This window comes from Streptomyces rectiverticillatus, assembly GCF_013394065.1.
GTDB classification, from domain to species: domain Bacteria; phylum Actinomycetota; class Actinomycetes; order Streptomycetales; family Streptomycetaceae; genus Streptomyces; species Streptomyces rectiverticillatus.
The window spans coordinates 7,302,040-7,530,444 of the sequence record NZ_CP040752.1 but is presented as its reverse complement, the minus strand read 5'-3'; the positions used below and the strand labels follow the sequence as shown (position 1 = coordinate 7,530,444).

The window sequence follows — 228,405 nt, the reverse complement described above, 5'->3', positions numbered from 1 at the left end:
CGATCCCGTCGGCCGGTGCGTCACCGCGCTGGAGGAGGCCGCCGGGCGCTTTCCTCCTGCCGCCGAGCTCGCCGCGCTCATCCGGGAGACGGCCGCCACCGCAGCCGCACTGATCGATACCGCCGCGCCGAACCGCGGATGGCAGACGGTGCTGCCCGTCTCCGTGGAAGCGATGCCGTACCTGCTCGACCACTGCTTCATCCACCAGCGGCCCGGCTGGCCCGATCTGGACGACAGAAGACCCGTCGTCCCGGGCACCACCATCGTCCACCACCTCATGCACGCGGCGGAGCGGGCCGTCCCGGGCATGCGGGCGGTCGCCGTGCACCACGTGCGCTTCGATCAGTGGGTGGCCGCCGCCGAGCCCGTCGACGTCCGCATCACGGGAACCCCGTCGCCGGACGGCGCCGGCAGGTTCGACGTCTCCTTCGGCCGGAGCGCACGGGCGAGCGTCGAGCTCGCACCGCAGTACCCGCAGGCCGGCCGGAGCGCGCAGCGCCCGGATCCGGCAGCCGAACGCGCGCCCGAGCACACGGCGGCCCGGATCTACGACGAGCGCTGGATGTTCCACGGCCCGTCGTTCCGGGGCCTCGCCGACATCACGGCCATCGGCGAACAGCACGTGCGCGGCGTCATATCCACCCCTGCCGCGCCGGGCGCGCTGCTGGACAACGTCGGCCAGCTCATCGGCTACTGGATCATGGCGAGCCGGTCCGAGCGGGTCGCGGTACTTCCCGTGGGCATCCGGCAGATCCGTTTCTCCGGCCCCGGCCCCGCACCCGGCACCCCGGTGGAATGCCTGGTCAGGATCGTCTCGCTGACGGACACTCTGCTCGAAGCCGATGCGCAGCTCGTCACGGGCGGCCGGGTGTGGGCCGAGCTCACGGGCTGGCAGGACCGGCGCTTCGACAACCTGCCCGAGACCCGCAGGGTGGAACGCTTCCCCGAGCGTCACACCCTCTCCCGGCCGCAACCCGGCGGGTGGAGCCTGCTCCACGAGTGGTGGCGCGACAGCGCCTCCCGCGACCTGGTCATGCGCAACCATCTGGGCCGCGCCGAACGGCACGCCTACGAGCGGCAGCCCCCGCGCGGCCGAGGGCAGTGGTTGCTGGGCCGGATCGCGGTCAAGGACGCGGTACGGCAGCTGCTGTGGGAGCAGGGCGAAGGCCCGGTCTTCCCCGCCGAGATCCAGGTGGGCAACGACGAACGGGGCAGACCGTACGTCGCCGGAGTGCACGGCCGGACCCTGCCCGCACTGGACGTGTCGCTCGCCCACTGCGCCGAGACCGGTGTGGCCCTGGTGCGGCACCGCGGCCCCTGCGGGACTGGCGGACCGGGCGGTGTGGGCGGTGTGGGCGGCGTGGGCATCGACGTCGAGGAGATCAGCGAACGGCCCGTACATCTCCACGAGTTCGCCCTGGGACCGGCCGAGCGCCGGCTGCTCGCCTCCGCATGCGCGGAGACGGGCGAACCGGAGGCCCTGTGGTTCACCCGGTTCTGGGCGGCGAAGGAAGCGGCGGCCAAGGCGGAAGGCAGCGGCCTGCGGGGCCGTCCCCGCGACTTCACGGTGCTCGGCGCCCGCCCGGACGGACTCGTGGTGGCGGCCGGGAGACGAGCCTGGTCCGTACGGTGCCGGCGCATAGGCAACCCTCCGGGCCTTACCACCAGGGACTACGTCGTCGCGTGGACGACCGACGAAGCGACCAACGAAGCGACCGACGAAGCGATCCAGGAAGGGCACTCGGCATGAGCGACGAACGGACGAGGCCGGCGGGTCCCGCAGACGGGACCGTGGTGCTCGCGGAGGTCATCGAAATGGTCGGCGCCGTTCTCGGGGAGCCCGTGGACGACTTCCACGACGGGGAGATCACCAGGGAGACCGCGCTCCACGAGGACCTCGACATGGTCAGCATCGACTTCGCCGACCTCGGCGGCCGGCTGGCCGCGGCGTACGGGGAGCGAGTGAACATGGCCGAGTACTTCGCAGAACTCGACCTCAGCCAGATCATGTACCTCACGGTCGGCGACCTCGTCGACTACGTCGTCTCGTGCCTCCACAAGGACACGGCCGGGGCAGAGGACGCCGCCGGCGTGGCGGGGCGTCGGGTATGAGGAGTGACAGGCCATGAGCGGCTTCCTGTTCGTCGTACCCCCGTTCGCAGGACACGTCAATCCGACCCTCGGTGTCGCGGCGGAGCTGGTCCGGCGCGGCCACCGGGTCGCCTGGGCGGGTCCGGCGTACGCCGTGGAGCCGCTGGTGGGGGCGCGGGCGACCGTGTTCCCCTGCGCGGCCCTGGGAGCCCCGGGAGCCCCGGGAGCCCCGGGGCCGGTCGGAGCCGTTCCGGGGCCGCCGGATTCGGGGCCACCGGATCCAGGGCGGCCGGTTCCAGGAGGGCAGGCTCCAGGGGCGTCGTTCCCGCCGCCCTCGGAGCAGCGGGGGGCCGCGGCGCTGAGATCCCTGTGGGAGGACTGTCTGGGGCCGCTCGCCGAGGCCATGGCACCCGGAGTCCGGGCAGCCGTACGGGAGTTCCGGCCGGATGTGCTCGTCGCCGACCAGCAGGCCCTCGCCGGGGGTCTGGTGGCCGGGCAGCTGGGAATCCCCTGGGCCACCTCGGCGACCACGTCGGCGGAGTTCACAGCGCTCGCCGGCACGCCACAGCTGCGGGCATGGGCCGACGAGCAGGTCCAGGGCCTGCGGAAGCGCACGGGCGTGCCGGACAGCGGGTCCGATCCGCGCCGTTCGGACCGGCTCGTCCTGATGTTCACCACCGAGGCCCTGGCGGGACCGGCCGCGCAATTCGGCCCGCAGGTACGGCTGGTCGGGCCCTCCCTCGCCCCGCGGCCCTCCCCCGGCGGCTTCCCCTGGCACCGCCTGGACGACACGCGCCCCACCGTGCTGATCACACTCGGCACGGTGAGCGGCGCCGCCGGAGCACGCTTCCTCCCGGCCTGCGCCGCGGCGGTACGCGCCCGGTCCGACGCGATCCAAGCGGTGATCGCCGACCCGTCCGGCACCGTGCGCGACACCGGTGACGGGATCCTCGTCCTGCCGCACGTGCCCCAGCTCGCTCTGCTGGCGCGGTGCTCGGCCGTGCTCTGCCACGGCGGGCACAACACCGTCTGCGAGGCCCTGTGGCACGGACTGCCTCTCGTCGTCGCACCCATCCGGTACGACCAGCCCGTGATCGCCTCCCAGGTGGTCCGGGCGGGGGCCGGGCTGCGCGTCCGGTTCCGGCACGCGACGGCCGACCGGATCGGCTCGGCCCTCGACGCCGTCCTCGGCGAGCCTCGTTACCGGGCCGCGGCCCGGCGCGTGGGGGAATCCTTCCGCGCGGCGGGAGGCGCGGCTGCCGCGGCCGCGCACCTGACACACCTGGCCGCCCGCACAGCGGCGGTACGGGCCCAAGCCTTGTGACCAGCGCCTCGACCGCCCCCGCCCCCGTCCTCCCCAGGGAGTTCACCCATGCGCCCATCCTCGCCGCCCCCCACTCCTGAGCAGCGGGCCTCCTACCGCGACGCCCTCGACGAGGGCATGGACCGGTTCCGGCACGCCCCCCGGACCACCTGCCCCTGGTGCGACGCCGGACGCCTCCGCCGACGCCTCCGCACCACGGACCTGCTGCAACGCAAGCCGGGCACCTTCACCCTCGACCAGTGCCTGGACTGTGGCCACATCTTCCAGAACCCGCAGCTCAACGAGGACGGTCTGGACTTCTACTACCGGGACTTCTACGACGGCTTCTGGGAGGAACGAGCCAGGGAGACCGCGGGGAGCCTGCGGCGGGCGTACGAGGAGCGCGCCGCGTTCGTGGCCGACCATGTCCAGCCGAAGACGTGGCTGGACATCGGTACCGGACACGGCTATTTCTGCGCCGCCGCGGCGGACCGCTTTCCCGGCACGGTCTTCGACGGCCTCGACCGGGCCGAAGGCGTCGAACTGGCCGTCCGGCGGGGATGGATCGAGCGCGCCCACCGCGGCCTGTTCCCGGAACTGGCCGCCGAACTGGCCGGCGCGTACGACGTGGTCAGCATGCAGCACTACCTGGAGCACACGATCCATCCGCTGCGAGAGCTGCAGGCCGCGGCCCAGGTCGTGCCTCCCGGTGGTCACCTCTTCATCGAAGTGCCCGACCCCGAATGCCGGTTCGGCCGCATCCTGGGCCGCTGGTGGATGCCCTGGTTCCAGCCGCAGCACCTGCATCTGATGCCCATGGCGAACCTCCGGCGCCGTCTGGAGGATCTCGGATTCACGGTGGTCGCCCAGGAGCGCTGCTATTTCAACGGCCCCGTCAACCTCCTGTACTCCGCCTTCCTCCGCCTGCACAACGCCGCCCCCGCCCCTGACGCCCCCTGGTTCCCCGCCGCACCGACAAGGCTGCGGAAGACGGTCCGCACGGCGATGCACCTCGGCGCGATCCCCCTGCTCCTGGCAGCCAAGGCCGCCGACCGCCTCACCGGGCTCCTGCCGCCCGGCGCGCGCGTGACCGACGCGTACCGGCTCCTGGCACGCCGGGAACCCGCGGGCCCGGAGTGAGGAACAACTGCTACCGCCCGGCTCGGGCGGGGACCGTCGGTGTTGCAGCCCGGTCGGCGGCCTGACATCAGTCCTGCGGACGGCCCGCTCCCGGGCCGTCCGCACCCGGGGGCCGTTCCAGTGACGGCCCGCACCGGCGGGTTTGCGTCCCCGGACCGGGAGCAAGGGATCGTACCGGCGACGGCTCCGCGCCAATTGCACCCCGGCAGGCGGCGCACGGGAGAAAGGCCGTCACACACCCGCCGCGCTCGCCACCGTTAGGAGCATTGTGGTCACCGACAGAACCGCTGATGTGATCGTCGTGGGAAACGGCGCGATCGGCCTGTCCGTCGCGATCGAGGCCGCGCGCCGCGCCCCCGGCCTGCGCATCACGGTGGTGGGGCCTCCCGCGCGCAACGACGCGGCCTCCAGCGTGGCGGGGGCGATGCTCGGCTGCTTCGGCGAGGTCACCACCGCTGTCGGCCATCACCCGGCGACGACCGCCGAGTTCGACGTCATGCGCGAAGCACTGGATCTCTGGCCGGCCTGGCTCGACGAGCTCACCGAGCTCGCCGGTCCCGCCGCCGACGCGCTGCGGGCCTCGCTCACCACGGGCACGTTCGTCGTCCTGGGCGCCGACGCCGGACCGGTGGCCACCGAGAACTTCAAGGCGATGCACGCCGCTGCGATGGCGCACGGCGAGCCCCACGAGCTGCTGGAGGATCCGTCCCGCATCGAGGGCCTGCGACCGGCGCCCGAGGCACGGGCGGTGCAGGCCCTCCACCTCCGCCGGGAAACCGCCGTCGACGCGCGCTCCCTGCTCACCGCTCTGGAGACCGCGGCGAAGAACCTGAACGTCCGTGTGGTTCCCGGTGTCGTCCGCCGCGTGGTGGCCGAGGGCGCCCGGGTACGTGGTGTCGACCTCACCGACGGGAGCCGGCACACCGCGGAGACGGTGGTCCTCGCCGCGGGCAGCGGCAGTACAGAGCTCGCCACCGGCCTGCTCCCTCCGGGCGCCGTTCCCCCTCTGCTTTTCAGCTCCGGCCTGGCACTGATGACCGACCGCGCCCCCGTCGGCGGCGAGCGGCCCGTCCTGCGCACGCCGCCGGCTCCTGTGGGCACCCCCGGAACCCACGTGGTGCCGTTCCCGGGCGCAGGAGGCGCGTACATCGGGGCGACCGATACGGTCACCTGCCGGCCGCACGCCGGACCCGTCCTGGGCACCGGCCAAGCGCTCATGGGCTTGGCGTGCGCGCAGCTCGACCAGTCCCTGACGTCCTCCGTCATGCGCTCCTGGCTGTACGGGATCCGCTCGATCGCCCTGGACCGTATGCCGCTCGTCGGGGGCTGCGGGCTGACGGGCCTGCTGTTCGCGACGGGGGCCTACCGCAGCGGCCTCCACGCCTCCCCCGTCATCGCCCGCCACCTGGCCGGCCTGCTGACCGACAGCGCCCCGGCACCGGATGAACGGTTCGCCTGGTTCGCACCCGAACGGGCCCCCCTCGCGACGACGACGGTCGAGGACTCCGTCGAGGAGGCCGTCCTGCACGCGGTCGATTCCACACGTACGCTGCGCCGGGCGCCACTGTCGCCGGACGAGGAGGCGGACCTCGCAGGCCGGGTGCGCCAGCGTGTCCTGTGGCTGTACGACCAGCTCGACGAGCCCTACGCCCTGTCGCCGGAAATGATCCACGCTTACGGGCAGGCCTCCCCGCAGGACGTGGAACGCCTCCGTGACCACTTGCGGGCCGCGCGGCTCCATCACGGGCTGCCCGCCACGACCGCCGACGCCGCTATCCGGAGCACACTGCCGTGAAAGCGTGACTGCAGCGGCAGGGTCCGGCCGGCATGGGCCGTCCTGCTGATGCCGGTCGCCGATCTCTGCGTCGTGTCCCTGCGCGAGCAGCCCAGCGGAACCTGCCGCCATCGCTCTTGCCCACACAGCCGGGAAACGGTGGGGACACGCCGGGTCCCTTCTCCATGCGGCGAACGGTCACGCGGATGGGTGCGGGTGCCGGGGGCGCCGCAGGAGCCGCAGCCGGGGTACGCGTGCCGGTGCGTAGGGCCGAAGGGCGGAGCCGGCCGGCGGCGAACGGGTGGTTGCGCGCCGCCGGGCGCCGCCACCGGGCAGGCAGGGGCTCACCAGAGGTAGGCCACTGACGTCAAGGATGGGTTGGGCATGAGCGAATACGAGCGTTCCCGTACGATGCCCGCGCTGCCGGAGCATGTCTTCGACCAAGCCGGGGAAGTGGGCCGGCTGGAGAGCTGGATGCCGGCGGAACTGCACGTACGGGCCGAGGAGCTGCCGGCCGTCACCGTGCACGAGGACACCACCGGCCAGGACGAGCCCGCACTGTTCCGCGCCCGGCCGGAGCAGCTGCGCCTGGAGTGGGGTACGCGCGAGAGCGGCAGCTACGCCGGATGGCTGCAGGTGGCCGGCATCGGCAGCGGGGCCAGTGAGGTGACGGTCCATCTGTCGTTCTTCGACGAGCGCCACGACCCAGGTGCCGAGCATGTGCTCTCGGCACTGGAGGAGAGTCTGGAGCGGCTGGAGGAACAGGTGCGGCTGCGCGTCGACGACGGCGGCTGAACGGGCGCCCGCCGTCCCGGCGGGGCCGGCTGCCCTGGAGCCGTCCCGGCTGCTTCCGATTGCTTCCGGTTGCCTCCGGTTACTCCCGGCGGGCGACGCGCACCCTCCGATCACCCACGTCGCCGTGGCGCTACCGGCCCGCGGGGACCGGTGTGCTGCATCCTGGCGGCCGGGCACCAGGCACCGGGCGCCGGACAACGTACGGGCGTTTGCGACGGGCGATCAGCAAAGGAATGAGCGACATGGCGGTGTGCGAGGTCTGCGAGAACGACTACGAGCTGGCTTTCGAGGTGCGCGCGGCGGGAGCCGTGCACGTCTTCGACAGCTTCGAGTGCGCCGCGCACAAGCTCGCGCCGATCTGCGACACCTGTGGGTGCCGCATCCTGGGCCACGGCTTGGAGACCGACGGGATGTTCTTCTGCTGCGCCCACTGCGCGCGGGCCAGAGGCTATTCCGGGCTGACCGACCACGCCTGACGCCCGGCGGATCTCAGCACCGGACGAGCGCGGACATGTCGGCGGCCGGTCATCCGTACGGCCGCGCGTGGTGCTGCCCGGTGGTGGGCGGGAGCAGCGCGTTGCCCCGCCGGGCCCCTGTCGTTGGGCAGGGCCGGGGGCGGCACCTCGGCTGTTTCCCGTCGGCGTCGAAGGGCTCCTGGTGTGCGCGTGAGAAAGCCCGTGCGGGCGGTCGCAGTGGCGGTGGCGGTAGGCGTGCTGTGGACCAGTGGGGTGGCGCCGGCGGGTGCGGCGGGCCGGTTGCCGGCGTGGTGCGACGGACCGGTGGTGGGGTGTGCGGCGGTCCGGGAGCGCGCGCTGGCCGAGGTCCGCGACGGGCTGGGCTGTGACCACCGGGCGCCGTTCGCGGCGCTGTACGTGCGGGTGCAGGAGGCGCTGGGAGGTACGTTGCGGGAGCGGCCGGGGCTGTTCGCCGAGCCGTCGTGGGCAGGCGGGGACCTCAACGCCGCGTTCGTGGACGCCTACCTGAAGTCGTACGAGGCCGACCGGGCCGGACGGCCGGTGCCCGAGGCGTGGCGGATCGCCTTCACGACGGCGCGCGCGGGCGACAGCAACGCCGGGCAGGACGCCCTACTGGGTGCGAACGCCCATATCCAGCGCGACATGCCCTACGTGCTGGCCGGGCTCGGGCTCGTCCGCGCCGACGGCACCTCGCGCAAGGGCGACTTCGACCGGGCCCAGACCGTCCTGGACCGCGCGTACGTGCCGGCGGTCGCAGATATCGCCCGTCTCTACGATCCCCTGCTCGCGTTGGCTGACGGCCGGTGGAATCCACTCGCGCAGTTCACCGTGCGCGAGCTGCTGGTGCTGTGGCGGCAGAACGCCTGGCACCACGCCCGTCGGCTGGCCGCCGCCCGCAGCGCGCAGGAGCGGCGGACGGCCTCGCGGGCCGTCGAGACGAACGCCACCACGTGGGGAAGGCTGCTGGCGGCGGTGAGGGTGCCGGGCTACGGGCAGGTCCGCGACGGGTACTGCCACCGGGAGCGGGGCGGCGCCTTGAGCCCGTCGACAGTGAAGGGGGCATGGCCACTGCCCACGCGGTCGGCCCCGGGCCGGCTGCGGGGAAGTGGCTGAGATCGCCGGGAGGTGGTTTCGTCCGGGGCGGTGCAGTTGCACGCGGCGTCCGGCCGTCGATCTCGTCCACGTGCCCGGCAGCGACCGCCTCCGGCCTTGCCGTTACCGCAGTCGGTGGCCGTTCGGCGGAAGCCCTGTGTGGGAGCTCCCCGCTGCTTCCGGGACTTCGCGCGCCCGCGCGGCTAGCCTGGATGACCATGAGCCCGCAGCCCACCCGCTCCGCCCCGAGCCGCTACACCATCGCCCTCAAACCCCGGGTCGCCGATGAGGAGAACCGCCCGCACCATGGCGCTTCTCTGCGGTCCGCGACCGTCGACGCCACGGGCGAGGTGGGGGTCTCGGGCTTCCCTCGCTACGAGGGCGAGGGTGTGCAGGCGGAGATCGACCCCGAGACACGGACCGTCGAGCGAGTGACGGTGGACGGTGACGCGCTGCCGTACGGTTGGATGGCCGAGGTCACGGGGCAGGGCCCCGGGACGTGAGGCAGGCTCCGGTCTTGTGAGCGTGCGCGCGGTCACACCGTGCTCGGGAACCCTACAACGTGATCCGGGGTGTCCACCCAGGCGTGCTGGCCGTCACCGTCGACGGTCAGGCCGAGGCGGCCGAGACCAGGCCGGCCCTGCTCCTGCCACCAGGCGTGAGCGGTCTCGACCTCGTCCCACAGCCGCCGGCCGCCGTCGTACTGGTACACCGTGGACGACAAGTCGTCCTCGCGGAACAGTACGCACGCCCAGGACCGGTCGTCACCGAGGCTGCACAACCACACCGGCCGCCGACCGTCCTGCGGCGCGTCGAAGACGACCGCGCAGTCCGGGACGAGGAGGCCGAGGGCGAACCGGGAGAGGTCCCAGTCACCCGCGAGCGTCTCGTCGAGAGTCAGCGCCGTCGTGCCCGCCTCGGCCTTCTCCCGGGACTCGGCGGTCACGTAGTGCGTGTACGCGGGGAGGTCCTGGCGCTGGGCGCGCAGGCTCATGAACTGCACCAGCGCCGTGAAGGGCCCGCTTGCACTACGCCCGTCGTCGGCGACCGTGAGCGCTGCCGTGGCCTCCGTGCGGGTGAAGCGCGTGCCCCACGGCACCACGATCCGGCCTCCCGGCCGGCACTGCTGCAGCCAGGCGGTGGGGATGGTGTGCACGCCGCAGGTGGCGATCACCCGGTCGTACGGCGCCCTCGGCGGGTGCCCTCGGAATCCGTCCCCGTGCACCACTGTGACCGCCTCCAGGCCCATCCGCTCCAGGGCCGTGCGGGCGGCGCCGACGAGGCCGCGGTCCACCTCCATCGTGGTCACCGCTCCGGCGCCGAGCCGGTGGGCGAGGAGGCCGGCGTTCCAGCCCGTGCCGGTGCCGACTTCCAAGACCTGCTGCCCGGGGTGCACATCGAGTTCGGTGAGCATCGCGGCGACGACGGACGGGGCGGAGGCCGACGACGACGCGACCCTCCCCTGTTCCAGCCCTTGATGCTCGCCGTCGTCCCACTGTGTCACCAGCGGATCGCCGGACTCGGCCGCCGCCCGCCACCGCTCCGGCTCCCGGGCCCGGTCCACGGCTTCGACGTGGCCGGTCGGCACATGGTGCCGCCAGATGACGTCGGGCAGGAATCCGGTCCGGGGCAGGGCCTCGAACACCGGCAGCCACTCGGCGGTCAGCGTGCCGTCCGCGGCGAGGCCCGCGACCAGCTCCCGCCAGTTACTCACTTCCCGTGCTTTCCGCCGCCCCCGGGGGAGCCGCCGTCCGTTGTGGGCGGCTCCTTCGGAGGCGTCCACGGCTGACCCGGCAACTTATCGCCCTTGTCGCCGTCGTCTTGCTTGTCGTGCCTGCCCATGCGCGCCTCCTCGCCCCTTCGTATGAGGCGAACCACAGTAGGGGCGGGCCCCTGTTCGGGAAAGACGGCACGGCGCCGCGGCACCCCACGCGGGTCTGGTCCGCCGGCGGGGTGGCGGTGGCCACCGGCTAAAAGTGGCTGGGCATGGGCATGCGCAGCAGTAGGCCGGCACAGTGACAGGGCCGACCGCACTGGGGGCAGGAGTGGTCGCCGGTCGTCGTAGCCGGCAGCCAGTAGTCGTGGAGGGTGCTGACCGGCTGCCAGCCGAGGGCCTTGAGCAGGCCGTCGCTGCGGCCCGGCTGACGGTGCAGCCAGGAAATCGCGTACGCCTCGGTGCACCGCTCGCTCAACCACTCGGTGCGGTGCACGGCCAGGGCGCTGCCGAGGCCGCGTCCTCGCATCGGCGCGGTCACGGCCGAGTAGTGCAGTCTGCCGATCCGGCGGCCTCCGGCTGAGGGCGGGGCGGCGGGGAGAGTGCCGGGTGGCATGGGGGCGATGAAGTCGTGGTAGTCGTCGTCGTTCAGGACACGGGCGGTCGCCACGCCCACGAGGACGGGAGGCGTTCCCACATATGCGGTCAGGAAGAGCAGGGTCCCGTCGCGGAGATCTTCAAGGACTTGTCCGACGCTGAACATGCCGGACCCCAAGATCGCATCGGTCAGCCTGCCGGCGTCCGCCGCGGCCCGCCGGTCGCCTGGCCCGAGTGCAGTGATGGTCCAAGTGGTCACACCGTCACTGTCTCCCGGATACCGGGGGATTTCGCCTAGGGATCACCGGTAGAACGGATACGGGTGTGCTCGGCGTCAAGGCATCAGGGGCTCGGGAGCCGACGGTCTCCCGCTTCCCGATCGGCTAAGTGCGAATGCAGAAGTTCTGCGCGTATCTCGTCGTGTGGCCGGACCTGTCATGCTGAGCCGGTTCGATCGGTTCTCACGCTTTGGAGGTCTTGATGCGTGCAGGCGTCGTGGTCGCCGCGCAGCCCGGTGTGGAGGAACTCGCCGTGCAGGCTGAGGAGTTGGGCTTTCACAGCTTCTGGCTCAACGACACCCCGATGGTCCACGGCGACCCCTTCGTCGCCTTGAGCCTGTGCGCGAAGGCCACGAGCCGCATCAAGCTCGGCATCGGCGTGACCTCACCGGCGCTGCGCTCGGCCCCGGCCGCCGCGAGCGGGCTCGCCAGCCTCAATGCCCTGGCGCCGGGCCGGATCATCTGCGGGGTCGGCACCGGCAACACCGCCCGGCGCACCCTGGGCATGCGGCCGACCACGGCGGCCACGCTGGAGGACTTCACCGCCGCACTGCAGGACCTGTGCGCCGGACGCGCCACCGAGTACCGCGAAGGTGACCGGGTCCGCGACATCCGGTTCCTGCACACCGGGGCGCACGTGAACACCGCAGACCCGATCGAGTTCGTCGTGGCCGCGCTGCTCGGACCGAAGGCCGCCGCCGTCGCCGGCCACCGCGGCACCGGCCTCATCTCCTTCGGCCTGCTGGACCCCACCGCCTGGCACACGCTGCACGACGCCCGCCGCCGCGCGGCCCAGGGCGCATCCCGCGAACCCGGCTCCCGCTCGGACTCCTACCTGATCGCCTCGGTCCACATACTCAAAGAGAACGAGGACCCCCACGGCGACGCGGCCCGGGACGCGACGGGCCACGTCGTCATGTCGCTGCTGGCCTTTGCCGCCGACACGGCCGCCGACCGCCACGCCTTCGTCGGGCAACTCGGCCCCGAAGAACGCGAGGCGGTACAGCGGTACCTCGACCGCCGCGGCACCACCGCCACGGCGCCGGACCGGCACACCAAGCTCTACCCCAACTACCTCGGCCGCATCGCACCGGAGGACCGGGACCTGGTCCTGCCCTCGCTGATGAACACCCTGGCCCTGGTCGGCACCCGCGACGAGCTCCTCACCCGCACCACCGCCCTGGAACAGGCCGGCGTCGACGAACTCGTCATCCAGCCGGTGATCGACCCGCCCACGGAGATGGCTCAGCTCGTGGAGCTCCTTGCCTGAGCAGTCCCTCCGGCCCACAAGGCCCACCGATGCCCGACGCGTGGAGATACGGTTCCCCACCGGTGAACGGAACGCCAGGCCCATCGTCGTGTGGCAGCTGTGCTCGCGGGGCGTTGACACGGTCCTCGCCGGGGGTTGGATCGAAGTGTCCGCAACGGTCCGTCCATCCGGCGACGTTGTGGCGGGTGGCCGGCCGGGCGGTGATGGTGCTGTTGTCGCTGCACGGACTGTCACCGGCGCAGATCGCCGGTTTGCTGGATGAAGTGCGACCCGGCCACGGTGCGTCGTTGGATCGCCCGGTTCAACACCGAGGTCCTGGCCGGACCGGCCGATCGGCCGCGGTGTGGCCGCCCTCGGCTGGGTGGCCGGCGGCTGACACAGCGGATTGCCGCGCTCCTTGAGCGGCCCGGGCCATGGACGATTCCGCGCCTGTGGCGCTACCTCGGCCGACCGCGTGTCACTCGGCGCACCGTGTACCGGCGGGTGCGGCAGGTGACCCTGTGGCGGCGGCCGAAGCCGATCGCCCGCGGCGATCCGCGCCGGGATGCGGTCGCGGCAGCGATCGTCCGACGGCTGCAGCGGCTGCAGCGCGGCGCGTGGTGTGGGCCGCCGACGAGATGCACCTGCATCTGCTGCCGCACCTGCACATCTCATGGACGCTGCCCGGCCACAGGCCGCACATACTGGGCCGCGCTGAAGACCTTCGTCGCGAACACCGCGGTCACCTGGCCCGGCTGCAGACGGCAGGTCCACGCGTTCTTCCGCAGCCGGGTCGCCGGGCGGTCGCCCCGGGCCGGGTCGTGAGGGTTTGGGTGCGCGGGCCGGGCAGGTGAGGTGCGGGCGGTGACGAGCCACGTCCAGCGGTCGCCGGGCTCGGGAGTCGCGCGGGCCGGCGGCAGGGCGCGTGGTCAGGGGGCCCAGGCCGGTCCGAGCGCATCCGGCCGAGGACTTCCACCGTCAGCCCGGCCAGGTGGCGGGCCATGCGCACGGCGTCCAGCAGCCGGCACCGGGCGCGTCATAAGCTGCGGCCCCGGAAACCCGGCAGGGCTCCGGGGCCACACTGAACCCGCCCGTATTACTTGCTGATGGCAAAGCGCATCAGGGCGTGCTCGTCGCCCTGCTTGACCTTCCCCGTCACATTGATCACCTCAAGCTTCCAGCTGCCACCGGCCCGCACCGCCTTGGCCACGGCGCAGCCGTTGTCGCTGCTGAGCAGGCTCGGCCAGATGTCGGCGACCTGCTGAGAGCTGCCCCCGCTCGCGTCGTACACCTTGAAGCTGATGTTGCGCGCCTTCTGGAAGGAGCTGCCCTTCTTGTACGCGGCGGCGACGAAAACGATCGACGTGATGTTCTCCGGGACCCGGGCGAACTCGACCGTCACCGTTTCGTCGTCGCCGTCCCCGCGCCCGGTCTGGTTGTCACCGCTGTGCACCACGGAGCCGTTGCCCATCGGATCGAGGGAGTCCAGGCCCGCCAGGCGTACCGGGTCCGCACCCTGCATCGCGATGGCTATCAGGTCGAGGTCGGTGCCGGTCTTGCGGCGGAGCATGCCCATCACACCGCCGCTGCTCCCGCCGGTGGGGTCCCAGGACACCCCGATGGACAGATGTGTCACTCCGTCCAGGTCCGCCGGGCCGTCTTCCTTCTTGAGCGTAATCATGCGTGGAACATCCTCTTGGTGTACGAGACTGCAACACGAAGAGTGTGCCTGGCGCCTCCGACGCCCCCGACACCCGGTCCACTAAATTCCCTTTCATCCCGCATTGCTCCACGTAGAGCGGCGTGGGCGGGCTCCGCTGATGCGCGGTCGGGTGGCGTGGTGGTGACTACGGGAAGCTCTCTCAACGTGCGGACCGGGGAGCAGAAGACCGGAAGGAACGCGCCGGCCATGCAGATCGCACCCGCCCAGACTGCCATGCCTACGCCTGCCGCCTGGCCGATGAGGCCACCGAGGGCGGAGCCGATGGCCAGGGCGCCGGTGAGCAGGAACCGGAAGGTGGCGTTCATGCGGCCGAGCAAAGGGTCCGGGGCCAAGTGCTGGCGCAGCGTGACACCGAGGACGTTGTCGATGCCCGTCTTGATCAGGGCCAGGAGCCACCCGGCACCGGCCACCCACAGCCACGGCCCGCCGCCGATGAGTGCGATGGCGAGCGCGGCAGGTGCGAACCAGAGCCCGGCAAGTGCCAGGGTGCGACCGTGGCCGAGCCGCGCGGCGAGGCGGCGGGCGAGGGTGGCGCCGAGCAGGATGCCCAGGCCGCCGGCCGCCCAGTACGTTCCGAGCGCCCCGGCGGGCAAGTGCAGTTCGCGGTTGAACAGCACCGGCAGTACGGCGTTGATCATCTGTGCGCCGAGGTTGCTGAGCGTCGCGGTGAGGGCCAGCGCGCGCAGCTCACGGCTGCCGAGGACGTGGCGCAGCCCTTCCCCAATCTCGGCTCGCAGCCTTCGCCGGACGGCCGGTGTCACGGCAGGAGTGCGCCGTCGGCCCATGCCCGTGAGGCCGGCGGCGGAGGCAAGATAGGCGGTGGCCCCGGCGAGGATCGCCAGGGGGCTGTGAAGAACTGGACCAGGAAACCGCCGGCGCCGCGGCCGGCGATGTTGGCGCCGGCCATCAGGCTCACGAAGGCGGTGTTCGCCGGCACCAGGCGCTCGCGGCCGACCAGTTCGGGCAGGACGCTCTGCGATCCGACATCGAAGAACACCGTTGCGCAGCCGTTCAGCAGTACCACCGCGTACAGCTGCGACAGCGACAGCACGCCCAGCCACCATGCGAGGGGGATCGAGGCGAACAGCACGGCGCGGGCGGCGTCGGCGGCCACCAGCACCCGGTGGCCCGGCAGGCGGTCCACCCAGGCACCCGCGGGCAGGCCGATGAGGAGGAAGGCAGCGGTGGACAGTGCGGCCAGCGCGCCGGCCTGGCCGGGTCCCGCTCCCAGGACGCTGACGGCGAGCAGCGGAATCGCTACGTAGCCGGCGTTGCTGCCGAGGTGGCTGAGGGCGCCTGCGGCGAAGAGTATGCGGAAGTCGCGCAGCCGCCACGGGGACGGAGGTACGTCGGTCATACGCGGTACCGTGCGCGCCCGTCGGCCTCTTCACCCATTGATTTACCCTGAGCTGAATGATCGAGATCGAACTCGGCCTGGAGGATGTGGCCCGCACCCGCTTCGCGATCTCCCCGCTGTGGGAGGTGGTGGCCGGCGTCCGGGTGCTCAAGGGCGCGGACGAACACGGTCTGCATCGCACGTGAGTCGAACAGGCGCGCCCGCAACTGGCAGCAGCGGGCCTCGACCTGAGCCCGCTGTCCGACCTCGTTCCGGTGCCGAGGCGCTCGCCCTGGGCCGGCCGCATCCCGGGGTTCATCTGCCCGCCGCCCACGACGCCGCTGCCGTCACTGGACGTGGAGCTGGCCGCGGTGAGTGCCACGCCGCCCGCGCTGCCGCTGCGGCTGCGGTCCGCGACATAGCGACGGACCATCGGGGACGGCACGTTGGCGCTGGGACGGATAGGTTGCGATGCGATGCGACGCAACGCTCGTGAAGACGCGACACACACGCGACACGTCGCTGTCGTCGGCCGGAGCAGGCGGGGCACGCGTCTCACCGGCCCAGTCGGGCGGCCTTGATGTCGCGTCGCGCGAAGACGTCCTCGCGGCGGTCTGCCATCTGCCGCAGAGCATCCTTGCGGTCCCGTTTGGACAGTCGGTCGAGATATGTGTGACCGACGAGGTGGTCGGTTTCATGCTGCAGGCATCGTGCGAAATAGCCCATTCCCTCGATGACGAGGGGGTTACCGTCCTTGTCGAGTCCGCGGACTACGGCACGATCGGTACGGGGGACCGTCATGGTGGCGCCGGGTACGGACAGGCAGCCCTCGGATTCGTCAACGAGCCGGCGGCTACCCGGGCCGGGCAGGTCCAGGGCGGGGTTGATTATGTGGCCGACGTGCCTGACCCCGAGTTCGTCCGGGCAGTCGTAGACGAACAGCTGCAGGTCGACGCCTACCTGATTGGCCGCCAGGCCCGCACCGTCGGCCACATGCATGGTCAGGAACATGTCGTCGATCAACGCCGACAGCTCGGGAGAGCCGAATTCGGTCACCTCCCGGCACGGACGACTCAGGACCTCCTCGCCCACCACCGTGATCCGGCGCACCGATCCCCGTTCCGCCTCCGGTGGCAGGGCGGGATACGAGTCGACCGGTCGGCCCTGCACACGGACTCGCCGGTCTACGGGACGGGACCGGTCATGACCAACAGACATCGCTGTCTCCCCTTCTGCGCATGCCGCATACGCCGCGGGCGGGCGTCACCGCGGCCTGATGTCTCCGAGCAAGATCCGCTTGCCAAGATCTTTGCAAAGTAGCAGACTTTGCAAAGTGACTGAAGACGACCTCAACTCCCCGCCCGGCCGGACCCGGCACACCGGCGACGCTCTGCGCGAGCACGAGGTCCGCACAGCCCTGCTGGACCTGCTCGCCGAAGTCGGCACCGTTACGGCGACCGAAGCCGCCGCCCGACTGGGCTACAGCTCCGGGCTCTGCTCATTTCATCTTCGGCAGCTCGCACGCCACGGACAGATCGAGGATGCCCCTCACCACGGGGGCCGCGCACGCCCCTGGCGCCTGAAGCGGCACAGCCCCGACCCCGGCGCATCTCCGGAGGAGCAGTTCGGCGACCTGGCCCGAGGGCTGGAGGACGAGAGCTGGCAGCGATGGCTCGCCCGGCGCGACCACGCGCCGACCGAATGGCGCCACGACGAAGCCTTCAGCGCCATCGCCTACCTGACGCCCGAAGAGATGGGCCGGGTCGCGAACGCCGTCCGGCGGGCGCTCGCCCCCTACCAAGACCGCGAACAACGCCCCCTGGCCCGGCCCGACGGCGCCCGACCGGTGGCCCTCATCACCCGGCTGTTCCCCCTGCTCCCCCACGCGGCGGACGAGACGGACCAGGCGGACGAGGCCTGAGAGGGCCAGGAGAACGGCGCTCTCGCCTCGCGCGCGTCGGGCGGCTTCCGGGCGTGGAGTCGGGTCTACTCGTCACCGTGCAGATCACTCAGAAGATCAAGCCCTTCCTCTGGTACGACGGGCAGGCCGAGGAGGCCGCCGCCCACTACGTCTCGGTCTTCGACGACTCGCGCATCGTCGAAGTACAGCACTACGGCGAAGCGGGGCCGGGCGCACCGGGTTCCGTCATGACCGTCGAGTTCACTCTCGCGGGCCAGCACTTCATCGCCCTCAACGGAGGGCCGGAGTTCACCTTCACCGAGGCCGTCTCCTTCAGCGTCGACTGCGCGGACCAGGAGGAGGTCGACCGGCTCTGGGGCCGGCTGAGCGAGGGCGGGGAGGAAGGTCCTTGTGGCTGGCTCAAAGACAGGTACGGCCTGTCCTGGCAGATCACCCCGCGCCGGCTCACCGAACTGCTGGGCGACCCGGATCGGGCTGCGGCGAACCGGGTCATGCAGGCCATGCTGGAGATGCACAAAATCGACATTCAGGAGCTGGAGAACGCCTACCGAGGCTGAAGAGACAGACAGGGGCGGTCACGGTGTGAGCGACGCGCGGCATTCCGTTCTCCGCGCACTACTGCATGATCGAACGTGGCAGGTGGGACGGCGAGCCGACGCAGGCGTAGATCTGCAGAGTGCAGCCGCGACCGACAGTCACCACCGTGGGTGTGCAGGTGGCGTACGGATGTCCGTCCACGTCCTCGACCGGGCGCCAGCTGCGGCTCGATCCGTCCCACTCGCTGCTGTCGACGGTCAGCAGTGCCTCCACGGGCCCGCCGCACTCCCCGCATTGGAGCTCGTCGGAGCGCGCCGGGTAGCGGTAGGTGAAGTGCGCGGGCCAGCCGCCCAGCTTCCAGCCGGGAGCGACGGACAGGGCTCCCTGGTAGTCCACCGACCGCTCCTCCGCCCAGACCTCCACGCGCTTCGCCTGCTCGTCCGTGAGGAGATGCACCGGCGGGAACTCCCGGACCTGTTCCGGATGCAGCACACAGGGCGTCGGCACGTGATCGCTCTGGTCGACGTAGGCGGGCTCGGGCGGCTCGGCCAGGATCTCCCGCACGTCCGAGGACCGCCGCCACCGCAGTTGCACGGCACCGGAGCACCCTTCGATCTCGTCGAACGGGGACCACAGCACCTGGAGCACGTCCGTCCCCTCGGGGCACGGGAGTCCGGGTACGTCCCGGGCGTAGAGCTGCACGAGCGGAATCAGCGGCAGCGGCCCCTCCGGCAGCAGTTCCACCGCGTACCCGGCTCTGATCCGGTCGATGACTTCCGTCTCCCGCTCGGTCGGCCCGCCCTCTCCGGGCGCCCTCGGCCGCGACCGCGCCTGCGCGCTGATCCTCCGCAGCGAGTGGATATCCGCCAGCGTGGTCAACGGCCCGTAAGCCCCGTGCACCGGCTCGTACATCGGCCATGGCTCGCTCGCCGGCCACAGCAGCGGACCGCCCACCGAACTGTCATGGACGGTGGGCGCACCCCGGCGCGGGTGCAGGCGGGTGGCCGTCCTGGCCAGGCCCGCCAGCTCCGGAAGCTCGGCCGCCACGTCCAGTGGGCGCGGCGGTGTCGTACGTGTCAAGGTTTCCCCTCTTCCCAAGGCCGACGCCGTATCCAAACACAGGCGGCGACACCCGAGATCAGTTGACAACCTCAACCATTGAGGTTTACCTTCACCATATTACTTAAGTGCATGAATCATCGACCTCTTTAAATTCTGCTGCACCCCTCTGGAGCCCCTCATGCCTTTGCCGGATGTCATGCCCGCCGCCGATCCCGCCACCACCGTGGCCCGGCTGCGGGCCGGGTTCGCCACCGGCCGTACGAAGCCCCTGGCCTGGCGCCTCGGCCAGCTGCAGGCCCTGCGCACGCTGCTCACGGAACAGGCCGACGTACTCCTGGCCGCCCTCCGGGCGGACCTGGGCAAGGGCCCGAAGGAGGCCTACCGCACCGAGATCGGCTTCGCTCTGAACGAGCTGGACCACACCGTCGCGCACTTGGCGGAGTGGCTGGCTCCCCGGCCGGCGCCCGTTCCCGAGGCATTTCAGCCGGCCGAAGCGCGAGTGGTCCGTGACCCGCTCGGTGTGGTGCTGGTCATCGCGCCCTGGAACTATCCGCTGCAGCTCGCGCTGACCCCGCTGGTGGGTGCGCTGGCCGCGGGCAATGTGGTCGTGGTCAAACCCAGCGAGCTGGCACCGGCGACGTCGGCAGCCCTGGCCCTGCTGCTGCCGCGCTACCTCGACCCGCAGGCCGTGGCGGTCGTGGAGGGCGCCGTCGCGGAGACCACCGCGCTCCTGGAAGAGCGTTTCGACCACATCTTCTACACCGGCAACGGCACGGTCGGGCGCATCGTGATGGCCGCGGCCGCCCGGAACCTGACTCCCGTGACCCTGGAGCTGGGCGGCAAGAGCCCCGTGCTGGTCGAGCCCGGCACCGACCTGGAAGCCACCGCCCGGCGGATCGTCCGCGGCAAGTTCCTCAACGCCGGTCAGACGTGCGTCGCGCCCGACTACGTACTGGCCATCGGCGACACCGCCACCGCGCTCGAAGAGCACCTGGCCGCAGCCGTCCGAGCGCAGTACGGCCAGGACCCGTCGGCCGACGAGGAGTACGGGCGGATCGTCAACGAGCGGCACTTCGACCGGCTGACCGGGCTTCTGGGCGAGGGCCGCATCGTCACCGGCGGGGAGCACGACCGGGCGAACCGCTACCTCGCCCCGACCGTTCTCGCGGACGTCTCCCCGAAGGCACCCGTGATGCAGGAAGAGATCTTCGGGCCCATCCTGCCGGTGATCGGCGTGCCCGACCTGGACGCCGCGATCGCCTTCGTCAACGAGCGTGACAAGCCGCTCGCCCTGTACGCCTTCACCGACTCGGCGCGGACCAAGCAGCGGCTGGCCGACGAAACCTCCTCCGGCGCCCTGGCCTTCGGCCTGCCCGTCTCCCACCTGGCCGTACCCGACCTGCCGTTCGGCGGTGTGGGCGAGAGCGGCATGGGCCGCTACCACGGCGAGTACTCCATCGACACCTTCAGCCACACCAAGGCCGTACTCGACAAGCCACTGGCCTGACCACCGGCTTGACCACTCCCCCGCTCCCCCGCTCCCCCACCGACTGCACCAACACCAGAAGGGCATCAGAAATGCACCCAGCCCACCACCACGGCACGGCTGTCGCGGCCGAGACCGCCGCATTCATCGCCACGGTGAAGGGAGCCGACCCGGCTACCCCGGTGCCGTCCTGCCCCGGCTGGACCCTGGCCGACCTGACGCGCCACACCGGCAGCGTGCACCGCTGGTTCACCGTCCTGCTGAGCCGGCGCATCCAGCAGCCGCCGACCAGTCGCGAGGTGGACCTGCGCCTGCCGGAGCAGCCCGACGGCTATCCGGACTGGCTGGCCACGGGTGCCGCGGAGGCGGCCCAGGTGTTCGCCACCACGGATCCGGACGCGCCGATGTGGGCCTGGGGACTCGACCAGCACGCCCGGTTCTGGGTCCGCCGCATGCTCTTCGAGACGCTGGTGCACCGGGCCGACGCCGAGCTCGCACTCGGGCTCTCGCCGCACATCGACCGCGTCCTGGCGGTGGACGGCATCGACGAGTTCCTCACCAACCTGCCGTTCGCCTCCTTCTTCGCGCCCGGGACCGCCGAACTGCGCGGCCCTGACCGGACCATTCGCTTCGGCTGCACGGACGGCGACGACGACTGGCTGATCCGTCTGCGCCCCGACGGCTTCGGGCCGGTGACCGGCGACGCCCGGTCCCGCACGGCGGACGCCACGGTCCGGGGAACGGCCGCGGACCTGCTCCTGCTCCTCTACGGCCGCCGGGACCGCGACAGCGACGCCTTCCAGCTGCTCGGCGACCAGGACCTGATCACCCACTGGTTCACTCACTCGGCCTTCTGACGACGGCCGGTCAGGCCAGGTTCTTCTCCAGCGCGGCGACGTACTTACGGATCGAGTGGTCGCGCATGCCGTCACTCGCGGGCGCGAAGGGGTCCGCCGTCAGGCCCTTCGCCCGGTCGACGAGGCCGCCGAAGAACGACATGGTTTCGTGGACCTTGCCTGCGGAGTCGATATACCGCAGGGCCTCGGCGTGGGTGTACGCGGGCTCGGGCGGCAGCTGCGGCACGATGTCGTTGTTGTTCACGAACCGGAACAGGCGCTGCTGGAAGCCCTTGTTGCACGCGGCCGCCAGCAGCCGGTCGCACGTACGGGGCTGACCGTAGGTGTAGACGCCGTCGGCCAGCAGTTTCGGCTCCTCCAGATACAGCCGTGCGCCGGCGAGCATGGCCAGCGCGCCGCCCAGGCTGTGGCCGGTGAACCACACGGTCTGACCGTTCGTCCGGTACTCGTGGAGGGTTTTCTTCACCTCCGGGAAGATGGACTCCAGGGCCTGACCGAAGCCGTAATGGACGTAGCCCGTCTTCGCCGGCCCCGGCCAGGGCGGGGTAGTCGCGTCGGAGAGCCAGTCGCGGATCTGCGCGGGTTCCGTGCCCCGGAAGGCCGTGATGATCATGTCGTCACTGGCCATCGTGAAGGCCTGGGTGTCCTCCAGCGGAAAGGGCGGCGTGAACCGCGTCCTGTGGTGCCGCACCCGGTCGAAGCCCCAGTTCCGCGCCTGTTTCTCGATGGTGGCCTCGTCCTTGTAGGAGAGGTCGGCCGCCTGGGCCAGCCAGTAGGCGTGCGCCAGGCTGTAGGTACGGGCCTTGTGGTCGATCGCTGTGGGCACGGGCACGGAGGCTCCCTTTCACGGGCCGGTGACATGAGGACGTCGCATCACAGTCGCATCACAACCGTTTCCGAAAGACATGCGCGTCAAAGAACTCCTGTACCAATTTCCCCTGAACGAGTGAACACCGAGGCGATTCAACGTCCCCGACGGATGCGCCCGCCCCGGACGGGGCGGGCCCCTACCGGTAGACCATTTCCCTGCGGGCGGGATCACCGGCCACGTTGGCCACGAACAGGCCCATGTCGAAGTCCTCCGCCTCGGCGAAGGCCGTGGGATCGTCCTCCGGATCGGTCAGGGTGTCCGGGGCGGGGTAGGTGAGGGTGGTCGTGCCGACCGTCAGCAGGCAGCGGTCGGCGGACCGTTCGTGCCGGATCTCCAGGCGGCCGTCGAGGGCGACGTCCCGCTCCCCCAGCCGCAGGCGGAGGCCGCCGGCCGTGCGGTAGAGCACGACCGGGACCCCGCCCAGCTCGCCGTAGTGCCCGGCGGGTGCCTGTCCCGGGGGTGGGGAGCCGGCCCGTGTGCACGGGCCGAGCTCTCCGCTCGCCGGGTCGAAGGCAGCCGCCTCGTCGAAGCGGTCGAAGGACCGCACCGTGATGCTCGTCGTGCTCATTCCTGCTTCTTCCCCAGTCCGAGGTCCTGCCCGCCGGTGCGGGTCGCGCTCTCGATGATCTGCTCCCAGGTCTTGCCCTTGGCGCGGAGCCAGTCGATCGTCGGGCCCAGCTTGTCACCGTACTTCTGCAGGTTCCGCTGGTAGATCTCGCTCCGCAGCGGTTCGGGGGTGAGGTCCTTGTACTTCACGCCCAGGTCGCGGCGGGCCTGGTGCAGGGTGCGCGCGATGGTCTCCGGCGTGGCGCCGGCCGCCCGCATCGACGCCGCCTGCTGGGAGAGGGCCTCGACCTCGTTGATGTACGCCTGGCGCAGCGGCGGTGGCCCGTCGCCGCCGCCCTTGCCGGGCTTGGACGAGAGGCCCTCGGAGCCGAGGACGCTGGTCTCCTCCTGGGCGACCTTGCGCTGCCAGCCGCGCAGTCCGCCGAGGCCGACGAGGGCGACCTGTGCGGCGAGTTCGTCGGCGGCCTTGCGGTAGACCTCGGAGAGCTCTTCGCAGCCCTGCTTCGAGAAGTGGTACGAGGCGCGGTAGAGGGTGTAGGCCGGGCGTACGGGGACGTATTTGTCGAAGAAGCCGCCCGCTCCGCCGTTCTTGCCGGTGAAGGCGTTGTAGAGGTCGCCGACGAACTCGAAGGGCATCTTCAGGCCCTGGACGAAGCCGTCGCCGAAGATCTCGACGCCCTCGCCGAAGGAGTCGACGCGGTCGTTGTTCGGGTCGTCGGCCTTGAGGCCGGTGGGGTCGGTGAAGCGGGTGGGGGTGTTGTTGGCGTAGGCGTACGTCGAGATGTACGGGTCGTGGATGGCTGCGGGGGCCGGGTCCTTGGCGGTGAAGCGGCCGATGGCCGGGTCGTAGTCGCGTGCCCTGAGGTAGAGGCCGGCCGCCGGGGTGGCGGGTTCGGCGTAGCCGCCGGCGAAGGTGAAGGGGTTGGCAGGCGGGTTCTTGGCGATGTCGGTCCGCTCCGTCTCGCCGAACGCCCCGTAGGTGTAACTGCTCTGGGCGGCTCCCGCCGCATCGGTGGTGTCGGTGACCGAGCCGAGCTGGTCGTGGTGGTGGAAGAGGGCGCCGCCGGGGCCGGTCTGTGCCTGGACCTGGGAGAGGGGATTGTACTGGTACTCGGCGCTCAGGGCGCCCTCGCCGTCGTACTCGGTGCCGGCGGTGGCGAGCGGGCCGTTGACGTCCCAGGTCGTGGTGCGCAGGCGCTTGCCGCCCTTGCCTGCCGTGACTCGGTTGCCGTCGGCGTCGTAGCCGAAGGTGTAGGTGTCGGAGCCGGAGGTCACCGAGGCGAGGCGGCCGGCCGCGTCGTAGCGGAAGGTGTCGTCCCCGGCGCCGGTGCGGTTGCCGTCGGCGTCGTAGGTGAATCCGCGGGTGGTGGATCCGGCGGCGGCCGAGGTGAGCTGGTCGGCGTCGTCGTAGGTGTACGAGGTGGTGGTGCCGTTGCGGCTCCGGGTCTTGCGGTTGCCGACGGGGTCGTAGGTGTAGGTGGTGGCTGTGTCGGCGGCGGGGCAGGTGTCGGCCTTGGTGGCGGAGGTGCAGTCGGTGAGGAGGCGGCCGGCGGAGTCGTAGCTGTAGTAGCGGTAGTCGTCGGGCTGTCCGGCGCGGGTGGTGGCGACCCGGGTGGGCCGGCCGGACGGGTCGAGAGTCAGCTGCCGGCCGGACAGGACGGTGCCGCCCTTGGCGCTGATGACGGAGGTGAGACGGCCGGCGTTGTCGTAGGCGCGCTTCTCGGTGTGGCCGTTGCCCGCGGGGAGCGTGGTGGTGCCGAGGTTCCCGGCGGGGTCGTAGTCGTAGGTGATGGTTCCGGCCGCACCGGTCTGGGAGGTCCGGCGGCCGTCGGCGTCGTAGCCGTAGCCGACCCTCGATCCGCTGCCCGGAGCCGTGGCGTCGGCCGCGTCGGTGAAACGTCCCTTGCCGTCGCCCTTCCAGGTGCGCAGCCGGGACCCTGCCGCAGCGACGATGCCGGGGCGGTCCGAGGATGCGGTGCGAGCGGGGAGCGGGATGCCGTACGGGGTCCAGTCGTCGGACTGGAGGACGTACGTCCCGAAGCCGCCGGTGCCGTTGCCCGGGTAGAAGCGCAGCTTGTGCGCGGCGGTGTCGACGGCGAGGAAGTCCTGCTTGCCGTCGCCGTTGAACTCGCCCGGCACCAGGTGCATGGCTCCCCAGCCCGCGCCGAGGTCCGTGCGGGTGCCGAAGCCCCCCTTACCGTCGCCGGGGTAGAGGTAGAGGTGGCCGTCGCCGGGGTTGACGGCGAGGATGTCGGGCTTGCCGTCGCCGGTGTACTCCAGGAGCGTGATGCGGTACGTGCCCCAGCCGCTGCCGAGGTCGGTGCGGGCGCCGAGGCCGCCCTTGCCGTCGCCCGGGTAGAAGTAGAGCCGGTTGGCTCCGGAGCTGACGGCGAGGAGGTCGGGCTTGCCGTCGCTGTTGAAGTCCCCGGCGGTCAGGGTCATCGGGCCCCAGCTCGCGCCGAGGTCGGCCGGCGCGGCGAAGCCGCCCTTGCCGTCGCCGGTGTAGCGCCACAGGTGGCCGGTGGCCTTGTCGACGGCCAGCAGGTCCGGCTTGCCGTCGCCGGTGAACTCGGCGGTCAGGATCTGCTGGAAGCCGGTGCCGGATCCGGTGAGCGCGCCGCCCGCGGCGAAGGTGCCGTCGGCGCGGCCGAGGAAGGTGCGCACGCCGCTCTTGGCGTCGGTGGCGACGACGTCGGTGGTGCCGTCGCCGTCGAGGTCGGCGCCGGCGGTGAGGGCCGAGCCGCTCCAGTCGAGGGGCTTGGGGGCCGTGTAGTCGACGGTCCGGGAGGTCAGGCGCCCGGCGTCGTCGTAGGTGTAGCCGTAGGCGCCCTTGCCCGCCCCCGGCGTGACGCCGGTCAGCCGGCCGACCGGGTCGTAGGAGTAGGCCCGGGTGCCGGTGGCGTCGGTGACGGACTTGCGGCGGCCGAGGGCGTCGTAGGCGAGGGTGGTGCCGGGGGTGTCGTCGGTGAAGGCGGTTGCGGTGGGCAGGCCGCGGGGGTCGACGGTGACGGTGGCGGTGGTGCCGCGGGCGTTGGTGATCCGGTTGGTGTTGCCGTCGGCGTCGTAACCGAAGGACTTCTTGCGGCCGAGCGGGTCGGTGACCGTGGTGCGACGGCCCGCGTCGTCGTAGGCGAAGCTGGTGGTGTGCCCCTTGGGGTCGGTGCGGGTGGCGAGGTCACCGGCCGTGTTGTACGTGTAGGCGGTCACGGCGCCGTCGGGTCCGGTGACCTTGGCGACGCGTCCGAGCTCGTCGTACGCGGTTCTGGTGGTCCTGCCGAGTGCGTCGGTGGCCGAGACGACGTGGTTCAGGGCGTCGTAGCCGGTGACGGCGGTGCCGCCGAGCGGGTCGCGGACCTTGGTCACGTTGCCGGCGGCGTCGTAGGTGTAGGTCGTGGTGAAGTCGGCCGGGTTCGCGCCCTGGGCGTTGCCGCGCGGGTCGGTCTGCGTGGCGGTGCGGCCGTCGTCGTCGTACGTCCAGGTGGTCTTGCGGCCCAGCGGGGTGGTCTCGCTGGTGCGGTGGCCGTCGGCGTCGTAGCCGTAGTCGGTCTTCTTGCCGAGCGGGTCGGTGACGGTGTCCGTCAGGCCGGTGCCGGTGTAGGTGTAGCGGGTGACCTTCCCGAGCGCGTCCGTGACGGTGGCGATGTTGTCGTTCGCGTCGTAGGTGGTTTTGGTCACCTGCTTGAGCGGGTTGGTGACCGAGACGGGCCGGCCGAGTGCGTCGTAGCCGGTGGTGGTGACGGCTCCGGTGGGGTCGGTGACGGTGGTGCGGTTGCCGGCGGCGTCGTAGCCGTAGCTGGTGGTGTAGGCGGCGGCGTTGGCGCCCTGGGCATTGCCGCGGGGCGAGACCTCGGCGATCAGACGGTTGGCCTTGTCGTAGGCGTAGGTCGTCTTGTTGCCGAGGGCGTCGGTGACGGCGGTGAGGTTGCCGTTGGCGTCGTAGGCGCGGGTGACGGCTTTGCCGGCCGGGTTGAGGGTCTTGGTGAGGCGGTTCTCGCCGTCGTATTCGTAGGCGGCGGTGCGGCCGGTCGGGTCCTTGACCGAGGTGAGCCGGCCTACGCCGTCGTAGCCGTAGACGGTGGTGTGCCCCAGCGGGTCCTTGGCGGTGCGCAGCAGTCCGCGGCCGTCGTAGGTGTAGGTCGTGGTGAAGTCGGCCGGGTTCGCGCCCTGGGCGTTGCCGCGGGGGTCGGTCTTCTCGGTGATCCGCCCGGCCGCGTCGTAGCGGAAGGTGGTCTTCTCGCCGAGGGGGGTCGTCACGGCGGTGCGGTTGCCGGCCGCGTCGTGGTCGTAGGTGACGGTCTTGCCGCGCGGGGTGCGCATGCTCGCGAGGGATCCGAGCGGGGAGTAGGTGTAGGTGACCGTCCCGCCGTCCGGGTCCGTGCTGGTCTCGAGCTGGTTGCCGGAGGTGTAGGTGTACTTCGACGTCTTGCCGCGGCCGTCGGTGTGGCCGGTGACGTTGCCGGCCCCGTCGTAGGTCCAGCTCTCGGTGTAGCCCGCGGAGGCCGGGGCCTTGCGGGTGAGCATCCGCCCGGAGCCGTCGTAGGTCATCTCGGTGGTGTTGCCGAGCTGGTCGGTGATGGACACCGGGCGCAGCTGCCGGTCGTAGCTGTAGGAGACGGTCTTGCCGTACGGGTCGGTGCTCTCCAGCAGCACGTTGCCGGAGTAGACGTCCGTCCAGACGCCGCCGTTGGGGTCGGTGACGTGGGACTCGCGCTTGTCGTCCCAGGTGAGGGTGGTGGTCTTGCCCGCGCTGTCGGTCTGGGACTTCACCCGGCCGGCGGCGTCGTAGGTGTTGGTGACCTTGCCGCCCTCGGCGTCGGTGAAGGTGGCCAGGCGCTTGGCGCCGTCGTAGGTGTAGGCGGTGGTCCTGCCGAGCTGGTCGGTGGCGGAGGTGAGCAGACCGCCGGTGTAGCCGTAGGTGACGGTGGTGTTGTCGGGCAGTGCCGCCTTGGTCAGCAGGCCGGCGCCGTCGACGGTGAACTCGACGGTGCGGCCGGCGGTGTCCTTCACGGTCGCGGGGCGGCCGGACGCATAGCCGATGGTGAGGCCGTGGCCGCTCGCGTCGGTGACGGAGGTGAGCTGACCGGAGGCGTTGTAGGTGCGCCGGGTGTGGTCGATCGAGGTGAGGACGTACGAGGAGCCCGACTTGGCGAGCTTCAGCACCGATCCGGCCGGGGTGGTGTACGCACCGTTCGACAGCTTGAAGACGACTTGGGCGCCGTCGTCCGTCTGGAGCGTGGCCCTGTCGGAGGCGAGGGTGAGTTTGCTGTCGAAGGGGGTGGACCAGCCGCGGCCGAGCAAGCCTGTGGCCGCCGAGTCGGAGCGGTAGTAGCGGTCGAGCGAGAAGGGCTTGCCGGCGCCGGCGAGGGAGGCATCGGTGATCTTCTCGTAGTACATGCCGGTGGCGGTGTTGATGGGGTCGGCACGGTGCTCCTGGGCGTAGCACGTGCACAGCCCTGCCTGGGCACCGGGGATGTCGGGGGTGTAGAAGGCCTCGACGAAGGGCGAGGTGGTGCCGCCGGGGCTGGAGGAGCCGTCGGTGGCGGTGAGGAAGATCCAGGCGTAGTACTTCTTGCCGTCCTTCAGGTGACCGTTGAGCAGGCTGGAGGTCCACCAGAAGCACTGGTCGGCGGGGTAGGAGTTCTTGGGCCACCAGCCGTAGCACCAGGCTCCGCTTTCGAGGTACCTGCCCTGGGGGTTGCCGTCGGCCTTCTTGATCTCCTGCTGGAGGACCGGCTTCTTCTCCTCGTCCATGACGTAGAGCCACATGCTGGAGAGCTTGGTGGCGTCGACGCCGGAGAACTTCACCTGCCCGCCGATGGACAGCATGCCGGGGTAGGCGGAGGCGGAGGCGGACACCCAGTCCGGGTTGGGCGCCGTGCCTGCGGGTGCCTTGAGGCCCGGGGCGCCCCTGGTGCCCTTGGCGGAGGCCGCCGGGCCCTTCTGCAGGGCCCCGGCAGGCGGGCTCTCGGGCTTCGCCGACCGGGCCGGCGGCCGGGGCCGGACGAACTCACGCATCGGGCCGGTGCCGCCGCGGGTGGCGTCGAGCTGCTTGCGCCGCTCGGGCAGGGTCATCGGCCGGGGAGGCTTGGGCAGGTCCTTCGCGGTACGGGTCAGGAGTGGGGACGGCGGTATGGGGGGCGGGGCGGTCCGGTCGGGTACGAGGGGTGGTGCGGTCCGGGCCCAGGCTGTTTCGGTGACTCCGGCTACGGCCATGAGGACGAACGCCAGTAGGCAGGAAAGCAGTTGGGCGACTCTTCGCCGTGTTGGCCGCGTAGGCCGCATCGGCCGTGTCGGCCCCATAGATCGCGTAGGCCGCGTAGATCGCAACACTCGTCACACACCCCCCATAGGAAACACACAGATACTCCCCATCTGATCGAATCCCCACAGGAGGTGCCGAATAAATGTCCGATACTCGCTGATGCGGGGCGGAGCGGGGTGCAGTAAAGCGCAGGTGGGTGCTGTCAACAGTGCGATCCGGTGGCCACGTGGCTGGATCTCGCCGCAACGCGGACGACGGTCAGCGCCTCCGGCCGCCGCGCAGCTCCAGTCGCTCCCCCGGGAACCGCTCGCGGAAGCCGCGGTCGTGCGAGACCGCGACGACCGCTCCCGGGTACGCCGTGAGCGCCGCCTCCAGGTCTTCGACCAGGTCGAGCGCGACGTGGTTCGTCGGCTCGTCGAGTACGAGGAGGTCCGCGGGCCGGGTTATCAGGCTCGCGATCTGCAGCCGCCGCTGCTGTCCTGCGGACAGCGAAGCGACCGGGACGTGCAGGTCCTCCTCGCGGAACAAGCCCAGCGCCAGCAGCCGTTCGGCGTATTCCTCCGGCAGTCCGGGCCGTCCGGTCGCGAAGGCGGCGAGCAGCGGGAGCCGCGTGGAGCGCGCGGGCAGCTCCTGTGCCAGGTAGCCGATCCGGGCAGGGCGGCGCACCGCGCCCGCATCCGGTTCCAGGTCGCCCGCCAGGACGCGCAGGAGCGTCGTCTTGCCCGCCCCGTTCTCGCCGGTGACGAGCAGCCGCTGCCCCGGCGCGATCGCCAGCAGCCCGTCCAGCCGCAGCCGCTCGCCGACCGCTATGCCGTCGAGCTCGGCGAGCGGGCGGTCGACAGGGTGCTCGCCGCCTGCCGCCGACAGCGCCGCCGTGAACCGCAGTGGTTCCGGCGGCGCCGCCACGGGGTTGCGCTGCAGGTGGGCCAGGCGCTCCCGGACGGCCCGCACCTGCCCGCCGAGCTTCGCCTCGTGCGAGCGGCGGTGCTTGCCGAATCCCTGCCGCGGGTCCTTGCCGGTGGTGGCCAGCCGCTTCCCGGCGGCCCCGAGCAGTTCCTCGGTACGGGCCACCTCCTGGAGCCAGCCGGCGTATTCCTGCTCCGCGCGGCGCCGGGCGGCGGCCTTTGCGGCGCGGTAGCCGGCCCAGCCGTCGCCGTACCGGTGCACCGTGCGCGCGTCCCGGTCGACCTCAAGGATCGTGGTCGCGATGCGCTCCAGGAAGCCGCGGTCGTGGGTGACGGCGACGACGGTGCCGCGGTAGGCACGCAGGTGCTCCTCAAGCCAGTGCACGGCCGCTGCGTCGAGGTGGTTCGTCGGCTCGTCGAGGAGCAGCAGCTCGGGGGCGGCGGCCAGCACGCAGGCGAGCGCGAGCCGCGACTGCTCGCCGCCGGAGAGCGAGCCGAGCACGCGGTCGCGGGTGATCCCGGCGACCCCGAGCCCGTGCATGGCGGCGTCGACACGGGCGTCCGCCTCGTATCCGCCGCGTTCCTCGTAGGCGATGAGCAGCTCGCCGTACGCGTCGAGTTCGCCCTCCGATGCCTCGCCGAGGCGCTCCTCCGCCGTACGCAGCCGGCGCTCCATGTCGCGCAGTTCGGCGAGGGCGAGGTCGACGGCGTCCTGCACGGTGCGGTCCGGGTCGAGGTCGAGGGTCTGGGCGAGGCGGCCGGTACCGCCGGGGAAGCTGACGGTGAGCTCTCCGGCGTCGGGCTCCTCGGCCGCGGCGAGCAGCCGCAGCAGGGTGGACTTTCCGGAGCCGTTCTCACCGATGACGGCGGCCTTCTCGCCCGGGCGGACGGTGAAGGAGACCTGGTCGAGGACGGTCCGGGTGCCGTAGGACTTGGTGACGTCCTTGACGGACAGCTGCGCCACGGCAGCGGGCACAGCGGTGTGGGCGCGTTCGCGCATCTGGCTTTCCCTGGGGATGCGAAGTGTCTACGGGCAGCAGAAACGGCGGCGTCGGCCGTGCCCGGACTCAGAGAAAGTAGAAGAAAGCCATGCACTCACTATAACAAGACGATGCGTCTCGCCGCCATCCCTTCCGCCCGTGAAGGCGCGCGAGTGCAGCGCGTGTCGGTCAGCGCCCCGGCCGACAGCGCGGCGTGTTCCGGGTGGCGGGGCTACCCGCGGGGGCTACCCGCGCAGGAAGCCGTCCCCGTGGGCGGCGATATGGGCCTCCAGAGCGCTCAGCGCGTCCTGGGTCGCGTCGGGCGAGCCCGAGCCGCGCCGCTCCGCGTAGTAGGCCGCGCCGAGCTTCTGGAGCAGATCGTTTCCGGCTCGCTGTTGTTGGATCTCGTCCACTTTCTGCTTTCCCTGGTTCAGGGCGCTCTGGGCCTGCTCCTTGGCCCGGTCGAGGAATCCAGCCATGTCAACCTCCACAGTTCGTTGTTCGGTCTCTACCCCCGACCGATCGGACAGGATTCGAACTTAGCCCAAGGTTTCCCAGTTCGGCGGACGTGAAGGCCGCGCACACCCGGGCAGTACCAAGAACGAGCGGTTTCCCTTCCTCCCCGTCTCCGCGCGCCACGCTGGGCCGAAAGGCTGACACCGCGCACGGACCTCAGCCGCCGCACACCCGCCGGAGGAGCCGCGCATGAGCGGGAAGCCCGCGCGGCAAGGCGCCGGCCGCAGGCTCCCCGCCCCATACGCACCCCCTGTGCCGAGCTCGGCCGATCCGGTCGGGCCACCTCACTGACGGGCCGGGGCCGGGGTGTGTGAGGGTGGGCTCTGCTGAGCTGGGCCGCGTAGGTATGGGGGTTGTTGTGAGCCAGGTGCTCTATAGCGAGCGGTCGTGGAATCCGCTGGCGCGGACCGTGGAGTTGACCGAGGACGGGCTGCGGAGGGGCGGCGCGACCACGCCGTTGAGTGAGCTGAACCTCGGCGCCATGGCCGAGGCGTTCCTGCGCTCGTGCTGGCTCGGGGGCGGTGGGGCGGAGCGCCCGCTGGAGCGGCTGGCGCAGGGGCCCGGGATCGTCCCTGTGACCCGCGTCACCGGCACCGCCACGCCGGTGAAGGTGCGGGAGGCCGCCGCGTTCGCCGGCAAGCTGGGAGAACTGGCCGTACGGCAGTGTGGTGGGCCCGAGCAGGTGGCGGCTCTGGCGGCCCGAGCCCGGGCCGAGGGCGTACCGCTGTGGATCGCGCGGCGGTACGCGCCGGGGCCCGCCGGGCCGGTCGCCGTCGCTGTGGACCGGCGTCTGGTGCGCGTGGACGTCTGGGGACTTGGTGCCCCCGCCGTACGGATCCGAGCGCCGCACGGCTTCTACCGCGATTCTCCCGCACCCTCCAACGGCCTGCGTCTGACTGTCGGCGACATTGCAGCGGAGCTCGTACTCAAGAGGAAGCTGCGCAAGTCCAAGAGTTCCGTGGAGGTTCGACTGCCCGGGCAGTACTGGGTGCTGCGCCGAGAGAACGCGGTGAGTTCGTGGCTGCTGCGCAACGACCGGCGCGTCGCCCTGCTGACGCGTCCCCCGCGCCGCCCGGTGCTCGAGCCGGGCACGGTACTGCTGCCGCTGGCTCCCGTGCAGTACGAGAGCCCCGACCCGCAGGATGCCGTCATGGCACAGGCCTTCGCCGTTGCCTTCGGGCTCGGGGACACGACGGGCTCGGCGCGGTTCCGGTCGGAGCGGCGGCGTCCGGTGGGGGGAGGCGGCGAGCCGATCGCCACCGACGCGGGATGGGACCGTCCCTGGTTCAGCAACCTCGGGAAGGGCAGCGACGACAACGAGCCCGGCGGCAGCGACGGCTGGGGCGCGGACGGCGGCGACAGCGGGGGCGGGGGCGATGGTGGAGACAGCGGCGGGGGTGGTGACGGTGGCGGGGGCGGTGGTGGCGGCGACTAGCTGACGGTTCGTCGTCCGCGCCCCGCAGCGGGCGCCCGGCGACCGGCGCTCCTATCATCAAGTGCGGCACCGATTGCTGAACGACCCTCCGGTCGGGTGGTGTTGAAGTGACCGCACAAGCGATGGCGATGTTGCAGGCGGCCGGGGCCGAAGGGATCGAGCACCCCGGCGGCACGCTGCTGGCACACCTTCAGCGGGTCAGCGCCCTTCTCTCTTCGTGGGGCGCTCGCCCGGCGCTGGTGTCGGCCGGGCTGTGTCACGCGTTCTACGGGACCGACGGCTTCCCCGTCGCGCTGCTGGACCTGGGGCACCGGGCGGAGCCGGCCGAGGCGATCGGCACCGAGGCCGAGGCACTCGTCTACTTCTACGCCTCCTGCGACCGGAAGTCCTCCTACCACGGACTGACCGATGACACGGGCCTGTTCACCGACCGGTTCACCGGCACCCGGACGCGTCCGAGCCCCGAAGCGCGTCGGGACTTCGCCGAACTCACCGCCGCGAACGAGCTGGACATCGCCGCGGTCAGCCCACAGATGCGCGCCCTCCACGGTGCGGACCTGCTCGCGTTGTTCACCCGATGGCGGCCTCTGCTGTCCGAGCGGGCCTGGGCACACTGCCGCAGCGTGCTGGGCCGAGCCGACCCCTGATCGGCCGCTGACCTTGCTGCAGCCCTCAGCGCCCTCCACCCTGCGCACCCCGAGGAGCCTCAGATGCCGGACCGGTCCGACGCACCGCACCGTCTCGACCCGACGGGAGACGGCCGGCACGCAGCCAACGAGCGTTTGCGTGCACGGGGGCCGCAGCTCCCGTGGTTCTGCCCGGCGAGGTCGCCGCGCCGGCTGCGCGGGCTGGTCACCCAGGTGTGCACGCCTCGCCGCATCGAGGGGTTACGGCCTCGCGTCGAGGAGCTGACGGCCCGGCTGCTGCACGCGCTCGGCGAGGCGGCGCAGGGCCGTAGGGCGGGCCCTCCGGGGTGGTCGACCTGCGTGAGCACTTCGCCCCCGGCTCACCGACCGCGAACTGGTCGGCACCCTGCTGCTGATGGTCATCGCCGCGCACGAGACCACGCTCAACCTCATCACCAACGCGGTACGGGCGCTGTGCACGCACCCGGAACAGCCGGCGCTGCCACGACGAGCGCGCGTACGGCCACTTCCGGTCCGGCTTCATCTGTAGCCGTAGCCATAGCCGTAGCCGCGGCGGAGGCGGTGCCCGGCTACGCGGCCTGAGGCGGAGGGCCTTACTCGGCGCGGTTGCCCGAGTGGCGGGCCGTCACCCACTCGAGGGGTGTCGCTGTGTCCCTACAGCTACGTACCGGTTCCCGGCTGCATGCTCGACCCCATGATCTCGTCCCACCGGCCTCCGCCGGGCCACGTCCTCGCCGGCATCGGCATCGGCGTCGGCCTGCTCATGGTGGCCGCATCGGCCGCCCCCGCTGCCGCCGTCCTCGCCTCCCCTGCCCCGCCGGCACCGGCGGCACCGGCGCGCTCGCCGATGATCGGGCAGGCCGTCGGCGTGGCCTGCAATGCCTTCGGGCCGACGCTGTTCGTCCGTGTTCCCTCGCAGCTGTCTTCCCTCCCTTCAGCGGCGGCTCCGGAGCTGACGGGCTTCCCCGAATGTCTTCACGGCATGAACCCGCCCGGAGGCTGAGCCACAGCCGGCCATGAACGCCGGGCGGCCGGGCGGCCGGGCCGAGCGCCTACGGGGACGGGAGTCCCGCAAGTGTGGGCCACAGTTGCGGGTCCTCGAAGTCCAGTGCCCACAGTGCGGTGTGGCCGACTCCGTACTTGCGCAGGACGGGCAGGTGGGCGGCGATCCCCCGCGCGTCCTGGTACCAGACCTCGCGCTGCCGGCCGGCCTCGGTGTAGGTGAAGTGCGGTGTCCTGGAGCCGGGGTCGAGGGTGTAGGGCGCGCCGACGCGCTGTCGCAGCGCTTCGGCCTCGCGGGACGTGCGGTGCGTGGCGCGGGCCGAGTCGCCCACGCGGTGGTCCCAGCCGTAGGCGGGGATGCCCATCTCGATTTTCCGCGCGGGTACGCGCGCGGTCGCATAGCGCAGGATGCCCTCGTACCACGCCGGGCTGGACAGCGGGCCGGGCGGGTCCAGGGCGTTGTGCAGGTTGTAGCCCATGATCCGTAGTCGGTCGAGGACGCGGCCGAGGTGCGCGTAGTCGTAGACCGGGCCTTCGTCGCGCGTCGCCGTACGGGGGAAGACGGCGGCCGTGCACTCCTTGTGCAGGGCGTGCAGGCGGCTGCACACCTCGCTGACCAGGGCGTTGAAGCCCGTACGCACCTGCTGGACGACGGCGGGGGCGGTGCCGGCCTGGTTCATCTTCTCGTAGTCGAGGTCGAGGCCGTCGTACGGGCGGCCGGTGACCAGGCGCACCAGGGTTTCGACGTGCGCAGCTCGGGTCTTCGGGTCGCCCGTCAGGCGTGCCATGCCTGCGGCGTCCAGGCTCTCGGTGACGGTCGGCACCACCTTGATCCCGGCCCGGTGCAGGCCGTCGATCACAGTTCGGTCGCCTGCGCCGGTGTGTTCCTCGATGCGGTCAGCGGCGGTGACCTCGTACCAGAAGGGGCTGACGGTGTGGAGCTGATCGGCGTGGGCGAGCGCGTCCTGGTAGGCGCCTGCTTCCCAGAACGGCAGCCAGGCGGAGACGGTGCGCTGCTCCGTGATCCGGGAGGGGGGCGGTCCGGCGGTCGCGGTGGCGGGAAGCAGCGCGCCCAGGAGGGCGACGACTCCGGTCAGGACGGCGGCGACGGCGTGTCTGCGGGCCATTCACCCAGCGTGGTACGTGGGTGTCCGGCGGGCGAGCCGCGCTGGCCCACTCGGGCTTCCGAGGGCCGCGAGACGGTGAGTCGCGAGACGGTGAGTTACGCCACTCCCCTGTCCGCAGCGGCGTCGACCGGCTCCGCCTCGCCTGTCCCGTGCTGCCGTGCTGCCGTGCTGCCGTGCTGCCGTACCGAGCTTCACGCATGCCCGCCCGGACGCCGAGATCTTCATGATCACCCCAAGCCGCGCCGGACCGTCGAGCGCAGTCAACCGGCCACCACCCGTAACCCCCGAAACCCACCCGCACCACTCCGATAGCATGATCCGACTCATGACGAGTACCGCATCGCCCGTCCTTCACCGGAAAACAGGCTATCCGGCACGAAGAGTGACATATTTAATTGACAACTAACAAATCGGCCAAATAATTGATATCTATAGCATCGCGGGTGTTTTCCCGAATAAACCGCAGAATTACGTTCGCCGCGTGGCGTCAACCACGGACGATCCTGTGGGCCACGATAGGCGTGGTGGCCCTCGGATTCTTCATCACGCTGGAGATCGCCGCGCGTCATTACGGTCTACCGGGGCCGATGACCAACCAGGTGAAAGAGGTGATATTCGCCCCCAAATCTGGTCCGCTGCTGTACGCCAGCATGGCGTTGATGATGGTGGTGCTCACCTGGCGGGAGCGATTCATCGCGGCCGGCGTCGCGATAGGCATCGACATCGCCTTCTTTCTGGTCCGGTGGGCCGTCGACGCCAAGATGATGTTCGGCAACGGCGCGTTGTGGGTGATTTTGGGCTATGCGGTCATCGCTGTCACGCGCCGCACCGGCCGGGAACGCGTCCTGCTGCTGAAGGCCGTCGGCCTGGGCCTGCTGCTGGTGGCCGGCCGCAAGACCGGCGACACCTGGCTGCTCATCACGTCGAAGACGCGCCCCGCGGTGCTCGACCAGTACGTGGCAGTCGCCGATCACGCGCTGGGCAACCCGTCATGGCTGGCAGGCCGGATCGTCAAGGCCACCGGCACGATCGGCGACCACGTTCTCGACTACGTCTACATTCAGCTTGCGGTGGCCGCGGTCCTCGTCGCGCTGTACCAGCTGCGCAACGTGGCGGCCGAGCGCCGCTTCCCCAGCCATCATCTGGTGCGCACCTTTCTGGTGATCGGCCTCCTCGGGCCGGGCATCTACATGATCTTCCCGGTGGTAGGACCGATCTTCGCCTACGGCGCCGACGGCGGGCACTGGGCGGTGGCAGACCTGTGGCCGAACACGCCGACGCCCATCATTACCCCGCACGACATGCCATTCGACGAGATCACCCCACGCAACTGCATGCCCAGTCTCCACACGGCGTGGGCTACCGCGATATTCATTCATTCGCGTAAGGGCCCGCGTATTCTGCGATTCGGGGGCGCGTTCTGGCTGATTGCCACGCTCGGCGCGACGCTGGGATTCGGCTACCACTACGGCACGGACATTATCGCCGGCGTGGTGTTCACGCTCACGATCGAAGCGGCGCTGCGCGCACAGGAACGGGGCTGGGACCGGGCAGGAATCCAGCTGGTCGCTTACGGCGCAACGGTCTTCGCTGCGTACTTGGTTTCCTATCGCTATCTGCCGATGGAAATGGCCGAGCACCCGTGGGTGTTCGGACCGCTTCTCATTCTGGCGATGATCTCAGTGATCTACGGCTACGTACGGACCACCAAACTGTGGGAACCGAAGACCGCACCGGCACGGCAGCCGGAACCGCAACCCGAACTGGTTTGACGGCCACCAGCAGCGCCCGGTCCTCCGAGGACAGCGACCCACGGACGACCGGGACGGCCCGGGTCCCTCGTCCGGGGCCGCGTACACGGCGAGCGGCGCCTAGTCGGTGTTCTCGCCTGCAGGAACCACGAGTCCGATACCTTCTGCCGCCACGGCGACGGCGAAGTCGAAGAACGCGGACTCGTCCCGGACACTGTCGTGGGTACGGCTGAAGACCTGGAACACCAGGAGCCCGATCAGGTTGCTCCACAGCACGATGCCGCGTTCGATGACGTCCGAGAACGGTGCGTCGGGCACGCCGCCGAAGAGTTCCACGGCTTCCGGCAGGAGCAGCGGCGGGCCTGCCACCGTGCGCCGGGGTGGGGTGAGTTCACCGGCCTCCAGCGCCGACCGCACGATCGCGGCCAGCACCGCAGGGGTGCGCGAAGCGGGCGGGACCGTGTCCTGCGGGGCGTGGTAATCGGGGACGGGCGAGCCATAAATCAGCGTGAACTCGGCGGGATTGTCGAACGACCACTTCCGCAGTGCGCGAGTGACCGCGAGCAGCCGCGCACCCGCCGACGCCTCGGCGTCCCCGGCCGCCTGGTCGGCCTGCTCCATCGCGGCGCCGGACTCGTTGTAGGCATCGATGACCAGCGCGGTCAGCAGGTCGTTGCGATGCGGGAAAACGGCTGTCACGTCGGTGACCTCAAGTCCACTGCTGTCCGCGACGGCCTCCAGGGACAGCCCTCCGGCGCCCACCTTCAGCAGCAGCTGACGCGCGGTGCTCTTGATGACCGCTGACAGCCCGGTGTTCTTCTCATCAGTGGTGCTTGATCGGGAAATTTCCATGGCCGAACCGTATCTGTCGGTTGCAACGGCTCCGGGTGCCGCGGCCCTCTACCCTGCACGCCGTGATCAACTCAACTGCGAGACTTGACGATGCTGACGACGCTGAAGTTGCGATAGCTGCCGCGCGTGCCGGCGCCGAGGCCGTGCGCGCCAGGTACGGGCAGCGTCTCACCCGCATGGACAAGGGTGCCGGGGACTTTGCCACTGACGCCGATGTGGCGGCTGAGGAAGCGATCCTCGGCGTCATTCGTGCTGCGCGGCCTGTGGATGCGGTGTTCGGCGAGGAGGGCGGGCAGCGAGGTGCGGCTGACGCGGTGCGCCAGTGGTTGGTGGACCCCTTGTGCGGCACGCTCAACTATGCCGTCGGCAGCGCGCTCGTCGCCGTCAACGTGGCATTGCGCAACGGTCCGGCCGCGGTGGCCGATCCGTTCAGTGGCGAGGTCTTCTTCACCGACGGTGCCACCGCTCGGGTGCGGCGCGACGAGGGCGACACGCAACTGGCGCCGACGGCGGCCACCCGGCTGGTGGACGTGAACTTGGATCCGCCCTTTCCGAGCGCGCCCGGATTCAGGGCTGTGGACTTGCTCGCTCACCCCGGCTTCGTCGAGCGGTTCCGGCCGCGCGTCGTGTCGACGACGCTGGCGCTGGCGTGGGTCGCGGCCGGCAAACGTGCCGCGTACGTCACCGATGGCGGCGACCTGGCCGGGAGCGTCCACTTCGCCGCCGGTATCGCTCTGTGCCGGGCCGCCGGCTGCGTCGTCACCGGAGTTGACGGCGCTCCGGTCGGGCGGGCAGGGCGAGGGCTCGTAGCGGCCGCGGACGCTGAGACTCACGGCCTGCTGATGTCGATGATCCTCGGTCGGGGCTAGGGCTGCGGCCGCGGCTACGGCCGCGTTCGCGTTCTCGCCCGGAGCGGACGGCATTTCTTTGCGACAATCGGATACCAACTATTCATTCTTTCCGGGGAGTTCCCATGAGACGTCATCGTCCTGCCGTCGCCGTCCTGGCGGCCGCTGCCGCGGTCGTCGTGGCCGCGTCGAACGCCTCCGCGGCACCGGGTGTGCCGGCGTTCCTCGACCCGGCGGACCTGCCTGCGCGGGCCGGAACGGACTGGCACGGCGGGGCGGTGACGAGCGGTGTGCCGGACCCGCTGCCGTTCTGCGTGGGTGAGGTGCTGCCGGGAGCGACCTCGCGGCACCGGGCGTTCTGGACGGACCTCGACACGAGCGCCGTGCAGGTGACCGTGGTCGAGCGCGACGCGTCGCGCGCCAAGACACTGGCCGGGCTGCTGAACAAGGCGGTCAAGGACTGCGCCGGAAAGGTCGAGCAGGAGGATCCGGGAACGCGCGCCACGTGGCGCGACTTCGGCACGGTTCAGGTAGCGGACGGCGCCCACGTGCAAGGGGTGCAGACGACGCGCGCCGAGACGGGCAGCGACGCCCACCTCTTCTCCGTGGGCCGGGACGGCCGGACGGTCACCGTGGTGCACTGGGGCCAGATGGGCACGTTCAAGGACGCCCCCGTCAGCGGCTTCAGAAACACCACCCGCACTGCGGTGAACAAGCTCTACTGAACACCAGCAATGTGCTCCTGACCCTCCACGAGCCCCAGACCAGCGCCCGGCCACGGGCCGGGCGCTCAGGGCGGCCGGCACCGGGCCTCACAAGGTCAGTGGTGGCGTCTGCGACAGCGTCGTCGTACTGTCCTGGAGACCCGCAGCGCGCGGACGGCTTCGACGTCCGCGACGAGGACGTGGCCCGCCTCTCCCCGTTCGTACGGCACCACGTCAACATGCTCGGCCGGTACTGCCGGTGAGAGCTCCGGGCCGCTGCCGGGCCGGGACCGGGGTGCGGGCGGCCGCCGCACCGGGTGGGTGCAGCGGCCGTGGGTGGGATCGGCTCGTGGTTTCAGTCAGTCAGCAGAGCGGCGGATCAGCCCGGAGTCACCGCACCCTCCGGCACTCCGAACCACTCCTCCAGCGCCTCCGCCAGCCCGGCCGTCGACGTCGGCGCCTGCGCCCCCGCGTCGGCCGCCCAGGCCGTGAAGCCGTCCGGACGGACGAGGAGCGCCGCCAGTTTCGGGCGGGACGGGCAGCCGGCCGTCAGGGTGTCGACACGGTCGGCGTACCCCGCGGCGAGGGCGCGGAGCTCCGGGTCGTCGGTGAGGTCGAGCAGGAGCGCCCGGCCGCTGCGGAGGTGGTCCGCGAGGCGGGTGCCGTCGGTGAGTTCGAGGTCCGGGGTGCTGCTGCCGGTCAGCGGGTGTTCGCCCGGCAGCTCGTACCGCACCCCGGCGCCGTTGAGCCGCGCGGTGAGGTACGTGGTGCCCGTGACCGTCTCCGCCAGGTCGCTGACGATCTCGCGCAGGGCCCGGGACTGCGGGTCCGGGCGCATGGCCGCGACCTGGGACCGGGTCCAGTCCAGGATCTGCGCGCCGACCGGGTGCCGTTCGGAGGTGTACGTGTCCAGCAGCCCTTCGGGCATCCGGCCGGCGATCACCGCGGCGAGCTTCCAGCCGAGGTTCATCGCGTCCCCGATGCCCAGGCTCAGCCCCTGGCTCCCGAACGCGGAGTGCACGTGCGCCGCGTCGCCCGCCAGCAGCACCCGGCCCTTGCGGTACTCGGTGACCTGGCGGGCGTGGTCGGTGAAGCGGGTCGCGGTCCGCACCCCGGTGATCGTGACGTCCACGCCGGATACGCGGCGCAGCCGCGCCTGGAGGTCCTCGGCGGTGACCGGCGCGCCCCGGTCGGCCGGCGGGCCGTCGAACTCCACGGTGACGACGCGCCCCGGCATCGGCCCGTAGGCGTACACCCCGGTGTCCGTGGCGGTCCAGCCGACTTTCAGGTCCTCGGCGCCGGTTATCTCCACGACCGCCTGGTGACAGGTGATCTCCGGGTCCGTACCGGGAAATTCGAACCCCGCGAGCTTGCGGACCGTGCTGCGCCCGCCGTCGCAGCCCACGAGCCAGCCGGCGCGTATCGCCCCGTCGCTCGTCCGCACGGTGACGGCCTCCTCGTCCGCGTCGAAGCCGGTCAGCTCCACTCCCCGGCGCACGTCGACGCCGAGCTCGTCCGCCCGCTCGCCGAGCAGCCGCTCGATGTCCTGCTGCGCCACGAGAGCGATCTCGGCGGCGGGTCCGGCGTCGCCGAAGCCCGGCTCCGTACGGTCGACCAGGTCGGCGCGCAGCATGATCCCGGCGAAGTGCCCGACGAACCCGAGCCCTTGGCTCGCAGCCCCGCCTCCGTCCCCGCCGTTGCGCTCGCGCATGAACGCGTGGAAGCGGTCCATTGATTGCTGCTGCACCTCGGCCAGCGCGGGCAGCATGCCCCGGCGGTAGAGCGCCTCGGCGCTGGGCGTGGTGATCGCCCCGCCCTTGATCGTCGGATCCACTTCGGTGAGGCGCTCCAGGACGGCCACTCGCGCGCCTCCGAGCCGGAGCTCGCAGGCCAGCATCAGACCGACCGGGCCGCCTCCGGCCACTACTACGTCATAGTTCATGGCGCCCACTATGACCGAGGCCCAAAGAGGCCATTTCACCGCCCTGACCAGCCACAACAGGCGCCACGATGTCAAGGGACCGGCGCCGCGAGGATGGACGGGAAGCAGGCCGTCCGCGCTCTTGCTCGGCTACCGCACCCGCCGGCCGCCGCTGTCCCGGCCGGATCTCCGGGGCGCGCGCCGGCTTCGAGACGTACAGCGCCTCCAGGCCGGTGTGGTCGGCGAGTCGGCGTTGACTGGGCCGCTCGCCGGCGCGCTGCATGCCGTGCAGCGACGCGACCAGTGAGTACTACGCGTGGGTGAGGCCCAGCGGAGCCACCGCGCGATCGACCGCGAGGCTCGTGAGCTCGGCGATCGCCTCTGGGGGCGGCTTGAAGTAGCGGCGGACGTTCTCCGGCTTCTTGTGCCGGGACTTCGCCATGAGCATCAGGAGCGACGAGCCCTGCTCGCCGAGGTGGGTCACAACCCGTACCGGGACCGCGGAGGGCAGTGTGCTCGTCCAGCGGTGCTCGGGCCTGCCCATACGACAGCCTGGCCAGCCCGGTGTCCGGGCAGACGTCGCGGGGGCTGGCTGACGACCTTGCCCGGCCCCGGACGGCGGTGGGTGACGAACTCCGGTCCGCGGGTGCGGCCCTTGAGCTTCCTCAGCCCCCGAGCCGCCACAGGCAGACCGTCAACATCGCACATGCGCTACGGACTCCGTGCGATGGGCACTTGAACCCCCGCGCTTGCCCCATCCAGCGCGGCTCCAACAGGCCCCCGCTGCATCCCATTGGAGCCGCAGTGAGACGTGGCGACGGGTCTACTTGTGCGGCAGGTGGTGCTGCTACCGCGCCTGGGTGGGTAACATCCCGCAGCAATACACCAGTCCAGGTGAGGGAGCGGTCATGACCGACGAGATGGACGGCGCCAACATCCAGGCTCAGTATGCAGCGCAGTTCGCAGCTGACCTGGAGAAGAACGAGAAGGAACAGGAAGTTCTCCGTGCTCGCCTCCAGACGCTGGAGACCGAGCACGCGTGGCTGTCGAGCATGCGGAGCACGGTAGCCGGGCAGCAGGAGGGCCCGGGAGAGGCGGCCGGGAAGCCGGACAGGGCGGCCGGAAGCACTGAGACTGCAGGAGCCGTACCACGGGCGCGTCGGGCCAAGAGGTCAGCTGCTTCCCCGGGCCGCCGGAAGAAGCCGGCGCAGGCCGGGAGCGTGGGCACGGAGCAGGCGGCACCGGGCGCGCGTGCCAGGAAGAGCGACGGGCCCACGCTGGGTGAACTGATTCTCGGCGTTCTCGCCCAGCACGGTCAGCCGCGTATGGTCAGCGAGATCGTCAAGGAGCTGGGACAGGCTCACCCGGAGCGTGTCGTGAGTGGCCCGGTGGTACGCAGCACAGTGGAAGCCCTCGTTGCCAAGGGGCGCCTGGAGCGCGAGCGGAAGCAGGGTTCTGTGTTCTACACCGCGCCCGCGGTCGAGGGAGATGCAGCGCCGGACACAGCAGGCCCGGCAAAGGAGCCTGAGGCCGAGGCAGCCACGGAGACGACTGCAGCCGAGGCCTGAGCGGACCGTTGCGCGTCATGTGCGTTCCGGCCGGCTGTGCGGGCGTACGCGCTTGCGCATGCGCAAGCGACGCGTCGGATGCTGATGAGGGCCTGTTGCAGTCAAGGCCGAGGGGGGCAGCTCCGGCGGGTCACATCCGGCAGGCCCGGCGAACGCCTTCACGGGCGACGGTGACGGTGCACATGGCTGCCGGCCCCGAAAACTGACTCACCATGACCGGTCCGCAGAACCTGAGCCGGAACCGAAGAACGGACAGCGCCCCGAAGACATGGTGACAGGCTGTAAGGAACGGTGGAACGCCCTATAGCGATACGGGCCGATCCTTTCCGACGCACGGCCCTTGCTCCGATGCTCCCGGCGACCACGCACGGTCACCAGCAGGGTGGTTTTTCACGCGGAACCGATCACGGTCGATTGCGCAAGCCCACCGAGACAAGACCCGTAGCCCATCAGCCATACCCGTCAGGCGTGGTTGTGCCACGTGCTGCACGCCGGGCAGAGTGGATCAGAGATGCGCCAGGTATGAGAGCTTCCTTCAAGTACATCACGCATCCTCCCTATTCTTCCCTGTCTGTTGTAGTTCGAAGGCTAGGCTTCTGTGACAGTACGCGTAGGTGGCACCTGGAAACCCCTTGAGCAGGCAGTACGAGGGGCAGCGGTCCGGACTCCGGTCCCCGTCCTGCGTGGCCACGTACCGGGTGTGGGTGTAGTGGTACGGAGCTGCCGGCCGTTGAGACTCAGGCCCTACAGGGTCGGCGGCTGATCTGTCGGCGCTCCATACAGCCGACAAACCGCACCGGGCCGGGAGCGCCTTCGAGAACCTCCCCCCTCCCCCTCCCTGCATTCACAGGCATTCAGCCTTGCCCATCCCCATCCCCATCACCCGAACAGGAGCTCACTTCATGCTGCCCGCAATGCCGCACGACGCACGCGAACGATTCCTCGCCGCCCCCCGTATCGGCGTCCTGGGCGTCACCGATCCCCGGGGCGGCGACCGTGCACCCCTGGTGGTGCCGGTCTGGTACGGCTACGAGCCGGGGGGTGAGATCGTCGTCGAGACGGGCCGGGAGACGGTCAAGGCCCGGCTGCTGCGCGCCGCGGGCCGGTTCAGCCTCTGCGTGCAGGACGAGCAGCGGCCGTACCGGTACGTCAGCGTCGAGGGCCCCGTCACCTCGATCGAGGACCCGGTCGACCCGGCCGTGCGCGAGGCTCTGGCCCGGCGTTATCTGGACCCCGACGAGGCGCGCGACTACCTGGCGGCGACCTCGGACCAGCTCAAGGACGACATCGTCTTCCGCATGCGCCCTCAGCGCTGGCGCACCGCTGACTTCGCCGCCTTCGCCGCCGACTTCGCCGGAGCCGACGCCGGAGCCGACGCCGGCTGACCACCGGTGGTCGACCACCAGCAGTCGACCACCGACAGCCGCCCCCGGCCGCTGAACGCCGCCGTCCCGTACGACACCGCATGACCCCGCACGCCCCCGTACACCCTCGCACGACCCCGCACGACCCCGCACACAGTCCGAACGAGAAGGACCCGAGAAACACGATGACCGACACCACCGTTTCGCCGTCCCTGTTCCCCCGCCCCGCATCCCTGGCGGACGGCGCGCCCCCACCCGGCTACCCCCGGGACCGCAGCCTGACCGAACTGTTCGCCGCTCAGGCGGCCGCCCGGCCCGACGCACCGGCGGCCCGGCACGGGAAGCGCACCCTGACCTACGGGCAACTCGACGCCCGCTCCGACGCCCTGGCGAAACGATTACTCGCACAGGGTGTCGGGCCGGACGACCTGGTCGGCGTGCGCGGCAGCCGCTCGCTGGAGGCGTTGGTGGCGTTCCTGGGCATCCTCAAGGCCGGCTGCGCATACGTACCGCTCGACGAGGACCTGCCGCCGGCCCGGCTGCGGGCGATGGCGGAAGACGCCGGACTGCGCGCCGCCGTGACCTTGCCGGGCAGCGCACGCCCGGTGCGCGGGCTGCGCGTGAACATCGGGCTCGACGACATCGGGCTCGACGACAAGGACGGCGCCGGCGCCCCGGGACCCTTCGCGGGCCCCGCCCGCACCCCGTCCGCGACCGACCGCGCCTACGTGGTCTTCACCTCCGGCACGACCGGCCGGCCCAAGCCGGTGGCGATACCGCACCGGGGCGTGGTGCGCCTCGTCCTGTCCGAGCCCGAACTGCCGCCGCCGGGGCCGGACGACCGGGTCCTGCACGCCTACGGGCTGTCCTCCGACGCCTCGACGATCGAGATCTGGGGCGCGCTGATCACCGGCGCGTGCCTGGTCATCGCCGACCGGGAGGAACTCCTCTCGCCTCCCGCCCTGGAGCAGCTGCTCCGCACGCAGGACGTGACGGTCGCCTACCTGACGACCAGCGTCTTCCATCTCGTGGCCCGCACCCGCCCCGAGGCGCTCTCGGGGCTGCGGTTCGTCTCGGCCGGTGGCGAGGCGATGGACCCGCGGCTGGCGAACGCTGTCCTCGCTTCCTGCCCCGGCACCACGGTGGTCAACTTCTACGGTCCGACCGAGAATTCGGTGGTCTCCACCGCCCACGTGCTGCGCCCGCTGCCCGAGGATGCCACGCACGTCCCCCTGGGCCGCCCCTTCGGCGCCTCCGTCTGCCATGTCCTGCGGGCGGACGGCTCGCTCGCGGCACCCGGCGAGGAAGGCGAGCTGTACGTCGGCGGGGACGGACTGGCCCTGGGCTACCTGGGCGACCCGCGGTTGACCGCCGAGCGCTTCGTATCGATACCTGCGGTGGAGCCGGACGGGCTGCTGTACCGGACCGGCGACCGGGTGATGTGGACGGCCGACGGTCTGCTGGAGTACCGGGGACGGCTGGACCGTCAGGTGAAGCTGCGCGGCATACGCATCGAACTGGACGAGGTGGAGGCGCGGCTGCGGGCCCACCCCGCGGTGGGCGAGGCCGTCGTCGAGAGCGAGGAGGGGGCGCTGACCGCGTACGTCACCGCTGCCGAGCTCGGCCGGCCTCTCCCTCTGCCGGATCTACGCGCGTATTGTGCGCAGTGGCTGCCGCCGCAGGCCGTCCCGGTGCTCGTGCCCGTGGGCCACTTCCCGGTGACCAGCGGCGGCAAGGTGGACCGCGCCCGGCTCAAGGCCGCTGCCCCGGCCCTCGAAGCCACCCCCGCCCCCGCCCCCGCCGACGGGACGCACACCGACGGCACGCTCGACGTCCTCGCCGACGTCTGGCAGCAGGTGCTGCGCGTGCGGCCCGCGCCCCGGGACGACTTCTTCCTCCTCGGTGGCGACTCCCTGCTCGCTTCCGAGACCGTCACCCGCACCCTCGCCGTCCTGGGCCTGGACGCCTCCCTGGGCTCCGGCCTGATCAGGGCGCTGCTGGCCGCGCCCGCACTGGAGAGCTTCGCGGCGGCCGTACGTGCGGCGGCGCGCGGCGGCTCCATGAAGACGGCCGGACCGGCCGTCGACTTCGAGAAAGAGACGGGGCTCGGCTTCGACCTCCCGCCCGCCGAAGGACCGGCCCCGCGCCCCGGGGACCCGCGGAACGTCCTGCTCACCGGCGCCTCGGGGTTCGTCGGCGCCTTCCTCCTGGACCGGCTGCTGCGCTCGACCGCGGCGCGTGTCCACTGCCCGGTGCGGGCGTCGAGCCGGACGCACGCCGAACGACGGGTGCGCACCGCGCTCGCCCGCTACGGCCTGCACCCGGACGAGGCCGCGTGGCAGCGCGTGGAGTGCTTCCCCGGCGATCTGACCGAACCGGGGCTGGGTCTGCCGGATGAGGACAGGGCCGAGCTGGCCCGCACACTGGACCTGGTGGTGCACAACGGCGCCCGGGTCAACTTCCTCTACCCCTACGAGGAGCTGCGCCCGGCGAATGTGGACGGCACCCGGGAGGTCGTCCGGATCGCGGCACCACGCCGGGTGCCGGTGCACTTCGTCTCGACCGTCGCCGTCGTCGCCGGGTTCGGACCGGCAGGGGCGCGCGAGGTGGACGAGGACCTGCCGCTGGCCCACGCGGACGGGCTCACCATGGGCTACGCCGAGAGCAAGTGGGTTGCCGAAGGGGTGCTGCAGCAGGCGGCGGAGCAGGGTCTGCCGGTGGCGGTGTACCGGCCGTACGAAGTGACGGGTGACCGGACGCACGGCGTGTGCAATACCGAGACGGCCATCTGCTCGCTGTTCAAGACGATCGCCGAGACCGGGCTGGCCCCCGACATCGAGCTGCCCATGGATTTCGTGCCGGTGGACTACCTCGCCGAGTCGATCGTCCACATCGCCGTCAACGGGCCGGCCGACGGGCGGGTCTACCATCTCACCAACCCCCGCCCGGCGATGCTGTCGGACGTCCTGGACCGGATGCGCGCGGCGGGCTTCCCCCTGCGGACGCTGCCGTATGCGCAGTGGGTCGGCAAGCTGGTGCGGCACGTCGCCGAGCACCCGACGAGCGCCACGGCCCCGTTCGTGTCCCTGTGCGTCGACCGCAGCCGTACGGCGGACATGTCCGTCAAGGAGATGTACCTCAAGGACACCTTCCCGGTGCTGGGACGGCGCAACGCCGAAGCCGCGCTGGCCGGCAGCGGGCTGGACTGCCCGCCGGTCGACTCCGCCCTCCTCGACCGCTATCTGGACTACTTCTTCACTTCGGGCTATATCGCCCGTCCCACCGGCGACTCCGGGGAGGCCATCGCATGAGTGACCTCGAAACCGCCATGAACGAACTCGAAACCCCTGCAAACGACCTCGAAACCCTCATCCCGGTCCCGGCCGTGCAGCCCGGCACCGCCGGACCGCCGTGCGCCTACGCCCGGCTCCGCACCGAACAGCCCGTGGTCAAGGCTGAGCTGCCCAACGGTGAGACGGGCTGGCTGATCAGCCGGTACGCGGACGTGCGGGCCGCCTTCGCCGATCCGCGTCTGGAGCGTCCGCTGCTGTCGGCCTGGCCGCCCCGCGAGGGGGACGACGCGCCGCCGCCGTGCCTGCCGACGTTCCTGGAGATGACCGGCGAGCACCACGAGCGGGTGCGCCGCACCGTCCTGCCGCTGTTCGGCCGCAGGCGGCTGGAGTTCATGGGCCCGCGGATCCGGGCCATGGCGGAGGAACTGCTCGACGCGATGGTGGCCGGGGCCCCGGACCGCACGGCGGACCTCGTCGCCGCGTACGTCGAGCCGCTGCCGCTGCGCGTGCTGTGCGAAACCGTCGGGCTGCCGCACGAGGACCGCGACATCTACCTCCCGCACACCCTCACCCTGCTCAGCGCCTCCGGGCTGTCGATGGAGGAGGTGCTGGCGGCGCTGTACGCGCTGCAGGACTACGCGTCGGAGCTCATCTCCCGCAAGGAACAGGAGGGCGAGGGCGAGGACTACGTCCATCTGCTGCTGGCGGAGAGCCGCCGTCCCGGCAGCGAGCTGGCCCGGGACGACGTCGTCAGCTTCGTCGTCACCATGCTCATGGCCGGCTACAAGACCAACATGCAGCACACCGGGAACGCCCTGTTCACCCTGCTCACCCACCCTGATCAGCTGCGGCGGCTGCAGGACGAGCCGGCAGGCATCGGTACGGCCGTGGAAGAGCTGCTGCGCTACGTCCCGCTGATGAACGCCATCAACATCCTCGTCGCCAAGGAGGACTTCACCCTGCACGGGCAGCACATCCGTGCCGGCGACGCGGTCGTCCCCGTACCGGCGTCGGCGAACCGCGACCCGGAGGCGTTCGCCGACCCCGACCGGCTCGACCTCACCCGGTCGCCCAACGCGCACGTGGCGTTCGGCCACGGCCCGCACACATGCACCGGCGGGCACCTGACCCGGCTGCAGCTCGCCACTGCGGTCCAGGTGCTGCTGGAGCGGCTGCCCGGCATCGAGCTGGCGGTGCCGGCGGAGTCGGTCCCCTGGGACGAGACGACCCCGCTGCGCGCACCGGCACGGCTGCCGGTGCGCTGGTGACCCTTCCTGTTCCGCTTCCGCCGGAATACCGCACCGCGCTCGACCCCAGAAGAGAGGCTCGTACGACGTGACCGCACCACAGGCGCCCATCACCGACGACGCTCCGCACGAGGAGCCGCTTCCGCACTATCCGTTCAGCACCAAGGGCGACCGTCTCGCCCCCGAGCTCGCCGAACTGCGCGGCCGCTGCCCCGTGGCCCGGGTCAGCACCAACTCCGGCGGGGAGGCGTGGCTGGTCACCGGCTACGAGCTGACCCAGCACGTGCTGCGGGACCGGGCCTTCGCGCGCTCCGTGCTGGCCGAGGCCGACAGCCCCGCGCAGGACGCCCCGATCCTGGCGCCCGAACTGCTGGACGCCATGAACCACCTGCAGAAGGCCGGGCTGCGCGACGAGGTGCTCCGGGCGCTCGGCCGCAACCAGCCGGAGCTGCCCGCCGACTGGGTCGCCGACATCACCCGTGAGGGCCTGGAGATGATGGTCCGGGACGGCTCACCCGGCGATCTGCAGCGGCACTTCGCGGAATGGGTCGCCGCCCAGTGCATGTGCCGGCTGCTCGGCCTGCCTTTCGCCGACCGCGAGTGGCTGGCCCGGCGGGCTGACATGGACCTGACGATGGTCACGTACACGCCGGAGGAGCTCGCCCGTAACTGGGAGGAGATCCGTGTCCACATGCAGGAGCACATGGCCGGCCGCCGCCCCGGCGAGCCGCGCGGCCTGGTCGATCGCCTCGCCGACCTCAACGCCGAACACAAGGGGCTGACGGACCGGCAGCTGTCCAACATCGTCGCGGTGCTGTTCGTCAGCGGCTACGAGGACTTCGCGAGCTTCCTGGGCGTGGCGGCAGTCAGCCTCCTGCAGAAGCCGGAGGTGATGAGCGCGGTACGGGCCCGCCCGGAGACCATGCCGCAGTGCGTGGAGGAGCTGCTGCGGTGCAGCGTCGTCCTGGGCAACGCCATCCCGCGCTACGTCACCCGGGACACCGAGCTCGGATCCGCCTCCGTCAACGAGGGCGATCTGGTCCTGCTGTCCCTGGACGCGGTCAACTTCGACCCGGCGGCGTTCTCCGACCCCGAGACCTTCGACCCGGACCGCTCCCCCAATCCCCACCTGCGGTTCGGCTACGGCCGCCACCACTGCCCCGGCGCGCACCTCGTCCGCCGCCAGTCCGACACGGCCTTCCGCGTCCTCCTCGATCACCTGCCCGGCATCCGCCTCGCGGTACCGGCGGCGGAGGTGCCCTGGCACCCCAACCGGATGGCGATCATGCCTGCCGGGATACCGGTCACCTGGTGAGGTCGCGGTAGAAGCCGGCACCGCCCCGAAAGGCCGGCGCGCCCGGCGTACGGGACCGCTGTGCCGCGTTACCGAACCCCCTGGCCGCGGCTGCGGCTGCGGCCATAGCGGGTCAGGCGGCGGTCCAGGGTGAGCGCCATGGCCCCGCGCGGGGCCATGGCGAGCATCGCCGCGGCGGCCAGGGCGCTGAACACCGAGAAGATCAATGGCGCTTGCGGGCCCTTGAACAGGGCCATCGACAGCCCGAACACGAGCAGCGTCGCCGCGCTCAGCCAGGCCGTCCAGCGCACCGCCACCCCGAACAGCAGGGCTAGGCCGAGGAGGAGTTCGGCGACCGTGGCCGCCACCGCTGCGGCCCGCAGTCCCCCTCCGGACAGGTACGGGGCGAGGGTGCCGGTATTGGTCACGAAGGCGTCGAAGGTGCCCCAGGCCACGTTGCCGGTGCCGAACTCTCCCCACAGGCCGCACCGGTCGGCGACCGCCGAGAGGAAGCCGGAGGCCAGTGCCAGCCGTGCCACCACGGTGACCGTACGCCAGGCTGCGATGCTCTCGCCCGCATGCTCCATCCGGCGGTGCACGGCCCGCGTCACCTGCGCCGGCCGCTGGTTCGTCGTTGAAACCGCTTCCTGTGTAGTCATGCTCGCACGGTAGGTCCGGTCCGGCCGACTGGTCCATCAACCTGGGCCAGTGCACGCTGCATAGACTGGACCAGTCATGGACCTTCACCTCGACCTCGACCAGGACGCCTCCTTACCGCTCAACACCGCGGTGGCGGACGCGATACGCCACGCGATCCGCACCGGGCGGCTGAGGGCACCCGACCCGCTGCCCTCGACTCGCGCCCTCGCCGCCCAGCTCGCCGTCGCACGCGGAACCGTCACCGAGGCCTACGCCCAGCTCGCCGCCGAAGGATGGATCATCACCCGGCAGGGGGCGACCACCCGCGTCGCCCGCGACGGCGACGGTCCTCCGGCCACGGTGGAGCCTCCGGCACCGTCACGGACCACCGCTCCCGCCTGCTGGGACCTTCGCCCCGGCGTACCCGACACCACGCTCTTCCCCGCCCGCACGTGGGCCACGGCCGTACGGGCCGCGACCCGGTCCGATCCCGAGGTCCTGGGCTACGGCGAGCCCCAAGGGCGCCCCGAATTGCGCCGGGTGCTCGCCGGCTACCTCAACCGCACCCGCGGCGTCACCGCCGGCCCCGACCGGATCCTGATCACCAGTGGCTTCGCCGACGCCCTCGCCCTGCTCGCCACCACCCTGCGCGAACTCGGGCTGCGGCACATCGCCATGGAGGACCCCTGCCTCGACGTCCACCGTCGGGTCGTCACCCACGCCGGACTGACCATCCACCCCGTGCCCGTGGACGCCCACGGCCTCGACATCACCGCACTGGCCGCCACCCCGGCCCGCGTGGTGCTGGCGACCCCCGCCCACCAGTTCCCCCTCGGCGCCACCCTCGGCCCCGCCCGGCGCAGGAAACTCGTCGCCTGGGCACGGCGCGTCGACGGCTACATCATCGAAGACGACTACGACGGCGAGTACCGCTTCGACCGCAAGCCGGTCAGCGCCCTGCAGGCTCTCGACCCGTCCCGGGTCATCTACGGGGGCACCACCTCCAAGACCCTGGCCCCCGCCATGCGGCTCGGCTGGCTCGCGCTCCCGCCACGCCTCAGCCGGCCCGTCACCGACCGCGTCGCCCACCAGCAAGCACCGCCGCTCGACCAGTTGGCGCTGTCCCACCTCATCCTCAGCGGACACTACGATCGCCACATCCGCCGTACCCGTACCGAATACCGCCGCCGGCGCGACCATCTCATCGCCGCCGGCCTCCCCCTCACCGGCATCGCCGCCGGCCTGCACGCCCTGCTTCCGGTCGCCGACGAGGAGCAGATGATCGCTCACGCTCGGACGCGATCGCTCGCGCTCATGGGCCTGGGGCCGTTCTGGCACGGACGACCACGCGGCCAAGGGCTGATCATCGGCTACAGCCGCCCGCCCGTCACCACCGCGTACGAAGCGCTCGACCACCTCGTCGCCCTCATGGCCCCGGCTGACGTCCGTCCCGGCTGAGGTCCGCCCCGGCCGTCGGCCCGGCTGTCAGCTTTCTGTTTGCAGCAAACTCTTGGCCGACTGCCGTACGTCCGTAGTAGTTTCGCCTTCGCAACGCATTGCGTATCGAAAGGGAATCCACGTGTCCCAGCAGACCTGGACCGCCGTCGACGACTACTTCAACGGCTTGCTGGTCGAGGAGGACGACGCCCTTCTCGCGGCCGTCGCGGACAGTGAAGCGGCGGGGCTGCCCCCGCACCAGGTCGCCCCCAACCAGGGCAAGCTGCTGAACCTGCTGGCGACGCTCCAGGGCGCCCGCACGGTCCTGGAGATCGGCACCCTCGGCGGCTACAGCACCATCTGGCTCGCCCGGGCCCTGCCGGCGGACGGACGCCTGGTCACCCTTGAGGCCGATGAGAAGTGCGCCGCCGTAGCCGCCGCCAACATCGCCCGCGCCGGACTGGACCGCACCGTCGAACTTCGCGTCGGCAAGGCCCTGGATTCGCTGGCCCAGCTGGCGGACGAGGGCCAGGAGCCGTTCGACCTGGTCTTCATCGACGCCGACAAGCCGTCCAACCCGGCCTACCTGGAGTGGGCGTTGAAGCTCACCCGGCCCGGTAGCGTCATCGTCGGCGACAACGTCGTCCGTGACGGCGCGGTCACCGACCCGGCCAGTGCCGACCCGCACATCCAGGGTGTCCGCCGCTTCACCGAGCTCATCGCGGAGCACCCCCGCCTCACCGCCACCGCCGTCCAGACCGTCGGCGCCAAGGGCCACGACGGCTTCGCCCTCGCCCTCGTCACCCGCTAGAGAGCCGGAGGGGCATGGCATGGCCCGCGTCGTCGAGATGTCGTACTACCCCGTCAAGGGATGTGCCGGCGTGGCAACCGGTGAGGCTTTCCTGACGCCCGCCGGTCTCGCGCACGACCGGAGCTTCATGGTCATCAGCGAAGAGGGCGTCTTCCGCTCCCAGCGCCGGGACCCCCGGCTGGCCCTGATCCGTCCTGCCGTCAGTGACGACGGCGCACGGCTCATCCTCCGCGCGCCGGACATCGAGGCACTGGACCTGCCCGTGGACACCTCGGGTGCCCGCCGGCCGGTCGACCTGTTCGGGACCGCCTACCAGGGCATCGACCAGGGCAGCGCAGCCGCCGCATGGCTCTCCGACGTGCTCCGTACCCCCAGCCGTCTGGTGCGTGTGCCGCCGGAGCACCATCGAGTGACCGACGGCAGAACACCGGGCACCTCCGGCTACGCCGACAGCTGCGCCCTGCACGTCATCTCCCGCTCCACCCTTGAGCTGCTCAACCGCAAGCTGGCCGAACGCGGCTCGGCGCCGCTGCCCATGAACCGCTTCCGCCCGAACATCGTGATCGAGGGCTGGGCCGAGCCCCATACCGAGGACCGGGCCCACGTCCTCAAGATCGGCACGACCGAACTGGGCTACGCCAAGCTCGCCATCCGCTGCGCCGTCACCCTGATCGAACAGGAGTCGGCGAAGAGGGCGGGCCCGGAACCACTGCGCACCCTCGCGGGCTACCGGCGGGCCTCCCAGGGCGGAGTCGCCTTCGGCACGAAGCTCTCCGTGCTCCGGCCCGGCAAGGTCGCCGTCGGCGACGACGTGACCGTCACCTCATGGGGCGAGTCCGAGCAGCACGCCTCCCACAGCCCGGTCGAACCGCCGCCGCGTCCCGCCGGGCCGGGAACCGGGAGCACCGTAGCCACGGAGTGAACGTCACTTTGTGTTATCCTCAGACGTTTGGCGGCCGTGACGGCCGGCTGTACCGATGCCTTCCGGCCGGTTCCCTTGTTCATCCGTTCATCGGCTGCTCATTCCTTGCCGGGCTCTCCTCGGTACGTTCCCGATGCGGAAGGCTCTTGATGAACCACCCGGACCACCTCGGCACCTCGCGCGGCGACCTCGCCCGGCCGGCGCCCCTCACCCCGACGGTGTCCGCGGTCGGTTCCTTCGCCGACCTGGAGCTCCCGGCCGCGGTACTGCGAACGCTCACCGAGCTCGGCGTACACGAGCCGTTCCCGATCCAGGCGGCCACACTGCCCAACGCTCTCGCGGGACGCGACGTCCTGGGGCGCGGGCGCACCGGATCGGGCAAGACGCTGGCCTTCGGCCTGCCGCTGCTCGTACGGACGGCCGGGCGGCGCGCGGAGCCGAAGCAGCCCCTCGCCCTGGTCCTGGTGCCCACCCGGGAGCTGGCCCAGCAGGTCAGCGAGGCGCTCGCGCCGTATGCCGACGCGCTCCGGCTGCGGATGGCCACGGTGGTCGGTGGCATGTCGATCGGCCGGCAGACCGCTGCGCTGCGCGACGGGGCCGAGGTCGTCGTCGCCACCCCCGGCCGCCTGCACGACCTCATCGAGCGCAAGGCCTGCCGCCTGGAGCGGGTACGGATCACCGTCCTCGACGAGGCCGACCAGATGTGCGACATGGGCTTCCTGCCGCAGGTCACCGAGGTGCTCGACCAGGTGCACCACGACGGCCAGCGGATGCTGTTCTCGGCCACCCTGGACCGCGACGTCGACGACCTGGTCAGCCGCTACCTCCACGACCCCGTCGTCCACTCGGTCGACCCCTCCGCGGGCGCGGTCACGACGATGGACCACCACGTGCTGGTCGTCCACGGCCCCGACCGGTACGCCGTCACCACGGAGATCGCCGCCCGCGACGGCCGCGTACTGCTGTTCCTGGACACCAAGCACGCGGTCGATCAGCTCACCCGGCACCTGCGGGCCAGCGGAGTGCACGCCGCGGGCCTGCACAGCGGCAAGTCCCAGCCGCAGCGCACGCGGACCCTTGCGCAGTTCAAGAACGGCCAGATCAACGTCCTGGTGGCCACCAACGTCGCGGCCCGGGGGCTGCACGTCGACGACCTCGACCTCGTGGTCAACGTCGACCCGCCCACCGACCCCAAGGACTACCTGCACCGCGCGGGCCGCACTGCCCGGGCCGGTGAGTCCGGCCGCGTCGTCACGCTGGTGCTGCCGGGCCGGCGCCGCGAGGTGAGCCAGTTGATGGCCGGGGCCGGCATCGAGGCGACGACCACCAAGGTGCGCTCGGGTGAGGCGGAGCTGAGCCGGATCACCGGGGCCAAGGCCCCCTCCGGCACCCCGCTCGACGGCGGACCGGCCGTACCCCGGGCCAAGAACGCCAACACCCCCTTCCGTGGCCTGGGCACCAGCAAGGACGCCTCCCGCGGCACCGGCGGCAAGTCCCGCAAGGCCACCGAGGCCCGCAAACTCGCCGAAGCCCGCAAGGCGGCCCGGGTCCGCCGCGGCAGCTGAGAACCGCTGGCCCGGCCCCTGACGACGGGCGGCAACCGGCAAGCCCGGGCATACGTGAAGCCGTTACGCGTCTGGCTCGACGCCGACCACGGCCGCCGGCTTCTGGATTTGAGCGACCTGTACGAACTGGTGTGGGCGACCACCTGGGGGGCGGAGGCGAATTCCTTCATCGCACCCGTTCTCGGCCTGCCGGAGCTGCCCGTGGTCGATTGGCCCACCATGCACGACGCCGGAGCCCCCGCCACCGGCCTGCCCGGGCCGGGAGGGCGGCCGCCACTGGTCTCGAAGGGCGCCGGGCGGATGTTCACCACCCGGCGGCGGGCGGTGCCCCGCGCGTCTGCGACCCTGGAAACAGGAAGGACGGCAGGCCCGAGCGGTGGAGGAGCGAGCAGTGACCGAGCGCAAGCCCCGTGGCGTGGACTTCGAGTCGTGGACCGACCGCCAGATACGGGAAGCCGAACAGCGCGGCGCCTTCAAGGACCTGCCAGGGTTCGGCAAGCCGCTGCCCGGCCTGGAGCGCCCGTACGACGAAGACTGGTGGATCAAGGAGAAGATGCGGCGCGAGAAGGTCTCCTTCCTCCCGCCGGCGCTCGCCCTGCGCAAGGAGGCCGAGGACGCCCTCGCCGCCGCCGTGGAAGCCGGAACGGAGCGCGAGGTGCGGCAGATCGTCGCCGAGATCAACGACAAGATCACCGCCACCCTCCGCATGCCCCCGCCCGGCCCACCGCTGAACCTCTCCCCCTACGACATCGAGGCCGTTCTCACTACGTGGCGGGAACACCGGCAGGACCCGTCCTAGGGCAGGCGAAATGCCACAGCGTGGCGGCACTGACGACGACGGCAAACCCCGTTGCTGTCCGCCGAGTGAGCTGTCTACGGTTCGCTCATGCTTCCGCCGGTGGATACAGATGAAGAGTGGGACGCCGTCGTCCCCGACGAATCGGTTATGCGGCCCGGAGCCGAGGACCTGTGCGCTCGCCTCGGCCTGGCCGGCGAGCCCCTCACCCGCTTTCCCGACGGATCCCAGCCGGTCTACGCAGTGGGCGACGAACACGTCCTCAAGCTGTTTCCCGGAGCCGCAGCCGAGGACGGAATCACGGAAGGCCGCGTCCTGTCGTATCTCCAGGGGCGGCTGCCGGTGGCCACACCGCAGGTGCGCGAGTCCGGCCCGTACGAGAACGGCTGGCGGTACGTGCTGATGTCCCGGCTGCCCGGCCGGAATCTGGCCCCGGCCTGGGACCTCGTCCCGCAGGCCGACCGTGAACGGCTCGTGACCGAGACCGGCGAGGCCCTCGCCGTACTCCACTCACTCGATCCCGGCCCCCTCGAGGACGTCCTGGGCCCCGGGGACTGGGGAGCCTTCCTGGACGGCCGGCGCGCCGGCGCCGTGGAACAGCAGCGCACACGCGGGCTGCCGGACCGCTGGCTGGAGCAGATACCGGACTTCCTGGCCTCGGTCTCCCTCCCCCGGGCCCCACAACGCTCACTCCTCCACACAGAGGTCATGCGACAACACCTCCTCGTCGATCCCGACGGGTGGCGCCTGACCGGACTCTTCGACTTCGAACCGGCCATGATCGGTGACCGGGCGTACGACTTCGTCGCCGTCGGCTTGTTCGTGACCCGTGGCGATCCGAAGCTGCTGGCCCGCCTCACCGAGTCGTACGGCCGCACCTTCGAGCCGACCGTGCTACTCGCCTACACACTGCTGCACGTGTACAGCAACCTCCCTTGGTACATGCGAGAACTGGGTGTACCCGCCGAGGGCACGCTTCCTTCACTTGCTCAAGCATGGTTCGCCACCACCTGAGCAGGCGTCACCCCACTGCCCGACGGAGGCCGAGGCGCGGTTCAAGGGTGAGGTACAGGCCCGCGATAGCTCGGCCGGGGGTGGCCGGCCAAGGGGTCATGAGGCTGGTGCCGTGCCCGCCGAGGCCCATGGCCCATGGCCGGGCGGCGGCCGTCCAAAGGCGTCTGCAGTCGGCCGAAGAGGACTCGGTGCTGCGCAGATCCTTGCGGGCGTACGCGAAGGAGTGCTGGTCCGTGACCAGTCCGACGCTGAGGGTCCCGTCGTGGAGGGGAATCGCCCAGAGCCAGCTGTGATCGGGCAGCGAGAACACACAGATCGCTCCCTCGGGCGCCTCTTCGACCCGCGCGGCCCGTCGCCAGTACCCCCAGGTGGCCACGTTGCGGAAGACATCGTGGAAACGCCTGCTGCGCAGCTGCCGGACGGCCAGCAGGCCGGCCCGGCCGGAGGCGTCCACAAGATGCCGGAAGCGGACCTCGCCCGTGCGGCCGTCGCGGGAAGAGAACGAGGCGCTCACTGCCCGGCCCTGCTCGAAGGCGATGTGATGGACCCTGGTTCCTTCCCGTACCCGCACTCCCAGGCGTCGGGCGTGATCGAGCAGCACCTGGTCGAAGACGGACCGGACGACCTGGAAGCTGTACCCCGCCTGGTCGATCCTGCTGAAGCCGAGCGACCACTGCTGCCCGCCCCCCGCCGGTCCTCCGCCCGTCACCAGGACTTCCGTCCGGCCTGAGGATTGTGCGGACACTCTAGATTGATCTCCCGAACTGACGTCTCATCACGGGGGTAACCATGGACGAGCAGATACCCGAACCGGACGGCCGGGTGACGGCGCTGGCGGAGCGGGAGCGGCTGGGTCGCTGGCGGATGGTTGCCGCGAACCGACAGAACCGCCTCCGGAGGTCCTGGGGCGAAGCGCGGCTCTACCTGTACGACGAGGGCCTGATCGTCACCGATCCCGAGAACGGTGAGTGGGTGTACCGCTGGGAATCGACCAGTGTCCTCCAGAACCTGAGCACGATCAACGGCGCGATCCGGGACGCCGCGTACACGCTGGTCGGCCCGGACGGCGCCGCGCTGACGGTCGGGCGCGGCATCCACGGTCTCTTCAAACGCGATCTCGCGGCCGTGGGCGTGACGTCGCACACCCGTGGCCCCTGGATCGTTTTCGAGGGGCAGTGGGGTCCGGAGATCCAGCAAGGCGTGCTGCGCACTCAGCTGGCGACGTCGCTCGAACGGCTGGCGAGGGGCGAGAGGCTGACGTTCGGCCGTATCTCCCTGGACCGGAACAGCGTGTCTTACAAGAGGAAGACAGCCGACTGGGCGCAGGTCGGGGGCGTCAGCATCTCGAACGCTGCGGTGTGGTTCAACAACGCCGGAGGGCGCAGCCTCATGACCGGCGTCAGCGTCTCTCAGGTCCCCAACCTTTACCTGCTCCTCGCCCTGGCGGAACGACTTCGGGGCTGACACCCGGCGCGCCCCCTACGGCCCGGCCTGGAGGACATCGCAGGAGCAGTGGTGGAACTCCAGGCCGAGTTCGTGGTCCACGGCCTCGTTCGAGCGTGTGGCGGCTTCACTCACCTTCTCCCAGGAGCCGTACTTGAGGTACAGCTGGTCTGCTGTCGGACCGAGAGGGTTGCCGTACTTCTTCCGGTTGCGTGCCTCCAGCTCCGCGACCTGTTCCGGGGTCATGCCTGAGCGGACGATGTCCTTGGCGTCGTTGCGCATTTTCACCAGGGTGCGGGCGATGTCCTCCTCCGAGCTCCCCTGGGCACGCATGGCGCATGCCTTGCGCTCCATGTCCTCCAGCAGCTGGTGGTACCGCACCCGCTGATCGCGGGCGACATCGCGCTCCTGCGGGGTCTCGCTCCGGATCATGCACACGACCGGTTCCGGGCTCGTGCAGGGGCCGTGGTCCGGGGGCGCCTGGGAGACAGGAGCGACGACGACCGATCCGCAACCGACCGGTGCGCAAGCGGCGGGCGTGTGCCGAGCGGAGGCGGGCTGAGCGGGCGCGGGCGGCCCATCGTCGGAAGGCTTGCCAGGGTCCGTGGGCACGATGGCTCTGCAATAGCCCGTGCGAGTACGGGACTCCACTCGATGGGGTTGAAACAGACGCGCCGGGGGGGGCGTCGGCTGCCCGGTACGGGTGAACGGAGCGAGAGAGGCCGCCCGGGCTGACTATCGGCTATCACACTGGCCACCAGGGAGCGATGACGCGATCACCGACGAATACTGGACGAATACTGGAGGACAACGCGCCATGCACGGCATCACCAAGAAGATCCTCTCCGGAATCGGGGCAATGGCTGCGGCGCTTGGTTGCGTCATCGCCGCAGGGCCGCCCGCAGCGGCTGCGGGTAAGTGGTGCAACCACTCGGTCTGCATCGAGACCTACGACACCGGCACCTACCTCGGCCGGGTCGAGGTGTCCGTCACCAACACCAACCAGCCGAACCGCATCCGTGCCCGCGTGTGGACCACCAACGGCTGGAGCGCAGGTACCAAGACCGAAGACGTCGCGAAGTTCAGGACGTACCGGGACCAGGCCTATCCCCAACGCCACTTCCCGCCGGGCACCCGGCTCTGTGCAGAAGGGTTCCGAGGCGGCGCCAGCGTAGGACTCCCCTGCACCACCATCACCAACTGAGCAGCCCCAGGCTTCCCCTAGCGGGGCGTCGGTGCGTACGGCTTGCCGCAGAAGTACTGGTTGAACGCGCCCAGCCCCGCGAGGATCATGTCCTCCACCTCGGGGTCGTTGCGCTGGACGTTGATCGAGAGGATCATCCGGCGCGTCCCGTCCCGGTCGGCGAAGGCGAAGGTCTCGTAGCCGGGAATCGAACCGGTCCCGCCCCACATCTCGCCACAGGTCAGTCCGGCCGACTCCAGGCCGAGGCCGTAGCGCGGGAAGACCGGTGCCTGCTGCGTGGCCACACCCGTACGCATCTGCTCCAGCGACGCGGGCCGGACCAGTCGGCCGCCGAAGAGGGCCTGGTAGAACCGGTTGACGTCGCGGGCGTCCGACACCAGACCGTAGGCGGCCCAGGCGAAGGAGGGGTTGATTCTTGTGATCGGCCGCAACGCGCCCGGGTCCTGCGGATCGGCGCCCGCGGGCAGGTAGTAGCCGGTGGCGTGCGGCCCGTGGAGCTGTGGGTCGGTGAGCGGCAGGAACGTCCGGGTCATGCCGGCGGGCTCCAGCACCTGGCGCCGGAGCTCGTCCGCGAGCTCGTGTCCGGTGACCTTTTCGATCAACATGCCGAGCACGATGTAGCCGGAGTTGGAGTAGGTGAACGGCGGCCCGGGCTCGTGCTTCGCGCCCAGAGCGTCCGCCAGGGCCACGAGCTGTTCCGGCCGGTACGTACGTTCACCGTAGTCCGCCGGATCCTTGAACTCCTTGTGCTTGATGTAGTCCGCCAGCCCACCGGTGTGGTTCAGCAACTGGCGGACCGTGATGCGGTCGGCCCCGCTGACCACTCCGGGCAGCCGGTCTCCGACCGGGCGGTCGAGCTCCAGCCGCCCCTCCTCGGCCAGCCGCATCACCGTCGTCGCCACCACGCCCTTGGTCAGGCTCGCGATGCGGAACCGCGCGTCGTGCGGGACCTCACGTCCCGTCCGCAGGTCGGCGACGCCGCTGGTGACGGTCCAGGAGTCCGTGCTGTCGTCGACCCGTGCCAGGACGCCGGGAGCGCCGGCCCTCACCATGGCGTCCAGTGCCCTCTGCACCTCGGCACGAGTGTCCGCCCCGGACCGCTCCGGCTGCACCGCGAGTGCGGTGGGCTCCGGCCGCGACGCGAACGCGTTCGGTAGCGGCCCGCCGACCAGTAGTGCGGTGACCGCCCCCACCCCCGCGATCGTTCTCGCTGCCATCCGGCGTCTGCCGTACCCGCTGCGCCTCACGCTCTGTCCTCCATCACCGGCTCGTGCGCCGTCTCTGCGCCCCTTCGGCCGGACAGCGCTGCAACGACCCTGGTCCTCGCCCGGGTTGATACCCGTCTTTCAGGCGAGGCCGACGTGATCCGCCAGGACGGGTGCCAGGTCGAACGGTTGGGCGGGAATAGAGACAAGGCCGCGCGCCCGACGGGAAGTCGCAGGGCGAGCGCGGCGCGCTCCGCCGTCAGCAGAGGCCGAAGGGCGGCTTGAGGTACTCCGGGCAACTGCCGTCGACGCGTCGTTCGCGCGGAGCGAGCGCTGGGGCGAAAGCCTCGGGCGGGATCGGGAAATCCCACGGTTCCCCCAGCACCACTGCGGCAGCGAGGCGTCCGATCTCGTCGGAGCCGCGGGCCGCGTGTCCGTTGCCGCCGACGACCACGGCCAGGCTCGCGTCATCGTCCAGGTGACCGATGTAGGGATAACGGGAAGATGTCTTCTCGATGATGCAGCAGGCTTCGCGAACGGAGACCGGTTCCAGACCGGGGAGCAGCAGCCTCATCATGGCCGTGAGGAACGCCCGCTGACCCGGCGTGATCGTCTGCCCGGCGTACCAGGAGAGCATGTCTTGCGCCGTCCGCAGTTCGTGGACGGCGGGCTGCATCCCAGGGCCGATCCGCACATACGACTCACGCAGCATCAAGGGAGAGTCCTAGCCGGTGGTGACGAAGGCCCGGCGGGGACGCCCGTAGAGGCGGTAGCGGCTGTGCGGGACCCGGGGCCCGTGGACGGCTTCCAGGTCCGCCGCGGCGGCTGCACTCGACCATTCTGCGATCTCCACCACGCGCTCCCCGTCGACCGTCAGGTGGAAGTGGGCGGCGAGCAGCCCCTCGTGCCCGGCGTCCGCCAGGGCAGCCGCCCGCGCGTCGGCCCATGCCTGCTGTTCCTCGGGCCCTCCGCCGGTGTCGTGGCTGGTGACGACGAAGACGTCCGCCTCGCCGTCGGTGTCGAGGACCGCGCTGCGGTACAGGTGAGTGCGCTCCAACCCGGGTCGCTCGATGCCCGGAACGCGGGCGTCGATACGGGCGACCCTTGCTGAGCGCCCCTCCCGGACGAAAGCGAGATGGTCCTCGGCGCTCGTCCACTGTCCGTGGATGAGCAGCCCGGCGCCGTCCACGTCCTCGAAGACGTGCGTGGCCAGCTCTGCCTCCGGCGCATCCGCCGCCGACACGTCCAGGAGCGCGTCGGCGGCGGCGCGCGAGCGTTCGGGGCTCCCGGTGATCCAGCGGCTGATGAGGGTGATTCCGGCGTCGGGGTGCTGTATGGCGACGAGGCGTGTCATGCCAGGACACTCACACCTCAACCGCAGTCGAGGTCAACTCGCGTCGCGTCGCTTGCCGCCCAGGGCGCCGGACTGTGCGAGGAGGCGCCGGAGCCAGCGGGTACGGGCGTCACGTGCATCCCGGCTGAGGGCCGCCTGCGGGGCCATGCCGTCGAAGCCGTGGTAGGCACCGGGCCATACATGCAGTTCGGCCTGGCCGCCGGCCTGCCAGATCGCGTTCGCGTAGGCCACGTCCTCGTCCCGGAACATCTCGGCCGACCCCACCTCGATGTAGGCCGGGGGGAGTCCGGAAAGGTCCGTGGCACGGGAGGGGGCCGCGTAGGGCGGCAGGTCCGCAGCACCGTAGCGGTCCCCCAGCAGTGCCTTCCACACGGTCGCGCTGGAGGTGAGGTCCCACACGCCGAGGCCCGACATCTGATGGCTGGAGAAGGTGCTGTCGCGGTCGTCGAGCATCGGGCACAGCAGCAGTTGCCCCAGTGGCTCGGGGCCGCCACGGTCACGGATCAGCAGGGCCAGGGCCGCGGCGAGACCGCCGCCGGCGCTCTTCCCTCCGATGATGATGCGGTCCGCGTCGATGCCGAGTTCGGCAGCGTGTTCGGCCGCCCAGACGAGGCCGGCGTAGCAGTCCTCCAGTGGTCCCGGGTACTGCGTCCGCGGCGCCAACCGGTACTCGACCGAGATGACGGCCATTTCCAGCGGGAGGACCCACTCGCTGAGAATCCGCGGAAGCACGGACCATGCGTTGCCCATGATCATTGCGCCTCCGTGCATGTAGTACAGCAGAGGCAGCGGCCCGGCGAGCCCGGCCGGTCGTGCACTCACGAGCGTGACGTCCGGTCCGTCCGGCGCCGGCACACGGAGTTCGGTCACCTCGAACCGGCCGTCGGCGCGAAGGTCCTCGGCCGTCGGCCTGGGCCGGGTCGAGGCGTCCCGCTCCTGCCGGGCCTCAAGGTTGTCCGGAGTGACCGGCTCCCTCGACTCCTTGTTCAAGGCCGCCAACACGACGGCCAGTTCAGGGTCGAAAGGAGGCGCTGCCTTCGCTGTCGGGACACGGCCGGACTCCGACGGCACACGGCGGACACTCATGACTTACCCCCCGGTCGGATGGCGGGATGATGCCGCCCGGCATCCCCGCTGAAACACCTTGGCTGCACACATGTGTGCCTGGGAAACACTCGTCTGAGACCCATGCCGCGTAGCCAATCACACCGCCGCGCGGCTCTGCTGCCCAGGCCACAGGCCACAGGCCACAGGTCACAGCCGTGAACCGCTGCGCCGTGCGGGCGGCTTCGGGGCGCGCCGCCACGGCCTCCCCATCGAACGGAACGCAACGCGGTTGACGGTCAGGGTGCCGGTTCGAGGCCCCAGGCGACGGCTCGGCCCGCGGCGGCGACGCGGTTGGGGACGTCGAGTTTGGCGAGGATGTGCTCGATGTGGGTGGCGACGGTGCGCGGGCTGACGTACAGGCGGTCGGCGATCTCCCGGTTGGTCCGCCCTTGGGTGAGTTCCGCCAGCACCTCGAGCTCGCGCGGGGAGAGCGCCGCGGGGCGGGCGACCGTACGGCACACGACGACGACCGTGCGGTCCCCCCGGCGGGTCAGGTGCAGTTCGAGCATGCGCTGCCGGTACGGCACCAGCACCGTGGCCGGCAGCGTCCGCCGTGCGGCCGTCCGCCGTAGGAGGGCCACGAGCGGGGAGCCGGCCTCGGTGAGGCCGGGGAGCGGATCCCCGCTCACGGTCACCGGAGCTACGCCCTCGGCGTCGCCGCCGTCCTCGGCGTTCCCGGCGTCGCCGGTGTCCCCGGCGTCCGGCAGGAGTACGGCGCAAGTGTCGCCTGCGCTGCTGCCGGGCGCCGGGGAACGGTGCCCGGCGAGCGGGTCGGCGACGGCTGCGAGGCACTCGCCCAGCAGGGTCATCACGGCGCGGACGGCCGGCTGGTCGCACCGTGCCCGCGTCGTGCTGAGGTTGAGGATGCCCACGTACCGGCCGTCGGCGGAGAACAGGCACTGGGCCACGCCGTCCTGGACACCGAGGGGTTCGAGGACCTCCTGGAACCCGGTGGAGGCCCCCCGTACCGGAGCGGGCACGTCGTGCCACCAGCTCGTGGTGCCCGGCGCGTGCCGGATGAGCGCGAAGGCCGGATCGTCGTGCAGGCGCGTCTCGATGTAGCGGGTGGTGCCCGCCGGGTAGCTGCCGGCCAGCGTGACATGGCGGCGGAGCAACGGGTCCCACCGGGACAGCGACGCGTGGTCGTGGTCGATCACCGCCGACAGCGCCGTCAGGACCGCGTCGGCACCGCCCTTCCCCCGCACGGCGTGGCGCGCGGCCTCGCGCACGTCCAGGGCGGCGCTCAGGACGTCCGTCGTGCTCGGCTGCGCTGCTGGTGTCATGGGCGTCGGCTCGGCTTCCATCCGCTCAGAATGATCATCCGGTATGCGGACGTCAAACGGTGAGTTCGTCGTGCACGACGTCGCCGCCGACATTGGTGAACACCGCGGGTATGGCGGGGATGTCACGCGGGTCGGCGGTCAGCAGGTCGCTCGCGAGTCGCCCGCGAGTCGCCCGCAAGCACGCAGAGGTCGGCGACCTTACCCACCTCCAGCGTGCCCTTCCAGCCCTCGGCGAAGTCCTGCCGGGCCGCGTCGGAAGCGCAGCGGCGGACGCGGCGAAGGCGTCGACGACGGCTCGTGCATCCAGGCCGAGGCGGGGGGCGGGGAGGTGCGCGCCGAGCAACCGATGTGCGGCCGGTCAGGGCGCGGGGACAGCCGGGGCTGCGGTGCGCCGTAACGGGGTCGTGAGTAAAAGGACTCATGACGCCCGCCGAGATGCGGGAGACGATCGGGGAATGACGATAACGAAGACGACAACGAGGACGGCAGTGAGGATGAGAACGTCGGCGGTCCGGCTCCGGGTGCTGCCAGTGGTGATGCTGGCCATGCTGGCGGCGGGGTGCGGAACGCAGCAGTCCCGGGATGCCGCCGACGCGCACCGGCGTTCGCATCCGACGCCGACGGGGTCGTCAACGCCAAGGCCGCCGGTGGATCCCCCGTGCCCGGGCGAGAGCCCCACGCCGGCACCACCGGTGACCGCACGCCCTTCGGACCCGGCTGCGCCGCCCACCGACCACTACGCCGAGAACCACGGCTTCAGGGTTCCCCTCCCGCTGCATGGCCAGAGCCGCTGCGACGGGCTCGCGGTCGTCCAGCGCATCAAGGACGCACTCGAACCGCTGCGCAAGCGCGGAGTCTTCGCCCCGGAGGACACCCGCCACGCGCTCACCGGCCTCGGCTACTCCCCCGGGAAGGTGCAGGCGCACCAGAACGGCCCCACCGGGGTCGGCTTCCTCGTTGACACCGGCGGCTCTCCTCTGTGCGTGGAAGGCACGATGGACCGTGCCTCCATCAAGGCGGATGCCTTCGGGGGCTATCCCGACCACTCCGGCTGCGACGTCCCCTCCGGCGGCCACTGACCACAGCCGTCGCACCCACCGATCAGACGTCGGCGGCAAACCGTCAGAATTCGGCATCGCAGGCAAGTGAACCGACGCCGACCCTCCTCGCACCGAAAAGAGGTTAGAGAGAGCGAAGTTCTTCCGGACTCCGTTGCACATCCGGCAGCCGGCAGACGCCTTACGTAGCAGAGGAGCCACTGACGCTCCTCCGGGGCGTGGGGGGGAGCCCCTTGGAACGTTTGAAGGGTTTTGCCGATCGTGATGCCAGATCATCTCGCGGACGGCCTGCTGGTCGTACTGCTCGTACGAGTCTTCGGCCGAGACGCCTTGGTGGCGCTCGGCCACGCTCTGCTCAGGGGTGTCCTGCCGGACGAGCCGGAGTCCGGCTGCCGGAGCCGGCACCACCGCCTCGGGGCTCGTGCGGGCAAACGGGTGCGGGGAGGGCAGGGGTGACGCGTACGCACCGTCCTCACCGACGCCCGGTCGCCGTGCTGCAGCCACGCCTTCCGGCGGATTTCCGGGCCTTCCACGAGCTCTACCGCAGCCGCTACGTGTACTGGGCGCAGCTGTACCTCTCCAGCTGGGCCGATGCGGAGGAGGCTGTCGACATCGCTTTTGAACAGCTGTACTTCAACTGGTCGAAGGTGTTGTCGAAGGCCAATCCGCGAGCCTACGCCTGGCGGGTCGTACGCCACCGGACCATCGACTTGGCCCGGGCCCGCGGGCGCCGGGCGGTGGCCGTCGACACCGCCGCCTTCGAGACCACCGGACTGGAGCAGGCCTGCGATCCGATCGGCGAGCTGGAGATCAGCCTGGAGATCTACCAGGCGGTCCAGGACCTGCCCGAGCGGCAGCACGACGTGTTCATCCTGCACCACGTGCTGGGCTACACCGTCCGCGAGACCGCCGACGTCCTGGGCATCACCGAGGGCGGTGTCCGCTCCACCGCCCGCTACGCCCGCCACCGCCTCAACAAAGCTCTGGGGGCGGACCGTCACCCCGACAGAGACGACCAGGCCGAGGGAGGCCGAGGATGACCGAGCCCATCGACCGCCTTCTGGAACACGCCCGCATCCGGCGCCCGCCCTACTCCCGCACCCGGGAGGCCGAGGAACGCCTGACCGCACGGATCGCCGCACGCACGTGGCAGGGGGCCTTGCGCGTGGACGACGCCCTGCAGCCCGCCTCCGTTCGCCCTGCGGCCGAACGGTCGGCCGTGCGCCGCTCCCTGCCTCGGCGGATCTTCCGGGAGCACCTGCGGGCCTTGTGCGAGACCACCGCCACCCACGATCTGCACCGGCTTCGCGATTTCCTCGTCAGCCGGATCCCCGAGCCGGACGGCGCCCTGGTCCTGGGCTGCGTCCTGCACCTCGCCGGCCGGGAGTACGGTGCACGATTCTGGTGGCAGTTCGCGGCGGGCGCGGGCGAGCTCTCCGCCGCCCTGTGCCTCTATCTCCACCACATGGCCTTGGGAGAGACCGACGAGGCCGCTCTGTGGCACGAGCAGGCCGACCTCGGCAACGGCCTCGCGTGCGCTCCCGGGCAGGACACCCTGCGCGACCTGCGCGCCGTCCTGCGCTACACGATGGTCCAGCGCGGATACGTCACGCACGCCCCCTCACCGGCCGTCACCGCCGTCATCGCCTACATCCCCGAGGCCCTCGACGACGGCGACGACGCCGACGTCGAGCTCCCTTTACCCGGCCCCGATTTCGCCGAACGGATCGGAGAACTCACTGCCAGCGCTTGACGAAACCGCTCGTGTGCTTCCCCGCTGCCGGGGGTCTCCGGAGCCCGGCAGCGGGCAGCGGGCAGCGGCAACCAGCCGCAGCGGCCCCCACCGGCCCCGGGCGGAGGCCGACGCCGTCAGACGATCCGCTTCTCCAGCCACGCCACGTCCCAGAAAGTGCCGAACTTGCGGCCCACCTGTTCGAGTACGCCCGCCGGGCGGAAGCCGAAGTGTTCGTGAAGCCGCATCGACGCCACGTTCGGCTGTGTGATGCCGGCGTACGCGCGGTGGACATCCTCGTCCGCGAGGGCTTCGAAGAGCGTGCGGTACAGCAGGCCCCCGAGGCCGCGTCCCGTGTGGCCGGGCCCGAGGTAGATGCTGGTCTCCACCGAGGTCTCGTACGCGCGCTTGTCACGGAAAGAGCTGCTGGTGGCGTAGCCCAGCACCCGGCCCGCCTCCTCCGCCACGAGCAGGCGGTGGCGGCCGGTGGCAGGGTGGGAGTCCAGCCAGGCGCGGCGTTCCTCGACGGTGACCGGGTCGATGTCGAAGGTGATCGGGGTGTGGACCACGTAGTGGTTGTAGATCTCGGTGAGCTCGGTGAGATCGCCGGCCGCTCCCGGCCGGATGCGTATGCCCGTGGTGACGCCTGCCGTGGTCCCCGCCACGCTGTCGCGCATGGGTGCTCCCTTCACTCCTGTCGGTTCCGTCTCGTGCCAGGTAGGTTCCTGGCGCCGGAACGTTACAAGAGGACTGTTACATGCATATTTCTCACATCTGGCGAATGAGGCGTGTCCTCAGTCCGGGGGAAACGCCGGCGCCACCGTCTCCCCGGCTCCGGTCCCCGGCCGCCACCTCCGCCACACGCCCATCGATGCACAGCCCGCCGCACCCGCGAAACTGCCGAGAAGGACCGGATTGACGGCGGCAGGGATGAAGTCGACCGGGGTGTGGACGTCCGAGACACAGCGGGCCTCCAGCGGAAACCAGCTGTACTCGGCACGGGGGTGAGGGGGCACGGCCGAGGGGTCCGGGTCACCGGTGAACTTCACCACGGGGCACCATCCGGGCCAGGGGGTCAGGAACATGAACCCCACGCCCACGCCGTACGCCAGCACGGCGCAGCACAGCAGCCAGCCTGCGCCTTCCGCCTAGGCGCCAGCCCCCTTGCGGGTCAGCCGACGGGTCACGACAGCACGTACGGCTTTCGCGACCAGCAGGCACGCGGCCACCGGCACGGCGAAGAGAAGCATGAGGACCAAGAGAAACATCTGATCACGATGCCATGCGCAGTGGAGCGAGGAGTGGGCGGACGCCTGCGGCTCCGACGAGGAGTTCCCGGGCGGGACGGCACATCAGGAACGCCGGCTGAGCTGGGGTTCGCCCCCGCGCCCGCGGCACGTATCGAGCCCTGGAGGAGCGGCTCGGCTGCGGGCTGGCGGGCGCCGGGCGCTGGAGGCCGTCGCCGCCGAGTTCGGTGTCTCGTTGCCCCGTTTCGCGTTGTCGTCGGGCTGCCGGCTGCACCGTTTCAGGACGCGGTCGTGGACGCGGCCGCCCGGGCGCGGTGAGGCGTACATGGTGGTGAGCTGGGGGGCCGGGGAGGTGTGCTGGAGGCCGGTGGTGGCGGACGCGTAATCCTGTGAAGGCTGCGGTATCGCTGGTACCGTCGACACCATGGCTGATCCGAAAGCTATGAGCTTGCGTTTCCCCGACCCGGAGCAGCGAGCGGCCATCGCGGCCGCCGCGAAAGAGGCAGGGGTGAGCATGCAGGAGTACATCCTCTCGGCTGCCTACGAGCGGGCCACGGCCGTCGAGGCGAAGTTCCTGGAGGCCTTCGGGGCTTCGGTGAACCGCAGCGGCGAGGCGTTCGCCGCCGAGGCGGGCGGAGCCGATCCGACACCGGAACAGCGTGCCGCCGAGCAGCAGGCCCGTCGCACCCTCGAGGCGGAAGGGCAGGGGCACGCCGCGTGAGCGAGCAGCAGCCGCCTCTCCGGATCGACGTCCCCTTCCTGCTCCACGCTGCAGGGCTGCTGCCCGGTGACCCTCAAGTCGACGACTACGGGCCGTTGTTCGGTGCCGTGGCCCGCGTGTACGCCCGGGCGATGGACCGGGACGTCTACGGCTCCCAGCACCTCAAGGCCGGAGCCCTGCTGCACAGCCTCATACGGATGCCGTGCTTGGAGCACTCGAACGAGGCGTTCGCCTGGCATGCGACCGAGGCCTTCCTCTCCCTGAACGGGCATCGTCTCGACTATCGGCCGAAGGAGGCCGTGGCCCTCGTCCGGGAAGCGGCGTCGGGCACGCTCGGAGCGGCACAGATCGCGCGCCGGTTGCGCGACTGGACCATCGCCTGACGCAGGCACACGGCGCTCGGCCGGTCGTGAGGAAACCTGCAGTAGGTCTGCAGTGTGCCGGTCTTGGCGACGACGACGCCGCGTCCGCCTGTCCGCCTGGTTGCATGCGGCATTCAACGAATCAGCTAGTCAGGGCGCGGCGCGGACACGGAGAGCGGGACCGGATCGCGATCCCGCCTGAGGCGAACGCCCGAGCCATCGCGTTCGCGCGAGCGAACAGCCGCCGGAAGGGCTGTGGCGTGGCGTCAGTGGGTGCCGTGGATACAGAAGGGCTGGCCGGACGGGTCCAGGAGGACGGTCCAGTGCTTTCCTCCGGGCTGATGGCCGGGCTTGGTGGCGCCCATCTCCAGCAGCTGCTGCTCGGCTGCCTTGACGTCGTCGAACACGAGGTCCATGTGGAAGGGCAGCTCCTGCTCCGGCCAGTCGGGAGCGGTGAAGGAGGGGGAGGTGTAGAAGAGGTACATCGTCCCGTTCACGCGGAAGGCGAAGGCGACCTCGTCGCCCTCCTCGTCCGGGAAGGCCTGAGTCACCTTCGTGCCCAGGGCGGTGGCGTAGAACTCGGCGAGCTTCCTGCCGTCGCGGGCCCACATCGCCTGGCACATGATCTTGCCGGACAAGGGTGCGGTGTGGCTGTGAGCGCGGGTGTGGCTGGTCATGTGGGGGGTTTCCTTTCGCAGCGTCAGCGGACGACTTTGATGCCGAAGTGGGTGCCGAAGCCCAGGGCGAAGCCGATGGCGGAGTGCATGTGGGCGTACATCTCCATGCCACGGGCGGCGACCAGGGGGCCGAGGTCGAGGATGTCGCTCCAGCCGTAGGCGGTGAGCAGGTCGGTGACGGCCTGCTTGGCGTCGGCGTTTTCGCCGGCGATGAACATGGTGTGCTCACCGCCGCCGACGGCCTTCGGGTCGACGACGGTGGCCTGCTCCTGGGTGACGAAGGCCTTGACGACCTTCGTGTCCGGCAGTGCGCGCTGGATCTGCTCGGCGAGGCTGTCGCTGTCGCACGGGTCGAGCTTGGGCATCACGCCCCAGGGGGTGGGCCAGGGGTGCTCGATCTCGGGGTTGTAGATGAACGGCACCGCGTAGTCGACGAGCGTCTTGCCCGCCAGCTGCTCGGCGGCGGCCGACAGGGCGGCCACCGCGTTGTGACCGTCGATGCCGTTGATGACCAGCTCCGCCCGGTCGGCGGCATCCGCGAAGGTGTGCAGCTCGATGCCGGGGTGCTCGGCGAGCCAGGGCCCGAAAGGCGGGGTGCCCATCATGTCGGGCTCGGTGCGCGCGAGGGTGGCTTTCGGGTCGCGGGTGCCGACGTGGACCTCGTGCCCGAGCTCGGCGAGCTTGGCGATGTGGGCGCGGGCACCGCCACCGGTACCGAGAACAGCGATTTTCATGGGGAACCTCCCGTTTTGTTCGTGCGGACGTATCCACACTAGGAGGCCTTCAGGACAGCCTGTGTCCTTTGACGCGGGCAGAGTGGAAACATGACGAGCGACATGACCGCCCGCACCCTGCGGCTGCTGTCCCTGCTGCAGACCCGGCGCGAATGGTCCGGCGCCGACCTCGCCGACCGCCTCGGCGTCACCGTGCGCACGCTCCGCCGCGACATCGATCGCCTGCGCGCATTGGGCTACCCGGTCGACAGCACCCGCGGGCACACCGGCGGCTACCGCCTCTCCCCCGGCACCGGCCTGCCGCCCCTCCTTCTCGACGACGACGAAGCCGTCGCCGTCACGGTGGCGCTGCGCACCGCCGCAGGCGGTCTGACCGGCATCGAGGAGAGTGCGCTGCGGGCCCTGGCCAAGCTGGAGCAGGTGCTGCCCCGCCGGCTGCGCGGCCAGGTCACCGCCCTGCAGACCTCCTTGGCCGGCATCACGTGGGAGTCCCGCGGGCCGCGCGCCGACCCGGCTCTCCTGGCCGCCCTGGCCGTCGCCTGCCGCGACCACGAGATCGTCACCTTCGACTACGCCGATCGCCACGGTACGACGACCTCGCGCCGGGCCGAGCCCTGTCACCTGGTCGACTCCGGAGGCCTGTGGTACCTCCTCGCCCACGACACCGGCAGGGACGACTGGCGCATCTTCCGCCTCGACCGCATCACCGACCCCACGCCCACCGGCCGACGGGTTCCACCGCGCGAGATCCCCGGCGCCGACCCCGCCGCCTTCGTCGCCGGCCGGCTGTCGGCCGCCCCGACCCGCTACCGCGCCGTCGCCACCGTCCACGCCCCCGCCGGCCGCATCCGCGCTCGCACCCGGTACCTGGCCACCCGTATCCAGCCCGTCGACGAGACGTCCTGCCGGGTGGACGCCTCCGACGACAGCCTCCCCCGCATCGCCCAAACCCTCGCCGGCCTCGACACCGACTACACCCTCGACGCCGACCCGGAGGTGCTCGACCACCTTCGCGAAACCGCACGCCGCACCCTGCGCGCCACGAACTGAGCCCGTCCGTGCAGCCCCGCTCGCGCCGCCGGGCCGGGCCGGCGGACCGCCCGCGCCGGGCTACCTGGATTCCGTCCCGGCGGTGGTGCACAGCGTGTCGGAGGCCGGGTGCCGTCCGGTCGTGAGGAACGTGGTCACGGCACGGTCGGCGCAGGCGCCGGCCCGCTTGTTGTCCTCCCCTGCACGGGTGGCATTGCCGAGGTAGACACCGTGGCCTCCCGCGTCGACGCTGACCAGCCGGGCGCGCTCGCCGAAAGCCTCACGCATCTTCAGGGCGCCGCGGTACGGCGTGGCGGGGTCGCGCAGGCTCTGCACCATCAGGATGTTGGACGGCCCGTCGGACGTGATGCGGGTGGGCTTGTCGGCGGGCCGGTCCTTCCAGAACGCGCACGGCGTCACGCTGACGGGCATCCCGGCGGTGAGGGGGTGCCGGATGCGGTCGGCACGGACATCACGCGCGTACCCCGGGACCGAGCGCGGCCAGCGCACGTCGTTGCAGACGACCGCCATGTTCACCGTCGCATCGGCCGACGAGACGGACGGGAGGTCGTAGGGGACCGGCTCGTCGCCCGCGTCCCGGGCCGCGACGACCAGCGCGGCGAGCTGCTCGAAGCCCGCGTCGGAGTACAGCGCCTGCTGCATCACCATGCGCAGGCGGTTCCCGGTGAGCTGCCCCTTGCCGTCCGCCGACCGCTCCGGAACCCGGTCGAGCCGCTGCGCGAGGGAGAGGAACAGCGGCCGCACGTCCTCGGCGCGTCCGGCGACCCGGTGGTTCGCGTCGCGCTCGGGCGCGGCGGCCCAGCGGGCGAAGTCCGGGAAGCGGTCGTCCGCGGCAGCCGACATGTTCGCCAGCCACCCGCGCGCGACCCGGCCCGGGTCCGGGTCCCCGCTGCTGTCCAGCACCCAGCGGTCCGTGCGCTGCGGGTACTTCTGCGCGTAGACCGCCCCGACGTACGTGCCGTACGAGTTCGCCCACGCCGACAGCTTCTCCTCGCCGAGCGCCCGGCGGAGGCTCTCGATGTCGCGCACCTCGTTGGCGGTGGTCAGCGAGCGCATGACCTCGCCACCGTTGCGCGCACACGCTTCGGCGATACGGCGGCTGCGCGCGACGCTGTCGCTGATGTCCCCGTCGGCTCCCGGCCAGGAACGCAGGTGGGCTGGCTCCAGATCGTCCGCCTCGAGCTTGCAGTCGGCCCGTGTGCTGTCCCCGACGCCGCGCGGGTCGAAGCTCACGAGGTCGTACGCCCCGCCGGTTTCCTTGCGCAGGGCCCCGCCCTTCTTGGCCAGCCTGTCGACCCCCGAGCTCCCGGGCCCGCCCGGTATGACCAGCAGCGTCCCGCGCCGAGCGGTGGGCTTGTCGCTGCGGATCCGGGACACGGCGATGTCGACGGTGCGGCCGGTGGGCTTGCCGTAGTCGAGGGGGACGGCGAGGGTGGCGCACTCCGTGCCGTCGAGCGTGTCGCCGCGCGTGCCGTCGGAGCCGGCCTGACAGTCGTGCCAGTCGAGGCCGGGGGTGATGGGTCCAGTAGGGCCGGTGAGTCCGGTGGTTCCGGCCTTCGGAGTGCCGGGCCCGGCAGTGGGCGAGGCCGTCGCCGGGGAGGCGGCGACGGCGGTGGCCACGGTCGCCGTGGCGAGGGTGAACAGGAGGGCCTTGCGCTTGGTGGAGACCTTTGAGGTCGTAAGTGCCATGCGGGCCATGCTTGTTGATCAGGGGCGGCGAGACCATCAGGGAAGCCACCCATGTGTAGTGGGGGTAGCCCTCGGGTCCGCGTCAGGGGGAGCCCATAATCATCCGGTCCGGAGAGGGGAACCCGGTAAGTGGGAGAGGCAGGTCTGCGGGTGTCGCTGTGCGCGGAGATGGACGAGGCGTGGCGGAAGAGCGAGGTGCTCCAGCGCATCGATGTGCTGGCAGGCTTCCTCGCCTCGCGGTATCCCGGTGGTGGCGACGAGGTCGGTGACGAGGTCTGTGACGCGGGCGGGGGCGGGGGCGCGGGCGGGGGTTCTGACAGCGGGGACGACGGCGCGGTCGCGGCGCGCCGGAGGGTGGCCGGCACGGCGGCGGCCGCACGGCGCGCGCTGGAGGGCGGCGACCTCGACGAGGCCTGGCGCCGGGTGGGCGATCTCGAGTCCGAAGCGGAGGACTGGGCCGACCACCCGCACTTCCCGCCCGCCCCGAGCCGCTACGAGGCCGACGCCCAAGTCCACGACTACGCGAAGGACCTGGCGCGGGGCTTCCTGTCGGCGAAGCAGCGGGACGACCTGAAGACGATCCGGCTGTCCCTCACTGTCAGCCGGTCGCGAGTCCTCCGACTCTGCCATGTGACCACCCGCGACCGCCAAGACCTCGACTACGTCTGCGGCCGCATCTCGATGAGCCTTGACCTGGGCCACGTGGACGCGGCGCGTCGGGAGCTGGCCCGGCTGAGGGAGATCGACGATCGGTACCGGGGGAAGCCGTGCCCGGCGGCGTGACCAGGTCCGGCGAACCCGCCTGGGCGCGTCGTCGTCCGAAAGTCGCCTGCGCATTTTCGTCCTCCACATTGATGCCGGTACGCATCAGCGTTTGCATGGCTCTGCCCGGAACGGCTCCGGCCGCCGGAGAAGTCCGGCCAGAGACCTCGCAGAGGGGGAACCGTGCGGAGACGCGGTTTACGTACGGCACGATCAGGGAGAGACAAGGCACGACACGGCATATACGGTGCGGCGGCGCTGATAGGCACCGCCGCACTCGTCGTTTCTGTGGTACCGGCCCAGGCGACGACAACGGCACCGAGGGGGCCGGGTGACATGGCCCAGGACCGGCGCACTGCAGCGCCGTCCGCCTGGGTGACCGGCATCCGGGAGCCCGTCCCGGCATCAGGGAACGCCGCGGACGCGGCGCTGCGGCACCTGGCGGACCGGCAGAGCCGCTACCGGATCGCCCACCCCGACCGGGACCTCAAGCCCTTGCAGACCGTCGTCGCGGCCGGCGGCTCGGAGACCGTGCGTCTTCAGCAGAAGCACCGCGGGGTGGACGTCCTGGGAGGGCAGTACGTCGTCCGGATGGATGCAAGGGGCGCGAAGAGCGGCGGAACACGGTTCGTCACGGGCACCTCCGGCCGGTACTTCACCGGGCTGACCGTCCCGACCGAGCCCGGAATCGATACGCCCTTGGCCATCGAGCTGGCCGTCGACGCCGTGACGCGGCAGCTCGGGCCCGTACGCCCGTCCCGCGACGACCCGAGCGACGGCCGGGAAGACCCCGGCGGCGGCGAGGCCGGGCAGCCGATCACCGGCACGGCCCACGGGCTGGTCGTGCTGCCGCGGGGCACCGGGGTGCTCACCCACCACGTGACGGTCCACGGCACCGACCCCGCCACCGGGTCTCCGGTGCTGCGCGAGGTGTACATCGAGGCGCAAACCGGCTATCCCGTCCTCCAGTACAGCGGGATCAAGACATTCAGGACGCCCATCCGTTCCGCCGTACCCGGCGCGGGCTCCAAGGCCGTCGAGGCGGGCTCCAAGGCCGTCGGATCCGCGGCCCCGGAGCGCCACGCCACGGACCACCGGGGCACGGACCGCCGGGGCACGGCCGCCGTGCGCGACGGCGGGACGAAGGGTTCCGGTGTCCGGCTGGACGGCACGAAGGTCGAGCTGCATCTGACCCGGGACGAGGAGCGCAACGCGTACGTGATGCGCGACCGCTCCCGCGCCCGGTCCGGCGACGGCGGCGGGGGCGGGGGCGGCAGCGATGACGCGAACCTCGTCGCCACCTGGGACGCACGCGGCCGGAGTTACGGCGAAGTGTGGCGCACGTGGCCGGCCGACCTCAGGGAGTTCTCCTCGCCCACGGCCGACTTCGGCGACGAGGCCACCGGCATCGGCGCGGTCGACGCGCACTGGGCAGCGGGCCGGGTCCACGACTACTTCAAGGACGTCCACGGCCGGAACGGTCCTGACGGCCGCGGCACGGCGGTGAACTCGCTCGTGGGCCTGGGGATCTCGTACGCGGATGCCTTCTGGGACGGCCGGAAGGTGATCTACGGGAGCGGCAACGACGAATACCGGCCCTTCTCGGCCGCTCTCGACGTCGTCGGGCGCGAGCTGACGCACGGCGTCGTCGAGAGCACCGCGAACCTCGTGCCCGCAGGCCAGTCCGGTGCGCTGGGAGAGGCCGTCGCCGACTACTTCGGCAATGCCGTCGAGACCGACGCGCGCGGCATCGCCATGGACAGCCCCGACGCCGGTCTGCTCGGCGAGACGCTGTGCCGGCAGAAGGTGCCCCGCGCCTGTGCCGCACGTGACCTGAACGACGGGCGGACCACGTCCAAGTCCTTCGTCGGCGTGGGCATCGGCACCGACAACGGCGGCATCCACCTGAACTCCACGATCTTCTCCGGGGCCCTGTGGGACATCCGCGAGGACATCGACCGCACGCTCGCCGACAGGATCGTCCACAACGCGCTCACGCAGTACATGAGCCCCCTCGACGGCTTCACCGAGGGCCGGGCCGCCGTCCTCGCCGCCGCCCGCGACCTCAAGGTCACCGACAGGGAGTACAAGGCGGTCGAGCGGGCCTTCAACGCCCACGGCATCGTCCCCGGCTGGGAGCTCGCGCTCGGGGTGGACTCCGACCGGCTGCTCGGCCGGGTCAACACCGATGACCGGACCAGCGCCGGAGCGGGCGGCGGCTGGTGGACCGCCTCCACGTCCGACGAGGACGGCTCCGAGCCCTACTCCGTCCGGGCCGGACGCCTCGACGGCACCGGCGAGACGAAGCTCATCAGCCCCAATGACGGCCGCTACCACGTCGATCCGGTCACCGACGGCAAGACGGTGGTGTGGCAGGCGCGCCGGGGACGGGCCGCGGAGATCCTCGCCCGGCCGCTCGCGGGAGGCCCCGTCAAGAAGCTGTTCTCCAGCGCTCTCGCCGTCACCTCACTGCACGTGGAGGGAAAGGTCGTCACGTTCCAGGTCCACCGTCGCCATGCCGGTTCCCGGGTGGTCTACCTGCGGATGGGCGAGACCGCCCCGACGTACGTGAACCCGGGCTCTACGGGACGTAGTGCGAGCACCGGCGACCCGTCCCTCAGCCACGGCAGGATCGCCTTCACCACCTGGCACCGCGCGGACGATGGTGCCTTGCGGCACGACACGGAGGTCCTGGACGTCGCCACCGGCACCAGGACCGTGATGCAGCAGATCGGGACCCCCTCCTACCTCATGGGGACCGCCATCACAGGCAAGCACGTCTTCTGGCTGACCGTCGCCGACGACGACCACACCACCACCGCCGTACGCCGGTCGGACCTGGACGGCACGGGCACCGTCGACATCAGCCCCGGCACGGGCAAGGACGCCCTGCACGGGACCGGCCTGACGGCCTCCGACGAAGCGGTGACGGTCTCCGTCCGCGCACCGGACCCGCAGGCGCCGGGCCCGCGGGCACAGGACCCGCAGCTCCGCTACGAAGCACTGGACAGGCTCTGGCAGCTCTCCCCGGACGGGTCGCGACGGGAACGGGTCTCCTGCAACCGAGGCGAACAGCTCTCACACGCCTCGGCAGACGGCCGCCAAGTGATCTGGGTCGACGCCACGACCGGCTACTCCGACCTGGTCACCCGCACCCGCCCGGCCGGCACCTGTGGCTGACCAGGTCGTCTCCGGGGCCGCGGGCCGGCCTCTCCGCCCTGAGCCCTGAGCCCTGCGGCTACGCCCTACCACGCCGGGGTCGCCGCGACCGCGGTTCGTGCGCAGTGACACCCTTCTCACACTCGGTGCCGGACGGGCTGACTTTCGTCCCGGTCTCCAGTGTTCTTGCCCCTCGACAGGCACGACGTGACCATGACGACGGGATGGGCGTGGTATGGACAGACCCTTGGCGTACTTCAGAGCGAAGGCGGCAGCAGCGCGCGGCCGGATCGCTGCCGCGGTGGGAGCGATCGCGCTGATCACGACTGCGCTCACCGGCACCGCGGCCGGTACGGCCGCCGCCGCGGCGAGCGGTGACTGGCGGCCGTCGGGGAAGTGGTCCTGCTCCGGCGCTCCCGTTCCGGACGGCTGGGTCATCACCGCCTACGACCGCTCCGGCTGCAACGGCAGCGGATCCTGGTACCAGCAGCCGGTGAAGGACGGCATCTGGACCTGTTCCGGCTCGCCGATCGTGGCCGGTTACGTCATCACCCGGTACGACCGCAGCGGCTGCAGCGGCATCGGGGCCTGGTACCACGAGCTCGCCCGCGACAAGCGCTGGACCTGCGGCGGTTCCCCCATCCCGCCCGGCTACGTCACGACCAACTACCTGCGCACCGGCTGCAACGGCGTAGGCGCCTGGTTCCACGAGCTCGTCCGCAACGGCATCTGGACCTGCCCCGGCTCCCCCATCCCGCCGGGATACCGCAGCACCACGTACATGAGCACCGGCTGCGGCGGCATCGGCGCCTGGCTCACCGTGCGCGCCTGAACCACCCCGACGTCCGGAATCGGACGCTCCGGGCTGTTGCCCCTGCGCGGGCCCGGCGACCACCAACGCCGCCGGGCCCGCACGGCCGGGGGGGCGCCGTCCTGTTCCGCCGCCGTCCGGCCGCAACGGGACCTTGGGTCTCCTCAGCCTCGGAAGCCTCGGAAGGGCCCCGCTGCCGGGCGCGATCCGGCGGCGAACAGCCGGCTGGTGAAGCTCGCGCCGGCCCCCCCACCCCCCCACCACCGAGCAGGTGACCGCCGTCAAGGCGTTCCCGCTCGGCTTCCCCGACGCGATGCTGCACGGCCTGGCGGTCTCCTCGCGCCACGTCCCCGTCCCGGCGGAGCAGGGCAGCACCCCGGTCGGGCTGATCAGCGGCCCCGGCGGCCTCTGGGTGGTGCTCCTCGGCACCGCGAAGGCCGGGACCGGCACACCTGCTCCGCACGTCACCTGCCTGGACGCGCCCCGCCTGCACAGCCCTGTGCCCGATGCGACGCTGAGTCGCGTGTCGTATCGCAGGCCGGAGGAGTGCGTGTCGTGAGCAAATCCAGTACCGACCCCCACATAGCCCGACCGCGGACGCGCCGCGGGAGACGCTGGCCGCGCGTGCTGATCGCCCTGGGCGTCGCTCTGCCGCTCGCCGCCGGGGGCTGCTCCGACGGCTCCCCCGAGCCGCCGGCGCGCGGCGTCGGCCCTGGTGCCGGACCGGGTGCCGCCGGAGGGGCCTTGCCCGGCATCGGAATCACCGGCCGTACCTACCAAGTACCGCAACCACTGCCGCCCGCGGCGCCCGGAACTCTCATAGCGGCCAACGACCACGGCACCGACGCGCGGATCGCAGGTGCCCGGCGCTGGACCGTGCTGTACCACTCGCGAAACGCCCACGACGCGGACGTCCCCGTCAGCGGCGTCGTACTCGTGCCCCCCGGTCCGCCACCGCCCGGCGGCCGGCCCGTCGTCGCCTGGGCGCACGGCACTACCGGCGTCGCCGACACATGCGCGCCTTCGCACGCGGCCAACCTCGGCTACAACGCCTACGCGCAGGAGATCGGCGCCTTCCTCAAGGCCGGATACGCGGTCACGGCGACGGACTATCCCGGCCTCGGCACTCCTGGCATGCACACCTACCTGGTCGGCGCCGACCAGGGCAACGCGGTGGTCGACAGCGTCACCGCCGCCCACCGGCTGCTCCCGGACCTCGCGCCGACGTGGTTCACCGTCGGCCACTCCCAGGGCGGCCAGGCCTCCATCTTCGCCGCCAACGCCACGAAGAGAGCCCCGGACCTGCGCTTCGGCGGTGCCGTGGCCATCGCGCCGGCCAGCCACTTGAACGTGATGCTTCCCGGCGTCATCGCCGCACACAACCCCGGGCAACTCACCTTCGCCCTCTACTCGCTCGCCGGGCTGAACGCCACCGACCCGTCCGTCGACCTCCCGCGCCTGCTCGGCCCCTCTGCCATGCGCACGGCCACGCAGGTGTTCGAGGAGTGCATCAACGACCCGCATCCCAGTCTCATCCGCACCCCCTCGGAACAGGCTATTCCGCTCAACTCCGCCCGGCTCGCCGCCCTGGGCCGCACCATGGCCGCCTACGGCAACCCCGACCACACCGCGGTCCGCAGCCCTCTCCTGATCATCCAGGGCGGCAACGACCTCGACGTACCGGCCCAGTGGTCGGCGCAGGTCGCCCGTAACCTCCGGGCACTCGGCTCGCCGGAGATCACCGAACGCACCTATCCGGGCAGCGGGCACGACGACGTACTCGGCCGGTCCTCGTGCGACATCCTCGACTTCCTGAACAAGCACGGGGGCCGCCCCACCGGTGCGTGCACGCCTTTCCGCACCCTGCCGGGATGAACGGGGTATTGATCGTCGGCGGTGGACCGGTCGGGCTCCACAAGGGCGTAAGCGCGGCGGGCGTGCGCTTGGCTGGTGAAGCGACTGCGGCCACGCGGGAGCTCTAGAGTTCGTGGAACGCCAGTGCGGTACATGACCAGTGCCGTGCATGATCGGTGCCGTACATGACCAGTACCGGCACGAAGGGATGTTTCCATGAGCATCGTGGTCACCACACCGACGGGACACGTGGGATCGCGCGTGGTGCAGCTTCTGCTCCAGGCCGGGGTCCGTCCCCGCGTTCTGGTCCGTGACCCGGCCCGCCTGGATGAGGCGACCCGTGCGCGGGTCGATGTGCGCCGGGGTGACCTGACGGACTCCGGATTCGTCCGCGAGGCGGTGGCGGGAGCGGGGACCGTCTTCTGGGTCGATCCCACTCCACATACAACAGCAGATCCGATCGAGACCTCGCTGCGGACCGCGGCGCCGTTGGCGGAGGCCGCCCGGGTCGGCGATGTGGGGCGGGTGGTGTTGTTGAGCAGTATCGGGGCGGAGAAGCGGCACGGGGTCGGGCACATCGACGCCCTGGCCGGGATCGAGGAACAACTCGATGCCACCGGAGCGGATGTGCTGCACCTGCGGTGCGCGTACTTCTTCACCAACCTCCTGTTCGACCTCGAAGGACTCTCCCAAGGCGTCCTGACCACGGCGTTCGATCCCGACCACCCGATGCCGTGGGTCGATCCCCGTGACATCGGAGACGTGGTCGCGGCCCGGTTGCTGAGCGACACCTGGCAGGGCCGGGTGGTGCAGGCCGTGCACGGGCCGGAAGACCTCACCTTCAACCAGGTCGCACAGATCCTCACCGATGCCCTCGGGTACCCGATCCGGCTCGACCCCGTCAGCGACGACGCGACCCGGGACGCGCTGCGTGCGGCCGGGCTGCCTCCCTCGGCGGTGGACGGCATCGTCGGAATGACCACCGGATCGCGCGACCTGGTGCCCGAGCAGCCCCGCGACCTGCTCACGACCACGCCCTCCCGGCTCAGCGGGTGGGCTCATGCCCAGCTGCGTCCGTTGCTGGAAAATCCTGCCGTGGATCGTGCTGACGAATCCTCACCTTGACGGCACTTTCGCCATGGCCAGGAGAAGGGAATTCACCAATTCACCCTTTCGGGTAACGTTCCTATCGTTTTCGCGTGTCGCATTTGCGGAAGTTTACGAGGAGAGTCCGGCTCCGCTTGAGGCCGGAAGGTCCTTCTCACGAAGGGAACGTGCTCGTCATGGACGACACGACGAGAAACTCAGCCCGCGCGCGTACGACAACTCGCCATCGGCTCGGCCGACTTGCCGTGGTAACGGCCATGGCAGCCCTCCCCGCCGCGCTGCTGGCCGCCCCCGTCCACGCGGACGCCCCCCGCTCCGGCGCGTCCGCCGCGACGGCGTTCTGCTCGGTCAACGGCGAATTCGTGGCCGGAACGGTCATCAACGGCACGGCGGGACCGGACACCATCAGGTGTTCCTTCGTCGGCGCCACCGACACCGTCAACGGCCTCGGCGGCAACGACAACATCTCCGTGGTCGTCAACCGCGGTCGCGTGAACGCCGACAACGGCAATGACATCGTCATGGTCCTGGACAACAACGGTGGTGTCGTCGACGGAGGCGCCGGCATCGACGTCTGTTCCGTCAACGGCGGCTCGAGGGTGAACTGCGAACTGGGGTAAGCAGCCACCATTGCCTCCCGTCCCCTGAATTCCGCCTGCCGTGCCGCGGTCGGCGCCCGGCACGGTGGGCGGATTCACTTCTCACGGCAGCCCATACGGCCCGTTTGCCTTTTCGACGGCCTCCCCGTCGCCATTCCGGCACCGAGGCGAGCGAGGCCCGGGCCCTGCCTCGACGGTGGGAAGGAGGTGATCGCCGTGTGGGACGCACATATACGTGCCGTACGGTGCCGGACAGGCCAGCGGCTCGCCGCTCGTCACGACGGGAATGACGTCCTGGCCTCCGTCCACGACCAGCAGCGGGGCCGCGATGCGCGGGGCCGGGGCAGTGAGATCCACTCGGCGGGCGAACTCGCGGGCGGCGTCGGCCCCTCCGGTGCGCCGGGCCATGATGTCCTTCGGCCTTCACCGGAGGGGGCAGTTCCTCCCAGTCGAGGCGGAAGGGACCGCGCTTCGTTCGCGCCGCCGAGGAACTGCACTTCAGCCCGGGCAGCCGGCACGCTCGCCATCTCCCAGCAGGCGCTGTCCAAGCGGATCGCGCGGCTGGAAACCCTGCTCGGCATCGCGCTGTTCCAGCGCGCCGGAGGCGGGGTGCATCTCAACGAGGCCGGCCGGCGTTTCCTCCAACCGGCCCGGCAGACCGTGGCCGCCACCGACGCCGCAGTCGCAGCGGCGGCCGGGCAGGACCGCCCGTTGCGCGTCGACGTCTGGGGGCACCTCTACGCCTCGATACGGACGCGGCCCAGGTCGCCGGACGGGCCGGGGAGCTAGTGCTGGGGCACGGGCGGGACCTGCCGTCGGTCACGGCTGCGCTGATGCGCGGAGACATCGACGCGGCCTTCGGGCGCGCCCCCCTGCCGGAGGTCCCCGGGCTCCGCTCCGTCTCGCTGGTCGATCCCACACCGCTGTATGCCTGGTCGCTGCTGTGGCGCAACGGAAACGGACACCCGGGGCTGGACGGCCTCACCGCCGCCAGCGCGGGAGAAGCCGGCCGGAGCCGGTGGCTGGAGTACGACCCGGCTCACGACTGGCTGCCCGAACCGCCGACGAGCCGCCGTCCCCAGCACCGGCCCGACGCCAGCTCACGCCGCTCGGCTCGGGCGACTGCCTGGTGAAGGCTATGACGCCCGGCCCCGCCGAGGACCGCGCCGGACCACCGTCCCGGCTGCGTGCCGCCCGCCTCGGCTCCCCCGCGTCAAGCGGTCAGCAAGTGGTCAGCAAGCGTCTACGTACCAGACGGGGCCCCAGTCGCCGTGCGCGTCCGAGGAGGGCGCGCCGGGCGTGGTGTAGATGACCACTTTCTGCTTGTTGAGCATCTTCGCTCTAGTGCCGTCGGACTGGTTGTTGTACCAGGAGCCGCCGCTGTTCAGGCCGTCCGGGATCTCCTGGACGTAACAGTCCTTGAACTTGAAGGCGATCCGCTTGAAGTTCGCGTCCTTGTAGCCGCAGAAGTAGTACTTCGGGCAGTCGGCAGGGGCCGCCGTCGCACCGGAGGCGGCCGAGGTCTGGGCGGAGGCCTGGGTCACCGTGCCGAGGGACGCCGACACGGCGATGAACAGTCCCGCCGCGAGGGCGGTGCGCCGCATACGGGTGGTCTTGCGTGAGCGCTCCATGGCTGTCGCTTTCCTTTCGCCGACGGAGCAGCAGCCGGGCCACTGCTCCGGAACCGGGGAACTGACGAACTGTTGCCGATCACGAGCACCCCGAAGAGTAGGCCTGGACCTGCCCACGGAACAGTTCGCTTACAGCCATTGAGCACCATGGGAAGCAGCTGTCACCCGGTGTCGCCCGGAAGGCCCGGCGGCCTAAGGGGGACCGACCGCACAGGGACCAAGGGACTCCCACCACGATTTGCCCGGTTGTTCCCCCGGCGCGAAGATGGCCCTAGAGGCCCTTCACGTTGCCGCAGGCCTTTCAGAGGAGCCCCGTCAGGGGAGCGCCGATGACGAACGACCGGTTCCCGAGTCCACCCGCCGTGGAGACCGCCGACGTTGTGGTGGTCGGCTCGGGCTTCGGGGGTTCGGTCAGCGCGTGCCGCCTCGCCGAGGGCGGCCGGTCCGTGGTGGTGCTGGAGCGGGGCAAGCCCTACCCGCCCGGCAGTTTTCCCCGCACCCCGGCCGGCATGTCCCGCAACTTCTGGGACCCGAGCGCGGGCATGCACGGCCTCTTCGACATCTGGTCCTTCCGCGGCCTCGAAGGCATCGTCTCCAGCGGCCTGGGCGGCGGCTCGCTCATCTACGCCAACGTCCTGCTGCGCAAGGACGAACGCTGGTTCGTGCACGAGTCACCGCTGCCGGGCGGCGGTTACGAGAACTGGCCGCTGAGCCGATGCGACCTCGACGCGCACTACGACCGGGTCGAGGACATGCTGGGCGCCACGCCGTACCCCTACACCGACACACCCAAGACCGTCGCGATGCACGAGGCCGCAGGCCGTCTCGGCCTGCCCGTGTGGCGGCCGCCGCTCGCGGTCTCCTTCGCTCCCCGCCCCGGCGCGGCACCCGTCCCCGGCGCACAGATCGCCGAACCCTCCTACGGCAACCTCCACGGCCTGCCGCGCAGCACCTGCCGCATGTGCGGCGAATGCGACGTCGGCTGCAACTTCGGCTCCAAGAACACCCTCGACCACACCTACCTGTCGGCCGCCCGGCACCACGGCGCCGACATCCGCACCCGCTGCGAGGTGCGCGGCTTCGCACCCCGCCCGGGCGGCGGCTACGAGGTCCGCTACGTCGTCCACGAGCCCGGCCGCGAAGGCCGTCCCACCGCCACCGACAAGCTCCCCGTCCACCGGATCGCCTGCCGCCGGCTGGTGCTCGCGGCCGGCACCTTCGGCTCGACGTACCTGCTGCTGCGCAACCGCGCCGCACTGCGCGGCATCAGCAGCACCCTGGGCACCCGGTTCTGCGGCAACGGCGACCTGCTCGGACTGCTGCTCCACGCCACCGGCCGCGACGCCACCGGCGCGCCCGGGCCGCGCCGGCTACAGAGCAGCACCGGGACGGTCATCACGAGCGCCGTCCGCGTCGGCGACGAGCTCGACGAGGACGGCTCGTCGGGGCGCGGCTTCTACATCCAGGACGCGGGCTACCCCGCCTTCGCCGACTGGCTCAGCGAGGCGGCGCAGATGCCCGGAAGCACCCGCCGCGCGCTCGCCTTCGCCCTGCACCGGCTGCGGGCGCGGCTGGGGCACGACCCGCAGAGCAACATCAGCCGCCGGCTGTCCCTGCTGCTGGGGCCGGCCGAGTTCTCCGACTCCTCGCTGCCGCTCCTCGGCATGGGCCGCGACGTGCCCGACGGCCGGATGAGCCTGCGCCGCGGCTACCTCGACATCGACTGGACCACGCAGACCTCGCTGCGCTACTTCGAGCGCGTCCGGTCGGTCATGCGCGACCTGGGCGAGGAGCTGGGCGCGGAGTTCCGCGACAACCCCTTGTGGTGGTCCCACCGGGTGATCACCGTACATCCGCTGGGCGGCGCCCCGATGGGCCGCCACCGCGCCGAAGGCGTCTGCGACTCCTTCGGCGAAGTCTTCGGCCTCCCGGGCCTGTACGTCCTCGACGGCGCCGCACTGCCCGGCCCGGTGGGCGCCAACCCCTCCCTGACGATCGCCGCGTTCGCCGACCGCGCCTGCGACCGCATCCTCGAGCAGGGCCCCGGCGCGCACCCGGCCGCGGAAGTGCCCGCCGGCGTGCCCACCGCGGCGCCCGCCGACCTGCCTCCCGAAGCGTTCGTACCGCCCGGCATGACCGTCGAAGAGATCCCCCAGCCCGCGCCCGCCGGCGGTGAGCGGCCGACCGGCCTCTCCTTCACCGAGGAGATGAAGGGCCACGCGGCACTCGACGTCGACGACCCCGAACAGGGGCGGGACCTGGGCCGGCAGCGCAAGCAGCGGCTGGCGTTCCGGCTCACCGTCACCGCCCACGACGTCGACCGCTTCGTCGACGACCCGGCCCACCCGGCCACCGTCGCGGGCCACGCGGACTGCGACGTTCTCGGCGGTCGCCTGCCGGTCGAGCACGGCTGGTTCAACCTCTTCGCCCGCGGCGACGACCCGACCCGGCGATGCATGCTCTACCGCCTGCACCTGCGCGCCCCCGGCGGCAGCCCGCTCACGCTCGTCGGCCGCAAGGACATCCACGACGACCCCGGCACCGACGTCTGGCCCGACACCACCACCCTCTACGTCCGCCTGCTCGCCGGGCACGTACAGCCGGACGGCGACGCCACCGCGCCGGTGCTCGGCGCGGGCGTGATCACCGTCCGTCCCGCGGACTTCGTCCAGCAGCTGACGACGTTCCGCGCCACCGGCCCGCATCCCGCACGCGCACTGGAACGCTTCGGCCGCCTGTACCTGGGCGAGTTGTGGGACGTCTACGGCTCCCGCCTGCGGCCGCCGCCCGGGGAGCCGCCATGAAGTCCCGTGAGCTGCGCAAGCACGCCGAGGAGCTCCAGCTGCCCTTCGTCCCGCAGGAACAGGTGCGCTGGCTGGCACCCCACGAGCTGGCCCGCACCGCCGGCAAGGTCGTCCTGGCCCTCACCCTCGCCGGTTACCTGGACAAGCGGGAGATCCAAGGAGCCCTCGACTCCGAGCCCTTGCAGGCGCCCCTCGGCGACCCCGGCGCACAGGAGATCTGGATCGACTACGCCGCCGACCTCGGCGACGGCTTCGACGCCACCGGCACGGTCGCCTGGACCATGGCGGCGCAGGAGGCGGACGTCGAACGTCCCGGCAGCGCACCGGCCCGGCTGCCGCGCGGCTCCCTGCTCGTCCTCGGCGGCGACGAGGTGTACCCCGTGGCGTCGGCCACCGCCTACGAGAACCGGATGAAGGGCCCTTTCCGCGCCGCCCTGCCGACGGCGGAAGACCGCCCGCTCATGGTCGCCCTCCCCGGCAACCACGACTGGTACGACGGCCTCACCGCCTTCCTGCGCATCTTCGCCCAGCGGCGCGACATCGGCGGCTGGCGCACCCGCCAGACCCGCAGCTACTTCGTCGTCCGGCTGCCCGGGCGCTGGTGGCTCGTCGGCCTCGACAGCCAGCTCGGCGCCTACATCGACGACCCCCAGCTGCGCTACTTCGAGACCCATCTCTCCTCCCGCCTCGGGCCGGGCGACGGAGTGATCGTGTGCTCCGCGACCCCCGCCTGGGTCGAGAGCGCCCAGGAGGACGCGGACGCCTTCAACTCCCTGCACTGGTTCGACCGCAACATCGTGCGGACCCGGGTCACCGACCGGGAGACGGGGGCACGGGAGCCGACGGGCGCCGCCGTCCGGCTGTGGCTGACCGGCGACAAACACCACTACGCCCGTTACGCCGAACGGCTGCCCACCGACCCTCCCGGCCCCGGCGCGCTGCCGCCCGACCCGCGCAGACGCCAGCTCGTCACGTGCGGACTGGGCGGCGCCTACCTGACCTCCACGCACGGCCTGCCCGCGGCCCTGCCGCTGCCGCCCCGCGAGTCCCACCTGCGGGAGAAGGACAGCCCACCGGTCGGCTTCGCCCTCGCACAGCACACCTGCCCCGCGGCCGAGGAGTCCCGCCGCATCGCCCGGCGCATCGCCTTTCCGTGGTCGCGCGGCTGGCCGCCCCGGCGCAACCCGGGCTTCGGCGCACTGGCCGCAGGCGTGCACGCCGTCCTCTTCCTGATCGTCAGCTTCGTGTTCGCACTCGCCCGCGGCACGATCCGGCCCGACGACGCCGTGCGTACCGCAGGCTGGGAGGACGCCCTCCGCTTCGCCGCAGTGCTCGTGGCCGTCGTGGCGGCGCTGATCGCACTGCCCTGGCTCGCCCGGCTGGTCCGCAAGCGCAGGCACGAGACCGCCTCCCTCGCCCGGTCGGCGGCTCCCCCAGGGCCGGCGGTCGCCGCCCTGCTGCAGGGCGTGGTCGCGCTCGGGGTCCTGGTCGCCGCCGTCGCCCTGCCGTTCCCGTCCTCCTGGCCCGGGTGGACCGTCCTGCTGCTGTGCCTCCTGCTCGCCGGGGCCGCCGGTGCGACCGCGGGTTCCGAGGCCTTCGCCCTGTGGGTGCTCCGGGCGCGCCACGGCACGGTCGCCGAATGGCAGATGTCGGGCCAGTCCATCGAGGACCACAAGGGATTCCTGCGCCTGCACATCGCACCCGACGGCGACCTCACCCTCCACGCGCTGATGCTCGACGGCATCTGCCGCGACTGGCACCTGGAGGACGACCCTGCCGGCGGCAAGCGCCCGGTGCCCGACCGTCTGCCGCCCGTACGGCCGATCGAGGATCCCGTCGTGATCGCCCGGGAGGCGAAGCCACCATGACCGGCACACCGACCGGCTCACCGGCCGGCTCACCGCGGCCGAACCGGCCGACCCGGCGCACCCGGCCCACCACGCGCCGGGACCACGTCACCGAGGTGCAGCCGCTGACCGCACTGGACGGCCGGCCCCTCACGCTCGTCCACGTCCAGGGCCGCCACCCGCCCACCCGCGGCCCCGTCATCGTCGTCCACGGCGCGGGCGTACGCGCCGAACTCTTCCGCCCGCCGCTGCCGCGCACCTTCGTCGACGCCCTGCTCGACGACGGCTGGGACGTGTGGCTGCTCAACTGGCGCGCGTCGATCGACCTCGACCCGGTGCCCTGGACCCTCGACCAGGCCGCTGCCTACGACCACCCCGCCGCGGTCGCCCACGTGCTCGGCGCCACGGGCGCCGACCGGCTCAAGGCCGTCGTGCACTGCCAGGGCTCGACGTCGTTCGCCATGGCCCTGGCCGCCGGGCTGCTCCCCGAGGTGGACACCGTGGTCTGCAACGCCGTCTCGCTGCACCCCGTCGTCCCCCGCCTGTCGACCTTCAAGATCGGCTACCTGGCGCCGCTGATCAGCCGCGTGACCCCCTACCTCTCGCCCGCCTGGGGCGACCGCCCCGAGGGCGTCGTCCCCCGGCTGATGGTCTGGGGCGTGCGCGCCACCCACCCGGAGTGCCGCAACTCGGTCTGCCGCATGGTCAGCTTCACCTACGGCAGCGGCCGGCCGGCCCTGTGGTCCCACGCCAACCTCGACCAGGCGACGCACGAGTGGATCCGCGGCGAGTTCGCCGAGGTCCCGATGACGTTCTTCGCCCAGATGAACCGCTGCATCCAGGCAGGCCACCTCGTACCGACCGGCGCCGTCGAGACGCTGCCGGCGTCGTTCGTCGCCCAGGCACCGCGCACGGACGCGCGCTTCGTCCTCATCGCCGGCCGGGACAACCGGTGCTTCCTGGCCGACAGCCAGCAGCGCACCTTCGACTTCCTGCAGCGCCACCGCCCCGGCCGCGACAGCCTGCACGTCCTGCCCGGCTACGGCCACCTCGATGTCTTCCTCGGTCGCCGCGCGGCGACCGAGACCTACCCGCTCATCCTCGAGGAGCTCGCGCGCTGAAAGTCCACGCCGAAGGCCTGACGAAGGTGGCGCGCGCCGGTCACAGGCTGCGCAGGAAGGCGAGCGAGGGCATGAAGAAGTACTCGCCGCCCTTCATGGTCACGGTCTGCGCGGCGGAAGGGACCTCCTGGCCCTCCTCCTCGCCCCAGACCCGCGGCCACGTCGCCGGGGGCCGTCCGCCCTGCCCGATGACCGGGTCGAGGCCGGGCGCCGGCTCGGTGCCGGGATCCGGGAAGCCGGTGCTGTTGGCCCAATTGCGCTGCGTGAACTCGAACTGGTCGACCAGATCGGAGTTGAACGCCATGAACAGCAGTCCGACGCCGCCCTCGGGCAGATCGCCGCCGGGGCCGTCGGCGCGCTCCCCGTAGGTCTGCCCGCGCCGCGCCATCAGGTGGCGGCGCTCTTCCTCCGGCGACTCGAAGCCACCGGACCCGCGCGGGTTGGTCTTGCGGATGTGGGCCTGGAAGGGGCACTTGTCGGCGGCGCCGTCGCTGGCGTAGGTGAAGTCGTTCATCACCGGGCTGTGTGCTCCGGGCGTGGCCTGCAGTGTGAGCGGCGTGCCGTCCTTGAAACGTCCGACGAGCATCGCGCCGGCCCGTTCGCGGTCGTTGCCTCCGAGCTTCAACGCGTCGGCGAGCTCTTCCTCCGCCTGCCTGAACGCCCGGACGTTCTGCTCCAGCTTGCGCAGCACGAAGTAGCTGCCGAAGTCGGTCGCGGGGTCGGGAGCAGCCGGGTCCGCGACCAGGACGCGTGCCAAAGACTCGGCGGGGTCCCATACGGAGACTCCGTCGGTCCCGCGGCGCTCGACCTCCAGGTCCTCGGTGAGGAACAGCGGCTGGCTGCGGCCGTCGACGTATCCGAAGTGCTCGATCCCGTGACCGTTCGCATTGCGCATGCCACGGCCCACTTCCCTGCCGACCACGCGGAGCGAGCCGGTCAGCAGGTCCTCGACCTCCCTGAGCCCGGCGTCCGCCGGGCGGGGTTCGGCGTCGCCGACCAGGACGACGGCGTGGATCTCCTCCCGGTAGCCGGCCTCCCACTGTGCGATCTCCGGGTCCTTCAGCATGCCGCGGGTCCGGTCGTCCCGCATCCCCCTCTCGAAGGCCTCGTCGGAGGGGGCCCGGTCCGACAGGCCCAGCCGGTCGTAGCCGGCCTTCGTCAGTCCCACACCGACGTAGGGGGTGTTCGAGACGCCGCTCGACCCGTTCCGTTTGAAGCCCTCCACTTCCTGAAGGTGCTCCTTGGCCGACTTCATCAGTGGCACCAGCCCGGTCAGGAACGCCCGGGCCTCCGCAGCGCCCGCCGAGCCCTTGCCGAACTGCACCAGCAGGATGTGAAGATGCTCGCGGACGTGGCCCTTCAGGATGTTCGCCTGCAGGTTCTGCAGCATGGTGTCGGCATCACCGGTGGCGTTCTTCCACGACAGCGGCTTGCTGAGATCGACGGGCATGCCGGCCCCTTCCGTCGAGCCTGGACTCCGGCGTCTTCGCGGTGCTCCGGATCCGGATCGGATGCGGATCCGGTGTCCAGCCTGGTGGACATCTCGGTGATGCGCGACTTGTCCGGAGCCGGACGCGCCTTAGGGACGCGCCTTAGGACGGAAGTCCTAGCCGAAGATCCGTACAGCGGCGGTGCCGGGGCCCGGGCGGCGGCTGGAAGGGTGGTGATCCTCCGGCACTCGCCGGCATCATCCCCCGGGAGAACACCTTGGAGACTTCGTCCAGCCCTCACTCCTCGGCCCCCGACGCATCAGCGGCCATGCGGCTGATGGAGGAGACCTTCGGTTTCCTTCACTCCGCCGCGCTGCGGGCCGCCGCGTCGCTCCGGATCGCCGACCGGCTCGCCGACGGACCGCGCACCGCCGCCGAGCTCGCCGCGGACACCGGAACCGACGGCCCGACGCTGCACCGGCTGCTGCGGCACCTGGCATCGCGCGGCGTCTTCCAGGAGGACGGGACGGGCGCGTTCGGACTGACGCCCGCCGCGTACGCCCTGCGCACCGACGTTCCCGGCTCGCTGCATTCCACGGTGCTCCTGCTCACCGACGACATGTTCCTGCGTTCCTCGGCCGACCTGACCGAAACCGTACGCACCGGGGAGTCCGCCTTCCCCAGGGTCTTCGGCACCCCCTTCTTCCAGCACCTCGCAGCCGACGGCGCGGCCCGGGAGGTCTTCGACGCCGGGATGGCCGCCTTCTCCGGCCCGCTCGACGACGTGGTCGCCGCCGCGTACCCCTTCCCGGAGCGGGGCACGGTCGTGGACGTCGGCGGCGGACGGGGCGGGCTGCTCCGGGCCGTCCTGCTGCGCCACCCCGGCCTGTCGGGCGTCCTCTTCGACCAAGCGGCGGCGGTACGGGAACCTCTGCTCGCCGCAGCGGAGTTGGCGGGGCGCTGGCGGGCCGAGCCCGGGGACTTCTTCGCCGGCGCTCCGGAGGGCGACATCCACCTCCTCAAGCACGTCCTGCCCGACTGGAGCGACGAGGACTGCGTCCGCATCCTGCGCTCCTGCCGCAGGGCCCTCGCCCCGGGCGGCCGGGTCCTGGTCGTGGACGCCGTCCCGCCGCCGGGCAACGCCCCGCACCCGGGCAAGGACCTCGACATGCTGATGATGACCGCCCTCGGCGGCAGCACCCGCACCCCCGCCGAGCTCGACGCCCTCTTCGCCCGCGCCGGGCTGCGCCACGTCCGCACCCTGCCCACGCCCGGCTTCGCCTCGATCGTGGAGGCGGCCGCGGCCTGAGCATCCGGCGGCTACGTGGCGCGGCCGCTCGCGGGGAGCACGTGGTCGCCGATCCTGTCGGTGCTCAGGCACAGGGAGCAGACCACGGCGTCGTGGGTGCGGCAGGCGGCCACGTCCGGGCGCTCGAACTCCTGCCGGCATACGTGGCACTCGTAGAGCGTGGCGCTCGGGTTGCCGTCCGCGTCGAGCAGTGGTTCGTCGATGCCGTCCGTGGTGCGGCGCAGGTAGTAGCGCCCCTTGGTCAGTACGGCCATCAGCGGGGTGAGGACGAAGGCGATCAGTGCCGCCGCGACCGGGGAGTAGGGCTGGAGCGTGTCGCCCAGGGCGTGGAAGTACATGGCGATCGACAGTCCGGAGGCGGCGACGAAGGCGACCGTGCCCACGGGGTTGACGGCGTAGAGCATGCCGCGCCGGAACTCGGGTGCGTGCGGGGAGAGTTTCAGCAAGTACTTGTTCACGATGATGTCCGTGGCCACGGTGACGACCCAGGCGATGGCGCAGTTGGAGTAGAAGCTCAGGACGCGGTTGAGGAAGCTGAACATGTCGGCCTCCATCAGCGCCAGTGCGAAGGCCAGGTTGAGCAGGACGAACACCATGCGACCCGGGTAGCGCCCGGTCAGCCGGGTGAAGGAGTTGGTCCACGCCAGTGAGCCGGAGTAGGCGTTCGTCACGTTGATCTTGATCTGGCTGATCACGACCAGGACCACGGCCAGCGGAACGACCAGCCACGAGGGCATCATCGCGTCGAAAGCGGCCTTGAACTGCTGAATGGGCTCGGCCGCGGCCGCCGGCCCCACGGAGGCGATGACGTATACGGCGAGGAAGACTCCTATCGCCTGTTTCAGCGCACCGAGCACGACCCAGCCGGGGCCGGCCACCACGACCGCCGTCCACCAGGCGCGGCGGTTCGCGCCGGTACGGGGAGGCATGAAGCGCAGGTAGTCGATCTGTTCGCCGATCTGCGCGATCAGTGACAGGCAGACGCCGGAGCCCAGCAGCACCGAGGCCGTGTTCACCCCTCCCCGGCCGTCGGTGCCCGCGTAGGCCAGCCAGCGGTCCACCGTGCCCGGGTCGGCGGCCACCAGATAGACCAGCGGCCCCACCATCAGCAGCAACCAGACGGGCGTCGTCCACACCTGAAGCTTGCTGAGCGCCTTCATCCCGTAGACGACCAGGGGGATCACCATGAACGTCGAGACCAGATAGCCCAGCCACAGCGGCAGCCCCAGGCCCAGTTTCAGCCCCTGCGCCATGATCGACCCTTCGAGAGCGAAGAAGATGAAGGTGAAGCTGGCGAAGATGACGCTGGTCAGGACCGAACCGTAGTAGCCGAAGCCGGAGCCGCGGGTGATCAGGTCCAGGTCGATGTTGTAGCGCGCCCCGTAGTAGGCGAGGGGAAAGCCGGTGACGAAGATGACCACGGCGGCGACGAGGATCGCGGCCAGGGCGTTCCCGGTGCCGTGGGTGAGGCCGATGCCGGCGCCGATCGAGAAGTCGGCCAGGTACGCGATCCCGCCCATCGCCGTGGTCGCCACGACCATCGGCGTCCAGCGGCGGTAGCTGCGCGGGGCGAACCGGAGGGTGTAGTCCTCCAGCGTCTCCCGGGCCGCGTGCCCGAGGTCGGCCGGGGCGTGCGGAGACTCTTCGCGGCCGACGGGTTCCTTCAATCGTCGCTCGGTACTACTCATGCGGTCTCCTGGGCGTGCAGTGGCTGCGACGGCCGGCAGCCGGCCACAGGGAACGCTAGGCAGGGCGTATTTCCTGCCGCCGCCTCGAACGTGAAGGCGATGTTTCCGTGTTCACGTCCGGGTGAGCTGCTGCGGTCAGCGGCGGGCGGCGCCCAGGTAGGTGCAGGAGAGGTCCCGGGTCAGGCGGGTCCGGAAGCTGCCGTCGGGACGGCGGCCGACCACGAACAGACCGGCCATCCGGCCCAGTGGTGTGAGCCCGGCAGCGCCGAGGTAACCGGTCGTCTCGGCCGGGGTGATGAAGTCGTTCCAGTCGTGCGTCCCGCGCGGGATCACTCGGAGCACGCGCTCCAGTCCCCAGATCATGATCAGGCGGGAGCGCCAGGTCCGGTTGATCGTGTCGAACAGGAACACTCCGCCCGGGGCCAGTACGCGACGGATCTCGCGCACCACTTCGCCGGGGCTGGGCACGTGTTCGAGCACGTCCAGGCAGGTGACCACCGAGAAGGATCCGTCGGCGAACGGCAGGCGCTCCCCCGCCCCCACGGCGTAGTGGATGTCCAGACCGGACTCCGCGGCGTGCAGCCGGGCGGCGCGCACCAGGGCCGGGGAAACGTCCACTCCCGAGGCGGCTGCGCCGCGCGAGGCGAGGTACTCGGTGGTGAAGCCCCCACCGCATCCGACGTCCAGTACCCTCTGGCCGGTCCAGCCACCGTCGACGTACCGGTCGAAGAAGGCGAACCTCGGTTGGTTGAGGGCGCGCAAGGGCGCGGCCGGGGAATCCTCGGCCCACCAGTCACGGGCCAGCTCCTCGAAGAGCTCGGCTCCTGCGCCACTTCGTCCCATCGTGCACTCCCCGTTCCCGGCGACCGGTCGGCATCGTCTCCGTGAGCAACGAGAGATCGCGGTCGAAGTGCCTCTCGGCGAACCGCAAAGCGCGTCGTCCTCAGCTGACCTGCTGGTTGAAGCGGCGGGCCGCGCGGTCGTTGAGCCGGGTGAGCCGGTGAATGATACGGGGGCGGGCCGTACAGGCGGCCTTGTGTCCGGGCACATTGTGCTGCGGTGCCCTGCCGGCGGTGGGCAGCAGCCGGGCGCCCAGTGTCAGGCAGCGTGTCACCGTCGCCGGGGCCGGCCTGTGCAACCGAAAGACGGAGGTGACGCTGATGCCGTCCGCCGCCAGCTCGGCACGCAGCCCTTCGGACAGCCCGGCAGCGGCGAACTTCGCACCGACGTAAGGCAGCAGATGCGGGGCGGCGACCCGGCCGCCGATGGAACTGACGTTCACGATCCGGCCGCCGCCGCTCTCGCGCATGCCGGGCAGCGCCGCCAGGACCAGCCGCAGCGGGGCGAAGTACATCGTCTCCATGGCCTGGCGGAAGTCGCTCTCGGCCATGGCGCTCACGGGGCCGACCTGGGTGACACCGGCATTGTTGACGAGGACGTCCGGGCCGCCGCCGAAGGCGTCACGGCGCGGACTGCCCTGCAAGCCCGCCGGCCATCGCCCGCCCTCCACTTCCACGACCATGTCCTCCGGACCGTCCCCACGCTTGCACGGACGTCCGTCTCCCGCACGGCGTGGAGCGCAGGCTCCCGAGCGGCGTGCGCCGCTGTCATGCGGTGCGGGAGGCCGTCACTCATTCGGTGCGGGGGCCGTCACTCGGGAGGCTCGGGATGCGGCGGCGGACCTGGTCCTCCTGGGCCAGCCGCCGCAGCAGTTCGAGTACGGGAGCGGAGAGGGCGAAGACGATGACCGCCTGCTCGGCCAGGGCCTCCGGGGCGTCGTCGAAGGCGGCTGCACGGTCGAGGTCCAAACGGGCGATGGAACGGGCCAGCTCCGCGTAGGCGAGGAGTTCGCCGGGCCGATAGCCCGCATCGAGTCGCCTGAGCTCTCGCAGCGCCGCCGTCAGCGCCTCCACGTGGGGGGAGGTGCCGGGCGTCTGCCAGTCCATGGCCGCGATCAGGTCTGCCACCTCTGCTTCCGCGGCCGCCCCGATCTCCGCCTCCCGGTCGGCGTCACCGGCCGGGGATTCCGCGACGGGGACCGGCAGGGCGTAGCTCACCGCCCCCAGGGCACTGTCGGTGCTGTCTGCCTGGTCGACTGCGGTGAGGACGTCGCGGGTGGCGGCGATGGAGAGCCCGCCCAAGGTGGTCAGAGCCTTGATCAGTCGCAGGCGCTGGACGTGCTCCTGCCCGTACTCGGCCAGCGTCGCGGCCGTCGCCTTGCCGGCCGGCAGGAGGCCCTGCCGCCGGAAGTACTTGATGCTGGCGACCGGCACGCCGGTCGTGCGGCTGAGCTCCGAGATCTTCATGCAGCTTCCTTGCTGGTGGTGCGCCGGCCGGGCGTCCTGCTGCGACGACTGGACACTCATGGAAGATACTGCCACTATCTAGCTACTGGATACCTGCAGTATCTAGTTACTCTAGGTAACAACTCGGAGCGAATATGCCTTCCCCCGAGCCCTCTTCCGTACTCCGCAGCCCGCGGCTGTGGATCGGTTCAGGCCTCATCGTCGCGGTGGTCTCCATCCTGTTCGCCCTGCTCTACGTCGGCGGCAACGTGAACCCCAAGGGCAACCTGCGCGACCTGCCCATCGCGCTGGTCAACAGCGACCGCGGCGCCGACACCAACGGTAAGCACCTCAACCTCGGCGACCAGGTCGTCGCCGGGATCGAGAAGTCCGCCGCGAACAACGACAGCTTCTCCTGGCAGGTCGTCAGTCGGCAGGAGGCCGACAAGCGGCTCGGCCAGGGCAAGGTCTACGGCGCACTCGTCGTCCCGGAGAACTTCACCGCCACGGTGGCGGGGCTGACCAGCCCGAAGCCGGCGGAGGCCACCCGGCCGACCCTCACGGTGCTGACCAACCAGTCCGCCGGCAGCATCGGTTCCTCCATGGCCAGCCAGGCGAACCAGAAGGCGGCCCACGCCGCCTCCGCCCAGCTCGGCAAGGACCTCCTCCAGCGGGCCGCCGCCCAGAAGGCCCCGCTCGCCCCGGCGGCCAAGCTGATGCTCACCGATCCCGTGAACATCGAGGTGGCGGACGGCCACCCGCTCGGCACGCACAGCGCCATGGGTCTGAGCGCCTTCTACTACGCCCTGGTCCTCGTCGTCTGCGGCGTGCTCGGCGCCAACGCCATCAGCTCCCAGGTCGACACCGCGCTCGGCTACGTGCACACCGACTTCGGCCCCTTCCGTCAGCGCATGCCCGTCCGGCACACGAGCCGCGTCCGCACGCTGGCCGTCGGCACGGTCCTCATGCTCGGCCTCTCCGTGGTCATGGGCTCCCTCGTCGAACTCGCCACGGTCGGCGTCCTCGACATGGACGCCTCCCACCTCGGCCTGCTGTGGCTCTACTCCGTGGGCACGATCGCGGTCGTCGGCGTCAGCGCCCTGGCGATGCTCGCCGTCTTCGGCACGCCCGGCATGCTGGTCTCCACCATCATCTTCATCGCCATGGCCGTCCCGTCCTCGGGAGCGACCGTGCCGCTCGAGGCGCTGCCCGGCTTCTTCCGCACGCTCTCGGAGTTCGAGCCGCTCCGGCAGATCACCGGGGGCATGCGCTCCATCCTCTACTACGACGCCCAGGCCGACGCCGGTCTCACCCGCGCGTGGATCTCCATGGGCATCGCCCTGGCCGCCTCCGTGCTCTTCGGCTTCGGCGTCACCCGCTTCTACGACCGCAAGGGCTTGCACCGCATCCCCCGCCCGGCCGAGTCCGCCGACACCGCGGCGGCGACTGCCGCGGCCTAGAAGGCGTCAGCAAAGAATGAACAGTGAGCCCCGGGCGTCATTCGCCCGGGGCTCACTTTTTCATTCCCCGCCGGACCCGTCAGCCCGCCGCCGAAACGAGCGCGGGCGGCGTCCTGTCGGTATGCACGAACACCGGACCCGTGGAACGGTGATGCACACGGGCTGTCCCCCTCCATGCACGCCGGAAGAGTCACGAAGGGACGAACGACATGGCCATCACACCGCTGACGAGCTTGGCCGAGTTCGAGGAGACGATCAGCCAGGACAAGCCGGTGGTGGTGTCCTTCTGCGCGACATGGGCCTCCCTCTGCCGTGTGATCGGCCCTGTCTTCGAGCGCTTCTCCGGACTCCCCGAATTCGCCGGCGTCGAATTCCGCTCGGTGGACATGGACGAGGCGTACGAGGTCGCCCAGAAGGCGGGCGTAGGCCCGGTCCCCGTCGTCATGGCGTTTCGCAGCGGCACCAGGCTCGCCGAAGTCGTCGCACCCGGTCCGGAAGCGCTGCGGGAGCTGATCCGCAAGGCGGGCACGGCGGAAACCGCGTGACGCAGCTCCCCGCCGCCCCCTCGTCCGCCTCTGCTCAACCAGATCGACGGAGCACCCTCGGTGACCGGCCCGCCGTACCCGCCGTTCCCCCTGTTCCCGCCGTTTCCGCCGTTTCCGCCCCCAGCAAGGCCCTGACCGTCGCAGCCTCGCCGGCGCCCGAGGAGTCGAAGAGGGAGAGCGCCTCCTCCCAGCAGGCGTGGGCCCGCTCCACGTGCCCGAGGTCGCGCAGTGCCCTGCCGAGCAGGGTGAGGACCGTTCCCCTGCGCCAGTCGCCGCCCGCATCGCCCAGGGCGGCAAGCGCCCGTTCCGCATGGTGCGCGGCCTGTGCAGCGCTCCCCCGCAGCAAGCGGTTCTCGGCCATGCGGAAGAGCGTCATCCCCTCCCAGAACGACTGCCGTCCCTCGCCGAACAAGGCGAGCGCCTCGCCCAGCGCCTCGAATCCCTCGTCCTCCCGCTCCGCGTGTCCCAGGACGAGGCCCAGGACGTAGAGCCCGTTGCCCAGCCGTGAGACGGCGCCCAGCTCCCGCAGGATGCGCACACTGCGGCGGGCCTCGTCGACAGCCTTCTCGTCGGCACCGGTCTCGTTGTGCACGCGTGCCAGGCTCGCCAGCACGGTCGCCTCGCTGTGGCGGTCGCAGTCGCTCTCGGCCCGGAGCGCCTCCAGGGCCTCCTGGAAGCACCGCTCGGCCTCTTCGTGCGCGCGCCTGATGTGAGCGGCGTTGCCTCTCAGGGTCAGTGCCTGCAGGTGTACGAGCCGGTCCCCGGTCGTACGGCTGAGCGTCTCGGCCCGCATCGCCTCGGCCCCGGCCTCCTCGAACCGCCCCTCCACCACGAACGCCTGGCCGAGGAGGCACCTGGCCCGGCCCTCGACGACGGGCTCGCCCCGCTCCTGGGCCGCGGTCGCGAGTGCATCGGCCGCCCTGATCCAGGACCGGGCCCAGGCTCCCGACTCCACCAGGTCACGGGCCGCCCACAAGGTGTCCACTGCGCAGCGGAGCACTTCGCCGGACGACTGCGCGGTGGCCTGTTCCACCACGGGGAGGAGATTCCCGGCCTCATCGAAGAGCCAGTCCAGGGCATCCCTGTGCCCGGCGAAGACCGTCCCCTCGCCCTCGGTGCCCCACAGGTGCTCCACGCTCCGGTCCCCCGGGTGGGTGGCGGCGTAGGCCGTACGGGCCGAGGCGAGGTGGAATCGGTACAGGCGCAGCAGAGCCGCCTCCCGCTCGGCCTCGTAGTCCGGGCGCTCCCGTGCGTACGACCGCAGCAGGTCGTGATACCGGTACCGGCCGGGTGTCGTGGACTCCAGGAGGCTCGTGTCGACAAGCCGTTCGAGCACTTCTTCGACTTCACCGAGACCGCGGTCGAGCATCGCGGCCGCCGCCTCCAACCGGATGTCCCTGCCGTCCGACAGGCCGAGCAGGCAGAAGGCCCGGGCCGATTCCGGGTCCAGGTGCCCGTAGCCCAGGTCGAAGGTCGTCCTCAGAGCCAGGTCTCCCGAGCGGAGCTCGTCCAGCCTGCGGCGTTCGTCGGCGAGTTTCCGTGCCAGCGTCGAGACCGTCCATGTGCGGCGGGCGGCCAGCCGGGAGCCGGCGATCCGGATGGCCAGCGGCAGGAAACCGCAGGCGGCCACCACATCGAGTACGGCACCCCGCTCGGCGTCCACTCGCTGCTCCCCCACGATGCGAGTGAACAGTCGCACCGCCTCGTCCGGTTCGAGTACCTCCAGGTCGACGGCGAGGCTGCCGACGATTCCGGCCACGCGGGCCCGGCTGGTGACGATGGTGGCGGAGCCCTCGGTGCCCGGCAGCAGCGGGCGGACCTGGGCGGCGTCGCGGGCGTTGTCCAGCAGGACCAGTACCCGGCGGCCTTCGAGGGTGGAGCGGAAGAGCGCGGCACGCTCCTGCACCCCGTCGGGGATACCGGAGTCCGGTGTGCCGAGCGCCCGGAGGAAAGAGCCCAGGACGGCCTCCGGCTCGGCCGACACCGGGCCGGCATCGTGAAGGTCGACGTAGAGCTGCCCGTCGGGGAAGTGCCGGCGGGCGACGTGGGCGACGTGGACCGCCAACGTGGTCTTCCCGACCCCGCCGAGGCCGGAGACCGTGACCGTGGTCATGACGTTCGCCGCCGCACCGGCCAGATGTTCCACGACAGGTCCGACGAGCTCCGACCGGCCGGTGAAGTCCGGGACGTCCGCGGGCAGCTGGGTGGGAACACGCGGACCCGTATAGGTCCTTTCCGTGGACGGATTCGCCCCCATCAGCTCGGGGTCGGCGGCGAGGATGCGCTGCTGGAGCTCGGACAGCTCAGGGGCGGGGTCGACGCCGAGTTCGTCGGCGAGGAGGCGGCGGGTGTCGGCGTAGACAGCGAGGGCCTCGGCCTGGCGGCCGCTGCGGTAGAGCGCGAGCATCAGCAGTTCGCGCAGGCGCTCGCGCAGCGGGTGGGCGGCGGTCTGGGCGGTCAGCTCGGAGACGGCCTCGGCGTGCCGGCCGAGATCGAGGTGCAGCCCGATGCGGGTCTCGATGAGCGACAGCCTCCACTCCTCGAGCCGGACGCGCTGGCTGTCGGCGTACGGACCGGGCAGGCCGGCCAGTGGTTCGCCGTCGAAGACACCGAGGGCGCGGTCCACGTGGGCGAGCGCCTGCGCGCGTCGCCCGCCTGCGAGTGCCTCTTGCGCTTCGGCTTCATGCCGTGTCGCGACGTCGACGTCGAACCGCGCTTCCCCGATGCGCAGCGCGTACCCACCGGACTCGCTGACGAGGGCGTCGGCATCGGGGCCGAGGACCTTGCGGAGCCGGGAGGCGTAGGTACGGAGGGCGGCCAGGGCCGCGTCCGGGGGCTCGTCCCCCCAGAGGGCGTCCACCAGCTCCGGTGCAGTGGCGGTGCGGCCGCCGCGCAGCAGCAGGGTGGCGAGCAGCGCACGCTGTTGCGGGGATCCGGTGGGCAGAGGTTCCTCACCGCGCCAGACCCGCACGGGCCCCAGCACCGCGAACCGGAGCGCACCCGTAGGCCTGCGTGTCACCGGAGTCGGATTCGGATGCAGGGCGGCCGTACCGTCGAAGGAGAGGTTCGATACGGGTGACAGCGGCGATACGGGCGGCGCCAGGGCCTCGGGCACGGTCTCGGCCGTCTGGAGTGCGGTCCGGAGGATTTCGAGGCGAGCGGGGAACGAGCGGCCCTGCGCTTGCATCCCCGAGGCGAGGCGGTCCAGCACGCGCGTGGCCTCCGCCGTACGCCCTCCGTGGGCCAGAGCGGTGGCCAGTTGCTGGTGGAAACGCTCGTCCAAGGGGTGCTCCTGGACGAGCCGCCGGAGCTCCGGCACGGCGTGGGCGTGCCGGCCGAGGCGGAGCTCGCAGGCGATGCGGAGCTCGAGCGCCTCCAGACGCCGCTCCTCGATCAGCCGTGCCGCGGCCGCGATCCGGGAACTGTGGCGGGGCACGCCTGCGAAGGCGGAGCCTCGGTGCAGCCGCAGTGCACGAGAGACCAGATCGTGGGCCCGCTCGTCCGCGGTCTCGGAGCGTGCGGCCTCCAGGAGGGCGGTGAACTCGGCGAGGTCGGTCGGCTGTACGTGGAGGCAATAGCCTGCCGGCGACCGCGTCAGGGCCCGCTTCGCCTCCTCGGCCCCACCGGTGTCGGCGATGCGCTTGCGCAACAGGTGGATGTAGTTCTGCAACCGGGCCAGGGCATGGGCGGGCGGATTACCGCCCCAGGCGTCCTCGATGAGGGTGTCCGGCGCGACGACGCGCCCCGGGTCCACCAGCAGCGAGGCGAGCACGGTGAGCAGGCGCGAGGCCGTCGGAGTGACCGGCCGCCCGTCCACCACCAGCTCCAGGGGGCCCAGGACTTTCGCCTCGATGCGCGTCATCACAAGGACCCGTTGCTGTCGGAACGGACAGCGTTGTCGGAACGGGCAGGGTTGTCGGAACTCCCGGACAGCTCGCGCAGGAGGGATGGCGGCCGGACACCGTACTCGCGCTGCCAGCGCTCCACCTCGCCCTTGACGAGATCGAGGGCGCCGGCGTGGGCACCGCCCTGGCGGAGCGCCGTGGCCAGCAGCACCACGATCTGCTCGTCGGCGGGGTGTTCGGCGCGCAGTTGACGCAGCTCGGCCGTCGCACGTGCCGTGGCGCCCGTCGCGAGCAGGGCGGCGGCCCTGCGCTTGACCAGGTCGAGCCTCAGGTCCCGGAGCCCGAGCACGTGGTCGGCGTGGAAGTCCCGAATCCGCAGGCCTGCGAGCGGATCTCCCCGCCAGAGGGCGAGCGCGGCGTCGAGGAGGGCGAGGGCTTCCGCCGTGCCGCCGTGGGCCCCGGCCTCGTCGGCCCGACGGGCCAGGGTGCGGAAGCGCTCCGCATCGACGGTGCCCTCGGCGACGTGCAGGGCGTAACTCACCTGGTCGGCAGGGTGGCCCGGATGAGTGACCAGGCGCGGCGGGCCGTCCGCGTTCTCCCGCTCCCGGGGAAGCGCCCCCAAGGCCTTTCGCAGGTGGTGCACATGGACCTGGATCGCCGAGATGGCGGACGCGGGCGGCGATGCCTTCCAGATCGCGTCCCGCAGCGCGGCCACGGTCACCGTCCGCCCTTCGGCGAGCAGAAGCGCGGCGAGCACCGCCCTGCGCTGCGGCGGGCCGAGCTCGACAGGGCGCCCCTCCCAGTGGGCTTCCACCGGGCCCAAGATGCTGAATCGCAGGGCCGTCATCCCACCGCCTCAACTCAACTCAAGGACACTGAACGACGCTTAAGACTCTACAGGCAGATTCAGCAGACGTTAAGTGAGAACAGAGCAGCTGCAGAGAGCAGACCACTCATCTGCACGGAGACCTGGTACGGAGCCCCGGCACTTAGCCGTTTCTCACACGTTTACCGCCCCGTGGAAGCATCGGTCCAACGCCAGCCGCGACGTGCCCAGTCCGGTGACGGCTCAGGCGGAGTCCTCCGGGGGTGGTAGCCCGGACGGCTCCGCCTTGCCTGCTTCCCCCTCTTCCTTTCCGTCAACTCTGGTACACGGACCCCCATTTGGGCTACCGTCGTAGCGTTCGGCGTGTGGTTGCGGATCGGCCCGGCCCTCCTACCAAGGGCTTGCAAGCGGGGCGCATCCCTGCCTCTGCGCCGGACTTCCGGACTGGGCAACGGTCGCAAGGAGAGCAGAGATGCATCCGAATCCATCCGTCTGGCTGGCAGCCGGGGTCGTCGTGGCCCTGGCGTTCTTCGTACTCGTCGGTTACCTCGCCCGCGTACTGCGGTCGACACGCCGGCTGCCCGCGGTGATCGCGGCACTCGGCGGACTGATCACCGCGCTTCCGGGAGTTCTCTACGCCCTGTACTACGTAGTGACCTCCACTTCGATCTGAACAAACCGTCGGGGCCCGGACTCCCACCCGGGCCCCGAGCGGGACGCTGCCCTGGGCTCGGGCGGCGGCAGTTGTGGGGGCCAACGCCAGTATGGGCTTCCCTCAGCGCCTGGATCGGAGTTCTAGTACAGCATGGAGATTCACGGCAGTTGCAACGATCAGTTCAGCGGCGTACGAGCGGTATTCTCCGGCTCCCTGCGCAGCGGCGCGGACGTCGGCGCCTCGGTGGCGGTCTACATCGACGGCGAACCCGTCGTCGATCTGTGGGGCGGGCACGCGGATCAGTCCCGTACGCGGCCATGGCAGCACGACACCGTCACCAACGTGTGGTCCATCACGAAAACGATGACGGCGCTGTGTGCTCTCCTCCTCGCGGACCGCAGTGAACTCGATCTGTCCGCTCCGGTCGCGAAGTACTGGCCCGAGTTCAGTACCGCAGGAAAGGAGTACATCAAGGTCCGGCACCTGCTCAGCCACACCGCCGGCCTACCCGACTGGGACCGGCCCATGACGCTCGACGACCTGTGCGACTGGGAGAAGGCCACCACCCTGCTGACCCGCCAGACACCCCGCTGGAAGCCCGGTACGAGGTCCGGTTATCACCGTTTCACCCACGGCTTCCTGATCGGCGAAGTCATCCGCCGCATCTGCGGGCAGTCGATCGGCACCTTCTTCGCGGAGCAGCTCGCCGCCCCAATCGGCTCCGACTTCCACATAGGCCTCAAGGCCGAACACGATCACCGCGTCTCCCACGGCATCCCCGCACCCGGCCCCGCACCCGCGGCCAACCCTCGGGCGACCATCCCGGTCGGCTCCTACGTCACGACCCAGGACACCTGGACCGCCCAGTGGCGTCGCGCCGAGATCCCCGCCGCAGCAGGCTACGGAAACGCACGATCCGTCGCCGCCGTCCAGTCCCTGCTCTCCTCCGGAGGCCGTACGCCTTCGGCGCGCCTTCTCTCCGAAGCCACCTGCCGTTCAGTGTTCGACGAACAGTCCCACGGCATCGACCTCGTACTCGGCATTCCCTTGCGCTTCGGCATCGGCTACGCACTCGACGCCGCTGACACGCCGGTCAGCGTGGCCGGCCCCCATGCGTGCTACTGGGGTGGACGGGGCGGATCACTGATCGTCAACGACCTCGACACACGTATGACCTTCGCCTACGTGATGAACCGGATGGACGGCCTCGGTCTCGCCGACCCACGCGGCCACGCACTCCTCCGCGCCACCTACGAGGCGCTCACGCTCTGAAAATGGTCGTTACCGAGGAAGGCGCGCATCTCGTCCGTGGCTGAGCCCACCCCAGAACGCCGACACCGCTTTCCAAGGGAAGAGTGGTCCGGGGTCGATCCGGCGGCGCACCTTCGTCTCAGGGCGGTCCGCTGCCGGGATCAGGGCGGTATCGAGGTCGCTGTGCCGGTACAAGTCAGTGAGATGACGGAATTCGCCGTGAAGTGCCTTCAGCACTTCCTGGAGCGATTGCACCTGCGCGGCCGGGAACGGCTCAGTCGGGGTCTGGTGGTCGGCATCGAACCAGCGGGGGTACCGCCCGCGGTTGATCAATTCGATGCCGATGGATGGCGTGTTGTGTCCGCGGACGTGTTGTGCGACGCGTTCGAACGGCACCAGTTGGTGCACCGTACCGTCGCGGTCGATGTACAGGTGCCCGCACATCCCGCGCCCGGTCTCGCTCTCCTGTGCCGTCTTGTCGGCTTCCAGCAGCGCCTCTTCGAAGCCGGGCAGCTCGGTGGCGTGCAGCACGACCGTGGTGACGGTGTCGGGGCGGCGCTCGGGCAGCCGGTGGTGCCAGCTGACGAGGTGATCGCAGGCATAGCGTTCCATGAGGCCCATGATTCCCGACCCTACGCGCTGCCCGGTCGTCTGACGCTGAGCCGGACAGCCCTTTGCCGGGCACGGTTACCGCCCCGGCGCTCCCGCGCGCAGTCCGTCCATGACGAGGTCCAGCAGCCGGGTGGCGCGCGGCTGCCAGTCCGAGCGGGGGTCGATCTGCCAGAGGCCGGCGATGGCGAGGAGGAAGTCGTCCGGGGAGACGCCCGGACGGATGGTGCCGGCCTGCTCGTTGGCGCGGAGCAGGAGGCCGGCCGCGGAGGTCACCGGGGCGTGTCCCGGCTTCGCCGGTCCCCCGGGCCTGCCGGTGGCCAAGCGGATCGCGTCCGCCAGGCCGGCCTTGGTCATGGCGAACCGGGCGAGGCGGTCCATCCACTCGCGCAGGGCCCGGTCCGGCTCCCGCGTTTCGAGCAACTGGGCCGCCGTGTCGGCGACCTGCTGCATTTCGTAGCGGTAGATCTCGAGGACGAGTGCCTCGCGGTGGGGGAAGTTGCGGTAGAACGTGCCCTGTCCGACGCCCGCCTTCCTGGCGATCGCGCTCAGCGGGGCGTCCGGGCAGCGCGTCAGCTCGGCCACGGCCGCTTCGAGGATGCGCTCGCGGTTTCGCCTCGCGTCCGACCGCAGAGCCGCGTCCTTCTTCTCCTGCACTCGTCCTCCCGGCGGCGCGTGCCCGAATCCCGCCCTTGTTAACCGGACAACTGTCCACTACGCTCCGAATGAGCGGACAGTTGTCCGCTTGTGCTCACCATAGCGGCGGATACGGCCTGCTGGTGGCCGTCGCGGCACCGGCTTTGCGATCTCCGCCGCCCGCAGTGTTCCCGGCCCATGTCGCCACGTACGTACAGCGCGCCCTCTCCAGCCCGGCCCTCCACCTCCTGACTCGGCTCCTGATTCGTCTGCCTGCCGGCCCGCCCCCTCGGCGTGCTCCGGATACGCGAAAGAAGGCTGATCATGGCCCCACCCCCCTCGTCCACGCACAGCTCCGTCACCTTGGACGTCAACGGCGACAAGCACACCCTGACCGTCGACCACCGCACCACCCTCCTCGACGCGTTACGCGAGCGTCTCGATCTGACCGGCACCAAGAAGGGCTGCGATCAGGGGCAGTGCGGTGCTTGCACCGTCCTGCTCGACGGCCGCCGGGCCGTGGCCTGCCTGCAGCTCGCGGTGGCGGCCGAGGGGCGTGTGATCACCACCGTCGAAGGCCTCGCCGAAGGCGATCGACTGCACCCGGTCCAGCAGGCGTTCCTCGACCTGGACGGCTACCAGTGCGGCTACTGCACGCCGGGGCAGATCTGCTCGGCGGTCGCGGTGATCGAGGAACACGCAGCGGGATGGCCGAGCGCCGTCACCGACGACGTACGGCCCGAAGCGGGGCCGCCCCCGCTGACCGCCGACGAGATACGGGAGCGGATGAGCGGGAACCTGTGCCGCTGCGCCGCCTACGTGTCGATCGTGCAGGCGGTCGCCCGCGCGGCCGCGGTCCGGACGCAGACCACGGAGCGCGCGACGGCCCCGGCGGCCAAGGGAGCGGCCGCGTGAAGGAGTTCGGATACCAGCGCGCATTCGACGTCTCCGGCGCCCTCGCGCTGCTCGATGCCGACCCCGGCGCCCGCTTCCTCGGCGGCGGCACCAACCTCGTCGACCTGATGAAGGCCGGCGTCGAGCGCCCCGCCCGCCTCGTCGACGTGCGCGAACTGCCCTTGGCCCGCATCGAGCCGACTGCGGACGGAGGGCTGCACATCGGCGCGACCGTCACCAACAGCGACCTCGCCGCGCACCCCGGCGTCCGTCGCCACTACCCGGCGCTGGCGCAGGCGGTGCTGGCCGGTGCCTCCGGGCAGCTGCGCAACATGGCCACGGTCGGTGGCAACCTGCTCCAGCGCACCCGCTGCGGCTACTTCGCCGACGTGACCAGACCCTGCAACAAGCGCGTCCCCGGCAGCGGCTGCCCCGCCGTCGAGGGCGAACACCGCAACCACGCGATCCTGGGCGCCTCCGACCACTGCGTGGCGGTCCACCCTTCGGACATGGCCGTGGCGCTGACGGCTTTCGACGCCGTCGTCTCATACGAATCGACGGACGGTCCGGGCGCGTTGCCGCTCACCGAGTTCTACCTGCCCGTGGGCGACACACCGCACCTGGAGACCGCCCTGCCGCCAGGAGCACTGATCACCGGCGTCACCCTGCCGCCTGCTCCGGCCGCCGCCCGCTCCCGCTACCGGAAGGTGCGCGAGCGTGCCTCGTACGCGTTCGCGATCGGCTCGGTCGCCGCCGCACTCGACGTCCGGGACGGCGTGATCCGCGATGCGCGCCTGGCCTTCGGTGCGGTCGCGTCCCGGCCGTGGCGGGCCACGGCGGCCGAACGTGCGCTGACCGGGGCGCCCCCCGGCGATGAGGTGTTCGCCGCCGCCGCGGAGGCCGAACTGTCGGCCGCCCAGCCGCTGCCGGACAACGGATACAAGGTGACGCTGATGCGCAATCTCGTGGTGGCGGTGCTTTCCGGACTCGCCGAGGAGGCCGCCCGATGACCACCGCCCCAACGGCACGCAAGGGCGCCGTCGGCACCGCGTACACCCGGGTGGAAGGCCGCGACAAGGTCACCGGAGCGGCCCGCTACGCCGCCGAGGTTCCCTTCGCCGAACTCGCCCACGGCTGGCTGGTGTTGTCCACGGTCGCCCGTGGACGCATCCGTTCGCTGGAAACGGGCGCGGTCCTCGCGATGCCGGGGGTGCTCACCGTTCTCCACCACGGGAACGCCCCGCGGGTCGACACCGGCTACATCGGCCTCCTGGGGGCTCCACCGGACCCGACCTGCGCCGCGTTCCAGCACGACCGGGTGCCGCACATGGGCTGGCCCGTGGCGCTGGTCGTCGCCGAGACACCCGAGCAGGCCAGGGAGGCCGCCGAAGCGCTCGTCGTGCACTACGAGGAGGAGCCGTACGACATCGCGTTCTCCGGCGAGCGCCCGGACGCGTATCCCTTGGACAGCCATCTGCCGGCCGTCGTCGAGAAGGGGGACCTGGAGGCCGGACTCGCGGCGTCCGCCGTCGTCGTGGACGCGGAGTACAGCACTCCCGAAGAGCATCACAGTCCGATGGAGCCGCATGCGGCGACGGCGCGCTGGGACGGCGGCCGGCTCGAAGTCGTCGACTCCAACCAGGGCACCACCTGGGTCGCGGGCGAGCTCGCGAGCCTGTTCTCGCTCGACCCGGCCTCGGTCCGGGTGCGGTCCGAACACGTCGGCGGCGGGTTCGGCAGCAAGGGGCTCCGCGCCCATCAGGTGGCCGCCGTGATGGCCGCGACCGTCCTGCGGCGCCCGGTGCGGGTTGTACTGACGCGCCGCCAGATGTTCTCGCTCGCCGGCTACCGCAGCCCCACGGCGCAGCGGATCAGGCTGGGCGCCGACGCCGACGGGCGGCTGCGCGCGCTGGAGCACCGCTCGCTGAGCCTCACTTCCACCGTGCACGAATTCGTCGAGCCGAGTGCGGCTGCGGCGCGGGTGATGTACGACGCGGACGCCCACCACACGGCCAACCGGGTGGTACGCCTCGACGTGCCGACGCCGACCTGGATGCGCGCACCGGGCGAGGCGCCGGGCTCGTTCGCGCTGGAGGCGGCGCTGGACGAACTCGCCGAGAAGTGCGGCATCGACCCGATCGAGCTGCGCGTGCGCAACGAGCCCTTGCGCGGTCCCGTGTCCGGCCTGCCCTTCAGCGGCCGCCACCTGCTCACCTGCTTCCGGGAGGGCGCCCGCCGGTTCGGCTGGGCGGACCGTGACCCTCGTCCCGGGGTGCGCCGTGAAGGCCGCTGGTTGCTCGGCACCGGCACGGCGGCGGCCTCCTTCCCTGTGATGGCCCGGCCGTCCACGGCGGCTGTGACGGCGGAGGCGGACGGCACCTTCACCGTACGGATCTCCGCGGCGGACATCGGGACCGGCGCGCGGACCGCGCTCACCCAGGTGGCCGCCGACGCGCTGGAGACCGGGCCGGACCGCGTCCGGGTGCGGATCGGGGACAGCGACTTCGGACCGGCGATGATCGCCGGAGGCTCGATGGGCACCCGCTCCTGGGCGTGGGCGATCACCGCCGCGGCCGCCGAGTTGCGCGAGCGGCTCGCCCCGGGCACCGGCATCCCGCCGCAAGGAATCACCGTACGGTCGGACACCACCGCGGCCGTCGCGGCGCTCCCTCCGAAGGAACGGCACTCCTTCGGAGCCCAGTTCGCCGAGGTCGCCGTCGACGTCGGCACCGGCGAGGTACGGGTGCGGCGCATGCTCGGCATCTTCGCGGCGGGCCGGATCGTCAACCCGCTCACCGCCCGCAACCAGTTCGTCGGCGGGATGACCTGGGGCATCTCCATGGCCCTGCACGAAGAGGCCGTCCGGGACCGCGCCTCCGGCGGCCACTACGGCGCCGACCTCGCGGGATACCACGTCGCCACGCACGCCGACGTGCCACACGTGGAGGCGGACTGGATCGACGACGCCGACCCGGACCCGGACGACCCGGTCGGCATCAAGGGCATCGGCGAGATCGGCATCGTCGGCGCCGCGGCGGCCGTCGCCAACGCGGTCCGGCACGCGACGGGCGTACGCCACCGGAGCCTGCCCATCCGGCCGGACCGCGTCATCGCGGCCGGGACGAGCACGAGGGAACCGCATGCTTGACATCGCCGAGGAGCTGCACCGCTGGGCCGGGCAGGGCAGGGACTTCGCCGTCGCCACCGTGGTGGCCGTCAGCGGCAGCGCCCCGCGCGGCCCCGGCGCCGCCCTCGCCGTCGACAGCGAGGGCACGGTCATCGGCTCGGTCTCCGGAGGCTGCGTCGAGGGAGCGGTGTACGAGCTGTGCCGGCAGGCGCTGGCAGCGGGCGAGACGGTCGTCGAACGGTTCGGCTACAGCGACGAGGACGCGTTCGCGACCGGCCTCACCTGCGGTGGGGTCATCGACGTCATGATCACGCCGGTCGCCGCGGGCGCGCCGTGGCGGGCGGTGTTCCGTTCGGCGCTGTCGAGCGCCACCGAAGGAGAGCCGGTGGCGGTCGCCCGGGTCGTCCGGGGTCCGGCCGGACTCCTCGGCAGGCTCCTGCTCGTACGCGACACGGGAGCGTACGAAGGCACCCTCGGCGGCCACGCGGAACTGGACCGGACGGCCGCGGCCGAGGCCCGGGCCGTGCTGGACACCGGCCGCACCGGCACGGTCGGACTCTCGGAGGACGGATCACGCTGCCCCGGCGGTCTCACGCTGCTCGTCGAAGCGAGCGTGCCACCGCCCCGCATGATCGTCTTCGGTGCGGTCGACTTCGCCGCGGCGCTCGTGCGCGCGGGCAAGTTCCTCGGCTACCACGTGACCGTGTGCGACGCCCGCCCCGTCTTCACCACCCGGGCCCGCTTCCCCGAGGCCGACGACATCGTGGTCGACTGGCCGCACCGCTACCTGCGGCGCACCGCCGTCGACGGGCGCACGGTCCTGTGCGTGCTCACCCACGACGCCAAGTTCGACGTACCGCTGCTGCAGGAGGCGCTGAGGATGCCGGTCGCGTTCGTCGGCGCGATGGGCTCGCGCCGCACCCACGAGGACCGCAGCCGGCGGCTGCGCGACACCGGTGTGACCGAGCGGGAGCTGGCCCGGCTGAGGTCGCCGATCGGCCTCGACCTCGGCGCCCGTACACCCGAGGAGACGGCCCTGTCGATCGCCGCGGAGATCGTGGCGGCCCGGCGGGGCGGGACGGGAGTCCCCCTGACCGGCTCGGGCACGCCCATTCACCGTGCCGCCGAGGGAGAGCGGAGGGCTGACGCGGCCGCCTGAGGGACCTCTGAGGGACCTCGCGTCGCCGGTTGCTGTTCGCGGTTCGTCTTCGCGGCCGCCGTACGCGGGACCGCCGCCGGGCCGGGGTTCCCCGAGCGGCACCGCGACGGGGAACCCCCGCTCACGGCCGGTCCGGGGCACCGGCCGCAGACGGCCTCGAAGCGGACGGCCTGGGGGCGGACGGCCTGTCAGGCGTCTGCGCACCTGACGTGCCGGCGCCGCCCGGCGCGCGTGTCTCGTCCTTCTTCCAAGGACCGACGCCGAGCTTTCCCGTCGTGCCCAGGTCGAGCTCGGGCGTCACCGTCACCGCAGGAGCACCGGGCTGTGGCCGCACCCTCACGTAGGGGAGGTTCACGGCATCGCCGCCCCCGGTGATGTTGCGCCAGACCAGACCGGAGTGCGCCCACTCGCCGGGTTGCAGGACCAGCTGCTGAGGCTCGCCGTCGGCTCCGGTACCGGTCGCGATGGCACTGCCGCCGCGGAGGATCTTCACGCCGTCCACGGGCCGGTGGTCCCCGTCGAGGAGCTGGAGCTGCGGGTAGCCGTTGAGCCGGTAGGGCCGGGTGCCGCAGTTCTGCAGGAGCAGCCCGACGACGCGCAGCCCCATGGCGGCGTCTCCTTCGTCCGTGTCCACGTGCACTCCCGATGAGGGGCAGGTGCCCCCTCGGGTCGGGGCTTCGGCGGCGGGGACGCTCCTCACTTTCGTCACCCGCACGCCGGTAACGGTCCGGCCGCCCGGACCACGCTCGCTCATGGTGACCGTGCGTTTCACGGTCTGCCCCGGCCCGACCGAGGGCACCGACTCCTTCACCGTCTCCAGCGCCTCACCGGAATCCGACGTGAAGGTGAAGGTGATCGTGTACGTAAAGGGTTCGCTCTTGTCATTGGCGACCTCGAACCCGGCACAGGGACGCGTACCCGGGCTTACACCGGTGATCGTCACGCCGCCCTTGCCCGACTCGCGGGCAGTACCGCCGGGCACGGCCGGTGAGCCGGGCGCGGAGGCCGCGCCGGACGCCCGGGTCCCGCACGAGGAGTCACCGGAAGAGCCGGGGGAACCGGAGCCGGAGCCCGAGCCGGACGCTTGCCTCCGCGCCGGGCCGTCCTCCCCTGCCCCCGCCACCTGAGAACCGCACGCCGTGAGCAGCAGGACACCCGTGAGGGCGAGGGGAAGAGCGCGAAAGTCACGAAACATGTGCCGATTTGACCAGGACCGGAGCACGGCCCGCCGTGGCCCACACCACAATCCCCTGTCACAGTCACGCCACAGACGAACGGTCAGCCGGCACCTGCCCGCCCCGGCGCGCTCGCTCGCGCTCACCGCGGTAACCGCACTCACCTGCTCGAACACGGCCCGGCTAGGGTGGTCGCGAACAGCACATCGTGAAGCGCGACAAGGAGCAGACGTGAGCGAGCCGGCGTCCATCGCCCTGCAGGAGGAGATCGCCCGGGAACTGGAGGTCGCCGAGACCTTCGAGGCCGAGCGGGAGATCGAGCGCCGGGTGGCCTTTCTCGCCGAGCGGCTGACCTCCACCGGTCTGCGCTCCCTCGTGCTCGGCATCAGCGGCGGCGTCGACTCCACCACCGCGGGCCGGCTGTGCCAGCTCGCCGTCGAGCGGGCCCGGGCCGCCGGGCACGAGGCGCGGTTCTACGCGATGCGACTGCCCTACGGGATCCAGGCCGACGAGCACGACGCTCAGCTCGCGCTCTCGTTCATCCGGGCCGACCACCTGCTGACCGTGGACATCAAGCCCGCGAGCGACGCCGCACTCGATGCCTCGCTGGCCGCCGGCGTCAGCTTCCGCGACGCCGGCCACCAGGACTTCGTGCACGGCAACATCAAGGCCCGGCAGCGCATGATCGCCCAGTACGCGGTGGCCGGCGCGCACGAGGGTCTGGTCGTCGGTACCGACCACGCCGCCGAGGCGGTCTCCGGCTTCTTCACCAAGTTCGGCGACGGCGCCGCCGACCTGGTGCCGCTGACCGGTCTGACCAAGCGCCGGGTGCGCGCCGTCGCGGACGCCCTGGGTGCGCCCGCCGAGCTGGTGTGGAAGACCCCGACGGCCGATCTGGAGACCCTCGACCCGGGCAAGGCCGACGAGGACGCGCTCGGGGTCACCTACGACGACATCGACGACTTCCTGGAGGGCAAGCCGGTGGACGAGCGGGCCTTCGACACGATCGTCCGCCGCTACCGCCTCACCGACCACAAGCGTCAGCTGCCCATCGCTCCCTGACGTCCCGAGCCGGTGGGCGCCCGGCGCCCACCGGCTATAGCTGCACGTAACAGCCATGGGCGCGGCGGAGGAGGCCGAAAATGCCTCATGAGGAACCTCGACAGTCAATCGTCGAGGTAAAGCCTGCGAAAAGGTCAGAGAACTTCATCAAATGATCCGGAAGGCCACCCGGAACGCCAACCCGTGACAACTCTGGATCATTGCTGCAGGTCAGGGGCCCTACCCCGAGGCAGGGGCAAGGAAGTTCACCTTCCGGAAAAGACCCTCTCCGTCGGGCTTCCAGGTAAAGCAACCCTTATCTACGATACTTACCGTGACGCTCTCTTTCGGCCAGTCAAACAGAGTCGAATCGGTCCCCTTCGCCCGCGCTCTCGCAACTCATGGTGATCACACAGCGCTCATCACTCCCACCGGTGAGGTCTCGTACCGCGAGCTCGCCGAGCGCGTGACAGCCGTCGCGCGGCGCCTCGGCCCACGGCGGCGTCTCGTGCTGCTCGCCGGCGCCAACACGGCCGACGCGCTCGTCGTCCACCTCGCAGCCCTGGCCGCCGGCCACCCCGTCCTCCTGTCACCGGGCAGCGGCCCCGCGGTGGAATCTCTCGTCGCCGCGTACGACCCCGACGTGGTCGCGCGGCCCGCCGACGACGGTACGTGGCACATCGACGAGCGGCGCGCCGTCTCGGCGCACGAGCTCCACCCCGACCTCGCGCTGCTGCTGAGCACCTCCGGATCGACGGGCTCGCCGAAACTCGTGCGCCTCTCCCACGGCAACCTCCAGGCGAACGCGGAATCGATCAGCTCATGCCTGGACATCCGTAAGGAAGACCGGGCCGCCACGACGCTGCCCATGCACTACTGCTACGGCCTCTCGGTCGTCCACAGCCACCTCCTGCGCGGCGCGGGACTGATCCTCACCGGCCTCTCCGTGTCCGACCCCCGCTTCTGGGACCTCTTCCGCTCCGCCCGCGGCTCGTCCTTCGCCGGAGTCCCGCACACCTTCGACCTGCTCGACAGGGTCGGATTCGCCGCCATGCGCCTGCCCCACCTGCGCTACGTCACCCAGGCGGGCGGCCGGCTGGCGCCCGAGCGCGTGGCCAGCTACGCGGACCTGGGCCGGCGCGCCGGCTGGGACCTGTTCGTGATGTACGGACAGACCGAGGCCACCGCCCGCATGGCCTACCTGCCGCCCGAACTCGTCTTCGCGCACCCGCGGTCGATCGGCGTCCCCGTCCCCGGCGGCTCCTTCCGCATCGAGCCCCTGCCCGGCGACCCGGCCGGGCCGGGCGCCGGCGAGTTGGTGTACCGCGGGCCGAACGTCATGCTGGGCTACGCCCGGACCCCGGCGGACCTGCGCCTGGGACGCACCGTCGACGAACTGCGCACCGGGGACGTCGCGCGGCGCACGGACAGCGGGCTGTACGAGGTGGTCGGCCGGAGCGGCCGGTTCCTGAAGATCCTCGGCCTGCGCATCGACCCGCAGGCCGTCGAGTCGTCCCTGAAGCGGTACGGCATCACCGCGTGCTGCACCGGCGACGACGAGCGGCTGGTCGTAGCCGTCACCGGCCCCCGTCCCCGCGACCTCGCGCACCTGCGGCGGCTGGCGGCGGAAGTAAGCGGATTACCCGTCCACACCGTGCACGTACGGCACTTCACCGAACTGCCGCGGCTCGCCACGGGCAAGCCCGATTACCGGGCCGTGCGGCAGCGGGCGCGGGCCCCCGAAGCCGAGGAGCCGTCGGCGACGGCGCCCGAGGCAGCGGCCGTGACCGTCAGCACGGCACTCTGCCGTCTCTACGCGGAGGTCCTCGGCCGGGCCGACGTCACCGAGGACAGCACCTTCGTCGGCCTCGGCGGCGACTCCCTCTCCTACGTGGAGACGTCGCTGAGGATCGAGCAGACGCTGGGCCGCCTCCCCGCCGACTGGCACACCCGGCCGATCCGCGAACTCCGGCCGGCGGCTCCCCTCCCCCGGCCCGGGCGGCGCCCGGCCGTGCGCCGCATACGCACGCTGGAGACCGGAGTCGCCCTCCGTGCCGTCGCCATCGTCCTCGTCGTCGGCTCCCACATACCCCTGTTCGTCGTCCAGGGCGGGGCGCACGTGCTGCTGGGCATCGCCGGCTTCAACTTCGCCCGCTTCCACCTCACCTCCGCGCCGCGCCGCGAGCGCGCCCGGCACGCATGGCACAGCATCGCGCGCATCGCCCTGCCGAGCGTCGCCTGGATCAGCCTCGTGGTCTTCCTCGGCCGGGGCTACGACCCCGAGAACGCCGTCCTGCTCAACAGCGTCATCGGCTCGCACGAAGGCCGGCAGGAGTGGCACTACTGGTTCGTCGAGACCCTCGTCTACTTCCTGGTCGCCCTGGCCGTCTGCCTGGCCGTGCCAGCGCTGGACCGCACCGAACGCCGGTTCCCGTTCGCCTTTCCCGCCGCCCTGATAGCCCTCGGGCTGGTCACCCGCTACAACCTCCCCGGGTTCGACCTGCGCGTCCCGCACATGACGCCGGTCGTCGTCTTCTGGCTCTTCGCCCTGGGCTGGGCCGCGGCCAAGGCGAGCACCGCGCGGCACCGCCTGCTGGTGACCACGACGGTTCTGGTGTCCGTGCCGGGCCTCTTCCACTTCCCCGGCCAGGCCCAGCGGGAGGCCGTGGTCATCTCCGGCCTGCTCCTGCTGGTGTGGTTCCCGGTCCTGCCGAGCACGAGGACCCTCAACCGGGCGGCCGGCCTGCTGGCCGGCAGCTCGCTCTCCATCTACCTGACGCACTGGCAGGTCTACCCGCACCTCAAGGGCCACTCGCCCATGCTGGCGCTGTGCGCCTCGCTCGTCATCGGCATCGCGTACGCCACGGTGGCGACGCGTCTGATGCGCAGACTGCCGTTCGCCCGCCGGGCGGCGGCCGCGAAGGAGCCCGGGACGGGGCCGGACGCCCCGGCCTCCCCGAGCACGAGCAGGGCGCGGGGCGACCTCGGAGGGGCGCTGGCCGGGTAGGCGTGGCCTCACGCGCAGCCGACCCCGCTCGGGCGCCGGCTTCAGTCCGGGGGCTCGTCGGCCTTCGGTACCTGAGGTCCGCCCGTCCTTTCGGTGCGCTTGTCCGCTCCCCCGGCGGCCCCGGCTTTCCCGGCGCTCTTCGAACCGCGGGAGACGCGGGAACCGCGAGAGGGCTCCGGGCCCGCCGTGCCCCGCTCCGGTGCACCGCCCGCCTGCTGGTCCTGCATGTCCCGGGGAACGGCCTTGCGGTGCCCCGGGGGGTTCTCGTCGCGGCGGCCGGTCACGGCTGGGTCCTCTTGCCGTGCCCCTCGTCGCGCGTCCGCTCCTTCTCCCTGTCCTTCTCCCCTCGCTCGCCGCGCACCCTCACCCCTTCCAGGGCCTCGTCGTGTGCGGTGCCGCCCTCGGTCTGATAGCCCTCGCGGGCGCTCGCCGTGCCCGGCACGGAGCGCTCGCGCGCCTGGCTCTCCTGACCGGAATGAGCTCCCGGTCCGCGCTGGTCGCGGGGTGTTTTCCTGGGCTGCTGCCGGGCCATGTCGGCCACCTCCGTGGTCGTCGTCGTTCACCCCACCGCGCGGATGCGGTGGGCGCGCCCCGGGTACCCCGAACCCGTCAGGGCATGCGGTGGCGGCCGGTCGTCCTGGACGACCGCCGACGCGCGTCTCAGTTGAGCAGTCCGGGGCGGTGGGGGAACCGGTGCCGCTCGATGGCCTCGGCGAAGGCGTCGGCGAGGTCCTCCGCCGGGGCGGTGCCGTTGCCGGTGAGCACCCCGTAGTCCGGAGCCGACTCGCCCAGGACGACGCCCTCGGGCAGCCGCGCGGCCGTGAGCAGCCGAGTGCCTTCGCCGAGGACGGCCAGCGGCTTGCCGTGCCGGTACGTCTCCTCGACGAACCGCACGGCCGCGGGGTCGGCGGTCAGGACGGAGACCGCCTGGGCGCCGTCGGGGACGAGGACGGCGTCGTAGAGCACGGAGCCCATGGTCGGCAGGGCGCGGTCCACGTCGAGGGGCTCGCCGCCGGCGCCCTGGACGGTGCCGTCCTTGGCGGCCAGGACCTCGACGATCGCGCCCCGGGCGGTGAGCCGGTCCCGGACCGCCGTGACCTGCCCGGTGTCCGTGCCGTCGGCGGCCAGGACGGCGACCTTGCGGGTACGGATGCCCGTGCCGGTCAGGTTCTCCTGGCTCAGGGCGGGTGACGCGGCAGCGGTCACGCCGCCGACCGGCGCCGGGGCGGGCAGACCGAGGCCCTCGGCGACCTCGGCGGCCAGGTCCTGGTTCACGTGGGCGAGGTTGCCGGTCATCCGCTCGCGCACCTCGACCGCTTTGACCTTGCCCAGCTCGAAGCGGAACGCCTCGGCGATGTGCCGCCGCTCCCAGTCGGCCATGCTGTTCCAGAACAGCGCCGCCTGGCTGTAGTGGTCCTTGAAGCTCTCGCTGCGCACCCGGATCTTGTCGCCGTCCACGCGCTCCGCGTAGTGCCGGAAGACCCCGGCGCCGCCGCCCGCGCCCGCGTGGGCGGGACAGCCGCCGCCGAGCGAGTTCGGGAAGTAGTTGGTGCCCGGGTGGATGACCTGCTGGCCGAAGCCGTCGCGGTGGTTGTGGTGGACGTCGGCGATCGGCCGGTTGACGGGAAGCTGGCTGAAGTTCGGGCCGCCGAGGCGGATCAGCTGGGTGTCGAGGTAGGAGAAGTTGCGCCCCTGGAGCAGCGGGTCGTTGGTGAAGTCGATGCCGGGGACGACGTTCGCCGTGTGGAAGGCGACCTGTTCGGTCTCGGCGAAGAAGTTCTGCGGGTTGCGGTCGAGGACGAGACGGCCGACGGGCCGTACGGGCACCTGCTCCTCGGGGATGATCTTCGTGGCGTCGAGCAGGTCGAAGTCGAAGGCGAACTCGTCCTCCTCCGGTACGAGCTGGACGCCGAGCTCCCACTCCGGGTACTCGCCCGCCTCGATGGCCTCCCACAGGTCGCGGCGGTTGAAGTCGGGGTCGCGGCCGGCCGCGATCTGCGCCTCGTCCCACACGAGGGAGTGGACGCCGAGCCCGGGCTTCCAGTGGAATTTCACGAAGGTGCCGCGGCCGTCGGCGGTGACGAAGCGGAAGGTGTGCACGCCGAAGCCCTGCATCATGCGGAAGCTGCGGGGGATGGCGCGGTCGGACATCAGCCACATGAGCATGTGGGTGGTCTCCGGCTGGAGGGAGGCGAAGTCCCAGAAGCTGTCGTGGGCGGAGCCGCCGGTGGGCATCTCGTTGTCCGGCTCCATCTTCACCGCGTGCACGAAATCGGGGAATTTGATGGCGTCCTGGATGAAGAACACCGGCATGTTGTTGCCGACGAGGTCGTAATTGCCCTCGCGGGTGTAGAACTTGGTGGCGAAGCCGCGGACGTCGCGGACCGTGTCGGCGGATCCGCGCGGTCCCTGCACGGTGGAGAAGCGGACGAACACCGGGGTGCGGCGGCCCGCCTCGGCGAGGAAGTCGGCGCAGGTGTACTCGCTGAGCGACTCGTACGGTTCGAAGTAGCCGTAGGCGCCCGCGCCCCGGGCGTGCACGACGCGTTCGGGGATGCGCTCGTGGTCGAAGTGCGTGATCTTCTCGCGGTTGTGGAAGTCCTCCAGCAGGGTGGGGCCCCGGTGTCCGGCGCGCAGCGCATTGTCGGTGTCGTCGACGCGCACCCCTTGGTCGGTGGTGAGCGCGTCGTGCCGGGGCGCGGCGCGGAACCGGTCCAGCTGCTGGTCCTTGGCGTCCGGGTCCGAGGGGCCTCGGCCTGACGCGGAATGAGCGGGCACGCGCGTACGTCCTTCCTCGTCGTGCGGTTCTCTCGGGGCCGGCGTCGGCGGCGGCGCCGCTCGCCCTCTCAGGCTGACCCGCCTGCCCGGAGGCGGCAAGCCGAAACGGGCGCGGCGGTTGCGCCGGGAATGCTCCAGGTGGCCCAGCCGGCGCCCCCGGGCGACGCTTGCTTGCCGAGCCGTAGGCCTGCGGCGGGGCACGAACGGGTGCGGTGACGGCGGGGCCGGGCTCCAGCGGGGCGGCGCGGCCCCGGGGCGCCGGGCAGGAGTGTTTGTATCCGGCATGTACGGCAAGGCGATGGGGAACACGCCGCTACTGCGGAAGGGGCCCTCGTGGTCGCCGTCGCTCTGCTCCTGCCTCCTTTCCTGTTGTGCGTGGTGCTCGCGCTGGGCCGCTACGAGGAACGATTGCTCAGCAGCCCCGCGCCCGAACACCCCGTACAGCCTCAGCGTCCCCTGCGGCCCGTGCCCGGCCTCCCCTGCCCGGAGCCGCCCCCACCGGTGGACCGGGCGTCGCCTGCGGGCCCGCTTGCCGAGGACCGCGGCAGGCAGGCCGCCTGAACGTCGCCGCCTGCGCCGCCTGCCCGGCCCCGAGCGAGAAGGGCCCCGGATATGCGAAGCCGCGCCTTATCTCACCTCACCTCAGCAGCAGGGCCGCGTACTGGAATTCCTCCTCCACCCAGTACCGGCGGCACCGGAAGCCGAAGGATTCCACCTCCCCCAGAAGTTCACCCAGCTCGAATTTGTGCAGCACGTCGTGGAAGAACGTCTCGCCCTCGGCGAAGTCGAGCGCCATGCCGAGCTGTGAGACCACCACCCGCTGGCGCCTGGTACTGCGGATCTCGCCTCGCACCTGCCTGCGGGGCACGTCGTAGACCACGTACGGTTCGAAATACGCAGGGTCGAAGTCGGCCCCGTATTCCCTGTTGAGGTGAGCCAGGGTGTTGAGGGCGAACAAGCGGCGTACCGGCCGTTCCCCCGTGTATCCGGCCCGGTAGGCCCGGCGTACGGCCTCCACCGGCTGGAAGAGGTCGGCGCAGAGCAGCACGTGGTCGCCCGGTCCGCAGCAGGACCGCAAGGCGCGCAGGAAGCCGGATCGCTCGCGCGGCGTCAGACACCCGAAGGTACTGCCGAGCATCGCCATGAGGCGTCCCGTCCCACCACCTCGGAGCCACGGCAGAGCGGTGGCGAAGTCACCGTGCACCAGGGTGATGCGGGCCGCCGGCCACCGGGCGCCGAGACGGCGGGCGGCGGCCCGCATCGGTTCGAGGCTCACGTCGATGCCCGCGTACGAGCCGAGGAGCCCGTTCGTCTCCATGGCCGCCAGCAGGATCTCCGACTTCTCCGCGCTGCCGGCCCCGAGGTCCACGAGTTCGCTGGCGCCCGACAGACGCACCATCTCGGCCCCGTGATCACACAGCAGCCTGCGTTCCGACCGAGGCGGGTAGTAGGCGGGCAAGCGGCTGATCTCCTCGAACAGCTGCGAGCCCACCGTGTCGTAGCCGTAGCGGTGCGGGATCCGGCGAGGCCTCTCGGCGAGGCCCGCCCGCAGTTCGTCCTCCTCGCCGCCGGCCGGCCGCCGGTCCGGTGCGAGAGCGACCTCGACGACACCGGACCCGGGACGCTCCGCTCTCATCCGCCGCTCCTGGGTCTCGGGCCGCCGGCCTGCGTTCCTTCCTATCACCGTCCTCGCGGCATCGCTTGTGCAGGTGAGCGAGTACAGCGGCCGTCCGGATGCCGCGGTTCCCAGGTGATTTCGGCCTTCCGGGTGATGGCGTGGGGCGGGTGATGCGACACGGGCGTCCGTCGGCCGGACGGGGCCGGAGCAGGCCACACTCGTTCCATGAGCACCGGGAACCAGCAGACCGCGGCCACGCTGCTGCGGATGTACGGGCGGACGTACGCCGAGGAGGCGGGCATCCGGCTGCGGGACACCCCGCAGCCGCTGTACCGGCTCGTCGTACTGGCCTGTCTGCTCAGCGCGCGGATCCGGGCGTCCGTCGCGGTCGAAGCCGCACGCTGCCTGGCGGAGGCCGGGATGAAGGATCCGCGGCGGATGGCCGGGGCGACCTGGCAGCAGCGCGTGGATGCGCTGGGCAAGGGTGGCTACCGCCGCTACGACGAGCGCACGGCCACCCAGCTCGGCGACGGCGCGCAGCTCCTGCTCGACCGCTACCGCGGCGACGTCCGGCGGATGCGCGAGGAAGCCGACGGCGATCCCGGGCGGCTGCGGAAGCTGTTGCAAGAGCTTCCGGGGCTCGGTCCGGCGGGTGTGAACATCTTCCTGCGGGAAGTCCAGGGCGTGTGGCCGGAGGTGCATCCGTGTTTCGACGGCAAGGCCGCTGAGGGAGCCGCACGCCTGGGGTTGCCGCGCGAATCCGGCGCTCTGGCACGGCTGGTCAAACGCGAGGACGCTCCGGCGTTCGCGGCCGCGCTGGTGAGGGCCGCACTGGACCAGGAGATCGCCGACGAAGTGAAGGAAGCTGCCCGGAAGAGGGACTGAACAGCGCCGAAGAGCTGCCCGGCAACGTGCTCAGCTACGTGCTCAACTACGTGCGCGCAGGGCGTCGAGCCTGCGGCGGGCCGGTCCCAGTGACCGGCCGCGCGGGGCCGCCGCCCCCTCGCCCGGCCAGGGGTCGTCGCCGAGACGGCTGCCGACCGTGGTGACGGTCCAGCGGCCCGCGGTCAGCGCCGGGTCGCCGACCTCGTCCCAGCTCAGCGGCGCGGCAACAGGAGCTCCGGGGCGGGCGCGGACGGCGTACGGTGCGACAGCCGTCTGGGCGTAGGCGTTGCGCTGGGTGTCGAGATAGAGCCTGCCCCGGCGGGCCGTTTTGCGCGGCTCGGTGGTCAGCCGGTCCGGATCGCGGGCGGCGAGCACGTCCGCGAGGTCGCGAGCGAAGGCCCGGACGTCGTCGAACGGTGCGCGCCGGTCCAAGGGGACGAGGACGTGGAGCCCGCGCGACCCGGTGGCCATGACCATGGACGGCAGCCGGAGCTCGTCCAGCAGCTCCCGCAGCAGCAGGGCGGTTTCCCGTACGAGGGTGAAGTCGTCCCCGGAAGCGCCCGGCGGGTCGAGGTCGACGACCAGCCGGTCGGGGCAGTCCGGGCGGTCGGCCCTGGCGAGCCAGCGGTGCGGCGTGATGCAGGCCTGCCCCGCGAGGTAGACGAGGGTGGCGGTGTCGTCGCAGACGACGTGGGTGACCGTACCGCCCTCCTTGGCGAGTTCCGCGCGGTGCACCCATTCGGGGAAGTGGTCGGGGACGTCCTTCTGCATGAAGCACTCGCCCTCCACTCCGTCCGGGCAGCGCTCCAGCATCAACGGCCGCCCGCGCAGATGCGGCAGCATCCGCCGGGCGACCGTGCGGTAGTACTCGGCGAGGTCGGCCTTGGTGAGGCCGGCGGCCCGGGCGCTGTCGCCGGCGGTGCCGCCGCCATCACCGTCTCCGGGGAAGAGAACCTTCTCGGGACGGCTGATCTCCACGGTGTGACGGCCGGTACGGATCCTCATGACGTTCGTCCCGGCCTTAGTTTCGGCCCTCGTCCCGGCCTTCGTCTCTGCCTTGCGGGAGGCCATGTCGTCGTTCCTCTCCCGTTCAGGACTCACCGTGCCATTCGCGGCGGGCCGCCGCAGGGCATGGACCGCCGATCGGGGGGCGACGGGCTGCTGCTCAGCTCCTGCCCAGTACCTTGCGCATCGCGTCGCGGGCGCGGTCCGCCGCGGCGGCCGGAGCGCCGAACAGGGCGTTCTTGGTGGCGGAATCCGTCCCCGGGTGCGGGCGGGTCGGTGCGACGGCCTCCGCCGCGCGCACGGCCTTGGCGAGCGCCTGCAGCCGGGCAGGGTCGCCGGCGTCCAGCAGCCGGGTGAACTCGTACGTCTCCTCGGCACGCGCGTGGGCGCGCACGGACTCGCGCAGGGAGGTGAACTCCTCGACGAAGGCGGGGCCGTCGGGGTCCAGGCCCTCCAGCCGCTTCAGCGCCCGCTTGGCTGCGTCCTCCTCCTTGAGCCGGTCGGCCACCACGTGCTCGCCGCCCTCTGCGGCCCGCCGGGCATAGGGGTGGACAACCTCTTCTTCAGCGGTTTCGTGCACCGCGAGCAGGTGGACGAGATGCCGGAAGGCATGCCGCCGCTCCTCTCCGGTGCGCTCCAGTACTTCGTCGAGCAGAGTCCGGATCTCCTGATGCTGATTCATCAGCAGAGCCACGACGTCATTGCTCTCCGGCCGCAGGCCGGCAGTTTCCGGGTACCCCATGAGTGTCCTCCTCGGGGATCTCGGTCGTATGCATCGGCACGGTTCTGCGGCTACCCCGGAATGCGTCCCTGACACGGCCGGAAGTCCCGTACCGGACAGGATTTGTGCCACCGACGGCGCATACGGGGGGGGCGCCCGCGCTGGTCCGGATGGAGGACGGGCGAAAGGCCTCCAGGTGGCAGGTGTGCCAGCTTGAACGCCATGCACGAGGCGCACGAGCACAGGACCCCGCCCATCCCGGTGCCGCCCGAACCGACCCCGTCGCCCGGCCCCGGCCCCCGACCGGGCCCCGCACCGGCCCCGCGGCCGGGCCCCGGCCACCCGGATCCCGTGCCACCCGCACCGCCGCAACCGGACCCGGAGCGGCCTCCGCCACCGCCCCCGCCCGGCCCGGATCCCTGGCCCGAACCAGCCCCGGTGCCCGGCCCCGGCCCACGGCCCGAACCGGCCACTACGAGGACAGAGGACAGAGGACAAAGGACTGCGATATCAGCGCTGTGGCAGTCCTCCAGGAGATCCTGACGTCAGGCCCGGTCGGCCGCGCCGTCAGACCCGGTCGGCCGCGATGAGCAGGTACTGGAAGCTGCCGTCCTTGTACGCGGTCAGGAAGGCCTTCTCAATGCCCGTGGCCAGGGGTGACTGGGCGCGCAGCTCCCAGTACGGGATGGTGGCCTCGGTCAGGTCCACGACGGCGGCCGGGACGAGGCGGTTCTTCGCCATCTCCTTGAAGTAGCTGCTCCGCGGGTGGATGTCACAGATGTAGTGGGCGTTGATCTCGCTGACGGCCCGGGACGGCAGCCCGTAGGCGTCGTTGTAGCAGCCGGTGATGGTCACGTACCGTCCGCCGTGGCTCAGCATCCGGGCGTACTCGGGGAAGAGCTGGGACAGGTCGACGTACATGGTGCTCTCGTTGTTCCAGATGGCCCGGAACCGGCCCGTCTCGAAGCCCGTGTCCAGCATGTTCTTCAGGTGGAAGCGCACCTTGTCGGCCACACCGTGCTTGCCGGCCTGCTCATTGGCGAACGCCACCTGGGTCTCGGAGATGGAGACCCCGTCGACGTGGCAGCCGAACCGCTGGTTGGCGACGAGGCTGCTGCCGCCGCGGCCCGACCCGGAGTCCAGCAGATGGTCGTCGGGGCCGATGGGACCCAGGTGGCTCAGCAGCAGATCCGCCTGGGCGCATTCCAGGCGATGCAGTTCGGCGGTGATCCTCTCGTCGCGGGTCTCCTCCGGGCCTTCCAGGACCGACCAGTCGGCATCACCGATTCCGTAGTGGTGGTGGTAGATGCCGTCCACTTCGCCGAGGCGAAGGTTGACCGGGTTCTTCTCCCGGTTCCAGTACTCGGCGACGGACCGCTGGTAAGCGCTGGCGAGGACCGGGGCGTGCGTCTCCTGAATGGTCACCGTGTCTTCTCTTTCCGATAGCTGATGAACTGAATAAGGGTTGTTCACTGGGTCGTTGCAGGGATTCACTGGGACGACGTGCCGTGGTATCGAGGGCTGGTGGCGTGCCACTCCTTGCTGCCGCCCATCCAGCCCCACAGCCCCGCGAGGTAGCGCCGCAGCTCAGGAGAGCCGGCTGCGCTCAGGACGGCGCACTCGGCCTCCACGGTGTGCATGAGCTCGTCGTGGATGCACGCCGCGCGGTCGACGGCCTCCTGCAGCGAGCAGTTGTCCTCGGCGGCGATGAGATTGGGAAGGTTGGTGTCGGTGGGGTCTTCCTTGCTCATCGAATACAGGTCGTTGAGCAGCACATTGGCCGTGCCGGCGTACAGATAGGTGCGGCGCACACGCGCGTCGGCGAATTCCGCGGCCGGGAGTTCGTAGCCGCCGACCGGGTCGATCAGGACCATGCACGGGTAGAAGGCGTTCTCGTAGCGGTGCAGCATGTACTCCCACACGGCGGGGGTCCGCCCGGAGCTGCGCCACTCCGCCTCCTGGTTGTAGCCCACGAACATCACGGCCAGTTCGTGACGCAGCCGGGCGACCTGGGTGGGGCTCGCGATCCCCGCCAGGTGATCGAGACAGGAGCGGAAGGCGCGCAGGACCGGCTCCTTCCGGACGAGGTTCTCGAACTCCGCCAGGTAGCGGGCCGGAAGCCGGACGGGGTCGACGACGGCGTGGGCCATGGCCAGGCGGGAACCGATCAGCTCCGGTGTGGTGTCCTCCCCCTCGTCGACCCAGTGGTCGTCGACGGCCCACTCGGCCAGTCCGCAGCGGGCGGCGGTGAGGATGCGTTCGGGATCGTCGGTGTCGGGGTGGGCGAGCATGAACAGCCGCCCGAAGTTGTGGGACCGCAGCCGCTCGAGACGGCCCTGGAAGATGCCGATCTCTTCCGCCCACTCGACCAGCCGGTTGTTCACCTCTTCACCGAGGGCCGGGTCGTCCCGCTCGGCATCCGGGCAGTAGAGCGGCGGTACGCGAACAGCAGCCCCCTCTGAGCGCCCGTCCGCGGCCTTGGCTTCGGTGGCCCGGGCGTCCGTGGACTGCGTAGACAGAGTGAGATCCGTACGGAACAGGCGGGCCGCCGACGTACCCAGCCCCGTCGGCCCGGCGAGGAGCCCGTGCAGCGCGTCCGCCACAGCCGGCGCCGTGGCGCCTGGAGCGAGATCGTGCGTGCGGAGGGCGTTGCGCGCGCCCGCCTTGAGCGGAGAAGCGCCGTCGAGCTGGGGCATCCGGGGTTCCCTTCGCTGCGTGAGCAGGCATCGTGAACGGCGGTCCGTGACACCGGAGTTCCGGGCCACGGCACTCGGCCGACGATGCGCGCGGTGGTAACCGCAGGCACCTGCCGGTCACCGCCCGCCACCCCGATCAGGCCATGCAGCAGCGTGGCCGATCAGCAGGTAACCGCACAGCAGAAGCAGCGCAAGTTCATCCGTATGTAGCTGTGTATGTTTATCCGGCCGGCCGGTGACACAGATTCAGCGGAAGGCCCCGAGGTCCCGGTCGGACCAAGGACGACGGGCCTGCGTGGCAGGCCGGGGCCGGCTCGAAAGCATCGCCGCCAAGAGAGCGCTGGACGAGCAGGCGCTCCTGGTGCACGTGCTGCCTGATGGCCATTTTGCGCGCTCGCGCCCGGGCCCGGGGACACGGCACATTGGGCGGCGCGCAGGGCGGGCCTGCTATCGACCGGCTGCCGCTCTGCCCTCACATCGGGGCGCCACCTCTCACGCAGAAGCGGAAGGAGACGGGAACATGACGGAGGGCCGGGAACCGTTCTCAAGCACCATCGACCAGTTCCTCGAGAAAGTCCACATTTGGTACGCCAAGAACCACGACGGTTTCAAGGATCAGTACGACGCGGCGGTCAAGCACGCGCAGGCGTGCCCGGTCAGCAAGGACGACCCCGTGTACTGCGACTGGCGGAACCAGGACATCAAGTTCCTGTGTCAGTTCTTCAGCGACTGGTACGCCTGGCAGGTGCACGGGTCGGGGGTCGACAACGGGCTGACCTACATCGAGAAGTTCAGCTGGATCAACTACGGTGACAACAAGCCCGGCATGCGCTTCGTGTCCAAGGGTCCGGGCCGCGAGCTGATCGCCGACTTCACGCACCTGCAGGGCCTGCAGATGGAATCGCCGGACTCGAAGGAAACCATCAAGAGGTGGGTCAAACAGCTCGGCCCGAAGCGCATGGACGACTACGAGATCGAGGACTGGGAGAACTTCAACGAGTTCTTCATCCGGCGGATCAAGGAGGGCCGGCGGCCGATCGACGCCAAGGACGACCGGACCGTGGTGGTCGCCCCGGCCGACTGCGTCATCAACATGATCGTTGATGAGCTGGGCGAGCTCACGCAGATCCCGGTCAAGAACGTCACCATGAACGTCGGTCAACTGCTCGACGGCTCCTCGTACGCGAGGCATTTCATCGGCGGTACGGCGGTGTCGTGCATCCTGATGCCCGACAGCTACCACTGGTATCACACCCCGGTGGCGGGTGAGGTAGTGGAGGCCCGCGACGACATCGGCGGTGCGTACTACGGGATCCGGAACTTCCCCGCCCTGCTCGACAAGGGCAACGTCGGCTACGGCTACGACTACAACGACTTCCTCGACTTCCGCCGGGGGTACGTCATCATCAAGACGCTGTATGTGGACCCCGACGGGGGGCCGGACGGCGAAGGGTACGTCGCGCAGGTACCCGTCGGCCTCAACTCGATCGCGTCCGTGAATTTCCTGGACAAGTTCACGGGCGAGCTGCCGGTCCCGGTGGACAAGGGCGAGCGGATCGGGAACTTCATGTACGGCGGGTCGCTGAACATCCTGCTGTTCGAGAAGGGCCGGTTCCCCGCGGTGCAACTGCTCCAAGGGCAGCGCATCGGAATCCTGGAGGACCCGGAAACCACGGCCAAGCGGTTCTCCCACTCCCCTCACACGCAGCCCCGGTCGCAGCGTCCCCTGACTCCCTGACTCCCTGACCCCGCTGCCGAACGGAGGCTGAACCATGTCCGCGGACGACCTCGTCGCCTCGATCCCGGCGAACATCCCCGACACGCGGCGCATCGACTTCTACACCAAAGACACCAAGAAGGCCCGCTCCTACGCCGGGCACGTGCACATCGACAGCACGGAGCATCCGGGCACCCGGAACCACCTCTTCTACTGGTTCTTCGAGAGCCAGACCTGCAATCCCCACATCGCGGTCCCCGATCAGCAGGAGCTGATCAGCCGGACGCCGCTGCTGATCTGGCTCAACGGCGGGCCCGGCGCCTCCTCGCTGCTGGGGCTGTTCCTGGAGAACGGGCCGCTGTCCATCGGCGACGACGCCGCCGGGACGATATCCGTGAGCCCCGACTCCTGGAACCAGGAAGCGCACGTCGTCTTCTGGGACCAGCCCCTCGGCACCGGATACAGCTACTCCGACGTCGGGGAGTACGTCCATGACGAGAAGGCCCTCAGCCGGATGTTCTGGGAGGGCCTGCAAAAGTTCTTCAGCGCGCACCCGGAGTACGCACAGTGCCCGCTCTACGTCTGCGGCGAGAGCTACGCCGGCAAGTACGTGCCGGCGATCGCCCTGGAGATCGACGAGCGCAACCGCGCCGAGGCGGCCGGGCGGCGGATCAACCTCAAGGGGATAGCCGTCGGAAACGGCTGGATCAAGCCCGAACTGTCGCTCCGCGCCCTGATCGACTACGCCTATACGACCGGATTCCTCGGCATCAGCCAGAAGGAATCCCTGTACAAGGCCTACGGTGCCTTCCAGGACGCCCTCGATGCGGGAAAGCTGAAGAAGGCCACCAAGCTCGGCAATGAACTGGTGGCCACGACCATGTCGTACGGAGGGAACTTCGACCTCTACGACGTGCGCCGCTGGGACGACTTACCCATGGGGGCGCTGCGGGCCTATCTGGACAGCGACGAGGTGAAGAAGTCCCTGCACGTTCCGGCGGACGTCACCTGGCAGTGTGCCGACAACGACGGCCCGGTGGCCGAGTGGCTGGTCAAAGACAACATGGTGGACTCCTCCTGGCGGTACACCAAGATCATCGACGAGGGCTACAAGACCCTGCTCTACACCGGGAACTTCGACACCGCCTGCGGGTACCGCAGCACCGAGGAGGTCCTGGATCACCTCATGGAACAGAAAGGCGAGCACGAGCACGCGGAGTGGCGCAACGCTCCCCGGCTGATCTGGACACAGGCGCAGGGAAACCCGAAGGGGTTCGTCCGCCGCCATAGGAACCTGACGCAGGTCGGCGTGCCCGGCTCCGGACACCAGGTGCCCGCATTCCAGCCGCAGATCTGCCGCGAGATGCTCTACAACTGGCTCTTCGACCGCCCCTTCCCCGGCTACGACCCGCAGCAGCAGCTCAAACACCGCAACGGCAGCGCCGGTCTGCGTAAAGCCTGAACACATCGGGCAGGCGAGTGAGACCGGCTGCGGGGCGTGCGTACGGGATTAGGCTCACCCCCGTCGGCCGGTCTCCGTTTTCCACGGGCGAGGAGGAGAGGAGGAGAGGAGGAGCAGCCATGGACATCCCCGGTCCCGAGCCCCGGGCGGACGGTGGCGTCGGTGCTGTCGCGGCCGCGGGCGGTCTGCATCGCTACCAGTTGCAGCTGCACGCCGCGTACGGGCCCGTCGTGCGCTTCCAGCTTCCGGGCGCGCAGGCCGCCGTATCGGTCGCCGACCCCGTACTGCTGGAGGGCACCGCTCACATCGACAAACGGCCGGAGCGGCTGTTCGAGTTCCTGGCGCCGTTGTTCGAGACGGGCAACCTGCAGGTGATGCCGGCCGATGAGCACGGTCCGTGGCGGCGCCTGCTCCTGTCGGTGCTGGCCGGCCGGCCTTCCCACGAGCGGCACTTCGCGAGGTTCACCACGCTCGCGACGGCGCTCGCGGACCGCTGGGCCGGGCAGGCTGAGCGAGTGGGCCCGGCCGGCTGCCGGGCCGGACAGGAGCCCGTCGAGCTGCAGAAGGATCTCACCGCGCTGTCCCTGCGCATGATCTGCGAGTACGCGCTGGGAGGCGAGATCGCCGATCCCGGCAGGGTCGTGACCGCCTTCGAGGACGTGCTCACCGAGCACTTGGGGCAGCTCTACGGGGTGCCCGTTCCCGGCACACGGGAGGAACGGGCCGAGCGGGCGCGGGCGGCCCTCGTCTGTCTGCGGGCGACGGTCGACCAGGTCGTCGCGGGACACCGCTCCGGCGACCGCGCCGACAGGAGCGATCTGATCGGGGCGCTCGTCGAGGCCGGTGAGCGCCCCGCGCGGATCCGCGACACCGTCATGGTGATGATGCTGGCCGCCCACCACACGACCGGGGTGGCCGTTTCGTGGACCCTGCATCTGCTGGGCCGCCATCCCGGCGTCGCCGAACGCGTCGCCGACGAGCTGGACCGCGTACTCGGCGACCGTGCGGCGCCCGAGTACGCCGATCTGCGACGGCTCACGTACCTGGACATGGTCCTCAAGGAGTCGATGCGGCTCTTCCCGCCCGGGCCGTACGGCGCGCGGGAGACGACCGAGCCCCTCTTCCTGGGCGAGTGGGGCGAGTACGAGATCCCGGCCGGCACGACGGTCTTCTATCCGATCTGGGCCGTCCACATGAACCCCGCCTACTGGCCCGAGCCCGAGAAGTTCGTACCCGAGCGGTTCACCCCGCAGGAGACGGCCGGGCGACCGCGGCTGGCCTACATCCCCTTCGGCATCGGGCCCCGCAGCTGCGAGGGTGCCGCCCTGGCTGTGGTCGAGGCCGAGCTGGTCCTGGCCGTACTCCTCAAGCGCTTCCGCTTCCGGCCCGTTCCGGGGCACGAGGTCACGCCGGTCGAACGGTTCGTGCTCTGGGCGGCCGACGACATCCGCATGACCGTGAGCCGGCGGGTCCCGGAGTAACCGGGGCGGGCAGGGGCGCACGCCGATTATTCACTACTAAGGCGTACGCCCTGGTAGTTCGCCGTACGACCGTGCCTGAATTACGCATCCAAGAGCATTGCTTGGGCAGCCTTTGACCCACCTCCGTAAGGTAATGTATTGGCAAAGGGGTGGCTGTACCCGCCGAGCCCGGCCCGGCCGCGGACGTGATGTGCGTGGCGCCGGCCGCCGTGCACTTCGCACCACCACCGACACCCGGCATCCAGTGCTGACCTTGAACACCGCGTCCCCGGCATGCCCGCGGGCCGCAGGAGAAAGGCCACCATGAAGTCCCTTGCAGACAACGCCCGGTCCTTCACTACGCACGTGGCGGAGCGCGCCGACGAGTTCCGCGCCCTCGAAGCCGGCCAGTACCCGCAGGCACTGTTCATCACCTGCTCCGATTCCCGCGTCGTGCCCGCCCTGATCACGGGCGCACGGCCGGGCGAGTTGTTCGAGCTGCGGACGGCGGGCAACATCGTGCCCGAGTACCGCAGCGACCAGCCCACCGGCGAGACGGCCACCATCGAGTACGCGGTCCGCGTCCTGGGCGTCAGCGACATCGTGGTGTGCGGGCACTCCCACTGCGGCGCGGTCAGCGCCCTGGTGCGAGGTGACGACCTCTCCCGCGCGCCGGCCGTACGCGGCTGGCTCGAACGGGCCGCTCAGCCGCCCGGGCCGGCGATGCCCGACTCCCCCGACCTGGCGGAAGCGGTCCAGCGGCACGCCATGGCCCAGGTGGAACGGCTCTACGCACATCCGTGCGTGGCGGAGCGGACGGCGGACGGCACGCTGTCGGTGCACGCCTGGTACTACGAGGTGCACACCGGCGCGGTCAGGGCGCACCGGGCCGACGCGACGACCGGGGACCAGTGGTTCCGGCCACTGTGAAACGCCGGGCACGGCGCCAGGCCCGACGGGTCCGGCGAAGCAGGAAGGAGATCACAGTGTTCGACCTCAAAGCAGAGGCGGAGATGCGCCTGTTCTCGGACCGGCTGGCGGCGGACCTCGCCCGGCTGAAGCGCAGCGAGGAGAGCGAGGAGACGGAGGAGACGAGCGAGGGGACGAGCGAAGGGACGGAGGAGGCAAAGGGAGACGACGACACGGCTCCCTCGGCGGACACGCCTCCCCCGGCGTCCGACGAGCCCCAAGAGCCCGCCGAAGGAGAAGGCGAAGGCGAAGGTCACACGCCCGAGGAGGGCGGTACGAGGTGAAGTCCCGGCGGCCGGTCACCGGCTGCCGGTCTCCCTCACTCGTTCGGCATGCCGAGCGGCGGAACGACACCGAGCTGTTGCAGGAAGCGCAGGACGTCCTTGTCGGACCACTTCTCGGCCAGCTTGCCGTTCTCGATGCGGTGGATGACCGTCGCCGTGATCTCCAGCTGGTTGCCCGTGGCGGGGATGCCCGGAAGGTCGCCCTCGTGGGTGCCACGGCACAGCAACCGCGTGGCGACCTTGTCGCCCTCCGCCACCTGGTCCTGGATCTCGTGCGTGCCCGGGGTCGCCTCCCAGAAGACATGGAAGATCTGCTTCAGCCCCTCGAGCCCCGTGCCGAAACCAGGGAAGGGCGGTGGAGAGTGGTCCAGGTAGTCCTCCGCCACGAGGTCGTCCAAGGCGTCGACGTCGCCGTTGTCGATCGCGGCGTAGAAGCGGCGGACGAGCTGTTTGTTCTCTTCGATGAGCACCCGTGCAGTGTGACCGGGCGAGCCGCGTCCTCCGGATATGACGCGCCCTGCTTCCGCCGAGGATCACTCCTCCGGCATGCCGGGCGGTGACGGCGTCGAAGCCGGGCCCGGCCACACCCCACCGCCGTGGCGTTCCGGGGCGCCAGCGATGATGCCCCCATGGCAACAGACCTTGAGCTCTTCGCGGACTACTTCCAGATCCACCTCCTGGACGACGAGTCCGACGGCGACCTCAGCGACGTGTGGACCGAGCAGACCGTCCTGGACGGCCTCGGCGCCACCGAGGACGCCCTGGCCATCGGCACCGCCGTCAACGTCAACGTGGCCGTCAGTGTCCACATCCTCGCGGCACAGCCGGACGACGACGACGGCGGCGACCACCAGGACTACGACCACATCGTCGAGGCAAGCCTCAACCTGGCCTCGGGACGCCTCGTCGTGCTGGGCTGCACCGACTACCTCCCCGACGCGGCACGCTTCGACATGCCCGCCGGGTGGACCCGCATACGGGCTTCCCGGCGGAACCTGGCCGCCGCCGTCCTCGCGGACATCGACTCGGACAACGCACCCGAGACCACCGAGCAGCTGCGGCTGCAGGCCTGGCCGGCTCCGTACTCCGAGCCGCGCATCATCAAACGGTGGGTGCGGCCCGCCGCGTAGCGCGCGGCGCAGCGCGCTGCCGGACGTTCACTGGATCAGGCGAAGGCGATCCCGGAAGCCGGCTCCCTCAGGATCCGTCTTCTGCCACTCTCTGGTGCTCATGAGCTCCATGGATACCGCCAACCGGCGTAAGCCCGAACGACGTCGCCTGCGTGCCGCCTTGGCTGTCGCCGGCTTGCTGTGCGCCGTCGCCGCGTGCGGCGGCGAGGGTGGGCACCCCGAGGGCGAAAGGGCGACGAAGCCGACGGCCCCGGCCGGGTCCCTGCCGATGACGCCCACCACCACGTTCCAAGGCGCCTGGCCCTCCCCGGTCGGCGAAGGCGGTGCCGCCGACATGGACATGGTGACACTGGGCGCGCGCCTCGCCTACACCTATGACCAGGACGACGTCGGCATCACGGCCTACGGGCTCGACTCCGGTGAGCCCGTCTGGCACACAGCCGTACCGAACGGCGACACCGTCGCCCAGGCGCCACGCCTGGTCGGCGACAAGGTGATCGGCGCCTTCGGCACCACGGAACAGGGCAGCGGTACTTACGCCGACCGGCGCGGCATCACCGTCGTCGCGCTGGACGCCCGCACCGGCAGGAAACTGTGGTCGCGCGAGATCCCCGGTGGCAAGGACACGCCGGCTGCGGCCGCCCCTCATGTGGTCGGCGCCGACACCCGGCACGTACTCGTCGCCTCGTACGAGCCGGGCTACTCGCAGACCCCTCCCCTGTCCGTCCTGCTCGACACCAGAACCGGCCAAGTCGTCTGGGCCGACCCCGACTTCGAGGGAGTGGACCTGGAACCGTCGGTGGCCGTCGGCGTGCGCGGCGACGGAGACTTCGCGGGCAAGGCCACCTCTGACGGCGACCAGCTGTGGAAGCGAAACCTCCGACTGGGCGAGGCCACGACATCCGACCCCGGCCCCGGACTGACCTGGGCGGACGGAACCAAGGCCGGAGGCACCCTGCTGATCGACCCCGCAACCGGCACGACCCGCCTGGACTCGGGCGACACCTCCCTGTCCAGGTGTCACTACGACGGCTGGAACACGACGGTCTGCTCCGGAACCGACGGCTCCGGCGATGCGACCACGTGGGCGGTGGACGTCCGCACCGCCCGCGTCCTGTGGCACCTGCCCGACGAGACGGCCAACCGCACGGCCCCCGGGGTCACTTCGGCGTGGCACGGGGTGGTCTACGCCCAAGCCGATCAGGCCATGACCCTGGACGCCCGCACGGGCAGCGACCTGCGTACGGACCTCGGCCCGGTCTCCCCCTCACTGGTCAACGACGGCTACGGGCTGGTCTACGATCCCCTGGCCCGGGCGATCGACGTCTACCGGACCACAGGGGCCGCCGCCTCCGGCTGAGCGCACGGGTGCCAGGAGGTGACGTGTGTCCAGCGCTGTCTGCCGCGTCGCCTCCGACGCCTCGCGGGCAGGTCGTGACAGGGGCGTGACAAGATCGCCGCCGGATGGTTCTCCCGGGCTGCCTATGGTGATCACGCGGCATCCGCCGCACCACAAGAACCACTTCCGGAGGATCCGTGCGTCGCATATCCCTCGCACTCACCACCGTCGCTCTCATCGGCGCCACCGCGGCCCTGGCCGCCCCGGCCCAGGCCGCCCCCGCGGCCGCCACCCAGGCTGCCGCGAGCGCCAAGGCGTGCCACGCGGACAACGCCGCGATCTACACCGACGGCACCCGCCTGCGCACGAAGGCCGGCACCTCGGGCGCGGTCAAGGGCCAGCTGTACTTCGGGGACCCGATCCGCATCCTCCGCTCGTCCGGCGGCTGGGACAACGTCGAGCTGAAGGCCAAGAGCAAGGGCGGCCTGTCCAAGGGCACTCGCGGCTGGGTGGCCCACAAGAACATCATCCCGCCGTTCTGCGGCATGTGACGGCAGAGCAGAGCACTGACGACAGAACACTGACGCGGTAGGTGCGCGACGGCCCGGACCGGCACACGGTCCGGGCCGTCGCAGCCGTAACGGTGTCCGGTATGCGCCACTGCCACCCCCTGGACGGTTCCCTTCCGAGGGTGGGGCAGGATGGGCCCATGAGTGTTGTGAAGATCAACGTGCTGAACGTCCCTACCGAGCAGCGAGAGGTCCTGGAGCAGCGCTTCTCGGCCCGCGCCGGCTCCGTCGAGAGCTCCGACGGCTTCGAGTGGTTCGAACTCCTGCGCCCCGTCGAGGGGACGGACACCTACCTGGTCTACACCCGCTGGCGCAGCGAGGAGGACTTCCGGGCGTGGATGGAGGGCCCGATGAGGGCCGCGCACCAGGGCGGCGGCGACGGCGCCCCCAAGCAGAAGCCGGCCGCGTCCGGGTCGGCCCTGTGGTCCTTCGAGGTCGTTCAGCAGGCCGCGCCCAAGGCCAAGGAGGCCTGACCTCAACAGATCATGTGAGGCTCTCGGCGTTCCCTGCGCTGGCCGGATCTTGCGTAAAGCTGACCCTGTCCATGCTTTCAGGCCAAGATCACTGCGCCGAGGATGGGCATCCGATTCCGTTCCGTCCGGAGCCGCCGGCCAGGCGGCGGATGCCCGAACCCACCAGGAGAGTCATGTCTTTGGAGATGCGCAACCTCTGCGAACGATGTGAGGCCACGACGCTGCCGCAGGACTCGCCCGCCGCCCGTATCTGCTCGCACGAGTGCACGTTCTGTGTGCCCTGCAGCGACGCCATGCAGAACATCTGCCCCAACTGCGGCGGCGAGCTCGTGGCCCGCCCCCGCCGCGTGTCGTCCCCTGCCGATTGACCGAGCCCTGGCGCGGGCCGGCGCGTGCGTCCTGATGGCCGGCACTGCTGCCGTGCGGACCCCGGCAGCGTACCGGCTTCCGGGCTACGAACCGCCCACGAGGCTCAGGAGCCGGCAACTGGCCGCAGCGCCGGCAGAGGGTTGTCACGTAGCCAGGTCAGGACCAGACGGTCGGCCGCGCCGTCGTCCTCGGGGACGGGCAAGTCGGCGGGCAGGCTCAAGCAGTCAGCGCCGCCCGCCGGGTCGGAGATTCCTGCCCGAATTCGGGCAGGAAATGGGGAGTTGGCGGCTCCGGCAGTACAGTGACCCTTCATGATCACCGTCTCCGCACTGGGGTCCTTCGCGCTGATCGTCGGACTCCTCACGCTCACGCCCGGCCTCGACACCGCCCTCATCCTGCGCACTGCCGCCGTGGGGCACCACAGACGCGTCTGGGGTGTGGTCCTCGGCATCCAGACGGGAACCCTCCTCTGGGGAGTGCTCAGCTCGCTCGGCATCACCGCCGTCCTGACCGCGTCCCACCTCGCCTACGCGATGCTCCGCTGGGCAGGAGCCGCGTATCTGGTGTGGATGGGAGGCCGGATCCTCATACCGGCCCTGCGACGCCGGCAGGCCGGCACCGAACCCGGCCCCCTCCCCGACGCCGCGGATACGCCGGGCAAACCGGATGCCGGGGACAGCTTCCGGGGAGGCTGGCGCCGGGGCACCGTGACCAACCTGCTCAACCCCAAGATGGGCGCCTTCTACGTGGCCGTCCTGCCGCAGTTCATCCCGACCGGCGCCTCGCACCTGGCGTCCGGCACGATGCTGGCCGGCGTGCACATCCTGCTCGCGACCCTCTGGTCGGGCGTGCTGATCGCATTCGCCCGGGCGCTCCGCACCAGCTTGCGACGGCCCTCGGCGCGGCGGATCCTGGACCGGATCAGCGGGACGGTCATCGCCGGCTTCGGCGTCCACCTCGCCCTCGGCGACTGACGCCCTCTTACCGAACCGCCTCGGCCCCGGCCGGTCGCTCAAGCAACGAGCGACCGGCCGGGGCCGAGACGACGGGCGGAGTAAGCGCCCGCTCAGAACGTAGGGATAACGTAGCGATAACGCAGGAATTCAGAATGCCGGAATGGGGTCCGACAGCTGCTCACTGATGAACTGGATCGGACCCTGGCCCATGCTCGGGACGTACGTGGCGGCATCGTGCTTACCGCCCGGGATCTCCTTGACCGAGGTGTGCACGGGGCCGTTCCCGTACTGCGCCACGAAGTTCTTGACCCCGTTGATGGTGATGGGGTCCTCGCGCGTGCCGTACTGGAAGGCGATGTAGACGTCGGGGCCCTTTCGGGCGATCAGGTCTTTCGCGAGCAGCTTGGGGTCGTTCTCGTCCCGCTCCTTCTCGTGGCCCTTCCACAGCGGGGAGTCCGGGAAGAAGTCCGGGCCGGAGGCGATCGCGGCCTTGAACTTGTCCGGGTGCTTCAGCACGGCCTTCATTCCGGCGAAGCCGCCGGAGGAGGAGCCCATGAACGCCCAGCCGTCGCGCGACTTGATCGTGCGGAAGTTGGCCTTCATCAGGTCCGGGACGTCCTCGGTCAGCCAGGTGCCCATCTTCGGCTGACCCGGAATGTCGCTTCCATCCCAGTACGTACCGTTGTTTTTGGGGTTGAGGACGGGCATGGCCAGGAGGAACGGCTTGCTCTTGCCCTCGTTGTACCACTTGGTGATCGACGACTGGAGCTTGAGGTTGGTGCCCATCCAGTAGTTGTTCGGGAAACCAGGACCGCCGGGCAGAGCGATCAGGACCGGGAAACCGTGGTCCTTGAACTTCGGGTCCTTGTACTCCTTGGGCGCCCAGACCCACACCTTGCCCGTAAAAGCGGACTTCTTGCCTTCCAGCGTGGTGACGGCGATGTGCGTGCCGTCACCGAGGGTCTCGGAATTCTTGAAGTCGGCGGCGGGCCCGGTCGGCATCAGGATCTTGGAGTCCGGCTTCTGCGCACCGTTCGCGCCACCGGCCTGACCGTCACCGCCCCCCGTGCCGCCGCCTGCCGCCTGTTCCTGGCCGAAGCTGACCGGCGCCCCCTTGTCGGAGAACGGACCGATTTTGAGGTATTTGAGCACGCCGGTGGCTATCAGCCCGACGACAGCCAGGGACACCAGCGCGATGGTCCATCGTTTGGCGCGACGCGCGCGGACGTACCCCTCTGCCTGATAGATCCCGCTGCTCGCTTGCGTCATCACGTCACTCCGGACATTCCTGCTGCTGCCCCGAAGGACATGACCTGTGCTTCCGCCCATGTGGAGGGGCAGAGCCCTCCACCGGTTCCGTCCGTGGCTATGACCTGCGTCGCTCTCGCAAGCGCGCCGGCCTCCACGACCCACCGGAGATCGTAAAGGCCTCGCCCTGCGCATCGGGCGCCCGGGTGTCAGGTGACGGAGCCGGCGCGGGTCCCGCGCAGGCTCGGTCCCGGTGCCCAGCCCCCGCTGGTCGCCTCCATCAGCGCCACCGCGCTGATCACGAACACGCCCGCCTCCGCCGCGCGGCGGCGCGATGCCGGTACCTCGCCGGGTCGTGAGCGTGCGCGACGACTAGCGCCCACGGCCGCGTGCGCGGGCGTGCACCGGCGCCACGGCCGTGGGCGCGTCCGGCGTCGGCAGCGGACGATCGAATTCCGACCCGTCCTCGATCAGCGCCTGGCCGCCAGGCCGCCAAACCGTTCACCGGGAGGCGCCGGGCCCCACAGTCGGCAGGTATCGCGGTGCTCGCCAGGCCTTCAGGCGGTGTTCCACCGCGGCTCCCAGCGACAGCAGCTTGGTGTCCTGGTGATCACCGGCCATCAGGAGCAGGCCGACAGGGAGCTCGCCCACGAACCCTGCGGGCACCGACAGCGACGGGTACCCGGCGACGGCCGCGGGGGTGGAGGAGGGGATCACGTCGTTGTCGCCGCGCCCGCAGTCGGTCGTCCAGGCGGGTGGGTTCGTCGGCGCGGCGATGGCGTCCAGTCGGTGGGCGGACATGGTCTCGTCCAGGGAACGCCGGGAAAGGTCCTTGAGTTCGGCTCGCATGGCCCGGTACCCCGGGTCGGTGGTAGGAGGCGCGGCGAGGGCCTGCTCGAAGAGCTCCTGACCGGCGAAGCAGGTCCGCTCCGCGGGGTGGGTGCGGTTGAACTCGATCAGCTCGGCGAGGTTGCGAGGCCCGTCGCGGGTGGCGAGGTAGGCGTCGATGTCCCGGTGGAACTCGCTCAGCAGCGCCGGGAACTCAAGTTGGGCGAGTCGCTCCTGATACGGGGGTGTCACCTGGACGACCTCGGCTCCCGCGCTGCGGAGTTTCTCCGCCGTACGGCTCATCACGGCGTCCACCTGCGGCCCGAGCGAGGGCAGCCGCCACAGGCCGATCCGTTTGCCGCGCAGGCTGCCGGAGCCCGGGTGCGCCGGCTCGTCCGGGACGGGAAGGCCGCTGAGCGCGTCGGGCACGCCGCGGGCGCCGGGGCGCGAGGTGCCGTCGCCACGGAGCACCGACAGGGTGAGCGCTGCATCGATGACGTTGCGCGCCATGGGCCCCGCGGTGTCCTGCTCGGCGGAGATCGGCACCACGCCGGCCTGGCTGACGAGCCCGAGGCTGGGCTTGTGGCCGACGATCCCGTTCATGCCGGCCGGGCACACGATGGAGCCGTCCGTCTCGGTGCCGATCGCCACCTGCGCCAACGACGCGGCGAGCGCGGCCGCCGAACCGGAGGACGACCCGCACGGATTCCTGTCCAGCACGTAGGGATTGCTGGTCTGCCCGCCGACCGCCGACCAGCCCGATGTCGGCTTCGTGGCACGGAAGTTCGCCCACTCGGACAGGTTGGTCTTGCCGAGGATCACGGCCCCCGCGTCGCGCAGCCGCGTCACCAGGGCCGCGTCCGTGCGGGGCGGGCTCCCGGCCAGCGCCGACGACCCGGCCGTCGTGGGCATGTCGCGGGTGTTCACGTTGTCCTTGAGCAGGACGGGAATGCCGTCGAGCGGGCCCCGGACGCCGCCGTTCCGACGTCTGACGTCACTGGCGGCCGCCTGGCGCAGGGCTGTCGGGTCGGTGCGCAGCACCGCATTGATCTTGGGATCGATGGTCTCGATCCGCCGCAGGTAGGCGGCGGTCAGGGCCGCCGAAGTCAGCGATCCGTCCGCCATCCGAGCCTGCAGCTCCGGGATCGTCACCGTCTCCAGATCGACCCCCGGCCCCGGCGGGTGCGCTCCGGTCGGCGATGTCGGACCGCCGGCGCCGGATTCGGCGGCTCGCGCGTCTGGAACCGGTACGCCGGGTACACCTGGTACGCCTGGTAAACCTGGCAAGCCTGCGAAAAGGGACCCCATAGCCACGACGGCAATCAGCGTGGCAACGCTTCTCTGCCTCATGAACCTCAGCCGACTACACGCGGACGGTCCGGCGCAAGAGCGCTGCGTGCGCGGCCTCGTCGGCGCGGCTGCAAACTGGGCCTTGCAACTGCCGCAGCGGCAACTTCTACGGTCTTGACCAGGGCCGGAGAAGCCGGCCCGGTGGAGCAACCGTGAGGGAGAAGCGGCAATGGCCTGGCCGATTGCGGAGGTCGCCCGGATGTCGGGCGTGACCGCCCGGACGCTGCGGCATTACGACGAGATCGGCCTGCTCCCGCCCGCCCGGATCGGCGCCAACGGCCACCGCTACTACGAGGAGCGTCAGCTGTTGCGGCTCCAGCAGATCCTCGTGTTGCGGGCGTTGGGCCTGGGGCTGGTCGAGATCGGCCGGGTACTGGCCGATCAGGTCGACGAACTGGAGGCCCTGCGCGGCCACCGCCGTCGGCTGCTCGCCGAGCGCGACCGGCTCGACGCCCTGGTCGGCACCGTCTCCCGCACGATCTCCGAACTGGAGCAGTCACTGGAGCAGTCCAGGAAGGACGGCAGTCCCATGATCAGCATCAATCGGCCGGAGAATCTGTTCGCAGGCGTCCGGCCCGCCCAGTACGAAGAGACCCTGCGTGACTACCCGGAGCTGGCCGCGGACATCGAGCGCGTCACCTCGGGGTTGAGCCGGGACGAGGCCGAGGCGGGGCAGCGTTCGCGCACCGCGCAGATGATCCGGCTGGCCGAGCTGCTGGCTGCAGGTACGCACCCCGGCGCCGAAGCCGTGCAGGCCGAGATCGACGGCCAGTACCGTGCGCTTGCCGAGCTCCGGGCGGTCTCGGCGGAGGAATTCCGGGCGATCGGGCGTTCCTGCGTGGAGAAGGAGCCGTGGCGCGCGGCGTACGAGGCGATCGCGCCGGGCCTGGCGGCGTACCAGCGGGACGCCGTCGAGGTCTACGCCACGACCCGTCTGTGCTGACCCGGGCAAGGGCCGCCGCCACGGGCGCGTGCCCGTGGCGGCGGCCCTTGCCCGGGTCAGACGGGTTCGGGCCGGGCTGGTCCAGGTCGGACCGCTCCCGGTCAAACCAGGTCAGCCACGCGCCCAGCCTCAGCCAGGACGCATGACGACCACGCCACGCTCACCCCCGCCGGGGCGGGGTGGGGCGGCTCCGGATCGACGAGCCGCCCGGCCTCCGCCGCCGGCTACCGGGCCCGCTGCTCGTACCCCACGAGCCGGACGCAGACGGCGAGGCCTGCGATCTCCTACTCCAGGGGTGCGTGGCGCCTGCCGGGGTGAGCACGATGCCCGCCTCGGCGGCACGGCGTACGAAGTCCTTGGCGCAGCCGTCCCGTACTTCGAGGGTCACGAAGTAGCCGCCCTTGGGCGAGGGGTGTTGGGGCCGACCTTGCCGTCCGCACTGATCTTCTTCGCCGACTGGAAGCACTTGACCGCCGCCTCGGTGGCGGCCCCGAAGCTGCCGTCCACACCCGACAGCGGCCCCTTCCAGTCGAGTCAGAGAACTCTCCGACTGTTGGCAGGTCCAACCCGGCCTGTCACCCCGGCGGGGACGGATACGACCGGAAACAGACACGGCAGTGACGCGAACGCGACCCTGCAGTGCCCAAGGACATCGCTGACCAGCGTCGGCGTCTTCTTCGCAACGCCCCCTCACTTTTGAACGCGTTCAATTTCCGGTACGGTCATTCCTACGCACCGAAGGGGAGAATCCGGATGAAGATCGTGATACCCGGTGGCACCGGGCAAGTGGGGATGATCCTGAACCGCGCGATGAGCGCCGCCGGGCACGAGGTCACGGTGCTGAGCAGACAGCCCGCGCGGCCGGGTGAAGTCCCCTGGGACGGGAAGACACCGGGGCCCTGGGCCGACGTGATCGACGGCAGTGATGCTGTGATCAACCTTGCCGGGCGCAGCGTGAGCTGCCGCTATACCAGCGCCCACCTGCAGGCCATGATGGATTCGCGCGTGCACTCCACGCGGGCCGTGGGCGAAGCAATCGCCGCCGCGGCCAAACCTCCCCGCGTGTGGCTGCAGATGAGTACTGCCACGATCTACGCCCACCGCTTCGATGCGCCCAACGACGAGCAGACCGGCATGCTCGGCGGGGCCGAACCCGGCGTTCCCGGCTACTGGGCCTACAGCGTCGACATCGCCAGATCCTGGGAGCGGGAACAGGCAGAGGCCGGCACCCCGCACACCCGTAAAGTCGCCCTGCGCTCTGCAATGGTGATGAGCCCCGACCGGGGCGGCGTCTTCGACGTCCTGCTGCGGCTGGCCCGGCTCGGCCTCGGCGGCCCCGTGGCGGGCGGCGCACAGTACGTGTCCTGGATTCACGACCGCGACTTCGTCCGCGCGGTCGAGTTCCTGATCGACCGGGACGATGTCGCCGGGCCCGTCAACCTCGCCGCCCCCGCCCCTCTGCCGCAACGCATGCTCATGCACGCCTTGCGTACGGCATGGGGTGTTCCGGTGGGCTTGCCCGCGACCAAATGGATGGCCGAGCTCGGGGCCCTCCTACTCCGCTCGGATACCGAACTGCTCTTGAAGAGCCGACGTGTGGTCCCCGGCCGCCTGCTCGATGCGGGCTTCGTATTCCAGCATCCCCACTGGCCGGGAGCCGCCGACGACCTCGTGCGGCGCGTACGAGGCCGAGGGAAGTCGAACCGGCCTCAACGTAGAGCGGCGTAGCACGGCAGCGGGTGGTATCGGCCTCGTCTTCCCCGCGGGCGCGGGAGGCGATCACCAACCGCGTACGCGGGGGGGGAGCGAGTTCCGCCTCTCAATTCCCGTCGTCCCCAGAAGTACTGGAGTCGGATTCGAAGAGCCGGTGGACGGCTGTGGGGATGCCGCTCGGAGCTTGCGGTTCAGGTCGGGTGTAGCGGTCGGCCCGGTGGTAGTAGTCGAAGCAGCCCCGGACGAACTTCTGGTAGGCCGCGGCGCAGGTGAGGACGTCTGTGCGCGTCGTCCCGGTGGCGGAGGCCGCATCGAGCTGTTCGGGGAGTTCCCGGGCAGCGGTGAGCATGTGTTCGGAGCATTCGGCCAGCATGCCGGCGACGCAGTCCGCAGCCTCGCGGGGAGCGTAGCCTTCGTGCCGTTCGAGGAGCACTACCGCGTTGTGGAAGACGCCTGCGGAGCGGTCCTTGGCCACTGACCACAGGTCGTTGTTGAGGCCGGTGTACTCCGCGGCCGCCCGCTTCAGGTCCTGGAGAGCGGGAAGGTGGCGCAGCTCCTCAGGAAGGTCGAGGCTTGCGCCGAGTTCGGCGAGCGTGAGGAACATGTGAGCGCCCACACCCCGTGCACGCCGGTAGCGGTAGGCGTCGAGGGGAGGGTATCGGTCTGCTGCACGGTCGACGGCGTCCTCGTAGTAGGTCCACAACCATTCCTCCGTGTCCTTGCGGAACTCCTTGCACCAGGCTGCTGACCTGTCGGCCAGCATGCGTCGCCAGATGTCCGCGAAGGCCCGGGTGGCCGGGCTCCCGCCCGCCCCGCCGTCCAGTACACGTACCAGGGAGGCGAGTGCTCCTGCACAGCGGTCGGGGTCGCGGCCGTCGGGGCCGTCGTCGAGGTCGTCGTCCATGATGAACGTCCAGTACAGCCACTGGGTGAGCCGGACGAGGTCTTCCCGGCCGGCGTCGGGGTAGGCCAGGGCGCCGGTGTCGGTGATCCGGGCTCGGCGCAGATTGCGCTGGGAGACGGGTGACCGGCAGATCTCGAAGCGGGCGAGCCAGGAGTGCACGGCCGTGTGGGCGTGGAGGGCGAAGGGGTTCGGGTCGGACGGTGGGATGGGCATCCGGGGGGCCGGGGCGCCGGATCCGGGGCGGGCGGCCTGTGCCCCCTCGTTCACCGGGCGATGCGATGTGCCCGTTTCCGCGCGCATGGGTGTCAGCCTGCCTCTCGTCGTCGGGACGGAGCTGTGGTGGCGGGCCCCAGCGCGGCCAGGGCGGCCGAGGGCGTACGGCCACGTGGGCGCGACCGGGCGGTGAGGGCCGCCAGGGCGTGGATGCTGGGAAGCGAGGGGAAGTCGTAGGGGATGGGGCGCGGGCCCACTTGGTCGGCCGGCCCGTGGAAGCCGCCACCGGGCCGCTGGGCCGCGATCAGCCAGCGCGTTCCTGTGTGCGCCAGGTCCCGGTGTTCCATGCGATGCATGGCGGCGACGGCGTGAGCGGTGCTCGTGGCATCGCTCACGCCTCCCGGACGCTGGGCCCAGCCGCCGTCCTTGTTCTGGGTCTCCCGCAGCCGGGTGGCCGCGCGTTCCAGGGACCGCGCGATACGTTTCGCCAGACTCTGGGAGAGAACAGAGGGCAGGCACGACAGCGCATGGACCGCCCGCCCGATGACGCTGGACTCGCTCATCGTCCAGCTCCGCGGCCAGGTGCCGTCGTCGCACTGCTGGTCGAGCAGGAAGACCACCGCGTTGTGCAGGACGGGGTCCGGTTGCCGACTGCCTGGAGCCAGTGCGAGCAGCCCCGCCGCGGTCATCTCCGCTTCGGGCGGTTCGCCCTTCCGGTAGGTCGGCAGGCCGCCGGCGGGGTCGGCGAGCGAGCGCAGGAGGTGTTCGGCCCGGCCGATCGCGCCGCGGTAGCGGACGTGGTCGAGAGCGCGAAGGAACTGTACGCAGACAGCGGTGCTGTCGACGTCGATCTGCCGGACGCGCGAGGCGTAGGCCCAGCCTCCCGCCGGGTTCTGTCCGGACGCGACGTAGTCGCCGATGCGCAGCATCAGGTGGCGCCGGGCGCCGGCGCGCACGAGCGCCAGGCCCGCCTTGGCGGTGAGGAAGAGGTTGTGGCTCTCCACGAACGGGATCCCGCCGTCCGGGTTCTGCCGGGCTGCCAGCACGCCCAATCCGGACGACACCGCAGGCGCGCCCGGGTCGATGGCGTGCACTGCGTGGAGGGCGAGCAGGTGTGCCAGGAGATTGCCCTCCCAGACCTCTCGGGCGCTGCCCCGCTGCAGTAGCCGCAGCAGTTCCTCGGCATCCCCCGCCGCCGTGGACAGAGGCAGCCCGGTTCCCCGGCTGTGCAGCACACGCACAGCGAGGAGGACGAGCCGGGTCCAGGCCGCGCTCTCACCGGCGTCCGGCAGCTCGAGCCCGGCCAGGCGCCGGTCGTAGGGCAGCACCCCGCACACGGCGAACAGCGTGGTGAGCAACGCCTTCTTGCGCGCCCCGGTGAAGTGGTCGAATCCGCTCAGATACGAGGCCGCCAGGAACCGGTCACCTGCCCGGCTCTCCCCCAGGGCGGCCCGTGCGAGCAACGCCTGCCACTCCTGGTTGCTCCGCGACCGACCGAGATAGGCGGCCACCCGGGTGCCCGCCAGGGCGCCCCACGGGGACGCCTCCGCCCGGCGCAGCAGAGCCAGGAAGAGTGACGACTCCACTGCCCTGCTGCCGCACCGGTCCGTCAAGGACCCGAGTGCGTCGACATGTAAGGACAGGTACCTGGTCAGCCGGCGACGACAGTCGCCGACCAGGGGTGGCAGTGGCGGGTCATGCGGATCATGCAGAGCGCGAATTGTCACCCTTGCCTCCGTGTGGACGAACGAACCCTTCGTCTCCGCGGACAGAGAAGGCACCACTGCCGCAGCGCGGGGACATACGACGACCCGTGGCGGGGAGAAGCGCGTCCCGCCGGTGAGCAACACCGGACATCAGGCAGGGAACACCGGACTCCAGATGGTGAACTCCGGGGCAACGACTCTCAAACCCTTGCGCCCGGACCTCCCACTTCACTCGCCTGCGACGCGTCTGACAACCTCCCGGCAGGAGGCGCGGGGAGGGCCACGGCGCATACGAGGTGAGAGCGCCGGAGCGTGGGTTCCCACCCTCCGGCACGCCCGTTTACCCCACGGTGCGCAACCCCTGGGGAACGAACGCTCTCTCCCGCCCTCGACAGCACGTCGGGCTGTTCGAGTCGGCCCTTACAAGATCCGGCCCCGGGCTGGCGGGGCCGGACCGTGCAATCCCACTCGCAGGCGCCCACCCCCGCGGGGCGCCTCGGCGGGGCCGCTCGCGCGGAGCCGTCGTGTCCGACGGGCGGCAGGCACCGGACAGGCCGGCTGCGGGCGGCGGGAATCAGCCTGGGCGGCCGATCGTGGGGAAACCTGCAGCAGAACTGAAATGCGCTGGTCCCGGCCCGTGGCGCCGTGTCAGCCTGGGCTGAACGGGGCGTCCGTGGAAGGGGAGTTCATGGAGTTCGCTCTGCTCGGCAGCGTCGAGGCACGGGTCGGAGGCCGGCCGGTCGGCCTGGGGCACCGCCGCCAGCAGTGCGTGCTCGCGGCACTGCTCGTCGACGCCAACCGGCTCGTCACCGTCGGCCGGCTCATCGACCGCGTCTGGGCCGAACACCCCCCGCAGCGCGCCCGCGACACCCTCTACGGCTACCTCTCCCGCCTCCGGCGCGCGCTGGCCGTCAGCGACAGTGCGAGGATTCTCCGGCGTTCCGGCGGGTACACGCTCGCCGTCCCGGCCCCGGCCGTGGACGTCCACCGCTTTCGTGAGCTGGCCGCGCAGGCGCGTGACGCCGGGCAGGACGACCGCGCGGCACGTCTGTTCGGGCAGGCGCTCGACCTGTGGCGCGGGGCGGCCTTCGCCGGCCTGGACACGCCCTGGATCAGCGGGGTCCGGGAGGCGCTCGCGCGGGAGCGGTCGGCGGCTCAGGCCGGGTACGACGAGGCCCGGCTCCGTCTGGGGCAGCACGCAGAGCTGCTCGCAGGGCTGACCGAGCCCGGGCGCATCCTCTCGACGAGTGCGTGACCGGACGGCTCATGCTCGCCCTCTACCGGTGCGGTCGTCCGGCCGAGGCGCTCGACCACTACCGGCGCACACGGTTACGCCTGGTGGAGGACCTCGGTTGCGAGCCCGGCCCTGCGCTGCAACGGCTGCACCGGCGCATGCTGGCCTCCGACCCGGAGTTGCTGGCCACCGCCCCGGAGCCGGCGGCTGCAGCGCGACCACCACAGCGGCAGGCACCGGCCGCTCCGGTGACGGCCGCGACGGCCGCGACAGCGGAGCGCCCGCCGCGGAACGAGGCGACGCCGGCAGCAACGGCGGCTGGCCCGCCTCACCGGCCGGGCCGCCGTGGCCGCCGACCTGTTCGCCGCCTCCGCCCACGTCCTCACACTGCTGGGTCGCCTGGACGAGGCCGAGGCCCACGCCGAGGACGCGCGGGACCTGTCGGCGGCCTGCGCAGCGCCCGCCCTGCGCGACCGGGCCGAGGAACATCTGCGCCGCTCCGCGGACGCCCGGCGCCGGGACTGATGCCGTGAAACGCGCCGGCGGGCCGACCGGCAGCGGTGCGAGAAACTGCGGTTCAGAGGCGTTGATTCCTGCGCTTTAGGATCGCGCGCGTGACAGAGATCGACTACGGGCAATTCCACGAGTGGCTGCAGCAGGCACGCAGTGCGGCCCCTGATGCGCGGTGGGAGCTGCTGCGCAGGTTCCAGGAGGGCTGGGGTTACGAACCCACCGGTGGCGAGCGGTGGGAGCGGGAGGAACCCGATGCCCACAAGACGTACGTGTCCGGGCTGAAGGCCGGTGCCGGTGCCGGTTCCTCCGACGCCCCGGTGGACGACGAGCCTGACGACGTCGACCCCTCGCTCGCGATACCCGCCGCGCTGGACGAGTGGTGGGAACTGCCGTTCAACTCCTTCGCGGACCGCTGGCGCCTGTACTGGACCAACCCGGTGTGGCCGCCCACCGTTCGCCCGGACCCCACCGGCTACGGCGTCGCCGGCGGCCTGCCACCGGAGAACCCCTTCACCGGCCCGTCCGAGGACCTGCGGGTCTGCGTGTTCATGGCCGAGGACCAGTACTGCAACGAGTGGGGCTACCCGGCGGCCCGCAGCCACCTCGCCGATCCGCCGGTGCTCGTCTCCGCCCTGGACGACGACGAGCAAGAGGCATGGGTGCTGCAGAGCCGCTCGGTCTCGGAGTTCTTCCTCCTGCTGGCCGTCACGCGCTTGCCCGCCCACTACGGCTGGACCGTCCAGGAAGGCAGCACCGGCCCGGAGGTCCTGGCCCGGCTGCGGGAGAAGCTGCGCCCGATGGGGCTGCTGCCGTGGCGTGAGCTGGGGGCTCGTACCGAATTCTTCGGCGGCCCGGACGTCATCGTGGCCCACGACACCGGATACAGCGACTTCGAGCTCGTCGCGTACGGACGCACCGGCCACGCGCTGGAACGCCTGGCCGAGACACTCGGCGTGGACTGGTCGGAATCGATCTGCGAGCCGAGAAGCCACCACAAGGAAGAGTGACAGCCCCAACACGCCACGGCACTCACTTCGCGCACAAGGCCGTGGTGAACACCTTCAGCGCGGCCGTGTCGGCCTTCTCCGGCATGGTGAGGCTGGTGTTGACGGCGAGGGTGATCTGCCGCTTGCCGTCGGCCGATGTGAAGCTGAAGGTGCCGTAGCCGGGAACGCTGCCGGTGTGGCCCCATACGGGCTGCTCGCCGGGACAGTAGGCGGCCCGGCTCTCCAGGCCCAGGCCGTACATCCGCTCGGGTCCGCGATCGGTCTTCCGGAACGTCCGCATCTCCTGCCACAGGTGGGACGGCAGCAGCTTGCCACCGTCGAGTGCGCGGTAGAAGCGGTTCAGGTCGGCGGTGGTGGAGACGATGTTGCCGGGACCCCAGAAAGCCGTGGGGCTGAAGTCGGTGAAGTCAGTGAAGCCGGTGAAGTCGAAGTCGGCCGGTGCGGTTTCTCCGGGCAGCCGCTCGTAACCGTTCAGGTGGCGGCCCGCCAGACGCGGCGAGGCGGGGACGGTGGTGTCGGTGAGGTGGAGGGGGCGCACGATGCGGCGGCCGATCTCCTGGTCGAGCGTGCGGCCGGTGGCCTTCTCGATCAGCATGGCGAGGAGGACGTAGTTGGTGTTGGAGTAGGCCCACTTCCCCGGCTGGCCGGGGTTGAACGGGCGCGGCTCCTTCAGCGCGAGCTCGACGAGCTCCCGGGGCGTGTGGCGGGAGTGCTGGAGCTTGCGTATGGGATCGTCGCCGCGCCGGAGGACGTCGGTGTAGTTGGGGATCCCGCTGGTGTGGCCGAGCAGTTGGCGTACGGTGACGGGCGTGCCGTCGTCCCCGTCGGGGACGAGGCCGGGCAGGTGACGTCCGATGGGCTCGTCCAGGCCGAGCCGGCCCTCGTCGGCGAGTTGCAGCACGACCGTGGCGACGAAGGTCTTGGTCACGCTGCCGGCCCGGAACCGGTCCCCGGGCTTCGCCGGCCGTCCGTCCCGCAGGTCGGCGGCCCCGCTGCCCACCCGCCAGACGCGGTCGCCCTCGCGCACCTCGGCGATCGCGCCGGGCACTCCCTCGGCAACGATGCCGTCCAGGGCCCGCTGCAGCGCGGCGCCCTTGCCCTCACCGGCCGGCGTCGCGGCTCCGCGTGCGGTCTCCCGGTCCGTCCCGCGCTCACCGGCGGGCGCGGCGGCGGCCGGGACCGCCGCGGAGACGAGGGCGGTTGCGGCGAGCAGGGCGGAGATTGCGGCTGTCGGGCGGCGCATGGTCGGGGGTCCCTTCCGTCGGGTTCAGGTGGTGATGCCCTCACCGTATGGAGCCCCGCCCATGCCCGTGATCATGATCAAGAATGATCATGGAGTTCCCTCCCCCTACAGGTCCCCCCGACGCTGGGTCAGGGTCCGGCGCGGCCCGCCTCAGGGTTGTGGCCGCGGATGCGCCCGCACGCCGGCTTGGCGCGGGAGACGACGCTTCCTCCTGGGTATCCCCTCTGCAGGAGTGACCGGCGATCCTGGAGGGAGACGTCACGTCATGACGGGACATCAGGGCCATGACCGGCCCGGCACCGCATCGATCTCGTACCTCAGACGAAGATTCCTCACGCTGACGGCCGCCGCGACCGTGCTGGCGTTCTCCGTCGAGCCCGGCCGCGCAAGAGCCGAGGAGCTCGGCGATCGCGTCCTCGGCGACGATCCGTTCACCCTCGGCGTCGCCTCGGGCGACCCCCTGCCGGACGCGGTGGTGCTGTGGACGCGGCTGGCTCCGCGCCCGTGGGAGCCGGACAGCGGGCTGCCTGCCACGGGGGCGATACCTGTGAGCTGGGAAGTCGCGGAGGACGAACGGTTCTCGCGCGTCGTACGCCGGGGCCGGGCCGCCGCCGACGCCGAGTTCGGGTACAGCGTGCACGCCGACGCCCGAGGGCTCAAGGCAGGGCGCACCTACTGGTACCGCTTCCGGGCCGGCTCCTGGGTGAGCCGCGCCGGCCGGACCCGTACCGCTCCCGCCGCCGGAAGCTCTCCCGCGCAGCTGCGCCTGGGCGTGGCCTCGTGCCAGCAGTACGACGAGGGCTACTACACCGCGCTGTCGCACCTGGCCCGCGAGGACCTCGACGTCGTCTTCTTCCTCGGCGACTACATCTACGAGAACGCCATCGACGCCCGGGCCGGGGACCGGCAGCTCCCGGAGGGCAGCCGGCTGCCCGACGTCTTCGCGCACGAGACCGTCACGCTGGCGGACTACCGCCTGCGCTACGCCCTGGGCAAGTCCGACCCCGACCTGCAGGCCGCGCACGCCGCCCATCCCTGGTGCGTCACCTGGGACGACCACGAGGTGGAGAACAACTACGCGGCGCACGTGTCGCAGGACAACGACCCCACCGATGCGTTCCTGCTGCGCCGGGCCGCGGCCTACCGTGCGTACTGGGAGAACATGCCCCTGCGCATCCCGCACCCCACGGGACCGGACATGCGGCTCTTCCGCCGCCTCCGCTACGGCAGGCTCGCGCAGTTCGACATCCTGGACACGCGGCAGTACCGCTCCGACCAGGCCTACGGGGACGGCTGGAAGCAGCCCGGCCCCGATTCCGAAGACCCCTCCCGCACCCTCCTCGGCCCCGCACAGGAAACGTGGCTCTCCAACGGATTCCGCAGTTCGTCGGCCACCTGGAACGTCCTCCCCCAGCAGGTCGCCTTCTCCCGGCGCCGGCTGAGCCCTCAGAACTCCCCCTTGTCCATGGACGCCTGGGACGGCTATCCGGCGGCCCGCAAGCGGCTCCTCGAGGCCGCGCGCACCGCGCGGATCAACAACCTCATGGTGCTCTCCGGTGACTCCCACATCCACCTCGCCATGGACATCAAGGAGGACTTCGACGACCCCTCCTCCCCCACGCGTGGCGTGGAGATCCTCGGCACGTCCGTATCCAGCGGAGCCGACGGAGTCGAAAGACCCGAGGACTGGGAGAGCCTCCTCGCCGCCAACCCGCACATGGCGTACTACGCCAAACGCCGCGGCTACGTCGTCATCACGCTCACTCCGTCGCAGGCCCGCGTCGACTACCGCACCCTTCCCTACGTCACCCGCCCGGGCGCTCCCGTCTCCACCGCCACCAGCTTGATCTGTCGAGCGGACCGCCCCGGGTTCGAACGGCCGTCTCCGTAACGGCGATGCCGTGTCGCGAATGCGGAGCCTTCTGCCCGTGCGGGGCTGTGTACCGGGCGGGGGCATGATCAGGGTGATTCCGTGCGCACGAGACACCGGGCGACGCCGCGGGCGATCGACCCGGCGTGGTTCAGCCCTCGCCGGCGAGCGGGCGCCGGGTCCTGGTGGGCAATGATGTCGGCTCCCTCGGCGAGCTGGAGATGGTTCAGCAGTCGTGCACTGCTCGACGGTCCCCTTCCGATCACCTCAATTACGGGCCCGAGCCCGGGCCCGGCCGGTGGACGACGGGGATGGCGTTGCCCGGCTCGTCCAGCCCAGGGTCGTAGGGGCGCATCGTCCGGCCAGCCGTCAAGTGGGCCTCGCACCGCGAAATTCGCGTGCTCGCGGGTGGGCCGGTCTGCACACTGACCGCATGGATTCCGTGCGGATCAGGCCGATGCGACCGGAGAATCTCCGCTCCGCGGAACGCGCGTCGGCGGTGACGTTCCTCGAGGCGGACCGGCAGAGCAGGAGAGTCGGCGAACCGGAGGCCGAGCCCCGCTCGGCGACGGACTCGGAGCAGTGGATCGACCGGATGGGCCACTTCCTCACCGAGGACCCCGGAGGCTGCCGGGTGGCCGTGGACGAAGGCAAGTCCAGCATTGTCGGCTTCGCGATCTCGCAGAATCGCGGCCGGTTCTGGTACCTCGCCACCTACGGTGTCCTGCCCGACCGGCAGGGCACGGGCATCGGCAGACGCCTGATGGACGCGGTCCTGGCGCATGCCGACGGCCGCCGGGGCATGGCCCCGACCACTTCAACTGCATCACCACCGCCAACGAGTGGGCGGTGGACGTCGGCCTGGCAGCCCGCCTCGACATCGGCCAGGAGGGCTACCTGGCCGTGCGCGGCATGACGCCGCCGGCACCGTATCTGGCCAGCGGGCATTTCCTGTGAGCGCGCAACAATGTGCGGCCGGCGGGATCGAGCATCCGTGGCAGGCCCAACGACTTGTCGGATGCGCCGGGCCTTTTGAGGGCGTCAGGCGCCGGTGTCCGCGCCGGGGGCGTCGTCCAGCAAGTGGGGGCCGTTGTTGCGGACGTCGTTGACCGCGGTCGATACCGGGCGGGCACCGAGGTCGCCGCCCGCGGGAGTGGTCAGGAGTGCGCGGAGCTCTTCGGGGTCCTGGTGGGCGGGGTCGAGCCAGGTGTCGTAGTCGGCCGGGGCGATGGCCAATGGCATGCGGGGATGGATGCGGCCGGCGGTGTCGGTGGCTTCGGTGGTGATGATGCTGCAGGTGGTCCACCACTCCGCCGGGCCGTCGTCTCCGGTCGCCGGGTCGCGCCAGAACTCGTACAACCCCGCCAGCCCCATCACCTGACCGTCCGCGGGGCTGATGAAGTACGGCTGCTTGTAGGCCTTCGCGGTGGGGGTCGCGGCGACGGCTTCCCATTCGTAGAAGCCGTCGGCCGGGAGCAGGCAGCGGTGCTTGGCGAAGGCGCGGCGGAAGGCAGGCTTCTCGTGCACCGTCTCCACCCTGGCGTTGATCATCTTCGCGCCGGTGCTCAGACTCTTCGCCCAGGACGGCACCAGGCCCCACCGCAGCGCCCGCAGTTGCCGCTCGATCGCACCGCTGTCACGGTCGGCGCGCTCCAGCACGGCCCATACGTCGTCGGTCGGGGCGACGTTCCAGCTCGGTTCCACGAGTGGTTCCGGGTCCCACTGGGTGACGGAGAACAGTCCGGCGAGATCCTGCGGACTGCGGGTGGAGACGTAACGGCCGCACATGCCTGATCCTCGCCGGACCTCTCGTCAGACCCGGTCGCCGGTCAGGTGCAGCGGTTTACGCGGGGCCGGTGGCCGGCCGTCCACGGCCGTGCCGGGGACGTCGTCCTCGCGCTCGGCCGCGTACCAGCCCAGGCTGCGCATGATCGCCTTGGGCATCGTCGGCGGCAGGGCGCGGTCGACGGCCGGCCAGGCCTCCTCGAGAAGGGCCCGGGCATGGGCGCGGGCGGCGTCCACCGCGCCGCACTCGGTGAGGACGGCGGCGACGCCTTCCGCCGTCTGCGCAGTGGCGCGGCCGCCGCGCACGGCCTCCCACACGGCGCGCAGACGGCCGGGGGGCAGCAGGGGAACGGCGTGGGCGAGCGGCACCGTGACCTTGCCGTTGAGCAGGTCCTCGGCCACGCGCTTGGCCGCGCGGCGGCGTCCGCCGTGCCTGACGGTGCCGATGCCGCGCAGGTCCGCGACGTCGTCGCTGATCTGGTAGGCCACGCCGAGGGCCTCGAAGTACGCGCCGACGGCGGCGGTCTCCGCCTCCCCCGCGCCGGTCAGCAGGGCGCTGACCTCGGCGAACATCCGTACCGGCAGGCCGGACTTCAGCCGGTGGGTGGAGTGCAGCCGCTGCAGCAGCACCGAGGCGTCGCCGGTGGCCACGGCGGTGTCCATGGCCTGCTCGTGGCCGGCGATGTCGAGGGCCTGTCCGGCGTGGCCCGCGCGCAGGGCGCGCACATAGGCCCGGTGCACCCGCAGGCGCAGCACGGGGTCGTCGGGCAGGACGTCGTCCGCCACCCGGTCGAAGACGAAGTAGGCGGCCGTACCCGCGTTGATGGCGGTCGGTGTGCCGAAGACCTCGTGGACGGTGGGGCCGCCGCGTCTCATCGGGGAGGCGTCCTCCACGTCGTCGACGATCAGGGACCCGGTGTGCAGCAGCTCGGTGATGGCCATCAGGGGCCGGTAGCGCTCCACAGCCTCGCTGAAGAGGGCCATGACGCAGGCGGAGGCGAAGGAGCGCCATGACTTCCCGCCCAGATCCGCGAGGTGGCGTACGGGCAGGACGAGCCCGTCGTGCACCTCTCCGGACGAAGCCTCGTCGAGGGGGGCATGACCTTCGAGGCCGGCCAGAGCGCCCAGCACCCGGGGGTCGGCGGTGTCGGGGTAGAACCGGCGCACTTCCTCCCTCGTGAGCCGGCCGATGCGGCGCATGAAGTCTTCGAAGTCACCGATAGTGTTGGGCGGAACGAACTCCACGCGCGCGTGCCCGCCGACGGGCCGTCCGCCCATCGTGCCTTCCACCCGGCACCGGCCGTGCCAGAAGGCGCGGCCCAGGGACATGGACGAGATCTCTTGCGCGTACGGGGACGCGGTGAGCCGCACGTCGAGGCCTGCTTCGGGGATCCGCAACCGGGTGGCGACGGGGTAGCAGTTCATGGTGACCGAGGAGTCCCAGCGGCGCGTTGTCCACAGCTCCGCCGTCGCCTGCCGGCCGTGTCCGTCGGGACCGGAGACGGCGCACACCGTGTGCTGTGCCTGCGTCGTGTGGGTGGCCATGGGCCGATCGGGCAGTTCCTGGAAAGCCGGCGCGTCGTCCAGCACGTCCAGCACGTCCAGCACATCCGGCACGTCCGGCACGTCCGGCACGTCCGGCACGTCCATCAGATCCGGCAGATCCTCCGGGTCCAGCAGATACGGCTCGGTCTCGGTGGTCTCCTCGACGAGGCTGGTGCGCAGGAGCACCACGTCCCAGCCGTTGTCCAGCTGCACCTGAACCCGCATCCAGGCGGTCTCCGCGCCGCCGGGGCGGTGCGCGCCTTCCGGACAGGTGCCGTAGGAGTGCTCCAGCCATGCCTCTCCCGTGACACGCACCGGATCGCGGCCGGCGACGGACACGGTGCCTCCGGCCGTCATGCGCGGCAGGCACGACGAGGACAGGGCCCCGGGGGGTTCCGTTTCGTCGCCCTCGCACAGCAGCAGGGGCGACTTGCCCGGGCTGAGGGTCAGTGCGAAGCCCCCGGCCTCGCCGGTCACGGTCAGGCCGTACGAACCGTCCGGGTGCCGGATGAGGGTGGCGGCGCCGCCGAAGTCCAGGTCCAGCCGATGCGCGGCAAGACGTACGGGCGCGTGCAGCAGCCGGTCGGGCAGGAGCGGCCTGCCGCCTGCCAGGGCGTCGAGGACGGCCCGGCGCACGTGGGGGTCCCATGCCGAGGTGTCCTCGAAGGCGGAGCGCGCCTCGGCGAGGGCTCCCTCGTCCAGCCAGGACTCGGTGGTGCGGCAGCCGGTGGCGTGATCGGTGTGCGACCAGATGACGGTGTGGCCGGCGGGCCGGTCCGCTCCCCCGCCGGGCCGGGCGGTTCCGGCCTCTCCCCCGGCTCCCGGCCGCCTGCACAGGAACTGCACGGACAGGCTGTGCTCTTCGCCTTCGGCCGTCCGTACCGAGGCGTTGACGGACCACCGCTCGACGGGACGGTCCGGGTGGGGCAGGTCCTCGCGTACGGACTCGCCGGAGTCGGCGGCGGCGGCCGCCGACGAGGACGGCGGTGCCTGTGTGGCGTGCTGGTTCACGGGTGTCCCAAGGGGAGTCCTGCGGTGCGGTTTGCGTACCGGCCGTAATCGCCCAACCGCACGAGCGTCAACACGGTTACCTGCGACCACCCGTATGGATCGCCCGTTGCAGGCGATCCGTGCTCTGTCGGGTGCATTCGGGTGAGCGCGGGCGTGCCGCCCGCAGGGGTGCCCGGCCGCCGCCGTATACCCGGGACACGACCGATGGGAACGGTGGACGAAGATGATGACGCGGTGGGTGGTCTCCCGTCCCTGGCGGGTACTGGCCGGGGCGGGCCTGCTGGGCGCGGTGCTGGGGATGTGGCTGCTGGGAGCCCGCCCTCAGTTCAGCGGCGGCGGCTACCTCGCCACCGGGACCGAGGCCGCTCGCGCCGACGCCGTCATGGCCGATCGCTTCCACGCAGGCCTGCCGGACCTGGTGCTGCGCGCGGACGCCCGCTCCCCCGCCGGTTCGGAGGACGTCTCCCGCGCGGGCCTGGACCTCACCGTCAGGCTCTCCCGGCAGCCGGGCGTCGAGCGCGTCTACTCGTACTGGAACACGGGCACCCCCGAGCTGCTGAGCAAGAACGGGCGCAGCGCCCTCGTCGTGGCCGACCTGGCGGGAGACGACGCGGGTACGGCGCGGGCCGCCGCACGGCTGGTGCCGCGCTTCACCGGAGTCCACGGTCCGCTGCGGGTGTCGGCCACCGGCACCTCCTACGTCTCGGCGCAGGCCACCGAGGTCAGCGGGCAGGAGCTGCTGCGGGCCGAGCTGCTCGGCGTGCCGCTGACCGCGCTGGCGCTGCTGCTGGCCTTCGGTTCCCCGGTCGCGGCCCTGCTGCCGGTGCTGACCGGGCTGTTCGCGGTGCTGGGCGCCTATGCACTGGTGTGTGCGCTGGCCGACGTGATGCCCGTGTCCGCGCTCGCCACGAACGTCTCAACGGCGCTCGGCTTCGGCGTGACCGTCGACTACGGGTTGCTCCTCGTCAGCCGCTACCGCCAGGAACTCGCCGCTGCGAAAGGCGGCGGCCACGATGTCCACGGCAGCCCCGACACCCGGGGCGCGACGCTGCGCACCATGCGCACCGCCGGGCGCACCGTGTTCTTCTCCAGCGGCACGATCGCGCTCTGCATGACCCCCATGCTGCTGTTCCCCCTGCCGTTCCTGCGGTCTCTGGCCTGCGCGGGCATCGCGGTCGTGCTGTGCTGCGGGCTCGCCACGGCGTTCGTTCTGCCGGCGCTGCTGGTTCTGCTCGGCCGCTGGATCGACCGCGGCGACCCGCTGGCCCGGTGGCGCCGGCCACGTTCCGTGGAGAGCCCGCTGTGGCGGCGCGTCGCCCGTGCCGCCACCGGCCGGCCCGTCCTGGCCGGCGGCTGCTGCGTGCTGCTGCTCGCCGCGTCGGCGCTGCCGTTCGCCCACGTCCGCTTCGGCGTCACCGACTACCGGGTGCTGCCGGCCGAGCTGGAGTCCCACGCCGTCGCCGCGGGCATCGAGCGTGACTTCTCCCTCCCGTGGGACCGCGCCGTCACCGTCGTGTTGCCGGCCACGGATGCTGTCGAGCAGGAGGCGGAGGTGACCGCCTACGCCCGGCAGTTGTCCGAACGGCCCGACGTCGCGAGCGTGGTGACGGGCCTCGGGACGTACGCACACGGACGCCAGGTGGCCGGGCCGACGCCCGGATCGCTGCTGCAGATCACCACGGGCGGCACCTGGCTCGCGGTGACGGGATCCGGTCCGCCCGCGAGCGACCCGGACCTCGTACGGACCCTGCGCGCGCTGCCCTCCCCCGGCCCGCACCTGGTCACCGGCTGCCCGGCGCTCGTGCTGGACACCAAGACGGCCCTCGCGCACGTCCTGCCCTTCATCGGGGCGCTGTTGATCGGCTGCGTGCTGGTCCTGCTCTTCCTGTTCACCGGTTCGCTGCTCATCCCGCTCAAGGCCGTGGTACTGGCCGCGCTGAGCATGTGCGCCGGCTTCGGGGCCATGGTCCACATCTTCCAGGACGGCCATCTGCGCGGCCTCCTCGGGTCGTTCGCCGTGACCGGCGAGCTGGAGACGGCCATGCCGGTGGTGATGTTCTGCTTCGCCTTCGGGGTCTCGGTGGACTACGAGCTTTTTCTCATCGCCCGCATCCAGGAGGAGCACCGGGCCGGCGCCGACTGCCGCACCGCCGTCGTCAACGGCATCGCCCGCACCGGCCGGGTGATCACCACGGCGTCGCTGCTCGTCGCCATCGCCGTGCTGCCGCTGCTGACCTCGCACGTGGTGCTGCTGAAGATGTTCGGATGCGGCATCGCCCTCGCCGTGCTCATGGACGCCACCGTCGTGCGCGGCGTCCTCGTGCCCGCCTTCATGCGGCTTGCCGGGCACGCCAACTGGTGGGCGCCTGCGCCGCTGCGGCGTCTCCACCGGCGCCTCGGGCTCCACACCGCCTTCGTGCCGCCGGCACCCGCGGGTGCCGTGCCGGCCCAGCAGAAACAGACCGTGAGGAAGAAGATCCGCACATGACCACCACGCGTCGTCCGCGCCGCACCCGTCGTCCGCACGGTCCGTATCGTCCGCGTCGTCCGCGTCGTCCGCGTACCGCGACGATCCACGCGGCTCTGAGCGCCCTGCTGCTCGGCGCCCTCTGCACGACAGCGGGCCCCGGGACCACGCCGGCTGCAGCGGCCGCGACCGGGGCGGCGCCGGCCGGGACCGCCTTGGCCGGGACCGCTCTGTCCTGCTCCCTGCAGACCGCCCCCGGCGACCCCCTCGTCTTCCGCCCGCCCGTCACCGGCCGCGTGCAACGGGTGTCGGCCACGGGCACGGTCCTGCTCGACCGCTGCACCTCCGCGGACGGCAGCCAGTACGGGATCCGGTCCGGACGGATGGTCCTGCGCGGCTCGGCGACGGCCAACTGCCTCACCGCAGCCCGTCCCGAGGGATCCGCCGTCGTCACCTGGTACCACGGCTGGGCACAGCGCGGCCGGACCGCCGGGACCTCCCGCCTCAGGCCGTCCCCGCGCGGCGGTGGCGGCTACACCCCGGCGGACACCTTCCTCAGCGGCGACGTGGTCTCGGGGCGGATGGCGTACCGCCACGTACGCGGCCGGGCGGTGCCCACCACCGACGTGACCGGCTGCGCGGCCCGCGGCCTGCGGACGGTCGCGGGGCGGGGCAACATCTCCTTCTCGTGACTCCGGGGCGCGGCGGGCCCCGGGAAGGCGTCACGGGAGCCGGCCGTCACGTCCCGGCCGACCGGTACGCCTACCCGCTGACGGAACCCCCCGGGCGTGCGTACGCCAGTGCTGTCAGGGCGGTTGGTCGGTGCCGAGGCAGCGGTCCCGGAGTCTGCGTTCACCCGGCGCCCTCACCGGTTTCGCCGGCTGCTGGAGCGCGGCCGCAGGAGTGCCGCGGCCAGCACGGCCGGGGTGGTGAGCAGCAGGGTGAGGGTCACCAGCGACAGGCCCCCGAGCTGCTTCTCGGTCGCTGACGGGAGGACCTTCCGGTAGGAGGGGCAGCGGTTCCTGGAGCCGCACAGATCGGTGGGCGGTTTCGGTACAGGCACCGTGTTCGGCGGGGCGGGAGGCGAAGCAGGGCGAGGCGGCGTCCTCACGACCGGGGCGGGGCCCGGCGGGAGTTGAGGGGGCGCTGGGGCTGCGGGCGCCGGGGCAGGGGGAGGCGCCGGGGCCGGGGGTGCTTGCGGTGCAGCCGGTGGGGGCACGGGAGCAGGAGCGGGTGGGGCGGGTGCAGGTGGCGCCGGGGCAGGTGGGGCGGGCGCGGGCGGGGCAGGAGCCGGGGGTGCGGGGGCGGGGGGCGCAGGAGGGGCCGGAGGGGCCGCAGCCGGTGGAGCCGGCGCCTCCGCCCCGGGCGGTGCAGGAGGAGGAGCACCCGGGCCGGGGGCAGGAGGCTCGGGCGCGGGCGGCGCAGGGGCAGGAGGGGCGGGCGCAGGCGGGGCCGGCGGAGCAGGAGCCGGCGCTCCCGGCCCGGGCGGGGCGGGAGCCGGAGCACCGGGACCAGGGGCGGGAGGTGCCGGGGCAGGAGGCGCCGGAGCCGGCGGAGCAGGCGCGGGCGGCGCAGGGGCCGGCGGGGCGGGCGCAGGTGGGGCGGGCGCGGGCGGGGCCGGAGCCGTGGGTGCGGGGGCCGGTGGCGCCGGGGCGGGCGGCCGGGCGTTGCGGCACTTCAGCCACACTTCTGCGTCCACGGTGAGCACGCGCGCAGTGACGTCCAGGCACCCTTGGCCGTTGTCGGTCACTTCCGCTCGGGCGTTGCCGCCCAGCGCGTCCACGGCGACGTGTGACGGCGGATGCGGCGGCAGCAGGCTCGGCAGGCGGTGCAGGACGGCGTTCACCGACGTGTTGCCCGTCGCGACACTCGCCCCGGCGTCGTCGGCCGCGGCCTCGCCCGTCATCGCCAGCGCAGCAGCCGTGGCCAGCATCACCGCATACCGTGTTCTCCGCCGCCCCGTCACGCGGAACAGCCTGCACGCCTCCGGTGCCTCCAACTCTCGTTCCCAGAAGATTCCTCCGATGGGCGGAAAATTACCTCAGCACATCACGACGAGCGCACGCCGCGGGGACGGCCTGCATCCGGATACCCGGTGAACGGATATTGACGGATATTGATTGGGCGTTCCACGGACCCGGCCCGCAGAATGCACCCATGAACGACCGGCTCGACGACATCCCCGACCTCCCCGACACCCCCATCACGACCCCGGCGACGGACTGGACGACACCACCCGTCACCACGCCCATCACCGCGGATCTCCTGCGCGGCGCCCTGGACCTGGAGCACACCGAACACGGGGTACTGCCGCACCGGCTGCCGGCCCGGGCCCGGGCCCAGTGCGCCGACGGGCAGCTGGCCATGGCGGAGGCCCAGCCCTCCGGCGTACGGCTGGCGTTCCGCACGCGGGCCGGTGTCATCGAGCTGGACGCCCTCCGCACCAAGAACGTCTACCAGGGCGCCCCGCCCCGCCCCGACGGCGTCTACGACCTGCGCGTCGACGGCCGCCTGGCCGGGCGGGCGAGCGTGACCGGCGGCAACGTCCTGTTGGTGGACATGACCACCGGATCAGCGGAGACCCGTCCCGGCCCGGTCGGCACCGTCCGGTTCTCCGGCCTGCCCGACCGCGTCAAGGACGTCGAGATCTGGCTGCCGCACAACGAGATCACCCAGCTGGTCGCCCTGCGCACCGACGCTCCCGTCGATCCCCTGCCCGACGGGGATCGCAAGAAGTGGATGCATCACGGCAGTTCGATCAGTCACGGCTCCGACGCCGCGAGCCCCAGCACGACCTGGCCCGCGCTGGCCGGCTCCCTCGGTGGCGTGGAACTGACCAATCTGGGGCTGGGCGGCAGCGCGCTGCTCGACCCGTTCACCGCCCGCGCCCTGCGCGACACCCCCGCGGACCTGATCAGCATCAAGATCGGCATCAATCTCGTCAACACCGACCTGATGCGCCTGCGCGCCTTCAGCCCCGCGGTGCACGGCTTCCTCGACACCGTCCGCGAGGGCCACGCCACCACGCCACTCCTGGTCGTCTCCCCCATCCTGTGCCCCATCCACGAGGACACCCCCGGCCCCAGCGCCCCGGACTTCAGCGGCCTCAGCGAGGGGAGGCTGCGGTTCCGGGCCGCGGGCGACCCCGCGGAACGGGCCGCCGGGAAGCTGACCCTCAACGTCATCCGGGACGAACTGGCCCGCCTGGTGGAGCAGCGGTCGGCCGACGACCCGAACCTGTACTACCTCGACGGCCGCGAGCTCTACGGGGAGGCGGACTTCGCCGAACTGCCGCTGCCCGACCAGCTCCACCCGGACGCCGCGGCACACCGTCGCATCGGTGAGCGCTTCGCCGCCCTGGCCTTCGGCTCCGGCGGCCCGTTCGCCGCCACGCGCGTCTGAAACACCCGTTCAACGCCCGGCTTGGTCCGCCGGGCGGATGCGCATGGCGGTCGGCGAGCCGTCGCCGAGGTAGTCCGCGACGCAGCCGGGCCGGCCGGGCCGGGCCGCCGCCACGAGGCCCAGGCAGGCACCCAGCGCCCGCTGCCCGAAGGCGTTGGGGTGCAGGGATTCCTCCAGCGTCCCCTGGGTGTCGGCGTAGTCGAGGAAGCGGAACCACTCGTGCTTACGGGCGTCGGGTCCGGTGGCTCCCACCTGGGTGGTTCCGAGGGCGCAGACCTCGTGTCCCGCCATCGTGTCCTTGAGGTCGAGGAAGTCCGCGCCCCGGGACGCGGCGACGTCACGGATCATGGCGGACAGCTGGGGGACGAGGGTGTAGCGGGCCCAGGAGGCGTCCCGGTCGTTGACGGGACAGCCGTCCCTGCGCAGGCGGTTCGGGTCGCCTTCGCGCAGGCGGAACTCCTCGCCGCCGGGAAGGGGCGACGGGTACGACTGCAGGACGAGCCGGTAGTCGCCGTCGCCGTAACCGGCGGCCGCCATCGTGGCCCGGACGTCGTCCACGACCGCGGACACCTTCGCCCGGACGGCGGGCAGTTTACGGTCGACCTCCGCGGCCTGCTTCTTCCAGCACAGGCGGCTGAAAGCCCAGTCGTAGGCGCAGTCGCCGATGACGGTGCCGAAGCCGAGGTCGTTCCCGCCGACGGAGAGGGCCACGAGCGTGACCTTCTTGGTGCGGGCGATCTGCGCGAGCCGGTCGGCCTGCGGTGCCTCTCCGTTGAGGGACAGGCCGCCCCGGGCGGCGCTCAGGACGTGCTGCGTCTCGGCCCCGGAGCAGGCGAGGTTGATGCGTTCGGCCACGGGCAGGGGTGCGGTGAGGATCTCCGCGACGTCCGAGCGGTGGCAGCCGCGGAGCGCCCCTGTCGCGCCGTAGACGCGCCCGGGGTCGTACGCCGTACCGGTCCAGGCCCGGTCGGTGCCGTTGCGGCCCTTGTCGTAGCGGTCGGTGTTGCCGAGCCAGCGGCCGCCCTCACCGGAGATGAAGCTGTCCCCGAGCGCGACCGCCACGGACGGGCCGGCCGGCGGGGCCGAAGCCGGACCCGGAGCCGGACCGGGAGCCGCGGCCTGTACGGGCGCGGCGCTCGCGAGTGCCGCCAAGGTACTGAGGACCGCACCGACGAGTACGGTGCGCGCAGGGCGGCGGGCCTGTCCGGAACGTGCTCTGAAACGTGCGCGGTCTAAGTACACGGGGTGTCCTCTCGGTGGGCGAGTTGCGGCAATGAGGAAACCCTCGGCCCGGTGCCGGCGCAAGAGTTGTGACACGGAACGGATCCACGGGGTGATCCACGGGGGATCCACGGGGTGCTACCGCTGCCCCGCCCGGAACGCACGGCGGTAGGCGCCGGGGGTGGTGCCCAGGGCGCTGAGGAAGCGCCTGCGGAGGTTGGTGGCCGAGGAGAGGCCGACGCGGCGGGCGACGGCGTCCAGCGGGAGGTCGGAGGATTCCAGCAGCTCCCTGGCCGCTGTGATCCGCCGGGCCAGCAGCCACTGCCCGGGGCTGGTGCCGAGCTGATCGGTGAACCTCCGGGCCAGGGTGCGTGCCGAGATGCCCGCATGTGCGGCGAGGTCGTCGAGGGCCAGCGGTTCGCCGAGTCTGCCGGTGGCCCACTCCAGCAGTGGCGCGAGGGTCCCCTCTATCTGCAAGGGGTGCGGCGGCGCCGCGTACTGCAGCTGCCCGCCCTCGCGGTGGGGCGGCATGACCATGCTCCGTGCGACATCCGCTGCGTAGCGGGCGCCGTGGTCGGTGCGGACCAGGTGCAGGCACAGGTCGATTCCGGCCCCGGAACCCGCGCTGGTGGCCACGTCACCGTGATCCACGTAGAGCACGTCCGCAGCGAACCCGACCGCCGGGAAGCGCGCGGCGAACTCCTGCGCCAGCGCCCAGTGCGTGGTGGCCTGCCGACCGTCCAGCAGACCGGCCTGCGCCACGGCGAAGGCTCCGGAGCAGATGCTGACGACCCGCGCCCCGCGGGAGTGCGCGCGGCGCAGGGCGCGGAGCACCGCCGGCGAAGGCTCCCCGTCGGTGGGCAGCCACCCCGGGACGATCACGGTGTCCGCCCGGTCGAGCGCGTCCAGCCCGTCGGTCACCAGCATGTCGTACCCGGCGCGGGTCGGGACCGGGCCGGGGTTCTCCGTGCAGACGCCGAACGCGTAGCGGGCGGGCAGCTCTCGTCGCTCGATCCCGAAGACCTCGGCTGCGCACGCGAGCTCGAAGGTGGATTGCGGGGGATGGACGAGGGCCACTACGCGGTGCACATGCATGGCAGGAAAGTACCGCAGCATGTCATTCTTGACACTCGGCGAGGCGACGGCGGTCGGTCAGGCTTTCCCCATGGCCACAGAACAGAGCACTTTCGCCTCCACCTCCGCCCCCACCTCGGTCTCCGCCTCCGCCTCCGCCTATACGTGGTCCGCCCTGCAGGACGCTCCGGTTCGCGAGCTCTTCCCCGGCATCCGCCTGCGCACGCTGTGGAGCGGCGACCAGGGCGCGACGGCCCATGTACTGGAGATGGACCCCGGCACGTGCTGGCAGGGAGTGGATCTCCACGAGCCGGGTCCCGAAGAGGTCTACGTGATCTCCGGCATCTTCAACGACGGCGACCGCGACTATCCGGCGGGCTCCTTCATCCACGCCCCGGCAGGCTCCTCACACGTCCCGCAGACGACGACCGGCTGCACGCTGTTCCTCTTCTACCCCGAGGGCTAGCGACGTGCCCTCGGCGCCCGGCCCCGTGGGATGGGATCCTGGTCGCGTGAACCTGGAGGACCTCGTCCGGCTGCGCCGGGCCCGTGACCGGATGGACCGCGACTACGCGAAGCCGCTCGACGTGCCGGCGCTCGCGCGCGCCGCCCTGATGTCGACGGGCCATTTCTCCCGCAGCTTCCGCGCCGCCTTCGGGGAGACGCCGTACAGCTACTTGATGACGCGCCGGATCGAGCGGGCGAAGGCGCTGCTGCGGCGGGGTGACCTGACGGTGACGGAGGTCTGCTTCGAGGTCGGCTGTACGTCGCTGGGGTCGTTCAGCTCACGGTTCACCGAGCTGGTGGGCGAGAGCCCGAGCGCGTACCGGGCCCGCCGCCATGACGACGGCGCCGCCATCCCGCCCTGCATCGCCAAGATCCACACGCGACCGGTCAGAAATGGAGAAGCGAAACCCGACCCCCGCCCGTAGCGTGAAACGCATGGACATCAAGCTTTCAGCGTGCTTCATCGCCGTCGACGACCACGACAAGGCGCTCGCCTTCTACCGGGACGTGCTCGGCCTGGAGGTGCGCAACGACGTCGGGTTCGAAGGGATGCGCTGGGTGACCGTCGGCGCGCCGTCGCAGCCCGACGTGAACATCGTGCTCGAACCGCCCCTCGCGGACCCGAACGCCTCGCCCGCCGACAGGCAGGCCATGGCGGAACTGCTGGCCAAGGGCCAGCTGCGCGGTGTCATCTTCCACACCGACGACTGCGACGCCACCTTCGAGCGCATCCGCGCCGCGGGCGGCGAGGTGCTGCAGGAGCCGGTCGACCAGCCGTACGGCGTCCGCGACTGCGCCTTCCGCGATCCCTCCGGCAACATGCTGCGCTTCACCCAGCCTCGCAAGCAGTGATCTCTGCGCCCGCGGACCGGGCGCCACCCCGCCGACGACTTCCGCTCGCGCCGCGTCCCGGCCCGGCGCGAAGTGCACGAGAGGCCCGACCGCGAAGGCCGCCCGACCGCGATGGCGGCCCGCGTAACCGATGGAGATACGAAACACGATGAGCACGGCCAAGAGGGCGAACACGAAGTCGCCCGCGCCGCACACCGCCGACAGCCACGACCTGATCCGCGTGCACGGCGCGCGCGTGAACAACCTCAAGGACGTCAGCATCGAGATCCCCAAGCGCCGGCTGACGGTGTTCACCGGCGTCTCCGGCTCGGGCAAGAGCTCGCTGGTGTTCGACACGATCGCCGCGGAGTCGCAGCGGCTGATCAACGAGACCTACAGCGCCTTCGTACAGGGCTTCATGCCCACGCTGGCGCGGCCCGAGGTCGACGTGCTCGACGGGCTGACGACCGCGATAATCGTCGACCAGCAGCGGCTGGGTGCCGATCCCCGCTCCACCGTCGGCACCGTCACCGACGCCAACGCGATGCTGCGCATCCTCTTCAGCCGGCTCGGGAAGCCGCACATCGGCCCGCCCAGCGCGTACTCCTTCAACACCGCCTCGGTCCGGGCGAGCGGCGCGATCACGGTCGAGCGCGGCACCAAGAAGGCGGTGAAGGCGACCTACCAGCGCACCGGTGGCATGTGCCCGCGCTGCGAGGGCCGGGGCGCGGTCTCGGACATCGATCTCACCCAGCTCTACGACGACTCCAAGTCGCTCAACGAGGGTGCGCTCACAATCCCCGGCTACAGCATGGACGGCTGGTACGGCCGCATCTTCGCCGGCTGCGGCTTCTTCGACCCGGACAAGCCCATCCGTAAGTACACCAAGCGGGAGCTGCACGACCTCCTCCACAAGGAGCCGACCAAGATCAAGGTCGCCGGGATCAACCTGACGTACGAGGGGCTGATCCCCAAGATCCAGAAGTCGATGCTGTCGAAGGACATCGACGCGCTGCAGCCGCACGTCCGGGCGTTCGTGGAGCGGGCGACGACGTTCGCCACCTGCCCCGAGTGCGACGGCACCCGGCTCAGCGAAGGGGCCCGGTCGTCGAAGATCAAGAAGGTCAGCATCGCCGACGCCTGCGCGATGGAGATCAGAGACCTCGCCGAGTGGGTCCGCGGTCTCAAGGAGCCCTCGGTGGCGCCGCTGCTCACCGCACTGCAGGGGACTCTCGACTCGTTCGTGGAGATCGGTCTCGGCTACCTCTCGCTCGACCGGCCCTCGGGCACGCTGTCCGGCGGCGAGGCGCAGCGCGTCAAGATGATCCGCCACCTCGGCTCCTCGCTCACCGACGTCACGTACGTCTTCGACGAGCCCACCACGGGCCTGCACCCCCACGACATCCAGCGGATGAACGACCTGCTGCTCCGGCTGCGGGACAAGGGCAACACGGTGCTCGTCGTGGAGCACAAGCCGCAGGCGATCGCGATCGCCGACCACGTCGTCGACCTCGGGCCCGGCGCCGGTACGGGGGGCGGCACCGTCTGCTTCGAGGGCACCGTGGAGGGGCTGCGGGCGGGCGGCACCGTCACCGGCCGCCATCTCGACGACCGGGCAGGCCTCAAGGAGACGGTGCGCAAGCCCACCGGGAAGCTTCCGGTCCGCGGCGCGACGGAGCACAACCTCCGGAACGTGGACGTCGACATCCCGCTCGGCGTGCTGACCGTCGTCACCGGCGTCGCCGGCTCCGGCAAGAGCTCGCTCGTGCACGGATCGATCCCCGGCGATCAGGGAGTGGTCTCGGTCGACCAGGGCTCGATTCGCGGCTCCCGGCGCAGCAACCCGGCGACGTACACCGGGCTGCTCGACCCGATCCGCAAGGCGTTCGCGAAGGCCAACGGCGTGAAGCCGGCCCTCTTCAGCGCCAACTCCGAGGGTGCCTGCCCCACTTGCAACGGTGCCGGCGTCATCTACACCGACCTGGCGATGATGGCCGGTGTCGCCACCACCTGCGAGGACTGCGAGGGCAAGCGGTTCGACGCATCGGTCCTCGACTACCACCTCGGCGGTCGCGACATCAGCGAGGTGCTGGCGATGCCGGTGACCGAGGCCGAGGAGTTCTTCGCCGACGGCGAGGCGCGCATCCCGGCCGCGCACAAGATCCTCACCCGGCTCGCCGACGTCGGTCTCGGCTACCTCACCCTCGGCCAGCCGCTCACCACGCTGTCCGGCGGCGAACGGCAGCGCCTCAGGCTCGCGACGCACATGGCCGAAAAGGGCGGCGTCTACATCCTCGACGAGCCGACCACCGGCCTGCACCTCGCCGACGTCGAGCAGCTCCTCGGCCTGCTCGACCGGCTCGTCGACTCCGGCAAGTCGGTCATCGTCGTCGAGCACCACCCGGCGGTCATGGCGCACGCCGACTGGATCATCGACCTCGGCCCCGGCGCCGGCCACGACGGCGGCCGCATCGTCTTCGAGGGCACACCCGCCGACCTCGTCGCCGCCCGCTCCACCCTCACGGGCGAGCATCTCGCGGAGTACGTGGGCGCCTGACCGACACCTTGGGCCGGCCATGTCCCGCTATATCCGGCCATGAGGGTACACGGCACCCCATGGCCGGTCGGCCGCTCCCACCTGGTCCTCACGACCGGGCCGGTTACAGACGCCTCACCCGGGTACGCGAAGTACCCCACCTCACACAACGGAGGGCGCACTATGGCACCGCGCACAGCCCTGTTCACCTCCCTGGCGGCAGCCGCCGCACTCGCCTGCGCCGCGGGCCCCGCGGCCGCGGCCCCCGCCCAGGACACGTCCGTGACGGCAGGCGTTCCCCCGTGCGTCTCGACGGACAACTACAACGACGCTTCCGGAAAGGTCGCATGGGTGTGGAACGCCTGCGGCAACACCCAGAAGGCGCGGGTCGTCATCGGCTGGGGGCCCGACAGCGACTGCTTCACCATCCCTCCGGGCACGGGAGCGGCGTACCACTACACCTTCGGTAACTACGGCACGACGGAAACCTGCTGAGCCGCAGCGGCGGCTCAGGGCCGCATCCCGGCGCACGGTACGCGAGGGGATCCGGGCCGTCGTGGTGAGCCGGCCTCAGGTGATGGGGGTCATGCTCTTCTTGGCCAGTTCGTAGGCCGGGAGCATCTCCTTGTGCTCCTCCGTGTCGAGCCCGCCCAAGTGCACGATGGTCACGCCCTTCGGCGTCTTCACGGCGAGGGCCCGCTGCTGCCTCGGCTCGTCCGTGAGGGCGCTCTTCTGCGTGTAGACCACTTCCGAGGCGGGAAGGTCGTCGCCGGCCTTGATCTCGCTGATCTTCTGCTCGGTGACGTCCTTCTCCTCGGCCATGTACGTCTCCAGCGTCCGGCGTGCCGAGGAGTCGGTCCGGTCCGTGGTCCATACGCGCATGAAGCCGATATTGCCCGCGGGCTTGGCATCGAGTTCGCAGGCACCCCTGAATGCCGGGTGGCCGGAGATTTTCGCCAGGAGCTTTCCGTCCTCGGCAGAGAGGCCCGAGGGCTTCCATGCCTTGGCCAGCTCGAAGGACACCGGGAGCTCGCAGGCCGAGCCGGCGGGGCCGATCCGGGTGACCTTCTTCGCGTCCGGCTTGCCGGTGTTGTTCGCGGCCCTCTCGGACTTCGCGGCCGTTTCGGCCGGGGCCGTGGACTCCCGGGTGGTGTCGCCACCCTTTTCGGCGGCCGACGAGCAGCCGGACAGGACGCCGACCGTGAGTGCGGCGGAGACCGCACTCCGCGTGAGCTTGCGCATGGAACCTTTCCTCATGGAATGAATCAACCACGCAAATTTAGCGTCAAATCCGGAGAGTTCCCAACCGTTATTCCGATGCCCCCTGTCAGCGGATAAGCGAGCCGTGCCCGACGGGAGCGGACCCCGCCGGGCACGGCAATGGGCATGGAACGCGGATACGGGCCGAGTACGGGCCGGTACGGACCTGAGTACGGGCCGGGTACAGGCCCGCTAGATGTTCCAGTAGTGATCCGCCCACGTGCCGCACGGCCACTGAATGGCCTTCTCGCCCTGCACGCGGCTCGCGCCGGGGATGGCGAGGCACTGGCCGCTGTTCCAGTTCACCAAGCGCGTGCCGTTGCCGGTGACGTCGATGCCCCAGTAGTGGTCCGCCCAGGTGCCGCACGGCCACTGGATGACCTGGGTGCCCGGGTTGGTGCTGGCCCCCGGTACGCCCAGGCACTGCTGACTGTTGAGGTTTCTTATGCGGTAGTAGTTGCGGCCTCCGTTGTTGAACGCGTACTCGAACTGCCAGTAGTGGTCCCGCCAGCTGCCGCAGCCCCACTGGATGAGCCCGATGCCGTTCTCGGTGCTGCCGCCGGGTACGGCCAGGCAGTGGGCGCTGTTGGCGTTGCGGATCCAGCCGTAGGAGAGGGCGCCGTCCGTGCCGGGCTTGGTGTCCGGTACGGCGGCGGAGGCTCCGGTGATGCCGGAGGTGAGCAGCGTCGCGGCGGCGGCCGCCACGACTCCCAGGAGGCGATAGCGCGACTTCATGTGTCCCCTTCCTCGTACGAGAGAAGTGCCTGGATCATGAGTCGTACATGCCGTGCCTGCCCTCGGTCCGGAGCCGGGCCCGGCCTTGCCCGGACCGGACCGGGCAAGGCCGCACGCTATAGCTGTTCGCCGGGAATCGGCAGGGGCCTGATGGGGCCCCTGCAAGTTGGCGGGTTCCGTACGCGGCCGCCGGGGCAACGACCGGCACCGTGCGGCCGGCCGTGCGGCTCTTCGAGGGCGACAGCAGCGAGGTGTCGACGTGGCTGGAGGACGGCACGGCCGACGCCGCCGGGCCGCACGTCCACATCCGCGACCTGGAGGACGACCCGTTCCTGATCTCCCCCAACGGCTGTGAAGTCCGCGTCCGTACGATCCACAACCTGGCCGGGCTGCGCTTCGCTCCCACTCACCGGGTACGGGACCTGGCGACCCTGATCAGCATGGTGCAGGCGGGTATCGGCGTGACCGTGCTGTCCGAGGTCTCCCGCTCTCTGCCGGGGCCGCCCCGGCCGACCACCCCGCCCCGTCGGCCATGCCCGCGAAGGCAAGGGCCTCCTGAGCCGTGCATCGGCGCGTTCCTCCCTGCCCGAGGCTTCCGGTCGCGCGTCTCGGGGAACAGCTCTGTGCATCGAGGATCGGGTGAGCAGCGCCGTGGCCGGCGCGACAGGAGGGCCTGCGATGTCAAAGGCTTCGGGCGAGCACCCCTTGGTCGTCTCGGACGAGGTGCGCGAGGCGCTGGACCGGAGCCGGCCGGTGGTGGCCCTCGAATCGACGATCATCGCGCACGGCCTGCCCGGGCCACGGAACCTGCAGGTGGCGGAGGAGCTGGAAGAGCTCGTACGGGCCGGTGGCGCCGTCCCAGCGACGGTGGCGGTGCTGGACGGGCGGCCCCATGTCGGGCTGGACAAGGCGCAATTGGCGCACGTGGCGGGCGTGGCGCGCGCGGCGGGCGAGAGCGGGCTCCGCAAGCTGGGGCACCGCGATCTGGCACCGGCGGTCGCGGCGGGGGCGAGCGGGGCGACGACGGTGTCCGCGACCGCCTTTCTGGCAGCCCGGGCCGGGATCCGCGTCTTCGCGACGGGCGGCCTCGGCGGCGTCCATCGTGAGTGGGCGCAGACCCAGGACGAGTCGGCGGACCTGCACCTGCTGGCGAGAGTACGGATCGCGGTCGTCTGCGCAGGGGTGAAGTCGGTCCTGGACGTGCCGGCGACCCTGCAGCGCCTGGAGACGCTGGGTGTCGGCGTGCTGGGATTCCGGACGACGGAATTCCCGGGCTTCTACCTCAGCCGCTCGGGAGAGCCGGTCGGCTGGACAGCCGGGTCCGCGGCGGAGGTGGCCGGTGTGCTGCGCGCTCAGGATGCGCTCGGCGGCCCGCCTTCGGCCTTGATCGTCGCGAATCCGGTGCCCGCAGCGGAACAGCTCGACCCGGCCCTGCACGACCGGGTGCTGGCGCAGGCCCTGGCGGCGTGTGCGAGTGAGGGGGTCACCGGACAGGCGGTCACCCCGTTCCTCCTCGACTACCTCGTCCGGCACACCGACGGCGCGTCCTTGGAGGCCAACGTGGCCGCGGTGCGGGGCAACGTGCGACTGGCGGCCGAGATCGCGACGGCGTACGCCGTATGAGCGGTGCCGGCAGCGCGACGCTGCTCGTCGTGGGTGACGTGGTGACCGACATCGTCGCCCGGCACCGCACGCCGCTGGCTCCCGCGACGGACACGGCGGCCCGCATCGCCACCCTCCCGGGCGGTGCAGGCGCCAACGTGGCCTGCTGGGCCGCCCGCTCGGGCGCCCGCGACGTACGCATCCTGGCCCGCGTGGGCGCGGATACAGCGGACGGGCACGAGCGTGCGCTCCGTGCCGCCGGCGTCCGCCCGCACCTGGTCGTCGACCCCGAGACACCCACCGGCACGGTCATCTCCCTGGTCGGCCCGGACGGCGAGCGGACGTTCCTCACCGACAGCGGAGCGGTGCTGCGCCTGTCGGCCGCCGACTGGAGTGACGACCTCCTGGCCGGAACCGGCCATCTGCACGTCTCCGGCTATCTCTTCTTCGCCGACACGAGCCGTAGGGCCGCCCGGCTGGCGATGGACGCGGCCCGCGCCCGCTCCGTGCCGGTGAGCGTCGACCCGGCCTCCGCCGGCTTCATCGCCCGCTTCGGCGTGGACCGCTTCCTCGCGGCCGTGGCAGGAGCGGACACGCTCCTGCCCAATCACGATGAAGCCGCGCTCCTCACCGGTCTGCCGGATCCGGCCGACGCAGCGGCCAAGCTGAGCCGGCACTTCCCCCTCGTGGTCTCCACGCAGGGCTCCCGGGGCGCGCTGGTCGCCGCCTCCGGCGCGGTCGTCGCGCGCGTCCCGGCCGAGCCGGCCACCGCCGTGGACACCACGGGTGCGGGCGACGCCTTCACCGGAGCCTTCCTCGCCGCCCGCCTGGCGGGCCGGGACCCGGCCGCGGCCGCACGTCAGGGCTGCCGGGCCGGCGCCGAAGCGGTCACCCTCATCGGCGCTCGCCCCCGTTCCCGTTCCCGTCCCCCGGAGGATCCCCCGGAACGGGCAACTCCCTCCGGCCGCTCCTCCTGACGCCGTCCTCGGCTCCCGTGTCCACCGACCGGTGGACACAAGGTCCGACCTGTCGGTGCTGTCGGCGTCCACAGGCCCTGGACCAGCATGAATGCCATGAACAATCTCCCTGTACGCATGGCCCGCTGGAGCGCCCTGCGCCCCTGGCGCGCCATCTCCGGCTGGTTCCTCTTCGTGGTGCTCTGTCTCGGGGCCGGAGCCGGCATCGGTGGCAACCCCGCCAAGAGCGAGGACTTCCGCATCGGCGAAGCGGGCCGTGCCGAGGCGATGGCCACCGAGGGAGGACTACAGCAGCGGCCCGTGGAGCACGTACTCATCTCCGGGAAGCCGGGGAAGACCGGGGAGCCCGGGAAGACCGCCACGAGCGGCCGTCCCGGCCTCGATCAGTCCGTCGCCGCGGCCGCAGCCCGCGACATCGGCGACCGCATGCGCAAGCTGCCCGAAGTCGCCTCCGTGGCCGCCCCCGTCCGGTCCGCCGACGGCGCGGCCCTGCGGATCGCCGTGACCCTCAAGGGTCCTGAGCTGGACGGCAAGAAACACGTCGAACCGCTGCGCGCGCAGACGGCTGCGACACAGACGGCCCACCCAGGCCTGCTGATCGAGGAGACGGGCAGTCCGTCCATCAGCAAGGGGGTCGAGAAGCAGCGCGGCAGCGACCTCTCTCGCACCGAGCTGATCGCGCTGCCCGTCACCCTCCTCACCCTGCTGTTCGTGTTCCGGTCCGCGGCCATGGCCACGGTGCCGATCCTGCTGGCGCTCTCCTCGATCGCCGCGGCCGTCGGCCTGTCGATGCTCGCCTCCCACGCCTTCCCGGACGCCGGCGTCGGCACCAACGTCATCCTGCTGATCGGCATGGCCGTCGGCGTGGACTACACCCTCTTCTACCTCAAGCGGGAACGCGAGGAGCGGGCCCGCTCGGGCGGCAGGCTGAGCACACAGGCCGTGGTGGAGCTGGCCGCCGCCACCTCCGGCCGGGCCGTCGTCGTATCCGGGCTCGCCGTGGCGGTCTCCAGTGCCACGCTGTACCTGGCCGACGACGTCATCTTCTCCTCGATCGCCACCGGTGCGATCCTCGTCTGCCTGGTCGCCGTCGCCAGCTCGCTCACCGTGCTGCCCGCGCTGATCGCCAAGCTCGGTGCCCGCGCCGAGCGCCGATCGGTTCGCAAGTCCGGGCGCGGCACGCCCGTACGGACGCCGAAGTCCGGCACCGGCCGTATCACGGCCGCCCTCCTGCGTCCCGCGAGCAGGCGTCCCGCCGCCACCCTGTGCGTCACTGTTCTCGCCCTGCTCGCCCTGGCGAGCCCGCTCCTGGGCCTCAACCTCACCGACATGGGACGCGAGACCCACTCCCGCCGGATTCCGGCCATGCAGACGTACGACCGGCTGAACCGGGCGTTCCCGGAGCTGAAGTCCATGCACCAGGTCGTCGTACGCGCCGAGCCCGGCCGCGCGGGCGAGGTGGCCGGCGCGCTGCGCGAACTCGCCCGGCGCGCCGGGAACGACCCCGCCCTCGCCGGTTCGGCGGAGCTCCGCGTGTCGCCGGACCGGCGGATCAGCCTCCTGGAACTCCCCGTTCCGCACTATGTGAGCTCCGCGGCCGCGCAGCAGTCCCTGCAGCGTATGCGGACGGACTACGTGCCGGCGACCGTCGGCTCACTGACCGGCGTGCGGTCCGGAGTGACCGGGGACGTCGCCCGCTACGCGGACTACCCGGCCCACCAGAAGGGGAAGCTGCCGCTGGTCATCGGGTCCCTGCTGCTGGTGACCTTCGCCATGACGGTGTGGGCGTTCCGCTCCGTGGTTCTGGGTCTGATCGGCACGGCCCTGAACCTGCTCTCGGCCGGCGCCTCGCTGGGCCTGCTGGTCCTGGTCTTCCAGGGCAGCTGGGCCGAGGGGCTCCTCGGCTTCACCTCCACCGGGTCCATCGGCTCCCGGGTCCCGCTTCTCCTGTTCGTGATCCTCTTCGGCCTGTCGATGGACTATCAGGTGTTCGTCATCAGCCGCATCAGGGAGACGGCCTTGAGCGGGGTACCGACCCGCAAGGCCGTGCTCGACGGCATCCGCAGCTCGGCCGGCGTGGTGACCAGTGCCGCGTTCGTGATGGTGACGATCTTCGCTGCCTTCGTCTTCCTGCACATCATGGAGATGAAGCAGATGGGCTTCGCCCTGGCGGTGGCCGTGCTGCTCGACGCCGTCGTCATCCGGGCGATGCTGCTGCCCGCCTTCATGCTGCTCCTCGGCGAGGCCAGTTGGTGGCCCTCGCGCGGCATGCGCAGGGCTCGAGCGGCCGTCCCCGCTGCCCGAACTCCCGTGTCAGTAGGCTGACCAGCATGAACTCCCCGCCGCAGCCACCCGGCCATCAGCACTGGATACGCAGGCTCCGCCGGTGGAACGCCGTCTGCTGGGTGCTCCTCGGCCTGGCGCCCTCGGCCATCGGGGTCCAGAACGACTCCGGCGCGCCGAAGTACGGGGCGCTGGCCGTGCTCGCCGTGCTCGCCGCCGGATACGCGACCGCGGAGCTGGTCCCCGGCAACCGGGTGCTGCGGCCGGCCGGGTACCTGTGGGTGCTGGCCCTCGGCCTGGGCGCGATGGCCGGTCTTCCGGGCGGCGGCGCGGCACTGTTCATCGTGTCGCTCCCCCACTTCTGGATCTTCGCCCGCCGTCCGCGGTCCGCCGTCGTGCTGAGCGGCGTCGCGGCGGCGGCGACCGTGGCGGGCAGCATCGCGCGCAGCGGGGAGTTCTTCAGCGGCAACGCCGCCTTCGCTCTCATCGGCTACGCGGCCGGTGTGCTGGTGGGGCTGATGGTGTACCGGATCGTGCGGGAGGGCGACGAACGGACCCACCTGCTGGGCGCGGAGCTGGAGGACGCCCAGCAGCGGCTGGCCGAGGCGCACCGGCGTCAGGGCGCCGTCGAGGAGCGCGAGCGGCTCGCGCGGGAGATCCACGACACCCTGGCCCAGGGCTTCGCCTCCATCATCGTCCTCGCGGAGGCGGCCCGTTCGCACCTCGCCACGGATCCGGGCCGGGCCGCCCAGCAGCTGCTCTCGATCGAGCAGACCGCCCGCGAGAACTTCGCCGAGGCACGGGTCCTGGTGGGCTCGGCACCGCAGAGCGGCCTGGCCCCCGGCTCGGTCGCTCTGACTCTGCGGCGGACCCTGGACCGATTCGCCGAGGACACGGGCCTCACCGTCGACGCGGAACTCCCGGACATCGACTGCGACCAGCAGACCCGGATCGCCCTGCTGCGCTGCACCCAGGAGTCCCTGGCCAACGTGCGCAAGCACGCGGCCGCCTCCACCGTGGGCGTCGTCCTCGGCCTGCACCCCCACGGCGTCGAACTGGAGATCACCGACGACGGCTGCGGCTTCGTCGTCGAGGAGGCCGGCGGCTTCGGCCTGGACGGCATGCGCAAGCGCCTGGCCGAACTCGGCGGTGAGCTCACCGTCACAAGCTCTCCCGGGGACGGCACCCGCGTCCTCGCCCTGCTTCCCGCGAACGGCCAGGTGTGACATGACGGAACCGACGGAACCGAACGAGGCCCCCCGGGGCAGCCGGCTGCGCGTCATCGTGGCGGACGACCACACCGTCATGCGCGCGGGAGTGGTCGCGCTGCTGGCATCGGAGCCCGCCATCGAGATCGTCGGCGAGGCGGGCGACGGCCGCGAGGCCGTCGAACTCGCCGAGAGGCTCCGTCCCGACGTGGCGCTGATCGACCTGCGCATGCCCGTCCTGGACGGGGTGGCCGCGACCGCCGAGATCGCCAAGGGCGGGACGGGCACCCGGGTGCTGATCCTGACGACGTACGACACCGACGCCGAGATCGAGCGCGCGGTCGAGGCCGGTGCCATCGGCTACCTCCTCAAGGACACCACGCGGGACCAGCTCGCCGACGCCATCCGGTCCGCGGCCCGCGGCGAGACCGTCCTGGCACCCCGGGTCGCACAGAAGCTGGTGGCCCGCATGCGGCGGCCGGCCCGGGTCCCGCTGACCTCCCGCGAGGCCGACGTCCTCAACGCGGTCGCCGACGGACTCTCCAACGCCGACATCGGCAAGCGCCTCGTCATCGCCGAAGCCACGGTGAAGACCCACCTGCTGCGGGTCTTCGCCAAGCTCGGCGTCAGTGACCGTACGCACGCAGTGGTCGTCGCCATCGAACGGGGTCTGCTGCAGCGGCCCGGACGGGACGCACTCGGCTGAAGAGGCAGGACCGGCCGACACGTTCGGTCACAGGACTCTGAGCAGCGCCAGGGCCTGGTGGTCGGGAGTGCCGGGCGCGGCGGTGTAGACGACTAGGCGGAGGGCCGAGCCTGTGGCTTCCAGTACGTCGCAGTCGAGCGTCAGCCGTCCGACTTCGGGGTGCTGGACGGACTTACGCTGCGAGGTGCTCGCGGCGACATCGGTGCGGGCCCACAGTTCCGCGAAGCGGGGGGCCGCTCGTAGTTCGTCGGCGAGTTCGCACAGCCGGGGGTCGCCGGGGAAGCGTCCGAGGCTCGCACGCAGGCCGGCGGCGGCGCACGCCTCGAAGTCCGCGGCTTCGGCGGGTGTACGGATCACTCGTGAGGGGCGTCCGGTGAAGTGCCGTCGCAGGACGTTGCGTTCTCCGTCCAGGCCCGCCGCCTCGTCGCCGGCAGCCGGTCGGTGATCCCGCTGCAGTCCCGGCGTGACGTGGGCGAGCGCGACGGCGGGTGTGGGCGGCGCGAGGCTGAAAGTCCGGCCAGCGTGGCGAGCTCCTGATGGCGCAGGCCGGGCGCGCGGCGGCGCGGCCCCGCCGGCAGCCCGGCCTGGGCTGGCGCCAGGCGGTCGCGCCAGGCGCGCAGGCCCCGGGTGCCCGGCGGGGAGCGGATACGGCGGATATGAACGCCCTGCCGGTCGCCGCGCCACGTCCGCGGCCGGCCGATCCGCCGGAGGGGCCTCCCTGGAGTCGCCGGAGCGTGCTGAAGGTGTGAAACAGCAGCTCCTCGCGATGCAGGGGAACCTCGCGAGGGTACGCATCGCGAAACACCTCTCATGTCCCGGCATCAGGAGAAGGCGCATCTCGTGACACAGTTTTCCGACGGAATCAAGAAGGCCCTTGACGGCAAGGTGTTCCCTACCTTGGTCACCATTCAGCCCGACGGCAGCCCTCAAACGACGCCCGTGTGCGTCAAGCGGGAAGGTGGCGATGTGCTCATCTCCACCACGGTGGACCGACGCAAGACGCACAATATGCAGCGTGACCCTCGCGTGAGCGTCATGGTCCAGCCCCTCGACAACCCGTACGTGTACGCGGAACTGCGCGGTACCGCCACCGTGAGCACCGAGGGCGGCCAGGAACTCGCCGACGAGCTCTCGCGCAAGTACACAGGAATGAGCTATGCCGAGTTCTACCCGGAATCGGTCAACGAAGGTCAGCGCGTCGTCGTACGCGTCACCGTCAACAAGGTCGTAGGCACTCTCTGAGCTACCGTCTCCGACCGCTCACGCCCGGGGCCCTGCCTTCATGAACGACTTGGCGAACAGCATCTGCGATGACGGCAGCCGCGGTGTCGATGTCTTGTGTGCTGTGGGCAGCAGTGACATTCAGTCTGAGTCGGGCGGTGCCGGGCTGGACGACAGGAGGCCCGACCGCCACGATGAACACCCCTCTCTCCTGGCAGAGTTGGGCCACATCGACAGCGGTCTCCGGCTCCCCGAGAATGACCGGCACGATGGCGCTTCTGGTCGCCGTGGCACGAAGCCCCTCGGCTTGCAGCCGTTGCACGAGGCGTTCGATGTTGTGACGCAGCTTGGTGCGCCGCTGAACCCCTTCCTCCTGCAGCAAGCGGATGGATTCCAGGGCAGCAGCTGTGGTCGGCGGGGAGATGGCGCCGCTGAAGACATAGGCACGGACCGACTGCCGCAAGGCTTCGATCACTTCGTGGCTGCCGGCGATGAACCCGCCTGCGGAGGGGATGGTTTTACTCAGGGTGCCCATGAGGAGGTCGATGGTGCCGGGCATGGCGTAGTGGTCTTCGATGCCGCCGCCGTGCGGGCCGATGACACCAAGGCTGTGTGCTTCGTCGACGAACAGCAACGCTCCGAATCTTCGGCACAGCTCGGAGGCGGTCGGCAGGTCGAACAGGTCGCCATCCATGCTGAACACGCCGTCAGCGATGACGAGCTTCGTCGCCCCCGGTGGGGCCTGCTGCAGGAGTTCTTCCAGGTGCGCCATGTCGTTGTGCCGGTAGACCTTGAGGGTCGCTCCGGTGTGCTTGGCCGCTGCGCAACCGTCAATGATGCTGGCGTGGTTCAGCTGGTCCGACAGCAGCCAGTCGCCGGGGCCGAGCAGGGAAGAGATGACGGAGTAGTTGGTCGCGAAGCCGGAGCTCATCACGATCGCGGATTCTCGTCCGGTCCATCGGGCGATCTCCGCTTCCAGTTCGGTGTGCAGGGTCAGGCTGGCTCCGCCGACACGAGACCCGTGACACCCGGTGCCGTATGCGTCAACGGCGTTCTTCGCAGCTTGACTGATGCGTGGATGGCCGAGCAGACCGAGATAGTCGTAGGTAGCCAGCATGATCTGGTCCGCACCATCGGAGAACTGCACCCGGACGCCGTCGAGATCGGCGATGGTCTTCGCATACATGGTGCGGGCCGCACCAGTGTGTGCTGCCCGTTTCTGCAGGCGGACGACAATTCGGGACATGCTCTCCCGAGCGTGAGAACTGAGTTCAGGTTCCGACACGAGGTGACCTCCGGGGAACACCCAGGTCCGACATGACTGACGGGCAATCGGTGACGGTACGGGGTGAGAGTGCCGCGTTCGGCTTTCCCGGCGAGTTACACACGTAAACAATTCCGGCGCAATCGGGTGATCCTGGATATCTGTCGTTTGTGTCGTACGGCATGGGGAAACTGAGTTTTACCGTCGTCGAGCTGGGCCCCCTTCCCCCGATGGGGCAGGCATGCCCATAAGGCTCGATCATCCGGGAGGCATGCATGACGGTTACCAGTGTCCACAGCGAACTGGAAGAGCACCGCGAGGAAAACACTCGCCAAGATTTGGTTCAGAGAGTAAAGGAAAAGCTGCGCGATACTGGAGTGGAATTTATCCATTACCAGGCCGTGACCCTGAGTGGACGTGTCGTCGGAAAGCTGGGCTGCGCGCGGCATCTGGCTCAGAATGTCGAAAACGGCGTGCGCTTGCACCCCGCCCTCATGGCTGATGCGCGAGTCGACCGTAACGGCAATCTGCTCGGGGTCTCTCCCGAGGATCCCGAGTGCGTCGCCATGCCGGACCTGGATTCTTTTGGGGTTTTTCCTTGGGACCCCAGCACTGGTTTTTTCTTCTGCCGCCTCTACCATCACACTCGGCTTGCAAGTGAGCGCGCCGGTCGGTTGCTGGCGACCGATGCGCGCAGCAATCTCAAACGAGTACATGCAGGGTTCACTGCTCGCACCGGACTCCATCTGCGTAGTGGCTGTGAATCCGAAGTGACCTGGTCCGACGTTTCGCCGAAGCCCCACCACCAGCCAGGAGGCCCCACCACACTTTTGCACTTGGAAAGCCTCAAGGATTACCAGGAGGTCTACCAGCGCGTCATCAGGTACGGCCACGCTCTCGGGCTGGACATGACGGAGGGAAATGGTGACGAGCCTGGACAGCTTGAACTGAACTGGCAGTACGACCAAGCTGAGCTCACCGCTGATCGACTGATCCTGCATCGCCAGATCTGTCGGCAAGTCGCCCGGGAACTGGGCTGCAAAGTCAGCTTCATGCCCAAGCCCGCCCCGGACCACCTGGGCAACGGATGCCATCACAACATCAGCCTCTGGGCCGGGGACCGTAACACCTTCATCGACCCGGACCTGTCGCATCTCCACCTCACCGAGACAGGACGGCACGCTCTGGGTGGCATTCTCACTCACACAGCCGCAGCCTCAGCGATCATGGCGCCAACCGTCAACTCGTACAAACGCTACTGGCACACCGGCCAGTTCGCCCCGATGCAAGCCGACTGGGGGCTGGACAACAAGACCTGCGCGGTACGGCTGCCGGACATCGGACGGCTGGAAGTCAAGACTCCTGACGCCATGGTCAACCCTTACCTCTCGCACGCTGTTCTGATCGCAGCGATCGAGGACGGCCTGGTCCATCAAATCGACCCCGGTCCGCCGCAAGATGCCGAGCGTGCCTCCGATCGATTTTCACCGCTTCCGCTGTCACTGAGCGAAGCCCTGGACCAGTTCATCGCTGCCCCTTTGCTCATCCAGGCACTCGGGCCGGAACTCGCAAGGCTGTATCACAGCTTCCGTTCCGAGGAATGGATGCGATTCTGCGGAGCCGTCACCGACTGGGAGCACCTGACTTACAGCCAAGAAGGATGCTGAACGACGGAGTGAAGACGGAGCACGACATGGCAGATCCCCAGTGCGGACAAGAAATTGATGAACCGTTGCCGCTGGAGGAGGTGGACCTGTCCGACTGTGACAGGTTCCTCGACGGCATCACCCCGTGGCGGATGTTCCGCACCTTGCGCCGTCATGCCCCCATTCACTGGCAGACCGGGCCGGAGCCCGGCAGGGGGTTTTGGGCAGTAACCCGGCATGAGGACATTGTCCGTATCGAAGGTGATACTGAAACTTTCACCGGAACCAAGCTGGCAACCCTGGAAGATGCGGACGACGAACAGGTCGCGGCGAGGCGTTCCCTTGCAGAAACCGATGGTCCACGCCACACGGCACTACGACACCTGCTGCAGAGGAGGTTCACCAGACGGGCGGTCGCCGACTGCGAAGAGTCTCTGCGTAATCTGACGCATGACATCCTTGACGCAGCCTTGGGTAAGGGTCCGTTCGACTTTGCCACCACAGTATCCGCCGCTCTGCCCATCCATGTGTTCGCCCGATTCCTGGGCATTCCTCATAGTGACACCGAAAAGCTGATCACTTACGCCGGCCGGATGTTCGGCAACACTGATCCCGAGTACGCGGAAGTGCTGAGAGACAGCAAAGAGGCTCAACAGTACCGGCACTTGCCCTACAGCAGTCCTGCCGCCCTGGACGTCTATTCCTTCGGCCGTGAGCTCGCAACCCGCCGCAAGAACGGTGACGGCACCGACTTGGTCAGCCTACTCGTCAACCAAGTGCCCAAAGATGGTGTACCGCTTTCTCAGGCAGACTTCGACAACTACTTCCTGACGCTGGTTGTCGCCAGCAGCGAGACAACTCAGCATGCAATTTCGCACACGCTTCTTGCTCTGATCAACTACCCCCAGCAACTGGCCAGGCTGCAGGAGGACCCGTCTCTCGTCCCCGGAGCCGTGGAAGAGTTCCTTCGGTGGGCATCTCCCGCTTACCACATCCGCCGTACCGCGACTCGGGACACCGAGCTCGGAGGAAAGCACGTCAAGGCCGGCGACAAAGTGGTTCTGTGGCTCGCCTCGGGTAACCGTGATGAGCGAGTGTTCGACAGGCCGCACGACTTCGATGTCGCTCGGCGAAACGTCGATCACCTGACGTTCGGAGCGAACGGGCCACATGTGTGCCTCGGAAACTGGCTGGCCCGCCTGGAGCTGCAAATTCTTTTCGAAGAGCTCCTGCCCAGATTGGCAAGCATTCGCCTCGCGGGAGAGGTGCAACGCCTCCGCTCCAATTACGTCAACGCCATCAAAAAACTCCCCGTCGATCTGACCCTCACCTAGCTTCACGGATCGAACGGATTATCAGAAGGGCGCGCGATGATCATCTGCGGTCTCAAGCTTACCCACGATGGCGCTATCGCGCTGCTGGACAATGATTCCTTGGTCTTCAGCGTCGAGATGGAAAAGATCGACAACAACCCCCGCTACAGCGAGATTGCAGACTTCCAGGTCGTCGAGCGCACCCTGAAGGATTTCGGGTACAAGCCCGAAGATGTCGATCAATGGGTCGTCGACGGGTGGGACGGCCGCGAGGCCGGGTATACGTCCCTACTCCTGCGCGAGGGAGAGCCAGAAATTCTCCGGCTCGCGCCCTACCATGAGAACGACTCGATCACCAACCTCCTTCAGCCGGGGTGGCAGGGAGTATTTCACACCGACTCGGAGTCCATTTCGTACCACAGTTACGTCCATCTGGCCGGACATCTGGCCAGCGCGTACTGCACAAGCCCGTTCGCCCGCAATGATGAAAGCTCGTTCGTCCTCGTCTGGGATGGTGGCTGCTTTCCCCGTCTCTACTTCGTGGACCCGCAGCAGGGGGTGGAAAACGGCGGCTACGTGTTTCCTCTGATCGGGCATGCCTATGCGATCTGCACTTCCTATTTTGGCCCGTACCGGCGCGAGGGGAAGCCGAGCCTGCAGGAAGATCTGTCGATCGCCGGCAAGCTGATGGCGTACGTCGCACTGGGAAACCCGGTGGACGAAGTGATCGAAGTGCTGCGCGAGGAGTTTGCAAGGTATTTCGAGGCCGACACTTCCGAATCCGTGCACTACCGCCATTCCCTCGGCGGGTGGGGAACTCGCGCCGAGGAACCATATGTGCATGACTTCTACCAATCAGTAGCGGCGCGACTCGGCGAGAAACGCTGCACGGACGAAGATGTGCTGGCGTCGATCCATCAGTTCCTTGAGGAACTGCTGGTGGAACGGGTCGCAGCAAAGGCGAGACAGTGGAAAGGGGAAGGCCCATGGAATCTCTGCTTCGTCGGGGGCTGCGCGCTGAACATCAAGTGGAACAGCGCTCTGCGTTCGCATCCGATTTTCCAGAGCGTATGGGTGCCTCCATTTCCCAACGATTCCGGCTCTGCCATCGGAGCCGCTTGCGCTCACATGATGGCCACGGACGGTATCGGTCCCATTGCGTGGCACGCCCGGCTCGGGCCTGACATCAAGCCCTCGGAGCCTCTCCCCGGATGGACGGGAAGGCGCTGTTCGCCTGCAGAACTCGGACAGGTCTTGCATGAGACCGGTGAGCCGGTCGTCGTAGTGCACGATCGCGCGGAGCTCGGGCCTCGCGCCCTCGGGCGCCGCAGCATCCTCGCTGCGGCAACCGAAGCGGCGATGAAAGACCGGCTCAACACGGTCAAGGGCCGGGAGTACTATCGGCCGGTAGCTCCCATCTGTCTCGAGGAGCATGCTCCGGAAATCTTCTCCCCGGGTACTCCCGATCCCTTGATGCTCTTCGACCACAGAATCCGTAGCCCCTGGGCAGAGCGCATCCCGGCGATCGTCCACCTTGACGGAACCGCACGCCTGCAGACTGTCAGCGAAGCGGACGACCCGACTCTCTGGGCCGTCCTCAGTGAATACCACCGGCTGAGCGGGATTCCGGTGCTGTGCAACACCAGCGCGAACTTCAATGGCAGAGGATTCTTTCCGGACGTGGCTTCGGCCATGAAGTGGGGGAAAGTCAGCCGGGTATGGAGCGAGGGAGTGCTTTATCTTCGGCAGGAGAGCGTTTGCGAGTAGCGTCCATGAACGCCCGACCTGCTGGGTCGCCGGCCGTCGGCGCCTGCTGCTGGAGATCGTCGACGCGGTCGCCACCCCGTGAGCAGCGGGTGAGGCAGCGTCGACAGCCACGTTGGCTGCCACGTTGACGGCCCTTGCGGAGGAAGGGACTCGCCGACGTTCATCAGCCAAATACCACGCATTAAGGTGTTACGCCCATAAAGTTACATTGTGCAGTACCAGCGCTGACCTCGGGTCAGCCTGTCACGTCGGGGCCTCACCCAGGGGTCTCGGGAGGGGCCGGTTGCGCTGCCACACCCGAGGACCCTCATAGGGTCTCGCCGACCGGCGGGCTCCTGGTCCGAGGAGAGGCGCACACATGGTGCAGCACAGAAGGCCGAAAGCGCCGGTCGACTGGAACCTGGTCCGCAGCGCGGCCCGAGCAGTGACGCCCTGGGTGGAGCTGCTGACGGCCCTCACCGCTCTGGCCCTGGCGATGACCGGCAGGGGCTGACCCGCGGGGCGTATCACCAGTACGCCCCGTGGAGCCAACTCTTCGGCTTGCCCGTCGCGGGTCCAGCCCCGCGGCGGGCATTTCCTACGCCCGCACCGCGTGATTCCGGCACGGAAGGCGCGACGGCGTACGTGCCCGTCGCCCCCTGTCGGCTGCCCGACGAGCCCACACACTAACGCACGGAACGGGGCGCCGCCCGGGACCGCGACGCCGGAGCCAGCCACCTGGAGGACACCGGCCGGAACCCCGGCGGGCACCGGCCCGCGCGTCCGGCGCACCGGCGGCCCCCGGGCGGGTGAGACACGGCGCGCCGGGCCCGCGCGCGTCAGGGCGGCTGACATGTTTTCTCGCCGAGGGCGTCCATCAGCGGCTTATAGGGCCGTTGGGGTCCGGCCCCCGCCGGGAGACCGGCTCAGTTCAGGGAAGCGCTCTCCATCACGTTGTCCACCTCCGGCGCTTCGATCGGCCCGCCCGGCTGGGCGACGCCGAGGAGGAAGGCCGAGCGGCTGTCGTCCACGGCGATGAGCGTCAGGCGCAGATGACCCGTACCGCTGCCGGAACCGTCCGGGGTTCCGGCACCGCGCTTGCCCTCGCTCACCTTGAGCGCAACCGTGTGCGCGGGGCGGCCGCCGACCGTCGCCGGCCGGGACTCCTGTACTTCGGAGCTCCCGTCGGGATAGAAGAACACCGCGTTCGAGCGGGCCGCCCGCTCCGCCTGCTGCTGCAGTGCAGCCTGCGGTATGGCGGCGGCACGGCCTGCAAGGACGGTGCTGCCGCCTTCACTGCTTGTGCCGGTCCCAGTGCGGGCGCCGGTGCCGGCATGTTCCTTGGTGACCGACGAGGTGAAGGCGCCGACCAGTTCCTTCCCCTCCTCGTGTTCCCACCCTTCGGGTATCGCGTAGGAGAGCCCGGCCGCGCCGTCCGTCACCCGCGGCCGGAGCGGGCGCCGGGGGTGCGGGCGGAAAGGCGAGGTGAGGCGTCGTCGTCATGATCTCAGCATCCGGGAGCCGGCCCGCTCCGGCCTGAGCACACGTACTCACTCGCATACTCATTCGACTTCGACGTCGACGTCGCCGCCGTCTGAGCGACCATCGGTGCCCCGGGCCCCTCCAAGGCATGGGTGCCCGGGGCGCAGCTCTCCCTCAGTTCGTCGAGTTCGGCTGCCGTCAGCCTCCGGGCGGAGCCGCGCCGTCCGGGGTCGAGGAGTGCGCAACCGGCCTCCAGCCACTGCGGGAGGGGTTCTACGCCGGCGGACTCGGCGAGGCGGGACAGTTCCTCCCGCGGGGCGTCGAGCAGGTCCTCGTAGGCGAGGGTGGTGCGCCGGTCCGCGGGCACGGAACCGAGGAACTCCCCGCCCTGGATGATGAGGTCCGACCACAGAGTGCCGAACACCCTCAGGGGCAGGTCCCGGTCCCGTACGAGCGCCGGATCGAAGCGGTCGCCGAGCAGCGGCGCCAGGTCCGGCGGCAGCGAGCGCACGTGCTCGTCGGTCAGGTCGGCGAGGTCCTCGACGCCGGCCCGTGCCTTGATCTCGCGCAGCAGGCAGATCGTGCGGAATCCGGGGTGGCGGCTCATGGACAGGGCGCAGTCGGGACCGCCCCTGAACATGTGCACGAATCGTGCGTGCGGGAAGGCGTCCCGCAGCTGCGGCACCCAGCGCGTCGAGTAGCCGGAGCGCTCCATGACGGCCGTACGCCCGAACCGTGCGCAGAGCAGGCCGAACAGCGCCAGGTGGTGCTCGGCGGCGGTGCGTTCGGGCCAGTGGACGACCTCTGCCCGCAGTTCGTCGAGGAGCGCGTCCGGGTCGCCGGTGAGGTGGGGCAGCACCATGAGGCAGAGCGCGGGAATGCCGGTGGTCTCCGACGCGTACCGTCCGGGGCGGCGCGTGTAGAGGAACTCCGGAAGCGGCAGCCCGCTGCGGATCAGCCGCTCGTAACGCGGCACGGGCCGGGCCAGCGGCTGCCAGAACTCCTCGCCGGTCACCTTGCCTTCGGGGAACGCGGTGTCGCCCACCGAGGCCATGAACTCGTTGAGGCTGAGGACGTCCGGGTGGGCGTTGACGATGCGGGACAACGCGGTCGATCCGCTGCGGCCCGTACCGACGACGAAGGTCAGGGTTCTCATGCTCACTCCGGCTCAGGCCCCGGCCGTTGCCGCCGACGCCTGCTGCGCGGCACGTCGCCGCGCCGCGCCGACCCCCGCCGTATCGCCGAGGCGTTCGGCGAGCCGGGCCTGCGCGCCCCAGTTGTACGGGCACAGGGGGCGCACGTTTATGCGCTCGCTCAGCAGCATGCGCGCGATGTCGTGCTGCCCGCTGCGCACGGCTGCCTCCACCAGGGTCCGCTGGACGGCGTCCCGCTGTGCGTGGCTGCCTCCGAACGTCTGGAGTCGGTGCCGGATCGGGAGCAGGAGGCCGACGACGTCGTCGTAGCGGCGCTTGCCGTAGGCGACGAGCGCCCGGCACACCGGGAGGCCGACCTCGGCGGTCATCGGCAGGTTGGACAGGCCGTCCGTGTGCGGGCCGGCCTGCCGCACCCAGGACTCCCGGTCCCGGATGAGGCTCTCGGCCTCGGCCATCCGGTCCGCCCCGACGTGGGCCATGACGGCGTGCGCGTCGTTGAAGGCGTAGTAGGCGCCGTCCTGCCGTGCCGTCCATGCGTCGGAGAGAACTTCCCAGCGGTCACCGGTGTCGATGTCGGCGCCGGGCCCGTTGCCGTTGCCGTTGCCTGTGCCTGTGCCTGTGCCTGTGCCTGTGCCTGTGAGGTAGAGCCTCCACAGCAGGGACGCCGCGTCCAGCATCTCCATCGCCAGCCCGGCCGAATCCTCGTTGTGAAGGACGGCGTCGTAGACGTCGAGGACCCGGTCGGTGCGGCCTGCCTCCAGGTTGTAGAGGGCGTAGTGCCACCAGTTGTGGACGTTGAGGTAATTGCCGTCCGCCCAGTCGGCCGTCCGCTCGTCCAGATAGCGGATCCCGTCGGCGAACCGCCCCGTCATCTCGTAGGCGTGCACGACGGCGTGGATCCCCCACACGTCGCGGGCGTTGCGTTCCACGGCGGCCAGGCCCGCCTGCTCCGACTGCGCGTAGTGCCCCGCTTCCTCGAGGCCGAACGCGTACATGCCGAGCAGCAGGCCGTAGTGCGGGTCGTCCTCGTCCCAGGCGGACAGCGCCCCGCCGATGCGGTCGCGCAGCAGCACGGCGTTGCCGGTGAAGAAGTCGGTCTGGTGGCCCACAGCCAGGGCCAGCGCGTCCCGCGGGTGGGCCACGTGGAGCTCGCCGAGCACGCGGCCGGCTCCCAGGACGTCGCCGTTCAGCCAGGACGAGGCGGCCTCGATGTGCATCCGCTCCCGCGGAGTCATCTCCGAGCGGTGCACGCCCCGGCGGAAGTCCTCGAAGGACTTCCGCGCCGCTGCGGCGTCCTTCTCCTCCGTGCCCAGCAGACCGAGGTACGCCAGGAGGACGTTGCCCATGACCGAGCGCGGCGAGTCGGTGACCACCGCCTCCGCCTCGGTGGTGACCTCCGGGCGGAAGAAGAGCAGGGATTCCAGCGCCTTCTCGTAGTGCCGCACCGCATCGGTGCTGGTGAACGTCATCGCCTGAGCATGCCGGTCCGTTCCCACTCCCAGTCCTCCCGCTCGACCGCCGTGACAGCCACCGTGACAGCGCCACCGCGCCCGGCCGGGCGCCGCGGCGGAGGCGGCAGCAGTACATGCCTGCCCGGTCCTGCGGGCCCGGACGCATGATCGCAGCACCCTCGCCGGCCCGGGCTTCGGTGGAGACGGTGGAGACCCCGTGGCCGGGCCCCGGGAGTGCGCCCGACTGGAGGCATACTGGCCCACAGACAAGTCGACCTGATCACGCAGCAGCCGAGCAGAAGAGCCAAGGAGCCATCGTGTCCATCCACGACGTGGAGATCGGCGCCCTCCAGGGCGGCCCCGCGCATCTCGCGCAGTACCGCGGCAAGGCCGTCCTGGTCGTCAACGTCGCCTCGAAGTGCGGCCTGACCCCGCAGTACGCGGCGCTGGAGAAGCTGCACGAGCGCTACGCGCCGCGCGGCTTCACGGTGCTGGGCGTCCCGTGCAATCAGTTCATGGGTCAGGAGCCCGGTTCCGCCGAGGAGATCGCCTCCTTCTGCTCGGCCACCTACGGCGTGACCTTCCCGATGACGGAGAAGACCGACGTCAACGGCGAGCAGCGGCACCCTCTGTACGACGCCCTCGTGGGCACGGCGGACGCCGAGGGTCACACCGGCGACATCCGCTGGAACTTCGAGAAGTTCCTCATCGCCCGGGACGGCAGCGTCGCCGCCCGCTTCAGCCCGCAGACCGAGCCCGACGCCCCCGAGGTCGTCTCGGCCATCGAAGCGGCCCTGCCCGCCTGACGCCTTTCGGCGCCGCCGCCGGGGGCACGGTGCGGCAGGCCACCGTCGACTGCCCGGCTGCCCGGCTCGCGGGCCGCGCAGCTGACGGTGACCTGCCGCGGGCGGCCGTCCCGCGGGCTCCTGCCGCCTACGCCTCTATGCCTCGCCCCTACTACGCCTCGCCGACGGCACTCGCCCCGCGCCGGAGCGGGTGCGGGTTGAGGCGGGCGAAGCCTTCCTGGCGCTCGTAGGGGAAGTACGGATACGGCGCGGTCGTGGCGCTCGCGGCGTCGAGCCTTGCCACTTGAGCGGCCGTCAGGTTCCACCCCACCGCGCCGAGGTTCTGCCGCAGCTGCGCCTCGTTGCGGGCACCGATGATGACGGAGGAGACCGTCGGGCGCTGCAGCAGCCAGTTGAGGGCGATCTGCGGCACGGTCTTGCCGGTTTCGCGTGCAATCTCGTCGAGGGCGTCGACCACGCGGAACAGGAGTTCGTCCTCCACGGGAGGGCCGTAGTCCGCGGTGGCGTGCAGACGGCTGCCGGCCGGCAGCGGCTGGTCCCGGCGGATCTTGCCGGTGAGGCGTCCCCAGCCCAGGGGGCTCCAGACGACGGCGCCGACGCCCTGGTCGAGGCCGAGCGGCATCAGCTCCCACTCGTAGTCGCGGCCTATGAGGGAGTAGTAGACCTGGTGAGCGGCATAGCGCTGGTAGCCGTGCTTGTCGGCGGTGCCGAGGGACTTCATCAGCTGCCAGCCGGCGAAGTTGGAGACGCCGGTGTAGCGGACCTTCCCGGCCCGTACGAGGTCGTCGAGCGTGGACAGGACTTCTTCCACGGGGGTGCCCGCGTCGAAGGCGTGGAGCTGGAAGAGGTCGATGTAGTCGGTGCCGAGGCGGCGCAGGGCGTCCTCGACGGCCTTGATGAGGCGTGAGCGGGAGGTTCCCGCGTCCGCCGGGCCGTCGCCCATCGGCAGCCCCGCCTTGGTGGAGATGATGACCTCGTCGCGGCGGCCCTTGATCGCGGCGCCGAGCACCTCTTCCGAAGCGCCGGCGGAGTAGACGTCGGCGGTGTCGAACATGTTGAGACCTGCCTCGAGGCAGATGTCGATGAGGCGGCGTGCTTCCTCGGCGTCGGTGTTGCCCCAGGCGCCGAAGAGCTCTCCGCGCCCGCCGAACGTGCCCGCGCCCATGCTCAGCGCCGGAACCATCAGTCCTGAAGCGCCCAGTCGTCGGAATTCCACAGCGGTTCCCTTCCCCTTGTCCCCTCGTGCCGCCCTGCGCCGTGCGGGCTCGGGACGACAACACTACCGGGACCGAGGTCCCGTTAAGATGAGTTCACCGTAGCAGAGACCGAGCCCCTAATGGAATGGGAGTCCCGTTATGGAGTCCAGGAGTGCGGATCCGGGAACTGTGCGCCCCGGCGGGCGCACCGCCCGCGTGCGAGCCGCCGTCCTGCAGGCCGCCGGAGACGCACTGGCCGAGGGCGGGCTCTCCGGCCTCGATCTCGCCGACGTGGCGCGGCGCGCGGACGTCGGCAGGACGACCGTGTACCGCCGCTGGGGAACGCCGGCCGCCCTGGTGGCCGACCTGCTCGCGGACATGGCCGAGCAGTCCCTCCCGCGTGCCCGCACGGGCACCCTCCTGGGCGACCTGCGGGCCAATGCCCGCCTCGTGCAGCGCACGCTGGCCGACCCGCGCCAGGGAGCGCTCTTCAAAGCGGTGATCGCCGCCGCGACCTGCGACGCCGAAGCGGCCTCGGCCCTCCGCCTCTTCTACGCCACCCGCGTCACGGAGTGGGAGCCCTGCGTCCGGGAGGCCGTCGAACGAGGTGAGCTGCCCGAGGGGACCGACACCCGCGAGGTCGTCCGGGCCGTCTCCGCTCCCCTCTACTACCGCTTGCTGACCACGGGCGAGGCGCTCGACGAAGCGGCGGCGGACCGGGCGGCTGCGGTCGCGGTCGCAGCCGCACAGGCGGGAGCCTTCGTCACGACGGCTGAGGCTCCGGCCAAACAGTGAAGCGAATGCGTCATCGCGAGGCGAACGGCGGCATCCGGCACACGGGTGGTGAAAAAGTCCGGTGCAGTCCCCTACCCGGGCTCCCATCCGGGCCCCTCATCCGGGACCCTCATCCGGGGCCGGTGGACAGACCACTCGACGAAAGGATCTTTCGTGAGTAAGAGGACCACCACACTGCTGGCAGCCGCTGCGCTCTCCGTCGTCGCCCTCGCCGGGCAGGCGGGCGCCGCGGAGATCTCGGGCCACGCCTCCCCGGCCGCCGCGAGCGCAGCGGCCGAGCCGGGCATCCAGGCCACCCGTACCGTCCACGCCCCGTTCACTCTGGAGCAGAACCAGTCCCTGACCTCCGACACCGCCAATCTGGTCATGCAGTCCGACGGCAACCTCGTCATCTACGACGAGTTCGGCAGAGCCCGCTGGGCCTCCAGAACCGTCGGCCAGGGGTGGAGAGCCGCCTTCCAGGAGGACGGCAACTTCGTCGTGTACACCCGCTCGGGCAAGGCCGTCTGGTCGTCCAGGACGGCCGGGCACCCGGGCTCGCGCCTGGTCGTGCAGGACGACGGCAATGTCGTCATCTATGACGGCAGCCAGGCGATCTGGGCCTCCGGCACGAACCACTGATCCCACCCGTCCGTCGCGCGGCCGGGCCCCGGCAGGGCCCGGCCGCGCTATCGCCGGGACGCGGTTCCGGAAACCGGTCCCGTCGCGCCCGGTGGGCCTCTGCGCATCCGGCCCGTGTCGCAGGAGCTGCACGGAGGGGGCGGGGAGGTAAGCAAGGGGCATGCGCATTCAGTTCCTTCCGGCAGGCCCCGGCCCCACGGGACCCCGGCGCGCGCTGATTGCCGCCCCGGTGGTGCTCATCGCCGTCATCGTGGTGGTCGACCTGGTGACCGGCCCCGACATCCACCTCGGCCCCCTGCTGGTAGCCGCCCCCGCCCTCACCGCGACCTTCGGCGGCAAGCGGCTGACCGCCTTCATCGGCGCCCTGGCCGTGGGCGCCCAGATCGCCCTCGGGTTCTTCTTCGGCCGGATCACGACCGCCGACCACCAGACCCAGACCGCGGCCCTGTTCCTGGCCGTCTGCTTCATCGTCGCCTTCCGCGCCCTGCGCGAGCGCCACGAACAGGCCCTGGACCGGGCCTGGTGGATCGCCGACGTCGCGCAGAAGGTCCTGCTCAAGCCCCTTCCCTCACGCATCGGCCCCCTGGAGCTGGCCTCGGAGTACGCGGCGGCCGAGGCCGAGGCGCAGATCGGCGGAGACCTCTACGCGGCCGTCCGCGCCCGCGGCGCGACCCGCGTCATGATCGGGGACTGCCGCGGCAAAGGCCTGACCGCCGTCGGGGACGCCGCCCTGCTCCTCGGCGCCTTCCGCGCCGCCGCCCACCGCTTCCCGCCCCTCCCCCGCCTCGTCGCCCACCTGCACAACACCGTCTACTGGGACGCGGAGGAGCCCGCCGACGAGCTCGCGGCGGGCGAGAGCTTCGTGACCGCGGCCGTGCTGGAGATCCCCGACGACCAGCCTCTGGTCCACGTCATCAGCTGCGGCCATCCGCCTCCGCTGATCGTCCGCGACGGCGAGGTGGTCACCCTGGCGGTCTCCGACCCCGACCTGCCCTTCGGCCTGGGCGCACCCACGACGGAGGACGACTACGTACCCGAGGCCTTCGCCTTCCGCGACGGCGATCTCCTCCTGCTCTACACCGACGGGGTCATCGAGGCCCGCGGCCCCCACGGCACGTTCTACCCCCTCGCCGAGCGCCTGGCCTCCTGGAACGAACGCGAACCGCAGCGCCTGATCCATCGCATCCGCCAGGACCTGCTCGCCCACGCCGGCGGGGCCCTCGACGACGACGTCGCCCTGGTCGCCATCCGGCGCAGCCCGGCGTGACCGCCCCCCGGACCCCGGGTATGCGGCGAGGGCGGTGGCGGCCCCTGGGTACGGGGCGCCACCGCCCTCGGCGGAATGCGGGGTGGAACTAAAGTCGTGCGCTGATCAGTAGGCGGAGTTGACGTTGTCCATGGAGCCGTACTTGTCAGCGGCGTAATTACACGCAGCGGTGATATTGGCGACCGGGTCGTAGATGTCCCAGGAGGTGCCCTCGACGTGGTACGCCTTGAACGTCGGGTCGATCACCTGCAGCAGACCCTTCGACGGAACACCGTTCACAGCATTGACGTCCCAGTCGTTGATCGCACGCGGGTTACCGGTCGACTCACGCAGCACGTTCTTCTTGATGCCCTCGTACGAAGCCGGAATGCCCTTCGCCCGCAGAATGTCCAGGGACTCGTTGATCCAGCCGTCAAGATTGTCGGCATACGCCTTCTTCGCCGGGGCGGCAGGCTTAGCCGGAGCAGCAGGCTTGGCGGCGGGCTTCGCCGGGGCGGCGGGCTTGGCGGCGATGGCCTTGCGCTCGGTGGAACGGTTGGCGGCCTGCTCGGCCGCCCGCTCCGCGTCCACCTTCACCTTCGCAGCAGCATCCGCGCCGGCCTTGGCGGCAGCGTCGGCGTGCTGGTCCAGCTCGGCCTGCTGCGTCTCACCGAAAGCCTCGGCACTCCACGCCACCGGCTTCACCACAGCAGCAGCGGCAGCGACCGGGGCAGCGTGCGTGTCAGCGGCGAAAGCGTGCGGGGCGACGGCCACCGCGACGACAGCGGCACCGGTCGCGGCAATACCGGCGACAGAGAACTTGTGAATCTTCGGCAGACGGCTATAAGCGGAGACGGTGGAGCGCATGAGTGAGCTGAACCTTCCAATCGCGGATGTCGCCCGGCCCTGAAGCGGCGCAGAAATCAAGCGCCGTTTCTCGGTCGACGGCGCCCAGCGACCCCGCAATTGTTAGCGGCGGCGAAAACCCCTGACAAGGGCTGTGACCTACTACGCCCCTTCATTGCCGACCCGCGAATATCCGCCCTGCCCCCGCATTCACCCACGGCTGTCCACTAACCGGATTCGTAAGTGATCCAGGCCTCATGCGCGGCCTCACACGCCACCACCCCCGAAACAACACAAAGCAAGCACGAATACGCACAGCGTCAGCGGATTCCGGGGGCCTCGGAGGCTCCGGGGGCTCCGGGGGCTCCGGCGCGCTCAGGAGGCCTGGTCGAGGGACGCGCGGGGGTGCGGGATCGTGGTTTCCGTGGTCGGCTCCGCGGCCTGCTGCAGGGAGACGGTCCGCGCCGGAGCGGGGATGCGGATGCCCTCGGCGCGGTAGCGCTGGTGCAGGCGCTTGATGAATTCATGCTTGATGCGGTACTTGTCGCTGAACTCGCCGACCCCGAGGATCACCGTGAAGCCGATCCGGGAGTCCCCGAACGTGTGGAACCGCACGGCAGGCTCGTGGTCGGGGACGGCGCCGTCGACGTCCTTCATCACGCTCTCGGCTACCTCGACGGTGATCCGCTCGACGCGCTCCAGGTCGCTTTCGTAGCCGACGCCCACCTGCACCGTGACGGACAGCTTCTGCTCGGGCCGGCTGAAGTTGGTCATATTCGTGCCGGCGAGCTTGGCGTTCGGGATGATGACCAGGTTGTTGTTGAGCTGCTCGACCACCGTGATGCGCCAGTTGATGTCGCGGACGTAGCCCTCCTCACCGCTGCTGAGCCGTATGTAGTCGCCCGGCTGGACCGTCTTCGAGACGAGGATGTGCACGCCCGCGAAGAGGTTGGCCAAGGTGTCCTTCAGGGCCAGGGCGATCGCCAGGCCGCCGACGCCGAGGGCGGTGAGCAGCGGGGCGATGGATATGCCGAGGGTTTCCAGCATGACGAGGAAGCCCATCGCCAGGACCGCGATGCGCGTGATGTTCACGAATATGGTGGCCGATCCGGCCACGCCCGATCTGGACTGCGCCATGGAGCGCACCAGTCCGCTGATCACCCGGGCGGCGGTGAACGTCGCGATGAGGACGATGGCGGCCATCAGCACCTCGTCGACGACGTGGCCGACCTGGCGGGTCAGCGGGAGGGCTCCGGCGGCCGCCGCCACGCCGGCCGCGACCGCGCACCCGGGCGCGAGCGTGCGCAGCACGTCGACGATGAGGTCGTCGCCCTGCCAGCGGGTTCTGAGGGCACGCACGCCGAGCCAGCGCAGGATCACCCGCAGCACGAGGGCGACGGCCAGGCCCGCGGCGACGGCGATGCCGGCGACGATGATGTCATGCAGTGTCAGATCCCGGTTCACCGGTGACCTCCCCGCCCTGCGGAGGAGGGAGCGGCGGCGTCGTGCGCCGTCGCCGGAAGGCCGGAGTAATGATTCGTCACCTTGTACCTGTCTGTCCCGACGGATCGTGCTCGCGCCGGGCCATGGCAGTGACCCGGCGCGAGAAGTCATCCTGCACCACGCCCGTTTCACGCCTGCACGCCCGGGTGGCGGTTCCGACGCCCCGTCAGCGAACCCCGTCCTGAGGGCGGAAGGAGCAGCTCAGCGGCGCGTGGGGAGCGAGGTGTCGAGAGGGATCTCCGACCGGGCGGACGGAGGGGTGCGCAAGCGGCGGCAGGAGGTCACCGTGGCGTTTTCCGGTGCCCGTCGCTGATGTGACGGACTCGATTATCCATCCCCCGTGCGACCCGGGAGCCGGGAACCATGCACATCAGCATTGGCCAACGCTCCGTCCGCCGGCACCGGGACGTCGCCGCGCATCCAGGCGGAGCCGATCGCTGCGGGGGCCGCTCTTCATGTATCGCATCATTTTGTCGGTCGACGATCTGGCACGCGTGAGGATCAGTGAATCGGATCTCCTTTCCATGGAGGCCTTGTTCGCCCTGGAGGCGCTCCGGGAAGGCCGTGGAGAGGGTTTTCGCGCATGGCGGCAAGGGGTGTGCGGGGGCGGCCGCCGGGCCGATCCGAGAATGGAACGGGTCGCGACGCTGATCCGCCTTCCGGGCGGCCCGGGAAAGCTGCTGGAATTGTGTACGGGCGGGGGACGCCACACCATGGTCCCCCCGAACGGGGCCGGAGTTACCGCCGTGTCCGTGCATTCCGCGGTCCAGGACTTCCAGCAGATGGCCGTCGCACCGCACTGGGGGCGGATCCGTGCCTATCTCGGCGAGGTCCGGGACACCCTGCGGGACATCATGTGCCGTGACGGCGTGGAAGTGCTGCTGGACTCGCTGGGTCCGGGAATCCGCTGGAACGCACCGGCCTTGGAGATCGCGGGCGTACGTTCCGGAGAGAGGGAGCTGGACGGCAGCGGGCTGGTGCTGGCTCCGTCCCTGTTCCTGCAGCGCGCAGGGCATGTGCTCCCGCCGGCTCGGCAGGGCGCGCGCCGTGCCCCTGTCCTGGTGTTTCCCGACCGTCCGGGGCCGGAGGAGCTCACGCGGTTGCTGGGCGGCGGACGGGCAGCCGGTGCACAGTGCGGGGCGGACAGCCTCGCCGCCCTGGTCGGACGGACCAGAGCGGCCGCGCTGCGCGCGCTGCGCGAGGGCTGCACCAATGCCGAGCTGGCCCAACGGCTGGGCGTGTCCGCGGCCGCGGTGAGTCAGCACATGGCCGTCCTGCGGGCCGCCGGCCTGGTCGCGACGCGCCGCAACCGCAGCCATGCGATCCACACCGTCACCCGTCTCGGCCACCTCCTGTTGCGGGGCGAGGCGGCGGAACGGCACCCGGCTGAAAGGCACGTGGCGGAACGGCACCCGGCGGAACCGGCGCTGCACGGGGCGGCGCTGCACGGGGCGGCGTTGCCGCAGGTCCGGGACAGACGGGCGCCCGCGGCTGCGGTGGCACTGTGATGCCCATGCGTTACGGATACCGCGCCTGTCCGGCCGGGTACCCGCAACTCTCCGGCATTCAACGGAAATCGCTTGACGACGCGGATCCGGGCTGCCCGGCCCCACGCATTACCGGATGGTAGATCTCCGGTTAAGCATGGACTTACGCCAATTGCCGGGCGGTGGCGAGCGGGTGCAGGATTCTCGTAGCGGAACGGAAAAGCATTCCCTTTCAGACAATTGACGACGGCATAAGAGATGCCGCCTGCAGCACGGCGGGAGGGCACCATGGATCCGAGGTACGAGGCGTACACCATTGCAGATTCCACGTGGTACGAGCCGCTGGACCGCTGCCAGGATTCGGATTCCCGGTTCTCCCTCGCCGTGCGGGAACTCCCGGAGGGATGGCGGCGGGAACACCAGGGCGTATGGGAATTCCTGACGCCCGGTGACGCCGCAAAGCTGCCGGAGCAGGGCTGGAAGATCCACGTGAGTGCGACGCCCGGCGCCGCCGAGGAGACGATAGAGGCGGCCTGGAACGTCTGCCGGCGGCTGGGGCTGCCGTGGAAGTTCCTGCGCAGCCGGCAGATCGTCGCCGCGATGAACACCAAGTACGCCCACCGGGCCGCAAGCGGCAAGGCCGTGACCGTCTATCCCCGGACCACGGAGGAGCTGCGCACGGCTCTGGAGGAGCTCGAGACGGCGATGCGCGGGCGGCCCGGGCCCTACGTGCTCTCCGACCGGCGCTGGAACGACGGCCCGGTGTCGGTCCGCTACGGAGCCTTCGCGCTGATGTGGTGCGAACTCGCCGACGGCACACGGGTCCCCGCGATGCGCACCCCTCAGGGGAAGCTCGTGCCCGACCCCCGCCGCCCGGTCTTCACCGTCCCTCCGTGGGCCGGCGTCCCGGACTTCCTCGCGGAGCAGCCGGCGGCCGAGGGAGCATCCGCTTCACTGGGCGGCTACGAGGTCCGCAAAGCGCTCCACTTCTCCAACGGCGGGGGCGTCTACCTCGCGGCCGATGGCTGCGGCGGACAAGTCGTCCTCAAGGAGGCCCGGCCGCACGCACCATCGACGACCTGTGCTCAGCCGCACGCGCCCTCGTCGACCAGGGCGAGGCGGACCCGGGACAGCTCGCCGGCCTGGCCGCCAGCAACGGCGGCCTGGTGCTGGCCGCAGCCGTGCTCCGCGCCCCCCGCCTCTTCTCGGCCGTCGCCTGCGCCGCGCCCCTCACCGATATGGCCCGCTACACCTCAGGCGGCGGCCTGGGCCGTCTGTGGCACGACGAGTACGGGGATCCCGCCGACCCGGCCGCGCTCGCAGCGCTCCTGGCGTACTCGCCCTACCACCACGTACGGCCCGGCGAGTCCTACCCGGCCACGCTCCTGATCACCGGGGGCAACGACGTACGAGTCCCTCCCTGGCACGCCTGGAAACTCTGCGCCGCGCTCCAGGAGGCGACCGCCGGCCGGCGGCCCGTCCTCCTGGACCACCAGCCCGGCACCGGCCACCACGGGCGCACCGGCACCGCCGCCACGGCCCTCAGCGCCCGCGTCCTTGCCCTCCTCGCCACCCGCACCGGCCTCACCGCACCCACGAGACCGAACCCGCCCTCGCCGACCACCGACGTGAACGCGCCCTCCGCGCTCCGGGCGCTCCGGCAGCCGACCGCACCCGTACCGTCCTCGAGGAGCACCGCATGACCTGGGCACACCTGCGCCACGGCCCGGCACGCCAGCCCTACGTACATGAGCCCTACGCACACCATCCGCCGGCAGCCCCGCCGGCAGCCTCCGCGGTGGACCTCGCCAAGGTGTACGGCAGCGGAGCACGCCGCGTCGCGGCGCTCGACAGCGTGAACGTGTCGTTCCAGCAGGGGCACTTCACCGCCATCATGGGCCCCTCCGGGTCGGGCAAATCCACGCTCATGCAGTGCCTCGCAGGACTGGACACGCCCACGTCCGGAAGGGCCCTCATCGGCGACACCGACCTGGCCGGCCTCTCCGAGCGGCAACTGACCCGCCTGCGCAGGGAACGGATCGGGTTCATCTTCCAGGCGTTCCACCTCCTGCCCGCCCTGACCGTGGCGGAGAACATCACCCTGCCCCTGGCCATCACCGGCCGGCGCCCGGACCGGCAGTGGCTCGATCAGGTCGTCACCACTCTCGGGCTCACGGACCGGCTCGGCCACCGCCCCGGAGAACTGTCCGGCGGGCAGCAGCAGCGCGTCGCCTGCGCCCGGGCCCTCGCCGGGCGGCCCGACATCGTCTTCGCGGACGAACCCACCGGCAACCTCGACACCCCCACCAGCGCCGAAGTCCTCTCCCTCCTCGCCCACCTGACCCACCACATGGGGCAGACCATCATCATGGTCACCCACGACCCCGCGGCCGCCGCCTCCACCGACCGCGTCGTCTTCCTGGCCGACGGCCGCATCACCGACGAACTCCACCACCCGAACGCCGACCAGATCCTGGACCGGATGAAGCGCTTCAACAACCTGTGACCGGACTCCCGCGTTCTCGTCCTCGCCGGGTGCCGCGCGGCCGGCCGGCACGCGGGCGGGGAGGAATGGCGACATCAGTGCCTCGTGGCGGATGTACGGGCGCGGATCGTTGAACAAGCGCTGCCTCAGTCGGTGTCCGGGTCCGCGTCGAGGCCGTCGATCAGGCGGTCGAGGAAACGCGTGAAGGTGGCCTCGGGGGTAAGGGGCCGTCCGGGCGCGGCGAGGGCTTCCGCGAGCTCGGGGTGGTGGCCGTCCGCGGCGACGGCGGCGAGGTAGCGGGCTTCGGCCGCGGCCCGGTCCGGTGACTGCGCGGTCGCGGCCTGCGCGATCTCGTGGGCGACGTGCGCGGCGACGAATCCGGTGAGCTGGGCGAAGACCTCCAGCTTCGCGGCGCCGTCCAGCCGGGTCGGCCGCAGGGCGGCGAGTGCGCGTTCCAGGAAGGCCAGCGTGTGGGGGCCGAGGGACCGGCGGGCGGACAGCGCGGCGGGGAGCCAGGGGTGCCGGAGCATGAGGGCGCGCTGCAGGTGGCCGATGGCCTTGAGGTCGGCGCGCCAGTCTCCGGTGAGGGGATCCGTGGTCGGGAGCTCACCGCTGACGTGGTCGACCATCAGTTCCAGCAGGGTCTCCTTGTCGGGTGCGTAGTTGTAGAGCGACATGACGCCGGCCCCGACCTGGGCGGCGACGCGCCGCATGGTGACCGCTTCCAGCCCTTCGGCGTCGGCCAGGGCGACGGCTGCGGCCGTGATCGCCTGGCGGCTGAAGGCCGGTTTGCGGCCTCTGCCGGACCGGCCGGGGCTCAGCCAGAGCTGCTGCGGGTCGACTCCGGCTGAGCCGTTGCCGTCTCCACGGGTCACGTTCTCCTCGCTCCTCTCCTCACCACTGCGACTTGCGGAAACCATCCAAGCATCCCCTATTCTCGTACACTGTACGTAAATGATGGAGGGGAACACGATGACACCGCATGCGCACGATGCCGCGCCGAGGACCGTCTGGGCCGGGCCGCCCGGGAAGCCGCCGCTCAGCTCCCGGCTGATGAGGGCGACATGGCGCGGCCTGCCGGCCGCACAGCACGACGTCGGCTGGGAACCGGGGCTCGCGGTGCCGGCCGCGGACGGCAGCCCTCTGCGCACCGACCACTACTTCCCCCGTACGGAGGGCGACTTTCCCACCCTGCTCGTGCGTTCGCCCTACGGCAGGGGTCTGCCGTGGTCACCGATGTACGGGATGCTCTTCGCCGAACAGGGCTTCCACGTGGTCCTGCAGAGCTGCCGCGGCACCGGCGGCTCGGGCGGCCGGTTCGACCTGTGGCGCAATGAGGCCGCCGACGGCCGGGCCGCGGTGTCCTGGCTGCGGGAACAGCCCTGGTTCACCGGAACCCTGGGCACCGTCGGACCCAGCTACCTCGGCTACGTGCAGTGGGCCCTCGCCCTGGACCCGCCGCCGGAGCTCAAGGCGATGGTGGTCCAGGTCGGCCTGCACGACCCCTATGCCCTCTTCCACGCGGACGGCGCGCTCCGCCTGGAGAACGCCCTCACCGTCGGCGTCGGCATGACGTACCAGCACCGGGGGATGGTCCCGTTCGTGAGGGCGGCACTACGCCTGCAGCGGCGCCTGCGCGAGATCACCACCGCGCGGCCGCTGCGCGGGGCGCACGTGCCCGCCCTCGGAGAGGTGCCCTGGCTGGACGACGTGATGACGCACCCGGACGCCGGCGACCCGTACTGGGACGGCGCGTCCCTGGGAGAGGCCGCGGAGCGGCTGAGCGTGCCCACCGGCCTGATCACCGGATGGCACGACGCCCTGGCCGACCAGACCTTCGAGCAATACGCCCGGCTGCGCAGGGCCGGATGCGAAACCTCCCTGCTGGTCGGCCCCTGGACCCACACCTCCGCACTTCAGCAGGGGTGGCCCGAGGTCTTCTCCCAGAGCCTCGCCTGGCTGCGCGCGCACCTGTGCGACGACCCCGCCGACCTGCGCCCCGCACCCGTGCGCGTGCACGTCGGCGGCGACGGCGACGGCACGTGGCGGGACCTCGACGACTGGCCGCCGGCGCCCGGCATGACGACGGCCTGGTTCCCCGCCGCGGACAGGCACCTCGCCCGGGATGACACCCGTCGGACCCCGGGGGAATCCGCGCCCCTGAGGACCTTCCGCTACGACCCCGCCGACCCCACTCCCTCCCTGGGCGGGCCCCTGCTCTCCCGCGGCGCCGGGCCCCGCGACAACAAGGCGCTGGAAGCGCGCGACGACGTCGTGACGTTCACCAGCGCGCCGCTGACCGTGCCCGTCGACGTCCTCGGCCCGGTCTCCGCGCGGCTGCGTATCTCCACGGACACCGGCTACGCCGATGTCTTCGCCCGCCTCTGCGACGTGGACGCGCAAGGCCGTTCCCTCAACCTCTGCGACGGGCTGATCCCGCTGCGGACCGCCGGGCAGGCCCCGGCGGAGGTCACCGTGCCGATGAGCTCGACCGCCCACCGCTTCGCCGCCGGTCACCGCATCCGCCTCCAGATCAGCGGAGGCGCGCATCCGCGCTTCGCCCGCAACCCCGGCACCGGGGAGCCGCGGGCCGAGGCCACAGGGCTCACGCCGGTCCGGATCACGCTGCACGAGGGCTCGGCGCTGGTTCTTCCTCGGGCGGCTTAGGTGCGCGGTGAGCGGCGAGCAGTGAGCGGCGAGCGGTGCCACGGATTCGCCCGCCGCGGACGGAGCAGGCGCGTCAGTTCCAGGGGTTGGCCGGCTGGTCGTTGATGGCCGTCCAGAAGCGGGTGCCGGCCGGGACGTCCCCGTAGGCCCAGTAGCTCCAGCCCCCCGAACTCTCCAGGTTGGGACCGTATCTGCCGTCGTGGAACTCGGCCATGCGCCAGCCCGTTCCGAAGTTGTTCGCGCACACTCCGTCGGCGACCGCGCGGCTGGTCAGGCGGGTGCCGCGGATCGGATTGGTGGCCGCAACCGTGCCGCGCGCCCAGCCCGCGTAGAAACCGGGCGTGATGCCGGCGGGGGCCGGCGAGCCGTCGACTCTCAGGCAGAGGACCGGCAGGGCCGTGGTCGTGGCGGTGTCACCCTGGTACGGATTGCTCAGGGGGCCGCCGCCCACCTGCACGGTGCCGCCGGGGCCGTCCGCGAGCAGGGTCCAGGTCATGGCCTTGCCGTTGGCCTCCCCGGAGGGAGTTGCGGCTGCAGCCGGGGTCACGATGCTCCCTGCCGCGGCCAAGGCCGCAACACCGAGAGCGAGGGCCGTCTTCACCGAGCGCATGGCTTCTCCTCACTGACGTGACATGAGATGCGATGGCGTAACGGTGGGGATTCTCCACGCTCTTCACGGAACCTCCAAGGGTGGAACCGGACACCGCCCGGGAGGCGGCTGCACACGGCTCGGCCCTGCCCGGGCTATCTCGCCGTGTACGTCAGGCAGTCCGCCGAGGGCCCCAGGGAGGCCACAGTGATGCCAGGCGCCTGGCATTCGAGGCCGACGTTGTGCAGGCACCCGGACATCTTGCAGGCACCGACCCGGCCGACGGCGGAGGCGTCGCCGCCCTTGGACGGGAAGACGAAGTACGTGTCGCAGTGGGCGTGCGTCGCGTCGCCCACCGTGATGGCCAGTGCGTGGCAGGCGCTGTTCTGGTTGTAGGCGCACTCGTCCACCTGACATACGCTCACCTGCGGCATTTCCACGGCGTTCTCCTCGGCACGGCGCCCCTGGTCTGTTCCCACGACGCCTTCCTCGGGCACCGGACGGTGACACCGGTGATCCGGTCCGTTCACCCGGAAGCGGGAGCCGTGCCGCCGGAGCCCGCGACCGACCCCTTGACCGGGCCGCACGCCACGGGGTCAGCTGGCCGTGGATCGGCCGTACGGGACGGAGGCGGAGCGACATGACGACACAGGCACGCGGCCCGGTGCAGCACGCCGACCCGCTTCCCCTGCACCGTCTGCAGGTCGCACCGCCACAGGTACCGCCGTTCGCCATGGGCTCCTTCGACGCCCTCGGCCCCGACTCCCGGGCGGGCTACCCGCACCGGCACACCTTCTACGAGATCGTCTACGTGACCGGCGGCTCGGGCGCCCACATCGTCGACCTCGTCCGCAAGCCCCTGAGCCCTCCCCACCTGTGCGTCATCCTGCCCGGGCAGGTGCACTACTGGGAGCAGGTGTCGGGCCTGCGCGGCGTCCTGACGCTGTTCACCGAGGACTTCCTGCTGGCACGCCCCGGCGACCGGCAGCTGCTGCGCGCACTCGCGGAGCAGCACTGGCTCCGGCTTCCCGCCGCGCCCTCCGGCGGGGACAGCGACGCCGCGGGCGTCGGCTCGCTCATCCGGGCCATGGCAGCCGAGTTCACTGCGAAGGCGGACGGCTACGCCTCCGTGCTGGAGGCGTACCTGCACATACTGCTCGTACGCGCCCTGCGCCTGCCCGGCGCACGAAGACCCGACGCCGCAGCCGGCCGGGCCGCGGACGTGGCGCGGGAATTCGGCCTGCTGCTCACCGAGACCTCGGGTGCCGAGCGGTCGGTCGGGGCCTGCGCGGCGCGCATCGGCGTCTCCGTCGGCTATCTGAACGAGGCCGTCAAACAAGCCACCGGCCGTACGCCCGGCGAGCTGATCCGCGCGGCCCGGACGCTGGAGGCGAAGCGGTTGCTGGCCGGTTCCTCTCTAGGTGTCGGCCAGGTCGCCCGGCGGGTGGGCTTCACCGATCCCGCGTACTTCTGCCGCTTCTTCCGGCGCGAGACCGGCCTCAGCCCCGGGGACTTCCGCCGCAGGGCGGTGACGGAGGAGCCGGAGAGTCAGGCCCCCCGCGTAGGCCAGGGGAATCACCATGTTTGCCCAGCGGAGTCCATCGATCCGCAGGGCCCGCCTCCCTAGGTTCGTCGGTGAGTCACTCACCCCAGGAGGCGGACCATGACGGACGATCACGCCCGCAGTGGAGACACCGGCGTCGCCGGAGACACCGGGCACACCGGGCACACCGGAAACGCGGAGTCCATGGGTCGGCGGACGGTCAGTCGCAAGACCCTGCTCAAGGCGGCACTCGTGGCGGTGCCCCTGCCCGCGCTGCTCGGTGGCGGCGTGGCCCTAGCCCGGGATCACCGGCCCTCGGACGCGCCCCTCCGGCCGACGCCCTTCTGCGACGACGGGGACGACCCCACGCCGCCGCAGATCGAAGGCCCCTACTTCAAGCCCGACTCCCCCGAGCGCGCTTCGCTGCTGGAGCCGGGGACGCGGGGCACGCGGCTCACGGTCGAGGGCTACGTCTTCGGACCGACCTGCCGCCCCGTCGCGCACGCCCTGCTGGACTTCTGGCAGGCCGACGACGCAGGCGCGTACGACAGCCTCGGCTTCCGGCTGAGGGGACATCAGTACTCGGACGCCCGGGGAGCGTTCAGGCTGTCGACCATCGTGCCGGGCCTCTACCCGGGCCGTACGCGTCACCTCCACGTCAAGGTGCAGGCACCCGGCGGCCCTCTCCTCACCACGCAGCTCTACTTCCCCGGAGAGCCTCGCAACGCCACCGACCCGCTCTTCAACGCGGCCCTGCTCATGAACGTCCGTCAGGCCGGCCCGGCCAAGCAGGCGACCTTCGACTTCGTGGTGACCACGGGCGGGCCCGGAAAATAGCAGCGCGGCCGGCGGTCGGCAGCCGATGGTCGACGGCCGGCCGTCAGACCGACAGCCGGAAGCCGAGGTCGCCGAATGCGACGTGATCGCCGGGGCCGACCCGGACGGACCCGGCGATGCGCAGGCCGTTGACGTAGGTGCCGTTGCGGGAGCCGAGGTCCGTCAGGCGCCAGCCGTGGTCGAGCCAGCGCAGCTCCGCGTGGCGGCGGGAGACCGTGTCGTCCTCCAGGCGCAGGTCGGAGACCGGGGCCCGGCCGATGGTCAGCGGCTTCGTACCGGGCTCGGGCAGCCGGAGGCCGGGCAGCCGCGCACCCCGCCAGGCTCCGCGCACGTGGGCCCCGAAGGCGGACAGACGGCTCACCGTACGCAGGATGAAGTCCGAAAACCGTCCGCGGGAGGGGAGATCGGCCATGGCGAGCTCGATCTCGGCGCTGGTGCGGGCGGTCAGGACGAGGTCCATGCGGCGCATGAACGTGTCGTGGGACAGCCTGCCGTCGCCGGTGCCGTCGCGCAGGATCGCCAGGGCCCGCTCCCGATCGGCCTCGGAGGGCCGTATCACGCGCGTACGGAACTCAGGAGAGGTCATAGAGGTGATTCTCGGGTTTCGGCCCCGCCCTGTCCACAAAACCAAGCGACAACCGGTGGTTCGGCGGCTATCGCGCCACGCATCCATGCGGTCAGTGGCTTCGCCGCCTCCGGTTCCCGGGCTGTCGGTTTATCGAGCACGAGCGCCGAATATCTCACGTGGTGTCCTACGGTCCGGTGTGCGTTGATGCCGGCGATGGTGATCTGCCAGTCCGGTTCGCTGAGCTGCGCGTCGCCGTACCGGAGGCAGCCGGCATCCGGCGTTGCGTGCAGCTATCGCGGAACCTCGATCTTGTAAAGTTCGATTTCGCGCTCGATGTACTGCTCAGCGGCACCCGCATCCGGCTGCTTCCGAGCGCGGGCACGGATCTTGCCGAGCTGGCGCAGCCCTTCAGGCCTCGGCAACCGGGCCAGCTCCCGTCGCGGTAGCACCTCGAAGTACTCCAGCCAGGTCACCCGGTCGAGCCCCACGATCGACCGCAGTGCGGTGATGACCGACGGAGCCACCCCGTCACGTTCCAGCTCCTTGACCTCGTCGGCCGTCAGCCCGAAGTGGAAGGGGAAGTCCGGGTTCTCCTCGGCCAGACGCCGCTTGATCTCGTCGGCCGTCAGCTGCCACCGGGTCTCGCCGCCCGGCAGCCCGGCCTCGAAGGGGTGGGCAGCGTATTTATCCGGTTCGCCTTTGACCCCGTGGGACGTCTTGATCGCATGCTCGAACTCGAATGCGGTGCCCTTCGCATGCGCGCTCCTGTTGAACCACACCACGACCGAGCCGACCGGTGCCTGCTCGAGGCCGGCGGGGTCACTGACATCGCGCTGATCGGACTCCAGGGCCTTCATGGGCGTTCCGCGGCCGCCTCCGACCTCGAATTTGGAGAATTTGGCGTTGAACGCCGCCTCCGGCAGCATCTTCCGCCACGCATACAGCTGGGCGAGCTGAGTGAAGAACAGGCACTCGCACGTCCACCTCTCCAAGTGCTGGAACAGCAGCCCCACGGCGGCATAGGGAGTGGCGGCCGTGGGGACGAGCCGCTCGTGTCCGTGCACCATTTCCGCAGGCCTCTGTGCCGAGGTGAAGTGTTCCGTGTCGAACCTCATCTCGCCCGGCCGGGGGAAGGCACATCCGCGTGCTTCCTTCTTGGACCGCACGAGCACCTCGACCCCTTCCTGCACGGCCTTCTCCCATTCCTTGCGGAACGTCTCGTCATTGAGATACGGGGCCGCACTCACACCGCCCGAAGGGACCACCCGGTCCTTCACGGCCTCGGCGAAGCCCCCTTTGACCCGCTCGTCGAGGAGATGCACCAGGCGCGCGCGTTCGGACCCGCCGAAGGAGTCATGGAGCGCCTTGGTCCGTACGCCGCCGGAGGAGAGGACGGCAGTGAGGTCGGGCCCGAGGCTGCGCTCCAGAATGGTGAGGATCGCCTGGGCGTCTCCCTTGCTCACGACACCGTCGTACAGGTCGCGCACCAGCAGTCTCTTCAGCTGCGGGTCGAGCACGACGGAGGGGTCGCCGCCTGCCCACAATGCGACCACCGCGCGTGCCTTGTTGTCGCTGTCGTAGTCCCCCTCCGGCTTGCCGGTGCGGCGCAGTTTGCCCAGGTAGCGCTGCAGTTCCTCGGGCGGAAACGTGCCCTCGCCGAACATGCGGGAGAAGGCTTCGCCCGGGCCCCGGGTGAAGATGTCGCCGACGAAGCCGACGGCGTCACCGAGGAAGCTCAGCGGGCCGGAGCGCTGCACATACAGCGGCCCGTCCGGGCGTGCCGACGGCTCCTGCTGGATGACGTGGGACAGCTCGTGGGCGATCAGAGCTCGGCCCGGCGGCGTGGCCGGCCGGTAGCGGCCGGCGGCGAAGACGATGTGCCGTCCGGCCGTGTACGCCGCCGCGTCAAGCAACCGCGCAGAGGCATCCGCGCGCGCGTCGGTGTGTACCCGTACCCGGCTGAAGTCGTAGCCGTGGTGCGATTCCATCCTCTTCCGCGTGCCCGGTTCCAGCGCTTGACCGGGCGAGGCGAGCGCACTCGCGATGGCGGTCCAGGCGGCGTTTCCCGAGGACCGGGTGAACCCGGGCGCATGCCCTGCAGCGGTCGGGGCGATACGCGACAGCGACGGGCGGCCGGCTGCGGCGGCCCGGGCCTGCCGCTCGTACACGCTGCCCGGCCGGCTGAGCATGACGGGCCGGTGCAGCGGCGAGCGCACCTCGGTGCGGCCTGTCCGGTGCACGTGCTCGGCCATGCCACCAGTATGTCCACGGCCCGGCGACGTGCCACCGCGGACGACACCTCCCGGGCTCCCTCCGCCCGGCGGATGAGTACGCGCACCTGCGCACTCTGAGTACCTGCTCTGAGGCGCGCCTGCCGGTGCGGCGGGTTCACTGGTCCCATGAACGACCAGGGGACGCGAAACGATGCCGAGCTGCGGCGGGCGTGGGCCGACGCCAATGCTGCGGATGTCGCCGAGCAGACACGCAAGGCCCGTCCCGGCGGACCCGCCGATCGCGACGACGACGCCTCGAGTGCACCCTTGTGGGCCACGGTGCTCGCGGCGCTGGTCATTCCCGTGGCCGTGTTGTTCGGCTCGCTCGCTCCCATGGCCACCGACAGCTGCGGCCCGGACAACTGCTCCCGGGCGCTCGACGGCACCCTTGCCCTGGTCAAGTACAGCCTGTTCACCACGGTGATCGGTACACCGGCACTGCTTCTGACGTCCTGGCTCCTGCCACGCCGCATGCGCTACACCAAGGCACGCAAGTACTTCGCGTGGGGTGCGCTGCTCCCGCCGGTGATCGTCATCCTCATGGTGCTCGGCCTGCCGGAGTGAGGCCCGTTCGCGCCCCTGCCCGGCGCGCGCGAGCAGGTCCGGGAAAGCCGCGCAGGTCTTGGAAAACAGGGACAACTGGCGCGTAGGCCGACCGGGGAAGATAGTAGGAAGCAGGGGGTATCCGTCACATCGGAGGACACCATGATCGTCCTCGGAGTCATTCTCCTCATCATCGGGTTCCTGACCGGTGTCTCGATCCTGTGGACCATCGGCATCATCCTGCTGATCATCGGGCTGGTCCTCTGGGTCCTCGGCGCAGTGGGTCACGCGGTCGGCGGACGTAAGCACTACTGGTAGCCGGTGCTCCTGGCGGGTGCAACAGCGGGCAGGGAGCCGAGCCTGCCCGACGCACGCGGAGCTTTGTCCGAGGCGGTGATCGGTGCGCTCGGCAGCGAGCCCGGAGGGCGGGTGAGCCTTGCTCCCGACGGCGCTGTGCGCAGCTCCGACCCGTACGGAGACGATCTCCACCTCGCCCTCTACCTCTGCTACGAGCTGCACTACACAGGCTTCGGCGGTGTGGACGACGCCTGGGAATGGGACCCGGAGCTGCTCCGGCTGCGCGCAGCGCTGGAGCGGGCGTTCCTCGCGGCCCTGCGCCGCGACGTCCCCGCACACCCGGACGTCACTTCCGCGCTGCGGGACCTGCTGGTGGAGCCCACCGAAGGGGAGGGAGTCTCGCACTTCCTGCGTGACGAGGGCCGGATGCGGCACCTGCGGGAGTACCTCGCACTGCGCTCCTTGTACCAGCTCAAGGAAGCGGACCCGCATGCCTGGGCCATTCCCCGGCTGACCGGGAGGGCCAAGGCGGGGCTGGTGGCCGTGGAGTACGACGAGTTCGGCGCCGGGCGGGCCGACCGCATCCACGCGGGTCTCTTCGCCGCCGCGATGAGCGAACTCGGCCTCGACCCGGCGTACGGCCGCTACCTGGAGGCAGCCACGGCACACACGCTGGCCGTGGTGAATCTGATGTCACTGCTGGGGCTGCACCGGTCGTTGCGCGGTGCGCTGGCCGGGCACTTCGCGGCCGTGGAGATCACGTCGTCCCCGTCCTCCCGGCGCCTGGTCCAGGCGATCGACAGGCTCGGTGCAGGCCCCGCTGCCCGTCACTTCTACGCCGAACACGTCGAAGCGGACGCCGTACACGAGCAGTTGGTACGTCATGAGGTCATCGGCGGCCTGCAGGCGGACGATCCGGGGCTGACGGACGACATCGTCTTCGGGATCGACGCCACCGTGTGGCTGGAGGACCGTCTCGCCGAGCACGTTCTCGGGGCGTGGAGCGACGGTGGTTCCGCGGTACGCCGGCCCCTCTGACGGCTGCACGCACGCCGAGGCAGGGTCCCCCGCTCGTCACGGCTCCCGGGATTCCCCGGAAGACGCATCCGGCCTCTGACGACTGCGGTGGCTGGTGTCGCAGAACGGGTAGAGAAGGCTGCGACGGCAGGTGCACACGGCGACGACCGGCCGGTCCGAACGGACGACGCTGCCGTCCTCCGTCACGAACTCCACCGGCCCCTCGATCAGCATCGGCCCGCCCGGTTCCTGCCACACCCGCCGCGCCTCTTCGCGGCCGGGGTCGGAGCCGGAGCCGGAGCCGGACCCCACCGGTTCCTCAGGTGAGGTGCTCACCACGGACCACCACCAGTTCGTCCCGGACGTCGTCGGCCTCGATCAGCCCTTGCTCCCGCATCCACAAGGCCTGACCACGCATGACCGGCCCGTACGCGACGGCGCGCCGGGCGGTCACTTCCGCGGTCAGCCCGCCCTCCTCGAGCGCCTTCACGGTGCGTTCCGGCCCGCACACGGACGAGTGCACCATCAGCACCACTCCACCGGGCCGGAGCAGCTCCGGCGCTCCCCGGCACAGCCGGTCCAGGAAGGCTCGGCCGTCCTGTCCCCCGGCCCAGTTCCGCCCGGGGCCATGCAGCGGACTCCGGCCGCCCGGCACGGGCACCGGCACCGGCACCGGCACGTATGGAAGGTTGGCCAGGATCAGATCGAAGCACCCGCCGGACACGGGCGTCAGCAGATCGCCCCGGACGGCCCGCACGCGCACGCCTGCCCGCAGCGCGTTCAAGCGCGTCGTGAGCACCGCACGGTGCGAGGCGTCGACGGCGACGGCCCGGGCGCGGCGCCGCGCCGCCGCCACAGCCAGGACGCCGCAGCCGGTCCCCACGTCCAACACGGCCGCACCGCGATCCACCCGCTCCCGGGAGAAGGCTTCCAGGAGCAGTGCTGTGTCCTCCTGAGGCACATAGACCCCAGGAAGCCGGAAGAACCGCATTCCCCTCGGGTACCCCGGCGGGAGGGCCGATAAGCGGACCGTAGGCCCTTCGGGTCACTGGGTGAGCAGAGGCGCCGGAAGGCGTCCGTGCGGGCTGCCGCGTGTCCCGGGAGGGCGACCGGTCGTTACAAGTCACGACATGCCCACTCGTATCTCTGCAGGAGAGTCGATGCGCCGAGTCCTCACCACCGTCGCCATGGCCGCAGCCGCTCTGACGTTCGGATCGGCCACCGCCGCCCAGGCCGCCGATTCGGCGCCGTCCCTGGACGTCGGCGGGCTGACGACGGTCGACCCCGGCAGTCTGGGCGAGACCGTGGACAGCGTGGCGCAGAAGGCGACGAGCGTCGCCGGGGACGTCGGCGGCAAGGCCGTGAAGCGGGCGGTTCCCGCGGCGGGCAAGGCGGCCGGCGGGACCGTGAAGCACACGACGGCCGCGACCGAGCGGACTGTCGGCCAGGTCGCGGGATCAGCAGGGGTCCTCGTGGGCGAAACGGCGAAGTCGGCCGCCCGGGGCGGACAGCCGGCCAATGCGCTGCCGGCCGGCTCGCTCCCCCTGAAGGGCGCGCCGCTGAGGTGACCCTCCCAGGCCTCTGGGAATGATCGTTTCCTACAAATCCTGGACGCCGAACTCCGTTGGCCACGACATCTAATCACCCATCACCCCCTTGGCAGAGTGGCCCCCAGGTCGACCTCTTCCCGCGGTCGGCTCTGCGGGGAGTTGTATCTCTACTACAAAGGGGGTTTGCTCAGTGAGCACGCACACCGATGATGTGGTCGTCACGGGCCTGGGGGCCACGACTCCGCTCGGCGGGGACGTGGCCTCGACCTGGTCGGGGATGCTGGCCGGGCAGTCGGGGATCAGTGCGATCGAGGAGGAGTGGGCGGCGGACCTGCCCGTGAAGATCGCCGGCAGGCTCAGGACCGAGCCCACCGAGGTCCTGGACCGCGTACAGGCCCGGCGCATGGACCGCTGCGAGCAGATAGCGCTCGTCGCGGCCCGCGAGGCCTGGGCCGACGCGGGCAGGCCCGACGTCGATCCGGAGCGGCTGGCCGTCGTGATCGGCACGGCCACCGGCGGCGCCCTGACCATGCTCGGCCAGGACGACATCCTCGAAGCCTCCGGAGTGCGGCGCGTGTCGCCCCACACCGTCCCGATGCTGATGGCGAACGGCCCGGCCGCATGGGTCAGCATCGACCTCGGGGCCCGCGGCGGTGCGCACACCCCTGTCAGCGCCTGTGCGTCCGGGGCCGAGGCCATCGCGACGGGCCTGGACCTGATCCGGCTCGGCCGCGCGGACATGGTCGTGGCAGGCGGTACGGAAGCCTGCATCCACCCGCTGCCGCTGGCCGGGTTCGCCCAGGCCAAGGCCCACTCGACGCGCAACGACGCGCCCCGGCAGGCGTCCCGCCCCTTCGACACCGAACGCGACGGATTCGTCATCGGCGAGGGCGCGGTCGTGGTCGTCCTGGAGCGCGCCGGGGCCGCGGCCTCGCGAGGGGCCCGCGCCCACGCGACGCTCGCCGGCGCCGGCGTCACCTCCGACGCCCACCACATCACTGCCGCGCACCCCGACGGTCAGGTCCGTGCGATGCGCCTGGCCATGGCCTCCGCGGGGCTGGACCCCCCGGCCGTCGAGCACGTCCACGCCCACGCGACGTCCACCCCCAAGGGCGATCTCGTCGAGGCCCGGTCGATCACCGAGGCCATCGGCACGCACCCGGCCGTCACCGCGACCAAGTCGATGACCGGCCACCTGTTCGGCGCCGCGGGCGCGATCGGCGCCCTCGCCACGATCCTCGCCGTACGCGACGGCGTCATCCCCGCGACGCAGAACCTCGACACCCTCGACCCGGAGGTGAAGCTCGACGTCGTCGCAGGAGCGCCCCGGCACGGCAAGCTGACGGCCGCGCTCACGAACTCCTTCGGCTTCGGCGGGCACAACGCCTCCCTGGTGTTCACACCCGCACCCTGAGCCGTCGCAACCGGGGCCGTTCCGGCGCGTACCCATACGGCCCCACCATGACTGGCAGCGGCAATCGGGCCCGAGGATGCTGGAGCGTGTCGTACGGGTACGGTCCTACGGCACGAACGAGCGGGAGCAAGCACGTGAGGGCACCGGACACAGGGCGCACCGCGGAGAGGCGCTGGTTCCTGCGCCACCTCCAGCTGCTGCCGGTGGCCCTGCTCGTCGGAGGCGTCGTCCTCGACTACAACACCCCTCCGCGCTTCAGCGCCGAGGCCTTCTACACCGCCGCACCGATGGCGGCGGCCGCGTTGCTGTCACTGCGCGCGACGATCCTGGCAGCCATCGGCGCCTGCGTCGCCGACTTCGCGCTGCTCACGCACTTCGGCATCATGGCGGATTCCGGTGGCCGCAGTGAACTGGCGGCGGTCGCGACCGTCTCGGCGATCGCCGTCGTCGTCAACCGCCTCATGCACTACAGCGACGTGCGGCTGCAGTCCGCGCGCAGGATCGCCCTCGCCGTGCAGGATGCCATCCTGCCGCGGCCTCCGGTCTCGATCGGGCCCTACAAGATCGCCGTGCGCTACCAGTCCGCCGTGAAGGACGCGCAGATCGGCGGTGACCTCTACGGCGTCCAGGACACTCCGTACGGCGTGCGCTGCCTGGTCGGCGACGTGCGGGGCAAGGGCATGGAAGCCGTCAAGGCGGTGGACGTGGCGCTCGGCGTGTTCCGGGAGGCCGCCGACGACGAACCCACGCTCGTACGGATCGCAGCCAGGCTGGACCGGGCGCTGCTGCGGGAAGCGAAGCGGCGGCCGGGGCCCGAGCGCACCGAGGGGTTCGTCACCTGCGTCCTGGCCGAGATCCCGCCCTCGGGCGGCGAACTGCGGCTGATCAACCGCGGCCACCCGCCGCCGTTGCTGCTGCGCGGCGGGGCGGTCCGCAGCGTGGATCCGTCCGAGCCGGCCCTGCCCCTGGGCCTGACGGAGCTGGGCGCCGTCGAGGAACGGACCGATACCGTGCCGTTCCCGCCGGGGGCGACCCTGTTCCTGTACACCGACGGCCTGAGCGAGGCCCGCGACCGCTCCGGCACCTTCTACGACCCGGTCGCCCGGCTGACCGGGCGCGACTTTCCCTCGCCGGATGCGCTGCTCGACGCCGTCCTGACCGATGTGCGCCGTCACACCGGTGGCTGCATCACCGATGACCTGGTACTGCTCGCCATCAACCGGAGTGCGGCCCTGGACGTCGGGGGTGTGAGCCCCTGACACTGCTCGCCGCCCGCCACTGCGGCGCGAGCACCGACCAGATCTCCTCGTCGTGGCGCTTCCCCCGGTACAGGAAGCTCTCCCGCAGCACGCCGTCCTTCGTCATCCCGAGCCGCCGGGCCACGGCGATGCTGGGCGCATTCTCCGTCGACACCCACCACTCCACGCGGTGGATGCCGCGCTCCTCGACGGCCCAGTCGATGACCACGCGCGCTGCCCGTGTCACCAGGCCCCTGCCCACCGCCGCCGGCTCCAGCCAGCAGCCCGCCTCGGCGATGCCCTGCTCGAAGTCCAGCCTCCGCAGCAGGAACCCGCCGACCAGCTTGCCGTCCGACCGGATGCCGTAGAGGCGTCCGGTGTCGGCCGCGGCCCTCTCCGCGTACGTCCGGAGGAACGCCCGGCTCGACTCCAGGTCCGTGACGACGTCGGGAAGCCCGTTGTGCCGTCCGATGAACTCGCGCCCTCGCTCCATGTGGGCCAGGAACTCCCCGGCCTGCCACGGCTCGACCGGGCGCAGCTCCGCACCGTCGTCGCCCAGGGATATCGCGTACATCGTCACCTTCCGCGGTGGGAACCGGCGCAGCTGCGAAAGCGCATCTACGAAAGGATCTTCGCACGAAGACCGGGCGGCTCAGGGGCCGACGATCAGTTCGCTGAGGCGCAGGGCGAGCCACGGCTTGCGTCCGCCGGCTCGTATCCGGCCGCGGGCGATCGCCGTCCACAACGGCGTGCGCCGGAAGCTGATCAGCAGGAACGCGGTCGGTTCCGCCGTGATCCTGCAGTCGTAGGCCCGGGGCGGCGCATCGCGGGTCACCGTCGCCGTCCCGCCGTCGACGACGACCGCCAGGCGCGGACCGCCGCCCTTGATGACGACGTCGAACGCGATGCGGACCCCTTGCGCCTTCGCCTCGTCCAGGGCGAGCGGCATCATCGCGGGCATCGCCTGGCCGATCACCAGGCGGGCCTCGTCCGCTCCGATCGTCCACGGGGTGCGAGGCCGCCGGGCGCCGCGCGCGATGTCGAGACCGTGGAGGAGGCTCTCGCTGAGCATCAGCCCGGTCGCGGTCGCCAGTGTCAGGACGACCTGCTCTCCGTACCAGGGGGCTTCGACGGGTGTGCCGGGGGCGAGGTCCCGGGTGACCTGCAGGAACCTCTCCCCCCGCTCGGTGACGAGGTCGCCGAGGTGCCTGCGTTCGTCGGCGTCCAGGAGCCCGATCGACTTGGCGTTCACCGCCGTGATCCGCTCGGTGAACGGGACGTCGCCCGGTGGCAGGACGCTGTCCCAGTCCGCGAACTCATGGGTGAAGGCGGAGCAGTACACCAGGTACGCGGCGCAGAGGTGGGCGCCGGCATCGCCCACCGTCCACGGCGGCACGCCGGAGGGTGCGTCCAAGTCGGGGACGTCGCGCAGCAGACGGGCCAGGCGCGGGATGACGGCGCGCAGGGCGGCGCGTGTCCTCTCGTGCTCGGCGACGGGATCGACGCCGGCGACGGCACCCACGGCACACCCCCTGACGGCGGACAGGCGCCCGCAGGCTACTACCCGCGTACCGCTCGCGATAGAGGATCCCCCGGAATCAGCCGTCCGGGATCAACTGTCCGGGATCAGCCGTCCGGGATCAGCTGGAGCAGCAGTTGCCGGCAGGCGGCTGCTTCTTCAGCCGCCGGGAAGCGAGCGGTGACGACGTACTCGCCGCGCTCGAAGAGGCCGGTCTCCCAACTGCCCTCGCGCAGCCGCAGGAAGTGGAAGTCCGGCAGCAGTGCTTCGGGCTCGTGGACACCTTCGATGCGGTAGAGGCGGCCGGGCACTCCCGCCTCGCGCAGGGCCGCGAGCGCCGTCCGCCGGTCGTCGGGCTGCTCCGTCACGTCCGCTTGAGGTAGCCGTTGTCGACAAGCCACTTCACATTGAGCTTGGGCTTGGGCGCGCCGGGGACCAGCTCCGGGTCGAGCTGGATCTGCTGTCCGCCCCCGGCCTGCCCGAACCAGGGGGCTATGCCGCCCTGCCAGACGGTGAAGGACTTGGCCACGGTGTAGACGTGGTAGTTGCAGGGGTACTTCTCGTCGATGGTCTGCAGGTTGTCCGGCGGCAGGGCGCGCTGCGAGTAGCGGGCGCCGGCCGGGGCCAGGAAGCTGCCGCCTTCGTGGCCGAAGCGGTCCAGCTTCTGGCCCGGCTTGAGGGCGGTCTTATTCTTGTCGAGCTTCCCCCCGCGCGTGGCGAAGCCGTCGTCCGGCGGGTAGTTCCAAGTGGGCTTTCCGGTCCAGTACTTGCTCAGGAACTTGTCGGGCTTGAGGCCGCCGGTCCTGTCGTAGCCGCTCAGCAGCGGGCCGACGGGCTTGTCCGACGGGCCCGGCAGCGTGTTGGTGGCGGGGCCGAGCTGCGGGTTCTTCGGATCCAAGGCGCCCGTGCACAGCTTGGCCCGGAGGTCGGCGGCCTTCGTGGCGCCGGCCGGTTCCTGGGTGGCCGCGGATATTCGTTCCCGGTCTCCCGCGTCCTGCGCGGCGTAGGCCGGGCCGGTCAGCAGCGAGCCGGTAAGGACGGCGCCGCAGACCGCTGCCAGGAGACGACTCCTGTCACTCATTCAATTTCCCCTCTTCACATGGGACTCGTAGTGAGGCAAGAGGCACGAACGCATCGAAAACCTCAGTGCTCACACATGCTCTCCCGGACCGCGGCCCGTGAGGCAGGCCAAGATCAGCCAAGTGAAGGGGGGCGTTCCTGTTCCGGCGCTACGTGACCCCTGAGGGCCCCGCCGGCCTGCATATTCGATGGCTCGGCGACCGTGGCTGCATTAGGTTGGTGTGATGCTCCGACTGCGAACCGACCGGCTGGTGCTCCGTGCGTGGCAGGAGTCCGACCTCGATCCCTGGGCGGCCATGAATGCCGATCCCGAAGTGCGCCGGTACTTCCCGGCGGTGCTCACCCGGGAGGAGAGCGAGGCGTCCGTCGCCTGCTTCCAAGCCGACCTCGAGCGGCGCGGCTGGGGATGGTGGGCGGTGGAGGTCGTGGCCACCGGTGAATTCATCGGGTTCGCCGGGCTGGACCCGGTGGAGGAGGACATGCCGTTCACCGGAGTGGAGGCCGGCTGGCGCCTGGCCCGCCCGGCGTGGGGCCACGGCTATGCCACCGAGGCCGCACTCGCCGTCGTGGAATACGGCTTCGGCGACCTCGGTCTGACGGAAATCCTCGCGGTGACGACGGCCACCAACCTCCGGTCACAGGCGGTGATGCGCCGCATCGGCATGACGTACGACCCCGCTGACGACTTCGACGACCTGACCGTGCCCGAGGGGCCGCTCCGCAAGAACGTGGTGTACCGCCTCCGGGTCGGCGATCGCCCGCGAACCGCGTCGTGGACGGGACAGACCGGCCGCGCCGGCGGCTGAGCGTTCCCACCCGATCGCTATCCCCCGGCGGAATCGAGCCCCAGGAAGCCCGGCAGCTGTCGGAGCGTGGAGATTCTGGAGCCCGGATAGCCGGCGTGTGCACCGGCGCGGTCGATGAGGATGCCCTGCAGGCCCGCTGCGCGTGCGCCGCCCATGTCCGAATAGACGGAGTCGCCCACGTAGCAGGTGCGCGACGGGTCGGCACCCATGGTGCGCAGCGCCCGGTGGAAGATGCGCGGGTCCGGTTTGGAGATTCCGGTGCGGTACGAGGTGACGACCACGCGGAACCACCGGTGGAGTCCCGTGTGGTGATGGATCTCGAACAGCAGGTCGTCGAAGTTCGAGACGATGCCGACGGGGATTCCGGCTGCCGCCAATCGGTCGAGCACGGCGGGGACGTCGAGGAAGAGCCGGTAGTTGGCCGGTTCGACGACGGCGCGGGCGACGGACCGGGCGATCGGCGTAGCGAGCACGGCGGAGCCGTCCGCTACGCCCGCCTGTTTCAGGATCAGCGTGGTGAATTCCGTCCACGCCTGCAGCCGTTCGGCGTGCGTGGGCTGGTCGTCGGGCCAGCCCAGCGTGGAGCCCACGGTGTCGACGGCCTGCTCGACGGCTTCGATGCTGCAGGGCGTCCCGGCGTTCGCCGCACGCCGGGCGATGAGTTCGGGCAAGGACGGGTGCATGGAGAAGAGCGTGCCGGCGGCGTCGAAGAGGACGACCTCGGGCCGTCGGCGGTCCGTACCGGCGGGTTCCGGGCCTTCCTGGATGCCGCTTCCCTGCCGAGTCCGAGTCCGAGGCTGCGGCTTCGGTTGCGGTTGCAGCTGCGGTTGCGGTTGCGGCCTTCTCTGCGGCCCTTGCCGTGTAGTACGTCCTTCCGCCGCGCACATCTCGTCCTCCTCCAGATCCGTGCGCAGCCGGACCGCGTCGTGCAGGGTCCTGTGCAGCGCGGGATCGGCCGAGCGCAGGTACGTGGTGAGCCTGACCAGCTCACAGCCCCGGCCTGTCTTGGCCGCGTAGGTCGAGTCCCCGTAGTGGATGCGCATGCCGCCCAGCCGCGCCGCGTGGGCGACGAGTTCGTAGTAGGCCACGTTGAAGTACGCACCGGCTTCCCGGGTGAAGGCGCCCAGTCTCGTGGTGATGCGCCGCCGCGCCCTGTCCTCGTAGAAGGCGATGAAGCCGAGGGGGCGGCCGTCGCGGTCGGCCCGGAGCACCTTGAGGCCGGGGATCTGCGCGGCCCGCGCGAACCGGTCGCGCACGGCCCGGGCGTCGGCGTCGTGGCCGTAGGCGCGGTAGCGCGCCAGCTGCAGCGCGACGAGGTCCGCGGTGAGCCCCTCGGGGCCCTGGACCCGTACTTCCGGGGCCGTGGCCAGGAAGCGCTCGCGTTCTTTGCGCAGCCGCCTGCGGCGGTGGCCGGGGAACGAGGCGAAGTAGGCGTCGACGTCGGGCCAGGTGACGTCCAGTACGGCGTCGGCGCCCGTGGTCACGGCCGCGTAGCCACGCTCCCGCAGCACACGGTGGAGCGGCTCGTCGGCCGTCTCGGCCCGCACGTGGCAGAACTCCACCACCGGTGCCCCGCACTCGGCGGCGAGAGCTTCGACGCCGGCGACCAGTTCGTGGAGGGTTCCGTCAGCGTCGTCCGCTGAGCCGGTCAGGACTCCTGATCGCACGGAGCCGGGCGTGACGACGGCCAGGGTGTCCGTCGCGGCTACGGGCAGACGGGCGCGCAGGGCGGCGAGCCGGCGCAGGGCGGCCTCGCGCGCGGGGCCCGCGGTGAGTTGCCGGGCCAGTGTCTCGGTGGGCGTGCCCAGGAGGACTTCCCAGGACGCGTACGCGCGGTGGCGTGCCGTGTGGGGCAGGGGGTAGCAGGCTGCCAGAGCGGCAGCGGTGCGGGCCGGACCGGGGTCCCCGGCCAGCAGGTAGTGGTGGGACGGGCTGACGCGGCCCTCCTCCGCCCTCAGCCAGTCCGGCGAGCCCTCCAGGCTCCCCTCGAACAGTGCTCGCGCCCCGCGCATCGCCGCCGCCACCTCGTCGATGGCCGTGAACCGCCTGACCGTCATCGGTGTCCTTCCGCTGCGCGTCCGCCGCCCGTCACCTGTCCCCGCCCGTCACCTGTCCCCCGCCCGGTGTCCCGCCGCCCTCTGTCCCGTACCGGAAGGAGCGCAGGTCCGCATCGGCCAGCAGCACCAGCACCGAGACCGCGGTCCAGGCCGCCGCGCCCCACAGCAGGGGCTCCGGACCGACCAGCCCGGCCAGCAGGGGCGCCAGTACGTAGCCGAGCGGCAGGAAGGCGAAGGAGCCGACCGAGGAGATCGCTCCGACCCGGGCCAGCTGTGCGGGGGGCGTCTCGCGCTGTACGGCGGTGTTGACCAGCACCCCGTACGCGCCGATGGACGCCCCGGCGAGCACCTGCGCCAGGCACAGGGGCCACAGCCCGGCGCCCATGGCCAGGAGCAGCGGCGGCAAGCCCAGCATGGGAAGGCCGAGAACGGCCGCCAGGATCGGCCGCCGGAGCGGAACACGGCCGCTCGCGAGACTGCCCAGCAGTTCCCCGGCGGCGAAGAGCAGCATCAGCAGGGCCCAGCCTCCGGGGGCGACGTGCTGCACGAGCCCCGGGCCCAGCACGATGAAGGGCGCGGTCACCAGCAGCAGGATGAGGCTGTCGACCACCGTCATCCGCAGGAGCCAGGGAAGCAGGCGCAGGGCCCGCCAGCCCTCGCGGAGCGCGTCGATGCCGCCGCCGACGTGTCCGGCGGGGCCGCCGCGCGGGAGGCCCGCGAGCAGGCAGGCGGCCAGGAGGAAGGAGGCGCCGTCGAGGGCGAGGGCCAGTGCGGGATCCCCGAGGGCGGCCAGGACGGCGGTGGCCGCCGGGCCGAGGAGCGCGGCGGCGCCGGTCCATGCGCTCAGCAGGGCGTTGGCGGCGCCGAGCCGGGGCGGGTCCACGCAGTGCGGCAGGTAGCCGAAGGTCGCCGGGTAGCCCACCGCGGAGGCGACCCCGTACGCGGTCTGGCAGCCGAGCGCCCACCACAGCAGGCCGCCGCCGGTGGTCAGCACCAAGGCGGTGGCGAGCTGGGCGGCGCCGCAGACGAGCGAGGAGGCGGCCATCAGCGGGAGCTTGGCGAACCGGTCCGCGGCGATGCCGCCGAACGCCAGGAACGCGACCTTGGGGAGGAGGGCGGCGGCCAGCATCGCTCCCAGCCACCCCGCGGTGGCGCCGCGCTCGGTGAGGGTGAGGGCGAGTGCGGTGGGCACCACCGCGTCGCCGGCCAGGGAGACGGCGCGGCTGAAGAAGAAGCGGCGGAAGTGCCGCCCTGCGAGGACCGTACGGAAGGAGGCCGACGGTGCGGGCGCGTCGGACGGCGACGGCTTGGGCGGCGGCTCGGCGGTCATCCGGTCCATCACGACGGCCTCATGCCTTGGGGCCACATGTCATGGGGCCCCAAGGCATGAGGTCCCTGGCTCCGCTCCGACGGACCCCGCTCCGACGGACCCCGCTCCGTACAGCTCCACTCCGAAGGGGAAGCGGGAGCCGGCCCGGCCCCCTCCGGGACCGGGTCCGGCAGGTCCCGCGCGCGGTCCGCCAGCCCTTCCCGGGCCCGCTCGCGGTCCCTGCCCGGGGCCGTGACGGCGACGGTCCACAGCGGTTCCAGGCGGGCGCCGCGGTGGTACTTGGCCTCGGAGGTGCCGATGCCGAGGTGGACGGCGCGGGCACCGAGCCGGTAGGCGAGCCGGAGCGGCTCGTAGAACATCAGCCCGAAGTAGCAGCCCCGGACGCCCGGCACGGACTCGTCCACGCCGATCAGCCTCGACCACACCACGTCCCGGTAGTGGAACACCACATGACAGCCGGCCGTGCGGCCGCGGAGGCGTGCCCGGACGACGTAGGCGCCGGGGACTTCGGCGCATCGTGCCAGATAGCGGGCGAACTCCTCGGGCGGGCGGCTGTAGTCGGCGTCGTATTTGCGCTCGTGGGCGACGAGGGCCGTGGCCAGTTCCTCGTACGGCTCGGCCAGGGGCCGGGTGGTGAAGGTGATGCCCGCCTTGTCCAGGCGCCGCAGGTCGCTTCTGACCTGGTGCCTCCGGGTGCTGCCGAGGCCGGCGAGGTAGGAGTCGAACCCGGTGCCGGGGACATCGAGCCAGGCTTCCCATGCGACCGGCCCGGCCGGGTGGCCGGCCGCCTCGAAATCGGCGGCGGGCCCGCTCGGCAGGTAGGGCAGGAGGACCGGCTGCCCGCCGGTGACGGCTATGAGCTCCTCCGCGACCGCCGCGGCAGGCAGCTTCTCCCCCTCGTAGCGGAGCTCGTTGTGATAGCCGGAGCACGGCCCCGCGATCGTGCAGCGCTCGGCGGCGATCCGTCCGCGGAGGAGGAATGCGGGGCGGTAGCGGGTGGAGCGTACGGCGGTGCCGTCGGTGAGGGGGACGACGGCGACGCGCCCGTCCCGGGAGAGCGCCTGGCGGCGGTAGTGGTGGCCGTGGTCGTGCAGCAGGGCCAGCCACGGGTCGCTGCTGTAGAAGCTCTCTGCCGGGGCCGGGCCGTGGCTCTTCTCCTCACTGCTCATGGGCGGTGTCCGAGGGCCGGGGTCCGCGCGCTGAGTTCGTGCACGCGCCGTACTGCCGCCGGTCCGCGCCGGGCGTCGGGCGCCTCGCACGTGAAGACGACGGCGAGCATGACGGCTGCGTCGAGCCGGTAGAGGTTCCAGCAGTCGTCGGTGCGCTCGGGCAACGGGCGGACCGAGGCGTATCCGGACAGGAACTCGTCGATCTCGATGCGGTTCTCGGGCAGCCGGGCGTTCTCCTCGATCCGGGCCAGTTCGAGCGCCGGGTCGCCCGCCATGGAGTTGGACCAGTCGATCAGGGCGCGGATACGGCCGTCGCGGACGAGGGTGTTGGCGGCTCGCACGTCGAGGTGGAGGAGCGAGGGGGTGCAGTCGGTGGGGATGAGCGAGGCCACCGTACGGGGGTCAGGCGCGGGTGGCAGGTCGAGGCCGCTGCCGGTGGTGGCCTCGCGGACCGTCGGAAGGCCGCAGAGGACGGACCACCGCCGCGAGACCCGCTCCGCGATCGTCGCCCGGAACACCTCGGCACTCCGGGCGGGACCGAGGACGGCCGGCGGGGGCAGCTCGTGCAGTCGGCCCACGAGCTCGCCCAGCGCGAAGGAGCGGTACGTGCTGCCGTCCGCTTCGAGGAACTCGCAGACGAGGACGTCGACGTCGTAGCGGAGCAGCTCGTACACCTCGGGGACGGGGATGCCGCGTGGGCGGAGGTAGCGGTACATCTCCGCTTCGAGGCGCAGCAGTTCGGCCGTTTCGACGTAGGGGTCGTTGGCGTTGGAGTCGATCGCGCGGGCGGGGAGCCTGAGGGCGACCTCGCCCCGGTGCGGGTGGGTCATGCGCCAGACGTCGAACTCCAGGCCGTGGCCGACCAGGGTTCCGCCGGTCAGGCCGAGTTCCTCTGCAGCGGCGCGCAGGGCCCGCGCCGTCGCCTGCGTCGTGGGTCTCGTCATGGTCATCAGCGTGCACCAGTGGCTGCTTCGGAGGCGGCCTTGACGCCGGCTTCGGTTGCTGCCGTTGCTGCCGTTGCTGCGCTGGGGGTGCTAGGGGTGCTAGGGGTGCGCCGCCAGGACTCGGCGAGCCACGTCTCGTAGGCGGGCCCGGCCGGCCGGTCCACGACGAGGCACAAGGGGTCGAGCACCCGCCGCGCTCCACCCGCCAGGCCGCCGTGCAGCATGGTGAGGTTGTGGCCGAAGAGCAGGTCGCAGTGCTCCCCGGGCAGCACGATCTCCCAGCGGTCGCGGAACGCCTGCCAGGTCAGGCCGGTGGCCATGAGCACCTGGTGGCAGAAGACCCGCCCCACCTCGCCACGGCAGCGGCCGCAGGGACAGCGTTCGGCCAGAGGCGTGACCTGGGGCCAGCACTTCCGCGCGGTCTCGGGGAGCTCCGCCTCGCTGTGGTGGAAGGAGAGCCCGTGCCACATCTGTTCCTCCAGTCCCAGCATGGCGCCGAGGGAGGGATACGGGCAGCCGTGCTCCGGCTGCCGGCGCAGTGCGGTCCGCAGCTGTTCCCCCAGCCAGCGGGCCACGTCGGCGACCGGCTCCCCGGCGGAGCCCAGGCCGCGGGCTGCGCGGACGGCGCGCAGGATGCCCAGCCAGTCGTAGTACGTGGTGGCGCTCAGGCCCTCGCCGGGGTCGGTGAGGAAGATGCCCTGGTACAGCTTGTGCGCGCTGGTGGTCGTGTAGCCGTGCTTGCCGAATTCGCGCCACGAGGGGTCCCAGTCGGGCGCGTCGTGGCGGCTGGGCGTCAGGTACGAGCAGTGCTGTCCGTCGAAGTGGGGCAGGAGGGTGCGAGTGGGGAAGCCGTCGGGGACGTACGTCTCCTGCGGCCGGTCCACCTCCAGGCGCATGTCCGCGGGCGCGCCCCGGTCGACGAGGGCCCGGCGGAGCCGTTCGGCGAGCAGCCGGGCGGTCTTGCGGCTCTCATCGACCGGGAGCCGCAGGCGGCCCAGCCGGAAGGCGACGAAGCCGAGCCGTTCGAGGACGCGGGCACCGTGGCCGGCGATACGGTCGAGTGCTGCCGGCCGGCCGTCGTCGTCGGAGCCGCGGTCGGGGCCTTGGTCGGGGCTGTGATCGGGGCCTTGGCGGGGGCCCTGGCCGGGGCCCTGACCGGGGCCTTCGGCGAGAAGGTCGTCGCAGGCGACGTGGGCCTCGGCGGGGGCGAATTTCATCGGCTCTCCTCCTTCATCTCCTTCATCGGCTCTCCTCACCCGCCGGTTGGTGCTGCGAGCCGACGCGGCCTTCCGCCGTGGGCAGCCACGGCGCCGGCTCCGGGGGCCGGCAGTCCGTGCGGAAGAGGAACTCGAACAGCAGGCGTGCGGCGATCTGGGCCGTGCTTCCGGACGGGTCGTAGCGGGGGGCCACCTCGGCCACGTCCAGTCCGTCCACCGGCAGGGCGCGCAGTTCCTCGTAGACGTCGAGCAGCCGGCCGGTGCGCAGGCCGCCCATGGTGACGTGGCCGGTGCCCGTGGCGGCGGCAGTGTCCAGGACGTCGATGTCTAGGGAGACGTAGACGGTGTCGCAGCGGCTGCCGATGGTCTCGACGACGTCGCGCAGGGCGGACGCGGCGCCCTCCCGCTCGATCTGCGCGGCGGGCACCACGTGGTACCCCTCGTCGGTGAGGTGCCGGAACTGGTCGTACTTGGTGACGTCGCCGACGCCCACGAAGGCGATGTCGCGCGGCTCGACGCCCGGCAGTTCACTGATCCGCCGGGAGTTGGAGCCGTGGTAGAGCGGGCCGTGCAGGGCGCTCCAGTTCCCGTAGTCGAAGTGGTGGTCGATGTTGATGAAACCCACGCGGCGGGCGCCGCGGTCGAGGCGGCCCGCGCGGAAGCCGGCGAAGGTGGCGAAGGTGACCGAGTGGTCGCCGTTGAGGAAGACGGCCCGGGACGTGTGTTCGGCGAGGCGGCGGCTCTCCGCGGCCACGGCCTGGAAGGTGCGTACGGTGTCGGTGGGATAGACGTGCAGGTCTCCGGCGTCGGTGACGGACGGTGCCCGGTAGCGGAAGGTGCCCCCGCTGCGGGTGTCGAGCATCCGCCACTCGCCGAGGCTGGTGAGGTAGCTGGAGAAGACGAGGCTTGCCTGGCGGACGGCCCGGGGGCCTTCGGCCGCGCCCGGACGGGAACTGGCGGTCCCGTCGAAGGGAACACCGGCCACCGTCCAGCCGTCCGCGGGTGCGTCGCTCGCGCCGGTGCGGGCTCCTGCGGGCGCGCCGAAGAGGGTGCCGATGCCGGCCCAGCCGGGCAGGGGGTCGGTCTCGAACTCCTTCGGCTCGGCCGCCTGCTGGAGGGCGGCGAAGTCAGGGAGTTGCCGGGTCGGGTCCTCGGCCGCGTCCGTGGTCGGGTTCTCGGCCGGATCCTTGGTGCTCATCTCGTTCCTCCCGCGTCGGTGCGGCAAGTCGGACGGACGTACGGGGGCGGGGTCGGGTGGGGTCGGCGGCGGTCCGGGTTGCCGGGACGTCGTGGCCGTCGCGCACGATGCGGTGGGCGACGGAGATCTTCTCCTGGAAGAGCTCCCAGCTGCGCTCGCGGGTCAGGTGCCGCGGGCGGTAGACGACCGGCGCGTCCTCCCGCCAGGAGGCGAAGTCCCAGTCGACGATCCGCTCCCGCAGACGGGGGAAGTCGGGAGTGAGAGGGTAGGGCACGAAGTTGTAGAGGTTCAACAGCCACAGGGCGTCCCCGTTCTCCTCCAGCCACTGCACCGTCTGGCCGTGCGATTCCTCGGTCTCCTCGTCCAGACCGCCCATCACGTTCAGTACGACTTTGAGCCCCGACTCGCTGATGTCGCGAATCTTCCTGGTGTAGTCCTCCAGGCCGCGCGACAGCTTGTGGAGTCGTTTGAGCATCTGCGAATCGGCCGACTCGAACCCCAATTCGACGGCGACGACGCCCAGCTCATGCATGGCGTCGATGACCCACTCCTTCACCTGCATCACATGGGTCTGGACGATGAACTGATATCCGGGCCGGTCGTGGAATACCTCCAGAAGATTGCGGACGGCTTCGCGGGACTGGCCGAAAGTCTTGTCTCCCACATAGATGAGCCGCGTCTGCGGAAACCGCTCGGCGAGCCGGTCCACCTCTTCGGCCAGCGCCTGCTTGGTGACGAGGGTGAGCTGCTTGCTCCAGGCGTCACCGCAGAAGGAACACGTATAGAGGCAGCCGTGGCTGGCATTGAGCCGTAGCAGCGGAACCTGCCCGCGGTACCCCTCCAGATGACGGTAGTCGGGGGCCCAGGAGATGCGGTCCGGGGACAGCCCCCGGCCGGCGGCCTTCTCGCTCTGCCCGCCGGCGCCTGCCGCACTCGCGGCGAGCGAGGCGACGAAGGCCGCGTCCAGTTGCCCCTTGTGGACCATGTGCACGCTGCCTGCGGGGGTGAGGGGGGCCATGTTGCCCCCGAGCACCACCTTGCGGCCTGCGGCCTCCAGCCGGGCGGCGACGTCCAGGGCGAGGCGCAGGTTCTGGGCGAGCGGCGACATCAGGACCAGGTCTCCGGGCCCGGTGTCGGCGAGAATCGGGGGGACGCAGGAGGCGGTTTCCGCAGGCTGCCCGGACAGGTCCCGGAAGCACGATTCCAGGCCCGCGACGTCGAGCAGTGCCGTCAAATGCGCCACCCACAACGGCATTTCCCACAGGCCTTCGGCCGGGACGAAGTACGCCGGGAGGAAGGACCTGAAGCGCCGGTCGTAGTCCTCGTAGTACGCGGACAGGTGGGGATCGGGCGCGAGCGTGGACGGGAACGGTAACTGTGTGATGCAGCTTTTGGACATGGGAAGTCCCCCTGACGCATTCGTCTGACGACGCACAGCGTTGAGGTGTGCACATCATTGGCTATGGCATTGACCACGGTTCCGGCGATGGGTGGCAGCCGTGCCACCGGCGCCGACGGTGGGCGTCGAGATCACCGTCACCCGGGACGAACGCCCGGAGCTCCGCGGCTTACGACGTCGAAGCTTTCGAGGTACAGGCACTCACGCCGATGGGCGGGTGCAAACGCTCCCCACCGTTCGAACCAACATAGCGTGGCACCGATATAGAGGTAAGTAAACAGCCAAAGAGCGCCACAGTCGCGAGGCATACCCACCCCACCGATCCCTTCACGCCCCCGCACGCGGACCAGGCCCGAGCACACCGCGTCGTCTACGCGTCCTTGTTCCGCATCGCCGAGCGGCACGCGTCCACCGACGAACAACGCCGCCGTCAGACCCACCCGTCCGTCCTCGGGCCCCACGAAGCCGCCCGTCAGCGCTACGCGCGGCTGGCCGGCCGCACCGCCACGTAGGAGCAGCAGGAGCCGGTCAGTCGTCCTGCGCGGCCGGATCCGGGTGGCCGATGACGGCGGCGTCCTGGACCGCCGGGGAGCCGAGGGGCTCCTCCTCCACGTCCCGTGCGGGCACCATCCAGGCACCGGATCCGACATGGTCAGCCGCACGTCCGACGAGCCGCAAGCCGTCGCGGCCGTCCTGGGTGACCAGGTCTCCGGTGTCGAACCACCCACCGGTTCCGGCAGAGTCCCAGCGGAGGCGGCCGCTGTCGCCCTCGAAGGTCGCCAGGCAGGTGGAGGCGCTGCGGACGAACAGCCGGGACACTCCGGCCGGTGCGCCCGGCTCCGCGTCCAGGCGCAGCTCGACCCCGGTGCGGGCGCGGCCGATGCCGGTCGTCCCCCAGGAGTTGACGAGTCTGCTGCACAGGACGTCGCGGATGAGGGAGGCCGGCTCGCGCGAGAGCGGCATGGAGGTGTTGACCACCATGCGCAGTCCGTTCAGGGGGCGCGGACGCTGGTGTTGTTCGGCGGCGAGCTGGGTGAGTTGCCGGGCGGAGGCGAAGATCCGCTCGGTACGGTTGCGCGCCAGCATGTCCAGGAAGACGGAGGCGTCCCAGACGTCGGCGTAGTGTGCCGGGGCCCGGTTGACGAGCGGGTGGAGCGTATTGCGCACGTGCCCGAGGACGTGGGACTGGCTGGAGGCCACTGCCTGCGACGCCGCGCGCCCGCCGCCGCCCCCGTGGTGGGCGGGGGCGGCCACGGCGGCGTG

General features: G+C 71.1%; 200 protein-coding genes and 14 pseudogenes (2 of these 214 cut by a window edge). 124 read left to right on the top strand and 90 right to left on the bottom strand.

Annotated elements, in window-relative coordinates; all coding sequences use genetic code 11:
* The 9 genes from FGW37_RS32635 to FGW37_RS32595 all read left to right on the top strand — a co-directional run.
* Positions 1-1,750, top strand: the 3' portion of a protein-coding gene (locus tag FGW37_RS32635) for a type I polyketide synthase (protein WP_281394916.1). The gene continues 2,858 nt to the left of window position 1, outside the view; the window shows 1,750 of its 4,608 coding nt (coding positions 2,859-4,608); its start codon lies off the left edge, out of view; it ends in the stop codon at positions 1,748-1,750.
* Complete coding sequence (locus FGW37_RS32630; protein ID WP_246430695.1) at positions 1,747-2,112, top strand: acyl carrier protein; 366 nt, start codon at positions 1,747-1,749, stop codon at positions 2,110-2,112. The genes FGW37_RS32635 and FGW37_RS32630 overlap by 4 nt, the downstream gene beginning before the upstream one ends.
* 13 nt (positions 2,113-2,125) lie before the next feature.
* Entirely contained in the window at positions 2,126-3,415 is a 1,290-nt protein-coding gene (locus FGW37_RS32625; RefSeq protein ID WP_179084374.1) for a glycosyltransferase, read from the top strand.
* Positions 3,416-3,463: 48 nt separating this feature from the next.
* On the top strand, positions 3,464-4,534 hold the full coding sequence (locus FGW37_RS32620) for a class I SAM-dependent methyltransferase (protein ID WP_179084373.1): 1,071 nt from the start codon (positions 3,464-3,466) through the stop codon (positions 4,532-4,534).
* Between the two features lie 268 nt (positions 4,535-4,802).
* Positions 4,803-6,329: an NAD(P)/FAD-dependent oxidoreductase gene (locus FGW37_RS32615; RefSeq protein ID WP_179084372.1), complete on the top strand. Its 1,527-nt coding sequence runs from the start codon at positions 4,803-4,805 to the stop codon at positions 6,327-6,329.
* 363 nt (positions 6,330-6,692) lie between these two features.
* A complete protein-coding gene (locus FGW37_RS32610; RefSeq protein WP_179084371.1) occupies positions 6,693-7,103 on the top strand; it encodes an SRPBCC family protein in 411 nt (136 codons plus the stop codon).
* 242 nt (positions 7,104-7,345) lie between these two features.
* A complete protein-coding gene (locus tag FGW37_RS32605; RefSeq protein WP_179085037.1) occupies positions 7,346-7,579 on the top strand; it encodes a hypothetical protein in 234 nt (77 codons plus the stop codon).
* A 189-nt stretch (positions 7,580-7,768) separates the two neighbouring features.
* A complete protein-coding gene (locus FGW37_RS32600) occupies positions 7,769-8,692 on the top strand; it encodes a DUF5995 family protein (protein WP_179084370.1) in 924 nt (307 codons plus the stop codon).
* 197 nt (positions 8,693-8,889) lie between these two features.
* Entirely contained in the window at positions 8,890-9,174 is a 285-nt protein-coding gene (locus FGW37_RS32595; protein ID WP_179084369.1) for a hypothetical protein, read from the top strand.
* A 32-nt stretch (positions 9,175-9,206) separates the two neighbouring features.
* On the opposite strand, the gene FGW37_RS32590 is transcribed toward FGW37_RS32595, so the two are convergent.
* Together FGW37_RS32590 and FGW37_RS32585 are read right to left on the bottom strand one after the other, a co-directional pair.
* Positions 9,207-10,385: a methyltransferase domain-containing protein gene (locus FGW37_RS32590; protein ID WP_246430694.1), complete on the bottom strand. Its 1,179-nt coding sequence runs from the start codon at positions 10,383-10,385 to the stop codon at positions 9,207-9,209.
* Positions 10,386-10,641: 256 nt separating this feature from the next.
* Positions 10,642-11,241 (bottom strand): N-acetyltransferase, encoded by a 600-nt coding sequence (locus tag FGW37_RS32585; protein WP_179084368.1) that lies wholly within the window; start codon positions 11,239-11,241, stop codon positions 10,642-10,644.
* A 221-nt stretch (positions 11,242-11,462) separates the two neighbouring features.
* Here FGW37_RS32585 and FGW37_RS32580 point away from each other — a divergent pair, with 221 nt between their 5' ends.
* Positions 11,463-12,530: an LLM class flavin-dependent oxidoreductase gene (locus tag FGW37_RS32580; protein WP_179084367.1), complete on the top strand. Its 1,068-nt coding sequence runs from the start codon at positions 11,463-11,465 to the stop codon at positions 12,528-12,530.
* A gap of 182 nt (positions 12,531-12,712) precedes the next feature.
* Positions 12,713-13,313 (top strand): annotated as a pseudogene (locus FGW37_RS32575) (helix-turn-helix domain-containing protein); the annotation flags it as partial.
* 292 nt (positions 13,314-13,605) lie between these two features.
* On the opposite strand, the gene FGW37_RS32570 reads toward FGW37_RS32575, so the two are convergent.
* The gene (locus FGW37_RS32570) at positions 13,606-14,190 is read right to left on the bottom strand and encodes a TerD family protein (RefSeq protein WP_179084365.1); all 585 of its coding nucleotides are present in this window, start codon (positions 14,188-14,190) and stop codon (positions 13,606-13,608) included.
* Positions 14,187-15,589 (bottom strand): annotated as a pseudogene (locus FGW37_RS32565) (MFS transporter). Before FGW37_RS32565 ends, FGW37_RS32570 begins: the two are co-directional and overlap by 4 nt.
* A 56-nt stretch (positions 15,590-15,645) precedes the next feature.
* Between FGW37_RS32565 and FGW37_RS34030 the strand changes: the two are divergent.
* The gene (locus tag FGW37_RS34030) at positions 15,646-15,774 is read left to right on the top strand and encodes a hypothetical protein (protein ID WP_343067218.1); all 129 of its coding nucleotides are present in this window, start codon (positions 15,646-15,648) and stop codon (positions 15,772-15,774) included.
* 349 nt (positions 15,775-16,123) lie between these two features.
* Here the strand turns inward: FGW37_RS34030 and def are convergent, their stop codons facing one another.
* Positions 16,124-16,786 carry a peptide deformylase gene (gene def, locus FGW37_RS32555; RefSeq protein ID WP_179084364.1) on the bottom strand — a complete coding sequence of 221 codons (663 nt, stop codon included), beginning with the start codon at positions 16,784-16,786 and terminating at the stop codon, positions 16,124-16,126.
* Between the two features lie 115 nt (positions 16,787-16,901).
* Between def and FGW37_RS32550 the strand changes: the two genes are divergently transcribed.
* Complete coding sequence (locus tag FGW37_RS32550; RefSeq protein WP_179084363.1) at positions 16,902-17,489, top strand: winged helix-turn-helix domain-containing protein; 588 nt, start codon at positions 16,902-16,904, stop codon at positions 17,487-17,489.
* Between the two features lie 77 nt (positions 17,490-17,566).
* Positions 17,567-18,046, top strand: coding sequence for a VOC family protein (locus FGW37_RS32545; protein WP_246430693.1), 480 nt, complete (start codon positions 17,567-17,569; stop codon positions 18,044-18,046).
* A 58-nt stretch (positions 18,047-18,104) separates the two neighbouring features.
* On the opposite strand, the gene FGW37_RS32540 is transcribed toward FGW37_RS32545, so the two are convergent.
* Entirely contained in the window at positions 18,105-19,106 is a 1,002-nt protein-coding gene (locus tag FGW37_RS32540) for a hypothetical protein (protein WP_179084362.1), read from the bottom strand.
* 160 nt (positions 19,107-19,266) lie between these two features.
* Between FGW37_RS32540 and FGW37_RS32535 the strand changes: the two genes are divergently transcribed.
* Positions 19,267-20,595, top strand: a complete 1,329-nt coding sequence (locus tag FGW37_RS32535; protein ID WP_179084361.1) for an aldehyde dehydrogenase family protein — start codon at positions 19,267-19,269, stop codon at positions 20,593-20,595.
* Between the two features lie 71 nt (positions 20,596-20,666).
* Positions 20,667-21,431, top strand: coding sequence for a maleylpyruvate isomerase family mycothiol-dependent enzyme (locus tag FGW37_RS32530; protein WP_179084360.1), 765 nt, complete (start codon positions 20,667-20,669; stop codon positions 21,429-21,431).
* A 10-nt stretch (positions 21,432-21,441) separates the two neighbouring features.
* Here the strand turns inward: FGW37_RS32530 and FGW37_RS32525 are convergent, their stop codons facing one another.
* The 5 genes from FGW37_RS32525 to FGW37_RS32505 all read right to left on the bottom strand — a co-directional run bounded on the left by FGW37_RS32525 (position 21,442) and on the right by FGW37_RS32505 (position 31,495).
* Positions 21,442-22,263, bottom strand: coding sequence for a lipase family protein (locus FGW37_RS32525; RefSeq protein WP_179084359.1), 822 nt, complete (start codon positions 22,261-22,263; stop codon positions 21,442-21,444).
* Positions 22,264-22,438: 175 nt separating this feature from the next.
* Positions 22,439-22,870: a hypothetical protein gene (locus FGW37_RS32520; RefSeq protein ID WP_179084358.1), complete on the bottom strand. Its 432-nt coding sequence runs from the start codon at positions 22,868-22,870 to the stop codon at positions 22,439-22,441.
* Positions 22,867-28,941, bottom strand: a complete 6,075-nt coding sequence (locus FGW37_RS33945) for an FG-GAP-like repeat-containing protein (protein WP_179084357.1) — start codon at positions 28,939-28,941, stop codon at positions 22,867-22,869. Before FGW37_RS33945 ends, FGW37_RS32520 begins: the two co-directional genes overlap by 4 nt.
* 448 nt (positions 28,942-29,389) lie before the next feature.
* The gene (gene abc-f, locus FGW37_RS32510) at positions 29,390-31,036 is read right to left on the bottom strand and encodes a ribosomal protection-like ABC-F family protein (protein ID WP_179084356.1); all 1,647 of its coding nucleotides are present in this window, start codon (positions 31,034-31,036) and stop codon (positions 29,390-29,392) included.
* 225 nt (positions 31,037-31,261) lie between these two features.
* Positions 31,262-31,495, bottom strand: coding sequence for a hypothetical protein (locus FGW37_RS32505; RefSeq protein ID WP_179084355.1), 234 nt, complete (start codon positions 31,493-31,495; stop codon positions 31,262-31,264).
* Between the two features lie 395 nt (positions 31,496-31,890).
* On the opposite strand from FGW37_RS32505, the gene FGW37_RS32500 reads away from it, so the two are divergent.
* The 4 genes and pseudogenes from FGW37_RS32500 to FGW37_RS32490 all read left to right on the top strand — a co-directional run bounded on the left by FGW37_RS32500 (position 31,891) and on the right by FGW37_RS32490 (position 34,617).
* Positions 31,891-32,967, top strand: coding sequence for a hypothetical protein (locus FGW37_RS32500; RefSeq protein ID WP_179084354.1), 1,077 nt, complete (start codon positions 31,891-31,893; stop codon positions 32,965-32,967).
* 122 nt (positions 32,968-33,089) lie between these two features.
* Positions 33,090-33,614, top strand: coding sequence for a DUF6817 domain-containing protein (locus FGW37_RS32495; protein ID WP_179085034.1), 525 nt, complete (start codon positions 33,090-33,092; stop codon positions 33,612-33,614).
* Positions 33,615-33,969: 355 nt separating this feature from the next.
* Positions 33,970-34,101: pseudogene (locus FGW37_RS33735) on the top strand (cytochrome P450); the annotation flags it as partial.
* Between the two features lie 207 nt (positions 34,102-34,308).
* Positions 34,309-34,617: a hypothetical protein gene (locus FGW37_RS32490; protein ID WP_179084353.1), complete on the top strand. Its 309-nt coding sequence runs from the start codon at positions 34,309-34,311 to the stop codon at positions 34,615-34,617.
* A gap of 49 nt (positions 34,618-34,666) precedes the next feature.
* Here FGW37_RS32490 and FGW37_RS32485 read toward each other — a convergent pair whose 3' ends face one another.
* Positions 34,667-35,743 carry a glycosyl hydrolase family 18 protein gene (locus FGW37_RS32485; RefSeq protein WP_179084352.1) on the bottom strand — a complete coding sequence of 359 codons (1,077 nt, stop codon included), beginning with the start codon at positions 35,741-35,743 and terminating at the stop codon, positions 34,667-34,669.
* 500 nt (positions 35,744-36,243) lie between these two features.
* Here FGW37_RS32485 and FGW37_RS32480 point away from each other — a divergent pair, with 500 nt between their 5' ends.
* Complete coding sequence (locus FGW37_RS32480) at positions 36,244-37,515, top strand: phosphatase PAP2 family protein (protein ID WP_425506674.1); 1,272 nt, start codon at positions 36,244-36,246, stop codon at positions 37,513-37,515.
* Between the two features lie 99 nt (positions 37,516-37,614).
* On the opposite strand, the gene FGW37_RS32475 is transcribed toward FGW37_RS32480, so the two are convergent.
* Complete coding sequence (locus FGW37_RS32475) at positions 37,615-38,346, bottom strand: TetR-like C-terminal domain-containing protein (RefSeq protein WP_179084350.1); 732 nt, start codon at positions 38,344-38,346, stop codon at positions 37,615-37,617.
* 62 nt (positions 38,347-38,408) lie between these two features.
* On the opposite strand from FGW37_RS32475, the gene FGW37_RS32470 reads away from it, so the two are divergent.
* The 3 genes and pseudogenes from FGW37_RS32470 to FGW37_RS34310 form a co-directional block, all read left to right on the top strand.
* Positions 38,409-39,215, top strand: coding sequence for an inositol monophosphatase family protein (locus FGW37_RS32470; RefSeq protein WP_179084349.1), 807 nt, complete (start codon positions 38,409-38,411; stop codon positions 39,213-39,215).
* Positions 39,216-39,319: 104 nt separating this feature from the next.
* Positions 39,320-39,919, top strand: a complete 600-nt coding sequence (locus tag FGW37_RS32465) for a hypothetical protein (protein WP_179084348.1) — start codon at positions 39,320-39,322, stop codon at positions 39,917-39,919.
* Between the two features lie 146 nt (positions 39,920-40,065).
* A pseudogene (locus FGW37_RS34310) lies at positions 40,066-40,152 on the top strand (Tn3 family transposase); the annotation flags it as partial.
* A gap of 125 nt (positions 40,153-40,277) precedes the next feature.
* Here FGW37_RS34310 and FGW37_RS32455 read toward each other — a convergent pair.
* The 3 genes and pseudogenes from FGW37_RS32455 to FGW37_RS33725 form a co-directional block, all read right to left on the bottom strand.
* A complete protein-coding gene (locus FGW37_RS32455; RefSeq protein ID WP_179084346.1) occupies positions 40,278-41,840 on the bottom strand; it encodes an FAD-dependent monooxygenase in 1,563 nt (520 codons plus the stop codon).
* A 166-nt stretch (positions 41,841-42,006) separates the two neighbouring features.
* Positions 42,007-42,177, bottom strand: a pseudogene (locus FGW37_RS33730) (MarR family transcriptional regulator); the annotation flags it as partial.
* Positions 42,175-42,485: pseudogene (locus FGW37_RS33725) on the bottom strand (site-specific integrase); the annotation flags it as partial. The pseudogenes FGW37_RS33725 and FGW37_RS33730, both read right to left, overlap by 3 nt.
* Positions 42,486-42,727: 242 nt before the next feature.
* Between FGW37_RS33725 and FGW37_RS32445 the strand changes: the two are divergent.
* The 5 genes from FGW37_RS32445 (at position 42,728) to FGW37_RS32425 (ending at position 50,606) form a co-directional block, all read left to right on the top strand.
* A complete protein-coding gene (locus tag FGW37_RS32445; protein WP_179084345.1) occupies positions 42,728-43,387 on the top strand; it encodes a hypothetical protein in 660 nt (219 codons plus the stop codon).
* A gap of 914 nt (positions 43,388-44,301) precedes the next feature.
* Positions 44,302-44,772 (top strand): pyridoxamine 5'-phosphate oxidase family protein, encoded by a 471-nt coding sequence (locus tag FGW37_RS32440; protein WP_246430691.1) that lies wholly within the window; start codon positions 44,302-44,304, stop codon positions 44,770-44,772.
* Positions 44,773-44,936: 164 nt separating this feature from the next.
* Complete coding sequence (locus FGW37_RS32435) at positions 44,937-48,062, top strand: amino acid adenylation domain-containing protein (RefSeq protein WP_179084343.1); 3,126 nt, start codon at positions 44,937-44,939, stop codon at positions 48,060-48,062.
* A complete protein-coding gene (locus tag FGW37_RS32430) occupies positions 48,059-49,312 on the top strand; it encodes a cytochrome P450 family protein (protein ID WP_246430690.1) in 1,254 nt (417 codons plus the stop codon). The genes FGW37_RS32435 and FGW37_RS32430 overlap by 4 nt, the downstream gene beginning before the upstream one ends.
* 67 nt (positions 49,313-49,379) lie before the next feature.
* Positions 49,380-50,606, top strand: a complete 1,227-nt coding sequence (locus FGW37_RS32425; RefSeq protein WP_179084342.1) for a cytochrome P450 — start codon at positions 49,380-49,382, stop codon at positions 50,604-50,606.
* 68 nt (positions 50,607-50,674) lie between these two features.
* Here the strand turns inward: FGW37_RS32425 and FGW37_RS32420 are convergent, their stop codons facing one another.
* A complete protein-coding gene (locus FGW37_RS32420) occupies positions 50,675-51,244 on the bottom strand; it encodes a hypothetical protein (RefSeq protein WP_179084341.1) in 570 nt (189 codons plus the stop codon).
* A gap of 76 nt (positions 51,245-51,320) precedes the next feature.
* Here FGW37_RS32420 and pdxR point away from each other — a divergent pair, with 76 nt between their 5' ends.
* The 7 genes and pseudogenes from pdxR to FGW37_RS32390 all read left to right on the top strand — a co-directional run bounded on the left by pdxR (position 51,321) and on the right by FGW37_RS32390 (position 57,769).
* A complete protein-coding gene (pdxR, locus tag FGW37_RS32415) occupies positions 51,321-52,682 on the top strand; it encodes a MocR-like pyridoxine biosynthesis transcription factor PdxR (RefSeq protein WP_179084340.1) in 1,362 nt (453 codons plus the stop codon).
* Positions 52,683-52,803: 121 nt separating this feature from the next.
* Positions 52,804-53,472, top strand: coding sequence for an O-methyltransferase (locus FGW37_RS32410; protein WP_179084339.1), 669 nt, complete (start codon positions 52,804-52,806; stop codon positions 53,470-53,472).
* A gap of 19 nt (positions 53,473-53,491) precedes the next feature.
* Entirely contained in the window at positions 53,492-54,394 is a 903-nt protein-coding gene (locus FGW37_RS32405) for an MOSC domain-containing protein (protein WP_179084338.1), read from the top strand.
* A gap of 149 nt (positions 54,395-54,543) precedes the next feature.
* Positions 54,544-55,959 carry a DEAD/DEAH box helicase gene (locus FGW37_RS32400; RefSeq protein WP_179084337.1) on the top strand — a complete coding sequence of 472 codons (1,416 nt, stop codon included), beginning with the start codon at positions 54,544-54,546 and terminating at the stop codon, positions 55,957-55,959.
* A gap of 57 nt (positions 55,960-56,016) precedes the next feature.
* Positions 56,017-56,199: pseudogene (locus FGW37_RS34305) on the top strand (hypothetical protein); the annotation flags it as partial.
* A 151-nt stretch (positions 56,200-56,350) separates the two neighbouring features.
* Positions 56,351-56,758: a DnaJ family domain-containing protein gene (locus FGW37_RS32395; RefSeq protein ID WP_179084336.1), complete on the top strand. Its 408-nt coding sequence runs from the start codon at positions 56,351-56,353 to the stop codon at positions 56,756-56,758.
* A gap of 87 nt (positions 56,759-56,845) precedes the next feature.
* The gene (locus FGW37_RS32390) at positions 56,846-57,769 is read left to right on the top strand and encodes a phosphotransferase family protein (RefSeq protein WP_179084335.1); all 924 of its coding nucleotides are present in this window, start codon (positions 56,846-56,848) and stop codon (positions 57,767-57,769) included.
* A gap of 7 nt (positions 57,770-57,776) precedes the next feature.
* On the opposite strand, the gene FGW37_RS32385 is transcribed toward FGW37_RS32390, so the two are convergent.
* Positions 57,777-58,478, bottom strand: coding sequence for an NAD(P)/FAD-dependent oxidoreductase (locus tag FGW37_RS32385; protein WP_246430689.1), 702 nt, complete (start codon positions 58,476-58,478; stop codon positions 57,777-57,779).
* An 80-nt stretch (positions 58,479-58,558) separates the two neighbouring features.
* Here FGW37_RS32385 and FGW37_RS32380 point away from each other — a divergent pair, with 80 nt between their 5' ends.
* Positions 58,559-59,233 (top strand): DUF6585 family protein, encoded by a 675-nt coding sequence (locus tag FGW37_RS32380; RefSeq protein ID WP_179084333.1) that lies wholly within the window; start codon positions 58,559-58,561, stop codon positions 59,231-59,233.
* A 15-nt stretch (positions 59,234-59,248) separates the two neighbouring features.
* Here FGW37_RS32380 and FGW37_RS32375 read toward each other — a convergent pair whose 3' ends face one another.
* Entirely contained in the window at positions 59,249-59,644 is a 396-nt protein-coding gene (locus tag FGW37_RS32375; protein WP_246430688.1) for a hypothetical protein, read from the bottom strand.
* A gap of 385 nt (positions 59,645-60,029) precedes the next feature.
* On the opposite strand from FGW37_RS32375, the gene FGW37_RS32370 reads away from it, so the two are divergent.
* Positions 60,030-60,416 (top strand): hypothetical protein, encoded by a 387-nt coding sequence (locus tag FGW37_RS32370; protein ID WP_179084332.1) that lies wholly within the window; start codon positions 60,030-60,032, stop codon positions 60,414-60,416.
* A 17-nt stretch (positions 60,417-60,433) separates the two neighbouring features.
* On the opposite strand, the gene FGW37_RS32365 is transcribed toward FGW37_RS32370, so the two are convergent.
* The 6 genes from FGW37_RS32365 to FGW37_RS34300 all read right to left on the bottom strand — a co-directional run bounded on the left by FGW37_RS32365 (position 60,434) and on the right by FGW37_RS34300 (position 65,543).
* On the bottom strand, positions 60,434-61,633 hold the full coding sequence (locus FGW37_RS32365; protein ID WP_179084331.1) for a serine hydrolase domain-containing protein: 1,200 nt from the start codon (positions 61,631-61,633) through the stop codon (positions 60,434-60,436).
* Positions 61,634-61,880: 247 nt separating this feature from the next.
* The gene (locus tag FGW37_RS32360; RefSeq protein ID WP_179084330.1) at positions 61,881-62,336 is read right to left on the bottom strand and encodes an FAD-binding oxidoreductase/lyase; all 456 of its coding nucleotides are present in this window, start codon (positions 62,334-62,336) and stop codon (positions 61,881-61,883) included.
* Positions 62,337-62,345: 9 nt separating this feature from the next.
* The gene (locus FGW37_RS32355) at positions 62,346-62,975 is read right to left on the bottom strand and encodes an antibiotic biosynthesis monooxygenase (protein ID WP_179084329.1); all 630 of its coding nucleotides are present in this window, start codon (positions 62,973-62,975) and stop codon (positions 62,346-62,348) included.
* A gap of 33 nt (positions 62,976-63,008) precedes the next feature.
* The gene (locus FGW37_RS32350; RefSeq protein WP_179084328.1) at positions 63,009-64,061 is read right to left on the bottom strand and encodes an alpha/beta hydrolase; all 1,053 of its coding nucleotides are present in this window, start codon (positions 64,059-64,061) and stop codon (positions 63,009-63,011) included.
* A gap of 257 nt (positions 64,062-64,318) precedes the next feature.
* Positions 64,319-65,386: a helix-turn-helix transcriptional regulator gene (locus FGW37_RS33720; protein WP_246430687.1), complete on the bottom strand. Its 1,068-nt coding sequence runs from the start codon at positions 65,384-65,386 to the stop codon at positions 64,319-64,321.
* A 31-nt stretch (positions 65,387-65,417) separates the two neighbouring features.
* Complete coding sequence (locus tag FGW37_RS34300) at positions 65,418-65,543, bottom strand: hypothetical protein (protein ID WP_425506625.1); 126 nt, start codon at positions 65,541-65,543, stop codon at positions 65,418-65,420.
* Positions 65,544-66,057: 514 nt separating this feature from the next.
* Here FGW37_RS34300 and FGW37_RS32335 point away from each other — a divergent pair.
* The 3 genes from FGW37_RS32335 to FGW37_RS32325 all read left to right on the top strand — a co-directional run bounded on the left by FGW37_RS32335 (position 66,058) and on the right by FGW37_RS32325 (position 68,176).
* Positions 66,058-66,444 carry a hypothetical protein gene (locus FGW37_RS32335; protein ID WP_179084327.1) on the top strand — a complete coding sequence of 129 codons (387 nt, stop codon included), beginning with the start codon at positions 66,058-66,060 and terminating at the stop codon, positions 66,442-66,444.
* A 470-nt stretch (positions 66,445-66,914) separates the two neighbouring features.
* Positions 66,915-67,463: an RNA polymerase sigma factor gene (locus FGW37_RS32330; RefSeq protein WP_246430686.1), complete on the top strand. Its 549-nt coding sequence runs from the start codon at positions 66,915-66,917 to the stop codon at positions 67,461-67,463.
* Entirely contained in the window at positions 67,460-68,176 is a 717-nt protein-coding gene (locus FGW37_RS32325) for a hypothetical protein (RefSeq protein WP_179084326.1), read from the top strand. Before FGW37_RS32330 ends, FGW37_RS32325 begins: the two co-directional genes overlap by 4 nt.
* A gap of 116 nt (positions 68,177-68,292) precedes the next feature.
* Here the strand turns inward: FGW37_RS32325 and FGW37_RS32320 are convergent, their stop codons facing one another.
* A complete protein-coding gene (locus FGW37_RS32320; RefSeq protein WP_179084325.1) occupies positions 68,293-68,832 on the bottom strand; it encodes a GNAT family N-acetyltransferase in 540 nt (179 codons plus the stop codon).
* Positions 68,833-69,826: 994 nt separating this feature from the next.
* On the opposite strand from FGW37_RS32320, the gene FGW37_RS32315 reads away from it, so the two are divergent.
* Complete coding sequence (locus tag FGW37_RS32315; RefSeq protein ID WP_246430685.1) at positions 69,827-70,123, top strand: type II toxin -antitoxin system TacA 1-like antitoxin; 297 nt, start codon at positions 69,827-69,829, stop codon at positions 70,121-70,123.
* Positions 70,120-70,506 (top strand): fic family toxin-antitoxin system, toxin component, encoded by a 387-nt coding sequence (locus tag FGW37_RS32310; protein ID WP_179084324.1) that lies wholly within the window; start codon positions 70,120-70,122, stop codon positions 70,504-70,506. Before FGW37_RS32315 ends, FGW37_RS32310 begins: the two co-directional genes overlap by 4 nt.
* 245 nt (positions 70,507-70,751) lie before the next feature.
* Here FGW37_RS32310 and FGW37_RS32305 read toward each other — a convergent pair whose 3' ends face one another.
* Together FGW37_RS32305 and FGW37_RS32300 are read right to left on the bottom strand one after the other, a co-directional pair.
* Positions 70,752-71,162, bottom strand: a complete 411-nt coding sequence (locus tag FGW37_RS32305; protein WP_179084323.1) for a VOC family protein — start codon at positions 71,160-71,162, stop codon at positions 70,752-70,754.
* A gap of 23 nt (positions 71,163-71,185) precedes the next feature.
* On the bottom strand, positions 71,186-71,896 hold the full coding sequence (locus tag FGW37_RS32300) for an NADPH-dependent F420 reductase (protein WP_179084322.1): 711 nt from the start codon (positions 71,894-71,896) through the stop codon (positions 71,186-71,188).
* 90 nt (positions 71,897-71,986) lie between these two features.
* On the opposite strand from FGW37_RS32300, the gene FGW37_RS32295 reads away from it, so the two are divergent.
* Positions 71,987-72,946 carry a helix-turn-helix transcriptional regulator gene (locus FGW37_RS32295; RefSeq protein ID WP_179084321.1) on the top strand — a complete coding sequence of 320 codons (960 nt, stop codon included), beginning with the start codon at positions 71,987-71,989 and terminating at the stop codon, positions 72,944-72,946.
* Positions 72,947-73,006: 60 nt separating this feature from the next.
* On the opposite strand, the gene FGW37_RS32290 is transcribed toward FGW37_RS32295, so the two are convergent.
* Positions 73,007-74,635: an alpha/beta hydrolase gene (locus tag FGW37_RS32290; RefSeq protein ID WP_179084320.1), complete on the bottom strand. Its 1,629-nt coding sequence runs from the start codon at positions 74,633-74,635 to the stop codon at positions 73,007-73,009.
* Positions 74,636-74,764: 129 nt separating this feature from the next.
* On the opposite strand from FGW37_RS32290, the gene FGW37_RS32285 reads away from it, so the two are divergent.
* The 8 genes and pseudogenes from FGW37_RS32285 to FGW37_RS34295 all read left to right on the top strand — a co-directional run bounded on the left by FGW37_RS32285 (position 74,765) and on the right by FGW37_RS34295 (position 84,060).
* A complete protein-coding gene (locus tag FGW37_RS32285; RefSeq protein WP_179084319.1) occupies positions 74,765-75,418 on the top strand; it encodes a hypothetical protein in 654 nt (217 codons plus the stop codon).
* Positions 75,419-75,733: 315 nt separating this feature from the next.
* Entirely contained in the window at positions 75,734-78,577 is a 2,844-nt protein-coding gene (locus FGW37_RS32280; protein WP_179084318.1) for a M4 family metallopeptidase, read from the top strand.
* A gap of 226 nt (positions 78,578-78,803) precedes the next feature.
* Positions 78,804-79,388 carry a hypothetical protein gene (locus tag FGW37_RS32275; RefSeq protein WP_246430684.1) on the top strand — a complete coding sequence of 195 codons (585 nt, stop codon included), beginning with the start codon at positions 78,804-78,806 and terminating at the stop codon, positions 79,386-79,388.
* A gap of 250 nt (positions 79,389-79,638) precedes the next feature.
* A complete protein-coding gene (locus FGW37_RS33705; protein ID WP_246430683.1) occupies positions 79,639-79,926 on the top strand; it encodes a hypothetical protein in 288 nt (95 codons plus the stop codon).
* Positions 79,923-81,242, top strand: coding sequence for a lipase family protein (locus tag FGW37_RS32270; RefSeq protein ID WP_246430682.1), 1,320 nt, complete (start codon positions 79,923-79,925; stop codon positions 81,240-81,242). Before FGW37_RS33705 ends, FGW37_RS32270 begins: the two co-directional genes overlap by 4 nt.
* A gap of 195 nt (positions 81,243-81,437) precedes the next feature.
* A complete protein-coding gene (locus FGW37_RS32265) occupies positions 81,438-82,346 on the top strand; it encodes an NmrA family NAD(P)-binding protein (protein WP_179084316.1) in 909 nt (302 codons plus the stop codon).
* Positions 82,347-82,585: 239 nt separating this feature from the next.
* A complete protein-coding gene (locus FGW37_RS32260) occupies positions 82,586-82,948 on the top strand; it encodes a hypothetical protein (protein WP_179084315.1) in 363 nt (120 codons plus the stop codon).
* A gap of 470 nt (positions 82,949-83,418) precedes the next feature.
* Positions 83,419-84,060: pseudogene (locus FGW37_RS34295) on the top strand (LysR family transcriptional regulator).
* 99 nt (positions 84,061-84,159) lie between these two features.
* Here FGW37_RS34295 and FGW37_RS32250 read toward each other — a convergent pair.
* Entirely contained in the window at positions 84,160-84,558 is a 399-nt protein-coding gene (locus tag FGW37_RS32250; RefSeq protein WP_179084314.1) for a hypothetical protein, read from the bottom strand.
* A 329-nt stretch (positions 84,559-84,887) separates the two neighbouring features.
* On the opposite strand from FGW37_RS32250, the gene FGW37_RS32245 reads away from it, so the two are divergent.
* The 3 genes from FGW37_RS32245 to FGW37_RS32235 are packed head-to-tail and all read left to right on the top strand — an operon-like array spanning position 84,888 to position 90,330.
* On the top strand, positions 84,888-87,362 hold the full coding sequence (locus tag FGW37_RS32245; protein WP_179084313.1) for a GMC oxidoreductase: 2,475 nt from the start codon (positions 84,888-84,890) through the stop codon (positions 87,360-87,362).
* Positions 87,359-89,230: a hypothetical protein gene (locus FGW37_RS32240; protein WP_179084312.1), complete on the top strand. Its 1,872-nt coding sequence runs from the start codon at positions 87,359-87,361 to the stop codon at positions 89,228-89,230. Before FGW37_RS32245 ends, FGW37_RS32240 begins: the two co-directional genes overlap by 4 nt.
* A complete protein-coding gene (locus FGW37_RS32235; RefSeq protein WP_218650624.1) occupies positions 89,227-90,330 on the top strand; it encodes an alpha/beta fold hydrolase in 1,104 nt (367 codons plus the stop codon). The genes FGW37_RS32240 and FGW37_RS32235 overlap by 4 nt, the downstream gene beginning before the upstream one ends.
* Before the next feature lie 40 nt (positions 90,331-90,370).
* On the opposite strand, the gene FGW37_RS32230 is transcribed toward FGW37_RS32235, so the two are convergent.
* Positions 90,371-91,780 carry a Dyp-type peroxidase gene (locus FGW37_RS32230; RefSeq protein ID WP_179084311.1) on the bottom strand — a complete coding sequence of 470 codons (1,410 nt, stop codon included), beginning with the start codon at positions 91,778-91,780 and terminating at the stop codon, positions 90,371-90,373.
* A 257-nt stretch (positions 91,781-92,037) separates the two neighbouring features.
* Between FGW37_RS32230 and FGW37_RS32225 the strand changes: the two genes are divergently transcribed.
* Positions 92,038-93,069, top strand: a complete 1,032-nt coding sequence (locus FGW37_RS32225) for a methyltransferase (RefSeq protein WP_246430679.1) — start codon at positions 92,038-92,040, stop codon at positions 93,067-93,069.
* An 11-nt stretch (positions 93,070-93,080) separates the two neighbouring features.
* Here the strand turns inward: FGW37_RS32225 and FGW37_RS32220 are convergent, their stop codons facing one another.
* From FGW37_RS32220 to FGW37_RS32205, 4 genes are all read right to left on the bottom strand, one after another.
* On the bottom strand, positions 93,081-94,757 hold the full coding sequence (locus tag FGW37_RS32220; protein ID WP_246430678.1) for a purine-cytosine permease family protein: 1,677 nt from the start codon (positions 94,755-94,757) through the stop codon (positions 93,081-93,083).
* Positions 94,758-94,892: 135 nt separating this feature from the next.
* On the bottom strand, positions 94,893-95,600 hold the full coding sequence (gene ubiG / locus FGW37_RS32215) for a bifunctional 2-polyprenyl-6-hydroxyphenol methylase/3-demethylubiquinol 3-O-methyltransferase UbiG (RefSeq protein ID WP_179084310.1): 708 nt from the start codon (positions 95,598-95,600) through the stop codon (positions 94,893-94,895).
* 100 nt (positions 95,601-95,700) lie between these two features.
* Positions 95,701-96,279 (bottom strand): SDR family NAD(P)-dependent oxidoreductase, encoded by a 579-nt coding sequence (locus FGW37_RS32210; protein WP_179084309.1) that lies wholly within the window; start codon positions 96,277-96,279, stop codon positions 95,701-95,703.
* A 109-nt stretch (positions 96,280-96,388) separates the two neighbouring features.
* A complete protein-coding gene (locus FGW37_RS32205) occupies positions 96,389-97,063 on the bottom strand; it encodes a MerR family transcriptional regulator (RefSeq protein WP_179084308.1) in 675 nt (224 codons plus the stop codon).
* Positions 97,064-97,197: 134 nt separating this feature from the next.
* Here FGW37_RS32205 and FGW37_RS32200 point away from each other — a divergent pair, with 134 nt between their 5' ends.
* Positions 97,198-98,502: a YhgE/Pip domain-containing protein gene (locus tag FGW37_RS32200; protein ID WP_179084307.1), complete on the top strand. Its 1,305-nt coding sequence runs from the start codon at positions 97,198-97,200 to the stop codon at positions 98,500-98,502.
* A 209-nt stretch (positions 98,503-98,711) separates the two neighbouring features.
* Positions 98,712-99,047 carry a thioredoxin family protein gene (locus FGW37_RS32195; RefSeq protein WP_179084306.1) on the top strand — a complete coding sequence of 112 codons (336 nt, stop codon included), beginning with the start codon at positions 98,712-98,714 and terminating at the stop codon, positions 99,045-99,047.
* Positions 99,048-99,081: 34 nt separating this feature from the next.
* Here the strand turns inward: FGW37_RS32195 and FGW37_RS32190 are convergent, their stop codons facing one another.
* The 3 genes and pseudogenes from FGW37_RS32190 to FGW37_RS32185 form a co-directional block, all read right to left on the bottom strand.
* Complete coding sequence (locus FGW37_RS32190) at positions 99,082-102,087, bottom strand: AfsR/SARP family transcriptional regulator (RefSeq protein WP_246430886.1); 3,006 nt, start codon at positions 102,085-102,087, stop codon at positions 99,082-99,084.
* Positions 102,088-102,252: 165 nt separating this feature from the next.
* A pseudogene (locus FGW37_RS33690) lies at positions 102,253-102,909 on the bottom strand (AfsR/SARP family transcriptional regulator); the annotation flags it as partial.
* Entirely contained in the window at positions 102,909-103,706 is a 798-nt protein-coding gene (locus FGW37_RS32185; protein ID WP_179084304.1) for an AfsR/SARP family transcriptional regulator, read from the bottom strand. The gene FGW37_RS32185 and the pseudogene FGW37_RS33690, both read right to left, overlap by 1 nt.
* A 484-nt stretch (positions 103,707-104,190) precedes the next feature.
* Between FGW37_RS32185 and FGW37_RS32180 the strand changes: the two genes are divergently transcribed.
* Entirely contained in the window at positions 104,191-104,391 is a 201-nt protein-coding gene (locus tag FGW37_RS32180; RefSeq protein WP_179084303.1) for a DUF948 domain-containing protein, read from the top strand.
* A 132-nt stretch (positions 104,392-104,523) separates the two neighbouring features.
* Positions 104,524-105,645 carry a serine hydrolase domain-containing protein gene (locus FGW37_RS32175; RefSeq protein ID WP_179084302.1) on the top strand — a complete coding sequence of 374 codons (1,122 nt, stop codon included), beginning with the start codon at positions 104,524-104,526 and terminating at the stop codon, positions 105,643-105,645.
* A gap of 9 nt (positions 105,646-105,654) precedes the next feature.
* Here FGW37_RS32175 and FGW37_RS32170 read toward each other — a convergent pair whose 3' ends face one another.
* Both FGW37_RS32170 and FGW37_RS32165 read right to left on the bottom strand, forming a co-directional pair.
* A complete protein-coding gene (locus FGW37_RS32170; RefSeq protein ID WP_179084301.1) occupies positions 105,655-106,236 on the bottom strand; it encodes an N-acetylmuramoyl-L-alanine amidase in 582 nt (193 codons plus the stop codon).
* A 75-nt stretch (positions 106,237-106,311) separates the two neighbouring features.
* A complete protein-coding gene (locus tag FGW37_RS32165) occupies positions 106,312-106,890 on the bottom strand; it encodes a TetR/AcrR family transcriptional regulator (RefSeq protein ID WP_179084300.1) in 579 nt (192 codons plus the stop codon).
* Positions 106,891-107,193: 303 nt separating this feature from the next.
* On the opposite strand from FGW37_RS32165, the gene FGW37_RS32160 reads away from it, so the two are divergent.
* Genes FGW37_RS32160 through FGW37_RS32145 form a run of 4 tightly spaced genes read left to right on the top strand, consistent with a single transcriptional unit; the run spans position 107,194 to position 112,049 of the window.
* The gene (locus FGW37_RS32160; protein WP_179084299.1) at positions 107,194-107,784 is read left to right on the top strand and encodes a 2Fe-2S iron-sulfur cluster-binding protein; all 591 of its coding nucleotides are present in this window, start codon (positions 107,194-107,196) and stop codon (positions 107,782-107,784) included.
* On the top strand, positions 107,781-108,773 hold the full coding sequence (locus FGW37_RS32155; RefSeq protein ID WP_179084298.1) for an FAD binding domain-containing protein: 993 nt from the start codon (positions 107,781-107,783) through the stop codon (positions 108,771-108,773). The genes FGW37_RS32160 and FGW37_RS32155 overlap by 4 nt, the downstream gene beginning before the upstream one ends.
* Positions 108,770-110,911, top strand: coding sequence for a xanthine dehydrogenase family protein molybdopterin-binding subunit (locus FGW37_RS32150; protein WP_179084297.1), 2,142 nt, complete (start codon positions 108,770-108,772; stop codon positions 110,909-110,911). Before FGW37_RS32155 ends, FGW37_RS32150 begins: the two co-directional genes overlap by 4 nt.
* A complete protein-coding gene (locus FGW37_RS32145) occupies positions 110,904-112,049 on the top strand; it encodes an XdhC family protein (RefSeq protein ID WP_179084296.1) in 1,146 nt (381 codons plus the stop codon). Before FGW37_RS32150 ends, FGW37_RS32145 begins: the two co-directional genes overlap by 8 nt.
* 121 nt (positions 112,050-112,170) lie before the next feature.
* Here the strand turns inward: FGW37_RS32145 and FGW37_RS32140 are convergent, their stop codons facing one another.
* Entirely contained in the window at positions 112,171-113,244 is a 1,074-nt protein-coding gene (locus tag FGW37_RS32140) for a DUF4232 domain-containing protein (protein ID WP_179084295.1), read from the bottom strand.
* A gap of 211 nt (positions 113,245-113,455) precedes the next feature.
* Between FGW37_RS32140 and nadE the strand changes: the two genes are divergently transcribed.
* Both nadE and FGW37_RS32130 read left to right on the top strand, forming a co-directional pair.
* Positions 113,456-114,286: an ammonia-dependent NAD(+) synthetase gene (nadE, locus tag FGW37_RS32135; RefSeq protein WP_281394913.1), complete on the top strand. Its 831-nt coding sequence runs from the start codon at positions 113,456-113,458 to the stop codon at positions 114,284-114,286.
* Positions 114,287-114,599: 313 nt separating this feature from the next.
* Positions 114,600-117,272, top strand: coding sequence for an AMP-binding protein (locus FGW37_RS32130; protein WP_179084294.1), 2,673 nt, complete (start codon positions 114,600-114,602; stop codon positions 117,270-117,272).
* A 280-nt stretch (positions 117,273-117,552) separates the two neighbouring features.
* Here FGW37_RS32130 and FGW37_RS32125 read toward each other — a convergent pair whose 3' ends face one another.
* A complete protein-coding gene (locus FGW37_RS32125; protein WP_179084293.1) occupies positions 117,553-117,804 on the bottom strand; it encodes a hypothetical protein in 252 nt (83 codons plus the stop codon).
* Between the two features lie 128 nt (positions 117,805-117,932).
* Complete coding sequence (locus FGW37_RS32120; RefSeq protein WP_179084292.1) at positions 117,933-120,050, bottom strand: catalase; 2,118 nt, start codon at positions 120,048-120,050, stop codon at positions 117,933-117,935.
* Positions 120,051-120,383: 333 nt separating this feature from the next.
* On the opposite strand from FGW37_RS32120, the gene FGW37_RS32115 reads away from it, so the two are divergent.
* A complete protein-coding gene (locus FGW37_RS32115; protein WP_179084291.1) occupies positions 120,384-120,611 on the top strand; it encodes a hypothetical protein in 228 nt (75 codons plus the stop codon).
* Positions 120,612-120,687: 76 nt separating this feature from the next.
* On the opposite strand, the gene FGW37_RS32110 is transcribed toward FGW37_RS32115, so the two are convergent.
* Complete coding sequence (locus FGW37_RS32110) at positions 120,688-121,686, bottom strand: L-histidine N(alpha)-methyltransferase (RefSeq protein WP_179084290.1); 999 nt, start codon at positions 121,684-121,686, stop codon at positions 120,688-120,690.
* A 207-nt stretch (positions 121,687-121,893) separates the two neighbouring features.
* Here FGW37_RS32110 and FGW37_RS32105 point away from each other — a divergent pair, with 207 nt between their 5' ends.
* Positions 121,894-122,553, top strand: coding sequence for an HhH-GDP family DNA glycosylase (locus tag FGW37_RS32105; protein ID WP_179084289.1), 660 nt, complete (start codon positions 121,894-121,896; stop codon positions 122,551-122,553).
* Positions 122,554-122,595: 42 nt separating this feature from the next.
* On the opposite strand, the gene ligD is transcribed toward FGW37_RS32105, so the two are convergent.
* The 4 genes from ligD to FGW37_RS32085 all read right to left on the bottom strand — a co-directional run bounded on the left by ligD (position 122,596) and on the right by FGW37_RS32085 (position 126,975).
* Entirely contained in the window at positions 122,596-123,558 is a 963-nt protein-coding gene (ligD, locus tag FGW37_RS32100) for a non-homologous end-joining DNA ligase (RefSeq protein ID WP_179085026.1), read from the bottom strand.
* A 160-nt stretch (positions 123,559-123,718) separates the two neighbouring features.
* Complete coding sequence (locus FGW37_RS32095) at positions 123,719-124,300, bottom strand: hemerythrin domain-containing protein (RefSeq protein WP_179084288.1); 582 nt, start codon at positions 124,298-124,300, stop codon at positions 123,719-123,721.
* A 546-nt stretch (positions 124,301-124,846) separates the two neighbouring features.
* Entirely contained in the window at positions 124,847-125,704 is an 858-nt protein-coding gene (locus tag FGW37_RS32090; protein WP_179084287.1) for a geranyl diphosphate 2-C-methyltransferase, read from the bottom strand.
* 65 nt (positions 125,705-125,769) lie between these two features.
* Positions 125,770-126,975: a family 2 encapsulin nanocompartment cargo protein terpene cyclase gene (locus tag FGW37_RS32085; RefSeq protein WP_246430677.1), complete on the bottom strand. Its 1,206-nt coding sequence runs from the start codon at positions 126,973-126,975 to the stop codon at positions 125,770-125,772.
* A gap of 520 nt (positions 126,976-127,495) precedes the next feature.
* On the opposite strand from FGW37_RS32085, the gene FGW37_RS32080 reads away from it, so the two are divergent.
* From FGW37_RS32080 to FGW37_RS32060, 5 genes are all read left to right on the top strand, one after another.
* On the top strand, positions 127,496-128,713 hold the full coding sequence (locus FGW37_RS32080; RefSeq protein ID WP_179084286.1) for a phosphatidylserine decarboxylase: 1,218 nt from the start codon (positions 127,496-127,498) through the stop codon (positions 128,711-128,713).
* A 34-nt stretch (positions 128,714-128,747) separates the two neighbouring features.
* Entirely contained in the window at positions 128,748-130,154 is a 1,407-nt protein-coding gene (locus FGW37_RS32075; RefSeq protein WP_179084285.1) for a S10 family serine carboxypeptidase-like protein, read from the top strand.
* A gap of 119 nt (positions 130,155-130,273) precedes the next feature.
* Positions 130,274-131,635 (top strand): cytochrome P450, encoded by a 1,362-nt coding sequence (locus tag FGW37_RS32070; protein WP_179084284.1) that lies wholly within the window; start codon positions 130,274-130,276, stop codon positions 131,633-131,635.
* A 303-nt stretch (positions 131,636-131,938) separates the two neighbouring features.
* Positions 131,939-132,544, top strand: a complete 606-nt coding sequence (locus FGW37_RS32065) for a carbonic anhydrase (protein ID WP_179084283.1) — start codon at positions 131,939-131,941, stop codon at positions 132,542-132,544.
* Positions 132,545-132,600: 56 nt separating this feature from the next.
* Complete coding sequence (locus tag FGW37_RS32060; protein WP_179084282.1) at positions 132,601-132,867, top strand: hypothetical protein; 267 nt, start codon at positions 132,601-132,603, stop codon at positions 132,865-132,867.
* Between the two features lie 35 nt (positions 132,868-132,902).
* Here the strand turns inward: FGW37_RS32060 and FGW37_RS32055 are convergent, their stop codons facing one another.
* Positions 132,903-133,337 carry an ester cyclase gene (locus FGW37_RS32055; protein ID WP_179084281.1) on the bottom strand — a complete coding sequence of 145 codons (435 nt, stop codon included), beginning with the start codon at positions 133,335-133,337 and terminating at the stop codon, positions 132,903-132,905.
* Between the two features lie 159 nt (positions 133,338-133,496).
* Here FGW37_RS32055 and FGW37_RS32050 point away from each other — a divergent pair, with 159 nt between their 5' ends.
* The 6 genes from FGW37_RS32050 to FGW37_RS32025 all read left to right on the top strand — a co-directional run bounded on the left by FGW37_RS32050 (position 133,497) and on the right by FGW37_RS32025 (position 137,721).
* On the top strand, positions 133,497-133,997 hold the full coding sequence (locus tag FGW37_RS32050) for a hypothetical protein (RefSeq protein WP_179084280.1): 501 nt from the start codon (positions 133,497-133,499) through the stop codon (positions 133,995-133,997).
* Between the two features lie 100 nt (positions 133,998-134,097).
* Positions 134,098-135,357, top strand: a complete 1,260-nt coding sequence (locus FGW37_RS32045; protein WP_179084279.1) for an outer membrane protein assembly factor BamB family protein — start codon at positions 134,098-134,100, stop codon at positions 135,355-135,357.
* 176 nt (positions 135,358-135,533) lie between these two features.
* Positions 135,534-135,887: an SH3 domain-containing protein gene (locus FGW37_RS32040; RefSeq protein WP_179084278.1), complete on the top strand. Its 354-nt coding sequence runs from the start codon at positions 135,534-135,536 to the stop codon at positions 135,885-135,887.
* 158 nt (positions 135,888-136,045) lie between these two features.
* Entirely contained in the window at positions 136,046-136,378 is a 333-nt protein-coding gene (locus tag FGW37_RS32035) for an antibiotic biosynthesis monooxygenase family protein (protein WP_179084277.1), read from the top strand.
* Between the two features lie 173 nt (positions 136,379-136,551).
* Positions 136,552-136,746, top strand: a complete 195-nt coding sequence (locus FGW37_RS32030) for a DUF1272 domain-containing protein (RefSeq protein WP_179084276.1) — start codon at positions 136,552-136,554, stop codon at positions 136,744-136,746.
* A 312-nt stretch (positions 136,747-137,058) separates the two neighbouring features.
* Positions 137,059-137,721 (top strand): LysE family translocator, encoded by a 663-nt coding sequence (locus FGW37_RS32025; RefSeq protein ID WP_179084275.1) that lies wholly within the window; start codon positions 137,059-137,061, stop codon positions 137,719-137,721.
* Positions 137,722-137,850: 129 nt separating this feature from the next.
* Here FGW37_RS32025 and FGW37_RS32020 read toward each other — a convergent pair whose 3' ends face one another.
* Positions 137,851-138,972, bottom strand: coding sequence for an alpha/beta hydrolase (locus FGW37_RS32020; RefSeq protein WP_179084274.1), 1,122 nt, complete (start codon positions 138,970-138,972; stop codon positions 137,851-137,853).
* A 480-nt stretch (positions 138,973-139,452) separates the two neighbouring features.
* Positions 139,453-141,129, bottom strand: a complete 1,677-nt coding sequence (locus FGW37_RS32015; RefSeq protein WP_179084273.1) for an amidase — start codon at positions 141,127-141,129, stop codon at positions 139,453-139,455.
* Positions 141,130-141,298: 169 nt separating this feature from the next.
* Here FGW37_RS32015 and FGW37_RS32010 point away from each other — a divergent pair, with 169 nt between their 5' ends.
* A complete protein-coding gene (locus tag FGW37_RS32010; protein ID WP_179084272.1) occupies positions 141,299-142,072 on the top strand; it encodes a MerR family transcriptional regulator in 774 nt (257 codons plus the stop codon).
* A 160-nt stretch (positions 142,073-142,232) separates the two neighbouring features.
* Here FGW37_RS32010 and FGW37_RS32005 read toward each other — a convergent pair whose 3' ends face one another.
* Positions 142,233-142,460, bottom strand: coding sequence for a hypothetical protein (locus FGW37_RS32005; RefSeq protein WP_425506624.1), 228 nt, complete (start codon positions 142,458-142,460; stop codon positions 142,233-142,235).
* Positions 142,457-142,579, bottom strand: coding sequence for a peptidoglycan-binding domain-containing protein (locus tag FGW37_RS32000; RefSeq protein ID WP_246430676.1), 123 nt, complete (start codon positions 142,577-142,579; stop codon positions 142,457-142,459). Before FGW37_RS32000 ends, FGW37_RS32005 begins: the two co-directional genes overlap by 4 nt.
* Positions 142,580-142,825: 246 nt before the next feature.
* On the opposite strand from FGW37_RS32000, the gene FGW37_RS31995 reads away from it, so the two are divergent.
* Positions 142,826-143,800: a TIGR01777 family oxidoreductase gene (locus FGW37_RS31995; RefSeq protein WP_179085023.1), complete on the top strand. Its 975-nt coding sequence runs from the start codon at positions 142,826-142,828 to the stop codon at positions 143,798-143,800.
* A 91-nt stretch (positions 143,801-143,891) separates the two neighbouring features.
* Here FGW37_RS31995 and FGW37_RS31990 read toward each other — a convergent pair whose 3' ends face one another.
* Positions 143,892-144,956: a terpene synthase family protein gene (locus tag FGW37_RS31990; RefSeq protein WP_179084271.1), complete on the bottom strand. Its 1,065-nt coding sequence runs from the start codon at positions 144,954-144,956 to the stop codon at positions 143,892-143,894.
* A gap of 38 nt (positions 144,957-144,994) precedes the next feature.
* Positions 144,995-146,488 (bottom strand): prenyltransferase/squalene oxidase repeat-containing protein, encoded by a 1,494-nt coding sequence (locus tag FGW37_RS31985; protein WP_179084270.1) that lies wholly within the window; start codon positions 146,486-146,488, stop codon positions 144,995-144,997.
* 295 nt (positions 146,489-146,783) lie between these two features.
* Here FGW37_RS31985 and FGW37_RS34290 point away from each other — a divergent pair.
* From FGW37_RS34290 to FGW37_RS31970, 3 genes and pseudogenes are all read left to right on the top strand, one after another.
* Positions 146,784-147,946: pseudogene (locus FGW37_RS34290) on the top strand (AfsR/SARP family transcriptional regulator); the annotation flags it as partial.
* Positions 147,947-148,187: 241 nt separating this feature from the next.
* Positions 148,188-148,367, top strand: a complete 180-nt coding sequence (locus FGW37_RS33675) for a hypothetical protein (protein ID WP_179079121.1) — start codon at positions 148,188-148,190, stop codon at positions 148,365-148,367.
* 89 nt (positions 148,368-148,456) lie between these two features.
* Complete coding sequence (locus FGW37_RS31970) at positions 148,457-149,362, top strand: hypothetical protein (protein WP_179084269.1); 906 nt, start codon at positions 148,457-148,459, stop codon at positions 149,360-149,362.
* A gap of 22 nt (positions 149,363-149,384) precedes the next feature.
* Here FGW37_RS31970 and FGW37_RS31965 read toward each other — a convergent pair whose 3' ends face one another.
* The gene (locus tag FGW37_RS31965) at positions 149,385-150,605 is read right to left on the bottom strand and encodes a serine hydrolase domain-containing protein (RefSeq protein ID WP_179084268.1); all 1,221 of its coding nucleotides are present in this window, start codon (positions 150,603-150,605) and stop codon (positions 149,385-149,387) included.
* A 265-nt stretch (positions 150,606-150,870) separates the two neighbouring features.
* Here FGW37_RS31965 and FGW37_RS31960 point away from each other — a divergent pair, with 265 nt between their 5' ends.
* Positions 150,871-152,496 (top strand): alkaline phosphatase D family protein, encoded by a 1,626-nt coding sequence (locus FGW37_RS31960; RefSeq protein WP_179084267.1) that lies wholly within the window; start codon positions 150,871-150,873, stop codon positions 152,494-152,496.
* A 436-nt stretch (positions 152,497-152,932) separates the two neighbouring features.
* Positions 152,933-153,391, top strand: coding sequence for a GNAT family N-acetyltransferase (locus FGW37_RS31955; protein WP_218650623.1), 459 nt, complete (start codon positions 152,933-152,935; stop codon positions 153,389-153,391).
* Positions 153,392-153,516: 125 nt separating this feature from the next.
* On the opposite strand, the gene FGW37_RS31950 is transcribed toward FGW37_RS31955, so the two are convergent.
* Both FGW37_RS31950 and FGW37_RS31945 read right to left on the bottom strand, forming a co-directional pair.
* Entirely contained in the window at positions 153,517-154,263 is a 747-nt protein-coding gene (locus tag FGW37_RS31950; protein WP_179084266.1) for an SOS response-associated peptidase, read from the bottom strand.
* 24 nt (positions 154,264-154,287) lie between these two features.
* The gene (locus FGW37_RS31945; protein WP_179084265.1) at positions 154,288-156,816 is read right to left on the bottom strand and encodes a polyprenyl synthetase family protein; all 2,529 of its coding nucleotides are present in this window, start codon (positions 156,814-156,816) and stop codon (positions 154,288-154,290) included.
* 223 nt (positions 156,817-157,039) lie between these two features.
* Between FGW37_RS31945 and FGW37_RS31940 the strand changes: the two genes are divergently transcribed.
* Both FGW37_RS31940 and FGW37_RS31935 read left to right on the top strand, forming a co-directional pair.
* Positions 157,040-159,304 carry an MMPL family transporter gene (locus FGW37_RS31940; protein ID WP_179084264.1) on the top strand — a complete coding sequence of 755 codons (2,265 nt, stop codon included), beginning with the start codon at positions 157,040-157,042 and terminating at the stop codon, positions 159,302-159,304.
* The gene (locus tag FGW37_RS31935) at positions 159,301-159,975 is read left to right on the top strand and encodes a hypothetical protein (RefSeq protein WP_179084263.1); all 675 of its coding nucleotides are present in this window, start codon (positions 159,301-159,303) and stop codon (positions 159,973-159,975) included. Before FGW37_RS31940 ends, FGW37_RS31935 begins: the two co-directional genes overlap by 4 nt.
* 173 nt (positions 159,976-160,148) lie before the next feature.
* Here FGW37_RS31935 and FGW37_RS31930 read toward each other — a convergent pair whose 3' ends face one another.
* Positions 160,149-160,346: a hypothetical protein gene (locus tag FGW37_RS31930; protein ID WP_179079120.1), complete on the bottom strand. Its 198-nt coding sequence runs from the start codon at positions 160,344-160,346 to the stop codon at positions 160,149-160,151.
* 1,094 nt (positions 160,347-161,440) lie between these two features.
* Here FGW37_RS31930 and FGW37_RS31925 point away from each other — a divergent pair.
* Positions 161,441-162,685, top strand: coding sequence for an SGNH/GDSL hydrolase family protein (locus FGW37_RS31925; protein WP_179084262.1), 1,245 nt, complete (start codon positions 161,441-161,443; stop codon positions 162,683-162,685).
* A 9-nt stretch (positions 162,686-162,694) separates the two neighbouring features.
* Here FGW37_RS31925 and FGW37_RS31920 read toward each other — a convergent pair whose 3' ends face one another.
* Complete coding sequence (locus FGW37_RS31920; protein ID WP_179084261.1) at positions 162,695-163,837, bottom strand: GDSL-type esterase/lipase family protein; 1,143 nt, start codon at positions 163,835-163,837, stop codon at positions 162,695-162,697.
* A gap of 207 nt (positions 163,838-164,044) precedes the next feature.
* The gene (locus FGW37_RS31915; protein ID WP_179084260.1) at positions 164,045-165,001 is read right to left on the bottom strand and encodes a GlxA family transcriptional regulator; all 957 of its coding nucleotides are present in this window, start codon (positions 164,999-165,001) and stop codon (positions 164,045-164,047) included.
* A 70-nt stretch (positions 165,002-165,071) separates the two neighbouring features.
* On the opposite strand from FGW37_RS31915, the gene FGW37_RS31910 reads away from it, so the two are divergent.
* From FGW37_RS31910 to FGW37_RS31890, 5 genes are all read left to right on the top strand, one after another.
* Complete coding sequence (locus FGW37_RS31910; RefSeq protein WP_218650622.1) at positions 165,072-165,446, top strand: cupin domain-containing protein; 375 nt, start codon at positions 165,072-165,074, stop codon at positions 165,444-165,446.
* A gap of 46 nt (positions 165,447-165,492) precedes the next feature.
* A complete protein-coding gene (locus tag FGW37_RS31905; RefSeq protein WP_179084258.1) occupies positions 165,493-165,912 on the top strand; it encodes a helix-turn-helix transcriptional regulator in 420 nt (139 codons plus the stop codon).
* Between the two features lie 10 nt (positions 165,913-165,922).
* Positions 165,923-166,339: a VOC family protein gene (locus FGW37_RS31900; protein WP_179084257.1), complete on the top strand. Its 417-nt coding sequence runs from the start codon at positions 165,923-165,925 to the stop codon at positions 166,337-166,339.
* 148 nt (positions 166,340-166,487) lie between these two features.
* The gene (locus FGW37_RS31895; RefSeq protein WP_179084256.1) at positions 166,488-168,875 is read left to right on the top strand and encodes an ATP-binding cassette domain-containing protein; all 2,388 of its coding nucleotides are present in this window, start codon (positions 166,488-166,490) and stop codon (positions 168,873-168,875) included.
* Between the two features lie 162 nt (positions 168,876-169,037).
* The gene (locus FGW37_RS31890) at positions 169,038-169,349 is read left to right on the top strand and encodes a hypothetical protein (protein WP_179084255.1); all 312 of its coding nucleotides are present in this window, start codon (positions 169,038-169,040) and stop codon (positions 169,347-169,349) included.
* Between the two features lie 75 nt (positions 169,350-169,424).
* Here FGW37_RS31890 and FGW37_RS31885 read toward each other — a convergent pair whose 3' ends face one another.
* Positions 169,425-170,096: a lipoprotein gene (locus FGW37_RS31885; protein ID WP_179084254.1), complete on the bottom strand. Its 672-nt coding sequence runs from the start codon at positions 170,094-170,096 to the stop codon at positions 169,425-169,427.
* A gap of 210 nt (positions 170,097-170,306) precedes the next feature.
* Complete coding sequence (locus tag FGW37_RS31880; RefSeq protein WP_179084253.1) at positions 170,307-170,849, bottom strand: RICIN domain-containing protein; 543 nt, start codon at positions 170,847-170,849, stop codon at positions 170,307-170,309.
* Positions 170,850-171,058: 209 nt separating this feature from the next.
* Here FGW37_RS31880 and FGW37_RS33670 point away from each other — a divergent pair.
* The 6 genes and pseudogenes from FGW37_RS33670 to FGW37_RS31850 form a co-directional block, all read left to right on the top strand.
* A pseudogene (locus FGW37_RS33670) lies at positions 171,059-171,322 on the top strand (LysR family transcriptional regulator substrate-binding protein); the annotation flags it as partial.
* Between the two features lie 205 nt (positions 171,323-171,527).
* A complete protein-coding gene (locus FGW37_RS31870; protein WP_179084252.1) occupies positions 171,528-172,472 on the top strand; it encodes a pseudouridine-5'-phosphate glycosidase in 945 nt (314 codons plus the stop codon).
* Entirely contained in the window at positions 172,469-173,428 is a 960-nt protein-coding gene (locus tag FGW37_RS31865; RefSeq protein WP_179084251.1) for a carbohydrate kinase family protein, read from the top strand. The genes FGW37_RS31870 and FGW37_RS31865 overlap by 4 nt, the downstream gene beginning before the upstream one ends.
* A gap of 96 nt (positions 173,429-173,524) precedes the next feature.
* A complete protein-coding gene (locus tag FGW37_RS31860) occupies positions 173,525-175,753 on the top strand; it encodes an MMPL family transporter (RefSeq protein ID WP_179084250.1) in 2,229 nt (742 codons plus the stop codon).
* Positions 175,754-175,758: 5 nt separating this feature from the next.
* Positions 175,759-176,937 (top strand): sensor histidine kinase, encoded by a 1,179-nt coding sequence (locus tag FGW37_RS31855; protein WP_179084249.1) that lies wholly within the window; start codon positions 175,759-175,761, stop codon positions 176,935-176,937.
* Between the two features lies 1 nt (position 176,938).
* Positions 176,939-177,625, top strand: a complete 687-nt coding sequence (locus tag FGW37_RS31850) for a response regulator (RefSeq protein ID WP_179084248.1) — start codon at positions 176,939-176,941, stop codon at positions 177,623-177,625.
* A gap of 27 nt (positions 177,626-177,652) precedes the next feature.
* Here FGW37_RS31850 and FGW37_RS31845 read toward each other — a convergent pair whose 3' ends face one another.
* Positions 177,653-178,420, bottom strand: a complete 768-nt coding sequence (locus tag FGW37_RS31845) for an MmyB family transcriptional regulator (RefSeq protein WP_343067213.1) — start codon at positions 178,418-178,420, stop codon at positions 177,653-177,655.
* A 15-nt stretch (positions 178,421-178,435) separates the two neighbouring features.
* Here FGW37_RS31845 and FGW37_RS31840 point away from each other — a divergent pair, with 15 nt between their 5' ends.
* On the top strand, positions 178,436-178,867 hold the full coding sequence (locus FGW37_RS31840) for a PPOX class F420-dependent oxidoreductase (RefSeq protein WP_179084247.1): 432 nt from the start codon (positions 178,436-178,438) through the stop codon (positions 178,865-178,867).
* A 1-nt stretch (position 178,868) separates the two neighbouring features.
* Here FGW37_RS31840 and FGW37_RS31835 read toward each other — a convergent pair whose 3' ends face one another.
* Positions 178,869-180,092 (bottom strand): aminotransferase class I/II-fold pyridoxal phosphate-dependent enzyme, encoded by a 1,224-nt coding sequence (locus FGW37_RS31835; RefSeq protein ID WP_179084246.1) that lies wholly within the window; start codon positions 180,090-180,092, stop codon positions 178,869-178,871.
* A gap of 293 nt (positions 180,093-180,385) precedes the next feature.
* Here FGW37_RS31835 and FGW37_RS31830 point away from each other — a divergent pair, with 293 nt between their 5' ends.
* From FGW37_RS31830 to FGW37_RS33940, 4 genes are all read left to right on the top strand, one after another.
* Positions 180,386-181,777, top strand: coding sequence for a glutamine synthetase family protein (locus FGW37_RS31830; protein WP_179084245.1), 1,392 nt, complete (start codon positions 180,386-180,388; stop codon positions 181,775-181,777).
* Positions 181,778-181,803: 26 nt separating this feature from the next.
* Entirely contained in the window at positions 181,804-183,090 is a 1,287-nt protein-coding gene (locus tag FGW37_RS31825) for a cytochrome P450 (protein ID WP_179084244.1), read from the top strand.
* 36 nt (positions 183,091-183,126) lie between these two features.
* Positions 183,127-184,836 (top strand): carbamoyltransferase N-terminal domain-containing protein, encoded by a 1,710-nt coding sequence (locus tag FGW37_RS31820; protein WP_179084243.1) that lies wholly within the window; start codon positions 183,127-183,129, stop codon positions 184,834-184,836.
* A 358-nt stretch (positions 184,837-185,194) separates the two neighbouring features.
* A complete protein-coding gene (locus FGW37_RS33940) occupies positions 185,195-185,329 on the top strand; it encodes a hypothetical protein (protein WP_256791784.1) in 135 nt (44 codons plus the stop codon).
* A gap of 412 nt (positions 185,330-185,741) precedes the next feature.
* On the opposite strand, the gene FGW37_RS31815 is transcribed toward FGW37_RS33940, so the two are convergent.
* From FGW37_RS31815 to FGW37_RS31805, 3 genes are all read right to left on the bottom strand, one after another.
* Positions 185,742-186,257 (bottom strand): hypothetical protein, encoded by a 516-nt coding sequence (locus tag FGW37_RS31815; protein ID WP_179084242.1) that lies wholly within the window; start codon positions 186,255-186,257, stop codon positions 185,742-185,744.
* A 65-nt stretch (positions 186,258-186,322) separates the two neighbouring features.
* A complete protein-coding gene (locus FGW37_RS31810; protein ID WP_179084241.1) occupies positions 186,323-187,453 on the bottom strand; it encodes a sulfotransferase family protein in 1,131 nt (376 codons plus the stop codon).
* 12 nt (positions 187,454-187,465) lie between these two features.
* Positions 187,466-188,920 (bottom strand): tetratricopeptide repeat protein, encoded by a 1,455-nt coding sequence (locus tag FGW37_RS31805; protein WP_218650621.1) that lies wholly within the window; start codon positions 188,918-188,920, stop codon positions 187,466-187,468.
* Between the two features lie 299 nt (positions 188,921-189,219).
* Between FGW37_RS31805 and FGW37_RS31800 the strand changes: the two genes are divergently transcribed.
* The gene (locus FGW37_RS31800) at positions 189,220-189,708 is read left to right on the top strand and encodes a glutathione peroxidase (RefSeq protein ID WP_179084239.1); all 489 of its coding nucleotides are present in this window, start codon (positions 189,220-189,222) and stop codon (positions 189,706-189,708) included.
* A 151-nt stretch (positions 189,709-189,859) separates the two neighbouring features.
* Here the strand turns inward: FGW37_RS31800 and FGW37_RS31795 are convergent, their stop codons facing one another.
* A complete protein-coding gene (locus FGW37_RS31795) occupies positions 189,860-190,924 on the bottom strand; it encodes an aldo/keto reductase (protein ID WP_179084238.1) in 1,065 nt (354 codons plus the stop codon).
* Between the two features lie 139 nt (positions 190,925-191,063).
* On the opposite strand from FGW37_RS31795, the gene FGW37_RS31790 reads away from it, so the two are divergent.
* From FGW37_RS31790 to FGW37_RS31780, 3 genes are all read left to right on the top strand, one after another.
* Positions 191,064-191,699, top strand: a complete 636-nt coding sequence (locus tag FGW37_RS31790; RefSeq protein WP_179084237.1) for a TetR/AcrR family transcriptional regulator — start codon at positions 191,064-191,066, stop codon at positions 191,697-191,699.
* A gap of 153 nt (positions 191,700-191,852) precedes the next feature.
* Entirely contained in the window at positions 191,853-192,320 is a 468-nt protein-coding gene (locus FGW37_RS31785; protein ID WP_179084236.1) for a hypothetical protein, read from the top strand.
* A gap of 160 nt (positions 192,321-192,480) precedes the next feature.
* Entirely contained in the window at positions 192,481-193,587 is a 1,107-nt protein-coding gene (locus FGW37_RS31780) for a PP2C family protein-serine/threonine phosphatase (RefSeq protein WP_179084235.1), read from the top strand.
* 105 nt (positions 193,588-193,692) lie between these two features.
* On the opposite strand, the gene FGW37_RS31775 is transcribed toward FGW37_RS31780, so the two are convergent.
* Together FGW37_RS31775 and FGW37_RS31770 are read right to left on the bottom strand one after the other, a co-directional pair.
* On the bottom strand, positions 193,693-194,433 hold the full coding sequence (locus FGW37_RS31775; RefSeq protein WP_179084234.1) for a transglycosylase SLT domain-containing protein: 741 nt from the start codon (positions 194,431-194,433) through the stop codon (positions 193,693-193,695).
* 354 nt (positions 194,434-194,787) lie between these two features.
* Positions 194,788-195,876 carry a mechanosensitive ion channel family protein gene (locus tag FGW37_RS31770; RefSeq protein WP_179084233.1) on the bottom strand — a complete coding sequence of 363 codons (1,089 nt, stop codon included), beginning with the start codon at positions 195,874-195,876 and terminating at the stop codon, positions 194,788-194,790.
* A gap of 785 nt (positions 195,877-196,661) precedes the next feature.
* Between FGW37_RS31770 and FGW37_RS33935 the strand changes: the two genes are divergently transcribed.
* The 4 genes and pseudogenes from FGW37_RS33935 (at position 196,662) to FGW37_RS31755 (ending at position 199,908) form a co-directional block, all read left to right on the top strand.
* Complete coding sequence (locus FGW37_RS33935; protein WP_179084232.1) at positions 196,662-197,423, top strand: ArsR/SmtB family transcription factor; 762 nt, start codon at positions 196,662-196,664, stop codon at positions 197,421-197,423.
* A gap of 237 nt (positions 197,424-197,660) precedes the next feature.
* Positions 197,661-198,332, top strand: a pseudogene (locus FGW37_RS34325) (class III lanthionine synthetase LanKC N-terminal domain-containing protein); the annotation flags it as partial.
* Positions 198,296-199,105: a prolyl oligopeptidase family serine peptidase gene (locus FGW37_RS33655; RefSeq protein WP_179084231.1), complete on the top strand. Its 810-nt coding sequence runs from the start codon at positions 198,296-198,298 to the stop codon at positions 199,103-199,105. The pseudogene FGW37_RS34325 and the gene FGW37_RS33655, both read left to right, overlap by 37 nt.
* A complete protein-coding gene (locus FGW37_RS31755; RefSeq protein WP_179084230.1) occupies positions 199,102-199,908 on the top strand; it encodes an ABC transporter ATP-binding protein in 807 nt (268 codons plus the stop codon). The genes FGW37_RS33655 and FGW37_RS31755 overlap by 4 nt, the downstream gene beginning before the upstream one ends.
* Positions 199,909-200,033: 125 nt before the next feature.
* On the opposite strand, the gene FGW37_RS31750 is transcribed toward FGW37_RS31755, so the two are convergent.
* Complete coding sequence (locus FGW37_RS31750; RefSeq protein ID WP_179084229.1) at positions 200,034-200,807, bottom strand: TetR/AcrR family transcriptional regulator C-terminal domain-containing protein; 774 nt, start codon at positions 200,805-200,807, stop codon at positions 200,034-200,036.
* Between the two features lie 133 nt (positions 200,808-200,940).
* Between FGW37_RS31750 and FGW37_RS31745 the strand changes: the two genes are divergently transcribed.
* Positions 200,941-202,554: a CocE/NonD family hydrolase gene (locus tag FGW37_RS31745; RefSeq protein WP_246430885.1), complete on the top strand. Its 1,614-nt coding sequence runs from the start codon at positions 200,941-200,943 to the stop codon at positions 202,552-202,554.
* Positions 202,555-202,627: 73 nt separating this feature from the next.
* On the opposite strand, the gene FGW37_RS31740 is transcribed toward FGW37_RS31745, so the two are convergent.
* Both FGW37_RS31740 and FGW37_RS31735 read right to left on the bottom strand, forming a co-directional pair.
* A complete protein-coding gene (locus tag FGW37_RS31740) occupies positions 202,628-203,101 on the bottom strand; it encodes a flagellar hook-length control protein (RefSeq protein ID WP_179084227.1) in 474 nt (157 codons plus the stop codon).
* 197 nt (positions 203,102-203,298) lie between these two features.
* Complete coding sequence (locus FGW37_RS31735; protein ID WP_246430672.1) at positions 203,299-203,622, bottom strand: DUF1540 domain-containing protein; 324 nt, start codon at positions 203,620-203,622, stop codon at positions 203,299-203,301.
* 161 nt (positions 203,623-203,783) lie between these two features.
* Between FGW37_RS31735 and FGW37_RS31730 the strand changes: the two genes are divergently transcribed.
* Together FGW37_RS31730 and FGW37_RS31725 are read left to right on the top strand one after the other, a co-directional pair.
* Entirely contained in the window at positions 203,784-204,770 is a 987-nt protein-coding gene (locus FGW37_RS31730) for an AraC family transcriptional regulator (protein WP_179084226.1), read from the top strand.
* 120 nt (positions 204,771-204,890) lie between these two features.
* Positions 204,891-205,517, top strand: a pseudogene (locus FGW37_RS31725) (dioxygenase family protein); the annotation flags it as partial.
* A gap of 49 nt (positions 205,518-205,566) precedes the next feature.
* On the opposite strand, the gene FGW37_RS31720 reads toward FGW37_RS31725, so the two are convergent.
* Both FGW37_RS31720 and FGW37_RS31715 read right to left on the bottom strand, forming a co-directional pair.
* Positions 205,567-206,109 (bottom strand): FHA domain-containing protein, encoded by a 543-nt coding sequence (locus FGW37_RS31720; protein ID WP_179084225.1) that lies wholly within the window; start codon positions 206,107-206,109, stop codon positions 205,567-205,569.
* Positions 206,110-206,381: 272 nt separating this feature from the next.
* Positions 206,382-208,343, bottom strand: a complete 1,962-nt coding sequence (locus FGW37_RS31715) for an eCIS core domain-containing protein (RefSeq protein WP_179084224.1) — start codon at positions 208,341-208,343, stop codon at positions 206,382-206,384.
* Positions 208,344-208,490: 147 nt separating this feature from the next.
* Here FGW37_RS31715 and FGW37_RS31710 point away from each other — a divergent pair, with 147 nt between their 5' ends.
* The 3 genes from FGW37_RS31710 (at position 208,491) to FGW37_RS31700 (ending at position 210,242) form a co-directional block, all read left to right on the top strand.
* Complete coding sequence (locus tag FGW37_RS31710) at positions 208,491-208,928, top strand: transporter permease (RefSeq protein WP_179084223.1); 438 nt, start codon at positions 208,491-208,493, stop codon at positions 208,926-208,928.
* Positions 208,929-209,069: 141 nt separating this feature from the next.
* Positions 209,070-209,225 (top strand): DUF6131 family protein, encoded by a 156-nt coding sequence (locus FGW37_RS31705; protein ID WP_179084222.1) that lies wholly within the window; start codon positions 209,070-209,072, stop codon positions 209,223-209,225.
* 63 nt (positions 209,226-209,288) lie between these two features.
* Entirely contained in the window at positions 209,289-210,242 is a 954-nt protein-coding gene (locus FGW37_RS31700) for an iron-containing redox enzyme family protein (RefSeq protein WP_246430671.1), read from the top strand.
* A 36-nt stretch (positions 210,243-210,278) separates the two neighbouring features.
* On the opposite strand, the gene FGW37_RS33650 is transcribed toward FGW37_RS31700, so the two are convergent.
* Both FGW37_RS33650 and FGW37_RS31690 read right to left on the bottom strand, forming a co-directional pair.
* Complete coding sequence (locus FGW37_RS33650) at positions 210,279-210,557, bottom strand: CDGSH iron-sulfur domain-containing protein (protein ID WP_246430670.1); 279 nt, start codon at positions 210,555-210,557, stop codon at positions 210,279-210,281.
* A complete protein-coding gene (locus FGW37_RS31690) occupies positions 210,541-211,212 on the bottom strand; it encodes a HemK2/MTQ2 family protein methyltransferase (protein WP_179084221.1) in 672 nt (223 codons plus the stop codon). The genes FGW37_RS33650 and FGW37_RS31690 overlap by 17 nt, the downstream gene beginning before the upstream one ends.
* Before the next feature lie 169 nt (positions 211,213-211,381).
* Here FGW37_RS31690 and FGW37_RS31685 point away from each other — a divergent pair, with 169 nt between their 5' ends.
* The 3 genes from FGW37_RS31685 to FGW37_RS31675 all read left to right on the top strand — a co-directional run bounded on the left by FGW37_RS31685 (position 211,382) and on the right by FGW37_RS31675 (position 214,444).
* A complete protein-coding gene (locus FGW37_RS31685) occupies positions 211,382-211,789 on the top strand; it encodes an ATP-binding protein (protein ID WP_179084220.1) in 408 nt (135 codons plus the stop codon).
* A 172-nt stretch (positions 211,790-211,961) separates the two neighbouring features.
* A complete protein-coding gene (locus FGW37_RS31680) occupies positions 211,962-213,185 on the top strand; it encodes a beta-ketoacyl-[acyl-carrier-protein] synthase family protein (protein WP_179084219.1) in 1,224 nt (407 codons plus the stop codon).
* Between the two features lie 134 nt (positions 213,186-213,319).
* Complete coding sequence (locus tag FGW37_RS31675) at positions 213,320-214,444, top strand: PP2C family protein-serine/threonine phosphatase (RefSeq protein WP_246430669.1); 1,125 nt, start codon at positions 213,320-213,322, stop codon at positions 214,442-214,444.
* Here FGW37_RS31675 and FGW37_RS31670 read toward each other — a convergent pair.
* The 4 genes from FGW37_RS31670 to FGW37_RS31655 form a co-directional block, all read right to left on the bottom strand.
* Entirely contained in the window at positions 214,401-214,997 is a 597-nt protein-coding gene (locus tag FGW37_RS31670; RefSeq protein WP_179084217.1) for a GNAT family N-acetyltransferase, read from the bottom strand. The two genes, FGW37_RS31675 and FGW37_RS31670, sit on opposite strands and share 44 nt — an antisense overlap.
* Positions 214,998-215,075: 78 nt before the next feature.
* On the bottom strand, positions 215,076-215,945 hold the full coding sequence (locus FGW37_RS31665; protein WP_179084216.1) for a maleylpyruvate isomerase N-terminal domain-containing protein: 870 nt from the start codon (positions 215,943-215,945) through the stop codon (positions 215,076-215,078).
* Positions 215,946-216,049: 104 nt separating this feature from the next.
* Positions 216,050-216,310 (bottom strand): hypothetical protein, encoded by a 261-nt coding sequence (locus FGW37_RS31660; protein WP_179084215.1) that lies wholly within the window; start codon positions 216,308-216,310, stop codon positions 216,050-216,052.
* Positions 216,307-217,023: a TNT domain-containing protein gene (locus FGW37_RS31655; RefSeq protein ID WP_179084214.1), complete on the bottom strand. Its 717-nt coding sequence runs from the start codon at positions 217,021-217,023 to the stop codon at positions 216,307-216,309. Before FGW37_RS31655 ends, FGW37_RS31660 begins: the two co-directional genes overlap by 4 nt.
* Positions 217,024-217,246: 223 nt before the next feature.
* Here FGW37_RS31655 and FGW37_RS31650 point away from each other — a divergent pair, with 223 nt between their 5' ends.
* Positions 217,247-217,828 carry a GNAT family N-acetyltransferase gene (locus FGW37_RS31650; RefSeq protein ID WP_179084213.1) on the top strand — a complete coding sequence of 194 codons (582 nt, stop codon included), beginning with the start codon at positions 217,247-217,249 and terminating at the stop codon, positions 217,826-217,828.
* Positions 217,829-217,845: 17 nt separating this feature from the next.
* On the opposite strand, the gene FGW37_RS31645 is transcribed toward FGW37_RS31650, so the two are convergent.
* Genes FGW37_RS31645 through FGW37_RS31615 form a run of 7 tightly spaced genes read right to left on the bottom strand, consistent with a single transcriptional unit; the run spans position 217,846 to position 227,142 of the window.
* On the bottom strand, positions 217,846-219,885 hold the full coding sequence (locus FGW37_RS31645; RefSeq protein WP_179084212.1) for an HAD-IA family hydrolase: 2,040 nt from the start codon (positions 219,883-219,885) through the stop codon (positions 217,846-217,848).
* Positions 219,886-219,916: 31 nt separating this feature from the next.
* A complete protein-coding gene (locus FGW37_RS31640) occupies positions 219,917-221,224 on the bottom strand; it encodes an MFS transporter (RefSeq protein ID WP_179084211.1) in 1,308 nt (435 codons plus the stop codon).
* On the bottom strand, positions 221,224-222,384 hold the full coding sequence (locus FGW37_RS31635) for a GNAT family N-acetyltransferase (protein ID WP_179084210.1): 1,161 nt from the start codon (positions 222,382-222,384) through the stop codon (positions 221,224-221,226). Before FGW37_RS31635 ends, FGW37_RS31640 begins: the two co-directional genes overlap by 1 nt.
* Complete coding sequence (locus FGW37_RS31630; protein WP_179084209.1) at positions 222,381-223,328, bottom strand: phosphotransferase family protein; 948 nt, start codon at positions 223,326-223,328, stop codon at positions 222,381-222,383. The genes FGW37_RS31635 and FGW37_RS31630 overlap by 4 nt, the downstream gene beginning before the upstream one ends.
* 5 nt (positions 223,329-223,333) lie before the next feature.
* A complete protein-coding gene (locus FGW37_RS31625; protein WP_179084208.1) occupies positions 223,334-224,545 on the bottom strand; it encodes a hypothetical protein in 1,212 nt (403 codons plus the stop codon).
* Between the two features lie 22 nt (positions 224,546-224,567).
* Positions 224,568-225,743 (bottom strand): arginase family protein, encoded by a 1,176-nt coding sequence (locus tag FGW37_RS31620; protein WP_179084207.1) that lies wholly within the window; start codon positions 225,741-225,743, stop codon positions 224,568-224,570.
* Positions 225,673-227,142: a B12-binding domain-containing radical SAM protein gene (locus tag FGW37_RS31615; RefSeq protein WP_179084206.1), complete on the bottom strand. Its 1,470-nt coding sequence runs from the start codon at positions 227,140-227,142 to the stop codon at positions 225,673-225,675. The genes FGW37_RS31620 and FGW37_RS31615 overlap by 71 nt, the downstream gene beginning before the upstream one ends.
* Before the next feature lie 263 nt (positions 227,143-227,405).
* Between FGW37_RS31615 and FGW37_RS31610 the strand changes: the two are divergent.
* Positions 227,406-227,615: pseudogene (locus tag FGW37_RS31610) on the top strand (DNA-binding protein); the annotation flags it as partial.
* Positions 227,616-227,670: 55 nt separating this feature from the next.
* On the opposite strand, the gene FGW37_RS31605 reads toward FGW37_RS31610, so the two are convergent.
* Positions 227,671-228,405: the 3' portion of an AMP-binding protein gene (locus tag FGW37_RS31605; RefSeq protein WP_179084205.1), read on the bottom strand. 705 nt of this gene lie beyond the right edge of the window; only the last 735 of its 1,440 coding nucleotides appear in the window; its start codon lies off the right edge, out of view — the gene reads right to left on this strand; the stop codon is at positions 227,671-227,673.

Excerpts from the sequence above, each read along its gene's own strand:
- FGW37_RS32630 (WP_246430695.1), top strand. The coding sequence starts at position 1,747 with ATGAGCGACGAACGGACGAGGCCGGCGGGTCCCGCAGACGGGACCGTG.
- FGW37_RS32625 (WP_179084374.1), top strand. The coding sequence starts at position 2,126 with ATGAGCGGCTTCCTGTTCGTCGTACCCCCGTTCGCAGGACACGTCAAT.
- FGW37_RS32620 (WP_179084373.1), top strand. The coding sequence starts at position 3,464 with ATGCGCCCATCCTCGCCGCCCCCCACTCCTGAGCAGCGGGCCTCCTAC.
- FGW37_RS32610 (WP_179084371.1), top strand. The coding sequence starts at position 6,693 with ATGAGCGAATACGAGCGTTCCCGTACGATGCCCGCGCTGCCGGAGCAT.
- FGW37_RS32605 (WP_179085037.1), top strand. The coding sequence starts at position 7,346 with ATGGCGGTGTGCGAGGTCTGCGAGAACGACTACGAGCTGGCTTTCGAG.
- FGW37_RS32595 (WP_179084369.1), top strand. The coding sequence starts at position 8,890 with ATGAGCCCGCAGCCCACCCGCTCCGCCCCGAGCCGCTACACCATCGCC.
- FGW37_RS32580 (WP_179084367.1), top strand. The coding sequence starts at position 11,463 with ATGCGTGCAGGCGTCGTGGTCGCCGCGCAGCCCGGTGTGGAGGAACTC.
- FGW37_RS32570 (WP_179084365.1), bottom strand. The coding sequence starts at position 14,190 with ATGATTACGCTCAAGAAGGAAGACGGCCCGGCGGACCTGGACGGAGTG.
- FGW37_RS34030 (WP_343067218.1), top strand. The coding sequence starts at position 15,646 with ATGATCGAGATCGAACTCGGCCTGGAGGATGTGGCCCGCACCCGCTTC.
- def (WP_179084364.1), bottom strand. The coding sequence starts at position 16,786 with ATGTCTGTTGGTCATGACCGGTCCCGTCCCGTAGACCGGCGAGTCCGT.
- FGW37_RS32535 (WP_179084361.1), top strand. The coding sequence starts at position 19,267 with ATGCCTTTGCCGGATGTCATGCCCGCCGCCGATCCCGCCACCACCGTG.
- FGW37_RS32530 (WP_179084360.1), top strand. The coding sequence starts at position 20,667 with ATGCACCCAGCCCACCACCACGGCACGGCTGTCGCGGCCGAGACCGCC.
- FGW37_RS32520 (WP_179084358.1), bottom strand. The coding sequence starts at position 22,870 with ATGAGCACGACGAGCATCACGGTGCGGTCCTTCGACCGCTTCGACGAG.
- FGW37_RS33945 (WP_179084357.1), bottom strand. The coding sequence starts at position 28,941 with ATGACCCTGCCCGAGCGGCGCAAGCAGCTCGACGCCACCCGCGGCGGC.
- abc-f (WP_179084356.1), bottom strand. The coding sequence starts at position 31,036 with ATGCGCGAACGCGCCCACACCGCTGTGCCCGCTGCCGTGGCGCAGCTG.
- FGW37_RS32505 (WP_179084355.1), bottom strand. The coding sequence starts at position 31,495 with ATGGCTGGATTCCTCGACCGGGCCAAGGAGCAGGCCCAGAGCGCCCTG.
- FGW37_RS32495 (WP_179085034.1), top strand. The coding sequence starts at position 33,090 with ATGGCGATGTTGCAGGCGGCCGGGGCCGAAGGGATCGAGCACCCCGGC.
- FGW37_RS32490 (WP_179084353.1), top strand. The coding sequence starts at position 34,309 with ATGATCTCGTCCCACCGGCCTCCGCCGGGCCACGTCCTCGCCGGCATC.
- FGW37_RS32485 (WP_179084352.1), bottom strand. The coding sequence starts at position 35,743 with ATGGCCCGCAGACACGCCGTCGCCGCCGTCCTGACCGGAGTCGTCGCC.
- FGW37_RS32475 (WP_179084350.1), bottom strand. The coding sequence starts at position 38,346 with ATGGAAATTTCCCGATCAAGCACCACTGATGAGAAGAACACCGGGCTG.
- FGW37_RS32465 (WP_179084348.1), top strand. The coding sequence starts at position 39,320 with ATGAGACGTCATCGTCCTGCCGTCGCCGTCCTGGCGGCCGCTGCCGCG.
- FGW37_RS32455 (WP_179084346.1), bottom strand. The coding sequence starts at position 41,840 with ATGAACTATGACGTAGTAGTGGCCGGAGGCGGCCCGGTCGGTCTGATG.
- FGW37_RS32445 (WP_179084345.1), top strand. The coding sequence starts at position 42,728 with ATGACCGACGAGATGGACGGCGCCAACATCCAGGCTCAGTATGCAGCG.
- FGW37_RS32440 (WP_246430691.1), top strand. The coding sequence starts at position 44,302 with ATGCCGCACGACGCACGCGAACGATTCCTCGCCGCCCCCCGTATCGGC.
- FGW37_RS32435 (WP_179084343.1), top strand. The coding sequence starts at position 44,937 with ATGACCGACACCACCGTTTCGCCGTCCCTGTTCCCCCGCCCCGCATCC.
- FGW37_RS32430 (WP_246430690.1), top strand. The coding sequence starts at position 48,059 with ATGAGTGACCTCGAAACCGCCATGAACGAACTCGAAACCCCTGCAAAC.
- FGW37_RS32420 (WP_179084341.1), bottom strand. The coding sequence starts at position 51,244 with ATGACTACACAGGAAGCGGTTTCAACGACGAACCAGCGGCCGGCGCAG.
- pdxR (WP_179084340.1), top strand. The coding sequence starts at position 51,321 with ATGGACCTTCACCTCGACCTCGACCAGGACGCCTCCTTACCGCTCAAC.
- FGW37_RS32405 (WP_179084338.1), top strand. The coding sequence starts at position 53,492 with ATGGCCCGCGTCGTCGAGATGTCGTACTACCCCGTCAAGGGATGTGCC.
- FGW37_RS32400 (WP_179084337.1), top strand. The coding sequence starts at position 54,544 with ATGAACCACCCGGACCACCTCGGCACCTCGCGCGGCGACCTCGCCCGG.
- FGW37_RS32390 (WP_179084335.1), top strand. The coding sequence starts at position 56,846 with ATGCTTCCGCCGGTGGATACAGATGAAGAGTGGGACGCCGTCGTCCCC.
- FGW37_RS32380 (WP_179084333.1), top strand. The coding sequence starts at position 58,559 with ATGGACGAGCAGATACCCGAACCGGACGGCCGGGTGACGGCGCTGGCG.
- FGW37_RS32375 (WP_246430688.1), bottom strand. The coding sequence starts at position 59,644 with ATGATCCGGAGCGAGACCCCGCAGGAGCGCGATGTCGCCCGCGATCAG.
- FGW37_RS32370 (WP_179084332.1), top strand. The coding sequence starts at position 60,030 with ATGCACGGCATCACCAAGAAGATCCTCTCCGGAATCGGGGCAATGGCT.
- FGW37_RS32365 (WP_179084331.1), bottom strand. The coding sequence starts at position 61,633 with ATGGCAGCGAGAACGATCGCGGGGGTGGGGGCGGTCACCGCACTACTG.
- FGW37_RS32355 (WP_179084329.1), bottom strand. The coding sequence starts at position 62,975 with ATGACACGCCTCGTCGCCATACAGCACCCCGACGCCGGAATCACCCTC.
- FGW37_RS32350 (WP_179084328.1), bottom strand. The coding sequence starts at position 64,061 with ATGAGTGTCCGCCGTGTGCCGTCGGAGTCCGGCCGTGTCCCGACAGCG.
- FGW37_RS33720 (WP_246430687.1), bottom strand. The coding sequence starts at position 65,386 with ATGGAAGCCGAGCCGACGCCCATGACACCAGCAGCGCAGCCGAGCACG.
- FGW37_RS32325 (WP_179084326.1), top strand. The coding sequence starts at position 67,460 with ATGACCGAGCCCATCGACCGCCTTCTGGAACACGCCCGCATCCGGCGC.
- FGW37_RS32320 (WP_179084325.1), bottom strand. The coding sequence starts at position 68,832 with ATGCGCGACAGCGTGGCGGGGACCACGGCAGGCGTCACCACGGGCATA.
- FGW37_RS32315 (WP_246430685.1), top strand. The coding sequence starts at position 69,827 with ATGGCTGATCCGAAAGCTATGAGCTTGCGTTTCCCCGACCCGGAGCAG.
- FGW37_RS32305 (WP_179084323.1), bottom strand. The coding sequence starts at position 71,162 with ATGACCAGCCACACCCGCGCTCACAGCCACACCGCACCCTTGTCCGGC.
- FGW37_RS32300 (WP_179084322.1), bottom strand. The coding sequence starts at position 71,896 with ATGAAAATCGCTGTTCTCGGTACCGGTGGCGGTGCCCGCGCCCACATC.
- FGW37_RS32295 (WP_179084321.1), top strand. The coding sequence starts at position 71,987 with ATGACGAGCGACATGACCGCCCGCACCCTGCGGCTGCTGTCCCTGCTG.
- FGW37_RS32290 (WP_179084320.1), bottom strand. The coding sequence starts at position 74,635 with ATGGCACTTACGACCTCAAAGGTCTCCACCAAGCGCAAGGCCCTCCTG.
- FGW37_RS32280 (WP_179084318.1), top strand. The coding sequence starts at position 75,734 with ATGGCCCAGGACCGGCGCACTGCAGCGCCGTCCGCCTGGGTGACCGGC.
- FGW37_RS32265 (WP_179084316.1), top strand. The coding sequence starts at position 81,438 with ATGAGCATCGTGGTCACCACACCGACGGGACACGTGGGATCGCGCGTG.
- FGW37_RS32260 (WP_179084315.1), top strand. The coding sequence starts at position 82,586 with ATGGCAGCCCTCCCCGCCGCGCTGCTGGCCGCCCCCGTCCACGCGGAC.
- FGW37_RS32250 (WP_179084314.1), bottom strand. The coding sequence starts at position 84,558 with ATGGAGCGCTCACGCAAGACCACCCGTATGCGGCGCACCGCCCTCGCG.
- FGW37_RS32245 (WP_179084313.1), top strand. The coding sequence starts at position 84,888 with ATGACGAACGACCGGTTCCCGAGTCCACCCGCCGTGGAGACCGCCGAC.
- FGW37_RS32240 (WP_179084312.1), top strand. The coding sequence starts at position 87,359 with ATGAAGTCCCGTGAGCTGCGCAAGCACGCCGAGGAGCTCCAGCTGCCC.
- FGW37_RS32235 (WP_218650624.1), top strand. The coding sequence starts at position 89,227 with ATGACCGGCACACCGACCGGCTCACCGGCCGGCTCACCGCGGCCGAAC.
- FGW37_RS32230 (WP_179084311.1), bottom strand. The coding sequence starts at position 91,780 with ATGCCCGTCGATCTCAGCAAGCCGCTGTCGTGGAAGAACGCCACCGGT.
- FGW37_RS32220 (WP_246430678.1), bottom strand. The coding sequence starts at position 94,757 with ATGAGTAGTACCGAGCGACGATTGAAGGAACCCGTCGGCCGCGAAGAG.
- ubiG (WP_179084310.1), bottom strand. The coding sequence starts at position 95,600 with ATGGGACGAAGTGGCGCAGGAGCCGAGCTCTTCGAGGAGCTGGCCCGT.
- FGW37_RS32210 (WP_179084309.1), bottom strand. The coding sequence starts at position 96,279 with ATGGTCGTGGAAGTGGAGGGCGGGCGATGGCCGGCGGGCTTGCAGGGC.
- FGW37_RS32205 (WP_179084308.1), bottom strand. The coding sequence starts at position 97,063 with ATGAAGATCTCGGAGCTCAGCCGCACGACCGGCGTGCCGGTCGCCAGC.
- FGW37_RS32200 (WP_179084307.1), top strand. The coding sequence starts at position 97,198 with ATGCCTTCCCCCGAGCCCTCTTCCGTACTCCGCAGCCCGCGGCTGTGG.
- FGW37_RS32195 (WP_179084306.1), top strand. The coding sequence starts at position 98,712 with ATGGCCATCACACCGCTGACGAGCTTGGCCGAGTTCGAGGAGACGATC.
- FGW37_RS32180 (WP_179084303.1), top strand. The coding sequence starts at position 104,191 with ATGCATCCGAATCCATCCGTCTGGCTGGCAGCCGGGGTCGTCGTGGCC.
- FGW37_RS32175 (WP_179084302.1), top strand. The coding sequence starts at position 104,524 with ATGGAGATTCACGGCAGTTGCAACGATCAGTTCAGCGGCGTACGAGCG.
- FGW37_RS32170 (WP_179084301.1), bottom strand. The coding sequence starts at position 106,236 with ATGGAACGCTATGCCTGCGATCACCTCGTCAGCTGGCACCACCGGCTG.
- FGW37_RS32160 (WP_179084299.1), top strand. The coding sequence starts at position 107,194 with ATGGCCCCACCCCCCTCGTCCACGCACAGCTCCGTCACCTTGGACGTC.
- FGW37_RS32150 (WP_179084297.1), top strand. The coding sequence starts at position 108,770 with ATGACCACCGCCCCAACGGCACGCAAGGGCGCCGTCGGCACCGCGTAC.
- FGW37_RS32145 (WP_179084296.1), top strand. The coding sequence starts at position 110,904 with ATGCTTGACATCGCCGAGGAGCTGCACCGCTGGGCCGGGCAGGGCAGG.
- FGW37_RS32140 (WP_179084295.1), bottom strand. The coding sequence starts at position 113,244 with ATGTTTCGTGACTTTCGCGCTCTTCCCCTCGCCCTCACGGGTGTCCTG.
- FGW37_RS32125 (WP_179084293.1), bottom strand. The coding sequence starts at position 117,804 with ATGGCCCGGCAGCAGCCCAGGAAAACACCCCGCGACCAGCGCGGACCG.
- FGW37_RS32110 (WP_179084290.1), bottom strand. The coding sequence starts at position 121,686 with ATGAGAGCGGAGCGTCCCGGGTCCGGTGTCGTCGAGGTCGCTCTCGCA.
- FGW37_RS32105 (WP_179084289.1), top strand. The coding sequence starts at position 121,894 with ATGAGCACCGGGAACCAGCAGACCGCGGCCACGCTGCTGCGGATGTAC.
- ligD (WP_179085026.1), bottom strand. The coding sequence starts at position 123,558 with ATGAGGATCCGTACCGGCCGTCACACCGTGGAGATCAGCCGTCCCGAG.
- FGW37_RS32095 (WP_179084288.1), bottom strand. The coding sequence starts at position 124,300 with ATGGGGTACCCGGAAACTGCCGGCCTGCGGCCGGAGAGCAATGACGTC.
- FGW37_RS32085 (WP_246430677.1), bottom strand. The coding sequence starts at position 126,975 with ATGCCCCAGCTCGACGGCGCTTCTCCGCTCAAGGCGGGCGCGCGCAAC.
- FGW37_RS32080 (WP_179084286.1), top strand. The coding sequence starts at position 127,496 with ATGACGGAGGGCCGGGAACCGTTCTCAAGCACCATCGACCAGTTCCTC.
- FGW37_RS32075 (WP_179084285.1), top strand. The coding sequence starts at position 128,748 with ATGTCCGCGGACGACCTCGTCGCCTCGATCCCGGCGAACATCCCCGAC.
- FGW37_RS32070 (WP_179084284.1), top strand. The coding sequence starts at position 130,274 with ATGGACATCCCCGGTCCCGAGCCCCGGGCGGACGGTGGCGTCGGTGCT.
- FGW37_RS32065 (WP_179084283.1), top strand. The coding sequence starts at position 131,939 with ATGAAGTCCCTTGCAGACAACGCCCGGTCCTTCACTACGCACGTGGCG.
- FGW37_RS32050 (WP_179084280.1), top strand. The coding sequence starts at position 133,497 with ATGGCAACAGACCTTGAGCTCTTCGCGGACTACTTCCAGATCCACCTC.
- FGW37_RS32045 (WP_179084279.1), top strand. The coding sequence starts at position 134,098 with ATGAGCTCCATGGATACCGCCAACCGGCGTAAGCCCGAACGACGTCGC.
- FGW37_RS32035 (WP_179084277.1), top strand. The coding sequence starts at position 136,046 with ATGAGTGTTGTGAAGATCAACGTGCTGAACGTCCCTACCGAGCAGCGA.
- FGW37_RS32030 (WP_179084276.1), top strand. The coding sequence starts at position 136,552 with ATGTCTTTGGAGATGCGCAACCTCTGCGAACGATGTGAGGCCACGACG.
- FGW37_RS32025 (WP_179084275.1), top strand. The coding sequence starts at position 137,059 with ATGATCACCGTCTCCGCACTGGGGTCCTTCGCGCTGATCGTCGGACTC.
- FGW37_RS32020 (WP_179084274.1), bottom strand. The coding sequence starts at position 138,972 with ATGACGCAAGCGAGCAGCGGGATCTATCAGGCAGAGGGGTACGTCCGC.
- FGW37_RS32015 (WP_179084273.1), bottom strand. The coding sequence starts at position 141,129 with ATGAGGCAGAGAAGCGTTGCCACGCTGATTGCCGTCGTGGCTATGGGG.
- FGW37_RS32010 (WP_179084272.1), top strand. The coding sequence starts at position 141,299 with ATGGCCTGGCCGATTGCGGAGGTCGCCCGGATGTCGGGCGTGACCGCC.
- FGW37_RS31995 (WP_179085023.1), top strand. The coding sequence starts at position 142,826 with ATGAAGATCGTGATACCCGGTGGCACCGGGCAAGTGGGGATGATCCTG.
- FGW37_RS31965 (WP_179084268.1), bottom strand. The coding sequence starts at position 150,605 with ATGCGCCGCCCGACAGCCGCAATCTCCGCCCTGCTCGCCGCAACCGCC.
- FGW37_RS31960 (WP_179084267.1), top strand. The coding sequence starts at position 150,871 with ATGACGGGACATCAGGGCCATGACCGGCCCGGCACCGCATCGATCTCG.
- FGW37_RS31955 (WP_218650623.1), top strand. The coding sequence starts at position 152,933 with ATGCGACCGGAGAATCTCCGCTCCGCGGAACGCGCGTCGGCGGTGACG.
- FGW37_RS31950 (WP_179084266.1), bottom strand. The coding sequence starts at position 154,263 with ATGTGCGGCCGTTACGTCTCCACCCGCAGTCCGCAGGATCTCGCCGGA.
- FGW37_RS31940 (WP_179084264.1), top strand. The coding sequence starts at position 157,040 with ATGATGACGCGGTGGGTGGTCTCCCGTCCCTGGCGGGTACTGGCCGGG.
- FGW37_RS31935 (WP_179084263.1), top strand. The coding sequence starts at position 159,301 with ATGACCACCACGCGTCGTCCGCGCCGCACCCGTCGTCCGCACGGTCCG.
- FGW37_RS31925 (WP_179084262.1), top strand. The coding sequence starts at position 161,441 with ATGAACGACCGGCTCGACGACATCCCCGACCTCCCCGACACCCCCATC.
- FGW37_RS31915 (WP_179084260.1), bottom strand. The coding sequence starts at position 165,001 with ATGCATGTGCACCGCGTAGTGGCCCTCGTCCATCCCCCGCAATCCACC.
- FGW37_RS31910 (WP_218650622.1), top strand. The coding sequence starts at position 165,072 with ATGGCCACAGAACAGAGCACTTTCGCCTCCACCTCCGCCCCCACCTCG.
- FGW37_RS31900 (WP_179084257.1), top strand. The coding sequence starts at position 165,923 with ATGGACATCAAGCTTTCAGCGTGCTTCATCGCCGTCGACGACCACGAC.
- FGW37_RS31895 (WP_179084256.1), top strand. The coding sequence starts at position 166,488 with ATGAGCACGGCCAAGAGGGCGAACACGAAGTCGCCCGCGCCGCACACC.
- FGW37_RS31890 (WP_179084255.1), top strand. The coding sequence starts at position 169,038 with ATGGCACCGCGCACAGCCCTGTTCACCTCCCTGGCGGCAGCCGCCGCA.
- FGW37_RS31885 (WP_179084254.1), bottom strand. The coding sequence starts at position 170,096 with ATGCGCAAGCTCACGCGGAGTGCGGTCTCCGCCGCACTCACGGTCGGC.
- FGW37_RS31880 (WP_179084253.1), bottom strand. The coding sequence starts at position 170,849 with ATGAAGTCGCGCTATCGCCTCCTGGGAGTCGTGGCGGCCGCCGCCGCG.
- FGW37_RS31870 (WP_179084252.1), top strand. The coding sequence starts at position 171,528 with ATGTCAAAGGCTTCGGGCGAGCACCCCTTGGTCGTCTCGGACGAGGTG.
- FGW37_RS31865 (WP_179084251.1), top strand. The coding sequence starts at position 172,469 with ATGAGCGGTGCCGGCAGCGCGACGCTGCTCGTCGTGGGTGACGTGGTG.
- FGW37_RS31860 (WP_179084250.1), top strand. The coding sequence starts at position 173,525 with ATGAACAATCTCCCTGTACGCATGGCCCGCTGGAGCGCCCTGCGCCCC.
- FGW37_RS31855 (WP_179084249.1), top strand. The coding sequence starts at position 175,759 with ATGAACTCCCCGCCGCAGCCACCCGGCCATCAGCACTGGATACGCAGG.
- FGW37_RS31850 (WP_179084248.1), top strand. The coding sequence starts at position 176,939 with ATGACGGAACCGACGGAACCGAACGAGGCCCCCCGGGGCAGCCGGCTG.
- FGW37_RS31845 (WP_343067213.1), bottom strand. The coding sequence starts at position 178,420 with ATGCGTACCCTCGCGAGGTTCCCCTGCATCGCGAGGAGCTGCTGTTTC.
- FGW37_RS31840 (WP_179084247.1), top strand. The coding sequence starts at position 178,436 with ATGTCCCGGCATCAGGAGAAGGCGCATCTCGTGACACAGTTTTCCGAC.
- FGW37_RS31835 (WP_179084246.1), bottom strand. The coding sequence starts at position 180,092 with ATGTCCCGAATTGTCGTCCGCCTGCAGAAACGGGCAGCACACACTGGT.
- FGW37_RS31830 (WP_179084245.1), top strand. The coding sequence starts at position 180,386 with ATGACGGTTACCAGTGTCCACAGCGAACTGGAAGAGCACCGCGAGGAA.
- FGW37_RS31825 (WP_179084244.1), top strand. The coding sequence starts at position 181,804 with ATGGCAGATCCCCAGTGCGGACAAGAAATTGATGAACCGTTGCCGCTG.
- FGW37_RS31820 (WP_179084243.1), top strand. The coding sequence starts at position 183,127 with ATGATCATCTGCGGTCTCAAGCTTACCCACGATGGCGCTATCGCGCTG.
- FGW37_RS33940 (WP_256791784.1), top strand. The coding sequence starts at position 185,195 with ATGGTGCAGCACAGAAGGCCGAAAGCGCCGGTCGACTGGAACCTGGTC.
- FGW37_RS31810 (WP_179084241.1), bottom strand. The coding sequence starts at position 187,453 with ATGAGAACCCTGACCTTCGTCGTCGGTACGGGCCGCAGCGGATCGACC.
- FGW37_RS31805 (WP_218650621.1), bottom strand. The coding sequence starts at position 188,920 with ATGACGTTCACCAGCACCGATGCGGTGCGGCACTACGAGAAGGCGCTG.
- FGW37_RS31790 (WP_179084237.1), top strand. The coding sequence starts at position 191,064 with ATGGAGTCCAGGAGTGCGGATCCGGGAACTGTGCGCCCCGGCGGGCGC.
- FGW37_RS31780 (WP_179084235.1), top strand. The coding sequence starts at position 192,481 with ATGCGCATTCAGTTCCTTCCGGCAGGCCCCGGCCCCACGGGACCCCGG.
- FGW37_RS31775 (WP_179084234.1), bottom strand. The coding sequence starts at position 194,433 with ATGCGCTCCACCGTCTCCGCTTATAGCCGTCTGCCGAAGATTCACAAG.
- FGW37_RS31755 (WP_179084230.1), top strand. The coding sequence starts at position 199,102 with ATGACCTGGGCACACCTGCGCCACGGCCCGGCACGCCAGCCCTACGTA.
- FGW37_RS31750 (WP_179084229.1), bottom strand. The coding sequence starts at position 200,807 with ATGGTTTCCGCAAGTCGCAGTGGTGAGGAGAGGAGCGAGGAGAACGTG.
- FGW37_RS31745 (WP_246430885.1), top strand. The coding sequence starts at position 200,941 with ATGAGGGCGACATGGCGCGGCCTGCCGGCCGCACAGCACGACGTCGGC.
- FGW37_RS31730 (WP_179084226.1), top strand. The coding sequence starts at position 203,784 with ATGACGACACAGGCACGCGGCCCGGTGCAGCACGCCGACCCGCTTCCC.
- FGW37_RS31720 (WP_179084225.1), bottom strand. The coding sequence starts at position 206,109 with ATGACCTCTCCTGAGTTCCGTACGCGCGTGATACGGCCCTCCGAGGCC.
- FGW37_RS31715 (WP_179084224.1), bottom strand. The coding sequence starts at position 208,343 with ATGGCCGAGCACGTGCACCGGACAGGCCGCACCGAGGTGCGCTCGCCG.
- FGW37_RS31710 (WP_179084223.1), top strand. The coding sequence starts at position 208,491 with ATGAACGACCAGGGGACGCGAAACGATGCCGAGCTGCGGCGGGCGTGG.
- FGW37_RS31705 (WP_179084222.1), top strand. The coding sequence starts at position 209,070 with ATGATCGTCCTCGGAGTCATTCTCCTCATCATCGGGTTCCTGACCGGT.
- FGW37_RS31690 (WP_179084221.1), bottom strand. The coding sequence starts at position 211,212 with ATGCGGTTCTTCCGGCTTCCTGGGGTCTATGTGCCTCAGGAGGACACA.
- FGW37_RS31685 (WP_179084220.1), top strand. The coding sequence starts at position 211,382 with ATGCGCCGAGTCCTCACCACCGTCGCCATGGCCGCAGCCGCTCTGACG.
- FGW37_RS31670 (WP_179084217.1), bottom strand. The coding sequence starts at position 214,997 with ATGTACGCGATATCCCTGGGCGACGACGGTGCGGAGCTGCGCCCGGTC.
- FGW37_RS31655 (WP_179084214.1), bottom strand. The coding sequence starts at position 217,023 with ATGAGTGACAGGAGTCGTCTCCTGGCAGCGGTCTGCGGCGCCGTCCTT.
- FGW37_RS31650 (WP_179084213.1), top strand. The coding sequence starts at position 217,247 with ATGCTCCGACTGCGAACCGACCGGCTGGTGCTCCGTGCGTGGCAGGAG.
- FGW37_RS31645 (WP_179084212.1), bottom strand. The coding sequence starts at position 219,885 with ATGACGGTCAGGCGGTTCACGGCCATCGACGAGGTGGCGGCGGCGATG.
- FGW37_RS31640 (WP_179084211.1), bottom strand. The coding sequence starts at position 221,224 with ATGGACCGGATGACCGCCGAGCCGCCGCCCAAGCCGTCGCCGTCCGAC.
- FGW37_RS31635 (WP_179084210.1), bottom strand. The coding sequence starts at position 222,384 with ATGAGCAGTGAGGAGAAGAGCCACGGCCCGGCCCCGGCAGAGAGCTTC.
- FGW37_RS31630 (WP_179084209.1), bottom strand. The coding sequence starts at position 223,328 with ATGACGAGACCCACGACGCAGGCGACGGCGCGGGCCCTGCGCGCCGCT.
- FGW37_RS31625 (WP_179084208.1), bottom strand. The coding sequence starts at position 224,545 with ATGAAATTCGCCCCCGCCGAGGCCCACGTCGCCTGCGACGACCTTCTC.
- FGW37_RS31620 (WP_179084207.1), bottom strand. The coding sequence starts at position 225,743 with ATGAGCACCAAGGATCCGGCCGAGAACCCGACCACGGACGCGGCCGAG.
- FGW37_RS31615 (WP_179084206.1), bottom strand. The coding sequence starts at position 227,142 with ATGTCCAAAAGCTGCATCACACAGTTACCGTTCCCGTCCACGCTCGCG.